The 226,961-nt window shown below is 63.5% G+C and carries 201 protein-coding genes, 6 tRNA genes, 3 rRNA genes and 3 pseudogenes (2 of these 213 cut by a window edge); 126 read left to right on the top strand and 87 right to left on the bottom strand.

Annotation, left to right across the window (positions count from 1 at the left end; translation table 11 throughout):
• The 9 genes from sdhA to LU688_RS19050 all read left to right on the top strand — a co-directional run.
• Positions 1 to 1,227, top strand: partial view of a succinate dehydrogenase flavoprotein subunit gene (gene sdhA, locus LU688_RS19090; protein ID WP_023628895.1) — the 3' portion only. It extends 546 nt beyond the left edge of the window; the window shows 1,227 of its 1,773 coding nt (coding positions 547-1,773); its start codon lies off the left edge, out of view; its stop codon occupies positions 1,225 to 1,227.
• Between the two features lie 11 nt (positions 1,228 to 1,238).
• The gene (locus LU688_RS19085) at positions 1,239 to 1,943 is read left to right on the top strand and encodes a succinate dehydrogenase iron-sulfur subunit (protein WP_012315348.1); all 705 of its coding nucleotides are present in this window, start codon (positions 1,239 to 1,241) and stop codon (positions 1,941 to 1,943) included.
• Between the two features lie 245 nt (positions 1,944 to 2,188).
• A complete protein-coding gene (locus LU688_RS19080; protein WP_023628894.1) occupies positions 2,189 to 5,020 on the top strand; it encodes a 2-oxoglutarate dehydrogenase E1 component in 2,832 nt (943 codons plus the stop codon).
• 42 nt (positions 5,021 to 5,062) lie between these two features.
• On the top strand, positions 5,063 to 6,283 hold the full coding sequence (odhB, locus tag LU688_RS19075; protein ID WP_094012048.1) for a 2-oxoglutarate dehydrogenase complex dihydrolipoyllysine-residue succinyltransferase: 1,221 nt from the start codon (positions 5,063 to 5,065) through the stop codon (positions 6,281 to 6,283).
• A gap of 90 nt (positions 6,284 to 6,373) precedes the next feature.
• Positions 6,374 to 7,810: a dihydrolipoyl dehydrogenase gene (gene lpdA, locus LU688_RS19070; RefSeq protein WP_038706504.1), complete on the top strand. Its 1,437-nt coding sequence runs from the start codon at positions 6,374 to 6,376 to the stop codon at positions 7,808 to 7,810.
• 172 nt (positions 7,811 to 7,982) lie between these two features.
• On the top strand, positions 7,983 to 9,149 hold the full coding sequence (gene sucC, locus LU688_RS19065) for an ADP-forming succinate--CoA ligase subunit beta (protein WP_023629628.1): 1,167 nt from the start codon (positions 7,983 to 7,985) through the stop codon (positions 9,147 to 9,149).
• Positions 9,149 to 10,033 (top strand): succinate--CoA ligase subunit alpha, encoded by an 885-nt coding sequence (gene sucD / locus LU688_RS19060; RefSeq protein WP_004376004.1) that lies wholly within the window; start codon positions 9,149 to 9,151, stop codon positions 10,031 to 10,033. Before sucC ends, sucD begins: the two co-directional genes overlap by 1 nt.
• A 389-nt stretch (positions 10,034 to 10,422) precedes the next feature.
• On the top strand, positions 10,423 to 11,736 hold the full coding sequence (brnQ, locus tag LU688_RS19055; protein WP_023629627.1) for a branched-chain amino acid transport system II carrier protein: 1,314 nt from the start codon (positions 10,423 to 10,425) through the stop codon (positions 11,734 to 11,736).
• 190 nt (positions 11,737 to 11,926) lie between these two features.
• A complete protein-coding gene (locus LU688_RS19050; RefSeq protein WP_023629626.1) occupies positions 11,927 to 12,676 on the top strand; it encodes a DUF599 domain-containing protein in 750 nt (249 codons plus the stop codon).
• Positions 12,677 to 12,743: 67 nt separating this feature from the next.
• Here LU688_RS19050 and LU688_RS19045 read toward each other — a convergent pair whose 3' ends face one another.
• Entirely contained in the window at positions 12,744 to 13,019 is a 276-nt protein-coding gene (locus tag LU688_RS19045) for a hypothetical protein (protein WP_023629625.1), read from the bottom strand.
• A 136-nt stretch (positions 13,020 to 13,155) separates the two neighbouring features.
• Here LU688_RS19045 and LU688_RS19040 point away from each other — a divergent pair, with 136 nt between their 5' ends.
• From LU688_RS19040 to LU688_RS19025, 4 genes are all read left to right on the top strand, one after another.
• A complete protein-coding gene (locus LU688_RS19040; RefSeq protein ID WP_023629624.1) occupies positions 13,156 to 13,632 on the top strand; it encodes a PaaI family thioesterase in 477 nt (158 codons plus the stop codon).
• A complete protein-coding gene (locus LU688_RS19035) occupies positions 13,629 to 14,087 on the top strand; it encodes a PaaI family thioesterase (RefSeq protein ID WP_023629623.1) in 459 nt (152 codons plus the stop codon). Before LU688_RS19040 ends, LU688_RS19035 begins: the two co-directional genes overlap by 4 nt.
• 92 nt (positions 14,088 to 14,179) lie before the next feature.
• Complete coding sequence (htpG, locus tag LU688_RS19030; RefSeq protein WP_094012050.1) at positions 14,180 to 16,087, top strand: molecular chaperone HtpG; 1,908 nt, start codon at positions 14,180 to 14,182, stop codon at positions 16,085 to 16,087.
• Positions 16,088 to 16,188: 101 nt separating this feature from the next.
• Entirely contained in the window at positions 16,189 to 16,914 is a 726-nt protein-coding gene (locus LU688_RS19025) for a dienelactone hydrolase family protein (RefSeq protein ID WP_023629622.1), read from the top strand.
• Positions 16,915 to 16,942: 28 nt separating this feature from the next.
• Here LU688_RS19025 and LU688_RS19020 read toward each other — a convergent pair whose 3' ends face one another.
• The gene (locus LU688_RS19020; RefSeq protein ID WP_094012051.1) at positions 16,943 to 17,806 is read right to left on the bottom strand and encodes a pirin family protein; all 864 of its coding nucleotides are present in this window, start codon (positions 17,804 to 17,806) and stop codon (positions 16,943 to 16,945) included.
• A 109-nt stretch (positions 17,807 to 17,915) separates the two neighbouring features.
• Here LU688_RS19020 and LU688_RS19015 point away from each other — a divergent pair, with 109 nt between their 5' ends.
• The 3 genes and pseudogenes from LU688_RS19015 (at position 17,916) to LU688_RS28035 (ending at position 20,663) form a co-directional block, all read left to right on the top strand.
• Complete coding sequence (locus LU688_RS19015) at positions 17,916 to 18,923, top strand: amidohydrolase family protein (RefSeq protein ID WP_232888259.1); 1,008 nt, start codon at positions 17,916 to 17,918, stop codon at positions 18,921 to 18,923.
• Positions 18,924 to 19,037: 114 nt separating this feature from the next.
• Positions 19,038 to 19,808 (top strand): annotated as a pseudogene (locus tag LU688_RS28040) (MCP four helix bundle domain-containing protein); the annotation flags it as partial.
• Positions 19,800 to 20,663, top strand: a complete 864-nt coding sequence (locus LU688_RS28035; RefSeq protein WP_411829634.1) for a methyl-accepting chemotaxis protein — start codon at positions 19,800 to 19,802, stop codon at positions 20,661 to 20,663. The pseudogene LU688_RS28040 and the gene LU688_RS28035, both read left to right, overlap by 9 nt.
• A gap of 204 nt (positions 20,664 to 20,867) precedes the next feature.
• On the opposite strand, the gene fabB is transcribed toward LU688_RS28035, so the two are convergent.
• The 5 genes from fabB to LU688_RS18985 all read right to left on the bottom strand — a co-directional run bounded on the left by fabB (position 20,868) and on the right by LU688_RS18985 (position 27,781).
• Positions 20,868 to 22,085, bottom strand: a complete 1,218-nt coding sequence (gene fabB / locus LU688_RS19005) for a beta-ketoacyl-ACP synthase I (RefSeq protein WP_038706500.1) — start codon at positions 22,083 to 22,085, stop codon at positions 20,868 to 20,870.
• Between the two features lie 11 nt (positions 22,086 to 22,096).
• The gene (gene fabA, locus LU688_RS19000; RefSeq protein WP_023631260.1) at positions 22,097 to 22,612 is read right to left on the bottom strand and encodes a 3-hydroxyacyl-[acyl-carrier-protein] dehydratase FabA; all 516 of its coding nucleotides are present in this window, start codon (positions 22,610 to 22,612) and stop codon (positions 22,097 to 22,099) included.
• Positions 22,613 to 22,818: 206 nt separating this feature from the next.
• Complete coding sequence (locus tag LU688_RS18995; RefSeq protein WP_023631259.1) at positions 22,819 to 24,747, bottom strand: response regulator; 1,929 nt, start codon at positions 24,745 to 24,747, stop codon at positions 22,819 to 22,821.
• Entirely contained in the window at positions 24,744 to 25,634 is an 891-nt protein-coding gene (locus LU688_RS18990) for an ABC transporter substrate-binding protein (RefSeq protein WP_023631258.1), read from the bottom strand. The genes LU688_RS18995 and LU688_RS18990 overlap by 4 nt, the downstream gene beginning before the upstream one ends.
• Positions 25,634 to 27,781, bottom strand: coding sequence for a TonB-dependent receptor plug domain-containing protein (locus LU688_RS18985; protein ID WP_201755073.1), 2,148 nt, complete (start codon positions 27,779 to 27,781; stop codon positions 25,634 to 25,636). Before LU688_RS18985 ends, LU688_RS18990 begins: the two co-directional genes overlap by 1 nt.
• A gap of 141 nt (positions 27,782 to 27,922) precedes the next feature.
• Between LU688_RS18985 and LU688_RS18980 the strand changes: the two genes are divergently transcribed.
• The 14 genes from LU688_RS18980 (at position 27,923) to LU688_RS18915 (ending at position 41,894) form a co-directional block, all read left to right on the top strand.
• Positions 27,923 to 28,948, top strand: coding sequence for an NAD(P)H-dependent glycerol-3-phosphate dehydrogenase (locus LU688_RS18980; protein ID WP_038706499.1), 1,026 nt, complete (start codon positions 27,923 to 27,925; stop codon positions 28,946 to 28,948).
• An 11-nt stretch (positions 28,949 to 28,959) separates the two neighbouring features.
• Positions 28,960 to 29,307, top strand: coding sequence for a DUF4389 domain-containing protein (locus tag LU688_RS18975; RefSeq protein ID WP_038706498.1), 348 nt, complete (start codon positions 28,960 to 28,962; stop codon positions 29,305 to 29,307).
• A complete protein-coding gene (sixA, locus tag LU688_RS18970; RefSeq protein ID WP_160291104.1) occupies positions 29,304 to 29,762 on the top strand; it encodes a phosphohistidine phosphatase SixA in 459 nt (152 codons plus the stop codon). Before LU688_RS18975 ends, sixA begins: the two co-directional genes overlap by 4 nt.
• Positions 29,763 to 29,858: 96 nt before the next feature.
• Complete coding sequence (locus LU688_RS18965) at positions 29,859 to 30,206, top strand: hypothetical protein (protein WP_023632132.1); 348 nt, start codon at positions 29,859 to 29,861, stop codon at positions 30,204 to 30,206.
• Between the two features lie 95 nt (positions 30,207 to 30,301).
• On the top strand, positions 30,302 to 31,090 hold the full coding sequence (locus LU688_RS18960) for an alpha/beta fold hydrolase (protein ID WP_023632131.1): 789 nt from the start codon (positions 30,302 to 30,304) through the stop codon (positions 31,088 to 31,090).
• Positions 31,087 to 31,941: an alpha/beta hydrolase gene (locus LU688_RS18955; protein WP_160291105.1), complete on the top strand. Its 855-nt coding sequence runs from the start codon at positions 31,087 to 31,089 to the stop codon at positions 31,939 to 31,941. The genes LU688_RS18960 and LU688_RS18955 overlap by 4 nt, the downstream gene beginning before the upstream one ends.
• 102 nt (positions 31,942 to 32,043) lie before the next feature.
• Positions 32,044 to 32,838 carry a DUF4892 domain-containing protein gene (locus tag LU688_RS18950; RefSeq protein ID WP_160291106.1) on the top strand — a complete coding sequence of 265 codons (795 nt, stop codon included), beginning with the start codon at positions 32,044 to 32,046 and terminating at the stop codon, positions 32,836 to 32,838.
• Between the two features lie 12 nt (positions 32,839 to 32,850).
• Complete coding sequence (locus LU688_RS18945; protein WP_046857716.1) at positions 32,851 to 33,903, top strand: AI-2E family transporter; 1,053 nt, start codon at positions 32,851 to 32,853, stop codon at positions 33,901 to 33,903.
• 148 nt (positions 33,904 to 34,051) lie between these two features.
• A complete protein-coding gene (gene kdpF / locus LU688_RS18940) occupies positions 34,052 to 34,141 on the top strand; it encodes a K(+)-transporting ATPase subunit F (protein ID WP_011534724.1) in 90 nt (29 codons plus the stop codon).
• A gap of 9 nt (positions 34,142 to 34,150) precedes the next feature.
• Positions 34,151 to 35,845: a potassium-transporting ATPase subunit KdpA gene (gene kdpA, locus LU688_RS18935; protein ID WP_094012055.1), complete on the top strand. Its 1,695-nt coding sequence runs from the start codon at positions 34,151 to 34,153 to the stop codon at positions 35,843 to 35,845.
• Between the two features lie 10 nt (positions 35,846 to 35,855).
• Positions 35,856 to 37,910 (top strand): potassium-transporting ATPase subunit KdpB, encoded by a 2,055-nt coding sequence (gene kdpB, locus LU688_RS18930; protein WP_094012056.1) that lies wholly within the window; start codon positions 35,856 to 35,858, stop codon positions 37,908 to 37,910.
• A 12-nt stretch (positions 37,911 to 37,922) separates the two neighbouring features.
• Positions 37,923 to 38,480, top strand: coding sequence for a potassium-transporting ATPase subunit KdpC (gene kdpC / locus LU688_RS18925; protein WP_094012057.1), 558 nt, complete (start codon positions 37,923 to 37,925; stop codon positions 38,478 to 38,480).
• Between the two features lie 64 nt (positions 38,481 to 38,544).
• A complete protein-coding gene (locus LU688_RS18920) occupies positions 38,545 to 41,199 on the top strand; it encodes a DUF4118 domain-containing protein (RefSeq protein WP_038706491.1) in 2,655 nt (884 codons plus the stop codon).
• Entirely contained in the window at positions 41,196 to 41,894 is a 699-nt protein-coding gene (locus LU688_RS18915; protein ID WP_094012058.1) for a response regulator, read from the top strand. The genes LU688_RS18920 and LU688_RS18915 overlap by 4 nt, the downstream gene beginning before the upstream one ends.
• A gap of 24 nt (positions 41,895 to 41,918) precedes the next feature.
• On the opposite strand, the gene LU688_RS18910 is transcribed toward LU688_RS18915, so the two are convergent.
• Positions 41,919 to 43,622, bottom strand: a complete 1,704-nt coding sequence (locus LU688_RS18910) for a diguanylate cyclase (RefSeq protein WP_232888258.1) — start codon at positions 43,620 to 43,622, stop codon at positions 41,919 to 41,921.
• Positions 43,623 to 43,719: 97 nt separating this feature from the next.
• Entirely contained in the window at positions 43,720 to 44,949 is a 1,230-nt protein-coding gene (lysA, locus tag LU688_RS18905) for a diaminopimelate decarboxylase (RefSeq protein ID WP_094012059.1), read from the bottom strand.
• A 147-nt stretch (positions 44,950 to 45,096) separates the two neighbouring features.
• Here lysA and LU688_RS18900 point away from each other — a divergent pair, with 147 nt between their 5' ends.
• Entirely contained in the window at positions 45,097 to 46,011 is a 915-nt protein-coding gene (locus LU688_RS18900; RefSeq protein ID WP_094012060.1) for a LysR family transcriptional regulator, read from the top strand.
• Between the two features lie 93 nt (positions 46,012 to 46,104).
• The gene (locus tag LU688_RS18895) at positions 46,105 to 46,443 is read left to right on the top strand and encodes a hypothetical protein (RefSeq protein WP_023630235.1); all 339 of its coding nucleotides are present in this window, start codon (positions 46,105 to 46,107) and stop codon (positions 46,441 to 46,443) included.
• On the opposite strand, the gene cynR is transcribed toward LU688_RS18895, so the two are convergent.
• Positions 46,431 to 47,348, bottom strand: coding sequence for a transcriptional regulator CynR (cynR, locus tag LU688_RS18890; protein ID WP_094012061.1), 918 nt, complete (start codon positions 47,346 to 47,348; stop codon positions 46,431 to 46,433). The genes LU688_RS18895 and cynR overlap by 13 nt on opposite strands.
• 111 nt (positions 47,349 to 47,459) lie before the next feature.
• Between cynR and LU688_RS18885 the strand changes: the two genes are divergently transcribed.
• The 3 genes from LU688_RS18885 (at position 47,460) to LU688_RS18875 (ending at position 49,927) form a co-directional block, all read left to right on the top strand.
• Positions 47,460 to 48,119 carry a carbonic anhydrase gene (locus LU688_RS18885; protein WP_023630237.1) on the top strand — a complete coding sequence of 220 codons (660 nt, stop codon included), beginning with the start codon at positions 47,460 to 47,462 and terminating at the stop codon, positions 48,117 to 48,119.
• A gap of 28 nt (positions 48,120 to 48,147) precedes the next feature.
• A complete protein-coding gene (cynS, locus tag LU688_RS18880; RefSeq protein ID WP_094012063.1) occupies positions 48,148 to 48,618 on the top strand; it encodes a cyanase in 471 nt (156 codons plus the stop codon).
• A gap of 85 nt (positions 48,619 to 48,703) precedes the next feature.
• Entirely contained in the window at positions 48,704 to 49,927 is a 1,224-nt protein-coding gene (locus LU688_RS18875) for an amidohydrolase family protein (RefSeq protein WP_104445105.1), read from the top strand.
• A gap of 9 nt (positions 49,928 to 49,936) precedes the next feature.
• Here LU688_RS18875 and LU688_RS18870 read toward each other — a convergent pair whose 3' ends face one another.
• The 3 genes from LU688_RS18870 to LU688_RS18860 form a co-directional block, all read right to left on the bottom strand.
• On the bottom strand, positions 49,937 to 51,190 hold the full coding sequence (locus tag LU688_RS18870; RefSeq protein WP_094012064.1) for an arsenic transporter: 1,254 nt from the start codon (positions 51,188 to 51,190) through the stop codon (positions 49,937 to 49,939).
• 8 nt (positions 51,191 to 51,198) lie between these two features.
• Positions 51,199 to 52,452: an MFS transporter gene (locus LU688_RS18865; protein WP_094012065.1), complete on the bottom strand. Its 1,254-nt coding sequence runs from the start codon at positions 52,450 to 52,452 to the stop codon at positions 51,199 to 51,201.
• A 132-nt stretch (positions 52,453 to 52,584) separates the two neighbouring features.
• Complete coding sequence (locus tag LU688_RS18860; RefSeq protein ID WP_023629245.1) at positions 52,585 to 53,478, bottom strand: LysR family transcriptional regulator; 894 nt, start codon at positions 53,476 to 53,478, stop codon at positions 52,585 to 52,587.
• Positions 53,479 to 53,624: 146 nt separating this feature from the next.
• Here LU688_RS18860 and LU688_RS18855 point away from each other — a divergent pair, with 146 nt between their 5' ends.
• The 6 genes from LU688_RS18855 to LU688_RS18830 all read left to right on the top strand — a co-directional run bounded on the left by LU688_RS18855 (position 53,625) and on the right by LU688_RS18830 (position 60,918).
• Positions 53,625 to 54,704: a 4-oxalomesaconate tautomerase gene (locus LU688_RS18855; protein WP_023629244.1), complete on the top strand. Its 1,080-nt coding sequence runs from the start codon at positions 53,625 to 53,627 to the stop codon at positions 54,702 to 54,704.
• A gap of 74 nt (positions 54,705 to 54,778) precedes the next feature.
• Positions 54,779 to 56,092, top strand: a complete 1,314-nt coding sequence (locus LU688_RS18850; protein ID WP_094012066.1) for a dicarboxylate/amino acid:cation symporter — start codon at positions 54,779 to 54,781, stop codon at positions 56,090 to 56,092.
• Between the two features lie 123 nt (positions 56,093 to 56,215).
• Complete coding sequence (locus LU688_RS18845; protein ID WP_023629242.1) at positions 56,216 to 57,520, top strand: CitMHS family transporter; 1,305 nt, start codon at positions 56,216 to 56,218, stop codon at positions 57,518 to 57,520.
• Positions 57,521 to 57,583: 63 nt separating this feature from the next.
• Positions 57,584 to 58,837, top strand: coding sequence for an OprD family porin (locus LU688_RS18840; RefSeq protein WP_094012067.1), 1,254 nt, complete (start codon positions 57,584 to 57,586; stop codon positions 58,835 to 58,837).
• Between the two features lie 179 nt (positions 58,838 to 59,016).
• Positions 59,017 to 60,369, top strand: coding sequence for a spinster family MFS transporter (locus LU688_RS18835; RefSeq protein ID WP_232888257.1), 1,353 nt, complete (start codon positions 59,017 to 59,019; stop codon positions 60,367 to 60,369).
• A gap of 99 nt (positions 60,370 to 60,468) precedes the next feature.
• Complete coding sequence (locus tag LU688_RS18830; protein ID WP_084942532.1) at positions 60,469 to 60,918, top strand: hypothetical protein; 450 nt, start codon at positions 60,469 to 60,471, stop codon at positions 60,916 to 60,918.
• A gap of 85 nt (positions 60,919 to 61,003) precedes the next feature.
• Here LU688_RS18830 and LU688_RS18825 read toward each other — a convergent pair whose 3' ends face one another.
• Positions 61,004 to 61,825, bottom strand: coding sequence for a helix-turn-helix domain-containing protein (locus LU688_RS18825; RefSeq protein ID WP_232888256.1), 822 nt, complete (start codon positions 61,823 to 61,825; stop codon positions 61,004 to 61,006).
• A 111-nt stretch (positions 61,826 to 61,936) separates the two neighbouring features.
• Between LU688_RS18825 and LU688_RS18820 the strand changes: the two genes are divergently transcribed.
• Positions 61,937 to 62,251, top strand: coding sequence for a DUF2834 domain-containing protein (locus LU688_RS18820; protein ID WP_094012070.1), 315 nt, complete (start codon positions 61,937 to 61,939; stop codon positions 62,249 to 62,251).
• Complete coding sequence (locus LU688_RS18815; protein ID WP_094012071.1) at positions 62,248 to 62,679, top strand: MAPEG family protein; 432 nt, start codon at positions 62,248 to 62,250, stop codon at positions 62,677 to 62,679. Before LU688_RS18820 ends, LU688_RS18815 begins: the two co-directional genes overlap by 4 nt.
• A gap of 47 nt (positions 62,680 to 62,726) precedes the next feature.
• Here LU688_RS18815 and LU688_RS18810 read toward each other — a convergent pair whose 3' ends face one another.
• On the bottom strand, positions 62,727 to 63,518 hold the full coding sequence (locus tag LU688_RS18810; protein WP_094012072.1) for a helix-turn-helix transcriptional regulator: 792 nt from the start codon (positions 63,516 to 63,518) through the stop codon (positions 62,727 to 62,729).
• Positions 63,519 to 63,656: 138 nt separating this feature from the next.
• Between LU688_RS18810 and LU688_RS18805 the strand changes: the two genes are divergently transcribed.
• From LU688_RS18805 to LU688_RS18795, 3 genes are all read left to right on the top strand, one after another.
• Positions 63,657 to 64,760: a polyamine ABC transporter substrate-binding protein gene (locus LU688_RS18805; protein ID WP_160291109.1), complete on the top strand. Its 1,104-nt coding sequence runs from the start codon at positions 63,657 to 63,659 to the stop codon at positions 64,758 to 64,760.
• A gap of 185 nt (positions 64,761 to 64,945) precedes the next feature.
• Positions 64,946 to 65,818, top strand: coding sequence for a contractile injection system protein, VgrG/Pvc8 family (locus LU688_RS18800; RefSeq protein ID WP_094012074.1), 873 nt, complete (start codon positions 64,946 to 64,948; stop codon positions 65,816 to 65,818).
• Between the two features lie 119 nt (positions 65,819 to 65,937).
• Complete coding sequence (locus LU688_RS18795; RefSeq protein WP_028690511.1) at positions 65,938 to 66,480, top strand: hypothetical protein; 543 nt, start codon at positions 65,938 to 65,940, stop codon at positions 66,478 to 66,480.
• A 13-nt stretch (positions 66,481 to 66,493) separates the two neighbouring features.
• On the opposite strand, the gene LU688_RS18790 is transcribed toward LU688_RS18795, so the two are convergent.
• The 3 genes from LU688_RS18790 to LU688_RS18780 all read right to left on the bottom strand — a co-directional run bounded on the left by LU688_RS18790 (position 66,494) and on the right by LU688_RS18780 (position 68,469).
• Positions 66,494 to 66,880, bottom strand: coding sequence for a hypothetical protein (locus tag LU688_RS18790; RefSeq protein ID WP_028690512.1), 387 nt, complete (start codon positions 66,878 to 66,880; stop codon positions 66,494 to 66,496).
• A complete protein-coding gene (locus LU688_RS18785; RefSeq protein WP_094012076.1) occupies positions 66,870 to 67,529 on the bottom strand; it encodes a hypothetical protein in 660 nt (219 codons plus the stop codon). The genes LU688_RS18790 and LU688_RS18785 overlap by 11 nt, the downstream gene beginning before the upstream one ends.
• Positions 67,530 to 67,653: 124 nt before the next feature.
• Positions 67,654 to 68,469, bottom strand: a complete 816-nt coding sequence (locus tag LU688_RS18780; protein ID WP_094012077.1) for a carbon-nitrogen hydrolase family protein — start codon at positions 68,467 to 68,469, stop codon at positions 67,654 to 67,656.
• Positions 68,470 to 68,592: 123 nt separating this feature from the next.
• Between LU688_RS18780 and LU688_RS18775 the strand changes: the two genes are divergently transcribed.
• On the top strand, positions 68,593 to 69,405 hold the full coding sequence (locus LU688_RS18775) for a LuxR C-terminal-related transcriptional regulator (RefSeq protein ID WP_038706483.1): 813 nt from the start codon (positions 68,593 to 68,595) through the stop codon (positions 69,403 to 69,405).
• Positions 69,406 to 69,684: 279 nt separating this feature from the next.
• Complete coding sequence (locus tag LU688_RS18770) at positions 69,685 to 71,001, top strand: APC family permease (protein WP_094012078.1); 1,317 nt, start codon at positions 69,685 to 69,687, stop codon at positions 70,999 to 71,001.
• A gap of 357 nt (positions 71,002 to 71,358) precedes the next feature.
• Here LU688_RS18770 and LU688_RS18765 read toward each other — a convergent pair.
• From LU688_RS18765 to gloB, 11 genes and pseudogenes are all read right to left on the bottom strand, one after another.
• Positions 71,359 to 71,799: pseudogene (locus LU688_RS18765) on the bottom strand (GNAT family N-acetyltransferase); the annotation flags it as partial.
• Between the two features lie 62 nt (positions 71,800 to 71,861).
• Positions 71,862 to 72,131, bottom strand: coding sequence for a DUF3077 domain-containing protein (locus tag LU688_RS18760; protein ID WP_046854813.1), 270 nt, complete (start codon positions 72,129 to 72,131; stop codon positions 71,862 to 71,864).
• A 154-nt stretch (positions 72,132 to 72,285) separates the two neighbouring features.
• Positions 72,286 to 72,531, bottom strand: coding sequence for a hypothetical protein (locus tag LU688_RS18755; RefSeq protein ID WP_011534689.1), 246 nt, complete (start codon positions 72,529 to 72,531; stop codon positions 72,286 to 72,288).
• Positions 72,532 to 73,004: 473 nt separating this feature from the next.
• The gene (locus LU688_RS18750) at positions 73,005 to 73,388 is read right to left on the bottom strand and encodes a c-type cytochrome (protein WP_232888255.1); all 384 of its coding nucleotides are present in this window, start codon (positions 73,386 to 73,388) and stop codon (positions 73,005 to 73,007) included.
• Positions 73,389 to 73,580: 192 nt separating this feature from the next.
• Positions 73,581 to 75,191, bottom strand: coding sequence for an ABC transporter ATP-binding protein (locus LU688_RS18745; RefSeq protein ID WP_094012081.1), 1,611 nt, complete (start codon positions 75,189 to 75,191; stop codon positions 73,581 to 73,583).
• 1 nt (position 75,192) lies between these two features.
• On the bottom strand, positions 75,193 to 76,212 hold the full coding sequence (locus LU688_RS18740; RefSeq protein WP_023630279.1) for an ABC transporter permease: 1,020 nt from the start codon (positions 76,210 to 76,212) through the stop codon (positions 75,193 to 75,195).
• A 1-nt stretch (position 76,213) separates the two neighbouring features.
• On the bottom strand, positions 76,214 to 77,287 hold the full coding sequence (locus LU688_RS18735; protein WP_038706480.1) for a microcin C ABC transporter permease YejB: 1,074 nt from the start codon (positions 77,285 to 77,287) through the stop codon (positions 76,214 to 76,216).
• Position 77,288: 1 nt separating this feature from the next.
• Positions 77,289 to 79,121: an extracellular solute-binding protein gene (locus tag LU688_RS18730; protein WP_038706479.1), complete on the bottom strand. Its 1,833-nt coding sequence runs from the start codon at positions 79,119 to 79,121 to the stop codon at positions 77,289 to 77,291.
• Positions 79,118 to 80,950, bottom strand: coding sequence for an extracellular solute-binding protein (locus LU688_RS18725; protein ID WP_201755074.1), 1,833 nt, complete (start codon positions 80,948 to 80,950; stop codon positions 79,118 to 79,120). The genes LU688_RS18730 and LU688_RS18725 overlap by 4 nt, the downstream gene beginning before the upstream one ends.
• Before the next feature lie 177 nt (positions 80,951 to 81,127).
• Positions 81,128 to 82,558 carry a lytic transglycosylase domain-containing protein gene (locus LU688_RS18720; protein ID WP_094012082.1) on the bottom strand — a complete coding sequence of 477 codons (1,431 nt, stop codon included), beginning with the start codon at positions 82,556 to 82,558 and terminating at the stop codon, positions 81,128 to 81,130.
• Positions 82,559 to 82,658: 100 nt separating this feature from the next.
• On the bottom strand, positions 82,659 to 83,438 hold the full coding sequence (gene gloB, locus LU688_RS18715) for a hydroxyacylglutathione hydrolase (RefSeq protein WP_094012083.1): 780 nt from the start codon (positions 83,436 to 83,438) through the stop codon (positions 82,659 to 82,661).
• Positions 83,439 to 83,522: 84 nt separating this feature from the next.
• Between gloB and LU688_RS18710 the strand changes: the two genes are divergently transcribed.
• The 4 genes from LU688_RS18710 to LU688_RS18695 all read left to right on the top strand — a co-directional run bounded on the left by LU688_RS18710 (position 83,523) and on the right by LU688_RS18695 (position 88,063).
• Entirely contained in the window at positions 83,523 to 84,296 is a 774-nt protein-coding gene (locus tag LU688_RS18710) for a methyltransferase domain-containing protein (protein WP_038706475.1), read from the top strand.
• A gap of 13 nt (positions 84,297 to 84,309) precedes the next feature.
• Entirely contained in the window at positions 84,310 to 84,756 is a 447-nt protein-coding gene (rnhA, locus tag LU688_RS18705; RefSeq protein ID WP_023629443.1) for a ribonuclease HI, read from the top strand.
• A gap of 165 nt (positions 84,757 to 84,921) precedes the next feature.
• Positions 84,922 to 85,677 (top strand): DNA polymerase III subunit epsilon, encoded by a 756-nt coding sequence (dnaQ, locus tag LU688_RS18700; protein WP_023629444.1) that lies wholly within the window; start codon positions 84,922 to 84,924, stop codon positions 85,675 to 85,677.
• 142 nt (positions 85,678 to 85,819) lie between these two features.
• Positions 85,820 to 88,063: an Orn/Lys/Arg family decarboxylase gene (locus tag LU688_RS18695; RefSeq protein ID WP_104445110.1), complete on the top strand. Its 2,244-nt coding sequence runs from the start codon at positions 85,820 to 85,822 to the stop codon at positions 88,061 to 88,063.
• On the opposite strand, the gene LU688_RS18690 is transcribed toward LU688_RS18695, so the two are convergent.
• Positions 88,047 to 88,265, bottom strand: a complete 219-nt coding sequence (locus LU688_RS18690) for a hypothetical protein (RefSeq protein ID WP_038706474.1) — start codon at positions 88,263 to 88,265, stop codon at positions 88,047 to 88,049. The genes LU688_RS18695 and LU688_RS18690 overlap by 17 nt on opposite strands.
• A 158-nt stretch (positions 88,266 to 88,423) precedes the next feature.
• On the opposite strand from LU688_RS18690, the gene LU688_RS18685 reads away from it, so the two are divergent.
• Positions 88,424 to 88,984 carry an NADPH-dependent FMN reductase gene (locus tag LU688_RS18685; RefSeq protein ID WP_023629446.1) on the top strand — a complete coding sequence of 187 codons (561 nt, stop codon included), beginning with the start codon at positions 88,424 to 88,426 and terminating at the stop codon, positions 88,982 to 88,984.
• A gap of 70 nt (positions 88,985 to 89,054) precedes the next feature.
• Here the strand turns inward: LU688_RS18685 and phnX are convergent, their stop codons facing one another.
• On the bottom strand, positions 89,055 to 89,882 hold the full coding sequence (gene phnX / locus LU688_RS18680) for a phosphonoacetaldehyde hydrolase (protein WP_232888254.1): 828 nt from the start codon (positions 89,880 to 89,882) through the stop codon (positions 89,055 to 89,057).
• Positions 89,883 to 89,916: 34 nt separating this feature from the next.
• On the bottom strand, positions 89,917 to 91,023 hold the full coding sequence (locus LU688_RS18675) for a 2-aminoethylphosphonate--pyruvate transaminase (protein ID WP_094012085.1): 1,107 nt from the start codon (positions 91,021 to 91,023) through the stop codon (positions 89,917 to 89,919).
• A gap of 112 nt (positions 91,024 to 91,135) precedes the next feature.
• Here LU688_RS18675 and LU688_RS18670 point away from each other — a divergent pair, with 112 nt between their 5' ends.
• The 9 genes from LU688_RS18670 to LU688_RS18630 all read left to right on the top strand — a co-directional run bounded on the left by LU688_RS18670 (position 91,136) and on the right by LU688_RS18630 (position 108,030).
• Positions 91,136 to 91,993 (top strand): LysR substrate-binding domain-containing protein, encoded by an 858-nt coding sequence (locus LU688_RS18670; protein ID WP_094012086.1) that lies wholly within the window; start codon positions 91,136 to 91,138, stop codon positions 91,991 to 91,993.
• A 97-nt stretch (positions 91,994 to 92,090) separates the two neighbouring features.
• Positions 92,091 to 93,113, top strand: coding sequence for an AraC family transcriptional regulator (locus LU688_RS18665; protein WP_094012087.1), 1,023 nt, complete (start codon positions 92,091 to 92,093; stop codon positions 93,111 to 93,113).
• 66 nt (positions 93,114 to 93,179) lie between these two features.
• Positions 93,180 to 97,646 carry an NEL-type E3 ubiquitin ligase domain-containing protein gene (locus LU688_RS18660; RefSeq protein WP_094012088.1) on the top strand — a complete coding sequence of 1,489 codons (4,467 nt, stop codon included), beginning with the start codon at positions 93,180 to 93,182 and terminating at the stop codon, positions 97,644 to 97,646.
• 252 nt (positions 97,647 to 97,898) lie between these two features.
• Entirely contained in the window at positions 97,899 to 102,350 is a 4,452-nt protein-coding gene (locus LU688_RS18655; protein ID WP_160291110.1) for an NEL-type E3 ubiquitin ligase domain-containing protein, read from the top strand.
• A gap of 123 nt (positions 102,351 to 102,473) precedes the next feature.
• Positions 102,474 to 104,120: an AMP-binding protein gene (locus LU688_RS18650; RefSeq protein WP_023629453.1), complete on the top strand. Its 1,647-nt coding sequence runs from the start codon at positions 102,474 to 102,476 to the stop codon at positions 104,118 to 104,120.
• Positions 104,121 to 104,134: 14 nt separating this feature from the next.
• Positions 104,135 to 104,902, top strand: coding sequence for an SDR family NAD(P)-dependent oxidoreductase (locus tag LU688_RS18645; protein ID WP_023629454.1), 768 nt, complete (start codon positions 104,135 to 104,137; stop codon positions 104,900 to 104,902).
• An 11-nt stretch (positions 104,903 to 104,913) separates the two neighbouring features.
• Positions 104,914 to 106,107, top strand: a complete 1,194-nt coding sequence (locus LU688_RS18640; RefSeq protein ID WP_094012090.1) for an acetyl-CoA C-acyltransferase — start codon at positions 104,914 to 104,916, stop codon at positions 106,105 to 106,107.
• A gap of 8 nt (positions 106,108 to 106,115) precedes the next feature.
• Positions 106,116 to 107,243: an acyl-CoA dehydrogenase gene (locus LU688_RS18635; protein WP_232888253.1), complete on the top strand. Its 1,128-nt coding sequence runs from the start codon at positions 106,116 to 106,118 to the stop codon at positions 107,241 to 107,243.
• Positions 107,244 to 107,256: 13 nt separating this feature from the next.
• The gene (locus tag LU688_RS18630; protein WP_038706471.1) at positions 107,257 to 108,030 is read left to right on the top strand and encodes an enoyl-CoA hydratase; all 774 of its coding nucleotides are present in this window, start codon (positions 107,257 to 107,259) and stop codon (positions 108,028 to 108,030) included.
• Between the two features lie 30 nt (positions 108,031 to 108,060).
• On the opposite strand, the gene LU688_RS18625 is transcribed toward LU688_RS18630, so the two are convergent.
• Positions 108,061 to 112,608: a hypothetical protein gene (locus LU688_RS18625; RefSeq protein WP_143067572.1), complete on the bottom strand. Its 4,548-nt coding sequence runs from the start codon at positions 112,606 to 112,608 to the stop codon at positions 108,061 to 108,063.
• A gap of 356 nt (positions 112,609 to 112,964) precedes the next feature.
• Between LU688_RS18625 and LU688_RS18620 the strand changes: the two genes are divergently transcribed.
• From LU688_RS18620 to LU688_RS18610, 3 genes are all read left to right on the top strand, one after another.
• Positions 112,965 to 113,369: a TraR/DksA family transcriptional regulator gene (locus LU688_RS18620; protein ID WP_023629711.1), complete on the top strand. Its 405-nt coding sequence runs from the start codon at positions 112,965 to 112,967 to the stop codon at positions 113,367 to 113,369.
• 161 nt (positions 113,370 to 113,530) lie between these two features.
• Positions 113,531 to 115,126, top strand: coding sequence for a methyl-accepting chemotaxis protein (locus LU688_RS18615; protein ID WP_094012093.1), 1,596 nt, complete (start codon positions 113,531 to 113,533; stop codon positions 115,124 to 115,126).
• A gap of 115 nt (positions 115,127 to 115,241) precedes the next feature.
• Complete coding sequence (locus LU688_RS18610; RefSeq protein WP_094012104.1) at positions 115,242 to 115,436, top strand: hypothetical protein; 195 nt, start codon at positions 115,242 to 115,244, stop codon at positions 115,434 to 115,436.
• Positions 115,437 to 115,441: 5 nt separating this feature from the next.
• Here LU688_RS18610 and LU688_RS18605 read toward each other — a convergent pair whose 3' ends face one another.
• Positions 115,442 to 115,729, bottom strand: a complete 288-nt coding sequence (locus LU688_RS18605; protein WP_123902486.1) for a hypothetical protein — start codon at positions 115,727 to 115,729, stop codon at positions 115,442 to 115,444.
• A gap of 210 nt (positions 115,730 to 115,939) precedes the next feature.
• Between LU688_RS18605 and LU688_RS18600 the strand changes: the two genes are divergently transcribed.
• Together LU688_RS18600 and LU688_RS18595 are read left to right on the top strand one after the other, a co-directional pair.
• The gene (locus tag LU688_RS18600; protein WP_038706469.1) at positions 115,940 to 116,410 is read left to right on the top strand and encodes a hypothetical protein; all 471 of its coding nucleotides are present in this window, start codon (positions 115,940 to 115,942) and stop codon (positions 116,408 to 116,410) included.
• Positions 116,407 to 116,616 (top strand): hypothetical protein, encoded by a 210-nt coding sequence (locus LU688_RS18595; protein ID WP_094012094.1) that lies wholly within the window; start codon positions 116,407 to 116,409, stop codon positions 116,614 to 116,616. The genes LU688_RS18600 and LU688_RS18595 overlap by 4 nt, the downstream gene beginning before the upstream one ends.
• A 3-nt stretch (positions 116,617 to 116,619) precedes the next feature.
• On the opposite strand, the gene LU688_RS18590 is transcribed toward LU688_RS18595, so the two are convergent.
• From LU688_RS18590 to LU688_RS18560, 7 genes are all read right to left on the bottom strand, one after another.
• Positions 116,620 to 116,985 carry a Na+/H+ antiporter subunit G gene (locus LU688_RS18590; protein WP_023632580.1) on the bottom strand — a complete coding sequence of 122 codons (366 nt, stop codon included), beginning with the start codon at positions 116,983 to 116,985 and terminating at the stop codon, positions 116,620 to 116,622.
• Positions 116,982 to 117,260, bottom strand: a complete 279-nt coding sequence (locus tag LU688_RS18585; RefSeq protein WP_023632581.1) for a K+/H+ antiporter subunit F — start codon at positions 117,258 to 117,260, stop codon at positions 116,982 to 116,984. Before LU688_RS18585 ends, LU688_RS18590 begins: the two co-directional genes overlap by 4 nt.
• Complete coding sequence (locus tag LU688_RS18580; protein ID WP_094012095.1) at positions 117,257 to 117,745, bottom strand: Na+/H+ antiporter subunit E; 489 nt, start codon at positions 117,743 to 117,745, stop codon at positions 117,257 to 117,259. Before LU688_RS18580 ends, LU688_RS18585 begins: the two co-directional genes overlap by 4 nt.
• Positions 117,742 to 119,421: a monovalent cation/H+ antiporter subunit D gene (locus LU688_RS18575; RefSeq protein ID WP_094012096.1), complete on the bottom strand. Its 1,680-nt coding sequence runs from the start codon at positions 119,419 to 119,421 to the stop codon at positions 117,742 to 117,744. The genes LU688_RS18580 and LU688_RS18575 overlap by 4 nt, the downstream gene beginning before the upstream one ends.
• A complete protein-coding gene (locus LU688_RS18570) occupies positions 119,418 to 119,762 on the bottom strand; it encodes a Na+/H+ antiporter subunit C (protein WP_023632557.1) in 345 nt (114 codons plus the stop codon). The genes LU688_RS18575 and LU688_RS18570 overlap by 4 nt, the downstream gene beginning before the upstream one ends.
• Positions 119,762 to 122,668 (bottom strand): monovalent cation/H+ antiporter subunit A, encoded by a 2,907-nt coding sequence (locus LU688_RS18565; protein ID WP_038706466.1) that lies wholly within the window; start codon positions 122,666 to 122,668, stop codon positions 119,762 to 119,764. The genes LU688_RS18570 and LU688_RS18565 overlap by 1 nt, the downstream gene beginning before the upstream one ends.
• A 332-nt stretch (positions 122,669 to 123,000) precedes the next feature.
• A complete protein-coding gene (locus LU688_RS18560; RefSeq protein WP_094012097.1) occupies positions 123,001 to 123,945 on the bottom strand; it encodes a DMT family transporter in 945 nt (314 codons plus the stop codon).
• Between the two features lie 84 nt (positions 123,946 to 124,029).
• On the opposite strand from LU688_RS18560, the gene LU688_RS18555 reads away from it, so the two are divergent.
• On the top strand, positions 124,030 to 124,593 hold the full coding sequence (locus LU688_RS18555; RefSeq protein ID WP_094012098.1) for a helix-turn-helix domain-containing protein: 564 nt from the start codon (positions 124,030 to 124,032) through the stop codon (positions 124,591 to 124,593).
• 3 nt (positions 124,594 to 124,596) lie between these two features.
• Here LU688_RS18555 and soxR read toward each other — a convergent pair whose 3' ends face one another.
• Positions 124,597 to 125,052 carry a redox-sensitive transcriptional activator SoxR gene (soxR, locus tag LU688_RS18550; RefSeq protein ID WP_046854849.1) on the bottom strand — a complete coding sequence of 152 codons (456 nt, stop codon included), beginning with the start codon at positions 125,050 to 125,052 and terminating at the stop codon, positions 124,597 to 124,599.
• Positions 125,053 to 125,139: 87 nt separating this feature from the next.
• On the opposite strand from soxR, the gene LU688_RS18545 reads away from it, so the two are divergent.
• Complete coding sequence (locus LU688_RS18545; protein WP_023631465.1) at positions 125,140 to 125,520, top strand: antibiotic biosynthesis monooxygenase; 381 nt, start codon at positions 125,140 to 125,142, stop codon at positions 125,518 to 125,520.
• Here LU688_RS18545 and LU688_RS18540 read toward each other — a convergent pair.
• A complete protein-coding gene (locus LU688_RS18540) occupies positions 125,499 to 126,269 on the bottom strand; it encodes an alpha/beta hydrolase family protein (RefSeq protein WP_094012099.1) in 771 nt (256 codons plus the stop codon). The two genes, LU688_RS18545 and LU688_RS18540, sit on opposite strands and share 22 nt — an antisense overlap.
• A complete protein-coding gene (locus tag LU688_RS18535; RefSeq protein ID WP_434784944.1) occupies positions 126,253 to 127,365 on the bottom strand; it encodes a DUF3182 family protein in 1,113 nt (370 codons plus the stop codon). Before LU688_RS18535 ends, LU688_RS18540 begins: the two co-directional genes overlap by 17 nt.
• 195 nt (positions 127,366 to 127,560) lie before the next feature.
• On the opposite strand from LU688_RS18535, the gene LU688_RS18530 reads away from it, so the two are divergent.
• Positions 127,561 to 129,363 (top strand): aminopeptidase P family protein, encoded by a 1,803-nt coding sequence (locus LU688_RS18530; protein WP_094012100.1) that lies wholly within the window; start codon positions 127,561 to 127,563, stop codon positions 129,361 to 129,363.
• 40 nt (positions 129,364 to 129,403) lie between these two features.
• Here the strand turns inward: LU688_RS18530 and LU688_RS18525 are convergent, their stop codons facing one another.
• Both LU688_RS18525 and rhtA read right to left on the bottom strand, forming a co-directional pair.
• Positions 129,404 to 129,685, bottom strand: a complete 282-nt coding sequence (locus tag LU688_RS18525; RefSeq protein ID WP_023631461.1) for a hypothetical protein — start codon at positions 129,683 to 129,685, stop codon at positions 129,404 to 129,406.
• A gap of 186 nt (positions 129,686 to 129,871) precedes the next feature.
• Positions 129,872 to 130,759, bottom strand: coding sequence for a threonine/homoserine exporter RhtA (gene rhtA, locus LU688_RS18520; RefSeq protein ID WP_038706462.1), 888 nt, complete (start codon positions 130,757 to 130,759; stop codon positions 129,872 to 129,874).
• 611 nt (positions 130,760 to 131,370) lie between these two features.
• Here rhtA and LU688_RS18515 point away from each other — a divergent pair.
• From LU688_RS18515 to rrf, 5 genes are all read left to right on the top strand, one after another.
• Positions 131,371 to 132,907 (top strand): 16S ribosomal RNA (locus LU688_RS18515).
• A gap of 86 nt (positions 132,908 to 132,993) precedes the next feature.
• Positions 132,994 to 133,070, top strand: a tRNA-Ile gene (locus tag LU688_RS18510).
• A gap of 24 nt (positions 133,071 to 133,094) precedes the next feature.
• Positions 133,095 to 133,170 (top strand) — tRNA-Ala (locus tag LU688_RS18505).
• 245 nt (positions 133,171 to 133,415) lie between these two features.
• Positions 133,416 to 136,309 (top strand): 23S ribosomal RNA (locus LU688_RS18500).
• A gap of 134 nt (positions 136,310 to 136,443) precedes the next feature.
• Positions 136,444 to 136,559, top strand: a 5S ribosomal RNA gene (gene rrf / locus LU688_RS18495).
• Together the 16S, 23S and 5S rRNA genes with 2 tRNA genes alongside form the textbook arrangement of a ribosomal RNA operon.
• A 141-nt stretch (positions 136,560 to 136,700) precedes the next feature.
• On the opposite strand, the gene LU688_RS18490 is transcribed toward rrf, so the two are convergent.
• Positions 136,701 to 137,996: a leucine-rich repeat-containing protein kinase family protein gene (locus LU688_RS18490; RefSeq protein WP_094011263.1), complete on the bottom strand. Its 1,296-nt coding sequence runs from the start codon at positions 137,994 to 137,996 to the stop codon at positions 136,701 to 136,703.
• A gap of 153 nt (positions 137,997 to 138,149) precedes the next feature.
• On the opposite strand from LU688_RS18490, the gene LU688_RS18485 reads away from it, so the two are divergent.
• Positions 138,150 to 140,039, top strand: a complete 1,890-nt coding sequence (locus tag LU688_RS18485) for a propionyl-CoA synthetase (RefSeq protein ID WP_160290956.1) — start codon at positions 138,150 to 138,152, stop codon at positions 140,037 to 140,039.
• Between the two features lie 92 nt (positions 140,040 to 140,131).
• Here the strand turns inward: LU688_RS18485 and LU688_RS18480 are convergent, their stop codons facing one another.
• Together LU688_RS18480 and LU688_RS18475 are read right to left on the bottom strand one after the other, a co-directional pair.
• Positions 140,132 to 142,072: a methyl-accepting chemotaxis protein gene (locus LU688_RS18480; RefSeq protein WP_160290957.1), complete on the bottom strand. Its 1,941-nt coding sequence runs from the start codon at positions 142,070 to 142,072 to the stop codon at positions 140,132 to 140,134.
• A 502-nt stretch (positions 142,073 to 142,574) separates the two neighbouring features.
• Positions 142,575 to 143,024, bottom strand: coding sequence for a GNAT family N-acetyltransferase (locus tag LU688_RS18475; protein ID WP_160290958.1), 450 nt, complete (start codon positions 143,022 to 143,024; stop codon positions 142,575 to 142,577).
• A gap of 295 nt (positions 143,025 to 143,319) precedes the next feature.
• Here LU688_RS18475 and LU688_RS18470 point away from each other — a divergent pair, with 295 nt between their 5' ends.
• Positions 143,320 to 143,691, top strand: a complete 372-nt coding sequence (locus LU688_RS18470; protein ID WP_023630680.1) for a hypothetical protein — start codon at positions 143,320 to 143,322, stop codon at positions 143,689 to 143,691.
• A 6-nt stretch (positions 143,692 to 143,697) separates the two neighbouring features.
• Here the strand turns inward: LU688_RS18470 and LU688_RS18465 are convergent, their stop codons facing one another.
• Positions 143,698 to 144,270 carry a biliverdin-producing heme oxygenase gene (locus LU688_RS18465; RefSeq protein WP_232888052.1) on the bottom strand — a complete coding sequence of 191 codons (573 nt, stop codon included), beginning with the start codon at positions 144,268 to 144,270 and terminating at the stop codon, positions 143,698 to 143,700.
• Positions 144,271 to 144,420: 150 nt separating this feature from the next.
• Between LU688_RS18465 and LU688_RS18460 the strand changes: the two genes are divergently transcribed.
• Together LU688_RS18460 and LU688_RS18455 are read left to right on the top strand one after the other, a co-directional pair.
• Positions 144,421 to 145,461: a DUF1176 domain-containing protein gene (locus tag LU688_RS18460; RefSeq protein WP_160290960.1), complete on the top strand. Its 1,041-nt coding sequence runs from the start codon at positions 144,421 to 144,423 to the stop codon at positions 145,459 to 145,461.
• Between the two features lie 30 nt (positions 145,462 to 145,491).
• Complete coding sequence (locus LU688_RS18455) at positions 145,492 to 146,544, top strand: DUF1176 domain-containing protein (RefSeq protein ID WP_160290961.1); 1,053 nt, start codon at positions 145,492 to 145,494, stop codon at positions 146,542 to 146,544.
• A gap of 97 nt (positions 146,545 to 146,641) precedes the next feature.
• Here the strand turns inward: LU688_RS18455 and LU688_RS18450 are convergent, their stop codons facing one another.
• Entirely contained in the window at positions 146,642 to 147,427 is a 786-nt protein-coding gene (locus LU688_RS18450) for a sulfite exporter TauE/SafE family protein (protein WP_023630744.1), read from the bottom strand.
• 209 nt (positions 147,428 to 147,636) lie between these two features.
• Between LU688_RS18450 and LU688_RS18445 the strand changes: the two genes are divergently transcribed.
• Positions 147,637 to 148,011, top strand: a complete 375-nt coding sequence (locus LU688_RS18445) for a RidA family protein (RefSeq protein WP_023630743.1) — start codon at positions 147,637 to 147,639, stop codon at positions 148,009 to 148,011.
• A gap of 98 nt (positions 148,012 to 148,109) precedes the next feature.
• On the opposite strand, the gene mcpA is transcribed toward LU688_RS18445, so the two are convergent.
• Entirely contained in the window at positions 148,110 to 149,996 is a 1,887-nt protein-coding gene (gene mcpA, locus LU688_RS18440) for a methyl-accepting chemotaxis protein McpA (protein ID WP_038706459.1), read from the bottom strand.
• 150 nt (positions 149,997 to 150,146) lie between these two features.
• Positions 150,147 to 151,025 carry a LysR family transcriptional regulator gene (locus LU688_RS18435; protein ID WP_160290962.1) on the bottom strand — a complete coding sequence of 293 codons (879 nt, stop codon included), beginning with the start codon at positions 151,023 to 151,025 and terminating at the stop codon, positions 150,147 to 150,149.
• Positions 151,026 to 151,125: 100 nt separating this feature from the next.
• Between LU688_RS18435 and LU688_RS18430 the strand changes: the two genes are divergently transcribed.
• Positions 151,126 to 151,554 carry a PACE efflux transporter gene (locus tag LU688_RS18430; protein ID WP_094011273.1) on the top strand — a complete coding sequence of 143 codons (429 nt, stop codon included), beginning with the start codon at positions 151,126 to 151,128 and terminating at the stop codon, positions 151,552 to 151,554.
• Between the two features lie 19 nt (positions 151,555 to 151,573).
• Here LU688_RS18430 and LU688_RS18425 read toward each other — a convergent pair whose 3' ends face one another.
• Positions 151,574 to 152,578: a hypothetical protein gene (locus tag LU688_RS18425; protein WP_160290973.1), complete on the bottom strand. Its 1,005-nt coding sequence runs from the start codon at positions 152,576 to 152,578 to the stop codon at positions 151,574 to 151,576.
• Positions 152,579 to 152,688: 110 nt separating this feature from the next.
• The gene (locus tag LU688_RS18420) at positions 152,689 to 153,132 is read right to left on the bottom strand and encodes a GNAT family N-acetyltransferase (RefSeq protein WP_160290963.1); all 444 of its coding nucleotides are present in this window, start codon (positions 153,130 to 153,132) and stop codon (positions 152,689 to 152,691) included.
• Positions 153,133 to 153,219: 87 nt separating this feature from the next.
• Between LU688_RS18420 and LU688_RS18415 the strand changes: the two genes are divergently transcribed.
• Positions 153,220 to 153,792: an isochorismatase family protein gene (locus LU688_RS18415; protein WP_160290964.1), complete on the top strand. Its 573-nt coding sequence runs from the start codon at positions 153,220 to 153,222 to the stop codon at positions 153,790 to 153,792.
• On the opposite strand, the gene LU688_RS18410 is transcribed toward LU688_RS18415, so the two are convergent.
• Complete coding sequence (locus LU688_RS18410) at positions 153,764 to 154,405, bottom strand: HD domain-containing protein (protein WP_031316881.1); 642 nt, start codon at positions 154,403 to 154,405, stop codon at positions 153,764 to 153,766. The two genes, LU688_RS18415 and LU688_RS18410, sit on opposite strands and share 29 nt — an antisense overlap.
• A 130-nt stretch (positions 154,406 to 154,535) precedes the next feature.
• Here LU688_RS18410 and LU688_RS18405 point away from each other — a divergent pair, with 130 nt between their 5' ends.
• Complete coding sequence (locus LU688_RS18405) at positions 154,536 to 155,498, top strand: GlxA family transcriptional regulator (RefSeq protein WP_038706455.1); 963 nt, start codon at positions 154,536 to 154,538, stop codon at positions 155,496 to 155,498.
• Here the strand turns inward: LU688_RS18405 and LU688_RS18400 are convergent.
• From LU688_RS18400 to LU688_RS18385, 4 genes are all read right to left on the bottom strand, one after another.
• Positions 155,480 to 156,175, bottom strand: coding sequence for a GntR family transcriptional regulator (locus tag LU688_RS18400; protein ID WP_038706454.1), 696 nt, complete (start codon positions 156,173 to 156,175; stop codon positions 155,480 to 155,482). The genes LU688_RS18405 and LU688_RS18400 overlap by 19 nt on opposite strands.
• A 19-nt stretch (positions 156,176 to 156,194) precedes the next feature.
• Entirely contained in the window at positions 156,195 to 156,896 is a 702-nt protein-coding gene (locus LU688_RS18395) for a FadR/GntR family transcriptional regulator (protein WP_023631151.1), read from the bottom strand.
• A gap of 70 nt (positions 156,897 to 156,966) precedes the next feature.
• On the bottom strand, positions 156,967 to 158,277 hold the full coding sequence (locus tag LU688_RS18390) for a C4-dicarboxylate transporter DctA (protein ID WP_160290965.1): 1,311 nt from the start codon (positions 158,275 to 158,277) through the stop codon (positions 156,967 to 156,969).
• A gap of 209 nt (positions 158,278 to 158,486) precedes the next feature.
• Positions 158,487 to 158,801 carry a helix-turn-helix domain-containing protein gene (locus LU688_RS18385; RefSeq protein ID WP_023631149.1) on the bottom strand — a complete coding sequence of 105 codons (315 nt, stop codon included), beginning with the start codon at positions 158,799 to 158,801 and terminating at the stop codon, positions 158,487 to 158,489.
• 255 nt (positions 158,802 to 159,056) lie between these two features.
• Between LU688_RS18385 and LU688_RS28030 the strand changes: the two are divergent.
• The 3 genes and pseudogenes from LU688_RS28030 to LU688_RS18375 form a co-directional block, all read left to right on the top strand.
• Positions 159,057 to 159,407: pseudogene (locus tag LU688_RS28030) on the top strand (PAS domain-containing protein); the annotation flags it as partial.
• The gene (locus LU688_RS18380; protein ID WP_371041607.1) at positions 159,381 to 160,643 is read left to right on the top strand and encodes a methyl-accepting chemotaxis protein; all 1,263 of its coding nucleotides are present in this window, start codon (positions 159,381 to 159,383) and stop codon (positions 160,641 to 160,643) included. The pseudogene LU688_RS28030 and the gene LU688_RS18380, both read left to right, overlap by 27 nt.
• 12 nt (positions 160,644 to 160,655) lie before the next feature.
• Positions 160,656 to 162,347 (top strand): putative bifunctional diguanylate cyclase/phosphodiesterase, encoded by a 1,692-nt coding sequence (locus LU688_RS18375; RefSeq protein WP_094011280.1) that lies wholly within the window; start codon positions 160,656 to 160,658, stop codon positions 162,345 to 162,347.
• Between the two features lie 282 nt (positions 162,348 to 162,629).
• On the opposite strand, the gene LU688_RS18370 is transcribed toward LU688_RS18375, so the two are convergent.
• The 8 genes from LU688_RS18370 to folD all read right to left on the bottom strand — a co-directional run bounded on the left by LU688_RS18370 (position 162,630) and on the right by folD (position 169,561).
• Entirely contained in the window at positions 162,630 to 163,121 is a 492-nt protein-coding gene (locus LU688_RS18370) for an Lrp/AsnC family transcriptional regulator (RefSeq protein ID WP_160290966.1), read from the bottom strand.
• Between the two features lie 13 nt (positions 163,122 to 163,134).
• Entirely contained in the window at positions 163,135 to 163,953 is an 819-nt protein-coding gene (locus LU688_RS18365; protein ID WP_232888053.1) for an ABC transporter ATP-binding protein, read from the bottom strand.
• A 4-nt stretch (positions 163,954 to 163,957) separates the two neighbouring features.
• Positions 163,958 to 164,671 (bottom strand): ABC transporter permease, encoded by a 714-nt coding sequence (locus LU688_RS18360; RefSeq protein ID WP_160290967.1) that lies wholly within the window; start codon positions 164,669 to 164,671, stop codon positions 163,958 to 163,960.
• Complete coding sequence (locus LU688_RS18355; RefSeq protein WP_160290968.1) at positions 164,668 to 165,375, bottom strand: ABC transporter permease; 708 nt, start codon at positions 165,373 to 165,375, stop codon at positions 164,668 to 164,670. Before LU688_RS18355 ends, LU688_RS18360 begins: the two co-directional genes overlap by 4 nt.
• Before the next feature lie 111 nt (positions 165,376 to 165,486).
• A complete protein-coding gene (locus LU688_RS18350; protein WP_038706451.1) occupies positions 165,487 to 166,269 on the bottom strand; it encodes an ABC transporter substrate-binding protein in 783 nt (260 codons plus the stop codon).
• Between the two features lie 249 nt (positions 166,270 to 166,518).
• Positions 166,519 to 167,565, bottom strand: coding sequence for an ornithine cyclodeaminase (gene ocd, locus LU688_RS18345; RefSeq protein WP_094011283.1), 1,047 nt, complete (start codon positions 167,563 to 167,565; stop codon positions 166,519 to 166,521).
• Positions 167,566 to 167,584: 19 nt separating this feature from the next.
• Positions 167,585 to 168,502 carry a citrulline utilization hydrolase CtlX gene (gene ctlX / locus LU688_RS18340; protein WP_160290969.1) on the bottom strand — a complete coding sequence of 306 codons (918 nt, stop codon included), beginning with the start codon at positions 168,500 to 168,502 and terminating at the stop codon, positions 167,585 to 167,587.
• 204 nt (positions 168,503 to 168,706) lie between these two features.
• Positions 168,707 to 169,561 (bottom strand): bifunctional methylenetetrahydrofolate dehydrogenase/methenyltetrahydrofolate cyclohydrolase FolD, encoded by an 855-nt coding sequence (folD, locus tag LU688_RS18335; RefSeq protein WP_160290970.1) that lies wholly within the window; start codon positions 169,559 to 169,561, stop codon positions 168,707 to 168,709.
• A gap of 255 nt (positions 169,562 to 169,816) precedes the next feature.
• Here folD and LU688_RS18330 point away from each other — a divergent pair.
• The 11 genes from LU688_RS18330 to LU688_RS18280 all read left to right on the top strand — a co-directional run bounded on the left by LU688_RS18330 (position 169,817) and on the right by LU688_RS18280 (position 179,411).
• Positions 169,817 to 169,893, top strand: a tRNA-Arg gene (locus LU688_RS18330).
• Between the two features lie 34 nt (positions 169,894 to 169,927).
• Positions 169,928 to 170,003: transfer RNA gene (locus LU688_RS18325), tRNA-His, on the top strand.
• 57 nt (positions 170,004 to 170,060) lie between these two features.
• Positions 170,061 to 170,145: transfer RNA gene (locus LU688_RS18320), tRNA-Leu, on the top strand.
• Positions 170,146 to 170,181: 36 nt separating this feature from the next.
• A tRNA-His gene (locus LU688_RS18315) sits at positions 170,182 to 170,257 on the top strand.
• Positions 170,258 to 170,408: 151 nt separating this feature from the next.
• Complete coding sequence (locus tag LU688_RS18310) at positions 170,409 to 170,708, top strand: DUF6388 family protein (RefSeq protein ID WP_023629743.1); 300 nt, start codon at positions 170,409 to 170,411, stop codon at positions 170,706 to 170,708.
• A gap of 248 nt (positions 170,709 to 170,956) precedes the next feature.
• The gene (gene tig / locus LU688_RS18305; protein ID WP_094011284.1) at positions 170,957 to 172,270 is read left to right on the top strand and encodes a trigger factor; all 1,314 of its coding nucleotides are present in this window, start codon (positions 170,957 to 170,959) and stop codon (positions 172,268 to 172,270) included.
• 91 nt (positions 172,271 to 172,361) lie between these two features.
• Positions 172,362 to 173,003, top strand: a complete 642-nt coding sequence (gene clpP, locus LU688_RS18300) for an ATP-dependent Clp endopeptidase proteolytic subunit ClpP (RefSeq protein ID WP_023629742.1) — start codon at positions 172,362 to 172,364, stop codon at positions 173,001 to 173,003.
• A gap of 108 nt (positions 173,004 to 173,111) precedes the next feature.
• On the top strand, positions 173,112 to 174,395 hold the full coding sequence (gene clpX, locus LU688_RS18295; RefSeq protein WP_031314790.1) for an ATP-dependent Clp protease ATP-binding subunit ClpX: 1,284 nt from the start codon (positions 173,112 to 173,114) through the stop codon (positions 174,393 to 174,395).
• A gap of 153 nt (positions 174,396 to 174,548) precedes the next feature.
• Positions 174,549 to 176,945 (top strand): endopeptidase La, encoded by a 2,397-nt coding sequence (gene lon, locus LU688_RS18290; RefSeq protein WP_046854889.1) that lies wholly within the window; start codon positions 174,549 to 174,551, stop codon positions 176,943 to 176,945.
• 153 nt (positions 176,946 to 177,098) lie between these two features.
• Positions 177,099 to 177,371, top strand: a complete 273-nt coding sequence (locus LU688_RS18285; RefSeq protein ID WP_094011285.1) for an HU family DNA-binding protein — start codon at positions 177,099 to 177,101, stop codon at positions 177,369 to 177,371.
• Positions 177,372 to 177,551: 180 nt separating this feature from the next.
• Entirely contained in the window at positions 177,552 to 179,411 is a 1,860-nt protein-coding gene (locus tag LU688_RS18280; RefSeq protein ID WP_160290971.1) for a SurA N-terminal domain-containing protein, read from the top strand.
• 78 nt (positions 179,412 to 179,489) lie between these two features.
• Here the strand turns inward: LU688_RS18280 and LU688_RS18275 are convergent, their stop codons facing one another.
• The gene (locus LU688_RS18275; protein WP_046854891.1) at positions 179,490 to 180,533 is read right to left on the bottom strand and encodes a patatin-like phospholipase family protein; all 1,044 of its coding nucleotides are present in this window, start codon (positions 180,531 to 180,533) and stop codon (positions 179,490 to 179,492) included.
• Positions 180,534 to 180,691: 158 nt separating this feature from the next.
• Here LU688_RS18275 and LU688_RS18270 point away from each other — a divergent pair, with 158 nt between their 5' ends.
• The 3 genes from LU688_RS18270 (at position 180,692) to LU688_RS18260 (ending at position 182,633) form a co-directional block, all read left to right on the top strand.
• On the top strand, positions 180,692 to 180,970 hold the full coding sequence (locus tag LU688_RS18270) for a hypothetical protein (RefSeq protein WP_046854892.1): 279 nt from the start codon (positions 180,692 to 180,694) through the stop codon (positions 180,968 to 180,970).
• Between the two features lie 14 nt (positions 180,971 to 180,984).
• Positions 180,985 to 181,752, top strand: coding sequence for a CHAD domain-containing protein (locus LU688_RS18265; RefSeq protein ID WP_094011287.1), 768 nt, complete (start codon positions 180,985 to 180,987; stop codon positions 181,750 to 181,752).
• An 83-nt stretch (positions 181,753 to 181,835) separates the two neighbouring features.
• Positions 181,836 to 182,633 carry an acyl-CoA thioesterase gene (locus LU688_RS18260; RefSeq protein WP_094011288.1) on the top strand — a complete coding sequence of 266 codons (798 nt, stop codon included), beginning with the start codon at positions 181,836 to 181,838 and terminating at the stop codon, positions 182,631 to 182,633.
• 85 nt (positions 182,634 to 182,718) lie between these two features.
• Here the strand turns inward: LU688_RS18260 and LU688_RS18255 are convergent, their stop codons facing one another.
• The 3 genes from LU688_RS18255 to LU688_RS18245 form a co-directional block, all read right to left on the bottom strand.
• On the bottom strand, positions 182,719 to 183,087 hold the full coding sequence (locus tag LU688_RS18255) for an Mpo1-like protein (RefSeq protein ID WP_023629735.1): 369 nt from the start codon (positions 183,085 to 183,087) through the stop codon (positions 182,719 to 182,721).
• Positions 183,088 to 183,178: 91 nt separating this feature from the next.
• Positions 183,179 to 184,657 (bottom strand): methyl-accepting chemotaxis protein, encoded by a 1,479-nt coding sequence (locus tag LU688_RS18250; protein ID WP_038706447.1) that lies wholly within the window; start codon positions 184,655 to 184,657, stop codon positions 183,179 to 183,181.
• Between the two features lie 86 nt (positions 184,658 to 184,743).
• Positions 184,744 to 185,550: a TatD family hydrolase gene (locus tag LU688_RS18245; protein ID WP_023632969.1), complete on the bottom strand. Its 807-nt coding sequence runs from the start codon at positions 185,548 to 185,550 to the stop codon at positions 184,744 to 184,746.
• A gap of 158 nt (positions 185,551 to 185,708) precedes the next feature.
• Between LU688_RS18245 and LU688_RS18240 the strand changes: the two genes are divergently transcribed.
• From LU688_RS18240 to greB, 4 genes are all read left to right on the top strand, one after another.
• Positions 185,709 to 187,115 carry an MltF family protein gene (locus LU688_RS18240; RefSeq protein ID WP_038707578.1) on the top strand — a complete coding sequence of 469 codons (1,407 nt, stop codon included), beginning with the start codon at positions 185,709 to 185,711 and terminating at the stop codon, positions 187,113 to 187,115.
• 110 nt (positions 187,116 to 187,225) lie between these two features.
• The gene (locus LU688_RS18235) at positions 187,226 to 187,660 is read left to right on the top strand and encodes a DoxX family protein (RefSeq protein WP_023631681.1); all 435 of its coding nucleotides are present in this window, start codon (positions 187,226 to 187,228) and stop codon (positions 187,658 to 187,660) included.
• A gap of 227 nt (positions 187,661 to 187,887) precedes the next feature.
• Positions 187,888 to 188,196: a hypothetical protein gene (locus tag LU688_RS18230; protein WP_023631682.1), complete on the top strand. Its 309-nt coding sequence runs from the start codon at positions 187,888 to 187,890 to the stop codon at positions 188,194 to 188,196.
• Positions 188,197 to 188,285: 89 nt separating this feature from the next.
• A complete protein-coding gene (gene greB / locus LU688_RS18225) occupies positions 188,286 to 188,759 on the top strand; it encodes a transcription elongation factor GreB (protein WP_023631683.1) in 474 nt (157 codons plus the stop codon).
• A 24-nt stretch (positions 188,760 to 188,783) separates the two neighbouring features.
• On the opposite strand, the gene LU688_RS18220 is transcribed toward greB, so the two are convergent.
• Together LU688_RS18220 and LU688_RS18215 are read right to left on the bottom strand one after the other, a co-directional pair.
• On the bottom strand, positions 188,784 to 191,291 hold the full coding sequence (locus LU688_RS18220; RefSeq protein ID WP_094011290.1) for an ABC transporter permease: 2,508 nt from the start codon (positions 191,289 to 191,291) through the stop codon (positions 188,784 to 188,786).
• Positions 191,291 to 191,974, bottom strand: a complete 684-nt coding sequence (locus LU688_RS18215) for an ABC transporter ATP-binding protein (protein ID WP_038706445.1) — start codon at positions 191,972 to 191,974, stop codon at positions 191,291 to 191,293. Before LU688_RS18215 ends, LU688_RS18220 begins: the two co-directional genes overlap by 1 nt.
• 10 nt (positions 191,975 to 191,984) lie before the next feature.
• On the opposite strand from LU688_RS18215, the gene LU688_RS18210 reads away from it, so the two are divergent.
• The 3 genes from LU688_RS18210 (at position 191,985) to LU688_RS18200 (ending at position 194,000) form a co-directional block, all read left to right on the top strand.
• Positions 191,985 to 192,590 (top strand): arylesterase, encoded by a 606-nt coding sequence (locus tag LU688_RS18210; protein ID WP_177182908.1) that lies wholly within the window; start codon positions 191,985 to 191,987, stop codon positions 192,588 to 192,590.
• A gap of 58 nt (positions 192,591 to 192,648) precedes the next feature.
• Positions 192,649 to 192,930: a hypothetical protein gene (locus LU688_RS18205; RefSeq protein WP_023630452.1), complete on the top strand. Its 282-nt coding sequence runs from the start codon at positions 192,649 to 192,651 to the stop codon at positions 192,928 to 192,930.
• Positions 192,931 to 193,025: 95 nt separating this feature from the next.
• Positions 193,026 to 194,000 (top strand): L,D-transpeptidase family protein, encoded by a 975-nt coding sequence (locus LU688_RS18200; protein WP_023630451.1) that lies wholly within the window; start codon positions 193,026 to 193,028, stop codon positions 193,998 to 194,000.
• A 234-nt stretch (positions 194,001 to 194,234) separates the two neighbouring features.
• Here the strand turns inward: LU688_RS18200 and oprI are convergent, their stop codons facing one another.
• Positions 194,235 to 194,486 carry an outer membrane lipoprotei OprI gene (gene oprI / locus LU688_RS18195; protein WP_003259780.1) on the bottom strand — a complete coding sequence of 84 codons (252 nt, stop codon included), beginning with the start codon at positions 194,484 to 194,486 and terminating at the stop codon, positions 194,235 to 194,237.
• A 663-nt stretch (positions 194,487 to 195,149) separates the two neighbouring features.
• Here oprI and LU688_RS18190 point away from each other — a divergent pair.
• A complete protein-coding gene (locus LU688_RS18190; RefSeq protein WP_031315036.1) occupies positions 195,150 to 195,431 on the top strand; it encodes a GNAT family N-acetyltransferase in 282 nt (93 codons plus the stop codon).
• A gap of 61 nt (positions 195,432 to 195,492) precedes the next feature.
• On the opposite strand, the gene LU688_RS18185 is transcribed toward LU688_RS18190, so the two are convergent.
• On the bottom strand, positions 195,493 to 196,569 hold the full coding sequence (locus tag LU688_RS18185; protein WP_031315035.1) for a 3-deoxy-7-phosphoheptulonate synthase: 1,077 nt from the start codon (positions 196,567 to 196,569) through the stop codon (positions 195,493 to 195,495).
• 259 nt (positions 196,570 to 196,828) lie between these two features.
• Between LU688_RS18185 and LU688_RS18180 the strand changes: the two genes are divergently transcribed.
• The 3 genes from LU688_RS18180 to cysB all read left to right on the top strand — a co-directional run bounded on the left by LU688_RS18180 (position 196,829) and on the right by cysB (position 199,486).
• On the top strand, positions 196,829 to 197,791 hold the full coding sequence (locus LU688_RS18180; RefSeq protein ID WP_094011292.1) for a putative 2-dehydropantoate 2-reductase: 963 nt from the start codon (positions 196,829 to 196,831) through the stop codon (positions 197,789 to 197,791).
• A 95-nt stretch (positions 197,792 to 197,886) separates the two neighbouring features.
• The gene (locus LU688_RS18175) at positions 197,887 to 198,384 is read left to right on the top strand and encodes a universal stress protein (RefSeq protein ID WP_023630447.1); all 498 of its coding nucleotides are present in this window, start codon (positions 197,887 to 197,889) and stop codon (positions 198,382 to 198,384) included.
• Positions 198,385 to 198,511: 127 nt separating this feature from the next.
• Positions 198,512 to 199,486, top strand: a complete 975-nt coding sequence (gene cysB, locus LU688_RS18170) for an HTH-type transcriptional regulator CysB (RefSeq protein WP_094011293.1) — start codon at positions 198,512 to 198,514, stop codon at positions 199,484 to 199,486.
• Positions 199,487 to 199,523: 37 nt separating this feature from the next.
• On the opposite strand, the gene LU688_RS18165 is transcribed toward cysB, so the two are convergent.
• From LU688_RS18165 to rloA, 5 genes are all read right to left on the bottom strand, one after another.
• Positions 199,524 to 200,258, bottom strand: a complete 735-nt coding sequence (locus tag LU688_RS18165; protein ID WP_094011294.1) for a phosphoadenylyl-sulfate reductase — start codon at positions 200,256 to 200,258, stop codon at positions 199,524 to 199,526.
• Between the two features lie 112 nt (positions 200,259 to 200,370).
• Positions 200,371 to 201,714, bottom strand: coding sequence for an aminodeoxychorismate synthase component I (gene pabB, locus LU688_RS18160; protein WP_104445117.1), 1,344 nt, complete (start codon positions 201,712 to 201,714; stop codon positions 200,371 to 200,373).
• A gap of 234 nt (positions 201,715 to 201,948) precedes the next feature.
• Complete coding sequence (locus LU688_RS18155) at positions 201,949 to 202,929, bottom strand: alpha-L-glutamate ligase-like protein (protein WP_038706442.1); 981 nt, start codon at positions 202,927 to 202,929, stop codon at positions 201,949 to 201,951.
• Positions 202,929 to 204,464 (bottom strand): osmotic stress tolerance membrane protein RloB, encoded by a 1,536-nt coding sequence (rloB, locus tag LU688_RS18150; protein WP_046854910.1) that lies wholly within the window; start codon positions 204,462 to 204,464, stop codon positions 202,929 to 202,931. Before rloB ends, LU688_RS18155 begins: the two co-directional genes overlap by 1 nt.
• A 5-nt stretch (positions 204,465 to 204,469) precedes the next feature.
• The gene (rloA, locus tag LU688_RS18145) at positions 204,470 to 205,006 is read right to left on the bottom strand and encodes a retropepsin-like aspartic peptidase RloA (protein WP_023629916.1); all 537 of its coding nucleotides are present in this window, start codon (positions 205,004 to 205,006) and stop codon (positions 204,470 to 204,472) included.
• Between the two features lie 285 nt (positions 205,007 to 205,291).
• On the opposite strand from rloA, the gene LU688_RS18140 reads away from it, so the two are divergent.
• The 6 genes from LU688_RS18140 to prpD all read left to right on the top strand — a co-directional run bounded on the left by LU688_RS18140 (position 205,292) and on the right by prpD (position 213,714).
• On the top strand, positions 205,292 to 206,008 hold the full coding sequence (locus LU688_RS18140; protein WP_094011296.1) for a GntR family transcriptional regulator: 717 nt from the start codon (positions 205,292 to 205,294) through the stop codon (positions 206,006 to 206,008).
• Positions 206,005 to 206,895 (top strand): methylisocitrate lyase, encoded by an 891-nt coding sequence (gene prpB / locus LU688_RS18135; RefSeq protein ID WP_094011297.1) that lies wholly within the window; start codon positions 206,005 to 206,007, stop codon positions 206,893 to 206,895. Before LU688_RS18140 ends, prpB begins: the two co-directional genes overlap by 4 nt.
• A 95-nt stretch (positions 206,896 to 206,990) precedes the next feature.
• Positions 206,991 to 208,118: a bifunctional 2-methylcitrate synthase/citrate synthase gene (gene prpC, locus LU688_RS18130; protein ID WP_038706440.1), complete on the top strand. Its 1,128-nt coding sequence runs from the start codon at positions 206,991 to 206,993 to the stop codon at positions 208,116 to 208,118.
• Positions 208,119 to 208,274: 156 nt separating this feature from the next.
• A complete protein-coding gene (acnD, locus tag LU688_RS18125) occupies positions 208,275 to 210,863 on the top strand; it encodes a Fe/S-dependent 2-methylisocitrate dehydratase AcnD (protein WP_160290972.1) in 2,589 nt (862 codons plus the stop codon).
• Between the two features lie 107 nt (positions 210,864 to 210,970).
• Complete coding sequence (gene prpF / locus LU688_RS18120) at positions 210,971 to 212,161, top strand: 2-methylaconitate cis-trans isomerase PrpF (protein ID WP_023630594.1); 1,191 nt, start codon at positions 210,971 to 210,973, stop codon at positions 212,159 to 212,161.
• 68 nt (positions 212,162 to 212,229) lie between these two features.
• Complete coding sequence (prpD, locus tag LU688_RS18115) at positions 212,230 to 213,714, top strand: 2-methylcitrate dehydratase (protein WP_094011300.1); 1,485 nt, start codon at positions 212,230 to 212,232, stop codon at positions 213,712 to 213,714.
• Positions 213,715 to 213,896: 182 nt separating this feature from the next.
• On the opposite strand, the gene acnB is transcribed toward prpD, so the two are convergent.
• Positions 213,897 to 216,506 (bottom strand): bifunctional aconitate hydratase 2/2-methylisocitrate dehydratase, encoded by a 2,610-nt coding sequence (gene acnB / locus LU688_RS18110; protein ID WP_023630592.1) that lies wholly within the window; start codon positions 216,504 to 216,506, stop codon positions 213,897 to 213,899.
• Positions 216,507 to 216,913: 407 nt separating this feature from the next.
• Between acnB and LU688_RS18105 the strand changes: the two genes are divergently transcribed.
• Positions 216,914 to 217,381 (top strand): DUF1289 domain-containing protein, encoded by a 468-nt coding sequence (locus tag LU688_RS18105; RefSeq protein WP_023630591.1) that lies wholly within the window; start codon positions 216,914 to 216,916, stop codon positions 217,379 to 217,381.
• 71 nt (positions 217,382 to 217,452) lie between these two features.
• Entirely contained in the window at positions 217,453 to 218,058 is a 606-nt protein-coding gene (locus tag LU688_RS18100) for a hypothetical protein (protein WP_031315091.1), read from the top strand.
• 8 nt (positions 218,059 to 218,066) lie between these two features.
• Here LU688_RS18100 and queD read toward each other — a convergent pair whose 3' ends face one another.
• The gene (gene queD / locus LU688_RS18095) at positions 218,067 to 218,423 is read right to left on the bottom strand and encodes a 6-carboxytetrahydropterin synthase QueD (protein ID WP_023630589.1); all 357 of its coding nucleotides are present in this window, start codon (positions 218,421 to 218,423) and stop codon (positions 218,067 to 218,069) included.
• A 53-nt stretch (positions 218,424 to 218,476) separates the two neighbouring features.
• The gene (locus LU688_RS18090; protein ID WP_094011301.1) at positions 218,477 to 219,556 is read right to left on the bottom strand and encodes a patatin-like phospholipase domain-containing protein; all 1,080 of its coding nucleotides are present in this window, start codon (positions 219,554 to 219,556) and stop codon (positions 218,477 to 218,479) included.
• A 194-nt stretch (positions 219,557 to 219,750) separates the two neighbouring features.
• Between LU688_RS18090 and LU688_RS18085 the strand changes: the two genes are divergently transcribed.
• From LU688_RS18085 to LU688_RS18065, 5 genes are all read left to right on the top strand, one after another.
• Complete coding sequence (locus tag LU688_RS18085) at positions 219,751 to 220,059, top strand: PepSY domain-containing protein (RefSeq protein WP_094011302.1); 309 nt, start codon at positions 219,751 to 219,753, stop codon at positions 220,057 to 220,059.
• Entirely contained in the window at positions 220,059 to 220,373 is a 315-nt protein-coding gene (locus LU688_RS18080; protein WP_023632694.1) for a PepSY domain-containing protein, read from the top strand. The genes LU688_RS18085 and LU688_RS18080 overlap by 1 nt, the downstream gene beginning before the upstream one ends.
• Positions 220,374 to 221,042, top strand: coding sequence for a response regulator transcription factor (locus LU688_RS18075; RefSeq protein WP_023632693.1), 669 nt, complete (start codon positions 220,374 to 220,376; stop codon positions 221,040 to 221,042). It begins immediately after the preceding gene.
• The gene (locus LU688_RS18070; protein WP_094011303.1) at positions 221,039 to 222,358 is read left to right on the top strand and encodes a sensor histidine kinase; all 1,320 of its coding nucleotides are present in this window, start codon (positions 221,039 to 221,041) and stop codon (positions 222,356 to 222,358) included. Before LU688_RS18075 ends, LU688_RS18070 begins: the two co-directional genes overlap by 4 nt.
• Positions 222,359 to 222,597: 239 nt before the next feature.
• Positions 222,598 to 223,755, top strand: a complete 1,158-nt coding sequence (locus tag LU688_RS18065) for an HPP family protein (RefSeq protein WP_094011304.1) — start codon at positions 222,598 to 222,600, stop codon at positions 223,753 to 223,755.
• On the opposite strand, the gene LU688_RS18060 is transcribed toward LU688_RS18065, so the two are convergent.
• The gene (locus LU688_RS18060; RefSeq protein ID WP_094011305.1) at positions 223,729 to 224,595 is read right to left on the bottom strand and encodes a LysR family transcriptional regulator; all 867 of its coding nucleotides are present in this window, start codon (positions 224,593 to 224,595) and stop codon (positions 223,729 to 223,731) included. The genes LU688_RS18065 and LU688_RS18060 overlap by 27 nt on opposite strands.
• Before the next feature lie 81 nt (positions 224,596 to 224,676).
• Positions 224,677 to 225,540, bottom strand: coding sequence for a universal stress protein (locus LU688_RS18055; protein ID WP_104445121.1), 864 nt, complete (start codon positions 225,538 to 225,540; stop codon positions 224,677 to 224,679).
• A gap of 157 nt (positions 225,541 to 225,697) precedes the next feature.
• Here LU688_RS18055 and LU688_RS18050 point away from each other — a divergent pair, with 157 nt between their 5' ends.
• Positions 225,698 to 226,315 (top strand): MiaE family protein, encoded by a 618-nt coding sequence (locus tag LU688_RS18050; RefSeq protein WP_094011307.1) that lies wholly within the window; start codon positions 225,698 to 225,700, stop codon positions 226,313 to 226,315.
• Between the two features lies 1 nt (position 226,316).
• Here the strand turns inward: LU688_RS18050 and LU688_RS18045 are convergent, their stop codons facing one another.
• Positions 226,317 to 226,637 (bottom strand): ElaB/YgaM/YqjD family protein, encoded by a 321-nt coding sequence (locus LU688_RS18045; protein WP_094011308.1) that lies wholly within the window; start codon positions 226,635 to 226,637, stop codon positions 226,317 to 226,319.
• A 131-nt stretch (positions 226,638 to 226,768) separates the two neighbouring features.
• On the opposite strand from LU688_RS18045, the gene LU688_RS18040 reads away from it, so the two are divergent.
• On the top strand, positions 226,769 to 226,961 hold the 5' portion of the coding sequence (locus tag LU688_RS18040) for a hypothetical protein (protein WP_023630897.1). It continues 71 nt past the right edge of the window; the window shows 193 of its 264 coding nt (coding positions 1-193); it begins with the start codon at positions 226,769 to 226,771; its stop codon lies beyond the right edge, outside the window.

Below are 226,961 nucleotides of genomic sequence, written 5' to 3'. Positions count from 1 at the left end.
GTGATCGCGATCTGCATCGAAACCGGCGAAACCATGTACATCAAGTCCAAGGCCACCGTGCTGGCGACTGGCGGTGCTGGTCGTATCTACGCCTCCACCACCAACGCCCTGATCAATACCGGCGACGGTATCGGCATGGCCCTGCGTGCCGGCGTACCGGTGCAGGACATCGAGATGTGGCAGTTCCACCCGACCGGCATCGCCGGCGCCGGTGTATTGGTCACCGAAGGTTGCCGCGGTGAGGGTGGCTACCTGATCAACGCCCACGGCGAGCGCTTCATGGAGCGTTACGCGCCGAACGCGAAAGACCTGGCCGGCCGCGACGTGGTCGCTCGTTCCATGGTCAAGGAAATCATCGCCGGCAACGGCGTGGGCCCGAACAAGGACCACGTGCTGCTGAAGCTGGATCACCTGGGCGAGGAAGTGCTGCACAGCCGCTTGCCAGGTATCTGCGAGCTGTCCAAGACCTTCGCCCACGTCGATCCAGTAGTCGCCCCGGTACCGGTCGTGCCGACCTGCCACTACATGATGGGCGGCGTCGCCACCAACATTCATGGCCAGGCCATCACCATGGACGCCGAAGGCAAGGATCACATCATCCCGGGCTTGTTCGCCGTGGGTGAAGTGGCTTGCGTATCGGTCCACGGCGCCAACCGCCTGGGCGGCAACTCGCTGCTCGACCTGGTGGTGTTCGGCCGTGCCGCCGGCCTGCACCTGGAAAAGGCGCTGACCGAAGGCGTCGAGTACCGCGATGCCAGCGACACCGACGTCGATGTTGCCCTGAACCGCCTGAACAAGCTCAACGAGCGTACCAGCGGCGAAGACGTGGCAAGCCTGAAGCGCGAACTGCAGAGCTGCATGCAGAACTACTTCGGTGTATTCCGTACCGGTGAATACATGCAGAAGGGTATCGAGCAACTGGCTGGCCTGCGTGACCGCATCGCCAACGTCAAGATCAACGACAAGTCCCAGGCCTTCAACACTGCGCGTATCGAAGCGCTGGAGCTGCAGAACCTGCTGGAAGTCGCCGAAGCTACCGCCATCGCGGCCGAAGCCCGTAAAGAGTCCCGTGGCGCACACGCCCGTGAAGACTTCGAAGACCGTGACGACGAAAACTGGCTGTGCCACACCCTGTACTACCCGGGTGAGAAGCGCGTCGCCAAGCGTGGTGTCAACTTTGCGCCGAAGACAGTTCCTGCCTTCGAACCAAAAGTCCGGACTTACTAAGGGTGGCTGCTATGTTGAAAGTCGAAGTTTATCGCTACAACCCCGACACCGACTCGGCGCCCAAGATGGAGTCGTTCGACGTCGATACCGGCGGCAAGGACCTGATGGTTCTGGACGTGCTGGCACTGATCAAGGAAAAGGACGAGGGCTTCTCGTATCGTCGCTCCTGCCGTGAAGGCGTGTGCGGTTCCGATGGCATGAACATGAACGGCAAGAACGGCCTGGCCTGCATCACCCCGCTGTCGGGCGTGGTCAAGGGCAATAAGCTGGTACTGCGTCCGCTGCCTGGCCTGCCGGTCATTCGTGACCTGGTGGTCGATATGAGCATCTTCTACAAGCAGTACGAGAAGGTGAAGCCATTCCTGCAGAACGACACGCCGGCCCCGGCCATCGAGCGTCTGCAGTCGCCGGAAGACCGCGACAAGCTGGACGGTCTGTACGAGTGCATCCTGTGTGCTTGCTGCTCGACCTCCTGCCCATCGTTCTGGTGGAACCCGGACAAGTTCCTGGGCCCCGCCGCCCTGCTGCAGGCCTACCGCTTCCTGGCCGATAGCCGTGACACCAAGACTCAGGAGCGCCTGGCGTCCCTGGATGACCCGTTCAGCGTGTTCCGCTGCCGCGGGATCATGAACTGCGTGAACGTTTGCCCGAAGGGTCTGAACCCGACCAAGGCAATCGGCCACGTACGTAACATGCTGCTGCAAAGCGGCACCTGATTCAAAGCGTTGTACCTGCAGTAAGCCGAGGTGCGGGTGGTGAGCCCGCACTGAGGTAAAACCCGAGCAAGGGCTCACAAAGCCCGCGCTCATTACCTATGAAGATATGAGACCAGCAGGGGCTTCCGGGCTGGTACCCGGAAAATCAGCAGGATCCAGGTGGCGTGGTTCAGTCGCTGTGTTCGGACTTTTCCAGGTTTGCTGTGGCTCTCGCCGATCAGTCCCCTAACCGAGGGTGACCAAGCATGCAAGAAAGCGTGATGCAGCGCATGTGGGAAAGCGCCCACCTTTCAGGTGGTAACGCTGCATATGTGGAAGAGCTTTATGAGCTCTACCTGCACGACCCTAACGCTGTGCCAGAAGAGTGGCGCACTTACTTCCAGAAGTTGCCCGCCGACGGCAGCACCGCTACCGATGTCTCGCACTCGACGATCCGCGACCATTTCGTACTGCTGGCAAAGAACCAGCGCCGCGCCCAACCGGTTTCCGCCGGGAGCGTGAGCACAGAACACGAGAAGAAGCAGGTTGAAGTGCTGCGACTGATCCAGGCCTATCGTATGCGCGGCCATCAGGCTGCCAAGCTCGACCCGTTGGGGTTGTGGCAGCGTCCTGCGCCCGTAGACCTGTCGATCAATCATTACGGCTTGACCAATGCCGATCTTGATACGACCTTCCGTGCCGGCGACCTGTTCATCGGCAAAGAGGAAGCGAGCCTACGCGAAATTTTCGAGGCGCTCGAGAAGACATATTGTCGCACCATTGGTGCCGAATTCACCCACATCGTCGATTCCGAGCAGCGCAGCTGGTTCCAGCAGCGCCTGGAAAGCGTGCGTGGCCGCCCCGAGTTCTCCGCCGACGTGCAGGCACATCTGCTCGAGCGCGTCACGGCCGGTGAGGGCCTTGAGAAGTATCTGGGCACCAAGTACCCGGGCACCAAGCGCTTTGGCCTGGAAGGCGGTGAGAGCCTGATCCCGATGCTGGACGAAATGATCCAGCGCTCCGGTTCCTACGGTACCAAGGAAGTCGTGATCGGCATGGCCCACCGTGGCCGTCTGAACGTGCTCGTCAATACCTTCGGCAAGAACCCGCGCGAGCTGTTCGACGAGTTCGAAGGCAAGAAGATGAACGAGCTGGGCTCCGGTGACGTGAAGTACCACCAGGGGTTCTCCTCCAACGTGATGACCCCCGGTGGCGAAGTCCACCTGGCCATGGCGTTCAACCCCTCCCACCTGGAAATCGTCTCGCCAGTGGTGGAAGGTTCGGTTCGCGCCCGCCAAGATCGCCGCAACGACAGCGTTGGCGACAAGGTTCTGCCGATTTCGATCCACGGCGACGCAGCGTTCGCCGGCCAGGGCGTGGTCATGGAAACCTTCCAGATGTCGCAGACCCGCGGTTTCAAGACCGGCGGCACCGTGCACATCGTGATCAACAACCAGGTCGGCTTCACCATCAGCAATCCGCTCGACGCGCGTTCAACCGAGTACGCCACCGACGTTGCCAAGATGATCCAGGCGCCGATCCTGCACGTGAACGGCGACGATCCTGAAGCGGTGATGTTCGTCACCCAGCTGGCCATCGATTACCGCATGCAGTTCAAGCGTGATGTGGTCATCGACTTGGTCTGCTACCGCCGCCGCGGCCACAACGAGGCCGACGAGCCGAACGGCACCCAGCCGCTCATGTACCAGCAGATCAGCAAGCAGCGCACCACCCGTGAGTTGTACGCCGAGCAACTGATCAGCGCCGGCCGCATCGATGCCGAACGCGCCCAGGCCAAGATCGACGAGTATCGCAACGCCCTGGACAACGGCCTGCATGTAGTCAAGAGCCTGGTCAAGGAGCCGAACCGCGAGCTGTTCGTCGACTGGCGTCCCTACCTGGGCCATGCCTGGACCGCGCGTCATGACACCCGCTTCGACCTCAAGACCCTGCAGGAACTGTCGGCCAAGCTGCTGGAGCTTCCAGAAGGCTTCGTCGTCCAGCGTCAGGTCGCCAAGATCTACGAAGATCGCCAGAAGATGCAGGCCGGTGGCTTGCCGATCAACTGGGGCTACGCCGAGACCATGGCCTACGCCACCCTGCAGTTCGAAGGGCACCCGATCCGCATGACCGGCCAGGACATCGGCCGTGGCACCTTCTCGCACCGTCACGCGGTGCTGCACAACCAGAAGGACGCCAGCACCTACGTACCGCTGAAGAACCTGTTCCCGGGCCAGCCGCGCTTCGAACTGTACGACTCCTTCCTTTCGGAAGAAGCCGTGCTGGCCTTCGAATACGGCTACTCGACCACCACGCCGAACGCGCTGGTGATCTGGGAAGCCCAGTTCGGCGACTTCGCCAACGGTGCGCAAGTGGTGATCGACCAGTTCATCACCAGCGGTGAGCACAAGTGGGGCCGCCTGTGCGGTCTGACCATGCTGCTGCCACACGGTTATGAAGGGCAAGGTCCGGAGCACTCCTCCGCGCGTCTGGAGCGTTACCTGCAGCTGTGCGCCGAGCACAACATCCAGGTTTGCGTGCCGACCACCCCGGCCCAGATCTACCACCTGCTGCGTCGCCAGGTCATCCGTCCGCTGCGCAAACCGCTGATCGTGCTGACGCCGAAGTCGCTGCTGCGCCACAAGCTGGCCATCTCGACGCTGGAAGATCTGGCCGAAGGTTCGTTCCAGACCGTGATCCCGGAAATCGACAACCTCGATCCGGCCAAGGTCGAGCGTCTGGTCCTGTGCGGTGGCAAGGTCTACTACGACCTGCTGGAAAAACGCCGTGCCGAAGGCCGCGAAGACATCGCCATCGTGCGTATCGAGCAGCTGTATCCGTTCCCTGAGGACGACCTGGTCGAAATCCTGGCGCCTTACACCAACCTCAAGCATGCAGTGTGGTGTCAGGAAGAGCCGATGAACCAGGGCGCCTGGTACAGCAGCCAGCATCACATGCGCCGTATCCTGGGCCGCCACAACAAGGCACTGGTTCTGGAATACGCCGGCCGCGACGCTTCCGCCGCGCCAGCCTGTGGTTACGCATCGAAGCACGCCGAGCAGCAGGAAAAACTGCTGCAAGACGCGTTCACCGTCTAACGCCTTCGCGCACCTGAAACCGAATTTAAGGAAACACAGATAATGGCTATCGAGATCAAAGCCCCAACCTTCCCGGAATCGGTTGCCGATGGCACCGTTGCCACCTGGCACAAGCAGCCGGGCGACGCCGTCAAGCGTGACGAGCTGATCGTCGACATCGAAACCGACAAGGTCGTCCTTGAAGTCCTGGCCACTGCCGACGGCGTGCTGGGCGCCATCGTCAAGGGCGAGGGCGACACCGTCCTGTCCGACGAAGTGCTGGGTTCGATCGTGGAGGGCGGCGCTGCCGCCGCTGCTCCGGCTGCTGCCCCGGCCGCTGCCGCTCCAGCCGCCGCTGCCGCCGACGCTGGTGAAGACGACCCGGTTGCCGCCCCGGCTGCGCGCAAGCTGGCCGAAGAGAACGGCATCGACCTGGCTACCGTTGCCGGCACCGGCAAGGGCGGTCGCATCACCAAGGAAGACGTCGTTGCCGCCGTCGCCAACAAGAAGTCCGCCCCGGCTCCAGCGGCCAAGCCTGCCGCCGCAGCCGCCGCTGCCCCGGTTGTCGTTGCCGCCGGCGACCGTACCGAGAAGCGCGTGCCGATGACCCGTCTGCGCGCCAAGATTGCCGAGCGTCTGGTCGAAGCCCAGTCGAACATGGCGATGCTGACCACCTTCAACGAAGTCGACATGACCGAGGTCATGGCCCTGCGTTCGAAGTACAAGGACTTGTTCGAGAAGACCCACAACGGCGTGCGCCTGGGCTTCATGTCGTTCTTCGTCAAGGCCGCCACCGAGGCGCTCAAGCGCTTCCCGGCAGTCAACGCCTCGATCGACGGCAACGACATTGTCTACCACGGTTATGCCGACGTCGGCGTCGCCGTGTCCAGCGACCGTGGCCTGGTGGTGCCGGTACTGCGTAATGCCGAGTCGATGAGCCTGGCTGAGATCGAGAACGGCATCGCCACCTTCGGCAAGAAGGCCCGTGACGGCAAGCTGGCCATCGAAGAGATGACCGGCGGTACCTTCACCATCACCAACGGTGGTACCTTCGGCTCGATGATGTCGACCCCGATCGTCAACCCGCCGCAGGCCGCGATCCTGGGTATGCACAACATCATCCAGCGCCCGATGGCCATCAATGGCCAGGTCGTGATCCGTCCGATGATGTACCTGGCGCTGTCTTATGACCACCGCCTGATCGACGGCAAGGAAGCGGTAACCTTCCTGGTGACCATCAAGAACCTGCTGGAAGATCCGTCTCGCCTGCTGCTGGACATCTAATCAACTAGCTGCGCGCCGCCGGCCCCGTTCTTCAAGAGACGGGGCCGTGCGGTACGCGGCTTGTAGCTTGTAGCTGATAAGGAATCTTTTATGACCCAGAAATTCGACGTAGTGGTGATTGGTGCAGGTCCTGGCGGCTATGTTGCCGCCATCAAGGCTGCCCAACTCGGTCTGAAGACTGCCTGTATCGAGAAATACACCGACGCCGAGGGCAAGCTGGCCCTGGGCGGCACCTGCCTGAACGTAGGTTGCATTCCTTCCAAGGCACTGCTGGACAGCTCCTGGAAGTACAAGGAAGCCAAAGAGAGCTTCAACGTCCACGGTATCTCCACGGGTGAAGTGAAGATGGACGTCGCCGCGATGGTTGGCCGCAAGGCCGGCATCGTCAAGAACCTGACCGGCGGTGTTGCCACCCTGTTCAAGGCCAACGGCGTCACTTCGATCCAGGGCCACGGCAAGCTGCTGGCCGGCAAGAAAGTCGAAGTTACCAAGGCTGACGGCACTACCGAAGTCATCGAAGCCGAGAACGTGATCCTGGCTTCCGGCTCGCGCCCGATCGATATTCCTCCGGCTCCGGTCGACCAGAAAGTCATCGTCGACTCCACCGGCGCACTGGAATTCCAATCGGTTCCTAAGCGCCTGGGCGTCATCGGTGCCGGCGTTATCGGCTTGGAACTGGGTTCGGTCTGGGCGCGCCTGGGTGCCGAAGTCACCGTGCTCGAGGCCCTGGACACCTTCCTGATGGCTGCCGACACTGCCGTGTCGAAAGAGGCCCAGAAGACCCTGACCAAGCAAGGCCTGGACATCAAGCTGGGCGCTCGCGTCACCGGCTCGAAAGTCAACGGCGACGAAGTCGAAGTTACCTACACCAATGCCGAAGGCGAGCAGAAGATCACCTTCGACAAGCTGATCGTCGCGGTCGGCCGTCGCCCGGTGACCACCGACCTGCTGGCCGCCGACAGCGGTGTGACCATTGACGAGCGTGGCTACATCTTCGTTGACGATCACTGCGCCACCAGCGTTCCTGGCGTGTTCGCCATCGGCGACGTGGTGCGCGGCATGATGCTGGCGCACAAGGCCTCGGAAGAGGGCATCATGGTCGTCGAGCGCATCAAGGGCCACAAAGCCCAGATGAACTATGACCTGATTCCTTCCGTCATCTACACCCACCCGGAGATCGCGTGGGTCGGCAAGACCGAACAGGCGTTGAAAGCCGAAGGCGTTGAGGTTAACGTGGGCACCTTCCCGTTCGCGGCCAGCGGCCGTGCGATGGCAGCCAACGATACCGGTGGTTTCGTCAAGGTCATCGCCGATGCTAAAACCGATCGTGTGCTGGGTGTACATGTGATCGGCCCATCCGCTGCCGAGCTGGTCCAGCAAGGCGCGATCGCAATGGAATTCGGCACCAGTGCCGAGGATCTGGGCATGATGGTCTTCAGCCATCCGACCCTGTCCGAAGCGCTGCATGAAGCAGCGCTGGCGGTGAATGGCGGTGCCATTCACGTCGCCAACCGTAAGAAGCGTTAATTATAAGAAACCACGGCGGGCTGCCCGTCGTGGGTCTTGCGTGCAAGACTCACCGCGGAACGTCCGCCGGACCGGATCACATGGGAAAACCCAGGGTCAACGGTCACAGGTGGTGCGGCGCCAGTAATGGCGCAGCGCCGAAGCGCAGTACCTAACGAAGACGGTAAAAAGCATGAATCTTCACGAGTATCAGGGTAAGCAGCTGTTCGCTGAGTACGGCCTGCCAGTTTCCAAGGGTTTCGCAGTCGACACCCCTGAAGCTGCAGCAGAAGCCTGCGACAAGATCGGCGGTTCCGAGTGGGTTGTAAAAGCCCAGGTCCACGCCGGTGGTCGCGGTAAAGCGGGCGGCGTCAAGCTGGTTCGCAGCAAGGAAGACGCCAAGGCGTTCGCTGCACAGTGGCTTGGCAAGAACCTGGTTACCTACCAGACCGACGCCAATGGTCAGCCAGTTTCCAAGATCCTGGTCGAGTCCTGCACTGACATCGCCAAAGAGCTCTACCTGGGCGCTGTAGTCGACCGTTCGAGCCGCCGCATCGTGTTCATGGCCTCCACCGAAGGTGGCGTGGACATCGAGAAAGTCGCTCACGACACTCCTGAGAAGATCCTCAAGGCCACCATCGATCCACTGGTCGGTGCCCAGCCGTTCCAGGGTCGCGAGCTGGCGTTCCAGCTGGGCCTGGAAGGCAAGCAAGTTCAGCAGTTCGCCAAGATCTTCGTAGGCCTGGCCAAGCTGTTCAAGGATCACGATCTGGCCCTGCTGGAAGTGAACCCGCTGGTGATCAAGGCCGATGGCGATCTGCACTGCCTCGATGCCAAGATCAACATCGACGCCAACGCCATGTACCGTCAGCCGAAGCTGAAGACCTTCCACGATCCGTCGCAGGATGACGCCCGTGAAGCCCACGCCGCCAAGTTCGAACTGAACTACGTTGCCCTCGAAGGCAACATCGGCTGCATGGTCAACGGTGCCGGCCTGGCCATGGGTACCATGGACATCGTCAACCTGCACGGCGGCAAGCCTGCCAACTTCCTCGACGTTGGCGGCGGCGCTACCAAAGAGCGCGTTACCGAAGCGTTCAAGATCATCCTGTCCGACAGCAATGTCGCGGCCGTACTGGTCAACATCTTCGGCGGCATCGTTCGCTGCGACATGATTGCCGAAGGCATCATTGGCGCGGTGAAAGAGGTCGGCGTCAAGGTTCCGGTCGTCGTTCGCCTTGAAGGCAACAACGCCGAACTGGGCGCTAAAGTACTGGCAGAAAGCGGTTTGAACATCATTGCGGCAACCAGCCTGACCGACGCTGCTCAACAAGTTGTCAAAGCTGCGGAGGGCAAGTAATGAGCGTCCTGATCAATAAAGACACCAAAGTCATCTGCCAGGGCTTCACCGGCTCGCAGGGTACCTTCCACTCCGAACAAGCCATCGCCTACGGCACCAAGATGGTCGGCGGCGTCACCCCGGGCAAGGGTGGCACCACCCACCTGGGCCTGCCGGTGTTCAACACCGTGAAAGAAGCTGTGGAAGCTACCGGCGCTGACGCGTCGGTCATCTACGTACCGGCTCCTTTCTGCAAGGACTCGATCCTGGAAGCCGCCTTCGGTGGCATCAAGCTGATCGTCTGCATCACCGAGGGTATCCCTACCCTCGACATGCTGGACGCCAAGGTCAAGTGCGACGAGCTGGGCGTGACCCTGATCGGCCCGAACTGCCCAGGCGTGATCACTCCGGGCGAGTGCAAGATCGGCATCATGCCAGGTCACATCCACCTGCCAGGCAAGGTCGGTATCGTTTCGCGTTCCGGCACCCTGACCTATGAAGCTGTCAAGCAGACCACCGACGCCGGCTTCGGCCAGTCGACCTGCGTCGGCATCGGCGGTGACCCGATCCCGGGCTCCAACTTCATCGACATCCTGAAGCTGTTCCAGGAAGACCCGAAGACCGAAGCGATCGTCATGATCGGTGAAATCGGCGGTTCCGCTGAAGAAGAAGCCGCGGCCTACATCAAGGCCAACGTGACCAAGCCTGTCGTTTCCTACATCGCCGGTGTTACCGCACCTGCTGGCAAGCGCATGGGCCACGCTGGCGCCATCATCTCCGGTGGCAAGGGTACTGCGGACGAGAAGTTCGCCGCCCTGCAGGACGCTGGTGTGAAAACCGTGCGTTCCCTGGCTGACATCGGCAAGGCTCTGGCCGAGCTGACTGGCTGGGAAGTCAAGAAGTAAGTAACACGCAATACCCCCCACGCGCACAAAGGCCACCTTCGGGTGGCCTTTGTCGTTAACGGGGATCGCTTGGAAGATGGGGCTGCACACCTTCGGAAATTCCGATGGTCGCTATCAGGATTTTCAACCAGACATTCGTTTGAATACGCAATAAATTGTCGCTGAACACGTTCAACAAGACGACAAACACATACGCACATCGGACAAGCAGCACTGTGCCAGTGCGTTTGTCAGGCAAAACAGGTAGGCTACGCGTTCACTCTGTGCCCGTACCCCAAAAGGGAACGACACGCTAAACGGGTCTGGCTCACCAAGCCGGGCAGCATTTCCCTTCATCCTATGGGAAATCCCCTCCGACTCCCGATTTCAGCAGTGTGGTATTTCCTTAAATGAAAGTGTTAAAAGGCCAGGATATCCTGGCGCTTGGCTTTATGACGTTTGCGCTTTTCGTAGGCGCCGGCAACATCATCTTCCCACCTATCGTCGGCCTGCAGTCTGGCCCGAACGTATGGATGGCCGCACTCGGCTTCCTGGTCACCGCCGTGGGCCTGCCGGTCATCACCGTGATCGCCCTGGCCAAGGTCGGTGGCGGCATGGATGCCCTGAGCAGCCCGATCGGCAAGTTCTTCGGCGGCCTGCTGGCGGCGGTGTGCTACCTCTCGGTCGGCCCGCTGTTCGCCACCCCGCGCACTGCGACCGTGTCGTTCGAAGTGGGCGTGGCACCGCTGACCGGTGAAAGCCCGCTCGCTCTGCTCATTTACAGCGTGGTGTACTTCGCGGTGGTCCTGGCCGTGTCCATGTACCCGGGCAAGCTGCTCGACACCGTAGGGCGTTTCCTCGCGCCGTTGAAGATCATCGCCCTGGCTGTGCTGGGCATCGCGGCGTTCGCATTGCCGGCCGGCACCATCGGTGAGGCCCAGCCTGCCTACGCCGCCGCTGCGTTCTCCAAAGGTTTCTCCGATGGTTACCTGACCATGGACACGCTGGGGGCACTGGTCTTCGGTATCGTCATCGTCAATGCCATCCGTTCGCGTGGTGTCGAGTCGCCGAAGCTGATCACCCGCTATGCCATCATTGCGGGCCTGATTGCCGGCCTGGGTCTGGTCCTGGTGTATGTCAGCCTGTTCCGCCTCGGCGCGGGCAGTCATGACATCGCAGCCGATGCCACCAACGGTGCGATGGTATTGCATGCCTATGTGCAGCACACCTTCGGTTCGCTGGGCAGTGGTTTCCTGGCGGTACTGATCGCGCTGGCCTGCCTGGTCACCGCCGTGGGTCTGACCTGCGCCTGTGCCGAATACTTCAGCCAGATCCTGCCGCTGTCGTACCGTGCGCTGGTGGTGATCCTGGCTGGTTTCTCGCTGGTGATCTCCAACCTGGGCCTGACCAAGCTGATCATGTTCTCGATTCCCGTGCTGACGGCGATCTATCCGCCGTGCATCGTGGTCGTGGGCCTGAGCTTCGTGAAGGACCTGTGGAACTCGCCAACCCGCATCCTGGCGCCGGTCATGCTGGTGTCGCTGGTGTTCGGCGTTGTCGACGCCATCAAGGGCAGCAGCTTCGCCCACGCACTGCCTGACGCCCTGGCTCACCTGCCGTTCAGCAACGAAGGCATGGCCTGGCTGGTGCCTTCGGTGGTGACCCTGGCTGTCGCCGTGGTCTGCGACCGCATGCTGGGCAAGCCGCGCGAGGCGCTGGCCTGATGGATTGAAACCTGATGGACGGGGCGCTGGCCAAAAGCCAAAGGGCCCCCGTCAAAGGTGGTTATCGAGACCCCGCTGCCGAAAGGCGCGGGGTTTTTTGTGGCCTGGACCGACGCTAGCGCGCGATGGCGTATCTTTTAACGAATCCGGGCGTCGAACACCGGTCTGTTTCTCTTTAAGGGATTCCTGCATGACCTTCATCCAAAACAACCTTGGCAACCTCCTGGCCGTCTGCTGGTTCGCCATCTGCTGGGGCGGCTACACCCGCTATGCCACCTGGAAGGGGCGCGACACCGCGTGCCTGGCCAGCGTGTTGCACCTTTACCGCGAGGATTGGATGCGCCGCATGCTGCTGCGCGACAACCGCATCGCCGATGCCAGCGTGATAGGCAACCTGGAGCGCAATGCATCGTTCTTCGCCTCCAGCACCCTGATCATTCTTGCCGGCATCCTCACCGTGCTCGGTGCGTCCGACCGCGCGTTGTCGCTGCTGGCCGACCTGCCGCTGGTACAGCAGGCGTCCCAAGGCATGTCAGAAATCAAGCTGCTGTGCCTGGCGACGGTGTTCGTCTATGCGTTCTTCACGTTCAGCTGGTGTATGCGTCAATACAACTTCGCCGCAGTATTGGTGGGCTCGGCGCCGATGATAGGCGAACGTCAGGTCAACGAACTGGAACGCAAGGCTTTCGCCTCCCGGGCGGCGCGGGTGCTGTCGCTGGCCGCCAACCAGTTCAACCTGGGGTTGCGCTCGTATTACTTCGGCATGGCCATGTTGAGCTGGTTCATCAGCCCCTGGCTGTTCATGGCCATGAGCGTGGGCGTGGTGTTCATTCTGTATCGCCGTGAGTTTCATTCCCATGTACTGGAAGTGATGGTGTTCACGCCCACCGAAAGTGCACCGGTAGAGGCGAGCAGGGACACTTCCGACAGTGCAGGCTGAAGCCTTTCAGCGTTAAATGACAGATATAAAAAAACCCGACAGTGTCGGGTTTCTTTATGTCGCTCGATTACTGCTTGGCTGGCTCGGCAGGTGCAGTGGTCGGCGCTGGCGTGGAAGGCGCAGCTTCCTCGGCGGCCTTCTGCTGCGCTTCGGCCTGATCTTTGGCGGCTTCGGCGTTTTCCTTGGCGGCGTCGTTCATCTTATCCTGAGCTTCGCCCATCTTCTCTTGGGCTTGCTCGGCATGTTGCTGTGCGTCCTGGGCTTTGTCTTCGCTCGCTTTATCGCAAGCAGCCAGGCCCATGGCAGCGGCCAGCATCAGAGCAAAAGCAAAAGGTTTACGCATGGGGTGTTTCTCCTGGGTGGAATAACTTTGTATGTTCCTTCGAGTACCCTGCCGGCGAATAAGTTCAACGCAGGTTACAGATATATAACTGCCTGGCCTATATAGACTTTTTACCCATTTTATGCGGCGGCGGACAATGAACGAGACTCCATTGATGGCGATGGCCGAGCGCTTTCTGTCGGCATTGAAACATTGCCAGGTACTACAGATGCGGGTGCAGCATGCCGACGCCGATGGCATGACCCTGGTGCTGCCCTGGTCGCCGGCCATTGTCGGCAATCCGCAGAATGGCGCGGTGCATGGTGGTGTGCTGACCACGCTGATGGACACCACGTGCGGCATGGCTACGCTCTGCGCGCTGCCCAGCTTCGAGGTATGTCCGACCTTGGACCTACGCATCGACTACATGCACCCGGCCGAGGCGGGCAAGGACATCCATGGCCATGCCCAGTGCTACCGTGTGACCCGCGATGTCATCTTCACCCGGGGGACAGCCTACCAGGATGACCCTGCGCAACCGATCTGCCAGGTAGTCGGCACCTTCATGCGCCTGGGGCAGGACGTCAAAGGCGGCATCCGCTTCGGTAACAGCCTCAAGGAGCGCCGCACGTGATCCCCAGCGATATCCGCCAGCAACTGAACCAGGCCCACGCCCGGGGTGATTACCAGCCCTTGCTGGCGTTGATCCCCTATGCCGGATTGATCGGTATCGAATGCGAGCGCCAGGGCGAAGACCTGCTGTTCCGTCTGCCGGCCAATCCGGACAATATCGGCAACCCGTTGCTGCCGGCCATCCATGGCGGCGTGATCGCCGGGTTCATGGAGCTGTCCGCGGCGCTCTACCTGCTGATCTACAGCGAAAGCGCGAGCATTCCGAAGATCATCGATTTTTCCATCGACTACCTGCGTGCTGGCCTTTACCGCGATACCTACGCCCAGTGCCAGCTGTGGCGCCAGGGGCGACGGGTGACCAACGTCGCCATTACCGCCTGGCAGGGCGATCGCGACACCCCGATCGCCACGGCACGCGCGCATTTCAAGATTGAACCGGAAAAGCCCTTGAAATAGTCAGGGCTGCCCCCATCTGCTGGACATCCGCCATCAAAACGGCCCGCTGGCCGCCAGGCGTCACCAACCAACAGATTGGAGTTTTGAAGACCATGAGTGTGGAGACTCAAAAAGAAACCCTGGGCTTTCAGACCGAGGTAAAGCAACTGCTGCACCTCATGATCCATTCCCTGTATTCGAACAAGGAGATCTTCCTGCGCGAGCTGATCTCCAACGCCTCCGACGCCGCTGACAAGCTGCGCTTCGAGGCCCTGGCCAAGCCTGAGCTGCTCGAAGGCGACGCCGACCTGAAGATCCGCCTCAGCTTCGACAAGGCTGCCAACACCGTTACCCTCGAGGACAACGGCATCGGCATGAGCCGCGAAGACGTGATCGCGCACCTGGGTACCATTGCCAAGTCCGGTACCGCCGACTTCATGAAGAACCTCACCGGTGACCAGAAAAAGGACTCGCACCTGATCGGTCAGTTCGGTGTGGGCTTCTACTCCGCGTTCATTGTCGCCGACAAGGTCGACGTGTTCAGCCGTCGCGCCGGCCTGCCGGCCGCCGAGGGCGTGCACTGGTCATCCAAAGGCGAGGGCGAGTTTGAAGTCGCCACCATCGACAAGCCGCAGCGCGGTACCCGCATCGTCCTGCACCTGAAGAAGGGCGAGGATGAATTCGCCGATGGCTGGCGTCTGCGCAACGTGGTCAAGAAGTACTCCGACCACATCGCCCTGCCGATCGAGCTGCCCAAGGAGCAGGCCGAGGCCGCCGAAGGCGAGGAAAAGCCGGAGCAGGAATGGGAAACCGTCAACCGCGCCAGCGCCCTGTGGACCCGTTCGCGCACCGAGGTGAAGGACGAGGAGTACCAGGAGTTCTACAAGCACATCGGCCATGACTTCGAGAACCCGCTGGCCTGGAGCCACAACAAGGTCGAAGGCAAGCTCGAGTACAACTCGCTGCTGTACGTGCCGGCCCGCGCGCCGTTCGACCTGTATCAGCGCGAAGCGCCACGCGGCCTGAAACTGTACGTGCAGCGCGTGTTCATCATGGACCAGGCAGAGTCGTTCCTGCCGCTGTACCTGCGCTTCATCAAGGGCGTGGTCGACTCCAACGACCTGTCGCTGAACGTTTCCCGCGAGATCCTGCAGAAAGACCCGATCATCGACTCGATGAAGACCGCGCTGACCAAGCGTGTGCTGGACATGCTGGAGAAACTGGCGAAGAACGAACCCGAGCAGTACAAGGGCTTCTGGAAAAACTTCGGTCAGGTGCTCAAGGAAGGCCCAGCCGAGGACTTCGCCAACAAGGAGAAGATCGCCAGCCTGCTGCGCTTCGCCTCCACCCATGACGACAGCGGCGAGCAGAGCGTCGCCCTGGCCGACTACCTGGCCCGCGCCAAGGAAGGCCAGGACAAGATCTACTTCCTTACCGGCGAATCCTACGCCCAGGTCAAGAACAGCCCGCACCTGGAAGTCTTCCGCAAGAAAGGCATCGAAGTGCTGCTGCTCACCGACCGCATCGACGAGTGGCTGATGAGCTACCTCAACGAGTTCGACGGCAAGGCCTTCGTCGACGTCGCCCGCGGCGACCTGGACCTGGGAAGTCTGGACTCCGAAGAGGACAAGAAGGCCCAGGAAGAAGTCGCCAAGGACAAGGAAGGCCTGGTCGAGCGTCTCAAGGGCGCGCTGGGTGACAGCGTTGCCGAGGTGCGTGTCTCGCACCGCCTGACCGACTCGCCGGCGATCCTGGCCATCGGTGAACAGGACCTGGGCTTGCAGATGCGCCAGATCCTCGAGGCCAGCGGGCAGAAGGTGCCGGAGTCCAAGCCGATCTTCGAGTTCAACCCGAGCCACCCGCTGATCGAGAAGCTCGATGGCGAGCAGAGTGAAGACCGCTTCGCCGAGCTTTCGCACATCCTGTTCGACCAGGCGGCCCTGGCGGCCGGTGACAGCTTGAAGGATCCGGCGGCCTACGTACGCCGTCTCAACAAGCTGCTGGTCGAGCTGTCGGCTTGACCTGAGGCAAGAAAAGCCCGCTTCGGCGGGCTTTTTCATGTCTGCCGTTGCCACGAATACATCTATCCTGTCCTGACCCGTGAACGCCCAAGGAGAGCTGAATGAGCAAGGTCATCGTCGAGTCGTTGGTTTATCACCTGTCAGGCAAGGCTTACGAAAGCCGCCTGGTCTACGCCCCGGGCGCGCTGCCGCAGCCGGGCCTGGTGATGGCGCCGAACTGGATGGGTATCGGCGAGGGCGCCGAACGTATCGCCAAGGAAGTGGCCGAGCAAGGCTATGTGGTGCTGATTGCCGACTTGTATGGCCAGTCGGTGCGGCCGTCCAATGCTGACGAAGCCGGTACGGCGATGATGCCGCTGAAGAACGACCGCGCCGAACTTCGCAAGCGCATGCAGGAAGCGTTGGCGCAATTGCTCGGGCAGTCCAAGGCGCTGCTCGAGCCAGGCAAGGTCGCGACGTTCGGTTTCTGCTTTGGCGGCTGCTGTGCCCTGGAGCTTGCCCGCACCGGCGCCGATCTGAGGGCAGCGGTGTCGTTCCACGGCACGCTGGATACCCCGAACCCCGAGGATGCCAAGCGCATCAAGGGTTCGGTGCTGGTGCTGCATGGTGCCTCCGACCCATTGGTGCCAAGGGAACAGTTGCCAGCCTTCGAAGAAGAGATGAATGCTGCCAAGGTTGACTGGCAGTTGCTCAGCTATGGCGGGGCGGTGCACTCGTTCACCGATCCGAACGCCAATGTGCCGGGCAAGATGCAGTACGACCGGCGCACCTCGGAGCGGGCATTCCGCTCGATGCATAACTTGCTCAAGGAAGTGTTCGCAAGCTGAAGGCTCAGGGGCCGCCAAGCGGCCCCAATCAGCGCGGCAGTTCGATCCGCCCGCTTTCTCCCGGCACCACCGGCCAATCCCCAGCCGCCCAGCGCGCCCGTGCCGCTTCTATCAATCCCGGGTCACTGGCGACGAAGTTCCAGTTCATCCGCCGCGGTCCGTCTAGCGGCGCGCCGCCGATCAGCACCAGCTGGCACTCATCTTCGGCATACAAGCTCACGACTTCGCCCTCGGGTAGCACCACCAGGCTGCATGGCTCGACGTCCTCGTTATCCAGCAGCAACTCACCTTCGAGCAGATACAGCGCGCGCTGCACGTGTTCCGTCGGCACGATCAGGGTGGTGGCCGCCTGCATGTGCACATGGGCGTAGAGCGTGGGGGAGAGCACCGGTACCGGTGAGGCCAGGCAGAAGCCTGTGCCGGCGATCATGCGGATCCGCACGCCGAGGCTGTCACTGGCCGGCAGGCTGTCGGCCGGATGATGACTGTAGCTTGCCGGGCCCTGCTCGTCGGACTTCGGCGAGGCCAGCCAGACCTGCAGCCCATGCAGCCGCGAGCCGCGCTCGAACACCTCGGCCGGCGTGCGCTCGACATGCGCCACGCCCGCTCCGGCGGTCATCCAGCTGACGTCTCCTGGGCGCACGCGCTGGTCCGAGCCGAGGCTGTCCTTGTGCTGGATTTCACCCTCGAACAGGTAGGTGAGGGTGGAAAGGCCAATATGAGGGTGCTGGCGAATGTCCATGCCATGACCCGGCGCGTAGTCGGTTTCCAGCATATGGTCGAAGAACACGAAAGGGCCTACGCTGCGGCACTGCGCCGAGGGCAGCGGGCGCAGGATCGGCTGGCCCTCGACCGATTCGGCGCGTGGGCGGATGACCAGGGGGCTGCTCATGGCGACACTCCTTGAGGGATGCCTGCAAGCATAGCGTTTTGCCGTCCGTGGCTGAACCGTCGCGAGCGCTGCCCGGTCTACTCTTGCGGTACCGGCAAAGGAGCCTGAGATGATTGCCCGCACATTGGCCTGCCTGCTGTTGAGTGCAAGTCTGTTCGACACTGCGCAAGCCCGCGACTACCGCTACAGCGACGCCCATCTGCACTACGTGGATTTCTTCCAGGAAACCGAAGGCATGCCGGCCTTGCTCAAGGCCATGGACGAGGCCGGGGTGGAGCAGTCGATGATCTCCGGCATCCCGGTGGCGAAGAAATGGCACGAGGACGAACCCAAGCGTCCGCGCTACTACGCCGGCGACGATGCCGATGCCTACTGGTACAGCGCCACCGACCTGTACGTCGCCGCCGCTCTGGAAAAGCTGCCTGCTGAGCAGCGCAGGCGTTTCCACCCGTTTCTCACCGGCTTCAACCCGGTGGACAAGAACGCCGTCAGCCATATCGAGCGCATGCTCGAGCTTTATCCGGGGTTGTGGCAGGGCATCGGCGAGGTATTTACCCGCCATGACGACCTCACCGCCCTGACCAGCGGCGACACGCCTCGCGCCAACAACGAGGCCATGACCCGCGTCTATCACCTGGCTGCCGAGCGCGACCTGCCGGTGTTGCTGCACTCGAACATCACCTCCAAGCGCGAGCGCAACCCACTCTACTTGGCGGAAATCGAAGAGCCGTTGCGTAACCACCCGCATACCCGCTTCATCTGGGCCCATGCCGGCAGCAGCATGGAGATTCACCGGCACCAGGAGCGCATGGACTTTCTCCTGCCGGTGCTCAACCGATTGCTCGAGGACTATCCCAACCTGTACGTGGACCTGTCCTGGAGCGTGCTTGAGCCCTATCTGCTGGATGAGCAGGGCGTGCCACGCCAGGACTGGGTCGAGTTGGTCGTGCGCTTTCCCGAGCGCTTTATGCTCGGGTCCGATGTGGTGGGGCGCTTTGGCAGCATCGGCGAGCAGATGCACGCTTTCGATCCATTCCTCGATGCCTTGCCCGAAGCGGTGGCAGAGCGGGTGAGCAGGAAAAATTTTATTGAGCTGCTGCCAAAACGCACGAAATAGCGAGTTTCATGAGCAGATGTCGTTTTGATATCGCCTTTTCGTCTTACGCAATTTCCATGTGGCCCGATACCTTTTTTAAGCAACGGACTATCACGCTTGGGAGGGATCCTGGAAATGAGCTTGAGACGCTTGAATATAGCGCCGCGCGCTGGGCTTGGCTTTGGCATCATGGCGCTGCTGGTGGTGGCGCTGGGTGGCTTCGCATTGCAACAGATGACCAATATGCGCCAGCAGTCCGAGCAGGTGGACAACAACTGGCTGCCGAGCGTGATCTCGGTGGGCAGCATGACCCAGGACATGTTACGCATCCGCGCCTTGACCTTGCGGTTGTTGGTCAATACCGACCCGGTTGCCCAGCAGCAGAACCGTGCTCGCATAGACGAGGTCAAGGGCGGCCTGAGCAAGGCGCAGAGTCACTACGATGCCTTGATCGTGCTTCCTGAAGAGCGGACGTTGTTCGATCGCTACCAGGTTCTCGAGCGCCAATACATGACCTTGCAAGGGCAAGTCGTACAACTGGCCACCGATGGGCATGTCCAGGCGGCGGCGACGCTGGTCAACGGCGAGATGAACCAGTTGGCCGATCAGATGACTGCGACCCTCAACGAGTTGATCGAGCTGAACAACCATCAGGCCAACTCAGCCACCGACATGGCCGAGGCTGTGTACAACGGTGCGAAAGTTTGGGTCGGCGTGTTGCTGGTGATTGCCCTGAGCCTGACTGTGGTGCTCGCCCTGGCTTTGACCCGCAGCATCGTGCGGCCGCTAGGTCAGTCGCTGAGGGTTGCCGAGACGGTCGCCACCGGCGACCTCACACCGCAGATCACCGTGCAGGGCGACGATGAGCCAGCACGCTTGCTGGCAGCCCTCAAGAGCATGCAGCAGAGCCTGCGCGAGACCATTGGGAGAATCTCAGACTCGGCCAACCAGTTGGCCTCGGCTTCCGAAGAACTGAGCGCGGTCACTGAGGACGCGACCCGTGGCCTGCAGCAACAAAGCATGGAAATCGAGCAAGCCGCCACTGCGGTTAACCAGATGACTGTGGCAGTGGAGGAGGTGGCGAGCAACGCGGTGGCTACCTCCGAGGCTTCGCGTGAGTCAGACCAGATCGCTCGCCGCGGGCGCGAGCAGGTGCAGGCCACGGTCACTGCCATCGAGGCATTGGCCAGTGGCGTGGCGGGCAACGCCGAGGAGGTGGGGCAGTTGGCCCAGCAGGTGCACGACATCAGCAAGGTGCTGGATGTCATCGGCTCGATCGCCGAGCAGACCAACCTGCTGGCGCTCAACGCTGCCATCGAGGCAGCGCGCGCCGGCGAAGCCGGGCGAGGATTCGCCGTGGTCGCCGACGAGGTGCGGGCGTTGGCTCACCGTACGCAGACCTCGACGCAGGAGATCGAGCAGATGATCGTGGCCATCCGTAGCGGTGCCGAGCGGGCGGTGCAGGGCATGCAGCATAGCGATGCCCAGGCCCGTTCGACCCTGGACGGGGCCCATGCCGCGGGCCAGGCGCTGGAGGCGATCGCTGCGGCCATCGGCCAGATCAACGAGCGCAACCTGGTGATCGCCAGTGCCTCGGAGCAGCAGGCCCAGGTGGCGCGGGAGGTGGACCGTAACCTGACCACCATCCGCGACCTGGCGCATCAGTCGTCGGCGGGGGCCGAGCAGACGTCTGCAGCGAGCCAGGCCCTGTCGCGGCTGGCGGTGGACCTCAATACCCTGGTGCAGCGCTTCTCGGTGTAAGGGCCCTCGCGGGGCAAGCCAGCTCCCACGCCATCGGCTCAAGGTCATGTGGATGTGGGCTGCCCCCAGAAACTGGACATCAATCCAACCCTGGCGGGCAGTCCATGGCGTGGGAGTGGGCTTGCCCCGCGATGAGGGCCGGCAGGGCACAAACAAAAACGCCCGGACCAAGGTCCGGGCGTTCTCGTTCAGCGTGTCAGCCTATCACTTGCCTTCCCAGCGCTTGAGCACCAGGGTGGCGTTGGTGCCGCCGAAGCCGAAGCTGTTGCTCATCACGGTGGTGAGCTTGGCGTCTTCGGTCTTGCGCACGATCGGCAGGTCCGCGACTTCCGGATCCAGCTCGTCGATGTTGGCGGAGCCGGCGATGAAGTTGTTTTCCATCATCAGCAGGCAGTAGATCGCCTCGTGCACGCCTGCGGCGCCCAGCGAGTGACCCGACAGGCTCTTGGTCGAGCTGATCTTCGGTGCCTTGTCGCCGAACACTTCACGTACGCCCTTCATCTCGGCGACGTCGCCGACCGGGGTGGAGGTGCCGTGGGTGTTCAGATAGTCGATCGGGGTATCGACGGTGGACAGCGCCTGCTGCATGCAGCGGATAGCGCCTTCGCCGCTTGGAGCGACCATGTCGTAGCCATCGGAGGTCGCGCCGTAGCCGACGATCTCTGCGTAGATCTTGGCGCCACGGGCCAGGGCGTGCTCAAGTTCTTCGACCACGACCATGCCGCCGCCGCCGGCGATGACGAAGCCGTCACGATCGGCGTCGTAGGCGCGCGAGGCCAGTTCGGGGGTTTCGTTGCGCTTGGTCGACAGGGCGCCCATGGCATCGAACAGGAACGACTGGCTCCAGTGCTCTTCTTCACCGCCGCCGGCGAACACGATGTCCTGCTTGCCCCACTGGATCTGCTCCATGGCGGTGCCGATGCAGTGTGCAGAGGTCGCGCAGGCCGACGAGATCGAGTAGTTGATGCCCTTGATCTTGAACGGGGTGGCCAGGCACGCCGACACGGTGCTGCCCATGGTGCGGGTGACGCGGTACGGACCAACGCGCTTGACGCCTTTCTCGCGCAGGGTGTCCAGGGCTTCCATCTGGTTCAGGGTGGAAGCGCCGCCGGAGCCGGCCACCAGGCCGGTGCGCGGGTTGGAGATCTGCTCTTCGCTCAGGCCAGAGTCCTTGATCGCGTCCTGCATCGCCAGGTAGGCGTAGGCTGCGGCATGGCCGACGAAACGGTAGACCTTGCGGTCGATCAGCTCTTCGAGGTTCAGGTCGATGGAACCGGAAACCTGGCTACGCAGCCCCATTTCCTTGTATTCCGGGTTGTAACGGATACCCGGACGGCTGTTGCGCAGGTTTTCGGTGACGGTCTCTTTGTCATTGCCCAGGCACGATACGATGCCCAGACCAGTGATAACGACGCGGCGCATGCGAATAACCCTTAGAAATTGTCAGTGGAGGTGAACACGCCGACCCGCAGGCCTTCGGCGGTGTAGATCTCGCGGCCGTCGACGCTGACCGAGCCATCGGCGATGGCCATGTTCAGTTTGCCCTTGAGGACGCGCTTGATGTGGATGTTGTAGGTGACTTTCTTGGCGGTGGGTAGTACCTGGCCGAAGAATTTCACTTCGCCCGAACCCAGCGCACGACCGCGGCCCGGCAGGCCCTGCCAGCCGAGGAAGAAGCCGACCAATTGCCACATGGCGTCGAGGCCCAGGCAGCCTGGCATTACCGGGTCGCCTTCGAAGTGGCAGGCGAAGAACCAAAGGTCTGGATTGATATCCAGCTCGGCGACCAATTCACCTTTGCCGAACTTGCCGCCTTCCTCGCTGATATGGGTGATGCGATCGACCATCAGCATGTTCGGGGCGGGCAGTTGCGCATTACCGGGGCCGAACAGCTCACCGCGACTGCAGCGCAGCAGGTCTTCCCGAGTAAAGGCGTTTTGTTTGGTCATGCGAGCTCCTCAATAACCCCCTGTGGCAGGGGACGAATCTTCCCGGCCGGCCCGAAGCGCTTTGCATCCGAGGCGGCAGCCTACAGGTAGACTATTGCGTTGTGGTGAAAGTCACAGCGCACCTGGCAAAAGAAGTACAGGTGTGCACTGAAATGTTATTTTCCGGCCCAGCGACGGTCCTGTCCAGTCCTTAAGACTGCCGCAATTTAGCATTTATCGCCAGTCGCAACTGCCTGACCGGGCAACCAACGCCGCAGGATGCGCTGCAGGTCGGTACGTTTGAATGGCTTGCTCAGGTAATCGTTCATTCCGGCGGCCAGGCAACGTTCACGGTCGCCCTGCAGCGCGCTGGCGGTCAGGGCGATGATCGGCAGCCCTTCTGCCTGGGGCAGCAGGCGGATGCGACGGGTAGCCTCGTATCCGTCCACCTGGGGCAGGCGGCAATCCATCAGCACCGCGGCGAAACGCTGCTGGCCGACCAGGTCGATCGCCTGGGCACCGTCCATGGCCAGGCTGACCTCAAAACCCAGGCTGCGCAGCATCGCTTCGATGACGCTCTGATTGACCGGATTGTCCTCAACCAGCAGGATCCGCCCGCCGTCGTCAGCCGCAGCGCTGTCCACTAGCGTGCTGCCGGGCAGGACGGAAGTGGCGCTGGCCAGTACCAGCGGCATTTCCAGGGTGAAGGTCGAGCCCAGGCCTTCGCGGCTTTCGCCGCGCAGCTGGCCGCCCATCCGTTCGGCCAGGGTGCGGGCGATCGACAGCCCCAAGCCGGTACCGCCGTAGCGTCGGGAGATGGTGTTGTCGGCCTGCTGGAAGGCCACGAACATCATTTCCAGGCGGTTGCTGTCGATGCCGATGCCGGTATCGCGCACGGTGCAGGTCAGCCAGATCAGTTGGCGGTCGAGCACCTGCCAGCGCGCGTCGATGGCCACCTCGCCTCGCTCGGTGAATTTCAGCGCATTACCCACCAGGTTCAACAGGATCTGGCGGATCCGCGTCGGGTCGCCCACCACCTGAAGCTGGTTCATGGCGCAGGGCAGTTGCAGGCGCAGGTCGAGGTCGCGCTGCTGGGCGGTGTGCTGGAACGACTGCACGCTGCTGGTGATCAGGTCGCCCAGGTTGAACTCGATGTGCTCCAGTTCCAGCGCCGCGCGCTCGATCCGCGAGAAGTCGAGGATGTCGTTGATTACCTTGAGCAAGTGCCCTGTGGATTCGCTGGCCACGGCGGTGTATTCGGCCTGCTCGCCAGTCATCTCGGTGGTTTCGAGCAACTGCAGCATGCCCAGCACGCCGTTCATGGGTGTACGCAGCTCGTGGCTCATCATTGCCAGGAAGTCGGACTTGGCGCGGTTGGCTTGCTCGGCCTCTTCGCGCGCCTGGATCAGCTGGCCCATGGCCTGCTGTTGTTCATGGGCGGCCTGATCGAGGGCGCTGGCGAGGTTGTTGATGTGCCGTGCCAGGTGGCCCAGTTCGCTGTCGTCGACCACTGGCAGGGGGGCGTTGAAGTCGCCCTGTTGGATGGCGCGAACCGCGTGGCCCATCTCGCTGATCGGCCGGGACAGGCTGGTGGCCAGGCGACGGGCTAGCAGGAAGGTGAACAGCAGGGCGAACAGTGCGAGGATCGCGGCCTTGATCACGATTTCCTGCTGGCGCTGGCTGAAGGCGTCGTCGGACATCCCGACGATCACTCGCCCGAGGTAGTCGTCGCCAATGTTTGGTGGCGCCGCCTTGCCCTGCAGGAAGTCGTTGTCCAGGCGGATTTGCTGCAGGCGGATCGGCGCCTGAAACACCTCGACTCGTTGGGCGCGGTTGAGGCTTTCATCGGGCTGCTCGACATACACCAGAATATGGTTGCGGCTGTCCTGGACCTCGAGAAAGCGCACGTGGGGAATGCTCAAGGTCGCGCGCATGAGGCTCTCGAGCACTTCGTTGTTGCCCGAGATCACCCCGTATTCGGACGCCGGCGCCAGCTGGTTGGCAATCAGTTGCCCGGTGTGGTTGAGCTCCTGGCGCAAATCCTGGATGCGCACGAAGGTGAAGAAACTGATCAGCAGCAAGGTCAGCAGCAGGGCGGGACCCAGGCTGATGATCTGGGTGCGCGTATGGATATCCCAGCTCAGGCGCTTGCTCATGGCGTGGAGGCTCCTGCGGCGAGGGCCAGTGCGGCGGCGTCCGGATCGATCGCTTCCAGACCCAGCGCCCGGGCCACCTGTTGGTTCCCGCTGACACCAAAGTGCGCGGGGTACAGGCTGCGGGGCCAGCGGGCCGACGGTTGCTCGAGCAATTGCTCGAGTACCGCCAGCCAATCGTCCTGGTCGCTGTAGGTGCTGGCCAGGGCGCCGGCGCGGACGAAACCGACGTTGGGGCCGATCAGCGCCATCTGCCTGCCATAGCTGCTGAGCAGGACATTCTTGGCTGATTTCGAGTTATACAGGTCCGGGTCGTCCAGCCCGAGCAGCACGTCACTGTTATTGAGTACGTGTTGCAATGGCCGACTGTCGCGCAGGTCGGGCCAATCCTGGGCGACGATTTCCAGCCCCAAGGGGTGGGCGGCCTGGCGCAGTTCGTCGAGCAGGAAGCGGCTGTGTTCGCCATACAGCACGCCAATGCGCCGGGCCTGCGGCAGCAGATAGCGGGCCAGGCGCAATTGGCGGGCCAGCGGCGGGTCACTCCACAGCAGGGTGAGATAGGCGGGACGCGAAGTGCCCAGGCGTTGTTCGGCCTGGACCCGGCTGACCCGCAGCGCCAGGGCTGAAGGGCCTGCGGCCTCCGCAAGGCGCCATTCCAGAGCTGGGGTGTCGAGCAGTACCAGTCGCGTGTCAGCCTTGAGTTTACCTGGGCCAGGTAGCTGTTCGACGGTCTGGAACCGCACCTGGTCGTGGGGCCTGCGCTTTTCCAGGGCTGCGACGAAGCTGCGGATGCCGGGCTGGTCTTCGCCGCCGACCAGCAGGATTTCGCTGGCCGACAGTGATCCCAGGGGCCACAGGCACAGCAGCAGCAGGCGCAGCAGGCGCACCATCAGAACTCCAGCTCCGCGCTGACGCTCAGGCGGTGGCGGCTGTCATAGCGGTTCTGCTCGAGGGTGACCGGTTCGTCATCCAGGCGCTGCTGCCACAGTGCGGCCAGTTCCAGGTTGCTGCCGTGGATCTTGAAGCGCTTGGCCACGCGCAGGTCGACCCGCTCGTAGCGGTACTGGTTGAGGGCATCGTCGCCGTAATAGAAGAGGGCGCTGGACCAGCCCTCGCCCCAGTCGCGCAGCCAGCCGGCCGAGCCGCTGTTGCGGGCACTCAGGCGGCGATCGGCCGGGTTGCTGGCCCAGGCGTCGACATAGGCATAGGTCAGGCGCAGGCGGTCGCGCTGGGTGGCGCGCCAGTCGAACTGCGCCTCGCTGCCGCTGAAACGGGCCTTGTTGGCGTTGCTGGCGATGAACTGGTTGTTCTTTAACGGCTCGCTGATCATGCCGGTGATTTCGTCGTAGAACAGTTTCACGTCGACGTTCAGGTCGATGTCGCTGAAGGCGCCGTTGTAGCCGAGTTCTCGCGAACGCATGCGCTCCTGGTCGAGGTTGCCGGGGCCGCGGGTCTTGACGAAATATTCGCCGTTCTGCAGCCCGTACAGGTTGGGCGAGAGGTTCTTGACCGTGTAGCTCCAGTTGACGTTGTTCTCGAACATGTCCGGCGAGCGAATGGCCTCGGAATACACCGCGCGCAAGCCATGGCGAGGAGTGATCAGGTAGTTCACCGCCACACGCGGGGTCAGCGAGTTGCCCGACAGCTGCGAATGTTCGTACATGGCGCCGCCCTGGAGGATCCAGTGCTCGTCGGCGCGCCATTCGAGCTGGCCGAACAGGCGCCAGGTCTGGTCGTCGATGCTGCCGTTGAAGTAGGTCTGCGAGTCGGCGCGGTCGTAGCGGTAGTTCATGCCGCTGACCAGGCGCAGGCTGTCGGTGAGGCTCAGGGTGTCCTGGATTTCCAGGTCATAGCGGGTTTCGCGGGTGCTCTGGTCGACGTCGCCGCAGATCGTGTTGCGCCCGCCGCTGGCCCACTGGCTCTGCACCTGGCCCATCAGCGAGCCGAGCACCGGATTGGTGGTGCTGGGCAGGTTGCCGGTGTACAGATTGCGCGCGACCTTCTCGGCGAAGTTCGGGTCGAGCTGCCACAGGCGTGTCAGCTCGGGGCTGAAGGCAATTGCCGCATCGCAGGCGCGCCACACCTGCTGACGGTCGAAGTGCTGCGCCGAACCCTGCACATAGAGGCTGTGCTCGGGGTTGAGGTCGAGGTTCCAGCGCACCGAGCCTGCATAGTCCTTGGCGTTGACGTCGGCGTTGTCGCCGGCGCGGTAGTTGCCGAACACCGGCTGGTAGGTGTAGGGGCGCTGGTTGCTGCCTTCCTTGGCCGCCAGTTGCCATTCCAGGGTCTGGTCGGGCGCCAGGGTATGCACGGCATTGATGTTGATGCGGTTGGCACGGCGGCTGTCGCGGTAGTCGTGGCCGAACTGGTCCTGGTCGAAGCCGTCGTCCTGCTGGCCGGAGAGCGACAGGCGCAGGTCGCCGCTGTCCCAGCCGAAGCCCTGGCTTGCGTAGTAGTCGTTGATGCCGTCCTGGCCGCGAGTCAGCTTGACCCGCGTGCCATGGCTGTCGGCGGGGTTGCGGGTGAGGATGTTGACCACCGCCATCAGCGCGTTGGCGCCGTAGCTGACGGTGTTCGGGCCGCGGAACACCTCGATGCGCTCGATATCCTCGATGGCCACCGGGATGTCGCTCCAGTCCACCGTGGCCAGCCCTGCGCGGTACACCGAGCGGCCATCGATCAGCACCTGCATGCGCCGGGCGTCGCTGACGTTGCTGCCGTGGTAGTTGACCGTCGGCTGGTTTCCGGCGCCGTAGCCGATCATCATGCCCGGCACCAGGCGCAGCAGCTCGGGGATGTCGCGGGCACCGCTGGCACGGATCAGCTCGTTATCGAGCACGGTCATGCTGCCTGGAACCGCCGCCGGGGATTGTTTCAGGCGCGTGGCGGTCAGAACCTGCGGCAGGTCCTGGTTGTCGATGAACAGGTCCTCGGCCATGGCCGGGCCGCCCAGCAGGGCAGTCAGCAACAGCAGGCGTGGATAGGGTGGCGTGCCAGGGAACACGAAACGGCCTTGTTTCAGAAATTTATCAGGCATGTTAACCGACCATGCGGCTTTTGCCAGTGCGACACCATGACAGGCCCGCCCTGCAATGGGCAGGTACTGCCACTGGCTCTGGCGCATGCGCGCCGTATAATGCGCACGTCGCCACTTACTTTATTGGTTAACGGATTGGATATGACTGAACAGCAACCTGTTGCAGTTCTTGGAGGCGGCAGCTTCGGCACCGCCGTGGCGAACCTCTTGGCACAGAACGGCCATCCGGTGCGGCAGTGGATGCGCGACCCGGCGCAAGCCGAGGCAATGCGCGTCGACCGCGAGAATCCGCGTTACCTCAAGGGCATCCGCCTGCATGACGGCGTCGAACCGGTCAACGACCTGCTCGCCACCCTCCAGGGCAGCGCACTGATCTTTGTCGCCTTGCCCTCCAGCGCTTTGCGCAGCGTGCTGGCGCCCCACGCCGAGCTGCTGCGCGGCAAGGGCCTGGTCAGCCTGACCAAGGGCATCGAGGCGAACACCTTCAAGCTGATGAGCCAGATCCTCGAAGAGATCGCCCCCCAGGCACGCATCGGCGTGCTGTCAGGCCCCAACCTGGCCCGCGAGATTGCCGAGCATGCGTTGACCGCCACCGTGGTCGCCAGCGAGGACGAAGCGCTGTGCCAGCAGGTGCAGGCCGTGCTGCATGGCCGCACGTTCCGTGTCTACGCCAGCAGCGATCGCTTCGGCGTCGAGCTGGGCGGCGCGTTGAAGAACGTCTACGCCATCATCGCCGGCATGGCCGTGGCCCTGGGGATGGGCGAGAACACCAAGAGCATGCTGATTACCAGGGCCCTGGCCGAGATGACCCGCTTCGCCGTGAGCCAGGGCGCCAACCCCATGACTTTCCTCGGGCTGGCCGGGGTCGGTGACCTGATCGTCACCTGCTCCTCGCCCAAGAGCCGCAACTACCAGGTCGGCCATGCGCTGGGCCAGGGCCTGAGCCTCGAGCAGGCGGTCAGCCGACTGGGTGAAGTTGCAGAAGGTGTCAACACTCTCAAGGTGCTCAAGGCCAAGGCCCAGGAGGTGGGCGTGTACATGCCGCTGGTGGCGGGCCTGCACGCGATCCTGTTCGAGGGCCGCACGCTCAACCAGGTGATCGAGCACCTGATGCGCGCCGAGCCGAAGACCGATGTCGATTTCATTTCCACCAGCGGTTTCAACTGAGGGAGAAACGTATGAACGATACCCCGGAGCGCGCCCAGCGCGAGTCGATCATCCTGCGCGTGCTGTGGATGCTGGTGTTCCTGGTGGCCTGGCAACTGGCCGAGCTGCTGCTTGGCGGCCTGGTGCTGGTGCAACTGATCTACCGCCTGATCTACGGCGCGCCCAGCGCCAGCCTGATGAACTTCGGCGACAGCCTGAGCCAGTACCTGGCACAGATCGGTCGTTTCGGCACCTTCCACAGCGACCAGAAACCCTGGCCGTTCGCCGACTGGCCGACCCCGCGCACCCCGGAAGGCGAAGCGCCCCACGCCGTGGCCCCGGCGCCACACCCGGTGCGTGACGAGGAGCCCAAGCTGTGAAGCTGTGGGTGCTGCGCCATGGCGAGGCCGAGCCACGGGCCAACAGCGACGCCGAGCGGCGCCTGACCGCCCACGGTCGCGAGCAGGTGCTGCGCAGCGCCGCGCACCTGTTGGGCCAGCCGTTGCACGCAATCATTGCCAGCCCGTACGTGCGCGCCCAGCAGACCGCCGCCCTGGTGCACGGCGCCCTCGGTTTTTCCGAGCCGGTGCGTACCGTGGCCTGGCTGACGCCAGAGAGCGCTGTACAGCAGGTGATCGGCGAGATTGAGCACCTGGGGCTCGAGCATCTCCTGCTGGTCAGCCACCAACCCCTGGTGGGCAACCTGGTTGGTCAGCTCGAGCACGGCCATGCCCAGCAACCGGCACCGTTCAGCACGGCCAGCCTGGCCGAACTGGAGGGCGACTGGCCGCTGGCCGGCCTGATGACCCTGCGCAGCCTCAACCACCCTGGCTGACACCTGGCAACTGACATTTATGCCAGTTGCCGTTCGGGTCGCGCGGGCCTTAGCGTGGCGGCGTGCATGATCACAACGCCGCGCAAGGAATCATGGATGAGCAGGCAACGCCTGGAGCTGGTGCGCTCCGTCAATCCCCAGAGCGTGATCGACAAGCTGGACAGCCCCGCTGCGCTGGACTTCGCCGAGTACTGCCTGTTGCGCGACTGTGCCGACGCCAAGCTCGACCAGATGCTGCGCCGCTTCGAAGGCCAGTACGAGCTCGAGCAACTGCGCCAGGCCGGCATCCGCATGGCGCACCTGCTGCAATCCAGCTGCCTGGCGCTGCGCCGGCTGGCGGATACTCAGCAGGACCGTCAGCTGGCCCGCGAAGCCCTCGAGTGGCAACTGGCCTACATGCGTGCCTGCCTGCACCGTTCGATGGCCAGTTTCGACTCGCGATGACCTGATCGTCACTGGCGATGACCGTTCAGGACGTTGCCGCCAGCCGGTCGCTTGCCGACAATGGGCCATCCATCCCCCGTGCAGAGCAGGCGGCCATGTCGCAGCAGATCTTCTTCGCCCACGCCAATGGCTTCCCTTCGGCCACCTACGGCAAGCTGTTCGCCGCGCTGGCGCCGGACTACCAGGTGCATCACCTGGAACAGCACGCCCACGATCCGCGCTTTCCGGTCAACGACAACTGGCAGAACCTGGTGGACGAACTGCTGCATCACCTGGAGCGGCAGGACGCACCGGTCTGGGGTGTCGGTCACTCCCTGGGCGGTGTGCTGCACCTGCATGCGGCGCTGCGTCGGCCGGAGTTCTACCGCGGGGTGGTGATGCTCGATTCGCCGGTGCTGACCCGCGCCGACGAATGGCTGATCCAGGCCGCCAAGCGTCTGGGTTTCATCGACCGCATCACTCCGGCCGGGCGTACCCTGGGCCGGCGCGAGGCCTTTCCCGACCGAGACAGTGCGCGCCGTTACTTTACCGGCAAGACCCTGTTCCGCCACTTCGATCCGGAGTGCCTGGAGGCGTACCTGGAGCATGGCCTGGAGCAAGGCGAGGACGGTTTGCGCCTGCGCTTCGACCCCGCTACCGAAATCAGCATCTACCGCAGCATTCCGCATGTCAGCCCGGCCCGGCCACGTCAGTTGCAGGTGCCGCTGGCGATGGTGCGCGGGGCCCAGAGCCGGGTGATCCGCAAACACCACGCCCTGGCCGTGCGCGGCATGGCCAAAGGCGAGTACCACAGCCTGCCGGGTGGGCACATGTTCCCCCTGGAGCGGCCCACCGACACCGCCAGCCTGATCAAGGGCCTGTTCGACCGCTGGAGCCAGGCATGAGCGCCCAGGTCGAGGAGATCCGCCTGACGCTGGGCCACATCGAACTGGCCGCGCACCTGTTCGGTCCGGCCGACGGCCTGCCGGTGATCGCCCTGCATGGCTGGCTGGACAACGCCAACAGCTTCGCCCGTCTGGCGCCGCAGCTGAAAGGGCTGCGCATCGTCGCCCTGGACCTGGCCGGGCATGGTTATTCCGAGCATCGCCCGGTCGGTGCCGGCTACGCCCTGGCCGACTACGCCCACGACGTGCTGCGGGTTGCCGAGCAACTGGGCTGGAAACGCTTCGGCCTGCTCGGTCATTCGCTCGGCGCGATCATCTCGGTGCAACTGGCCGGCGCCTTGCCCGAGCGGGTCAGCCACCTGGCGCTGATCGACGGCGTGATCCCGCCGACGCTCAGCGAACAGGACGCTGCCGAGCGCCTGGGGCTGGCCTTGCAGGCGCAGCTGCGCCTGGAGAGCAAGCGCAAGTCGGTGTACCCGACCCTGGAGGAGGGCGTCGAGGCGCGCATGAAGGGCATGGTCGCGGTGAGCCGCGAAGCCGCCGAGTTACTGGCCCAACGCGGCCTGATGCCGGTGCCCGGCGGCTACAGCTGGCGCAGCGACAGCCGCCTCACCTTGCCTTCGCCCACCCGGCTGAACCAGGACCAGGCCATGGCCTTCGTCAAGCGCATCGCCTGCCCGGCCTGTCTGGTGGTGGCTGCCGACGGCATGCTGGCGCGCCACACGGAATTGCTGGAGCAGCTACCCTTCGAGCAGGTGACCCTGCCGGGCGGGCACCATCTGCACCTGAACGACGCCGAGGGCGCGGCCCTTGTCGCAGACTGTTTCAATCGCTTCTTTGGCATTCCTTGACTTGCACCGGACAAGTGTCGAGGCTTGGCGGGTTGAAAGGGAGACAACCATGTACATGCCAGACATCCACGCACCTTGCCCCGCCACCTGCGAGGGCGGTCGATGAGCGCACCTGTTTTCGTTCGCGGCGCCATCGCCGCGTGCCTCGCCATCGCCAGCCCGCTGCTCTGGGCTGGCAGCCTGCCGGTACCCGCAGACGCCAAGGTGGTCGACCAACGCCCGGCAGTGGAGCAGGAACGCGTCTACCCCATGGGCCCGCTGCGCAAGATCAGCGGCCGGCTGCGGGTCGACGACAAGGTCGAGAGTCGCGGCCAGGTCAGTTCCGTGACCTACGAATTGCCGGTCGAGCGCAGCGCTCGCGAAGCCTTCACCAGCGCCCGCGAGGCGTTGCAGCAGGACGGTGGCTACCCGTTGTTCTGGTGCCAGGGCCGCGACTGCGGCGAGGCCAGCTTGTGGGCCAACGATGTGTTCGCCAATGCCCGCCTCAATGGCGGTGACGAGCAACAGGCATTCATCCTGTTGCGTCGCTCCGCCGAAGAAGCCGACACCCTGGTGGCGCTATACAGCGTGACCCGCGGCAACCGCCGCGCCTACCTGCATGTCGAGGAGTTCGTCGCCGGCAGTCCGTTGGGCGAGCTGCTGCCCACCGCCGCCACGGTGCTGCGCGAGCTGCGCGACACCGGCAAGCTCGACTACCCTGACCTGGCCGAGCCCCAGGCCGCCTGGGCGACGCTGCTGGCCCGCAGCCTGAACCTCGACAGCACCCTGCGCGCCAGCCTCAGTGGCAAGGGCGCCGAAGCCTGGCGCGAGCAACTGGTCAAGGCCGGCGTACGCAGTGCCCGGCTCGAGGTGGGCGACGCCCCGACCGAAGGCCTGCACCTGGAACTGATCCGTTGAGTGAGCGCCACCATGGCCAACAATGACCGCCTGTTGATCCAGATCCTGCTGCTGACCCTGCTGGGCGCCGCGCTGTGGGTGATGGCGCCGTTCATCTCGGCGCTGCTGTGGGGCGCCATCCTGGCCTTCGCCAGCTGGCCGCTGATGCGCTTGCTGACCCGCGTGCTGGGTGGCCGTGAAACCCTCGCCGCGAGCCTGCTGACCACGGTGTGGATCCTGCTGGTGGCCATGCCGCTGGTGTGGCTGGGTTTCAACCTGGCCGACCATGTGCGTGATGCCACCGCGTTCATTCGTGATGTGCAGGTCGATGGCCTGCCGGACGCGCCCGCCTGGGTGGCCGGGATCCCATTCGTGGGTGAGCGCCTGGTTGGCTGGTGGGAGTCCTTCGACCAGCAGGGCGCGGCCTTGTTGGCCTCGGCCAAGCCGTACCTGGGGCAGGTCGGCAACTGGTTGCTGGCCCGCAGCGCGCAGATCGGCGGCGGGGTGCTGGAGCTGACCCTGAGCCTGGTGTTCGTTTTCTTCTTCTACCGCGACGGGCCACGCCTGGCGGCGTTCGTGCACCGCTTGCTGCAACGGCTGGTGGGCGAGCGCGCCGAGTACTACGTCGACCTGGTCGCCGGCACCGTGCAGCGGGTGGTCAACGGCGTGATCGGCACCGCTGCCGCCCAGGCGCTGCTGGCACTGATCGGCTTCCTGATCGCCGGCGTGCCGGGGGCCATCGTGCTGGGCCTGGTAACCTTCATGCTCAGCCTGATCCCCATGGGTCCGCCGCTGGCCTGGATACCGGCCACCGCCTGGCTGGTGTGGAAGGGCGACTACGGCATGGCGGTATTCCTGGGCGTCTGGGGCACCTTCATCATCAGCGGCGTGGACAACGTGCTCAAGCCGTACCTGATCAGCCGCGGCGGTAACCTGCCGCTGGTCATCGTGCTGCTCGGCGTGTTCGGCGGCCTGATCGCGTTCGGCTTCATCGGGCTGTTCATCGGGCCGACCTTGCTGGCGGTGGGGTACAGCCTGCTGCTGGACTGGAGCCGCAATACCGCGCAGCACACACCGCAGCGCTGATCTCCATCGCGGGCTTGCCCCGCGATCTATCAGCGATCTTTACGCTTTCTTTATGCCTTGACCCCACCCCCCATCTCGCCCCTTTACGCCCCTCCCTCGGACAATTTCCCCAAAGCGGCCTTCACGCCGCAACTAGGGGAGATTGCACATGTACATGCTCGACGGGCTGTCACTGCTTCTGGCGGTGGCGTTGGCGGTTTACCTGCTGGTGGCGCTGCTGCGCGCCGATCGCGGCTAAGGGGCGACCATGCACAGTTACGATTACCTGCTGCTGCTGGCGTTCTTCGCCATCGTGCTGTTGCCGGCGCCCTGGCTCGGACGCTTCTACTACAAGGTGATGGAAGGCCAGCGTACCTGGCTGTCTCCCCTCCTTGGACCGGTGGAGCGGGGGTGCTACCGCTTGGCCGGGGTAGATGCCGAACAGGAGCAGGGCTGGAAGCAGTACACCCTGGCGCTGCTGGCGTTCAACCTTGCGGGCTTCCTGCTGTTGTTCGCCGTGCTGCTGCTGCAAGGCTCGCTGCCACTGAACCCGCAGCACCTGCCGGGCCAGGAGTGGTCGCTGGCGTTCAACACTGCGGTCAGCTTCATGACCAACACCAACTGGCAAGCCTACAGCGGTGAAGCCTCGGTCAGCTACCTGACGCAAATGATCGGCCTGACCGTGCAGAACTTCGTCAGTGCCGCCACCGGCCTGGCTGTGCTGGTCGCCCTGTGCCGGGGTATTGCCCGCCGGTCTGCCAACACCCTGGGCAACTTCTGGGTCGACCTGACCCGCGCCACCCTCTACGGCCTGCTGCCGCTGTGCCTGGTGCTGGCGCTGCTGCTGGTCTGGCAAGGCGTGCCGCAGACCTTTGCCGACTACGTCCACGCCCTGACCCTGCAAGGCACCGACCAGACCATCCCGCTGGGCCCGGCCGCCAGCCAGATCGCCATCAAGCAGTTGGGCACCAACGGCGGTGGCTTCTTCGGCGTCAACTCGGCGCACCCGTTCGAGAACCCCACGGCCTGGAGCAACCTGTTCGAAGTGGCCTCGATCATCCTGATCCCGGTGGCCCTGGTATTCACCTTTGGCCACTATGTGAAGGACCTGCGCCAGAGCCGCGCGATCATCGCCTGCATGCTGGCGCTGTTCCTGATCGGTGGCAGCACCGCGCTGTGGTCGGAACACCAGCCCAACCCGGCCCTGGAAAGCGCCCAGGTGCAACAAGGCGCGCCGCTGGAAGGCAAGGAAAGCCGCTTTGGCACCACCGGTTCGGTGCTGTGGACGGTGACCACCACCTCAGCTTCCAACGGTTCGGTCAACGCCATGCACGACAGCCTCAACCCACTGACCGGCATGGTGGCGATGGTCAACATGATGCTTGGCGAGGTGATCTTCGGCGGCGTCGGCGCCGGCCTCTACGGCATGCTGCTGTTCGTGTTGATCGCCGTGTTCCTGGCCGGCCTGATGATCGGCCGCACCCCGGAATACCTGGGCAAGAAGCTGCAGGCCCGTGAAGTGCAACTGCTGGTGGCGACCCTGCTGGTGATGCCGGTGGGCGTGCTGGTGCTCGGCGCCATCGCCGCCAGCCTGTCCGGACCTGCCGGCGCGGTGACCAACCCCGGCGCCCACGGCTTCAGCCAACTGTTGTACGCCTACACCTCCGGTACCGCCAACAATGGCTCAGCGTTCGCCGGCTTCGGTGCCAACACCCCGTTCCACAACGTGATGATTGGCCTGGCCATGCTGATCGGCCGCTTCGGCTACATCCTGCCGGTGCTGGCCCTGGCCGGTAGCCTGGCGGCCAAGAAGAGCGCGCCACAAGGCCTGAACAGCTTCCCCACCCACGGCCCGCTGTTCACCACGCTGCTGCTGGTGACCATCCTGCTGGTAGGTGGCCTGACCTTCCTGCCGACCCTGGCCCTGGGGCCGATTGCCGAACACCTGAGCCTGGGTTTCTGAGGAACACACCATGAACATGCCCATTCCCGAAGTGAAGGCGCGTCATAGCGCCAAGGACCAGACCCGTTTCGCCGCCCTGTGGCGCCCGGCGCTGGTGCAGGCCTTCGTCAAGCTCGACCCGCGCCAGCTCAGGCGCGCCCCGGTGATGCTGGTGGTGGCCCTCACTGCCATGCTGACCACGGTGCTTTGCTTTGCCCCTGAAAGTGGCGTGAGCACTTCAGTGGCCGTGCAGATCACCGTGTGGCTATGGTTCACCGTGCTGTTCGCCAACTTCGCCGAAGCCCTTGCCGAAGGCCGTGGCAAGGCCCGCGCCGACAGCCTCAAGGCTGGCAGCCAGGGCCTGGCCGCCAAGCGTCGCAAGAGCGACGGTACGTTCGAGACCGTCGCCGCCACCCAGTTGCGCAAGGACGACGTGGTGCGCGTGGTGGCCGGTGAGCTGATCCCCGGCGACGGCGAGGTGCTCGAAGGCATCGCCGCGGTCAACGAGGCGGCCATCACCGGCGAGTCCGCGCCGGTGATCCGCGAGTCCGGCGGTGACCGTTCGGCCGTTACCGGCAACACTCGCCTGGTCTCCGACTGGCTGCTGATCCGCATCACCAGCAACCCCGGCGAGTCGACCCTGGACCGCATGATCGCCTTGGTCGAAGGCGCCAAGCGGCAGAAGACCCCCAACGAGATCGCCCTCGACATCCTGCTGATCGGCCTGACCCTGATCTTCCTGATCGTGGTGGTGACCCTGCAGCCGTTCGCCCGCTTCGCCGGCGGCGAGCTGCCGCTGATCTTCCTCGCCGCGCTGCTGGTGACGCTGATCCCCACCACCATCGGCGGCCTGTTGTCGGCCATCGGCATCGCCGGTATGGACCGCCTGGTGCGCCTGAACGTGATCGCCCGCTCTGGCCGCGCCGTGGAAGCGGCAGGCGACGTGCACACGCTGATGCTCGACAAGACCGGAACCATCACCTTCGGCAACCGTCGCTGCAGTGCCCTGCATGCAGCTTCGGGCGTGACCGCCAAGGAGCTGGGGGAGGGCGCCTTGCTCGCCTCGCTGGCCGACGACACTGCCGAGGGCAAGTCGATCGTCGAGTACCTGCGCCAGTTGCACGACTTCGCGGAACCTGCAAGCAATCAGTACGAAGCCATCGCCTTCAGCGCCGAGACGCGCCTGTCGGGCATCGATTTCCAGCAGCGCCGCTACCGCAAGGGCGCCGTCGACGCGGTGCTGGCCTTCTGCGGCCTGCAACGCCTGGAGCTGCCCGCCGCCCTGGCCCGTGAAGTGGAGCGCATCGCCCAGAGCGGCGGTACCCCGCTGCTGGTATGCGTCGACAAGCACCTGCTCGGCGTGATCCACCTCAAGGATGTGGTCAAGCCCGGTATCCGCGAGCGCTTCGCCGAACTGCGCAAGCTCGGCATCCGCACCGTGATGGTCACCGGCGACAACCCGCTGACCGCCGCCGCCATCGCCGCCGAGGCGGGCGTCGATGACGTGCTCGCCGAGGCCACCCCGGAGAAGAAGCTGGCGCGGATCCGCCAGGAGCAGAACGACGGACGCCTGGTCGCCATGTGCGGTGACGGCGCCAACGACGCGCCGGCCCTGGCCCAAGCTGACGTGGGCATGGCGATGAACGACGGCACCCAGGCTGCACGCGAGGCCGCCAACATGGTCGATCTCGACAGCGACCCGACCAAGCTGCTGGACGTGGTGCAGGTGGGCAAGGAGCTGCTGGTCACCCGCGGCGCGCTGACCACCTTCTCCATCGCCAACGACGTGGCCAAGTACTTCGCCATCCTGCCGGCGCTGTTCGCCGCCATCTACCCGCAGTTGGGCGTGCTCAACCTGATGCACCTGGCCAGCCCGCAGAGCGCGATCCTCTCGGCCATCGTGTTCAACGCGCTGATCATCATCGTGCTGATCCCCCTGGCGTTGCGCGGTGTGCGGGTGCAGGCCGCCAGCGCCGCCCATTTGCTGCGGCGCAACCTGCTGGTCTACGGCCTGGGCGGCATTGTCGTGCCGTTCGCCGGGATCAAGCTGATCGACATGCTGCTTACTGCGCTGCACCTGGTCTGAGGAGAGACTGACATGACCGCTTATGTACGCCCGGCCCTGAGCCTGGTCCTGCTGATGACCGTGGTCACCGGCGCGCTGTATCCCCTGGCGGTGACCGGCATCGCCCAGGTCGCCTTCCCTGAGCAGGCCAACGGTAGCCTGGTGCGCGATGACCGTGGTCAGGTGCGCGGCTCGGCGCTGATCGCCCAGGAATTCAAGGGCGATGGCTGGTTCCAGTCGCGGCCTTCGGCGGGCGCCTATGTCACCGTGGCCAGTGGCGCGAGCAACCTGGCGCCGAGCAACCCGGCGCTGGCCGATCGGGTCAGGACTGACGCCTCCCAGCAGTACCAGGCGCAGCAGGGGCCAGTGCCCCAGGCGCTGTTGACCACCTCCGGCAGCGGGCTGGACCCGCACCTGCCGCCCGAGGCCATCGCTTACCAGCTGCCGCGCGTGGCGGCGGCGCGGCAGGTCTCGGAGGAGCGCTTGCAAGTGCTGGTGAATGACGCCACCCTGCGCCCATTGGTCGGGCCGCCGGTGGTCAATGTGCTGGCGTTGAACCAGGCGCTTGAGCGTCTTGCTCCGAGCCACTGAAGCCGAGGCCGCTTTGCGGCCCATCGCCGCAGGCCCTCATTCGTGACATTTTGAAGGATGAAGCATGAGCAACCCCACTCGCGCCGATGCGCTGCTGGCCGGCCTGCCCCGCGAAGGTCGCGGCAGGCTCAAGGTGTTCCTCGGCGCCGCGCCCGGGGTCGGCAAGACCTTTGCCATGCTCCAGGCCGCCCACGCCCAGCAGCGCCAGGGCTTGCAAGTGGTGGCCGGAGTGGTCGAGACCCACGGCCGCGCCGAGACCGAAGCCCTGCTCGGCGGGCTGACCCAACAACCTCTGCTGCGCCGCGAATATCGCGGCGTGATGCTCGAGGAAATGGACCTCGACGGCTTGCTCAAGGCCGCGCCTGCGCTGGTGCTGGTCGATGAGCTGGCGCACACCAACGCCCCCGGCAGCCGCCACGCCAAGCGCTGGCAGGACGTGCAGGAACTGCTCGCCGCCGGCATCGACGTATACACCACGGTCAACGTCCAGCACCTGGAAAGCCTCAACGACAAGGTCCGCGACATCACCGGCGTGCAGGTGCGCGAGACATTGCCCGACTGGGTGCTGCAGGAAGCCTTCGAACTGGTACTGATTGACCTGCCGCCGCGCGAGCTGCTCGAGCGCTTGCGCGAGGGCAAGGTCTACGTGCCCGAACAGGCACGGGCGGCCATCGAGGCCTATTTCTCCCAGACCAACCTCACTGCCCTGCGCGAGCTGGCCATGCAGACCGCCGCCGCCCAGGTGGACGCGGACCTGGCCAGCGGCTACCGCCAGCGCGGCCAGGAAGCCCCGGCCCTGCGCGGCCGGCTGCTGGTGGGCATCGATGGCGACGAGCAGGCCGAACGCCTGGTGCGCCATGCCTGCCGCGTCGCCCAGCGTCGCCATCTGCCATGGAGCGTGGTCCATGTCGATAACGGGCGCTTGCGCGACGAAACGGCCCGCCATCGCTTGCAGGCCGCCCAGCAACTGGCCGAGCGCCTTGGCGGCGAAGTGGTGCTGTTGCGCGCCGGCGAAGTGGCGCGCACGCTGATCCAGCACGCCGCCGAGCGCCGCGCCAGCCTGGTGCTGGTGGGCCAGTCCCGTGACCTGTTGCGTCGGCGCCTGGTCGGCGCCGGCGTGGCGGCGCGCCTGCTGCGTGAGAGTCACGGCCTGGAGATCAACGTACTCGACCGCGATGCCCAGCCGCCAGCGGCGCGCACGGCAGCAAAGCGCGTATGGGTATGGCGCCATTATGTGCTGGCGCTGGTTGCCACGCTGCTGGCCGCAGGCCTGGCCTGGGCCGTGTCGAGCGTGCTGGCGCTGCCCAACATTTCCCTGGTGTTTCTTGCCGCCGTGCTGCTGGTGGCGGTACGCAGCAGCCTGGGGCCGGCGCTGGCGTGCGCGGCGCTGTCGTTCCTCACCTACGACTTCCTGTTCATCCCGCCGAACTTCTCCTTCGCCATCCAGCGCGAAGAGGACGTGCTGACCCTGGTGTTCTTCCTGCTGATGGCCGCGCTTACAGGCAACCTCGCCGCGCGCCAGCGCCGCCAGTTGCAGGCGCTGCGCGAGACCCAGGCAGAGACCCGCCAGTTGCTCGACCTGTCGCGCCGCCTGACTGTGGCCACCGACCGCCAGGCGGTGTTCAGCGCTGCCGGCCAGCATATGGATGGTTGGCAGGGCGTGCAGGTGTGTCTGCTCGAACGCAGCGCCGACGGCCTGTTGCAAGTGGCCAGTGGTGGCTCGCCAGCCTTCACCGACAATGAACGCGCCGCGGCCGAATGGGCCTGGCAACATGGCCAGGCCGCGGGCTTTGGCAGTGACACCTTGCCCCACGGTCGTTGGTGGTGGTGGCCGCTGGCCGTGGAGGAACAGCCCCTGGCCCTGCTCGGCATTCGCCCACGCGACGGCGAACCACTGAGTGATCCGCGCCGTCGGTTGTTGATGGCCCTGGCGCAGCCCCTGGCCCAGGCCCTGGCCCGTGCCCGCCTGGGCGAGCAACTGGAAGCCGCCCGCCTGCACGGTGAAACCGAGCAACTGCGCAGCGCCTTGCTCGCCTCGGTCTCCCATGACCTGCGCACGCCGCTGACGTCGATGCGCGGCAGCATCGACAGCCTGCTGGCGCTGGGTGACGCCATCCCCCCGGACGACCGCCGCGAGCTGCTGGAAGGTACCCGCAACGAAGCCGAGCGCCTGGATCGCTACATCCAGAATCTGCTGGACATGACCCGCCTGGGCCACGGCACGCTCAAGCTGGCCCGCGACTGGGTAGCCCCGGCTGATATCGTCGGCAGCGCCCTCAACCGCTTGCGCGTGGTGCTGGCGCCCCTGCGCGTGCACACCGAAGTCCCGCCCGAGCTGCCGCTGCTGTTCGTGCACGCGGCGCTGATCGAGCAGGCGCTGATCAATGTGCTGGAAAACGCTGCACGCTTTTCCCCGGCCAACGGTCGGCTGCAACTGCAGGTCTCGGTGCACGACGAACAGCTGTGCCTCGCAGTCGCCGACGAGGGCCCCGGCATCCCCCAGGACGAGCGCGAAAAGATCTTCGACATGTTCTACACCGCCGCCCGCGGCGATCGGGGCGGGCAGGGCACCGGCCTGGGCCTGGCGATCTGCCAGGGCATGATCGGTGCCCATGGCGGCCGCATCCTGGTCGATGACGGCATCGATGGCCACGGCACCTGCATCACTCTATGCTTGCCGCTGCCGACCCAACCCGTTACCGAAAGTGAAGCCCCATGAGCCAAGCCGCCACCTTGCTGGTCATCGACGACGAGCCGCAGATCCGCAAGTTCCTGCGCATCAGCCTGGCGTCCCAGGGCTACAAGGTGATCGAGGCCGGCACGGGCAGCGACGGCTTGGCCCAGGCCGCCTTGAACAAGCCCGACCTGGTGGTGCTCGACCTCGGCTTGCCGGACATGGACGGTCAGCAAGTGCTGCGCGAGCTGCGTGAATGGAGCACGGTGCCTGTGATGGTGCTGTCGGTGCGTGCCAGCGAAGTGCAGAAGGTCGATGCGCTCGACGGTGGGGCCAACGACTACGTGACCAAGCCGTTCGGTATCCAGGAATTCCTCGCCCGGGTGCGGGCTTTGCTGCGCCAGGCGCCTCAGCTTGGCAGCGTGGCCGCTGCGGCGGGCTTCGGGCCGCTGACGGTGGACTTCGCTTTTCGCAAGGTCACGCTGGACGGCCTGGAGATAGCCTTGACGCGCAAGGAATACGCGCTGCTGGCGCAGCTGGCCGGGCATCCCGGGAGGGTCATCACCCAGCAGCAACTGCTCAAGGACATCTGGGGGCCGACCCATGTGGACGACACCCACTACCTGCGTATCGTGGTAGGGCACCTGCGGCAGAAATTGGGTGACGACCCTACGGCGCCGCGGTTCATCATCACCGAGGCGGGCGTGGGGTACCGGTTGGTCGCGCCGACCGACCCGTGACCAGGCCCGGCGCTGGCGTCATCGTTATGTAACGCCCGTTAGCGCGGGTTCCGTTACTACCCGATTACGTCCCTGGGCCTTGGCTTGATAGAGCATCCGGTCCGATCGTTCCAACGCGGCTGACATCGGTTCGCCCGCTTTCCACATGGCCACCCCCAGCGAGATCGTGATATGCCCGACAGTATCGAATTGCGCCGCCTCGATCACTGCTCGGAGCCGTTCGGCGACCTCTGCGCCGGTCGCAATCGAACCATTGGGCAAGAGCAGCAGGAACTCCTCGCCGCCCACACGGCATACCATGTCGTCCGGGCGCGATACCTGTCTCATCAACCGGGCGACGGCGCGGAGGGTTTCATCCCCGGCGCCATGGCCATAGGTGTCGTTGACGCGCTTGAAATGGTCGATGTCCACGGCGATCGCAGCGAAGGTTTTCAGGGATTGCTGCCATAGCGCCATGGTTTCCTCCATGGCCCGGCGATTCGCCAGTCCGGTCAGCGGGTCGCTATGTGCCTGCTGGTTGAGCCGCCCAATCTTCTCCTGCAGCAGGGCCGCTCCCAGGAGCAGCGCGCGGCGGATCTGCCAGCTTTCAACGTAGTCCGCAGGAACCGCGAGGATCCGTTCGTAGCTTTCAGGTGCATCCAGGCGCTTGGCGTTCTCCGCCAGTCGGGAGAGAGGGACGGAAATTTTCACGCCCAGCCACCAGATCAACAGCAGTCCGAACAGACCGAGGGGGACGATGCCTTTGGCAACTTTGATCGTCGTCGCCTTCAGCGTTGCCTCAATGTTCGATAGAGGCCGCTGTGAAATCACGCTCCAACGACTGCTGGGGATACTGGCATAACCCGCGAGCATTTCGTTGCCACTGCCGTCCTTCGCCCGCAGCGAACCGTGGTCTTGCTGCAGCGCGGCATCGACGATAGGGTCAGCGGCCAGGGTCGTCCCGATGCGCCGCGGGTCCGGGTGGTAAAGCACTTGTCGATGGCTATCGACCAGGTAGACATGCGCGCCATCCTCGCGGATGTTCAGGTCCATGAGCGCTTGCAACGTGTTTTTCTGTTCCAGGCGGATGCTTCCGCCGACAAGCCCGAGGTATTCGCCGTCGGGGCTGAAAACAGGGTGGGAGACGAACACGACCAGATTGCCTGCCAGGGACTTGAATGCGTCGCTGATCATCGGTTCTCGCCTGGTCAGAGGGGAACGACGTTGCAGCGCCTTTCCGTCCAGTTGCAGGCTGCTGGGGGCCGAAGCGATGATCTTTCCTTGTGCGTTGGCTATCAGTACCGAATTGAAGCTGTGGTCCTGGTTCAGCAGGCGGTGTGCCTCGTCGTGCAGGGCAGTTCGGTCTGCGAAGGCATGGCCGATGAGTGTGGATGCAAACCCCAGGCGATCCAGTTCGGAACTCAGCACTTCCTCCACACTGGTTGCGATCCGGGCAGCGTAAGCCTGGTTGGTCTGCAGGGCGTTTTCCGCCAGCTCGGATCTCTGGGTGGTGAACATCACCCAGAAAGTATTGGCCAGGGTTGCGACAGCACAGATCAGCGCGAACGCCAGCAGCAGCGTGCGCAAGGTGAGCTTGGGGCGTGGCCGTGTAGGCATGTGGCGCATCCGGATGCTGAAGGCATGCGATTTGGTGAAGCGGCGTCGCCGTGGGGTTGGAAACGCGCTCCTTGCGCCTTCTGGCGTATCCTGATTGGCCTTCTGCAACAAAACGCGGAGAGTTCGGATCAAGTATCTCACATCTGCTTTCGAGCCACCATTTTGACATGGTTTCGACGGCGGATCGCCTTCCGCCGATCCGCCACCGACAATCACTAGCCCCTGCCGGCTAGTCGAACTGCTCGAGCTGCAACAATTCCTCGACCCTCTGTCTCCGGCGAATCATGCGCAGTTGACCCTGATCGAGCAGGAACTCTGGCAACAACGGTCGGCTGTTGTAGTTCGATGACATGGATGCGCCATAAGCCCCTGCATCGTGAATTACCAGCAGGTCACCGACCTTGGCCTGGGGCAAGTCGTGGGGGGTCAACTCCTCGTCGTTCTGGGTGAACACATCCCCCGACTCGCACAGCGGCCCGGCTACGACGGTTGGCTGCAATGGGCGGCTCACGGGCCGGCCCACTGCGTCGAACAGGCTCATGCGGTGGTAGGCCCCGTACATGGCCGGGCGCATCAGGTCGTTGAAGCCGGCATCGACCAGGATGTAGTGGCGCTCACCCATCTGCTTGACCGCGCGCACCTCGGTCACCAGGCAGCCAGCTTCGGCGACCACGAAGCGCCCAGGCTCGATCTCCATGCGTACCGGGTGACCGAGCATCGTCTCGATCTCCGAGCGGGCCACCGCCCAGGTTCGGGCGTAGCGCTGCAGGTCCACTGGTTGGTCGCCGTCGCGGTAGGGGGTGGACAGGCCGCCCCCGATGGAGAAGGCTTCGATATCCATGCCCAGCCGGCCGATCAGCTCGACCATCGCGCTGGCCACTTGCTCCAGGTGCTGGTAGTCCACCCCCGAGCCGATGTGCATGTGCACGCCCACCAGGTGCAGGCCGTGTTGTTTCACGCAAGCCAGCGCATCGGGCAGTTGTTCGTGCCAGATGCCGTGCTTGCTGTTCTCGCCGCCGGTATTGGTTTTGCGACTATGGCCATGGCCGAAGCCGGGGTTGATGCGTAGCCACACCCGGTGGCCGGGGGAGCGCTCGCCGAGCTGGCGGAGCATGTCGATAGAGCCGGCATTGACCTCGATACCGGTCTGCACCACCCGCGCCAGGGTCGGTTGGTCCAGCACGTCGCAAGTCAGCACCACGCCGGCGGGGTCGCCGCCCACCGATGCGCCGGCGGCAAAAGCGCGCTCCATTTCCCCCAGGGATACCGCGTCGAGCACCAGGCCGCGTTCACGGATCAGGCGCAGCACGTGCAGGTTGGGGTTGGCCTTCTGCGCGAAGCGCACGGTGTCGAAGTGCTGCTTGAGCTGGTCGATGCGCTGGTGGATGGTCGGGGCGTTGTAGGCCCACAGCGGCGAGCCATGCTGGCGGACTGCTTCGGCCAGGAGGGTAGTGGTCATGGTGGCGTTCCTTGTTTTGGATGCGCCGATAGTGGGGGATTTTATAAATTCAGAAAAATAGATTTTTTTCTGCTAGATATTCATATCTGATATCAGCTCAAGCAACCAAGTTGCTGACACGCTTACTCTCTTTACCACCGAGCAACCATGAAACTCTCCATCCGCCATATCGAGGTATTCCGCGCCATCATGGCTGCCGGCAGCGTCACCGGGGCTGCGCGCCTGCTGTTCACTTCGCAGCCCACGGTGAGCCGCGAACTGGCGCGCATGGAGCAGGTCACCGGGCTGAACCTGTTCGACCGCGAGGGCGGGCGCCTGGTGCCCAGCGCCCAGGCTTTGCTGTTGATCAAGGAGGTCGAGCGGGCCTTTGTCGGCCTGGAGCGCATCGACCGCTTCGCCCAGGCCATCCGCAACTTCGAACAAGGCCGGCTGGCCATCACCTGCCTGCCGCTGTTCTCGCAAACCCTGCTGCCGAAGGCCTGCAAGGCGTTTCACCAGCACCATCCCGGCGTCAGCCTGAGTATCACCGCCCAGGAGTCGCCGTTGCTTGAGGAGTCGCTGGTTGCCCAACAGCACGACCTTGGCCTCACCGAGACCGCGCAGGTACCGCGGGGCGCGGTCGGCGAACTGTTGTTCAGTGCCGACATGGTCTGCGTGCTGCCCGCGCAGCACCCCCTGCTGGCCAAGCCGTTACTCCAGTTGCAGGACTTCCACGAGGTCGATTTCATCAACCTGGCCAGCCTGGACCGCTACCGGCAGCAACTCGACCGGCATTTTCGCGAGGCCGCAGTGAACCGCCGCACGATCATCGAGACCACCAGCGCCGCCTCGGTGTGCGCCATGGTCCGCCAGGGGCTGGGTGTAGCGATCATCAATCCACTGAGCGGGCTGGAGGCCGGGCAAACTGGGCTGGCGATCCGCCGACTGGGCCTGTCGGTGCCGTACCAGGTGATGCTGATCCGGCCCGAGCTGCGGCCCGCATCTTCGGTGCTGGAGCCGTTCTGCCAGGCGCTGCGGGGGCAGGCCAGGGCAATGGAGGCGGCCTTGGCGCAAGGCGTCTGAGTGGCCGGGCGAACGATTGGAACGTTCTCAACCACGCCAAGGTCAACCCCATCAGCAGTGATCGAAAATGCTCCACAGCATGAGGAATCGCCAATGAGTACGCTGACGATCGAAGGCTGGTTCAAAGGTGAGGGTGATCGCAGGTCCACCCCGGTGGGTGATATCCACTTCGACATCCAGGGCGTGAACCATCGCAAGTTGGAGCAGGCCGAGGAACACCTGCAACAGAGCCACGAGTCCGAGGCGATGGTGGATGTCGACATGGACAGCCTGAACCTGGTGCTGCCCGAGGGCTACGGCCCGCTGTCGGACTGCCGCCTGCGCGTCTACCTGAGCGACGACGAGCGTGGCCAGTTCCACCTGGTCGGGCATCGGGCCAGCGATGGCAGCCTGATCTACACCAATGCGGTGTTGATCGCTCAGCTGAGCTGAATACCGGCTGCGCTGTCGCCTGTTTCCAGGCTTGCCGCCACTGACGTCGCCACTTCGCTGAAAGCCCGCGCCGCCGCGCTCTGGTAGGCGCCCCTGCGCTGCATCAAGACTGCGGTGCGCTGCAGGCGCAGTGGGTCCAGGGCAATGGCGGTCAGGTCATCATGGGCCAGGGCAAGGTTGGCGGGCAGCAGGGTCGACAGTGTCGTGCGGCGCACCACTTCGATCACTGCGCCAATCGCGTTGGCCTCCATCCGCACCCGTGGGCGGATACCGTGCTGGCGGCAATAGCGCTCGATCTGCTCGCGCGTGGCGAACTCGGCGCTGAGCAAGATCAGCGACTCGTCGTTGAGCGCGTGTGGGCCAATACTGCGGGTAGTGGCCAGCGGATGCGCGCGGCCGACCACCAGCGCCAGGGTTTCCACCAACAGCGGGCGGCTGTCGATGTCCTGGTTGTGGACCTCATCGAAGGCGATGCCGACATCCAGCTCATCGGCCTGCAACAACTCCTCCATGCGCTCCTGGGCGATCTCTCGTAGGTTCAGGGTGATGTTCGGATAACGCGCATGGAAGGCCTCGACCAGCGGGCCGATCAGATAGGTGGTGAAGGTCGGCGTCACCGCCACCCGCAGCGATCCTCGGCTGAGGTCGCCCACGTCATGGATGGCGCGCCTGGCCTCCAGCAGCTCCTGTTCCGCCCGCTTGGCATAGCGCAGGTAGACCTCCCCGGCATCGGTCAGCCGCGTGCTGCGCCCGGAACGGTCGAACAACTGCGCGCCAAGGCTTTCCTCCAGTTGCCTGACCTGTTGTGACAGCGCCGGCTGGGAGACATGCAGTGCCGCCGCGGCGCGGGTAAAACTGTGATGTTGAGCCACTGCGAGGAAATACTGGATGTGCCGGGCTAGCATGCTTTTCTCATAAGATAATCTGATGTGCTTCATCATAAATGAGACTTTTACCTTATGTAAGGCGCTGCGTAACCTTTGCCTCAACACACCGCGACATTGAGGCAAACAGCCATGAAAGACATCATCGACGGTTTTCTGAAGTTCCAGCGCGACGCCTTCCCCGAACGGGTCAAGCTGTTCAAGGACCTGGCCACCCAGCAAAGCCCCCGGGCGCTGTTCATCTCCTGCTCCGACAGCCGCCTGGTGCCCGAGCTGGTCACCCAGCGCGAGCCAGGCGACCTGTTCGTCATCCGCAACGCCGGCAACATCGTGCCGTCCTACGGCCCTGAGCCTGGCGGCGTATCGGCTTCGGTCGAATATGCCGTCGCCGCCCTGCAGGTAGCCGACATCGTCATCTGCGGCCACTCCGACTGCGGCGCCATGACCGCCATCGCCACCTGCAAGTGCCTGGAGCACATGCCCGCCGTGGCCGGCTGGCTGCGCTACGCCGACTCCGCCCGGGTGGTCAACGAGGCGCGCCAGCACCACAGCCCGCAGGCCAAGGTCGAGGCCATGGTGCGCGAGAACGTGATCGCCCAGCTGGCCAATATCCAGACCCACCCCTCGGTGCGCCTGGCCCTGGAAGAGGGCCGCGTGCGCCTGCATGGCTGGATCTACGACATCGAAAGCGGCCGCATCGACGCCTTCGACGGACGCACCGGCCAGTTCGTCGCCCTGGCGCAGAACCCCGACGTCAACGCCGTTTCCCACCCTTCCAGGCACGTTGCCTGAACCCCTTTCAAACCCAAGGAGACACACCATGATCCAGTCGCAAATCAGCCAGAACGCCCGCCTTGTCCTGAGCGAAGTCATCCTCCTGGCCAAGGCCCGCAAGGACCTGTCGTTCGCCCAGATCACCGACGGCACCGGCCTCTCCGAAGCCTTCGTCACTGCCGCGCTGCTGGGCCAGCACCCGCTGCCGGCCAGCGCTGCCCAGGTGGTGGGCGACAAGCTCGGCCTGGACGCCGATGGCATCGCCCTGCTGCAGACCGTGCCACTGCGCGGCAGCATCCAAGGCGGCGTGCCGACCGACCCGACCATCTACCGCTTCTACGAGATGCTGCAGGTGTACGGCACCACCCTCAAGGCACTGGTCCACGAGAAGTTCGGCGACGGCATCATCAGCGCCATCAACTTCAAGCTGGACGTGAAGAAGGTCGACGATCCGGAAGGTGGCTCCCGCGCGGTGATCACCCTGGATGGCAAGTACCTGCCGACCAAGCCGTTCTGATTCGCCCCTAGGGAAATGGCTCGGGCGCCGCACGACGCCCGAGCCATTTCCACGCGCGCTATTGATCCCCGACAGGAGCGACGGCATGGACCTGATCTTCAGAAATGTCCGCATCGACGATGCAAACCCCTTGATGGATGTCGCCGTGCACAACGGCAAGATTACTCACATCGCCCAAGCGATCACTGCAACGGCGAGCCAGGAAATCCAGGGCAACGGCAATGTCCTGGTCCCCGGCTTCGTCGAAGCCCACCTGCACCTGGAAAAAGCCAATGTCATGCAGCGCAAGGCCAACCGCTCCGGCACCTTGGCCGAAGCGATCGCCGTCACTGCGGCGCTCAAGCCCACCCTGACCCGTGATGACATTCGCGAACGCTCTGTACAGGTGTTGCGCGCCCTGGTGCAGGCCGGCACCACCCATGTGCGTGCCCACGCCGAGTTCGATCCGGCCCAGGGTTTCACCGGCCTGGACGTGGTCCTGGAGCTGCGCGAGACCTTGCGTGATGTCATCGATATCCAGGTAGTGGCGTTTCCCCAGGAAGGCATCCTGAAACTGCCCGGCATGAAAGCGATGATGGTCGAGGCCATGGAGAGGGGCGTCGATGTGGTCGGTGGCATTCCCTACAACGACGTCTCGCCCCTGGAGCACATCGATTTCGTCTTCGACCTGGCCCAGCGCTATGGCAAGGACATCGACCTGCATCAGGACTTCGCCGACGACGCCGAGCACATGACCATCGAATACGTGGCCCGCCGGACCCTCGCCACGTGCTACCAAGGGCGCGTCAGCGTCGGCCACCTGACCAGCCTGGCGGCCGTGGAGCCAGAGCGCCAGGCGCGCATCATCGCGCTGCTGCGCGAAGCCGGCATCAGCGTGATATGTCTGCCCGCCACCGACCTGCACCTGGGCGCCCGTGGCGATAGACACAACGTGCGGCGCACCCTGACCCCGGTGCGGGCGTTGCGCGATGGCGGGGTGAACGTGTGCCTGGCCACCAACAACATCCGCAATGCCTTCACCCCCTACGGCACCGGCGACCTGCTGCACATCGCGCAGCTGGCCATCCCCGCCTGCCACCTGGGTGGGGCGGACGACCAGGCCACGGTGCTGCCGATGCTCACCAGCAACCCGGCCAAGGCCCTGGGGTTGCAGAGCCATGGCTTGGCGGTGGGCAACGACGCGGACCTGGTGCTGATGGACACCCACCGTATCAGCGACGTGATCCTCGACCTGCCCGCGCGGCTGATGGTGCTCAAGCGCGGCAGGGTGGTGGCGACAGCGGAGCAGCGGCGCTCGGTGGTGTTCTGAAGGCCGGGCTCAGACCGCCAGCAGCAACAGTGCCGCCACCAGTGCCGGGGGCATTACCAGCACGCCCAGACGCAAGAAACTCAATGCGCCGACATGCTCGCCCTCGCGGCGGATCGCCACCAGCCACAGCAGCGTGGCCAGGGAGCCTGTGATCGACAGGTTCGGCCCCAGGTCGACGCCGATAAGCAAGGCGGCGGTGGTCTGCCGGGGCAGCTCGACCAGCTGGCCGATGGAGCCGGCGATCAGGCCGGTGGGCAGGTTGTTCATCAGGTTGCCGGCCATGGCCGAGATCACGCCCGCAGCCCAGCTCGCCGTGCCCGGGGACTGCTGCGCCAGGGCCGCCAGCATATGCGCGAGCCGTTCGATCACGCCGGTATGCGCCACCGCCTCCACCAGCACGAACAGGCCCGCCACCAGCGGCAGCACGCCCCAGGCCACATGGCGCAGCAACGGCGCCGGGCTGCGCCGTTGGCGCAGGTGGATCAGCCCGACCGTGGCCATGCCTGCGCAAAAGGTCGGCAGACCCAGCGGCACGTCCAGTGCCGATACCGTCAACAGCAGGGTGCCGGTGAACATCAGGCCCAGCGCGCAAAGCCGGGCGCCGGCCGACAAGGGGCGCATCTCGATGGCCACGGCCAGTGGTTGGTGGATGCGCTTGCGCATGGTCAGGCGCAGCACCAGGTAGGTCATGGCGATGGCGCCCAGCGAGGGCAGGGTGAACTGGCGCAGCCATTCCAGCAGCGGTGGCATCTGGCTGCCGAAGACCACCAGGTTGGCCGGGTTGGAGATCGGCAGCACGAAGCTGGCGGCATTGGCGATGAAGGCGCAGATGAACAGGTAGGGCAGCGGCTCGGCCTTGGCCGCCTTGCACGCCGCATACACGGCCGGCGTCAACACCACGGCGGTGGCGTCATTGGAGAGGAACACGGTGACCAGTGTACCGACCAGGAATACCAGGTCGAACAGGCGTTGGCCCGAGCCCCTGGCATGCTGCACCGCGTACCTGGCCAGCCAGTCGAACAAGCCTTCCTGGCGAGCCAGCTCGGCCAGCACCATCATGCCGGTGAGGAACAGGTAGACATCGCCTCCTTCGGCGATTGCCGCCAAGGCCAGGCGCCATGGGATCAGGCCGCAGGCCGTCAGCCCTAAGGCGGCGCCCATCGCCCAGACATATTCGGGCACGCGTCCCGGCCGAAGGATGACCAGGGCGGTGGCCGCGGCCGCAACCGACCAGATGATCAGGGATGACTCAGCGACAGGCATGCGAGGACTCAGTTCTCGGAAGGGGAGTGAAGGGGAGGGGCTTGCTCGGCGTTGGCATCGCTGGCAGGTCGGCGGGTCTCCGGCATGGCCAGCCAAAGCAGAAGCAACGCTGCAGTCGCAATGCCCGCCAATGTCAGGAATGCCGCGTCGTAGCCTGCGGACTGTACCACCAGCCCCGCGACACCGGGACTTAGCGCCGCGCCCAGGCCGAAGGCCGTGGACAATGCGCCAAGGCTGATATTGAAGCGCCCGCTGCCTTGGGTGAGGTCCCTGACCACTACCGGGAACAATGCCCCGAACAGTCCGGCGCCGACGCCATCGAGCAATTGCACGGCCACCAGCCAAAACGGATTGTCAGACATCACGTAGAGCACGCCACGCAGCGGCAGGATCAGGAAACCGACGAGCAACAGCGGTTTGCGTCCCCAGCGGTCGGCCCTGGCGCCGGCCAGCAGCGCCATGGGCACCATCACCAGCTGCGCCGCGACGATGCACGCCGAGGTCAGCGGCGTGGCCAACTGCAGGTTGGCCTGAGCCAGTTTCTGGCCCACCAGCGGAAGCATTGCCGCGTTGGCCAGATGGAACAACGCGCAGCACACGGCGAACAGTAGCAAGGGGCGATTGTGCAACAGGACGGCAAGGCCGGCGGGGTGGGCATGCTGGCCCGGCGGCCGCGGGTCAAGGCCACGCGCGAGGTCATGGTCGATGGCTGTCGCCGGCACTCGGCTAATGGCGATCAGGCTGGCTACGGTCATCGCCGCCATCAGATAGAACACCGCCACCGGTCCGAACAGGTAGGCCAGCCCCCCGGCGAGCACCGCCGAGCAGGCATTGCCGGCATGATTGAAGGTTTCGTTGCGGCCCATGCGCCGGGTGAATGCCCGGGGCCCGGCCAGGCCCAGTGAAATGGCAGCGATGGCCGGCGCGAACACGGAACCTGCGACCGCACTGATGGCTTGGGTCAAGGTCACCAACGCGCCGCTGCTGATCCAGGGCAGCACCAGGCAACTGCCGGTCACCAGCAGCGCGGCGATGGCCATTACTGCGCGCTTGGCCGTGGTCCTGTCGATCAACGCGCCAGCTGGCGTCTGGGTCAGCAATGCCGTGACGCTGGCCAAGGTCATGACCAGGCCGATGCTGCCGGGCTCCCAATGGTGCACCGCCAGCAGGTAGATCGCCAGGTAGGGCCCAAGCCCATCACGGACATCGGCCAGGAAAAAATTCAACCCATCGAGCGAACGTTCATGCGCAGGCGAGGCCAAGGAAAACTCCGCAGGGACAAGTGAACAGAGCGCCCTGGATTTCAAGGGCGGTCAATAGCCGCATACGTTAGCACTCCGCGGCGCAGGTGCTGATGAACTTTGCGCGGGTCCGGCATGCCATCGGCCCAGGGGTCAGCGATTGGGCCATTGCTGCAAGAGGATCGATACGAACTTTTCGGCCGCCGGCGACAGTGACGCGCCGCGACGAAACACCAAGCCCAGCGTGCGGCTGACCTGCGGCTCGCCCAGCGGCACGCTGACCAACGTCGGATGGTCGGCGCTGGGCATGGCCAGGCTAGGCATGGCCGAGACCCCCAGCCCGGCCTCGACCATGCCCAGCGAGGTCGACAGGTGCTGGACCTCGTAGAACCATTGAGGGCGCAGGTTCAGGCCGGCCAGCGCATGATCGAGCAACATGCGGTTGCCGCTCAGGCGACCGACCCCGATCAAGCGGTAGTCGGCCAGTTCGGCCCAGGTAACCGCGTCGCGCTTGGCTAACGGGTGGTCCCGGCGGCAGGCGAGCACGAAATGCTCCTGGACCAGCGAAACGAACTCAATGTCCGGATGCTGGCCACTCATCATGTTGATGCCAAAGTCGGCCTCTCCCCGCAGTACGGCTTCCAGCCCATCGTTGGCACTCAGGTCCAGCAGGCGGATGCGGATTTTCGGGTACTGCGCGTTGTAGTCGCGGATCACCGAGGGCAGAAAGTAGAACGCTGCAGTGGGAATGCAAGCGAGGGTGACTTGCCCGGTCTGGCGCTCGGCCAGTTCGCGGATGCTCAGGATCGAATCCTCGAAATCATCCAGCAGGCGCCTGGCCTTGGGCAGGAAATCCCGGCCCACGCTCGTCAGGCTGACCCGGCGGGTAGTGCGTTCGAGCAACGATGTACCGAGCCCCTCCTCGAGTTTCTTGATCCGTCGGCTCAGGGCGGGTTGGGACAGGTGCAATGCTTCTGCAGCCTCGTGAAAACTGCCAAGTTCGGCGATTTTTACGAAAGATCTAATATCTTGCAGTTCATATTCCATCAGGTATCGCTCAGTAGGTCGCTCGATTATTGATGTGTTTATCGCAATAATGACTACGATATTTGCATTGGATTGATTTATCCATCCCTGTCACTCTTTTGCTCACAACATCAATGATGTCCATTGATCAACAAGAGTGCGAAATCATGCAACGAATTCCTTGCGTACTCATGCGCGGCGGTACCTCCAAAGGGCCGTTCTTCCACGCCTGGGACCTGCCTGCAAACGTGGTCGAGCGCGACGAGTTGCTGATCAACCTGATGGGCTCCGGACATGAGCTGGAGATCGACGGCATCGGTGGCGGCAGCCCGCAGACCAGCAAGGTGGCGATCATCAGCCCGTCATTGCACGCCGATGCCGATGTCGACTACCTGTTCGTCCAGGTGATGGTCGCCCAGCGGCGCGTCGACACCGCGCCCAACTGCGGCAACATGCTGTGCGCTGTCGGGCCGTTCGCCATCGAGCAAGGGTTGGTCAAGGCCAACGACGGCAAGACCCTGGTACGTATCCGCAACCTCAATACCGGAACCTTCGTCGATTCACTGGTGCAGACGCCCGGCGGCGTTGTGCGCTACGAAGGGCGCACGGCGATCGACGGCGTCCCTGGTACAGCGGCCCCGGTGCACCTGACGTTCCTCGATGCGGTGGGCAGCAAGACCGGCAAGTTGTTCCCTACGGGCAAGCCTCAGGATGTGATCGGCGGCGTGCCGGTCACCTGCATCGACATGGCCATGCCCATGATGATCGTCGAGGCCCGGCAACTGGGCGTGACCGGCTCGGAAACCCCGGCCGAACTAGATGCCGACAATGCCTTGCTGCAACGCCTGGAAGCCTTGCGCCTGAAGGCCGGCAAGGCAATGGGTCTGGGCGATGTCAGCGGCATGGTGATCCCCAAGCCGGTGCTGGTCGCGCCACCCCGTCATGACGGTACGGTACAGGTGCGCTATTTCATGCCGCACAATTGCCACCGGGCCCTGGCGATCACCGGCGCAGTCGGGCTGGCCACGGCCTGCGTCAGCGCCGGTACGGTGGTCGCTGACTTGCTCGGCGAGGGCGCTCAACACCTGGAGCAGGTGCGCATCGAGCATCCCAGTGGCGGCATCGACGTGGCGCTGTCGCGCAGCGGCGTCGATGGCAAGACCCTGCAGGCATCGGTGGTGCGTACCGCCCGTCGGTTGTTCTCAGGGTTCGTCTATGCCCCGTCTTTGCGCAGACTGGCGGGATAGACCACAGGCCGCCGCTGTCAGGGCGGCTTCAGCAACAAGCGCATCCGCACAATTTCAACAATGGGTGATGCCTCATGAAACTTGCCAGATCCCTGTATTTCCAGATCCTCTGCGCCGTCCTGCTGGGCGTGGTGGTCGGCCACTTCTGGGCGCAACAGGCCGTTGCCCTCAAACCCCTGGGCGATGCCTTCATCAAGCTGATCAAGATGATGATCGCTCCCGTGGTGTTCTGCACCATCGTCACCGGCATCGCCGGCATGACCGACAAGCGCTCGCTGGGGCGCCTGATGAGCAAGACCTTGATGTTGTTCCTGCTGCTGACCGTGGTCAGCCTGGTGATCGGTCTGGCGGCGGTGTACCTGTTCCAGCCCGGGGCCGGCATGAACATCGATCCTGCCACCCTGAGCACAGCGGGCCTGGACCAGTACGCCGCCTCGGCGGCGAAGCTCGGCGTGGTCGACTTCTTCATGCACATCATCCCCGAGACGTTCATCGGCGCCTTCAACAAGGGTGAGGTGCTACCGGTATTGTTCATCGCCGTGCTCAGCGGTTTCGCCCTGTCGTCCATGGGCGACAAGGGGCGGCCCGTCCTCGCGGTGCTGGAGTCGGCCTCGACCATGGTGTTCCGTATCTTCGGCTACCTGATGCGATTCGCCCCTGTAGGCGCCTTCGGTGCGCTCGCCTTTACCGTTGGGCAATACGGCGTCACGTCCCTGGGCTCGCTGGCCAAGCTGGTGGGCACGCTGTACATCGCATGCGCCTTCTTCGTCCTGGTGGTGCTGGGCGGCATCTGTCGCGCCCATGGCTTCAGTCTGTGGAAGCTGCTGCGCTATTTCCGCGAGGAATTCCTGGTGGTGCTCGGTACTTCTTCCACCGAGCCTGTGCTGCCGCGCATGCTTGAAAAGCTCGAGCGCCTCGGTTGTCGCAAAGGCGTGGTAGGGCTGGTGCTGCCAACCGGGTATTCCTTCAACCTCGATGGCACCGCCATCTACCTGTCGCTGGCGGCAGTGTTCATCGCGCAGGCCTGCAACATCGAGCTGACCCTCGGGCAGACGGTGACCATGCTGGCAATCATGCTGCTGTCGTCCAAGGGGGCCGCCGGCGTGACCGGCAGCGGCTTCGTCGCGCTGGCCTCGACCCTCACGGTCATCCACGACATTCCGCTGGCCGGGCTCGCCTTGTTGATCGGCATCGACCGCTTCATGTCCGAGGCGCGGGCCCTGACCAGCCTGGCCAGCAACGCCGTGGCCACCGTGGTCATCTCGCTGTCGGAGCATGCCTGCGATCGCGAAACCTTGCTGCGCCGCCTCGACGGCGCGCCGTCGGCGTCCGACGAAGTCGTCGACGCTCAGCCAGAGTGGTCCGCGCAGCCTCCCCGGCACGGCTGACCAACCGGTTAACACTCCCATGTTGCAATAGACTTCACCCAGCGTCCTTGCGATGCCGGGTGGGGCAGGGGGCCGTCTGCGCGTCGGACGGCCACACACAGAATAAAAACAAGAGAAAATACCATGCTCGCACTCCTGGGCCTGATCATGGTGGTGACGTTCACCTACCTGATCATGAGCAAACGCCTGTCGCCGATCGTCGCGCTCACAGTGGTACCCATCGTTTTCGCCGTGATCGGCGGTTTCGCTCCCGAGCTCGGCAAGATGATGCTCGATGGTCTGAAGATGGTGGCGCCCTCGGCGGCATTGCTGCTGTTCGCCATCCTGTTCTTCGGCCTGATGATCGATGCCGGCCTGTTCGACCCCTTGATTCGCAAGATTCTCAAGCGGGTGAACGGCGATCCGATCAAGATCGCCATCGGCACCGCGCTGTTGTCGCTGCTGGTGGCACTCGATGGCGACGGCACCACCACCTACATGATCACCTGCGCGGCGATGTTGCCGCTGTACAAGCGCATCGGCATGAACCCGATGATCCTGGCCACTGTGTCGATGCTGTCGCTGAGCATCATGAGTGGCATGAGCCCCTGGGGCGGGCCGGCCACCCGGGCCATTGCCGCCCTGGGGCTGGATGCGACCGAATACTTCATCCCGATGCTGCCCACCGTGATCGGTGGCGCGGCCTGGGTGGTGTTCACCGCCTATTTGTTGGGGCGCGCCGAGCGTCGGCGCATCGGCAATGTCACCCTGGCGTCAGGGGGCGGCAACTGCTACATCAAGGAAATCCTCGGCGACAACCCGCACAAGCGCCCGCGCCTGGCCTATGTGAATCTGCTGCTGGTGATCGCCGTGATGACCGCGCTGGTGATGGGCGTGATGCATTCCGCGCTGCTGTTCATGATCGGTTTCGTCGCCGCGTTGATGATCAACTATCCGCAGCTGGAGCTGCAGAAGGAGCGCATCCTCGCCCACTCGGGCAATGCCATGACCGTCGTGCTGCTGGTGTTCGCCGCCGGCATATTCGCCGGCATCTTCTCCGGCACCAAAATGGTCGACGCCCTCGCCCAGACCTTGGTGGACTGGATCCCCGACGCCTGGAGCCACTGGTTCCCGCTGGTGGTGGCGCTGACCAGCATGCCGCTGACCTTCGTGCTGTCCAATGACGCCTACTATTTCGGGGTGGTGCCGATCCTGGCCAACGCGGCCGCGGCCTATGGCATCGACCCGGTGGAAATCGCCCGGGCCTCGGTACTGGGGCAGCCGGTGCACCTGATGAGCCCGTTGGTAGCCTCGACCCTGTTGCTGGTGGGGATGGTCGACCGCGATATCGGCGACTTCCAGAAAGCCACCGTCAAGTGGGCGGTGCTTACCTCGCTGGTGATCACCGCGCTGGCGCTGCTCACAGGCGCCTTGTCCTTCTTCGTGTGAATCACCGGGCGCCGCGCGGCGCCCGCCCACCGCTCATCCAAGAACAACAACAGAGTACCGATCATGTCCCGAAGTGTTTTCCGTGGGGCCACCTGTGGCCTGCTCTGCGGCTGGTTGCCCGTTGCCGGCGCTGGCGGATTCGTCGACGACGGCAAGCTCAAGCTGCAGCTGCGCAACGTCTATTTCAACGAGAACTTCCGTGACGAGCAGGGCCTGACGCCGCGCGCGGCGGCCTCCGCCAAGCATGAGCGGACCGAGTGGGCGCAGGGCTTTTTGCTCGACTACCAGTCCGGTTTCACCCAGGGTACCTTGGGCGTTGGGCTCGATGCCCTGGCCCTGGTGGGCGTGCGGTTGGACTCCGGACGCGGTCGCAGCGGTAGCGGTCTGTTGCCGGTGCACGACGACGGTCGGGCCGCGGACGAATTCAGCAGCGCCGGCCTGACTGCCAAGGCGCGCCTGGGCCAGACCGTGATCAAGCACGGTACCTTGCTGCCCAAGACTCCGGTGCTGGTCTACAACGACGCGCGGCTGTTGCCGCAGACTTACCAGGGCACGCAGCTGACCAGCACCGACATCGATGGGTTGAGCCTCACCGCCGGTCACCTGGACAAGTTCAAGTTGCGCGACTCCTCGGACAGCACCGGCTTGTACCTGGATGGCTACAGCGGCAACGCGTCCGGTGATTTCTCCTACGTCGGTGCCGATTATGCGGTGGGCAAGCCGCTGCGCCTGAGCTACTTCCACGCCCGGCTCGACGGCTTCTATCGCCAGGACTTCGCAGGCCTGGTGCATGACCTGCCGCTGGCCGGCGGGGTGCTGACCACCGACCTGCGCTACTTCAGGAGCCGCGACAGCGGTGCCGCCCATGGCGGCGCCATCGACAACGATCTGTACAGCGGGCAACTGGCGTATGCGCATTCTGGGCATACGGTCGGTGCCGGCTACCAGGTGCTTGATGGCGAGGCGGGGCTGCCCTATATCAGCGGCGCAACGGTGTATTCGTTCAGCAACGTCGGTATCGGCAAGTTCATCGAGGAGCAGGAAAAAACCTGGATGGCCAGCTATGCCTACAACTTCGCCGCCGCAGGGGTGCCCGGGCTGACCTTCATGACGCGTTACCTCAGCGGCGACAACGGTCGCGCCGGGGAAGCGGGTATCAAGGAATGGGAGCGTGACGCCGAGCTGGCCTACGTGGTCCAGGGTGGCCCGCTCAAAGGCCTGGGGGTGAGGTTGCGCAACTATGTCTATCGTTCCGACTTCGCCCGCGGTCGCGACAGCAACCGTGTGTACCTGACCTACGACATCGCGCTTTGGTGAGTGTCCATCCTGGGTGGACGGTGCGCGTCCAGGCGGCGGTTGTGGGCATTGATGGCGGGCTTGCGGCGTCCCATCGGCTGGTATCAACGCGATCAATGTTGGCAGACGATGACCTGATGTCCCTCTAGATTGCAAAGGCGTGCTGGAAGCCCCGAACAACAATAACGAGGGACCCGACTATGCCCACCGCCACCCAAGCCTCCAACGCCTGGCGCATCCTGTTCCTGCTGTTCCTGGCCAACCTGTTCAACTTCTTCGACCGCACCATCCCCGCCATCGTCATCGAGCCGATCCGCCTGGAGTGGCACCTGAGCGACTTCCAGATCGGCATCATCGGCACCGCCTTCACCCTGGTCTACGCCATCGCCGGCCTGCCGCTGGCACGTATCGCCGACACGGGTTCACGCAGCAAGCTCATGGGTTGGGGCCTGCTGGCCTGGAGCGGGCTGACGGCGGTCAACGGCATGGTCGGCAGCTTCTGGAGCTTCCTGCTGGTGCGCATGGGCGTGGGCATCGGCGAGGCCAGCTATGCGCCTGCCGCCAACTCGCTGATCGGCGACCTGTTCCCTGCCGGGCGGCGGGCAAGGGCGATAGGTATCTTCATGCTTGGCCTGCCGTTGGGCCTGTTGCTGGCGTTCTTCACCATCGGTGCGATGGTCGAGGCCTTCGGTACCTGGCGCGCACCGTTCTTCATTGCCGCCGTGCCTGGCGTGTTGCTGGCGCTGTTCATCTTCATGATCCGCGAACCCGCGCGCGGTGCGGCGGAGACTGTGGCCATCACTCAGACCCCGCTCGACCGTCCGCTGCGTCGGGTACTGAGCGTGCCCACCTTCGCCTGGCTGGTGCTGGCGGGGCTGACCTTCAATTTCGCCACCTATGCCTGCAACTCGTTCATGGTGCCGATGCTGCAGCGCTACTTTGCGCTAACGCTGCACGACGCTGCGGTGGCCACCGGGATGATCGTCGGCCTGAGCGGCCTGGTGGGCCTGACCCTTGGCGGCTGGATGGCCGACAAGGTGCACCAGCGCTTCGCCAACGGCCGTCTGGTGTTCGCCGCGCTGAGCATGCTGGTGGCCACCTTGTGTACCGCCTGGGCGCTGCATGCCGGGCGCATCGAACTGGGGGGGGTCGTGGCGGTGTTCGGGGTCGGCTGGCTGTTCTCCTACAACTTCTACACCTGCGTGTACACCGCCATCCAGGACGTGGTGCAACCGCGCCTGCGGGCCACGGCCATGGCGCTTTTCTTCGCTGGGCTGTACCTGCTGGGTGGTGGCCTGGGGCCGGTGGTGGTCGGTGGACTGTCGGATCATTTTGCCGTGTCGGCCATGGCGGCGGCGGGCGAGGTGGCGATGAGCGAAGCGTTCAAGGCCCAGGGGCTGCATGACGCGATGTACCTGATCCCCGTGGCCCTGTTGCTGACCATGGTGTTCCTGCTGGCGGCCTCGCGGTATTTCAGCCGGGATGCGCAGCGGATGCGCGAGGGCATGGTGCTGGATGGCGCAGCGGTGGCGGGGCAAGCCGCGCAGGCTTGAGTCCAAGTGTATCGGCCTGGTCGCCAGCACTTGCTGGCATGTCCCTTGGTTTTCTCGCAGACTACCCATCTTTGCGCAAGAGCAGGAGAGCAACAGTCAATGCGCGTGGTGATGGATACCCGGACAGACGAAATACTTCGACTGGAGCATTTGTTGGATGGGATGAACTATACGCTCTGGTTGAACGCGTATGGTCCCTTTGCACTGGACAGACCACTCGAAGCGCAGTTGCGTCATTCGGTGGGCAAAGGTTGTACCGTGGGTGGTGATTCACCGATCTGTGCAAGCGATGCTCGCGGCGAAATCATCGAACACCTGCTGCACCCAGGGGACGGCGGCTACGGGCCGTTGGACCTGCCGGCCAAACGTCCCGAAGTGCTCAGGTTGGTAGAGGTGCTGCTCGGCCAGGTCCGTCTTGACCGGGCCGACATCATCCGCAGGTTCTGGCTTGCCGAAGGGCACCCTGCGTATCCCGTGTGGTGGGATTTTGCCTTCGACATTCAAACCCAGGGGCAGCGGTGGATACTGATGAGCAGCGCGAGTGATTGAGCGGATAGCTTGGTTTCTCAGTACTTGCTTGTCGTCGTGAAGGTTGGCACTGAGGTTCATCGAGACCTGACGCCGCGCCGGTTACTCAAGTCTTGGCGTTGCGGATTCCCCGTTGATAGGCTGCCGTCATGGTTTGCCATGTTTCATCGTCGGCCGGCACCAGATGTTCAATACGTAGCGATGCCACCGTGATGTCCTGCGGCATGCCGAAGGTGGTGAAGGTGGACAGGAACCTAAGTTCGCCCTCGGCAGCACGCACCCGGGTCAGCACCAGCGGTGACGGCGGTGTGTCCGGCGCCAGTGCGGGTGGCACGGGCAAGCTTTGCAGCCGCCGAGCCAATTCTGGATTGCCCACCGCCTCCCTGGCCGCCCGCTGCCAGGCGATCGCCCGTATCTCATCGGCATTGACCAGATGATCACCCAGTCCGCCCGGGCGCAGCAGTGTGTCCAGCAGGTTCAGGCCCGAGGTGCTGCTCGTCGGTACGCCAACCATGGTGAACAACAGCCCGGCACTGGCATTGGCCGCCGTGATGTCCCAGTTGCTGGCGATGACGATGGCCGGTGCGGGGTTGTTGGCCTGCAGGATGTGCTCCACTGCGTCATGCACCATCTTCATGGCTGGGGCGTCCGGTGCCGAGGCCGTATAGCGTGGTGCGTAACCTGCCGCGAGGAACACCTCGTTGCAGTGTTCGAGCGGCACTTGCAGGGCGCTGAGCAGGGCATGCAGGGTGCTTGGGCTGGCCTTGGCACGGCCGGTTTCGACGCAGCTCAGGTGGCGTTGCGACAGGCCCGCCAACAGCGCCAGGTCGAGCTGGCTGAGGCCGGCATGACGGCGCAGGCGGCGCAGGTGCTTGCCGGCGTCGGTGACTGCTGGTGTTTGCGTGGGGTGAAAGGGAGAAAGGCTCATGCGTCGACTCTGGCTGTCCTTGGCTGAAGCATCCATGACCTGTGAGGTCATTGAGGCGGGGACGACTCTATCACTACCGTGACGGCAACATCGCCCTGAAGGAGTCGACCAATGAACGCACGATGGATCGCGTTGCCAGTGTTGCTGCTGTTCACCCTGTACACCGGTTGGACGTTGATGATTGCCGAGCAATCACTTCTTGCCTTTGGCCTTGATCTGCTGTCCCGACCCGATACGGCCCAGGTCGTTATCGACCTGTATGTGATGGCCGGTCTGGGCTGTATCTGGATGGCAAACGACCAGTGCCAGCGGGGCGGGTCGTTGCTTGGCGTCTTGCCCTATCTGGTGCTGACGGCGCTCTTTGTCTCCCTGGGGCCGCTGCTGTACATCGTGGTCAAGGGCTTGGCGCAGAGGCCAGGGGCATGAGCGGCGCCCTGGCGGTCTACGCCTGCTGCGTAGTGGTGCTGTTCTTCAAGATGCTGGCGATTTCCTGCTGCCAGGGCTACTTCCGCCTGCGTTTCCTGACCTTCACCAACAGCGAGGATGCGGCAGTGTTCAAGCGTTCGGCTTGCCCTGAGGAATTGCCGCAGGTAACGCGGGCCATGCAGGCCTGGCGCAACGATCTGGAGAACATCCCGATGTTCCTCGCGCTGGGCGGCCTGGCGGTCGTGCTGGAGGCGCCGGTTGCCATGACGGCTTGGCTGAGCGGGGTATTCACCGTGGCCAGGGTGTCGCATACGGTGACTTACCTGGCGGGTATCCAGCCGTGGCGGACGGTGAGTTATGGCGTGGGGGTAATCTGTTTGATCGGGTTGGCGACCTTGGTCATCGAGGCGCTGGCATCGACGCCTTGAAGGTTTGCCAGGCGTGCAGCAGCCGGCGGCAGGCAAGATGCCTGAATTCAACTGGTACAGAAAGCATCCGACTTCGGCACAAAGAAGCGAGCAAACAATTCCGACTGCGACTTGATGTTCAACTTGGCGTAAATGTTCCGGCGGTGCACTTTCACCGTTTCCGCCGATAGTGAAAGCTTTCCGGCAATCTCTTTGTTGGAGAAACCGCTCAGCAGCAGTCTCAGTACATCGCTTTCACGGGTGGTGATCTGCGCGCCCAGCTGCGTCAGTGTTTCCTGCCAGGGCGGTACCTCGGCAAGGTCCTTCTCGACATCCACCTCGAAGGCCATGCGCTGGTGCATCAAGGCCGTCACCCAGGGCTTGATGAGGTCGAGGATGGTGATCTGTTCCTGGCTGAAGCGCGCCTTGCTGCCAATGGAGATGCACAGCGTGCGGTCAGCGTCGAGCTGAACGTTGTACTGCGCTTCATCGGCCGAGATGTAGTGCGCGAAGTACTGGTGGTAGTACTCGGTTTCCACAAAGTACTCCGGCGCGATATCCAGCAGGTGGAAGAAGCCGCTCTGCGGGTTTTCCCGGTTGGCGATGTAGAACGGGTCCAGCAGGTAGAGCCCCTTCACATAGCGATGGATGAACGCGTTGACCTCTTCGGCATCCGCCACCTCGGGCAGGCTTACCACTTCCACTTGCTGACTGGCGAAGATCAATACCACCCAGTTGTCGATCTGCACGTACTCGTTCAATACCCGAACCAGCGAACTCCAGAACGCCGGACGGTCCAGCTGCATGATCAGCTTGCCGATCGATCGGTGCCAGGCCAGGCTTTGCAGGTCGAACGGCATTATCTACCCCTTTTGGGTTAGGAACTCGCATGTCAGAGGTAAGTATTCCGAGGTATTTACTATCCGGTCCTGCCCGGTATAGTCGCTCACTGGGCCTAGGATGGCCGTGAAGTTACATCGATTCGATAAGGATGTTGCATGAGAAGGTCACGTTTGCGAACCCTTTTTTCGGCCTCGCTGCTCTGCGCAGGGATCAGCACCTCGGTGCTGGCCGCCGAACCCGGGATGCACCTGTACAACTGGTTCGGGCTGCTCGCGCCGGAGACGCCGAAGGCGTTCGAGCAGGAAACCGGCACCCGCGTGCACATGGACGCGTTCGACAGCGCCGACATCATGCAGAGCAAGGTCATGGCCGGGCGCACCGGGTATGACGTGGTGGTGGCGACCTCCAACGTGCTGCCCAGCCTGATCGCGGCGGGCGTGCTGCAACCGCTGGACCGTGCGCAACTGGGGAACCTGTCGCACATCGACCCCGATATCCTCGCCCAGTTGGCGGTCAACGACCCCGGCAATCGCTACGCGGTGCCCTACCTGTGGGGCACCACCGGCATCGGCTACGACGTCAACAAGGTCAAGGCCGCGTTGGGCGACCAGGCGCCGGTGGACAGCTGGGACCTGATCTTCAAGGAAGAGAACATCAGCAAGCTCAAGTCCTGTGGCGTGGCGATGCTCGACTCGCCCAGCGAGATCATCTCGATTGCCCTGAACTACCTGGGCCTGCCCAGCAACAGCAGCAATCCTGCGGATTACCAGAAGGCGCAAGACCTGCTGATGAAGATCCGCCCCTACGTGCTGTATTTCGATTCCTCGCGCATCGACACCGACATGGCCGACGGCAATATCTGCGCGGTGGTCGGCTGGGCCAACGGCGCCTTGGCCGCCCAGGCCCTCAACGAGAAGAACAACACCGGGCGCAGGATCAACTACAGCCTGCCGCGCGAAGGCGCGCTGGTGTGGTCGGAAAACCTGGTGCTGCTCAAGGATGCGCCCCATCCCAAGGCAGGCATGGCGTTCATCAACTACATGATGCGCCCGGAAGTGATCGCCAAGACCTCGAACCACACCCTGTACCCCAACGCCAACAAGGACGCCACCCAGTTCGTCGAACAGGCGCTGCGGGACAACCCGTGGATCTACCCCGACAAGAAGACGATTGCCACGTTGATCCCGCTCGAGCCGCTGCCGTTGAAACTGGAGCGGTTCCGCACGCGGGTCTGGACCAAGGTGAAGAGTGGCGTCTGACTTGAGTTGACGTGTCGCCCGCTGCCCGGTGCAAGGGAGTACCGGACAGCGCGTTGACCAAGGTTGCCTGCGGCCTATTGCTTCAAGCACCAGCGAACACCATCGTCTCGCGGTATCCGGCTGCCCAGCCGAGGCGGGCGGGTCTTGCGTACCTGATTTCATCTTGAGCCGGAGGAGAACAGCGGATGTTCAGCCCAGCCCAGAAGACACACTTGAACTTGACGATCGAAGGCGTGGAGCACGATTTCCAGGTGCTCGGCTACACCGGGGAAGCGGTGGCCAACAGGCCTTTCTTTTTCAACGTGGAACTGGCCAGCGAATGGCCCGACCTGGACCTTGAACGCTTCCTCGACCTCGAGGCGTTCTTCAGCTTCGACATGAACGGCAATGGCATCCATGGGCGGATCTACCACATCGCGCCGATGAGGCAGGCTCCGTGTTCAGCGCGTTACAGGTTGACCCTGGTGCCGCACTTGTCCTACCTGCGTCACCGCATCAACCAGCGGATCTTTCAACAGTTCTCGGTGCCCAGGATCGTTGCCCTGATCCTGGAAGAGCATGGGATCGTGGGCGACGCTTACCGCTTCGAGCTGAGTGCGAGCTACCCCGAGCGCGACTACTGCACCCAGTATGGCGAAACGGACCTGCACTTCGTCCAGCGCTTGTGTGAAGAGGAGGGCATCCGTTTTCACTTCCAGCACAGTGCCCAGGGGCATGTGCTGGTGTTTGCCGATGGCCAGGCGGTGCTGCCGTGGGGCGTGCTTTATCGTCCGCCCCTGGTTCATGCCAAGCCACGGGTGGTGGAGAACCAGACCGCCGTGGTCATTGCCGTGGAGGATGACGAGAGCCGGTGTGATCAGAGGCTTGCCCGGATTCAGGTGAAGTTTCCCTGGGATCCTGAGGACAGGTTTGATGACAAGAGTTGTTGTTGGCTATCGGTGGCTTCCGATTGGTGTTGTGCTGTCACGCCTCCGCGAACGGGGATGGAGGTGATGGTCTCGTTTCTCGGAAACGATCCCGATCAGCCACGGGTCAGTGGGTGCCTGTGCTGCCGATAGCCTCATTCTGGCCACGGCAGCTTTATCCGAAATTATTCCAGGTTGATAATTATTGGCATCCCATAATTGCCAATAAACTCATGGTTGACGATTCCCTGCCCCCCCGGTGGTGCGCACCGATGAATATCGACTCTCGATATGGTGTGATTGCCGTCGTTGACGAGCCGACCTACACGTTCGACTCCACAGACAATATCCGGTGTTATGCGCGGGAAATCATCCTGGGCGACGATGGCGTGTCATCGGTTCATGGCGTAATGCTGGACGACTTCGGCCTGCTGGTGGTCGGTGCCGGCGGAGGCGGGACAGGAGTACATGCACAGTCGGCGCTGGTGATCGACGACAAGCTGCTATTGGCCGTGGGCAACCAGATTGCCTGCGTGTCGCTGACCGCTCCCCATGACCTGCTTTGGTCGCGCAAGGTGGATCTGGCGACGTGTTTCGGTCTCTATTGGGCTGCGCGGCAGCGTGCACTGATTTCGCACGGCGAGCTGGAAATCACAGGTTTGTCCCTTGAGGGCGACGTTATCTGGAAGGCCATGGGTGCCGACATCTTCACCGGGCGCTTTCAGCTGGCGCCTGACCATGTGGAAGTCGTGGATTTCTACGACACCGTCTACCGTTTTGATGTGGTGACGGGGGAGGCGTTGAAATGCAGTTGATGCACGTAGCCGGTTAAACGTCGCGATGCAATCCTTCTGCGTCCTGCCAATACAAAGTTCGCTCGAATTGAAAGCTGATCACGAAGCGTGAGCCTGTCCGCGCAATGGCATTGGCAATCTTGTCCAGATCCGCCATCGGTGAATGCTCCTGCGGCCCAGGCCCTTTGATCCTGATGCTGGCGCGCGTGGCGACACTGAAGTCGAGCTGTTTGGTGTCCTCTGCATAGAGGGTGTGGTCGGTGATGACGAGGTCGGCGGTCAGCGTCAGCCATGACGGGAAGTAGGCTTCCAGGCTGTCGCTTGTACGCGTGACTTCAATCGCGCCAGCTGCTTGCAGGGCGTTTGCCAGTGCTGCTGCGTCAAGCGATGCGTCAGCTTCCAGGAACAGATCAAGGCTCAATGACGTTACCCTCGGTCGACGCTTCGAAGCGCTGGGCGACCCAGCATTCTTCCCCCAGGTGCAGAAAGGCTCCACCCAGCCGCCATAGCTCGAAGTAGGCGGTAAAGTCGATGTCCAGTGCAATGAGCGGGGCGGCGATGTACCAAGCCAGCCCATAGTCCGCCGCGATGCCGTACCAGGCCTCGAACAATGCGTAGTCGGCGGCGGTATGGCAGTCGGCGGCTTCGCGAACCGCATCCCCTAATGCTTCGCTGGCCCAGGTGCCCGGTATATCGAAGTTGTCGATAGCCTTGAGGTCGGCCATGGGCTTGCAGATCACCCGCGCATTGCGGGTCAGGGTCATCAGCTCTGAATCGCCCGTCCGCTCGAAAAAGTCGGCCTGCACATCCAACCATCGCCGGGTAGCGGCTGCCAGTTGTTCTGGCGTGCCTCGTTGCGTGGGGAGCAGGTACAGGTAGGGAAGCGTGCCGGCAGCCAGCACTTCCAACGTGCGCCTGGCCAGTTCGGGGGCGTGCTTGTGGCCTTCGAGGATGGTGGCCACCTCGTGGGGCTGGCCATGCTCCTTGAACAGCGCGATGAACTGGGATTTATCGATATCGCTGTGGCCTTCGACCAAGGCGCGCCAATCATCCAGCAGGGAGGTGTCCATTCGGCTTCCTTGGTTATGGGCGCGGGCATTGTGCATCGCGCTTCGGTTGTTGCGCCAGGGAACGAGCGCCGGGTTCGGGCCTCGTTGAATGGACCACTCCTGTCGGTTACGGGAGTGTCCTCCTTTAATCGATAACCAGCTCCCATACGCCACTGGCATGCTCGATCCGCTCACCCGGCAACCGGATGCGCTGGTTGGCGCTGTAGTCATGGAAGGCGCGGGCCTTGCCGATCAGCGACAGGTCCAGGGTCACGCTATGCCGCGACTCGCCACGCCCGGCCTCGAACAGCGTCTGGCCATACGGGTCCACCGCCAGGCTCGCCCCGACGAACACGCAGCCATCCGGCCCTGACCCCATGCGGTTGGCGACCACGGCGAACACCTGGTTCTCCATTGCTCGCGCCATTACCGACACTCTATGCACATGGACCTCCGGCTCGGACAGGCCGTCGGTGATCAATATCAGCTGTGCGCCCAGGGCCTTCAGCGCTCGCGCCGTCTCGGGGAACTCGCTGTCGTAGCAGATCAACAGGCCCAGGCGCACACCGCGCCATTCGACGGTGGCGAAGCGGTCGCCCGGCACCACGATGCCGTGCTCCGGCACCCACAGGTGGGTCTTGCGGTAGGTGAGCAGGATGCCTTCGGGGGCGATGAACAATGTGGTGTTGTAGAACGTGCCGCCGTCGTTCTCGTACAGCCCCAGCACCACCGCGATATCATGCCGGCGCGCTGCCGCGACCACCGCCTGCACGGCATCGCCGTCGATGGCTTCGGACAGCATGCCGACGTCGTCCGCAGTGAGAAAACCGGTCAGGTGCGACTCGGGGAACAGCAGGATATCGGTGTCCGGCGCGCACTGGGCCAAGGCCTCGAGGATGCCGCGCAGGTTGTGGGCGGTGTCGCCGTCGCGGGTTGTCGTCTGTACCACTTCGATCTTCATGGGCAATCCGTCTCGCTGGGCCCGACCCTTCCGCGGGCGAGTGACATTTGCGAAGGGTGGTGCAAGTATGAAAACAATCACTGGCAAAACAATCACTTCGACGGGTTAACCCGGGGGTAGGGCATGAGCTTGAGCCTGCAGGATCTTTCGTGGCACCAGGGTGTGGGCCAATGCATCGAGCACCTCGACCGGCCGAGCTTCTGGCGCATCCTGGCGACGCTGCTCGGCGATTTCGTCGAGGTCGATACTTGGGTGGCGCTGCTGTTCAGCCACGACAAGCCGTTGATTTTCGACCAGAGCCCTTACGAGCGCGAGGGCATTGATCCGCTGGTGAGCGAGTACGCCAATGGCCTGTACCTGCTCGACCCGTTCTACATCAGCAGCCGCGAGCGGCCGCTGACCGGCTTGGTGCGCCTGGCCGACGTGGCCCCGGAGCAGTTCCAGCAGACCGATTACTACCGCCTGTACTTCACCCACAACGTGGTCGCCGACGAGGTGCAGTTCAACCTGGCCCTGGGCGATGGGCGCACGCTGTGCCTGTCGCTGGGCGGGCGCTCACGTTTCGACGCCCAGGCCATCGCCCAACTGGAGCTGGTGCGTCCCTGGCTGATCGGCCTGCTGCGCCAGCGCCTGCACTTCGAGCAACTGCCCGAGCGCGCACCGGCCAAGCCCGCGCTGGGCCTGGCCCAGGGGCGCGACGAAGCACGGCGGCAGCTGGAGTCGGTGCTCACGGCGCGGGAGCTGGACGTGGTGCGGCTGATCCTGTCGGGGCATTCGAACAAGGAGACGGCCATCAAGCTCAAGCTGTCGGCCGAGACGGTGAAGGTCCATAGACGCAATGTGTACCGCAAGCTGGACGTGAACTCCCAGAGCGAGCTGTTCTCACTGCTGTTTTTGGCCGGCGAAGACCTCGCCAGCCTGCAACCGGCGCCGTGATTCCCCCGCGCCATTACCCCCAGGTTAATCCTTCGACGTTATAGAAATCCGCACCGGGATCCGCATACTGGCCCTGCACCTTGTAGGCGCGGGCATGCCCCGCGATCACCGGCAAAGCCGGTGCCATCCCCGAGTTACTTGCTGTGCACGCCGTCCCTGCGCCCCGTGCAGCCAGACCGGCTGGGCAATTTCCTAGAACAATCACAAGAGGATGACCCATGGCTCATTTCGCTCACGGCCCGGCCCGTGGCATCGCCCCTGCGCGCCAGGAGGCCACCCATGCCTGACGCCACCCCCGCAAAACTCTCCCTCACCTCCCTGACGGTCTTCGGCCTGGCCTACATGTGCCCGAGCCTGGCCATGGTGATCTTCGGCGTGATCTCCGAACGCAGCGACGGCATCGCCCCCAGCGCCTTCCTGCTGGCCACAGGCGCCATGCTGCTGTCGGCCCTGAGCTATGCCAAGCTGTCGCGCCTGTTCCCGGTGTCCGGCTCGGCCTACTACTACGCCAAGCGCCTGCTCGGCCCCGGCTGCGGCTTCGTGGTCGGCTGGGCGGTGCTGCTGGCTTACCTGTTCATGCCCATGGTCGCCTGGCTGCTGCAGTCGGTGTTCCTCAACGCCCAGTTCCCGCAGGTGCCCACCTGGGGCTGGTTGCTGATCAACATCGGCCTGACCACGGCGGTGACCGTCAGCGGCATGGCCCTGACCGATCGCCTGAACAAAGTGCTCACGGTCCTGAGCGTGGCCCTGGTGCTGTTGTTCATTGGCTACTGCCTGCGCTATGTGGCCGGCCAGCCCCAGGTCGGCTTCACCCACCCCGTATGGAATGAACACAGCACCTTGACCGGCCTCACCGCCGCCGCCGCCATCGCCGCCTATTCGTTTCTCGGGTTCGACGCCGTGACCACCCTGGCCGAGGAGGCCGAGCAGCCCAAGCGCGACATCCCCCGGGCGGTGCTGCTGGTGATCAGCCTGGGCGGGCTGCTGTTCACGGCGGTGGCCTACCTGATGCAACTGAGCCACCCCGGCGGCCAGTTCGCCGACCCGCAAACGGCGACCTACGCGCTGTCGATCGAGGTGGGCGGGCAGTTCTTCGCCGACTTCGTCAACCTCGGCGGCATCGTCGCCGGCTTCGCCTCGTGCCTGGCGGTGCAGGTCAGCGCCAGCCGCTTGCTTTACTTCATGGGCCGCGAAGGCGTGCTGCCGCCGCGTTGTTTCGCTAAGCTGCAGGGCAAGGCGCGCACGCCGGTGTTCAACCTGTTGCTGATTGCCGGGCTGGGATTGATCGGGATCGGCGCGGATGTGAGCTCGGCCGCTTCGCTGATCAACTTCGGCGCGTTCCTGGCGTTTGCGGCGGTGAATGTGTGCGTGATTGCGTACTACCTGCGTGAGCGGCGCAAGCAGCGGTTGAGCGGGGTGGGGTTCGTGGTGTTTCCGCTGCTGGCGATTGGGGTGAACCTGTATCTGCTGTCGCTGCTGAGCACGGTGGTGATACTGGCCGGGGTGGCTTGGCTGGTGTGTGGCGGGTTGTACCTGATGTGGCTGACGGCGGGGTTCAGCAAGCCCACGCCGGGGCTCATGGAGGTCGAGACCTGAAAGCGCAGGGTTTCCAGGTCAGGTATCTGGTGGGAGCGGGCTTGCCCCGCGATCATCGGCAGTGCCGGTGCCAAGCACTGCGACGCTCGAATGAACACCCTGCTGGGTTAGGCCGAGCGCATGTGAGTGGACTCACTCATAACCCATTTTCAGGTCTTGGGCTTGGGCTGCCAGCTCATTCATCACCACACGGCTGCCCTTGTCTCGGTTGTCCTTGTAGGCAATCAGCTCGGAGAACGCGATAGCCCGCTCGCCTTCAGCGCTGGCATGGGGGATTGTTCCCTCATCCAGCAGCTTCGCCAGATGCTCGCAAGAAACGTTAATCGCGAGGGCCGCCTCCGTCATGGTCAGCGTGGACTTTTCCAGGACAATGGTGCGTTCCACACCATGGAATTCATCACGAAGCTTCCGATACCCCAAGCGCGCGTAGAACCCTTGGGCGGTGATGGATGAAGGAACGCTCAGTGCCGTGACACCTGCCCTGATCGCTGCAGCATGAACGGCCTCCATCAACCGTTTGCCGACACCTGTCCGATGATGGATTGGAGCGACGAACACTGTCCTGACAACCTCGCCATCCAGGCTTGCCGTCCCCAGCAATTCGTTTTGGTTGACTGCTACGAATACCATTCGGCTATCGAGCAATGCACTGACCGCCGCAGGTGAAAAGCTCTGCTCGACCTGGGCGATCACCTCTGCCGGGTAATCCCGCGAGTTGGATTCGCGCAATGCCGTGATCACGATGCGGCTGATGGCTTCTGCGTCTTCGCGCTGAGCGCGGCGGATATGACATTCCATGGAGACATCCCGAATTTATGCCCAAAGCTTAGTCGGTGTAGGAGCGGCGTTTACCTGTGAAGTCAGTGCTTCATCCCCAGCTCCGCATCATCCATCAGCGCCTTGGCCAGCGCGCTCAGGTAATACGATGCCCAGATCAGCTGAGGTTTTTCCTCCATGATCCCGGTGATGGTCAGGTCGCACACGCAGCCCATCAACTCCGAAGCCTGTTCCCGTGCGTGCTGGCAAGGGATGCCGGGTTCGATGCAGAACAGCGGGTCGGTATGCCCTTCACCCTGGTAGAACCGGGTCTTGCCCACCGTGGTGTGGGGCGTGGTGTCGTCTGTGCTCATTGCTCAATCTCCCTGAAATGATCGGTGCCTGGGCGAGCTCTCGCAGTTAGATCCGCTATCAGCTACACACCATCTGCCGCGCAGCCACGCCGATCCTCTGTGGGAGCCGGCTTGCCGGCGATGAGGCCAGCCCAGGCAACCCATGGCTAACGGCCTAGTGCAGTGTGCGAGGCTCCACCTGCGGCATCTGCACCTGAATCAACGCCGATTCGAGCAGCACCCGCAGCGCCTCCATTTCATGCATCGCGGCCATGACCAGAATCGACACGGGCGACTTGGGATGCAGCAGAACAGCCTGATGCGCCACGGTCTGCGCGCAGAGGGCGTACTCCGTGGCCTGGATGATGGTGTCTTCGAGAGAGTGGTGGTTGTGGGGTGGATCGGGGACGATCTTTAACATAACAATTTCCCTTTGGTGGTGCCGCCACCTGCCTGCTGTCAAACAGTAGGGTGGCAGCTGTACGTGGGTTGACAGACCGGCGGAAATTGCAAAGTTCCGGCGCACGCAAGCGTGCCCGCACGTACAGCTGCCATAAAGGTTGAGCTGCATGCAATTTGCCGTCACAGCCTGTCAAAGCTGTATCGTTGATGTGCAACGATAGGCCGAGACTAGAGCCCCACCAGGGAGACCGCAACGGAAAAAAGGCGGCAGAAGTATGTTTGGGAAATGGACTACAAGGAAGGGGTAGATTCTGATTTTTCAGCTTGATGAGTACCCACCTTCAAAAAAGCCTTCGCATCTAGGGGAAGGCTTTTGTGGGCAGAGAGAGATAGGATAACAGTTTCATGGTCGATTTCGGGTCAGCCAGTATAAGCTTAAAGCTCAGGGTAAGTTTTCCTTGTCAGGCGCTATGCGGCGCATCCAGCTGAGGGTTATTGAGTGACATTTCTCAAGTATTCGATAAGGTCCGCGCGTTCTTGAGGCTTTTTAAGTCCTGCGAAAGCAATTTTTGTTCCGGGTATGTAATGCCTGGGGTTAAGTAGGTATTCAAAAAGTGTGGCGGTTTCCCACGTTATACCCCTGTATTTGTTTCCATCGGTGTAGATATAGTTTTTCGCGAATCCCGTAGTGCTGCCAAACAGGCCGTGGAGATTAGGGCCTTCCATATTAGGGCCATCCTTTTCGGTCGTATGGCATTGTGAACATCGGATAGCAAAAATTCTCTTTCCGCTTTCAATATTGCCTTGAGGTAATGGGTCCGAGGCCGCTGCTTGTGTGCTTAAAATGGTAAATATGATCCAAGTTAATCGTTTCATACCTGTTCTCCGCTTATCAGGTCACAGGTAGGTTGTACACCTTGGACATCTCGTCAGATACTGGTAAAAATGTCAGGTCAGGCGTTGTGGTTGATGGTTCGGGTTATGTGTCGTGAAGGGTGATGGCCTATCACCCGCTCGCCCGGCAATCCTCTTAACGACATAAATGCGGTGGCTTGGAGGTATATGAGTTCATGTACCTTTGTCGCTGCTCACCAGCGCCGCATCCAACAACTGCCTCGTATACCCATGCCGCGGCTCATGAAAAATAACCCCCGTATCCCCCTGTTCCACCACCTGCCCATGCTTGATCACCATCAACTGATGACTCAACGCCTTGACCACCGCCAGGTCATGGCTGATAAACAGATAAGTCAGGTTGTATTTGACCTGCAAATTCCGCAGCAGCTCAACCACCTGCCGCTGCACCGTCCGGTCCAGCGCCGAGGTCGGCTCATCCAGCAGAATCAACGCAGGCTTCAACACCAACGCCCGCGCAATCGCAATCCGCTGCCGCTGCCCGCCGGAAAACTCATGGGGATACCGATGCCGCGTCCGAGGATCCAGCCCCACTTCCTCCAACGCAGCAATAATCGCCGCTTCCTGCTCAGCCGGTGTGCCGATCTTGTGAATCCGTAACCCCTCGCCAACGATATCCGCCACGCACATGCGCGGGCTCAGGCTGCCAAAGGGATCCTGGAACACTACCTGCATCTCCCGCCGCAGCGGCCGCACTTCCTTCTGGTTCAGCCCCTCAAGATTCTGCCCATGGAAGCGAATCCCGCCCTGGCTGGATATCAACCGCAAGATGGCCAGCCCCAAGGTGGACTTGCCCGAGCCACTCTCGCCAACGATGCCCAGCGTCTGCCCCTGGGGCAGGCTGAAATTGACCCCGTCCACGGCCTTCACATGGTCCACGGTGCGGCGCAACAGCCCCTTCTTGATCGGGAACCACACCTTCAAGTCCTTCACCTCCAGCAACGGCGCCCCTTCGGCATTCGCGGCGGGTGCGCCGCTGGGCTCGGCGTTGATCAGCATCTGCGTATACGGATGCTGCGGCTTGCTGAACAGCGTGGCGCAATCGGCCTGCTCGACGATCTTGCCGCACTGCATCACGCACACGCGGTGGGCGATGCGGCGTACCAGGTTGAGGTCGTGGCTGATCAGCAGCAGGGCCATGCCCAAGCGCGCCTGCAACGACTTGAGCAGGTCGAGGATCTTCAACTGCACGGTCACGTCGAGCGCCGTGGTGGGCTCGTCGGCAATCAGCAGTTCGGGCTCGTTGGCCAGGGCCATGGCGATCATCACCCGCTGGCGCTGGCCACCGGACAGCTCGTGGGGCAGGGCTTTCAGGCGCTTGTGCGGCTCGGGAATGCCTACCAGCTCCAGCAGCTCCAGGGTGCGAGCGGTGGCGGCCTTGCCGGTGAGGCCCTTGTGCAACAAGAGGATCTCGTTGATCTGCTTCTCGATGCTGTGCAGCGGGTTCAGCGAGGTCATCGGCTCCTGGAAGATCATCGCGATGCGGTTGCCGCGAATGCGCTGCATGGGCTTTTCGCCCAGGTGCAGCAGGTCCTTGCCTTCATAATGGATGGTGCCAGAAGGATGCCGCGCCAGCGGGTAGGGCAGCAGGCGCAGGATCGAGTGGGCGGTCACCGACTTGCCCGAGCCGCTTTCGCCGACCAGGGCCAGGGTCTCTCCCTTGCGGATGTCGAAGCTGATGCCGTCGACCACGCGGTTGACCTGCTCGCCAGTGACGAACTCCACCGCCAGGTCGCGGACTTCGATCAGGGTGTCTTGGCTCATGTCATTTCCTCGGGTCGAAGGCGTCGCGGGCGGATTCGCCGATGAATACCAGCAGGCTCAGCATCACCGCCAGCACGGCGAAGGCGCTGATACCCAGCCACGGGGCTTGCAGGTTGGACTTGCCCTGGGCCACCAGCTCGCCCAGCGACGGCGAACCGGCGGGCAGGCCGAAGCCTAAGAAGTCCAGGGCGGTAAGGGTGCCGATGGCGCCGGTGAGGATGAACGGCATGAAGGTCATGGTCGAGATCATCGCGTTGGGCAGGATATGCCGGTACATGATCGGGCCGTTGCGCATCCCTAAGGCGCGGGCGGCGCGCACATATTCCAGGTTGCGCCCGCGCAGGAACTCGGCGCGCACCACGTCCACCAGGCTCATCCACGAGAACAGCAGCATGATGCCCAGCAACCACCAGAAGTTGGGCTGCACGAAGCTGGCAAGGATGATCAGCAGGTACAGCACCGGCAGGCCGGACCAGATCTCCAGGAAGCGCTGGCCGGCCAGGTCCACCCAGCCGCCGTAGAAGCCCTGCAAGGCGCCGGCGATCACGCCGATGATGGAGCTGGCGATGGTCAGCGTCAGGGCGAACAGCACCGAGATGCGGAAGCCGTAGATCACCCGGGCCAGCACATCGCGGCCCTGGTCGTCGGTGCCCAGCAGGTTGTCGGTGGAGGGCGGCGCGGGGGCGGGTACTTTCAGGTCGTAGTTGATGCTCTGGTAGCTGTAGGGGATCGGCGCCCACAGCACGAAGGCGTCCTTCTTGGCCAGCAAATCGCGGATATACGGGCTCTTGTAGTTGGCCTCCAGCGGGAACTCGCCGCCGAAGGTGGTCTCCGGGTAGCGCTTGAAGGCGGGGAAGTACCACTCGCCGTCGTAGCGCACGGCAATCGGCTTGTCGTTGGCGATGAACTCGGCGCCCAGGCTGAGCACGAACAGCACCAGGAAGATCCACAGCGACCACCAGCCGCGGCGGTTGGCCTTGAAGCGCTCGAAGCGCCGGCGATTGAGGGGAGAGAGGGCCATGTCAGTGCTCCCGGCTGGCGAAGTCGATGCGCGGATCGACCAGGGTGTAGGTGAGGTCGCCGATCAGCTTCACCACCAGACCAAGCAGGGTGAAGATGAACAAGGTGCCGAACACCACCGGGTAGTCGCGGTTGATCGCCGCTTCGAAACTCATCAGGCCCAGGCCGTCGAGGCTGAAGATCACCTCGATCAGCAGGGACCCTGTGAAGAAGATGCCGATGAACGCCGAGGGGAAGCCGGCGATCACCAGCAGCATGGCGTTGCGGAACACATGGCCGTAGAGCACGCGGGTGCGGCTCAGGCCCTTGGCCTTGGCGGTGACCACGTACTGCTTGTTGATCTCGTCGAGGAAGCTGTTCTTGGTCAGCAGGGTCATGGTGGCGAAGTTGCCGATCACCAGGGCGGTGATGGGCAGCACCAGGTGCCAGAAGTAGTCGAGGACCTTGCCGGTGGTGCTCAGCTCGTCGAAGTTGTTGGAGGTCAGCCCGCGCAGCGGGAACCAATCGAAATAGCTGCCACCGGCGAACAGCACGATCAGCAGGATGGCGAACAGGAACGCCGGGATGGCGTAGCCGACGATGATCGCCGAGCTGGTCCACACGTCGAAGTGGCTGCCGTGGCGCACGGCCTTGGCGATCCCCAGCGGGATCGACACCAGGTACATGATCAGCGTGCTCCATAGCCCGAGGGAAATGGACACGGGCATCTTCTCGGCGATCAGGTCGATGACCTTGGCGTCGCGGAAGAAGCTGTTGCCGAAGTCCAGCTGGGCATAGTTCTTGACCATGATCCACAGCCGCTCGGGCGCCGACTTGTCGAAGCCGTACATGCGCTCGATCTCGGCGATCAGCGCCGGGTCCAGGCCTTGCGCGCCACGGTAGTTGGAGCCGGCCACCGAGACTTCGGCGCCGCCACCGGCGATGCGGCTGGTGGCGCCGTCGAAGCCTTCGAGCTTGGCGATCATCTGCTCCACCGGGCCGCCGGGGGCGGCCTGGACGATGATGAAGTTGATGATGAGGATGCCGAACAGGGTGGGGATGATCAGCAGCAGGCGCCGCAGGATATAGGCCAGCATCTCAGTTGGCCTCATCCGGTGCGGCGGCTTCGCTTACCGCGGGCGTGACGTCGGGCTTGATCCACCAGGTGTCGATGCCGATGTCGTACTTGGGCGATACGGCGGGGTGGCCGATATGGTTCCAGTAGGCCACGCGCCAGGTCTTGATGTGCCAGTTGGGGATCACGTAGTAACCCCATTGCAGCACGCGGTCCAGGGCGCGGCAGTGCTCGATCAGGCTCTGTCGGGAGTCGGCGTTGATCAACTGCTCCACCAGCTGGTCGATGCCAGGGTCGCGCAGGCCGATGAAGTTGCGGCTGCCGGGGTTGTCGGCGGCGGCGCTGTTCCAGTATTCACGTTGCTCGTTACCGGGCGAGTTGGATTGCGCGAAGCCGCCGACGATCATGTCGTAGTCACGCGAGCGCAGGCGGGTGATGTACTGCGAAACGTCCACGCGGCGGATCTCGAGGTTGATGCCGAGGTCCGCGAGGTTGCGCTTGAACGGCAGCAGCACGCGCTCGAACTGGGTCTGGGCCAGGAGGAACTCGATGGTCATCGGCTTGCCGTCTTTATCGACCATCTTGTCGTCGACGACCTTCCAGCCGGCCTCCTGCAGCAGCTTGTATGCCTGGCGCTGCTGGTCGCGGATCATGCCGCTGCCGTCGGTGACCGGGTTGTGGAAGGCGCCGTTGAACACCTCGTCCGGCACCTTGCCGCGCAGCGGCTCGAGGATCTTCAGCTCGGCGGGGCTGGGCAGGCCGCTGGCGGCCATTTCGGAGTTCTCGAAGTAGCTGCCGGTGCGGGTGTAGGCGCCGTTGAACAGCTGCTTGTTGGTCCACTCGAAGTCCAGCAGCAGGCTGATGGCGTGGCGCACGCGGATGTCCTGGAACATCGGCTTGCGCAGGTTGAAGATGAAACCCTGCATGCCGACGGGGTTGCCATTGGGCAGTTCTTCCTTGATCAGCCGGCCGTCGCGCACGGCGGGCACGTCGTAGGCGGTGGCCCAGTTCTTTGCGCTCACCTCCAGGCCGTAGTCGAACTGGCCGGCCTTGAGCGCTTCGAGGGCGACGGTGTTGTCGCGGTAGGAGTCGAAGGTCATCACGTCGAAATTGTAGAAGCCGCGGTTGATCGGCAGGTCCTTGGCCCAGTAGTCCTTGACCCGCTCGTAGCGGATCGAGCGGCCGGCCTTCACCTCGGCGACCTTGTATGGGCCGCTGCCGAGCGGGATCTCCAGGTTGCCGCGGTCGAAGTCGCGGCCTTGGTACCAGTGCTTGGGCAGCACCGGCAGTTGGCCGAGGATCAGCGGCAGCTCGCGGTTGTTGTTGTGCTTGAACTTGAACAGCACCTTGAGCGGGTCTTCGGCGACCACTTCAGCGACGTCGCCGTAGTACTGGCGGTACAGCGGCGCGCCGTCCTTGATCAGGGCGTTGAAGGTGAACACCACGTCCTCGGCGCGCATCGGGTGGCCGTCGTGGAAGCGTGCTTCGGGGCGCAGGTAGAAGCGCACCCAGCTGTTGTCGGGGGCCTTTTCGATCTTGCCGGCCACCAGGCCGTACTCGGTGAAGGGTTCGTCCAGGCTCTGGCGCATCAGGGTGTCGTAGATGGCGCCGACGTTGTCGGCGGGCACGCCCTTGTTGATGAACGGGTTGAGGCTGTCGAAGCCGCCGAAGCTGGACTGGCGGAAGGTGCCGCCCTTCGGTGCGTCAGGATTGACGTACTCGAAGTGCTTGAAGTTGGCCGGGTATTTCGGCGCCTCGCCGTACAGGGTCAGGGCGTGTTGCGGGGCGGCCACGGCCGGGAGCGTGAGGCAGGTCAGCAGCAGGCTAGCGGCCAGGCGGCGCAGGGTCGGCGTCATTTGGCTTTCTCCGAAGTCTTCTTGATCCACCAGCTGTTCAGCCCGAGGGTGTAGGGCGGTGTGGTGACGAAGGCGAACCGGTTGCGGTAGGCCAGGCGGTGATTGTCGAGGTACCAGTTGGGGATCATGTAGTACTGCCATGAGAGCACGCGGTCCAGGGCGCGCGCGGCGGCGATCTGGTCATCGCGGCTGCGGGCGGCGAGCAAGGTGTCGAGCAGGTGGTCGACCACCGGGTCCTTCACGCCAGCATAGTTCTTGCTGCCCTTGGTGGCGGCCTGGCTTGAGTGGAAATACAGCCACTGCTCGAGGCCCGGGCTCAGGGTCTGGTTCAGGGTCATCAGGATCATGTCGAAATCGAACTGGTCGAGCCGTTGTTTGTACTGGGCGCGGTCCACGGTGCGCAAGCGCGCATCGATGCCGATGCTGGCCAGATTTTCGACATAAGGTTGCAGGATGCGTTCGAGGTTGGGGTTCACCAGCAGCAACTCCAGCCTGAACGGCTGGCCTTTGCCGTCGACCAGGCGCTGGCCGCTGAGCTTCCAGCCGGCCTGGGCGAATAGGCCCAGGGCCTGGCGCAGGGCGGGGCGGCTGATGCCGCTGCCGTCGGTGTGGCTGACCTGGTAGGGCTCGGTGAACAGCTTGTCCGGCAGCTGGTCGCGGAATGGCTTGAGCAGCAGCCATTCCTTGCCGGTGGGCAGGCCGCTGGCGGTGAAGTCGCTGTTAGGGTAGTAGCTGGTCGAGCGGCGGTAGGCGCTGCTGAACAGGGCGCGGTTGGTCCACTCGAAGTCGAGCATCAGGCTCAGCGCCTGGCGCACCCGAGGGTCGCTGAACGCGGCGCGGCGGCTGTTCATGAACAGGCCTTGGGTTTGCGTGGGGATCTTGTGCGGGATCTGCGCCTTGATCACCTCGCCACGGCGCACGGCAGGGAAGTTGTAGCCGTTGGCCCAGTTCTTCGCCTGGTGCTCGATGTAGATATCGAATTCACCGGCCTTGAACGCCTCGAAGGCCACGGTGGCGTCGCGGTAGAACTCGTACTCGACGCGCTTGAAATTGTACTTGCCGCGGTTGACCGCCAGGTCCTTGCCCCAGTAGTCCTTCACCCGTTCGAACACCAGCCGGCGACCGGGTTGCACTTCGCTGATGCGGTAGGGGCCGCTGCCCAGCGGCGGCTCGAAGGTGGTGGCCTTGAAGTCGCGTTTGGCCCAGTAGTGCTTGGGCAGCACCGGCATTTCGCCCAGGCGCAGGATCAGCAGCGGGTTGCCGGCGCGCTTGAATACGAAGCGGATGCGCAGCGGCCCGAGGATATCGACCCGGGCCACTTCCTGCAGGTTGGTGCGGTAGATCGGGTGGCCGTCCTTGAGCAGGGTGCGGTAGGAAAACGCCACGTCCTGCGCGGTGATCGGCACGCCATCGTGGAAGCGCGCCTCGGGGCGCAGATTGAACACCACCCAGCTGCGGTCCTCGCTGTACTCGACCGAGCGGGCGATCAGGCCGTAGCTGGAGGTGGGTTCGTCGCCGGACGGGTCGTACATGCCGGTGCCGACCATCAGCGGCTCGTTGAGCTCGTTGATGCCGTACTGCAGGAAGTTGGGCGTGGTGACCGGGCTCGAGCCCTTGAAGGTGTAGGGGTTGAGCGTGTCGAAGGTGCCGAAGGCCATGGCCCGCAACGTGCCGCCTTTAGGGGCTTGCGGGTTGACCCAGTCGAAGTGGGTGAAACTGGCCGGGTACTTGAGCGTGCCGAACTGCGCGTATCCGTGGCTTTCGCTCACCATCGCGACGGCGGGGAAGCTCAAGGCCAGGCTGAGTGACAGCAGGAGGGGACGTATCAAGTCGGCATCCGATCCAGAGGGCGTTGGGCTTGGTTCGGGGTACAGTAACAGCTTGTCTGGAATGGAAAAAGGGTAGGGCGCGGGGCTTTGCTTCAGCCTTCAAAGCATCGCGGGGCCAGCCCACTCCACGCCGATCGCGACTGGCGTGGGAGGAGGACAGGCCCCGCGAGCGAGATATCAGCGTGCCAGGTAGACGGTCAGGGTCTGGCCCGGCTTGAGCGCGTGCCCGGTGCGTGGGTTCCAGCGCTTGAGGTGCTTCATCTCGACGTTGAAACGCTTGGCCACCAGGTAGTACGAATCGCCCTTGCGCACCTTGTACTGGGTGGAGCGCTGCTTGGAGTCTGCCACGCGGTTGGCTGCCGCGCTCGGCGCGCTGCCGCCACGCAGGGCCAGGACCTGGCCGACCTTGAGGTTGTTGCCACGGATGCGGTTCCAGCTTTGCAGCTGCTTGACCGACACCCGGTTGGCCTTGGCGATGCTGCCCAGGTTGTCGCCACGCTTGACCCGGTAGCTGCGCGCCGCGGGGGCCTTGGCCTCGGCCAGGGCGGCCTGGAACACGGCCTTGTTCGGTTGCAGGCTGACCAGTTCCTCGGGCTTGAGGTTGGACATGCGGTCGCTGAGCAGTTGCGCCTTGGCAGTCGGCACCAGCAGTTGCTGCGGACCGTCCACGGTCATGCGCTTCTTGAAGGCGGGGTTGAGCTGGATCAGTTCGTCTTCGTCGATGTCGGCGAAGGCGGCCACGCGGGACAGATCGAGGCGGTCGTTGATGGCGATAGCTTCGAAGTACGGCTCGTTTGCAATCGGGTTCAGGTTGACCCCGTAGGCGGCCGGGGTGTTGACCACCTGCGACAGGGCCAGCAGCTTGGGCACGTAGTCGCGGGTTTCCTGCGGCAGCGGCAGGTTCCAGTAGTCGGTCGGCAGGCCCAGGCGCTCGTTGCGCTCGATGGCGCGGCTGACCGTGCCCTCACCGGCGTTGTAGGCCGCCAGGGCCAGCAGCCAGTCGCCGTTGAACATGTCGTGCAGGCGGTTCAGGTAGTCCAGCGCGGCGTTGGTCGAGGCGGTGACGTCGCGCCGACCATCGTAGAAGTTGGTCTGGCGCAGGTTGAAGTGGCGCCCGGTGGACGGGATGAACTGCCACATGCCGGCGGCGTGCGCCCGGGAGTAGGCCATCGGGTTGTAGGCGCTCTCGATGGCCGGCAGCAGGGCCAGCTCCAGCGGCATGTCGCGCTCTTCGAGGCGCTCGACGATGTAGTGCAGGTAGAGGCTGCCTCGCTCGCCGGCGTTCTCGAGGAACGACGGGTTGCTGGCGAACCACAGGCGCTGCTGTTCGATGCGCGGGTTGACGTCCATGCCGTCCTGCAGGGCGAAGCCCTGGCGCATGCGCTCCCAGACGTCCTGTGGCGGTGCCTGTTCCTTGGGCTTGGCCACCAGCGGCGCCGGTTTGTGCTTGATCCGCGCCTGGTAATTGTGCGCGCGAACGCTGTCGGCTTCGTCGAGCTGACGGGTGCTCTGGCAGCCGACCAGGGTGGCGGCCAGCGCCAGTGCACTGATCTGGGCCAGTCGCGTCAGGGCGACCGAATGAGAGGTTCTGCGGCTACGGGAAGACATCGGCTGGGACGGTTATCCGGGCAAAAAAGTTGGGCGATTCTAGAAACCGCTCCCGGCCGGGTCAACCATAGAGCCTATGATGCGATATATCTTCGGGTTATCAGAACACGTCCTTCCAAGACCTCAAGGCAGCAAAAACAGTGGCTTGGCTAGGGTTGGAATGTCCCTTCCATTCGTCTGCTTTTTGTTTAACGGATGTTTCAGCGGTACGTAAAAACGGATTAGTCAGGCACTCGAGGCCGATGCTCGAGGGCAAGGTGATGCGATTGTCCGCGCGCAACCGGGTAACGTCCTCGAACCGTTGGCGAACGTGTTCGTTGTCGGGTTCCACGGCACGGGCGAAGCGCAGGTTGCTCAGGGTGTATTCGTGGGCGCAGTACACTTCGGTTTCGGCGGGCAGCGCCGCCAGGCGTTGCAGCGAATGGTGCATTTGCTCGGGCGTGCCTTCGAACAAGCGGCCGCAGCCGGCGGCGAACAGGGTGTCGCCACTGAACAGTAGCGGTGTGGGCGATTGCGCAGTGTAATAGGCGATATGCCCCAGGGTGTGGCCGGGCATGGCCAGGACGTCGAAGGCAAGGCCCAGCACCTCGATGCGGGCGCCGTCTGCCAGGGCGATATCGCGGCCCGGGATACGTTCGCTGGCCGGGCCGTACACCTGGGCGCCGGTGGTCTCTTTCAAGGCTTCGACGCCGCCGACGTGGTCATGGTGGTGGTGGGTGACGAGGATTGCCTCCAATGCCCAGTCCGGGTGCTGCTCCATCCACGCGCGCACCGGCGCAGCGTCACCGGGGTCGACCACTGCGCAGCGGCGATTGGCAGTATCCTGTAACAACCAGATGTAGTTGTCGTTGAAAGCGGGTAGGGCATCGATCTGTATCATGTGCGGATCCGTATCGCCAAGCCTGGACATTGAGGGCATCTTAGCCGCGATGGCGCGAGCGGAGAACCTTCGAGGGAGAACGCAATGACCGACCAAGCCTTCGCCCAGGCCGACCCCGACTGGGTCGAGCTGATCCGCCTGGCCCGCGACTGGTTCGATGGGCCTCTTGGGCAGTTGATGCTCAAGGAGGAGGAAAAGTTGCTCGAAGAAGAGCTGCGGCGCTTCTTCGGTGGCTACCTTGTGCACTACGGCCCCTGCGCCGAACCTCCGCCCAACGCCCCGCAGGTGCAGCGCAACGTGCGCCTGGGCGCGCCGCTGCCGGGGGTGGAAATCGTCTGCGAGGAGCAGGCCTGGCCGTTGTCGGAGCACGCCGCCGACGTGGTGGTGCTGCAGCATGGCCTGGACTTCAGCCTGTCCCCTCACGGGCTGCTGCGCGAGGCGGCCAGTTCCGTGCGCCCGGGGGGCCACCTGCTGATCATCGGGATCAACCCCTGGAGCAGTTGGGGCGTGCGCCATTTCTTTAGCCACGGGGCCTTGCGCAAGGCCCGTTGCATCTCGCCGTCGCGGGTCGGCGACTGGCTCAACCTGCTGGGCTTCGCGCTGGAGAAACGCCGCTTCGGGTGTTATCGTCCGCCGCTTGCCTCGCCGGCCTGGCAGCAGCGCCTGGCTGGCTGGGAGCGCGTGGCCGGTGGCTGGCAGACTGCCGGTGGCGGTGTCTACCTGCTGGTGGCGCGCAAGATGGTGGTGGGCCTGCGGCCGCTGCGCCTGGAGCGCCGTGAGCCGATGGGCAAGCTGCTGCCGCTGCCGCTGGCCAAGGTCAACCGCAGCGCCACCCATCCCGAATCCGAAAAGCACTGAACATGAGTGGTACATGAGCGATAGCGTCGAGATCTACACCGATGGTGCCTGCAAGGGCAACCCTGGCCCGGGCGGCTGGGGCGTGCTGATTGTCTACAAGGGCGTCGAGAAGGAGCTGTGGGGCGGCGAGCGCGAGACCACCAACAACCGCATGGAACTGATGGCGGCGATCGAGGGCCTCAAGGCGCTCAAGCGCGAGTGCGAGGTGCTGCTGACCACCGACTCGCAGTACGTCATGAAGGGCATCAACGAGTGGATGGTCAACTGGAAGAAGCGTGGCTGGAAGACCGCCGCGAAAGAGCCGGTGAAGAACGCCGACCTGTGGGTGCAGCTCGATGAACAGGTCAACCGGCACAAGGTGACCTGGAAGTGGGTCCGTGGGCATATCGGCCATCCGGGCAACGAGCGTGCCGACCAGTTGGCCAATCGTGGGGTTGATGAGGTTCGCGCGCAACGTTGATCGTGTTGCGGGCCATCGCGGGGCAAGTCGGGTCGCCGCATCGCCGCTCCCACGAGATGACTGCTGGCTGCGTGGGAGCGGGCTTGCCCCGCGATGACCGCAAAACGGCCCCGATTTCGTTATACTCCCACCCCGAATTCAAGCACCGCCAGTTGGAGTCCCCGCGTGGAGCAGCAGCAAGACAAACGGTTCGTCATCCTCGACACCGAGACCACCGGCATGCCAGTGGCCGAAGGCCACCGCATCATCGAGATCGGTTGTGTCGAGGTCGTGGGCCGGCGCCTGACCGGGCGGCATTTCCACGTTTACCTGCAGCCCGACCGTGAGAGTGACGAGGGCGCGATCAACGTCCACGGCATCACCGACGCCTTCCTGGTCGGCAAACCGCGTTTCGGCGATGTGGCCGAGGAGTTTTTCGAGTTCATCCAGGGCGCCACCCTGGTCATCCACAACGCCGCGTTTGACGTTGGCTTCATCAACAACGAGTTCGCCCTGATCGGCCAGCAGGATCGTGCCGATATTTCGCAGCATTGCCCGATCCTCGACACCCTGATGATGGCGCGCTCGCGCCACCCGGGGCAGCGCAACAGCCTCGATGCCCTGTGCAAACGCTACGGCATCGACAACTCCGGCCGTGAGCTGCACGGCGCACTGCTCGACTCGGAACTGCTGGCCGACGTCTACCTGGCGATGACCGGTGGCCAGACCAGCCTGTCGCTGGCGGGCGAAGGGGCGGGTGACGAGGATGGGCAAGGGGCAACCGGTAGCGAGATTCGCCGTATTGTCGGGCGTGCGCCGGGGCGGGTGATCCTGGCCAGCGAGGAAGAACTCGAGGCCCATGCCGAACGCTTGGCGGCCATTGCCAAGTCGGCGGGTGGGCCGTCGATGTGGCAGGCATTGACCGAGCCAGCCGCCAGCTGACTCGAAGGCAGGCCCGGCCCATCGCTGGCAAGCCAGCTCCCACAGGGACCGCATCCAGCGCTGCACCTTGTGAGCCGGCCTGGCGATGACAGCATCACACTCGACTACCCTGAGGGAAATTACCCGCAGAGGTAGCCGCCCGATGTACAAGGACCTGCAGTTCCCGATCCTCATCGTCCACCGGGCCATCAAGGCCGACACCGTCGCCGGCGAGCGAGTGCGCGGCATCGCCGATGAACTGGCCCGTGACGGCTTCGCCATCCTCGCCGTCGCCGATCAGGCCGAAGCACGGCTGGTGGCCGCCACCCATCACGGCCTGGCCTGCATGCTGATTGCCGCCGAGGGTGTCGGCGACGACAGCCGCCTGTTGCAGAATATGGCGGAACTGATCCGCCTGGCCCGGCTGCGGGCACCCAACCTGCCGATTTTTGCCTTGGGCGAGCAGGTCACTCTGGAGAATGCACCCGCCGAGGCCATGGGCGAGCTGAATCAGTTGCGCGGCATTCTCTATCTATTCGAAGACACAGTGCCGTTTCTCGCCCGCCAGGTGGCGCGGGCCGCGCACAATTACCTCGATGGCCTGCTGCCACCGTTCTTCAAGGCCTTGGTACAGCACACCGCGCAATCCAACTACTCCTGGCACACGCCGGGCCACGGCGGTGGCGTCGCCTACCGCAAGAGCCCGGTGGGGCAGGCCTTCCATCAGTTCTTCGGTGAAAACACCCTGCGCTCGGACCTGTCGGTCTCGGTGCCGGAGCTGGGCTCGCTGCTCGACCACACTGGCCCGCTGGCCGCCGCCGAGGCACGGGCGGCACGCAACTTCGGTGCCGACCATACCTTCTTCGTCATCAATGGCACCTCAACCGCCAACAAGATCGTCTGGCATGCCATGGTCGGGCGCGGGGACCTGGTGCTGGTGGACCGCAACTGCCACAAGTCGGTGGTGCACGCGATCATCATGACCGGCGCCATCCCCATCTACCTGTGCCCGGAGCGCAATGAGCTGGGCATCATCGGGCCGATCCCGCTCAGCGAGTTCAGCCCGGCGTCTATCCAAGCGAAGGTCCAGGCCCATCCGCTGGCCCAGGGAAAGCCTGCGAAGATCAAGCTCGCCGTGGTCACCAACTCCACCTATGACGGCCTGTGCTACCACGCCGGGATGATCAAGCAGGCCCTGGGTGCCAGTGTCGAGGTGCTGCACTTCGACGAGGCCTGGTTCGCCTATGCCGCCTTCCATGAATTCTTCGTCGACCGCTATGCCATGGGTACGCCACGTGGCGACGACGGGCCGCTGCTGTTCAGCACCCATTCCACCCACAAGCTACTGGCGGCCTTCAGCCAGGCCTCGATGATCCATGTGCAGGACGGTGCCAGCCGCCAGTTGGACCGCGACCGCTTCAACGAAGCGTTCATGATGCATATCTCCACCTCGCCGCAGTACAGCATCCTCGCCTCGCTGGACGTGGCCTCGGCGATGATGGAAGGCCCGGCGGGGCGTTCGCTGTTGCAGGAGATGTTCGACGAGGCCCTGAGCTTTCGCCGGGCGCTGGCCAATCTGCGCGAGCACCTCGCCGTCGATGACTGGTGGTTCAGTATCTGGCAGCCGCCAGCGACGCACGTCGACGAGGGTCAGGCGGCGGTGGACTGGCTGCTTCAGCCGGGCGCCGAGTGGCACGGTTTCGGCGGGCTTGGCGAGAACTATGTATTGCTCGACCCGCTCAAGGTCACCCTGGTGATGCCAGGCGCTGCTGGGGCGACGGATGGCCATGGGATTCCTGCGGCGGTGGTGGGCAAGTTTCTCTGGGAGCGCGGGCTGGTAGTGGAGAAGACTGGTTTGTACAGCTTTTTGGTGCTGTTCTCGATGGGGATCACCAAGGGCAAGTGGAGCACACTGCTCACCGAGCTGCTGGAGTTCAAACGCCACTACGACGCCAATACCGCGCTGGCCGACTGCCTGCCAAGTGTGGTGGTGGAGCAACCATCACGGTACCTGGGGTTAGGGCTACGCGATTTGTGCCAGCAACTGCATGGTTTCTATCGTGGCAATGCCACTTCAAAACAGCTCAAGCTGCTGTTCACCCGTTTGCCAGAGGTGGCGATGACACCCGCCGATGCCTATGACCGGATGGTGCGTGGGTCAGTCGAGGCAGTGCCGATCGAGCAACTGCTAGGTCGGGTGGCGGCGGTGATGTTGGTGCCCTATCCACCCGGGATCCCGTTGATCATGCCCGGCGAGCGCTTCACTGAGGTGACCCGCTCGATCCTGGTCTACCTGGACTGCGCCCGAGCCTTTGACCAAGGTTTCCCTGGCTTCGTCGCCGATGTGCATGGCCTGCAGCGCGAGGGAACGCTGTACACCGTCGACTGCGTCAAGGAATACGAATGATCTCGACGCCAGTCTGGGCCAGTTCGAAACGGTCGTCGCCCAGATGGTTGACGCGATCGCCGATGGCCAGGCGATAGCTGGTGACCGGGGCCCCGAGGATACTGCCGTCGGCCTGGAGGGTGGACTCCTGGAACTCGTGGACGGGGTAGATGCGGCCTTCGGCGTCACGGGCGTGGAACTGGCCGACCATTACTGCTGCCATTTAGGTGGAAACCTCTGAATCGTGTAGGAAATGTCTGTAGGCATAGACCAGTGAAATGCTTGGGAAGTTTTCAGCCGAATGGAAAAAAACCGTGAAGCCGAGGAACGGTCATCTATAACTAACTGGTCCCATTCCCAGAGCAGAGGTTGCAAAACGCCATGAGCCAGGTTTATTCGGTAGCGGTTGTCGTCGGCAGCTTGCGCAAGGACTCCTTCAACCGCAAGGTGGCCCGCGCGCTCTCTGAGCTGGCGCCGTCCAGCCTTGCCCTGAGGATCGTCGAGATCGGCGATTTGCCGTTGTACAACGAGGACGTCGAGGCCGAGGGCGCTCCCGAGGCGTGGAAGCATTTTCGCGACGAGATCCGTCGCAGTGACGCGGTGTTGTTCGTCACCCCGGAGTACAACCGTTCGGTGCCGGGCGGGTTGAAGAACGCCATCGACGTCGGATCGCGGCCTTACGGGCAGAGCGTATGGGGTGGCAAACCGGCGGCGGTGGCCAGTGTGTCGCCCGGGGCGATCGGCGGGTTTGGTGCCAATCATGCCGTGCGTCAGTCGCTGGTGTTCCTCGACATGCCGTGCATGCAAATGCCCGAGGCCTACATCGGCGGTGCTGCAACGTTGTTCGATGACAGTGGCAAGTTGAGTGACAAGACTCGGCCGTTCCTGCAGGGGTTCATCGACAAGTTTGCCTCGTGGGTGAAGCTGAACCGGGCGGTCTGAAGATGCCTCATCGCCGGCAAGCCGGCTCCTGTGGGAGCCGGCTTGCCGGCGATGGCCATCACGCGGACGATCAGCAAGCCTGCGGCATCTCCCCCTTGGCCAACCGCCGGTTGATATCGGCGATCACCTCGGGCAGCTCGTTGATGGTGTCGATCAGGTAGTGCGGGCGCGACCCTGCAAACATCGCGTGAATACGCTTGCGCTCGCTCTCCAGCTTTTCCGCGCTCAAGGCCTGGTAACCTTCCCAGGTCAGACCCAGGGCATTGCCCGAGCACATCAGCGCGACAGTCCACATTCCGGCGCGGCGGCCTTCGAGGATACCCGGCACGGTGTCGTCGACTTTCACACAGGCCGCCACATCGTCGATCCCCAGCGCGATCACGTTGGCCAGGGCCTGAGCTGGCCAGGGGCGGCCGTTCGGGGTCTCGTCGGTGGCCACCACATGGTCGGCCACGTAGCCGTTCTGCGCGGCCAGCTCGACCACCTTGTCCATCACCACTTTCGGGTAGCCCGAGCAGGAACCGATCTTCAGGCCGCCCTTGCGCAGGCCAGTGAGGGTGTCCAGCGCACCCGGGATCAGCGCCGAGTGCACAGCGATCTTCTCGATCTGCAGCGGCATGAAGCGTTCGTAGATGGCGGTCACGTCATCATCGGTCGGTGTGCGGCCGAACGCCTTGCGGTAGCGCTCGGCGATCTCGGGCACATCGCACAGGGTGCGGATATGGTCCCACTTGCCCATGCCCATGGGGCCTCGGGCTTCCTCGATGGACACTTGCACGTCGAATTCGGCGAAGGCCTCGACGAAAATCTGCGTAGGGGCGAAGGAGCCGAAGTCGACCACGGTACCGGCCCAGTCGAGGATGGCGGCTTGCAGCTGGGTGGGATTGCTGTAGTTCATGTGCGCGTTTTCCTTGAGATCGATGGGCAAAGTGTCAGATGTCCAGCACTTCCATTTCCCGCAGCACCTCGGCCACGGCATTGACGGCGGCCTGCATGCCATCGGCGCCGACCACGCCGATGCAGCCGACGCGGAAGGTCTCGACCTGGGTCAATTTGCCCGGATAGAGGATGAAGCCCTTGGCCTTGACCCGTTCGTAGAATGCCTTGAACTGGTAGCGGGCATCGTTCGGCGCGTGGAAGGTGACGATGATCGGCGCCTGGATTCCGGCCGGCAGGAAGCTGCGCAGGCCTATGGCGGCCATACCGTCGAGCAGGGTCTTGCAGTTGTCGGCGTAACGCTGGTGGCGCGCTGGCAGGCCACCTTCCTCGTTGTACTGCTGCAGGGCTTCGTGCAGGGCGGCTACCACATGGGTCGGTGGGGTGAAGCGCCACTGGCCGGTCTTGGCCATGTAAACGTGCTGGTCGTGCAGGTCCATGGCCAGCGAATGGGCGTTGCCCTCGGCAGCGGCCAGGGCGGCTTTCTCGGCAAAGACGAAGCCCATGCCAGGCACGCCTTCCAGGCACTTGCCCGAGGCGGCGATCAGCGCTTCGAAAGGCACCTGGCTGGCGTCGATCGGCAGCGCGCCGAACGAACTCATGGCATCGATGATCAGGCGCTTGCCGTGGCGCTGGACAACCTGGGCAATCTCAGCCAGTGGGTTGAGAATGCCGGTGCTGGTCTCGCAGTGAATCAGTGCCACGTGGGTGACGGCAGGGTCGGCGGCCAGCAGCTGGTCGACATCGGCGGCGGTGGTTGGTTGGTCTTCGGCGGTTTCGAAGGTGCTGTAGGGACGGCCCAGCACTTTGCAGATCTTCGCCAGGCGCTGGCCATAGGCACCGTTGATCAGGACCAGCACTTTGCCGTCACGCGGGACCAGGGTGCCGATGGCCGCTTCCACGGCGAAGGTCCCGCTGCCTTGGAGGGGCACGCAGTGGTGGCTGGCGCTGCCATTGATGATTGCCAGCAGTTGCTCGCACACACTGGCGGTCAGCTGGTTGAAGTCGCGGTCCCAGGAGCCCCAGTCCACCAGCATGGCTTGGCGGGTGCGGGACGAGGTCGTCAGGGGGCCGGGGGTCAGCAGGATCGGGGCGTTGCTCATTCCGTTATTCCTCACAAGCGGTGGTCTGGAACTACGGGGCTTAGGTTGCAATTCGGGCTTTCATCAATCAAATTGTTTGTTGTTATCCGAGCTATAACTAAGGCCGATACTAATGAACATGTTCCAGCTACGTGCCTTCGATGCTGTCGCCCGTGAAGGCAGTTTCACCCGTGCCGCTGCGCGTCTGTTCATCAGCCAGCCGGCGGTGACGGGGCACGTCAAGGCGCTGGAGGAGCACTACCAGATCACCTTGCTGCGGCGTACTGCGCGGCGGGTGGAACTGACCGAGGAGGGTACCCGCCTGGCCGCGATCACCCGTGCCATGTTCGGCATGGCTGAAGAGGCGCAGGCCATGCTCGAAGCCAATCGCCAACTGCTCACCGGGCGCTTGGAGGTGGCCGCTGACGGGCCGCACCGGGTGATGCCAATGCTGGCCCAGCTGCGTGCCCGCTTCCCAGGCATTACCGTCAACCTGCGTTTGGGCAATGCTCAGGAAACCCTGGCCGCGTTGTTGTCCGAGCACGCCGACGTGGCGCTACTGACCGAGGTTGAGCCGCGCAAGGGGCTCTACCTGCAAAGCCTGGGAGACTCGCGCCTGTGTGCCTTGCTGCCGGTTGACCATCCTTTGGCTGGGGCCGCAGACGACTTGGCCATCGACGCGCTGGACCGACAGATTATGGTGCTGCGTGAACCGAATTCGATTACCCGCCGCACCTTCGACCAGGCCTGCGCCCTGGTGCAGGTGCAGCCGCGTGTGCTGCTGGAGCTCGACAGTCGGGAGGCCGTGACCGAAGCGGTGGCGGCACGGTTGGGCATCGGTATCGTATCGTCGGTGGAGTTGGCTCATGATCCGCGGGTAGTGGCCAGGCCCCTGGCTGGCGAGGGGCTGCTCAACCGGCACATGATCGGCTGCCTTGAGCGGCGCCGCGAATTGCGCCTGATCCAGGCTTTCCTAGGGCTGGCGGCATGATCGTGTGTTGCGCTGGTCGTACCTGGTGCGAGGGCCTGAGGCTGGCATTTTCGGTCCAGCGGCCTAAGATGGCCGTTGGATCGCCCCGGATCAACCGATGAGCACGAAAGACACGATTTCCATGCAACTGGTGCGCGAGGCCCTGTTGCAGACCTGCCGTGGCGACGAAGCGGATGCTGCTTTGCTGGCACGTGCCGGTATCGATGCTGGCGCCCTGTACCTGCCCGAGGCGCGTGTTGCCGCGCAATCCTATGCGCGCCTCTGGCGCTTGCTGGCCCGCCGTTGCGACGACGAGTTTTTCGCCATGGATGCTCGCGGGCTGCGTACCGGCAGCCTGGCGTTCATGTGCCGTGCGAGCATGGCGCAGCAAACTCTGGGCGACGGTCTCGAGATGGCGCTGAAGTTTCTTGCACTGATGCTCGAAGATCTGCAGCCGTGCCTGGTGCGGCAACAGGGGTTGGCGCAACTGGTCATTGATGAACCGCGCGCCGAGCCGCGTCGAGCCTTCACCTATTTCACCTTCTGGATGATCGTGCACGGCGTGGCCTGCTGGCTGGCCGGGCGGCGCATCCCTATCCTGGGCATCGAATTGCGCTGCGCCGAACCGCCGTTTTGTGATGATTACCGGGTCATGTTCTCCGAGAACCTGCAGTTCGACCGTCCGCGGACACGCATGATCATCCCAGCAGATTGTCTCGGCCTACCGTTGCGGCGCAGCGAGCAGGAGTTGCAGCGCTTTCTCGCTCAAGCACCGGGTAATATCCTGGTGCGTTATCGCGACCCGACCAGCTTGGCACGGCGTATTCGCACCGACCTGCTGCGCCAGGCCCCCGCGCAGTGGCCGGCGTTGGATAGCCTGGCGCAAAGCCTGTGCCTGTCTGCTTCGACCCTGCGCAGGCGTCTTGCCGAAGAGGGGCAGACCTACCAAAGGCTGAAGGACAGTGTGCGGCGTGAGCTCGCCACTACCTGGCTGGTGGGCGCGGAACCGGCGATGGGCGAGATCGCCGAACGTTTGGGGTTTGCCGATGCCAGCTCGTTCTACAAGGCCTTTCGCAAGTGGTTCGGGTGCAACCCGGGGCAGTACCGCGCTGTGATCCAGGCGCGCCACGCTGGCAATTGATTCCGTCTGCAGTGGAGCGGGCAGATACTTCAGCGTTGAGGGTTTCCAGCCACAGGATCGACCCTCATGCAACAGGCGCCACTGCACCCAAAGCTCGAACACCCGACTGATGACTTTCTCAGTGAGGTATTGCCGGACTGGTTGAGGCGGGCCAGTGCCGCCCAAGTGATGGCGTTGCGCGATGCCTATAAGGCCCACCTCAGAAGCCAGGCTGAAGTGTCGGCTGTATTCAGGCGGTTGGAACCCGTGGATACGTTTGCCCGGCGCTTGCTGGCGGAGGCGTTCTACCAGGAGCAATCTGTGCTCTTGGACCTCGACAGCGCGAACTGGCGGGAGCAGCGTCGCAGGTTCAAGGTGGAAACGGGAAAACTCCCCACGGATGAGTCGTACTTCGTGAAGGTGCCCGCTTTGCAGAGGTTGATGCAGAATTTTGCAAAAGGTGAATCTTTCTACATGGAAACGGCACTGGTTTATCCGCCAATTCCGGGCACCGACGTGCCGGAACGGATTGCCCTCGGTGACGCTGCACAGATTGTCAGTGTCTGCCGCAGGACTGATGTGGGCGCACGTTACCAGGAGCATCTGGCCCAGTTGTTCACTCCTGCATTCCAGCAATCCCTGGCCAACAGCCTTCGCCAAGCCCTTGCCCTGCAGCTCGAGATAGCCGCCACCCGGGGCCTTTTGCCGCCAGCCGAAGCCCAGATTGTGCGCGATGTGGTGGCGGGGCGGGCAGGCACGCTTCAGAACGGCCGGACAGTGCGGTGTGGCCCGTTGCAAGTATTGGGTTGCACTTTGCATGCGGCGCTGGTTGTGGAGCTCGGTAGCGACGACCAGCGGCATGCAGGCAGCGTGCTGCTGGTGCTGTCGGACGATGCCCACGCTGCCCTCCGACATCTGGTTTCCTGGCGTGTGATCAACTTCCAGCTGGTTGAAATGTTCAAGGATCCTGCTCGGTGTGCGGCGCTTGTACAACGGATCTCGCTGCGCGAGCGGGCCGGATTTCTCACCACGCTGGCTAAGCGGCTGGCCGATGAGGACCCTGATCTTGAGCCGACGTTCGCCAACCTGCCGCAGGGGCAGTTCGAGGGCCTGGCTTTACAGCAGTTGGAGCGGATACGCGAAGATGCGCGCTTCCTGGCTGTGCCGACAGCTGATGCGGACTCCAGGCAAGCGCTGGAACGTGAGCAATCTCTGGCGTCGGCAGGGTTGGCCCTGCTCAACCTGGCCGGGTTGTTCGTGCCGGCGATTGGCGCGTTGCTGTTGGCGGACATGGTGACGCACACACTGTCGGAAGTTTACGAAGGAGTCAGGCACTGGACCTTGGGCCATCAGCATGAAGCCCTCGAGCATCTGCTAGGGGTTGCCGAGAACCTGGCGGTAACTGCCGCGGTGGCCGCGGGGGGAGCGCTGGTGGCGCGTGGCTTTGTCCGGAGCACCTTCGTCGATGGGCTGGAGCCCATCAACAACGTCGCGGGCCGTCAACGGCTTTGGTCAAATGACCTGTCGCGTTATCAGGGCGAGCGGCCGAGCGCGACGCTTTACGAACTGGACAATGGTTTGCACACCGATGGCGTGCGGCATTGGTGGCTCCACGGTGGTAAGTACTGGCGGGTGCGTGCCCTGGGTGAGCATGGCCCCTGGCGCTTGCAGGACCCCACGGATGAGACCGCGTTTGGTCCTTCTCTGGAGCGTAACAATGAAGTTTCCTGGCAATTGTTTAGCGAGCGGCCGCTTGAGTGGCAGGGGGCCCAGATGCTGCTGCAACGCCTCTGGCCAGCCTCCTCGGCGTTAGGGAGCGAGCGAGTCGCCCAGGTGCTCAAGGTGGCGGACGTGAGCCAGGAGCATTTACGCGGCTTGCTGGTGGAGAAGCGCCCGTTGCCAGTGGCGTTACGCGACACCTTGGAGCGCTTTAGCGCAGATGATCGGATAGAGCGATTCTTTGCCCATCTCGGCAGGTCTGACAGTGAGTTGTGGCAATGGTGCCTGGACGATCTGGGGCTGCAAACCCTGTCGCGAGATGAACAGGTGGAGCAGGTTGCCGAGCGTGCCGCCAGCCTGCGGCCCCGGTTGCTCGATTACCTGGCTGGTCGCTATCTGAAGTCAGACTCCCTTGGCTGGCTTATCCAGCGCGATTTCCCGGGTTTGCCTGATGCGTATGCATTGCATGTTCTACAACACATCACGGCTGGGCAACGTGTCGCCCTGCGCACTCAGGCGCGGCTGCCGTTGGCGGTGGCACAGCATGCGCGCCAGCTGCTGCAGGTGGCCAGGCTGACCCGCATGCGTGAAGGGCTGTACCTGGCTGGCAGCCATCACCCAGGTCTGGATGAGTTGGTCTTCTGCCTCTTGCGCGAGCACGCCGGTTGGCCGGCTGCAACAAAAGTGGAACTGCGCGAGGGCTCAACTGACGGTCGCCGGCTGGCGTGTTTGCCTGAACCGGAACAGGCTGGCGTGAATGTGGTGATGGTCCGGCACAACGGTCGCTACCGCCTGTATGACGTGACCGGCACCGAGTCGCAAGCGAGGGCGCCAGGGCCACTTGAGCTAGACGAAGCGTTGCTGGCCTGCCTGCCAGTCGCGGACCGACGACGCCTCGGTTGGCATGGCGACGAGGCGTTGACTCAAATGCGCCTGACGCTGCAGCGCTGGCTGCCGCAAGGGCGTGAGGCCTTGCTTGAATTGTTGGGTGCCCGTGACGTTGGCGCGCCTCAAAACCCCATTCGGCGCCTGCCCGATGGCCGCGTTGGCTACTTGCTCAGCGGCAGGGGCGCAGGGGGCAATGCCGGCCAGCAGCTGATGCGTGCACGCATTCGAAGCCTGTATCCAGGCTTCAATGACCAGGAAGTGCAAACGTTTCTGGGCATCTTGCTGGAGCAGCCGGGATCGGCGTTGGGCAATCTGTTGCGGCAGGAACAGCAGTATCACAGGTTCAGTGAAGCATTGACGCGTTGGGTGGAAGGCACGCGCACCACTGCCAGCCAGTCTGCCCGCCTGTTGGTCGCAGACGAGCTGCGACGCAGCTGGCGCCTGATCGGCGAGCATATCGTCGACCAGCACGGAGCATCTCAGGGCATGCGCCTGAGCCTGACAGGCGTACCTTTACGCAGTCTTCCCGAGCTCCCGGTCGACACCGACTTCGCCCACGTGGCTGAACTGGTACTCAGTGACCTGGCGTTGGAACATGTTCCCGCCACCTTCTTGCGCTGTTTTTCTCAGCTGCGCTGGTTGAACCTGAGTGACAATCGCCTGACCGAGGTGCCTGCCGAATTGATGCATCTGTCTCATCTGACCAACCTCCGGCTGGCTGGCAACCAGATCCGCATGACCGCAGCGGGGGTTGCCGCCCTTGGCAATCTCACACGCTTGCGCATCCTCGATCTGAACCACAACCCCTTGGGAGCAATTGCTCTGCAGTTGGATGCGCTGGGCCGCTTGCGCGAACTGCACATGCGAGGCGCGAATTTGCAGACGGTGCCTGCGCAACTGCACCGTTGCCGTTTGCTGGAGCTTGTCGACTTGCGTGATAACCATATTGGCGCACTACCCGAGATGCTGCTCGAAGCCCCCGAGGCTTTGCGAATGGCCGTCAGGTTGTCCGGCAATCCGTTATCCAATGCTGTCAGGCAGCGCATGCTGGCTGCGGGCGCAGTGGGGGCCGCCGTGGACGCGCAACTGCCGGCGGTGGCCACAGCACGTGAGCGATGGTTGGCGTTGGTCGAGGCGCCGCGGCGTGGTATCAGCGAAGCACATTGGGATGGCCTTCAGGGCGAGGGGGGCAGCGACGAGTTTTTCGGGTTGCTGAAGGAGCTGACCAGCACCCGTGATTATCAACTCATTCCTGCTGATCTGGGGCGGCGGGTCTGGACCATGCTGGAGGCGATGCACAGCGATACGGTGTTACGTGAAGAACTGTTCAACCTGGCTGCTGACTCGCGAACCTGTGCCGATAGTGTGGCGGCCTGTTTCAGTGCCCTGGAGGTACGATTGTACCTGCGCCAGGCGCTTCAACAGGATGAGCCTGTGGCCGCACGGCTGACTCGCTTGCGCGTAGCCAGGCAGTTGTTCCGTCTTGAACAGGTTGAGCGTTTGGCCCGGGAGGATGTGCAGGCTCGCGTGGCGCAAGGGCAGACTGTCGACGAAATCGAGGTCAGCCTGGCCTACCGGACTGGTTTGGCTGTCGAACTGGAGCTTCCAGGCCAGCCAAGGACGATGCAGTTCAGCACCATTGCAGATGTCAGCCAGCAGCAATTGGCCGTGGCCGCTGCTGCGGTACGTGAAGCGGAAGGCAGTGACCAATTGGTGCGTTTCGTGACCCAGCGCGATTTTTGGCGAGAGTATCTGCAACGCGAGCAGCCGGCGACATTCAGCGCAGTTGAGGAACCATTCTCGGAACGTCTGGAAGCATTGAGCGGACTCGCCGCTGGTGGCGAAGGCGCTTATCTGGTCGAGGTCGACAGGCTGACGGCCGAGCGCAGGGCCGCGATCGAGGCGCTCGTGTTGCGGCTGACCCAGGAAGCAATGGGAGTGACATGAGCGCGGATATCGACGCTGCTTATGAAGGCGTGCCGCGATACCGTGGGCGGTAACCTGGGACGCGTGGCGAGGGGGCGTTTTACACCCTGCGTCAGGAGCGCAGGGTGACTGGCGCTCCTCGCCCCGTCGCATGATGGGGCAGCTCGGCGCCGTTCGCGTGCCGTGAAGCAAAAAGAGGTGCAGTTCCTTCTGCGTTTAGCGTCGGCGGTCGGGGAGCATTGACGGGTCGCTACCGTCAACCAAGGAGACTCCATGACCACAACCGCGGAACGTACGACTGAACAGAAAATCACCAGTGCTACGCATGACTTCATACGCGCCAGGCTACCCGACTGGCTGAGCCGGGCTTCGCTGGCCCAGATCAGAGATCTACGGGCGCGCTTCAAGGAACATCGGGCAAGCCAGGCGCGGCTGCGGGCTGTTACTGCCCAATTGCAATCGCTGCAGGTGTTCGCCGAACGGCACTTCAGCGGGTTGCTCAGGCAACCACTGCCCGAAGGTACGACCTTTGCCGAACTTGAATGGCGGGTCGTGACGCCCCGCTTCGACACGCTTGCAGGCCAGGCGTTACCCAGTTACGGCTATAGCGAGAGCCGGCGTAACGGGCTGCAGCAACTGATGAGCAACTTCCCGGCGCACAGCACTTATTACAAAGGTACAGGCCTGGTGCTTGCAGGCACGGACGCTGTCCTTTCGGGCGAGTCCGGCGAACTGGTCGCAGGCTGTCGGGAGCTGGATGCAGGTAGCCGCTATCAGGACTTGCTGGCGCAGGTTTTTTCGCCCGCGACCGAGGAGCTGCTGGCCGATCACAAACGTTCAGGTTTGCGGCTTGCCACCAAGATCGCTGTGTTGCAAGGCGAAATAGACGCTTTCGGCGAAAGCGCCTTGCGTGGGGTACTCGATGAGGAAATAGGTCTGCTGCACATCGGGCTGAGGGCTTACCCAGGTTTGTTGCAGGTGCTGGAGCAGCCTGTTGCTGACGGCATGCTGATCGAATTGAAAGATCAGCACGGTCAGTCTCAGGGGATCGTGCTTTATCTGCCGACAGATCCGGTGAAGGCCCTGCGCTATTTTCGCGACGCGGCCGTGCTGGAGCAGGCCCTTGCCATGTTGCTGCAAGCGCCGGCTTACCGGCAGCATTTCAGCCAGTTGATCAGCTTGCGGCACAGGGCAGGTTTCCTGCGTACGCTTGAACTGCGGCTGCAGGATCAGGTTCCCGACCTGCGGGTGCAGGCGAGGACTGTTCAAGGGAGCGTGTTTGCCAGGATGGCCGCAGAGCAGGTGCTACGGGTGAAAGATGATGCACGCCTGTTGCTCGTGCCAACGGCGCAAGCCGATGCCCAGGCCGCACGCGAGCGCTTTGAACAGTGGACGTCGGCCGGCATGAGCCTGGTCAATCTGGCCGGGTTATTCATCCCGGTGGTCGGCGCGATCTTGCTGGGGCAATTGTTGGTCCAGACGCTGTCCGACATCTATGAAGGCGTTGCCGACTTGAGCGAAGGGCACCAGCATGAAGCCTTGGAGCACCTGTTCAATGTGCTTGAAACGGTGGCGGTGGGCAGCGCCGTGGTGGCAGGGGTTGCACTGTTGCAAGGTGGCCTGCTCGATACCCTGCAACCGGTGAGCCTCGGCGCGAGGGGACAGCGCCTATGGTCTGGGGACCTCGATCCCTACCAGTCCCGCCCAGAAGGCGCGAGCCTGGGCGCGGATGGCCTGTATCGTCAAGGCACGCAATGCTGGATGCGCTCAGGGACGCGTTACTTCGAGGTGCACCGGCAGGAGCCAAATGGCTTTTATCGTCTGCGTCACCCTCTGCGTGCTGATGCCTATGGCCCGATAGTGCTGCATAACGGTGAGCGCTGCTGGCAACTGATGTGCGAGCAACCACTGGACTGGCAGGACAGCGCCCGCATGCTTGATACCCTCTGGCCGCAACATCCTGCCATTGACTCGGCCAGGGCCCGGCAGATCCTGCAGGTGGCAGGCGTCGACCAGGATGAACTGCGCGGTATCCTGGTCGAGAACCGTGTCGTGCCGGTGAACCTCAGGGAGACCCTGCGGCGTTTCGAGCAGGATTCGCGCGTTGACCGGTTCTTTGCCCACGTTCGCAGCGGCCAACTGCCGCAAGGGGATATTCCCTTGCTCCGCTGGTGCGAAGCGCAAGAGCAGGTCGGTAGCGGAATGAGCAACGTGCTTGCCCATGAACATGCCCTGCGTGGCCCCTTGCTGGAGCACCTGACAGCGTGGCCTGCCAGCGACGATGAGCTGGTACGCGTGCTCGTGCGGGACTTTCCTGGCCTGCCGGTGGCTTATGCCCGTGAGTTGGCGGCAGAGGCAGATGCGACACAGCGCAGCCAATCGCTTGCCACTGGCAGGCTGCACCTGGAACTTGCCAGCCGAGCCGCTGCGTTGCTGCGTGTGGTGCGCCTGAGCCGTGCGCTGGAAGGCCTGTACCTGACCTGCGCCTACAGTGATGAAACCGGTGCGTTGGTGATGGCGTTACTGGCTCAGGGTGATCCCATCTCGGTGAGCCTGGAGTTGCGTGAGGGGACGGTGAACGGGCGTCTGATTGGCAGCATCGTCGCCGCTGATGATGCGGTGGCCTGCAAGGTGATGGTGCGCAGCCAGGGACGTTTCCTGGTTTACGGCAGCGATGGTCGACCATTGGCGCTGGCGCATGACAGGTCAGCAGATATCTTTTCTGTCATATGCGAGACGCTCACCGCCCGGCAATTAGCCGAGTTGGGTGTGGACAGTGGCGACCGGGCAGTGCAACTGCGTGCTCAGATCGTCGGTCAAGTGCCTGCAACGGGTGACGGTATTTCGCGTTTGCTGGGCTGGCCAGCACAACCACGCTGGTTCAACCCCGGCAGGCGGCTGGAGGATGGCCGTGTGGGGTATCTGCTCAGCGGCCGCGAACCGGGGCGAGGGAGTGCGCGGGAGGTGCTACGGCGCGGCCTGCAACGGTATTTCCTCGGCTTGCAGGATGCTCAGCTGGATGCCGAAATAGAACGCCTGCTCCGGGGCAGGGGCACTGCGTACCAAATACTGGCCGACCTCCAGGATGACCATGAGGCTTTGGACCAGGCGCTCAATCGCTGGGTTTCGGCGGCGTTGAGCGACGCCGTGCGCCGATCGCGCATGCGCGTTGCCGCTGACTTGCGCCGAGCCTGGAGAGCGCAAGGTGAGCTGGTGCGGGATGCTCAAGGCGCAGTGATTGGCCAGCGCCTGCACCTTCTGGGCCCGCGTATCAGCAGTCTTCCCGAGCTCCCAGCCACGTTGGAGTTCGCTCACCTGACAGTGCTGGCCATCAATGAAACCGCGATCACTCACGTGCCTGCGCAGTTCATGCAGGGGCTGATTGCACTGCGGGTATTGAACATGAACAACAATCGGTTGTTGCGCCTTCCAGAGGGTATCGGTTACCTCAGCGCGCTGCGGGAATTGCACTTGCGCCACAATGACATACGTCCGGATTTAGCCTCCCTCACACGGTTGCAGAGCCTGGGCCGGCTGACCCACCTCGATCTCAGCCACAATCCCCTCGGGGAAACGACCATGAGTTTTAGCCGGCTACCGCATCTCGTACAACTGCGCCTGCAAAACTGTCGCCTCGAGCAGTGGCCGAGAGATATCGGGCTTTGTGGCTTCCTTGAGCAGGTGGACTTGAGGAGCAACCAACTGGTTGGCGTGCCGGGCGAGGTATTGGCGATGCCGTACGAGTTTCGCCGCTCCTTGTTGGTAGACGGCAACCGTTTGAGCTCCCTGGACCTTTTGCGATTGCAGGCGTTGGATGCCATCGTCGAGGAAAATGAGCTATTGAGCTCCCCAGTGGACGATCCGGTGCTCGTCCGGGCCTGGTGGGTCGACGGCGATGCGGCGGCCCAGCCGGCACGAGACCGGCGCTGGCAGCGCCTGCAGGCAACAGCCGAAGGGGGTGAGCTGATCGGCCTGTTGCAACGGCTGATACCCCTTGCCGATTATGCCTGGCCTCGCGCAGAGCTCCTGGAAAACGCCTGGCTCTTGCTGATGGCCATCGACACCGACGCTGACTTGCAGGCGACGGTGTATCGTCTCGCAGCGCAGCGGCCGGTAAACGACAACGCAGTGATGGACTGCTTCAGCCAGATGTGGGTGAGCCGCCTGCGCAACCAGGTTGCTCAGGCGCAGGTCGCCACCTCCGGCGCCGAGCTGTATGCGCTGGGGCGTAGCTTGTTCCGCCTGGAACAGGTGCAGCGCATTGCCCGGCAGGATACAGCGCGGCGCAGCCTTCAGCGCGAGGTCCATGATGCCCCTGGCATTCGCCTGGGGTATCGGGTTGGCCTGCGTCAATGGCTGCGCTTGCCGGGCCAGCCGCACGCCCTGCGTATCACCGATCTCAATCGTGTGAGCGCAGATCAACTGCTCGCGGCGCGGCGAACGGTGCGCGCCCTGGAAACGCCGGGGGCATTGGCAAGCTACCTGAGCCAGCGACCATTCTGGCAAGGCTTTCTCTCACGGCGTTATCGCCCAGCCTTCGAGGCTTTGGAGCAACGGGTTAACGAGCGCCAGCAGGTTTTGCAGGCACGCCGTGGGACGCTCGATACCGCGCAGTTCCAGGATGAGCAGGGGGTGCTGGATGAGCAGCGGGCAGAGGAGACCCAAGCCTTGAGGGTCGAGCTGAGCTTGCAGTTCATACGAGGATGGGAGCGGGGCCTGGGGTGAGCCCGTCAGCGGCCAAACCGGTCATCCAGATTGACAGCTTTGGCCATTGCCGCTGATGACGAGCGGCGCGAACATCGTCGGACCGATGGTTAACTCCAAAAAAAACAAACCAGGAGTCCGACGATGCGTGATTACGCCGAGGCTGTTCGTGTGTTCGAGTATGGCGAAGCTGTTGCGACAGCGCTGCATGGCAACCTCGAAGCACTCAATGCCTGTGTCGAATGCTGTGACCGACATGTCGGCAGCGGCAGGCTGGCGCTGCTGCACGAGGACCGCGATGGCAACAGCAGCCGTTACAGCTTCGATCAGTTGCAATCCCTTGCGGTCCGCTTCGCCAATGTACTCAAGGCTCAAGGAGTGGGTGCCGGGGACCGGGTAGCAGGGCTCATGCCGCGCACGGCCGAGCTGTTGGTCACGGTGCTTGCCACATGGCGCCTCGGGGCAGTGTATCAACCGTTGTTCACTGCTTTCGGTCCCAAGGCCATCGAGCACCGTCTGGCGCAATCCCGCGCCCGCGTCGTTGTGACCGACAGCCTTAACCGTTGCAAACTGGACGATGTGCACGGCTGCCCGACCATCATCACGGTAAACGCCCGCAGTGGCGAACTGGACTTTCAGCAATGCATGGACAGCGCATCGCAGGTTTGCGAGCCGGTCATGCGCTCGGGCAGCGACCCGTTCCTGCTGATGTTCACCTCCGGCACCACCGGCCCTGCCAAACCGCTGGAAGTGCCGTTGCGCGCCATCGTCGCCTTCCAGGGCTACATGCGCGATGCCATCGACCTGCGCCCAGAAGACAACTTCTGGAATCTGGCCGACCCAGGATGGGCCTATGGCTTGTACTACGCCGTGACCGGTCCCTTGTCGCTGGGCCATGCCACCACGTTCTACGATGGCCCCTTCAGCGTCGACAGCTGCGCCCGGGTGATCGACAAGCTGGGTATCACTAACCTGGCCGGCTCTCCCACCGCATTTCGCCTGCTGATTGCCGCCGGCGAGCAGTTCTCGGCACCTGTCAACGGGCGCCTGCGGGTGGTCAGCAGTGCCGGTGAGCCGCTCAACCCAGAGGTGATCCGCTGGTTCGCCGAAGAACTGGGGGTCACCATCCACGACCATTACGGCCAGACCGAGCTGGGCATGGTGTTGTGCAACCACCATGGTTTGCGACATGCGGTGCACATGGGGGCGGCCGGTTTCGCCATCCCCGGCCATCGCATCGTGGTACTGGACGAGCAGGGGCAGGAACTGCCAGCCGGACAGCCGGGCATCCTCGCTGTCGATCGCGAGCAATCGCCGTTGTGCTGGTTCGCTGGCTACCACGGTCTACCGACCAAGGCCTTTGTCGGCAAGTACTACCTCAGCGGCGACACCGTCGAGTTGAACCCGGAAGGCAGCGTCAGCTTCGTCGGGCGCAGTGACGATGTGATCACCACCTCCGGCTACCGAGTAGGCCCGTTCGATGTAGAGAGCGCGTTGATCGAGCACCCCGCAGTGATCGAGGCGGCGGTGATCGGTAAACCGGATCCGCAGCGCACTGAGCTGATCAAAGCCTTCGTGGTCTTGGCCGCCGGCTATCAAGGCAGCGCCGAGCTGGAAGAGGACCTGCGTCAGCATGTGCGCCAGCGCTTGTACGCACATGCCTACCCCCGTGAAATCGAATTCGTCAGCGAGCTGCCCAAGACCCCAAGCGGCAAGCTGCAACGCTTCATCCTGCGTAACCAGGAAGTCGCCAAACAACAAGCGCAACAGATCACCCCTGTCAGCGCCTGAAAGGAAAGCCGATCATGCAACTACTGAACAAGCACTTCATCGTCAGCGGCGCCGCCTCTGGGCTGGGTGCCGCTACTGCGTCCATGCTGGTCGAGGCTGGTGCCAAGGTCATGCTGGTCGACCTCAATGCCCAGGCCGTCGAAACGAAGGCGCGCGAGCTGGGTGACCATGCCCGCTTCGCGGTGGCCGACATCAGCGACGAACAGGCCGTACAAGCCGCAATCGACGCCGCCGTTGGTGCCTTTGGCAGCCTGCACGGGGTGGTCAACTGCGCAGGCATCGTCGGTGCCGAAAAGGTCCTGGGCAAGAATGGCCCGCACGCCCTGGGCAGCTTCGCCAAGGTCATCAACGTCAACCTGATCGGCAGTTTCAACCTGCTGCGGCTGGCTGCTGCGGCCATGGCCGAAGGGGCTGCGGACGAGGAAGGGGAGCGTGGCGTGATCATCAACACCGCCTCCATCGCCGCCTACGATGGGCAGATCGGCCAGGCGGCCTATGCCGCTTCCAAGGGCGCCATCGCCAGCTTGACCTTACCCGCTGCCCGTGAGCTGGCACGTTTCGGTATCCGCGTGATGACGATCGCCCCGGGCATTTTTGAAACGCCGATGATGGCCGGCATGACCGAGGAAGTACGTGCTTCGCTGGCCGCTGGCGTGCCGTTCCCGCCTCGCCTGGGCCGCCCTCAGGAATACGCTGCACTGGTCCGCCATATCATCGAAAACAGCATGCTCAACGGTGAGGTGATCCGCCTCGACGGAGCGCTGCGCATGGCTGCCAAGTAAGGAGATTGAACATGACCCTCGCCAACGATCCGATTGTTATCGTCAGCGCCGTGCGTACGCCGATGGGCGGCCTGCAGGGCGACCTCAAGAGCCTGACCGCGGCGCAACTGGGCAGTGCGGCGATCCGAGCCGCCGTCGAGCGCGCCGGTATCGATGCTGCCAGCGTCCAGGAGGTACTGTTCGGCTGCGTGCTGCCGGCTGGCCAGGGCCAGGCTCCTGCGCGCCAGGCAGCGCTCGGTGCCGGTCTGGACAAGCACACCACATGCACCACGCTGAACAAGATGTGCGGCTCGGGCATGCAGGCCGCTATCCTGGCCCATGACCAGTTGCTCGCCGGCAGCGCCGACGTGATCGTCGCCGGCGGCATGGAGAGCATGACCAACGCCCCCTACCTGCTGGACAAGGCCCGTGGCGGCTATCGCATGGGCCACGGCAAGATCATCGACCATATGTTCATGGACGGGCTGGAGGACGCGTACGACAAAGGCCGTCTGATGGGCACCTTTGCCGAAGACTGCGCGCAGAAGGGCGCTTTCAGCCGCGAAGCCCAGGATGCTTTCGCCATCGCTTCGCTGACCCGTGCCCAGGATGCAATCAAGAGCGGTCGGTTTGCGCCCGAGATCGTTGCGGTGGAGGTCACCGAGGGCAAGGACAAGCGGGTCATCAAGGACGACGAGCAGCCGCCCAAGGCTCGCCTGGACAAGATCCCGCAGTTGAAACCTGCCTTCCGCGAGGGCGGTACTGTCACTGCCGCCAACTCCAGCTCCATCTCCGATGGGGCCGCGGCGCTGGTCTTGATGCGGCGCTCTGAGGCCGAAAAGCGCGGCCTCAAGCCGCTGGCGCTGATCCATGGCCACGCTGCCTTCGCCGATACCCCGGCGCTGTTCCCCACCGCGCCGATCGGCGCCATTGAGAAGCTGCTCGAACGCACTGGCTGGAACCTGGCCGAGGTGGACCTGTTCGAGATCAACGAAGCGTTCGCGGTGGTCACCCTGGCGGCGATGAAGCATCTCGACCTGCCCCACGACAAGGTCAACATCCATGGTGGCGCTTGCGCCCTGGGCCACCCAATCGGCGCTTCGGGTGCGCGGATCCTGGTGACCTTGCTGTCGGCGCTGCGCCAGAACAACCTGCGCCGTGGCGTGGCGGCCATTTGCATCGGCGGTGGCGAAGCGACGGCCATGGCCGTCGAATGCCTGTACTGAGGTGAACCATGTTGGTAACTGACGAGCAACAACAGATCGCCGACGCCGTGCGTGCGTTCGCCCAGGAACGGTTGAAGCCGTTCGCCGAGCAATGGGACAAGGAGCATCGCTTCCCGAAAGAAGCCATCGAGGAAATGGCCGGGTTGGGACTGTTCGGCATGCTGGTGCCGGAGCAGTACGGAGGCAGTGACACAGGTTACGTGGCTTATGCCATGGCCCTTGAAGAAATCGCCGCCGGTGACGGTGCCTGCTCGACCATCATGAGCGTGCACAACTCGGTGGGATGCGTGCCGGTCCTCAAGTTCGGCAGCGAGGCGCAGAAGCAGCAGTTCCTCGCGCCGCTGGCCAGTGGCGCGATGCTCGGCGCATTCGCCCTGACCGAGCCCCAGGCGGGTTCCGATGCCAGCAGCCTGAAGACTCGCGCCCGTCTGGAGGGTGGCCACTACGTGCTCAACGGCAGCAAGCAGTTCATCACCTCCGGGCAAAACGCCGGAGTGGTAATCGTCTTCGCTGTCACCGATCCGGACGCTGGCAAGCGTGGCATCACGGCCTTCATCGTGCCCACCGACTCACCGGGATACCAGGTGACACGCGTCGAGGACAAGCTTGGTCAACATGCCTCCGACACCTGCCAGATCGTTTTCGACAATGTGCGTGTGCCGGTGGCCAATCGCCTCGGAGAAGAAGGGCAGGGCTACAAGATAGCCCTGGCCAACCTCGAAGGCGGGCGCATCGGCATCGCCTCGCAGTCGGTGGGCATGGCCCGCGCCGCCTTCGAGGTGGCGCGCGACTACGCCAACGAACGGCAAAGCTTCGGCAAGCCGCTGATCGAGCACCAGGCCGTGGCCTTCCGCTTGGCCGACATGGCCACCAGGATCTCCGTGGCCCGGCAGATGGTGCTGCACGCCGCCGCCCTGCGCGACGCCGGGCGCCCGGCGTTGGTGGAAGCCTCGATGGCCAAGCTTTTCGCCTCGGAAATGGCCGAAAAGGTCTGTTCGGACGCCTTGCAGACCTTGGGTGGTTATGGCTATCTGAGCGACTTCCCGCTCGAGCGCATCTACCGCGACGTGCGGGTTTGCCAGATTTACGAAGGTACCAGCGACATTCAGCGCATGGTCATTGCGCGCAATCTTTGAAGGAGCAGTCTGCATGGCATTCGAAACCATCCTGTTGGACATCCACGGCAAGGTCGGCCTGATCACCCTAAATCGTCCGCAGGCGCTCAATGCGCTGAATGCGCAGATCGTTGGTGAAATCAACCAGGCCCTGGACCAGCTCGAGCGTGATCCAGACATCGGCTGCGTGGTGTTGACCGGCTCTGCCAAGGCTTTCGCTGCCGGCGCCGACATCAAGGAAATGGCCGAGCTGCAATACCCGCAGATCTACGTCGACGACCTGTTCAGTGACGCCGACCGCATCGCTAACCGGCGTAAGCCGATTATCGCCGCGGTGTCCGGCTTTGCCTTGGGTGGGGGCTGCGAACTGGCGATGATGTGCGATTTCATCCTCGCCGCCGACAATGCCAAGTTCGGCCAGCCGGAAATCAATCTTGGCGTGCTGCCGGGCATGGGCGGCACCCAGCGCCTGACTCGCGCGGTAGGCAAGGCCAAGGCTATGGAACTGTGCCTGACCGGCCGCTTGATGGGGGCAGAGGAAGCCGAACGCGCGGGCCTGGTAGCGCGCATCGTGCCGCAGGCCGAGCTGTTGGAGGAGGCACTGAAAGTGGCAGCGACCATTGCTGCCAAGTCCATCCCAGTGAGCATGATGGTCAAGGAGAGCGTCAACCGGGCGTTTGAAGTCACCCTGAGCGAGGGGGTCCGCTTCGAGCGCCGGGTGTTCCATGCCGCCTTCGCTACCGAGGACCAGAAGGAAGGCATGGCCGCCTTCATCGCCAAGCGCGAGGCGCAATTCAAGGACTGTTGACGGGGGGGCGGCCGCAGCCGCCCCTTTGGTCTAAAGGCTGAAGAAGTACTTGGCGGCGGCCGCGCTGGTAATCGGGGCACGGTATACATCCACGATGTTACCGCTGCCATCGCTGTAGCGCTGGCCTGGCATATGCCGTTGCGCTGCTGTCTTCAGGTGGCCAGCGGTGAAGTCTGTCTTGGCGGTGGTCGTCGATGGGTAGTGGAAGTGTGCGTACCACAGCACCTTGCCTTCGTGGCTGATGCTGTATTCGTCGAGAAAATCGGCTGGCCGCCCCTTGGCCCTGGCCAGTCGACTGCGTACCCCTTCGGCCCGCAACTGCACGAGCCCGTTATCCACCAGATACATGAGCTCAACCATGCGCGGTCTCTGCGTGAGTGCGGCTGACACGCGCAAGCGTGTAGCCGTTCCTTCCAACTCATCGGCCAGCCGCCGTAGGGATCCGGCGACCAGTTCGGCATCCTTGCCGCCATGAGCGTCGTCGGTTTCGTTGATCTCGGTCAGCCGTGCCTCGATGGCATCGACGCGTTCGAGCAGGCGGGTGCGTTGATAGAGCACGCTCTCCTGGAGCTCTACTGGCAGATAGCGACTTGACTGCGCTTGCAGGCTCGCCACCTCGTCGTGGGCCTGCGCAATCAATGCGTCGCTGTCCTTGAGAAGGCGTTTGAGACTCGACTGTGTTGAGCGGGAGGCGGGCTGGGAGGGCTTGAGCTCCACCCAGTCGCCATGCTTGAGGTGGTAGGTACGCGTGGGTGTCTTGTCGTCTGGGCCGGGAATATCGACGGTGTTGGCATCGTCGCTGCGTGGATCGGCCAGCAGAAGCCCATGTTCGTTGGTCTCGATCAGCCCGGGTACCTTCTTGCGCAGTTGCCCCAGGCTGCTGACCGGCGGATAGTCGGGCAGTTCTTTCAGGTCCTCGCGGTTTCGTTCCAGCAGCCAGTCGATTTGTTCATTCATCTGCCGCGCGGTCTGTAACGCCGCGCTGTCCTTGACCAGTGCCGTGAAGATTTGCAGTTGTCGGGATGCGGCCGTGAGGTGGCCGATAATGCTGCGCAGTAGTCTGGTGGTGATTTCGTCATCGGTGCTTGACAGCTTGAACAGTTTGGCTCGCTGAGCGATACCCAGTTCGAAGTTGCCCCAGAAGCGGTCTCTCCAGTAGCACGCTTCCTCGCTCAGGCCGTGTACCAGGGTCATGCGGTTGAGCAGTCCTTCAAGCCGCAGGAAGCGCAGGATCAGTTCCTGCTCCGGCGTTGCCGGCATGCTGACGGCGAAGTCCCGCCATCGCCGGATCTCGGGCTGGTGGGGGCTTGCCAGCTTGCTCAGTTCATCCTGGCAGTGACGCAAGCGTCGATTGTTGTCGATCATCCGGTCTATCAGGGGGGCCATTCTGTCCAGGCGGGCGGCGATGATACTGACGTCCCCGGGGGTGAGGACCTCGCCGGCCTGCTGGAGGCTGGCAGCGTTGAGCAATTGGTCTCGATCAGGGCGATAGCGCAGGTGCAGCACTTTGCGCAACAGGCGCTGGCAGAAACTCTCATGATACAGTGCGAAGGCGTGGACTTTTTTGAAGTCCTTCACTGGTTGCAATGTGTTGCGCTGTTTCAGATGCTCGATGTGTGTCGCCCAGAACTCCGAGAGGGTATCGAGCTTGTCCTGGCAGGTGTGCAGGCGGGCATCGTCGAGAGGGCTGGCGACCAGCTTCTCCAGTGTGGTCTGTTCCAGAATCCTGGCGTCGATGGTGTCCTTGTCGGCCTTGATCAGTTCGTTTGCAGTACGCAGGGCGCTCGCTTTTTGCAGCTGCAGCTTTCGGACCTGTGCGGACAGTGGCATGCCACCCTTCAGAGTGAGGCTCAGATCCAGTTGCCAGCGGTCTACTTCGTCGCGCCGTAGCCAGGGGCCTGGGGTTTCGTCAGGGCCAACGATGCGCAGTTGATTGCGAGGCAGGTCGAGCATGACCTGGTACACCTTGCCCTGCAGCACCGTGTAGAGCCTTGATTCATGCAGGTACAGGCCGCGCAGGTTGCTGCTGGGCAACGGTTCCCCGAGTACGGTGGTATCGATATCCGCCTGCAAGGCGTGCAGTCTAGTGCTTTGCGCAACAGTCAAAGTGCGGGTGGGGCGCCCCCAGCTGAAGTCGAGATGTATCGCAGAGACACCTTCTACCACGGCGGGCGCGGCTGGTTCCGGCGCTGTATCGATGGGGGGCGTGACCGACATCCCCAGTGAGCGTTCCTCACCATTTTCCTCTCTCAGGCGAGTATCAGCATGTGTAGCCAGCAGCATGACGATATTGAGCAGCAGGTTGACCCCTGCCTGCCAGTACCTTGAGGAATCCTGCCCGGCATCCGTTTCGATGAAATCGGCCAGTGCCACTTCCATCTGCGCCAGCCAGGCCACTTTGCCCAGTGCGCCTCCTGCGAGGGGAAGCAAGGTGTTGAACAGTAGTCCTCCCAGCTCTTTCCAGCGTGCCCAGCGGGTCTGCGCGCTCGTCCAGGCATGCTCTTCGAACTCATGGATCGATTCGTTGACGCAAGCCAGGTAGAGATCTGCGCCAAGGTCTTTGGAAGGTGCTTCGAATGTCAGTTCCACCGGCGCGGGCGTGCCGAACGGGACTGCACTGGTGTCATCCAGTGGTACGAACAGATGTGGCTCGAGGAAGCCACCGTGGGCATAGAATCTGCGGTCCTCGGCCGGAAGACGGTGCAGCAGGTCGTCCTGCACAGCGCCAGGGGTGCTGATGGCCACGAACAGCGCCAGCCGATCGGTGAAGTGCAGCAGGCTGTCCTGGTGCAGGGGGCGGTACAGCAGGCAACTGTTGGCGTTGGGTGAATAGGGCTCTATGAGCCAGGTGTTGCGTGGGTGATCCACTGTCGAGTCAGGTGCCTTGAGTAGACCCAGCGGTCTGATCACCCAGCGCTTCGGATCATTCTCGTCAGCGTCGCAGAACAACTGGCTGATGTGACTGACGACCTCCGGGTCCGGCAATTTCCCCCGTAGATACAGCTCTTGCGCCAGCGCCGGCAGTTGGCTGCCGAGTTGCGCCAAGAGTTGGCGCTGGCGCCACTCGCGCTGGCCGCTGTCATCCAGCAACTTGCTGCGCAGCATGGCTGGATAGGCGCTGGCGATATCCAGGTCTTCGACCACTTCGCGCAGGTAGCTTTCAGTCAGCCAGGCAGGCAAGGGCGCGGCATCATTGGAGTGCAGCTCCACCCGACCCGGTTTGAGCAAGCCGACATTGGCGATGGCCAGTCGGGCGAGAGAGAAGGTGACGGGGGTCACCTCGCCTATGCTGCCAAGTCCAGGAAGCCCGGCAGCGGCGCCAATCACCTGGTAGTTGATGATCCTGATCTGCTCAGGTTCGAGCGGATCGCCCGGGTGATCCGCAGCGAAGCGTGCGGCAAGTTTCCGGTTGGCGAACTCCACGGCGTTGTCGACCCCATCGAGCCAGAACTGCCCCTTGGAGGTATGGAGAGCCTGGGCGACGTCGAACAGCAGCGTGCTGTAGCGCAACAAGGGCTGGCTCCCCGCGTCGCGCAGCCAGTCGGGCAGTTGGGCCGACAACGTATTACGCGCTCTGGATTCGGTATTGCTGCACAGGTCCAGCATGGAGGTGAGCCTGTCCAGTTCCAGGTTCATATTGATGGCGTCAAGCTTGCTCCGATAGCTTGCGGCACGACTGTCGATGATGCGCAGTTGCTGCTCCAGAACGCCCAGCGCCATGCTTTCGAAGTCGCCTTGCGCGGGCGGGCCGATGCTGACTTTCCGGCACGCGGTTCGGGATCTTGCGGGCCAGTATCGAGCGATGGCCTGCAACAGGTCCTGGCGGGAGGGGAAAGCCAGGAGCTTGCCTGTCAGGCTGTAGAGAAGGGTCACCTTGCGCTCGGGATCGGCATCGCGGTGCTCGATCAACAGTGCGCTCGCCAGTTCGTTGTCCAGCATCCCGACCTCGGAGAAATCCACGGCAAGCTGCGAGACGCTCAAGCCACCTGTGTTCTGCCAATTTCGGTACCCGGAATCAGGTTGGCTATGCACCAGCCTGGCGATGACCAAGGCGAAATCAGACAGGCTGCCGGCGTTCTGATGGGCGTCGATGGCTGCCAGAAAGCGGTTGCGAAGGTCTTCGGCATACCATTGCCACGGGGTCTCACCCCTGGTGTCGAAGCGGCTCCAATGGGTCGCCAAGGATTGTTGGTACACATCGAGCAGAAACGGTGCAGTGTCATTGATCAGCAATTCCACTTGATGCAAGGGGATGTCCACCTGCCAGGCGGGATCAGCATCGACATGCGTAGTGAGGGTATCTTCGTCAATCGTCAGGTTGAGGGTCCGGCCCAGGCAATAGCGCTCGGTGAGCACATGCGACAAGGGGCGAACCCACAGGCTGTTGGAGCTTGATTGCCGGCTGGCGAGATAGAGCCCCGTTGGATCATGGGTATCGTCTGGCAGATAATGGAGCCATTGTGCTGCCAGGATATGCTCCGCAGCATCGAGCAATTCCGGACGATCGGCGAAGCGTCGGGCAACTTTGCATTGAAGCGTGCTGGAGCGGACAAAGCGTCGAGTTGTTGTGTCATTCATGGCCAGGCCTCCTATCTGATCGAGGCTGTATCAAGCGCGTTTGCGCTCGGCTCTGGTCATTAACCCGATACCTCCTGACGTTGCGACGCTTGCGAGCGGGGGTGGTTGCAGCCAATATTTATTACTACATATTTTTCTGTGCCTCGTCGTGAAGCGCAGGCAACGCACCAGTAGGCGGATTCCTGGCTGTTTCGGACAAATCCTCCGTCATTTATGTTGCCCGCTGCCGCCTGGCACCTTAGACTTCCGCCCCCTGTAAAAAGAGTGCCGGTTGGCGCTTGAAGAATTTCGCCGTCGACGCCGTCGCGTCGCTGGCACCCGAATCGCCCATATGCACATTTTTCATAGAGAAATCGATGACCAAGGAACAGTTGCTGGCCATGTCGGCCGATGACTACATGAATGCCGAGCAGCTCGCATATTTCACCGCGTTGCTGCAGGCGATGAAAGTCGAAACCCACGAGCGCATCGAACTGAGCCGCACTGCTATCGAAAGCCTGGATACCCCGTCGGATCCCGCTGACGTGGCATCGGTCGAGGAAGAGCGCACCTGGCTGGTCAATGCCATCGACCGCGACCAGCGCCTGCTGCCGCAACTGGAGATGGCCTTGGACCGCATCACCGACGAAAGCTTTGGCTGGTGCGACGACAGTGGTGAGCCGATTGGCCTGAAGCGCCTGTTGATCAGCCCGACTACCAAGTACTGCATCGAAGCCCAGGAGCGTCACGAACAGCTCGACCGCCACCAGCGGCAGATCTGATCCAACGCCTTGCGCAAGGCCCCATGGAGCGATCCCTGGGGCCTTCTTGCTTTCTTGCCCTGCATCAACTGCGACCGTCTTGCCCCTCTGGAGGCATGGATAATGGCGTTATAGTGGCGTTTAATGACGTCACAATAACGACACGCGGATGGACCACGAAGATGATGCGAGAAGGATCTCTGTCAGCCGTTGAAACACCTCGACCTGAGCCTTGCCAAACGGGTGCTGGCGTTGCCCTGTTGCAGGGTGTTGCCCTGTGCGCGCTGCTGGCCGCCATGGCCTATGCCGGGTTGGCGTTGTACCTGGTCGTGCCCCTGGCGCTGCTGGTGCTGTGGCTGCCGCGTGGACGGCGTGCGCCAGTGCCTGCGGTTACGCCCACCGCGCAGGACGATGGCCTGCTGCAAGAGCTCGCGCGCGGCACCAGCCACAATGCCCTGTCCGCCGCCGCAGTGGCCCATTCGGTGCAGCAGCTGGCGGCGCGGGTACAGTCGCAACTGGGCGCGGCCCAGGAGATCGTCGGCAGCGCCGAGATCATGATCACCACCGAGCAGGCCACCGCCCAGCTCAGCCAGCAGGCCCTGACCGCCGCACGTGCGGCCCATGACAGCAGCGTCGCGGGCAGCGCCGTGCTGGGCGAGTCGATACAACGCATGCGTGACCTGAGCGAGCGGGCCAGTGCCAGCCGCGAGCTGATCGAGGCGCTGCACCAGCGTAGCGAGGATATCGCCCGGGTCACCCTGGTGATCCAGGCGATTGCCAGCCAGACCAATCTGCTGGCGCTCAATGCCGCCATCGAGGCGGCGCGCGCTGGCGAACACGGTCGTGGCTTTGCGGTCGTCGCCGATGAGGTGCGTGGCCTGGCTGGGCGCACCGCCAGTGCCACCGAGGAGGTCGGGCAGATGGTGGCCGACATCCAAGCGCGCACTGCCCAAGTGGTGGAACAGATCCGAGGGTTGGCCGATGAGCTGGGCGCTGGGGTCAAGCAGGTCGAGCATACTGGTGGGCAGCTGGCGCAGATCGCCGAGCTGGCGGCCAGTGTCGAAGTCCAGGTCAGCGAGATTGCCCAGGGCACGCAGACCAACCAGGCCCAACTCGACAACCTGTTCCAGGCCGTGGCCCAGGTGCGCGGTGATTTGTTGGTGAGTGACCAGCAGACTCGACACCTGGCCGAGGCGGCCGTGCAGATGGAGGGACAGGTCGAGAACATTAGCGAGCGCCTGGCCGAGGTGGGGCTGGATGCCTACCACCAGCGTGTCTTCGAACTTGCCCAGGCCGGTGCTCGGCAGATCAGTGAGCAGTTCGAGGCAGATGTCGAGAAGGGGCGGATCAGCCTGGACGATCTGTTCGATCGCCATTACCGACCGATCCCTGGCGTGCAGCCACAGCGCTTCACTACGCGCTTCGACCCTTACACCGATAGCGTGCTGCCACAGATCCAGGAGCCGCTGGTGCAGCACGACGGGCTGGTTTACGCCATCGCGTGTACGCAGCAGGGTTATGTGCCCACCCACAATAACGTCTTCAACCAACCCTTGACCGGCGACCCAGCACATGACACTGCGTACAGTCGCAGCAAACGCATTTTCGACGATCGTACCGGCAGTCGCTGTGGCAGTCATCAGCAGCGAGTCTTGTTGCAGACCTACACCCGCGATACAGGGGAACTGATGCACGACCTGTCCGTGCCTATCTTCGTCCAAGGTCGGCACTGGGGTGGGCTGCGCCTGGGCTACCGGCCAGATCCGGGGCTGGGTTGAGCGGATTTGTTGCCATTACTGCAATACAGCTGTACCAGGCGACGCTTTTTCCCCGGCAGGGCTGGTCGTATCATGCGCACATCGTTAGGTTGCTAATTAAATTCCGGAGGGAATGGTGAATAGCCAAGTCGATGTAGCCGCCATGATCGGCACCGGTGTGCCGCGATCAATGCAGGCCGTAGGTAAACGGGTATGCTGGGTGGTGTTGGTCGATGGCGAGCGCCGTGGCACGGCGTTCGCCAGCCGCGCCGAAGCACTGGAATGCCGGGCTGCCTGGCTGGCCCAGCTGCAGCGGTGCAGCGCCGCCTGAAAGATTCAGCGCTCGAAATGCCGGGCCAGTGCGCAGGCCTGTTTGTGGCACTGGCGAAATCCCCTTACGCGCCCGGTATCGCGCTCGGCAATGTGGTAGAACGCGTTGCCTGCGGGGATGACGATATAGCGAGGCATTTCCCGATCAGAAATATTACGTGCCTCTCGACGGGTTTCGGTGTTTTCGTGCATATTTGCTCTCCTGTAATGCGCGACTGAAGACCAGCATTCCTTTCTGGCCAAAGAACTGGCGTTGTTTGTCGCATCTTTTCCGGCATTTTTGCTGTCGGACATTACGTTTCCTTTGCGGAATCAAGCCGAAGCTTACTTCGCGTCGCCGGGCGGTGGCTGGGTGAATCACTTCCTGGTTGCGCCTGCGCCGTTGCGCGAGGACGCTTTGATGCTTGTTTCACGGTCCTGCGGACCATGACTAAACAGTGCCTGCCACCTGACGCCTGCGGTGTCCGTGGCGTGGCCGTTGCAATCGATGTGAGGAGCCTTTCATTGGCAGTCAGTACACTGGATACCCATGCGTTGTTCGCCTTGGGCGACTTGCGCGCCCAACTGGTCAAACTGTTCCACGGGCGTTTCATCTATGTCACCGAGCAGAATCCGGAAGGCCTGTACATGGCCGAAATCGACACCGAAGACGCCATGGTGGTCGATGACAAGCAGCGCCTGGAACTGAAAGTAGGCGACCACTTCCGTGCCGCGGTGCTGCCCAGCCGCGAAGGTGGCAAGCTGGAGTTGCGTTTTCGCGAGATCAAGCTGAACGTCTATGGCCAGGGCGACTACGCCTTCGTCTCGGTACCGGAAGGCGAAGGTATCGTGTTCCGCGACGGGCATGGCGTGATGCTGGTGTTCGCTGCCCAGCAACAGGTGCAGGAAGGCCTGGGCAAGTTGCTCAAGGCCGTGACTGGCAAGGTCGCCAAATGGCGCAAGGGCGAGTTGACCACTTTCAAGGCCAGTGAATGAGCGGCGAGCCCAGCGCGGGCTCGCGGGCAGACTTTCACCGCGAGCACCAGGCGCGTGCGGTGGAGGAGGCCGAGCGCCTGCTGGCGCGCCGGGAGGTGCTGCAAGGCGCCTGGCTGGCCTGGGTTGCAGGCGAGCTCTACCAGATGAGCCCGCCGCCGTTTGCCTCTATGGTACGCCGCGAGTTGCAGCGCCTGAGCCAGGCATGAGCCTCAGTTGCCGCGGTCACGCCCGCTGCTGACTTCCTCGGGTACGTGTTCACCCGAGGTGCGTTTGCGAAACAGCGCGGCCCTGGCCAGAAGCAGCGTGGTCACCGGCACGGTGATCGACAGCAGGATCGGGATCAGCCACGCATGCAGCACCGGGCTCTGCTTGAGCACCGAGAAGTACAGGATCGAGGCCGCCGCCACGCACCACGCCCCGATGGTCGAAGCCAGCGCGGGCGGGTGCATGCGCTGGAAGAAGTCTTTCAGACGAACCAGCCCGATGGCGCCGATCAGGGCGAACAGGCTGCCCAGCAGCAGCAGCGTGGATACCAGCAGTTCCAGCCAGAACGGCAGTACGATAGCTTCGTTCATTCGATCACCTCGCCACGCAGCAGGAATTTGGCCAGGGCGAACGAGCCGACGAAGCCGAACAGGGCGATCAGCAGCGCGCCCTCGAAGTAGGTGTCACTGGCGTAGCGAATACCCAGTACCAGCATCATCAGCATGCCCAGGATGTACAGGTAGTCCAGTGCCAGCACGCGGTCTTGGGCGGACGGCCCGCGGAACACCCGGATCAGTGCCAGGCCCATGGCGATGGCGAAGATGAACAGGCTGGCGAGGACGGCATAAGCAAGCAGGCCGCTCATTCGAAGATCTCCCTCAGCGGACGTTCATAGGTGTGCTTGAAGTGTTCGATGAAGGCCTTTTCGTCTTCAAGGTCGAACACGTGCAGCAGCAGTACGCTGCGATCCAGTGCCAGTTCAGACCAGACGGTGCCGGGCACCACCGTAGTGATCATCGACAACGCTGCCAGGCCATGGGCATCGCGCAGATCCAGCGGGATGTGCACGAACGCCGAGCGCGGTGGAGTACTGCCCGCGCGCAGGACGCCACGAGCCACCAGCAGGTTGGAATGGATCACGTCGAGGCCTACCCGGCCAATCAGCTTGGCGATTGCCCATGGGCGGCGCACGTGGGCGTGCTGCGGGCGCAGCGGGGCCATCAGGATTGGCGCGAGGATGCCCAGCACGGCACCCAGCAGCAGGTTGCCCGGGCTGACCGAGAGGTTGAGCAGCAACCATAGTACGAACAGTGCGACGGACAGCAGCGGCGCAGGGAACAGTCGGCTCATGGCTGCGCCTCCGCGCTGAGGGTGGTCGGGCCGGGCAGTGGCCGGGTGGCCATCACCGCCTTGACGTAGGCCTCCGGCGTGCTCAGGCTCGCGGCGGTGTCCTGGGTGTAGCGCAGCAGCGGCTCAGCCTTGAGGCTGAGGAAGATGCACAGGCCCAGGAGAATGACGATAGGCACGCATTCATAGCGACGCAGCACCGGCGAGGGGCGCTCCTCGGGCTTCCAGAAGCGCTGGATGCCCACCCGGCCGAAGGCGATCAGCGAGGCCATGCCCGACAGCACCAACAGGGTGACCAGGGTCCAGCCCGCGACGCCCAGCGGCTGCTCTGGGCTGACGCCCATGCCTTGCGGGTTGAACAACGCGCTGATCAGGTTGAGCTTGCCGATGAACCCCGACAGGGGCGGCATGCCGATGATCAGCAGGGCGCAGGCGATGAAGGCAAGGCCGAGGAAGGCCATGGTCCAGGGAATGATCTGGCCGATCACCACCTGCTGCTCGTCGTCCAGGTTGATGCCTTTGGGTGGGTGCAGCGACTCCAGCGGCGAAGGCATTGCGCCTTCTTCATCTTCCAGCGGCGCCTCGTTGGCCGAGCGCGAACGCTCCACCAGCTCGGCCAGCAGGAACAGCGCGCACAGGGCCAAGGTGGAACTGGCCAGGTAGAACAGCGCGGCGCCGGTGAGGATCGGCTGGCCGAAACCGACGGCGGCCAGCAGCGTGCCCGCGGACACCAGGATGCTCAGCGCCGCCAGGCGCTCCAGACGCTGCGCCGCGAGGATCGACATGGCCGCCACGGCCAGGGTCGCCAGGCCACCATAGACCAGCCACTCACCACCGAAAAATGCCGAGGCGCCGGCCTGGCCGGAAAACAGCAGCGTCCACAGGCGCAGGATGGCGTACAACCCGACCTTGGTCATGATCGCGAACAGGGCGGCGACCGGCGCGCTGGCCGATGAATAGGCCGGTACCAGCCAGAAGTTCAACGGCCAGACCCCGGCCTTGGCCAGGAAGGCGATGGCCAGGATCGCCGCGCCGGCATGCAGCAGGCCACGATCGGCTTCAGGTACCAGCGGTACTTTCAGTGCCAGATCGGCCATGTTCAGGGTGCCGGTCACGCCGTAAAGCATGGCCGCGCCCACCAGGAACAGCGACGAGGCGAACAGATTGATGGCGATGTAGTGCAGCCCGGCCTTGACCCGTGCCCGCCCGGAGCCATGCAGCAGCAGGCCGTAGGAGGCCGCCAGCAGCACCTCGAAGAACACGAACAGGTTGAACAGGTCGGCGGTGAGGAAGGCGCCGTACAGGCCCATCAGCTGGATCTGGAACAACGCGTGGAAGCTGGCGCCAGCACCGTCCCAGCGGGCCCGGGCGAACAGCAGAGCGCTCAGGCCGATGATGCCGGTCAGCGTCAGCAGCAGCGCCGACAGGTGGTCGACCACCAGGGCGATGCCGAACGGTGCCGGCCAGTTGCCCGGCAGATACACGCCGATGGATTCGGCCTGGCCCTGTGTGCGTACCCACATCAGCAGGGTGACGGCGATGCCCAGGCCAAGGCTGGTGGACAGCAGGTTCAGGCGCGCCTTCAACCAGCGGTGCTTTTCGCCGATCAGCAGCATCAGCGCCGCGGTGAGCAGCGGCAGCAGGATCGGCGCAATGATCAGTTGATTCATCCCGCTCATTCGTCACGCTCCCGCCCATCGACGTGGTCGGTGCCGGTCAGCCCACGGGAAGCCAGCAACACTACAAGGAACAACGCGGTCATGGCGAAGCTGATGACGATGGCGGTCAGCACCAGCGCCTGGGGCAGCGGGTCGGTGTAGTGCAGCAGGTCGTGGGGCACGCCGTCCTTGATGATCGGCTCCTTGCCGATGAACAGGCTGCCCATGCTGAAGATGAACAGGTTGACGCCGTAGGACAGCAGGCACAGGCCCATGATCACCTGGTAGGTACGCGGGCGCAGGATCAGCCAGACCCCCGAGGCGGCGAGCACACCGATGGCGACTGCAATGACTTCTTCCATCAGGCGGCTCCTGCTTGGCTGGACTTGGCGGGGCGGTAGGCACGCACCGACTGGTGGGCCAACGCGGTGAGGATCAGCAGGGTCGAGCCGACCACCACGGTGTACACGCCGATGTCGAAGAACAGCGCGCTGGCCACATGCACGTCACCCAGCAGCGGCAGGTGCAGGTGGGCGGTGTGGGTGGTGAGGAACGGGTAGCCGAGCAGCATCGCCCCGGCACCGGTTAGGGTGGCGCAGAGCAGGCCGGTGCCCATCCAGCGCAGTGGGCGCAGGCTCATCTGCGCCTCGACCCACTGAGTGCCGGCGACCATGTACTGCAGGATGAACGCCACCGACATCACCAGGCCCGCGACGAAACCGCCGCCGGGCTGGTTGTGGCCGCGCATGAACAGGTACATCGACACCAGCAGGGCGATCGGCAGCAGCAGGCGCACCAGGGCGGCCGGCACCATCATGAAGCCCAGCGCGGTGTCTGTGGCATGGCGCGGGTTGACCAGGTCGGTGACCACGTCCGGTGCCAGCTGGCGCTGCTGTGCCGGCAACTGCATGCTCTCCTTGGGCGGGCGGAAACGGCGCAGCAGGGCGAACACGGTCAGCGCCACGGCCACCAGCACGGTGACCTCACCGAGGGTGTCGAAGCCACGGAAGTCAACCAGCATCACGTTGACCACGTTGGTGCCCCCGCCCTCCGGCAGGGCGCGGCTGAGGAAGAACGAGGAAATGTCGTTGGGCGTGGGGCGGGTGAGCATGGCGTAGGACAGCAGGGCCATGCCGCCGCCGACCAGCACCGCCAGCAGCAGGTCGCGCAGGCGGCGCAGGCGGGCACGGTCCTGGCTGCCCGGCAGTGGCGAGACGCCTTCGATTCGTCGCGGCAGCCAGCGCAGCCCGAGAAGGATCAGCACGGTAGTCACCACTTCGACCGCCAGCTGGGTCAGGGCCAGGTCAGGCGCGGAGAACCAGACGAAGGTGATGCAGGTCATCAGGCCGCAGACGCCGACCATGATCAGCGCCGCGAGACGGTGGTACTTGGCCTGGTAGGCGGCGCCGATGGCGCAGGCGATGGCGATCAGCCACAGCGCGACGAAGACCCCGGAGCCGGGAATTTTCGGCCGCTCGCCCCAGCTCAGGCCGCTGTACAGCAGTGGCGTCAGGCCGGCGATGAAGGCTGCCAGCACCAGCATGAACAACTGCGTCTGCAGGCGGCGGGTGGTCAACAGGCGCTCGAGATGCCGTGCAAGCAGCATCAAGCGGACCAGGCCATGCTCGAACAGGCGCTTGCCATTGAAGCGCTCGATCAGCGGCGGGTGGGGGAAACGACCGCGCTGCAGCTGCTTGCGCAGCAGCAGGTAGAGAACGATGCCGCCGCTCATGGCTATCAGACTCATGATCAACGGCGCATTCCAGCCGTGCCAGATGGCCAGGCTGTACTCCGGCAGGGTGCCGCCTACGACCGGCAGCGCGGCGGCGGCCAGCAGTGGGCCGACCGATTGTGCCGGGAAAATGCCGACCACCAGGCAGGTGAGTACCAGCAGTTCGACTGGCGCGCGCATCCAGCGGGGTGGCTCGTGGGGCGTGTGCGGCAAGTCGTCGGCCGTAGGGCCGAAGAACACGTCGACGGTGAAGCGCAGCGCATAGGCCACGCTGAAGGTACCGGCGAGGGTGGCGATCACCGGCAGGGCCGCTTCGACCCAGGCGGTTGAGCTGATGAACACGGTCTCGGCGAAGAACATCTCCTTGGACAGGAAGCCGTTCATCAGCGGCACCCCTGCCATCGAGGCACTGGCGACCATGGCCAGGGTGGCGGTAAATGGCACCAGGCGGAACAGGCCACTGAGACGGCGGATGTCGCGGGTGCCGCTCTCGTGGTCGATGATCCCCGCGGCCATGAACAGCGAGGCCTTGAAGGTGGCGTGGTTAAGGATGTGGAACACCGCGGCGACAGCTGCCAGCGGACTGTTCAGGCCCAACAGCAGGGTGATCAGGCCGAGGTGGCTGATGGTCGAATAGGCCAGCAGGCCCTTGAGGTCGTTCTGGAACATCGCGGCGAAGGCGCCGAGCAGCAGGGTGGCGGCGCCGGCGCCGCCGACAATCCAGAACCACTCCTCGCTGCCCGACAGCACAGGCCATAGCCGGGCGAGCAGGAACACCCCGGCCTTGACCATGGTTGCCGAGTGGAGGTAAGCCGAGACGGGTGTGGGCGCCGCCATGGCATGGGGCAGCCAGAACTGGAAGGGGAATTGCGCGCTCTTGGTCAGGGCGCCGATCAGGATGAGGGGCAGCAGCACCGGGTACAGCGCATGCTGGCGGATGATGTTGCCGGCAGCCAGGACCTTGTCCAGGTCATAGCTGCCGACCACATGGCCGAGCAGCAGTGCCCCGACCAGCAGGCACAAGCCGCCGGCCCCCGTGACCATCAACGCCATGTAGGCACCGCGGCGGGCGTCGGCGCGGTGGTGCCAGTAGCCGATCAGCAGGAACGAGAACAGGCTGGTCAACTCCCAGAAGAACACCAGCTGGAGCAGGTTGCCGGAGATCACCAGGCCGAGCATGGCGCCCATGAACGCCAGGAAGAAGGCGAAGAAGCGCGGCACCGGGTCCTGCGGCGACATGTAGTAGCGCGCATACAACGCCACCAGGCTGCCGATACCCAGCACCAGCAGGCTGAACAGCCAGGCGAATCCGTCCATGCGCAGGACCAGGTTCAGGCCCAGGCTGGGCAGCCACAGGAATTCCTCGCGAATCACCCCGCCATCGGCCACCTGAGGGTACAGCAACGCCACCTGGACGGTGCCGACCAGGGCCACGAGCCCGGCGAGAATGGACTCGGCGTTGCGTGCGTTGTGCGGCAGGACAGCCGCCAGGCAACTGCCCACGAAGGGCAGAAGCAATAGCACAATCAATGACATAGCGTTCTGTTCTGAGAAGTTTGCCAAGGATCATACGTGCCGGGGGGATGATCACCAACACGCAAGCAGTTGCAGGATCGTACAAATGTGCTGTGACAAGCTGTTTTTTTATAACAGTTTTTTACAAAGCATAGCGGGTGAGCGCGTAGCCGTGGGGCTGCTTTGCAGCCCCGAGGATGTGCAGGAGGGCTAGGCTCTGTATGAAAAGCCTTGATACTCGGTGATGCTGCGTTGAAAACAGCCTCGGAATGCTCATTTACAACCCGTAAACTCCGCTTCCTCGGCTGTTTTCGCCTTGCCTGACCTTCGTCTCAAGACTTTTCATACAGACCCTACAATCCCGTCTCGCGCTGACGCGCGTCATCGCCCGGCAACGCCTCGGCCTCATCCTGGCGACGAATCTTCAGCTCGCTCACCACCACCGCCAGCACTATCAGCACCCCGCCGATCAACGCCACGCCAGGCAAACGCTCGCCGGCAATCCGCCCGACAATGCCTGCCCATACCGGCTCGCCGGCATAGATCAGCGTGGCGCGGGTCGGCGAGACCGACTTCTGCGCCCAGTTCATCGCCACCTGGATCACCGCGCTCATGGCGCCCAGGCCCACTGCGCTGGCCAGCAGCAGCCAGGAGAAGTCGGGGAGCGGCTCCTGGGTAGGCACGATCATCAGGAACGATAGCGCCGAGGCGGTGGCCAACTGCACCACGGTGACCCGACGCACATCCACCTTGCCCGCGTAGCGGCTGATCAGGATGATCTCGCCGGCGATTGCCACGGCGCTGACCAGCGTCACCAGCTCGCCTTCGCTGAAGTGCAGCGCGCCGCCCTCGGGGCCGGCCAGCAGCATCAGCCCGGCGAAGGCCAGGCCGATGCCCAGGCTCGGCATCAGGCCCGGGCGGCGGCCCAGCACCAGCCATTGCAGCAAGGGCACGAAGGGCACATAGAGCGCGGTGATGAATGCCGACTGGCTGCTGCTGATGGTCTGCAGGCCCATGGTCTGCAAGCCGTAGCCGAGCATGATCGACACGCCGATCAGCACCCCGGCCTTGAGTTCGGTGGCGGTCAGCCCTGCCAGCGAGCGGGCCGACACCAGGCCGACGAACAGCGCGGCGGCAGCGAAGCGCAGGCCGACGAAGAACATCGGGCCACTGACGGTCATGACGTTGTGCACGATCAGGAAGGTACCGCCCCAGAGCATGGTGATGAACACCAGCACCAGTTCGGCCTTGCTCAGGCGGAAGGTGACGGCGGGCTTGCTGGGGGAGGCCTGGCTCATGGTCTTGCGCACTCAGAAGGGGCGGCGCACAATTCGCCGCAAAGTGGGCAGTATACTGCGCACCCCCTACCAGTGAGCAATATAGTGCACAAAGATTCCGAGCACCGGGCTTCGGTGCTGCAGCATGTCAGCCAGAATGTTCGCCGCCTGCGCGGTGACGCCGGCCTGAGCCAGGCCGCCCTGGCCGAACGCTCCGGGGTCAGCCGGCGCATGCTGGTGGCCATCGAGGCCGGCGAGAAGAATGTCAGCCTTACCACCCTGGACCTGATCGCCGAAGCGCTCGGGGTGGCATTCAGCACCCTGATCCAGGCGCCCGATCGCCGCGACACCAGCCGTATCGACGAGCTGGCCTGGGCCGGTGTGCACCCTGCCAGCCGCGCCGTGCTGCTGGGCAGCAGCCCGGCCCGGCGCGAGGTCGAGCTGTGGGAATGGACCCTCGCCCCCGGCGAGTGCTACGCCAGCGAGGCAGATGCCGCCGGCTGGAGCGAGCAGATCTATGTGGCCGAAGGCCGCCTGACGCTGGTCATCGAAGGCGGCGAGCAGCAGTTGGGCAAGGGCGAGTTCTTCGTCTTCCCCAGCGATTGCCGCTACGCCTATCGCAATGATGGCGAGGAGGCGGTGCGTTTCGTGCGCAATGTGGTGATCTGAGGCTCAATCCTGGCTGGGTGGGTGAGGGCCTGGCCCTTCATCGGCCAGCCGGTCGTGGTGGTTACGCAGCGGGCACTCTTTCAGCGACATGCAGCCACAGCCGATGCAGCCATCGAGCTGGTCGCGCAACATCACCAACTCGTCGATACGCCGGCTCAGGTCGTCGCGCCAGCGCGCCGAGAGGCGCTGCCAGTCGTCGGCGGTGGGCGTGTGGTCACAGGGCAGGGTATCCAGGGCGCCGGCGATGTCGGCCAGGGGAATGCCCAGGCGCTGGGCCATCTTGATTACCGCCACCCGGCGCAGCACGGCCCGCGGATAACGCCGCTGGTTGCCGGCATTGCGGGTGCTGTGGATCAGGCCCTTGGTCTCGTAGAAGTGCAGGGCGGTCACGGCCACGCCGCTACGGGCGGCCAGCTGGCCGACGCTGAGCAGGCGTTCCTGGGAGGAAGGGGGCTTCATCGGCAATAAAATCCTTGACCTTGAGTTAGCTAGAGGTTTTACCCTCCACGACCATCTGCTGCAAGAGCCCAAACGAGGAGAAGCAACATGGCGGCCAACACCCATTCCCTGTGGTTCACCCAGATGATCGAGTACGACGTCCCACCACTGCGCCAGGATGCCCTGGCCGAGGCGCTGGTGGTGCGCAGCGAACACCTGGCGCAACGCTGCGACGGCTTGCTGAGCGTCAGCATCCAGGTCAGTGACGACGGTCGCCGGGTGCTCCAGCTCCTGCGCTGGCAATCACGCCAGGCATGGGCGGCAGCCGCGGGAAGCTTCATCGAGGAACCGTTCCTCGACCTGCTGGGCGAACACCAGGCGCGCGGGGTGAATTTCGCCGCCTACCAGACCTTGCGTAGTCTTGTGCGCGGCACCGATGGTGGTCTGCATTGCCAGCTGGGCAGTACTCAGGCGTACCAGGGCGCATAGTGCGGATAGCGGTCCAGGCGCGCGCCGATGACCATCTCGCTGATCCAGGCCGTGAGCATCGCGCTGTAGGCCTTCTGGCTTTCCTCGCTGGACAACGCATGGTCGGCACCATCGACCAGGCGATGGGTCATCGAATGGGCGCTGACGAACGCCGAGCGGTAGCTCATCAGCGTGCTGTGGGGAACGTAGTCATCCTGTTCGGACTCCACTAGCAGCACATCGCCGGCAAACTCGGCGCAGGCTGCCAGGGCGCGGTTGTCGGCCGGTCCGAGGGGGCGCAGGCGGTAGGCGTTCAGGCGCTGGCGATCCAGGGCTTGCTTGGGCGCGTCCCATTCATCGTCCCAGTACAGGGCCGGTACCCTCAGCGCCAGCCACTTCACGGGGCGGTGCGGGGTGAGCAGAGTGGCCAGGTAACCGCCGTAGCTGCTGCCGATCACGGCAATGGCGCCGGGATCGACTGACGGGTGACTCGCCAGCCGGTCGTAGGCGGCGAGCAGGTCGGCCAGGTTCTGTTCGCGGGTGACGGTCAGGCGCTGGCTCTCGGTCTTTTCGTGGCCGCGCAGGTCGAAGGTCATGCATACGCAGCCCAACCCGGTGATCTGCCGGGCGCGGGCCAGGTCGCGCTGTTGGCTGCCGCCCCAGCCATGGACGAAAAGAATCCCTGGCATGCGGCTGCCGGGGCTGACCAGCGTGCCGGCGATGCTTTCCCCTTCGACGTGCAGTTCCACGATCTCACTCTCGATGGTCATGGTCGCGTATCCGTGCATATTTGCTGAGTTGTCCAAGTTCACTGTCGTGCCCCTGAAAGAACAGTGTGGCGTCGGCGGGCAGTCGCGCCCGGCCGAACACCTCGTGGGTCGATGCGCATAACCGCTGCAGCGCCGGATCCTCGGCGAAGGCCGTCAGTGCCAGAACCTCGGCCGGGCTGGCGCCACCCAGGCGCCAGGATTGTTCGAGCACGCCACTGCGCAGGTGGCCGTGGCTATCACGGCCGCGGGCGATGTCATAGTTTCGGCGTGAAGCGATAAAACCGGGGAAGTAACGTTCGGCGGCCTGTTCGTAGGCCATGGCCTGGGTGATGGCCAGGCGCAGGTGATCCGCAAGCGGCAATTGCAGCAATTTCTGGTAGTCGCCACGCACGAGCACCAGATCGGAGCCGCCGTACACCTCGGTGCCAGCGTGGTCGCGGGTCAGGTGCTGGATGCCGTGGTAGCTGAGGGTCAGCCCTGCCACGCGGACCTGGCCGACGCTGAAAGTCTCGACCTCGTCGAGGTCTTCTTCCAGGACCAGCCCCCACAGTGCCAACGTCTGTTCGTCCATGCCCACCAGCAACGGTTCCAGGGCCTGGGCGTCGGTGATGACCTGCTGGCCCCGCCCGGCGCAGGCCAGCACCGGCTTGATGCGTACCGGCCCCTCGCGCAGCAGCAGCTCGGCCGCCCGGCGGGCGTCGTCTTTGCAAAACACCGTATAGCCACGGAGCAGGGCATCGCAGGCTTGCCGTGCAAACGCATCGGTCCAGCCTGGCGGGAAGCTGGCGTCGGTAGGCACCGGGTGGGAGATAGCCTTGGTAGCGAGGTGCGGATGACTGACGGCTCCGCCGAAAAGGTCGTTCTCGTCCTGGATGCCGAGCATCGTCTGAAGCGCCGGATCGACCAGGGTTTCGCTCGGCACGTAGTAACAGCATGCTTCGGCGTCGGGTAGAGGCGTTGGCTCGACGCGCTCGATGCCCAACAGGCGTGCCAGGTACTCGGCGATCCTCAGTTGGGTCGCCCGCTCGTGTTCGGGTGTGTGCTCGCGGGTATCGAGCAGTACGACAGCGCTTTTCGGTTCGCGGGAGTGGGGCATGGCCAGCCTCGCGTTCGCAGGGGGTGTAAGAGGTGGGAAGGCGCGCAGGCTGTTTAGTTCAGGAGCAAGGATCGACGGTCGGCAGGACACTTGGGGCACTGCATGCCTTGTTACGGTCGTGGTGATTGCGGGCGCCCGCCAGCTGTTTCATTATCGATGGCCTGGACCCGTCGACACCTATCCGCAGGAGTGCGCATGAACAGTCAGTCCCCGCTTCACGAATCCGTACCGGCGCGCCTTGCCCGCGTGCGCGAGGCCATGGCCCGGGAGGGCGTTGCTGCCCTGCTGGTGCCCTCGGCCGACCCGCATCTGTCCGAGTACCTGCCTGGCTATTGGCAGGGGCGGCAATGGTTGTCCGGTTTCGAGGGGTCGGTGGGTACGCTGGTGGTCACGGCGGATTTTGCTGGGCTCTGGGCTGACAGTCGCTATTGGGAGCAAGCGAACAAGGAGCTGGCCGGCAGTGGCATCGAACTGATGAAGCTGCGGCCTGGGCAGCCAGGCGCGTTGGAGTGGTTGGGGGCGGAGGTCGACGGTACCGTGGCTGTGGATGGTGCGGTCATGGCAGTGGCCGCTGCCCGCCAGTTAAGCGAGCGTCTGCAAGCGCGGGGCGCAAAGCTGCGTACGGATCTCGATCTGCTGACCGAGGTCTGGAGCGACCGGCCATCGCTGCCGGGCAATCCGGTCTACCAGCACCTGCCGCCCCATGCGACCGTCAATCGTGCGCAAAAGCTTGCCGAGCTGCGGGGCACCCTGCAGGAAAAAGGCGCCGACTGGCATTTTATTGCCACGCTCGACGATATCGCCTGGCTGTTCAATCTGCGTGGCAGCGACGTTTCCTACAACCCCGTGTTCGTCTCTTTCGCGTTGCTCAGCCAGGACAAGGCGTACCTGTTCGTCGGGCGCGACAAGGTTGATGGGCACCTGCGCCAAGTGTTGGCGGCCGATGGTATCGAGGTTCGTGACTATGAAGCGGTCGGCGACGCGTTGTCGGCGATTCCGGCCACGGCCAGCCTGCTGGTGGATCCGGCACGGGTCACCCGTGGGCTGCTGGATAACCTGCATGAGCAGGTGCGGCTGGTCGAGGGCATCAATCCGACGACCTTGAGCAAGTCGCGCAAGGGTGAAGGGGATCTCGCCCATATCCGTCAGGCCATGGAGCAGGACGGCGCGGCGCTGTGCGAGTTCTTCGCCTGGCTTGAAACGAACCTGGGGACGCAACGCATTACCGAGCTGACCATCGACGATCAGCTCAGCGCGGCCCGTGCCCGCCGTCCGGGTTTCGTGTCGCTGAGTTTTTCCACCATCGCGGCCTACAACGGCAATGGCGCCATGCCGCACTACCGCGCCACCGAGCAGTCACATGCCGTGATCGAGGGCAATGGCTTGCTGTTGATCGATTCGGGTGGCCAGTACCTGGGCGGGACAACCGATATCACGCGAATGGTGCCGATTGGTGAACCGAGCCGCGAACAGAAGGCGGATTGCTCGCGGGTGCTCAAGGGTATGATCGCGCTGTCCAGGGCCAGGTTCCCGCGTGGGATCCTCTCGCCGCTGCTCGATGCCATCGCCCGCGCGCCGATCTGGGCCGACCAGGTCGATTACGGGCATGGCACCGGCCACGGTGTCGGCTACTTCATGAATGTGCACGAAGGCCCGCAGGTGATCGCCTACCAGGCGGCCGCCACGCCGCAGACAGCCATGCAGCCGGGGATGATCAGCTCGATCGAGCCTGGGACCTACCGGCCGGGGCAGTGGGGGGTGCGTATCGAGAACCTGGTGGTCAATCGCGAGGTCGGCACCAGCGAGTTTGGCGAGTTCCTGGCGTTCGAAACCTTGACCCTGTGCCCGATCGACACGCGCTGCCTGTTGGTCGAGGCGCTGGGCAGCGAGGATATCGCCTGGTTGAATGGCTATCACCAGACAGTACGGGAGCGGCTTGCCCCTTTGCTGGAAGGTGAAGCGCTGGCCTGGCTGGAACGGCGGACCGCACCTCTCTGAATGTGAAAAGGGCAGCCATTGGCTGCCCTTCATGCATCTGTTACTTGCAAATCACGATCATGCTGCGGCTGGTGTAGCCGGCAGGGTTTATGCCGAATACGTAATCGCCAGGCTCTTCGTCGGTGTCACCGGAGCGGGCGATGACCTTGTAGCCCTTGCTGCTGCAGGAGCTGGCGGCCTTGCTGTAGCACCTCTCCCACGACGAGGAGAGTCCCGAGCAATTGATATGCAGGCCTTTTTTCCCTCGTTTCACCTCGGTATTGGCTGTCGCGGCACATCCAGCGATGGCCAGGATGCCCAGGATGAGCAAAATACGTTTCATTCCTGTCCTTATACGGCCCGACTACATTAATGGGCCTGAAGTTTGCGCTTTGCCTCTTCCCTGATGGTCTCTGGCTTCCATGTGCCGCTCAGTAGATAGCGTCAAGATTATGATCTGGTGACAGCTTAATCAGCCACGCCGGGTGGTACAAGGCTGCTGGATGCCTAAATGAAAATATTTCTCAAATCAATCGGCAGCCACGGGTGGCGCCGCGTCCCGTTTCATGGAAAGGGTAGCGCCCACCGAGGCGGTGATGATGGCGAGAATGGCCAGCCATTGCCAGAGTGTGAGCTGCTCGCCCAGGAACAGCAGCCCGGACAATGCGCCAAAGGCCGGTTCGATGCTCATCAGTGTGCCGAAGGTGCGTGCGGGCATGCGGGTCAGGGCGACCATTTCCAGGCTGTAGGGTAGCGCGGTGGACAAGATCGCCACGCCCAGGGCAACCGGCAGCAGGGCAGGGGTGAGCAATGCGGCGCCGGCATGGGCGATACCGATGGGGGCGACGAACAGCGCGGCGATCACTACGCCCAGGGCGGCAGTCTGGATGCCGTTCTCGGCACCGGCTTTCTGCCCATAGAGGATATACAGCGCCCAGCACACACCGGCGCCCAGGGCGTAGGCGGCGCCGATCGGGTCGAGGCTGGCGCCGGTCTGGCCTACGGGGATCAGCAGCAACAGCCCGGCGACTGCCAGGGCGATCCACAGGAAATCCAGCGCTCGGCGCGAGGCCCACAGCGCCACCGCGAGTGGTCCGGTGAATTCGAGCGCCACAGCGATACCGAGAGGCACGCTACGCAGGGACATATAGAAGAGGAAGTTCATGCCGCCCAGGGCCATGCCGTAGATGATCACGCTGCGCAGGGTGCTGGCGTCCAGGCGCGCGCGCCAGGGCCTCAATATAAGCAGCATGATGATGCTGGCGAAGATGAGGCGCAGCGCTGTGGTGCCTTGGGCGCCAACAACTGGGAACATGCTCTTGGCCAGCGAGGCTCCGGACTGGATGGAAGCCATGGCGATCAGCAGCAAGCCGATGGGGAACAGCGTGGTGGCCAGGCTGCGTTGGGGGGAATTCATGTTGGGTTCCGTTGTTGTAAGCGCAAGGGTGCGCAATATAGTGCGCAGCGGGATGTGTATTGGCAAGGTCGGGATGCGAATAGCATCTGATAGCCCTGACACGGTTCTTTTCATATTCCTGAAATAAAAGGTTGACGGGCTTCCAGATCCCCTTATAATGCGCCCCACTTCCGACGTAGTCGAAACGCAAAACTTCTTGTTAATCAATAAGTTGAGTGTTTCAGGTAGTATCGGAGGTGCTTCGATCACCAGATCGGCAGCGGTGAAAAAGGCAGTTGACAGCAGGTTGTAACACTGTATGATTCGCCTACCGCTACGAGAGATCGCAGCGAGTCAAGTGTTTGAAGCTGAACGGGTTTCTCGCAAAATAGTTCAAAATAAACGCTTGACAGCAAATGAGGAAGGCGTAGAATGCGCGCCTCGGTTGAGACGAAGCGCTCTTAGCCAAACGCTCTTTAACAAATTGAATCAAGCAATTCGTGTGGGTGCTTGTGAGTATGGACTGATAGTCGCCAAGATTATCAGCATCACAAGTGGCCATGCGAGAAATCACATAGTCATTTGAGATTGCTGAGCCAAGTTTAGGGTTTCTTAAAAACCCAAGCAGTATTGAACTGAAGAGTTTGATCATGGCTCAGATTGAACGCTGGCGGCAGGCCTAACACATGCAAGTCGAGCGGATGACGGGAGCTTGCTCCTTGATTCAGCGGCGGACGGGTGAGTAATGCCTAGGAATCTGCCTGGTAGTGGGGGACAACGTTTCGAAAGGAACGCTAATACCGCATACGTCCTACGGGAGAAAGCAGGGGACCTTCGGGCCTTGCGCTATCAGATGAGCCTAGGTCGGATTAGCTAGTAGGTGAGGTAATGGCTCACCTAGGCGACGATCCGTAACTGGTCTGAGAGGATGATCAGTCACACTGGAACTGAGACACGGTCCAGACTCCTACGGGAGGCAGCAGTGGGGAATATTGGACAATGGGCGAAAGCCTGATCCAGCCATGCCGCGTGTGTGAAGAAGGTCTTCGGATTGTAAAGCACTTTAAGTTGGGAGGAAGGGTTGTACGCTAATACCGTGCAATTTTGACGTTACCGACAGAATAAGCACCGGCTAACTCTGTGCCAGCAGCCGCGGTAATACAGAGGGTGCAAGCGTTAATCGGAATTACTGGGCGTAAAGCGCGCGTAGGTGGTTCGTTAAGTTGGATGTGAAAGCCCCGGGCTCAACCTGGGAACTGCATCCAAAACTGGCGAGCTAGAGTATGGTAGAGGGTGGTGGAATTTCCTGTGTAGCGGTGAAATGCGTAGATATAGGAAGGAACACCAGTGGCGAAGGCGACCACCTGGACTGATACTGACACTGAGGTGCGAAAGCGTGGGGAGCAAACAGGATTAGATACCCTGGTAGTCCACGCCGTAAACGATGTCAACTAGCCGTTGGAATCCTTGAGATTTTAGTGGCGCAGCTAACGCATTAAGTTGACCGCCTGGGGAGTACGGCCGCAAGGTTAAAACTCAAATGAATTGACGGGGGCCCGCACAAGCGGTGGAGCATGTGGTTTAATTCGAAGCAACGCGAAGAACCTTACCAGGCCTTGACATGCAGAGAACTTTCCAGAGATGGATTGGTGCCTTCGGGAACTCTGACACAGGTGCTGCATGGCTGTCGTCAGCTCGTGTCGTGAGATGTTGGGTTAAGTCCCGTAACGAGCGCAACCCTTGTCCTTAGTTACCAGCACGTTATGGTGGGCACTCTAAGGAGACTGCCGGTGACAAACCGGAGGAAGGTGGGGATGACGTCAAGTCATCATGGCCCTTACGGCCTGGGCTACACACGTGCTACAATGGTCGGTACAGAGGGTTGCCAAGCCGCGAGGTGGAGCTAATCTCACAAAACCGATCGTAGTCCGGATCGCAGTCTGCAACTCGACTGCGTGAAGTCGGAATCGCTAGTAATCGCAAATCAGAATGTTGCGGTGAATACGTTCCCGGGCCTTGTACACACCGCCCGTCACACCATGGGAGTGGGTTGCACCAGAAGTAGCTAGTCTAACCTTCGGGAGGACGGTTACCACGGTGTGATTCATGACTGGGGTGAAGTCGTAACAAGGTAGCCGTAGGGGAACCTGCGGCTGGATCACCTCCTTAATCGAAGACATCAGCCTGCTGATGAGCTCCCACACGAATTGCTTGATTCATTGTGTAAAGACGATGCTGTAACGCGACCCTGTTATAGGTCTGTAGCTCAGTTGGTTAGAGCGCACCCCTGATAAGGGTGAGGTCGGCAGTTCAAATCTGCCCAGACCTACCAATTACTTGGTGCGGCTGGTCAAATGGGGCCATAGCTCAGCTGGGAGAGCGCCTGCCTTGCACGCAGGAGGTCAGCGGTTCGATCCCGCTTGGCTCCACCACTCTTTCAGGTTTCGCAGCACTGCTCAGAACTTAGAAATGAACATTCGGTGATGAATGTTGATTTCTGACTTTTGTCAGATCGTTCTTTAAAAATTCGGATATGTGATAGAAATAGACTGAACACCAGTTTCACTGCTGGTGGATCAGGCTAAGGTAAAATTTGTGAGTTCTGCTCGAAAGAGCGACGTGCGAATTTTCGGCGAATGTCGTCTTCACAGTATAACCAGATTGCTTGGGGTTATATGGTCAAGTGAAGAAGCGCATACGGTGGATGCCTTGGCAGTCAGAGGCGATGAAAGACGTGGTAGCCTGCGATAAGCTTTGGGGAGTCGGCAAACAGACTGTGATCCAGAGATCTCTGAATGGGGGAACCCAGCCAGCACAAGCTGGTTATCTTGTACTGAATACATAGGTGCAAGAGGCGAACCAGGGGAACTGAAACATCTAAGTACCCTGAGGAAAAGAAATCAACCGAGATTCCCTTAGTAGTGGCGAGCGAACGGGGACCAGCCCTTAAGCTGGTTTGAGATTAGTGGAACGCTCTGGAAAGTGCGGCCATAGTGGGTGATAGCCCCGTACACGAAAATCTCTTGCCAGTGAAATCGAGTAGGACGGAGCACGAGAAACTTTGTCTGAACATGGGGGGACCATCCTCCAAGGCTAAATACTACTGACTGACCGATAGTGAACCAGTACCGTGAGGGAAAGGCGAAAAGAACCCCGGAGAGGGGAGTGAAATAGAACCTGAAACCGTATGCGTACAAGCAGTGGGAGCCTACTTTGTTAGGTGACTGCGTACCTTTTGTATAATGGGTCAGCGACTTATATTCAGTGGCGAGCTTAACCGAATAGGGGAGGCGTAGCGAAAGCGAGTCTTAATAGGGCGCTTTAGTCGCTGGGTATAGACCCGAAACCGGGCGATCTATCCATGGGCAGGTTGAAGGTTAGGTAACACTGACTGGAGGACCGAACCGACTACCGTTGAAAAGTTAGCGGATGACCTGTGGATCGGAGTGAAAGGCTAATCAAGCTCGGAGATAGCTGGTTCTCCTCGAAAGCTATTTAGGTAGCGCCTCATGTATCACTGTAGGGGGTAGAGCACTGTTTCGGCTAGGGGGTCATCCCGACTTACCAAACCGATGCAAACTCCGAATACCTACAAGTGCCGAGCATGGGAGACACACGGCGGGTGCTAACGTCCGTCGTGAAAAGGGAAACAACCCAGACCGTCAGCTAAGGTCCCAAAGTCATGGTTAAGTGGGAAACGATGTGGGAAGGCTTAGACAGCTAGGAGGTTGGCTTAGAAGCAGCCACCCTTTAAAGAAAGCGTAATAGCTCACTAGTCGAGTCGGCCTGCGCGGAAGATGTAACGGGGCTCAAACCATGCACCGAAGCTACGGGTATCACCTTTAGGTGATGCGGTAGAGGAGCGTTCTGTAAGCCTGTGAAGGTGAGTTGAGAAGCTTGCTGGAGGTATCAGAAGTGCGAATGCTGACATGAGTAACGACAATGCGAGTGAAAAACTCGCACGCCGAAAGACCAAGGTTTCCTGCGCAACGTTAATCGACGCAGGGTTAGTCGGTCCCTAAGGCGAGGCTGAAAAGCGTAGTCGATGGAAAACAGGTTAATATTCCTGTACTTCCAGTTATTGCGATGGAGGGACGGAGAAGGCTAGGCCAGCTTGGCGTTGGTTGTCCAAGTTTAAGGTGGTAGGCTGAGATCTTAGGCAAATCCGGGATCTCAAGGCCGAGAGCTGATGACGAGTGCTCATTAGAGCGCGAAGTGGTTGATGCCATGCTTCCAAGAAAAGCTCCTAAGCTTCAGATAACTGGGAACCGTACCCCAAACCGACACAGGTGGTTAGGTAGAGAATACCAAGGCGCTTGAGAGAACTCGGGTGAAGGAACTAGGCAAAATGGCACCGTAACTTCGGGAGAAGGTGCGCCGGTGAGGGTGAAGCACTTGCTGCGTAAGCCCACGCCGGTCGAAGATACCAGGCCGCTGCGACTGTTTATTAAAAACACAGCACTCTGCAAACACGAAAGTGGACGTATAGGGTGTGACGCCTGCCCGGTGCCGGAAGGTTAATTGATGGGGTTAGCGCAAGCGAAGCTCTTGATCGAAGCCCCGGTAAACGGCGGCCGTAACTATAACGGTCCTAAGGTAGCGAAATTCCTTGTCGGGTAAGTTCCGACCTGCACGAATGGCGTAACGATGGCGGCGCTGTCTCCACCCGAGACTCAGTGAAATTGAAATCGCTGTGAAGATGCAGTGTATCCGCGGCTAGACGGAAAGACCCCGTGAACCTTTACTATAGCTTTGCACTGGACTTTGAGCTTGCTTGTGTAGGATAGGTGGGAGGCTTTGAAGTGGGGACGCCAGTTCTCATGGAGCCATCCTTGAAATACCACCCTGGCAACCTTGAGGTTCTAACTCAGGTCCGTTATCCGGATCGAGGACAGTGTATGGTGGGTAGTTTGACTGGGGCGGTCTCCTCCCAAAGAGTAACGGAGGAGTACGAAGGTGCGCTCAGACCGGTCGGAAATCGGTCGTAGAGTATAAAGGCAAAAGCGCGCTTGACTGCGAGACACACACGTCGAGCAGGTACGAAAGTAGGTCTTAGTGATCCGGTGGTTCTGTATGGAAGGGCCATCGCTCAACGGATAAAAGGTACTCCGGGGATAACAGGCTGATACCGCCCAAGAGTTCATATCGACGGCGGTGTTTGGCACCTCGATGTCGGCTCATCACATCCTGGGGCTGAAGCCGGTCCCAAGGGTATGGCTGTTCGCCATTTAAAGTGGTACGCGAGCTGGGTTTAGAACGTCGTGAGACAGTTCGGTCCCTATCTGCCGTGGACGTTTGAGATTTGAGAGGGGCTGCTCCTAGTACGAGAGGACCGGAGTGGACGAACCTCTGGTGTTCCGGTTGTCACGCCAGTGGCATTGCCGGGTAGCTATGTTCGGAAGAGATAACCGCTGAAAGCATCTAAGCGGGAAACTTGCCTCAAGATGAGATCTCACTGGAGCCTTGAGCTCCCTGAAGGGCCGTCGAAGACTACGACGTTGATAGGTTGGGTGTGTAAGCGCTGTGAGGCGTTGAGCTAACCAATACTAATTGCCCGTGAGGCTTGACCATATAACACCCAAGCAATTTGCTCACGCAGATTGCGGTGGTGAAGACGAAACGAACCGAAAGTTCGCGACGAACCACAAAGATCACATATCCGAATTGGCTGGCATGTCTGCAAGGACGTACTGGCAACCGAATTTCTTGACGACCATAGAGCATTGGAACCACCTGATCCCATCCCGAACTCAGTAGTGAAACGATGCATCGCCGATGGTAGTGTGGGGTTTCCCCATGTGAGAGTAGGTCATCGTCAAGATTCATTTCGCAAAACCCCTATCTGCGCGAGCAGGTAGGGGTTTTGTCTTTGCGCGTTTGGCAAGTCAACCTCCTCCGTTGTGGGAACGAGCTTGTTGGAACGCCGCTCCCACGAATATTCAGGCCGGGCTTCATCGCCTTGTCAGTGACGATCTCCAAGCAGCGCCACCAACTCATTGAAGGCAGGACGGGCCAATACGTCGGTCTGCTGGCAGCGTTCAGCCAGTCGCTTCAGTGTTGTGTCCTGCTCGTCGCAGCACGCCAGCAATTCCTCCACAAGAATGCCAAATGCCCTCGCTTCCAGTCGTTCGAGGGCCGATGCCGCAAGACTTTGCTCCTGAGGGTGGAACGAGGCGGCACCGAAGTCGCCCAGCAGGCACTGGCCATCTTCGTCGAACAGGATGTTGTGGGCGTACAGATCACCATGGCTCAAGCCACGCCCATGCAGGTGGGCACAGACCGAGGCAATACCTCTTATAAGGCGACTTAGGGCCGACTTGGTCAACTGCCGGTCCGCCGGGTAGCGGTCGCGGGTGCAACTGTCGAGGCTAGGCGGGCCGCCCAGGTTCGACCAATGCGCGTCGATCAGTTGCATCACCAAGGCGGGTAGCTGATCTGGATGATCGTCAATGCGCCCAGCCAGGCGCACCAGCTGTGGATGGTGGCCGGCAGCGATACAGGCGCTCATCTCCGCCAACGGCGAACCATCGCTGGTGATCGCACCCTTGTACAGCTTGACCGCAACCGGCGCTTCCTGACCACGCCAGTGGGCACGGTGAATCACCCCTGAGGCGCCACGGCCGAGTTCTTCTTCTAGGTGGATATCCTGCCAGTGAAGGGTAGGGCAATGGTCGTCCGTGGCAGGTGCGACAAAGCCATGGGGTAATGGATTGTCCGCATAGGCCAGCCAGGCTAGGCGTGGCATGAGCAGCAACCAATCAGGTAGGGCGCCCAGGCGGTTGCTGGCGATGCGCAGCAGTTCCAGGCGGTGGCAGCGCGCCAGGCTTGCGGGCAGGTCGGTGAGGCGATTGCCGGCAAGCATGAGCTTTTGCAGGTGTGCGCAGTCCCCCAGTGCCTCGGGCAGTTGCTCCAATACGTTGTCGGTGAGCACCAGTGAGCGTAGCGAAGGTGGCAGGGCCTGGGCATCGACCCGGCTGATGCGGTTGCTTCTGAAGCCTACGGTTTCCAGGGCCTGGCAGCTGCCGATGGCGTGGGGCAGGTGGGTGAACTGATTGTTGGAGCAGAACAGCACCTTGAGCCGGTTCAGGCGGTGCAGGTCCTCGGGCAGTTCGCTCAGCCTGTTGCCGCTCAGGTCCAGCACTTCGAGGCTGTCGCCAAGTGTGAAGATCTCCTGGGGAAAATGGGTCAGGTTCTGGCAGAGATTCAGTCGCGTGATGCCGTGCAGGCGACCGGTGCGCAGGTCTTCGAGGGTATGCATGGGATTGTTCGCTTAACGTGACCGGCCATTGTAGGTGCTTGGGTGCGGCAAATCTGCATATGGGTTGCGACTTAAGTCCGATGGCGGCTGGCCGGCCCCGGTCCATACTCAAGATTCGCCCTTCTATAACAACAAGTACCGGGTTGCGAACCAATGACCTATGAGCACAGCTACGCCCATTCCATTTCCGAACCCGTCAGCTTCTGGCAGGCCCAGGCCGAACAGCTCGCCTGGCAGCGCAAGCCGACCGTCACCTTGCAGCAGAATGCCGATGGTACCCACCGTTGGTTCGCCGATGGCCGTCTCAACAGTTGCTACCTGGCCCTTGACCATCAGATCGAGCAGGGGCGTGGTGAACAACTGGCGCTGATCTACGACTCGCCAGTGACTGGCGTGCAACAGACGTTCACCTATCACCAACTGCGAGATGAAGTGGCCCGTTTGGCGGGGCTGTTGCGTTCGTTGGGTGTGCGCAAGGGTGACGGCGTGATCATCTACATGCCGATGGTGCCCCAGGCCGCCATGGCCATGCTCGCCTGTGCCCGCATTGGTGCGGTGCATTCCGTAGTGTTCGGTGGCTTCGCCGCGAACGAGCTGGCCTTGCGCATCGACGATGCGCGGCCGACCTTGCTGCTGACGGCTTCCTGCGGCCTGGAGTTCGACCGCGTGATCGAGTACAAGCCGCTGGTCGATCGCGCCCTGCAACTGGCCCGCCACCAGCCGCGGCATGTGCTGGTGTTGCAGCGCCCGCTGGTTAGCGCCGAACTGCAGCCCGGGCGTGATCTGGACTGGCAGCAGGCCTTGCTCGGGGCGGCGCCGGTCGCCCCCGTTGAACTGGATGCGGGCGATCCGCTGTACATCATGTACACCTCCGGCACCACCGGCAAACCCAAGGGTATCGTCCGCGAAAACGGCGGCAACGCAGTGGCGTTGTGTTATGCCATGCGTCATGTCTATGGCATGCGGGCAGGGGATGTGTGGTGGGGGATCTCGGACGTCGGCTGGGTGGTGGGCCACTCGCTGATCGTGTACGGGCCTCTGATGAACGGGTGCACCACGGTGTTCTACGAGGGCAAGCCGATCCGCACGCCGGACGCCTCGGCCTACTGGCGGGTGGTGGAACAATACCAGGTCAATGGCTTGTTCTGCGCACCCACCGCCATGCGCGCCATCCGCAAGGAAGACCCGGAAGGCGCGCTGATTCGCCGTCACAATCTCGATTCGTTGCGCCAGCTGTTCCTGGCCGGGGAGAAACTCGACTCCAGTACCCATGAATGGCTTGAGCGGGTCACCGGCAAGCCGGTGCACGACCATTGGTGGCAGACCGAAACCGGCTGGCCGGTGACTGCGCCCTGTGTCGGGCTCGAAGGCAGCGCGGCGCGGCCGGGCTCGAGCAACCGGGCGGTGCCGGGGTACAACGTGCAGGTGCTGGATGACGAAGGCAAGCCGTTGGGGCCCAATCAGCAGGGTGCCATCGTGATCGCCCTGCCATTGCCACCGGGTTGCAGCCAGACGCTCTGGGGCGATCACCAACGTTACCTGCAGGCCTACCTGCAGAGCTACCCCGGTTACTACCACACCGGCGACGGCGGCTACCTGGATGAAGACGGCTTCGTCTACATCATGGGGCGCACCGATGACGTGATCAATGTCTCCGGGCATCGCTTGTCGACCGGTGAAATGGAGGACCTGGTGGCGCGTCATCCGGCGGTGGCCGAGTGCGCGGTGATCGGTGTGCACGACGAGATCAAGGGTCAGGTGCCATTGGCGCTGGTGGTGCTCAAGGACGGGCAGGGCATTGGCGAGGCGCAACTGCAGGGCGAATTGGTGGCGGATGTGCGCGAACAGATCGGCGCACTGGCCTGCTTCAACCGCGTGCGCCTGGTCAAGCGCCTGCCCAAGACCCGCTCTGGCAAGATCCTGCGGGCGGTGCTGCGCAAGATCGCCGATGGCCAGGACTACACGGCGCCATCGACGCTGGATGATCCGGCGGTGCTAGGGGAGATCGAAGGGGTGTTGGCCGATTTGCCCAGAGCGGGCTGACGTCATCGCGAGCAGCATTGCCTGTGGGAATCGGCTTGTCGTGCCGACGAGCTGAGGCAAAAGGGCCGCCTGGCGGCCCTAGGCTGGATGCCTTACGACTTGAAGCGTCCCACCAACCCGTTCAGCTCATCCGACAGCTGTGCCAGCCTGCCAGAGTCGGCCTGTGCAGAGCTGGCCAGCCCCTCCACCAGTCTTGCCTCGTCGTAGATCTGCTGGATATGCCGATTGATCTCCTCGGCCACGCTGTGCTGCTCCTCGGCGGCCGCTGAAATCTGCAGGTTCTGGTCGCGGATCTCGTTCACCGAGAGCTGGATGCCTTCGAAGCTGTCGCGGGCATTCTCGATCGACGACACGCTGGCCCGCGACAGGTCCAGGCAGCTTTCCATCTTCTGCGAAACTTCATGGGTCTTGCCACCAAGGGTATTGAGCAACTGGTCGATCTCGCCGGTGGAGTCGGCGGTGCGTTTGGCCAGCGCCCGTACCTCGTCGGCCACCACGGCAAAACCACGGCCCTGGTCGCCGGCCCGGGCGGCCTCGATGGCGGCGTTGAGCGCCAGCAGGTTGGTCTGCTCGGCGATGGCGCGGATGGTGCCGAGGATCTGGTTGATGCTGCGGCTGCCTTCCTCCAGTTCGACCATGGCCTGGGATGACTCGCTCAGGCGTCGGCCCAGGCGATTGACGTTGTCGGTGGTCGCTTCGATCTGCTGCTTGCCCTCGGCCACGCGACGGTGGCCCTGTTCGGCGGCGTCGGCGGCGCTACTGCACGAACGCGCCACTTCGTTGGCGGTGGCGACCATCTCGTTGAAGGCGGTGGACACCAGCTCCACCGCCTCGCGCTGGCGCCCGGCGGCCTCGTTCATGTTGCCGGCCATCTCGCTGTTGCTACGCGAGGCTTCGTGCAGGTTGGTCGAGGCCGCGCCGATGCGCTGGATCAGTTGGCGGATGGCGGCGAGGAACTTGTTGAACCAGCCGGCCAGCTCGGCGGTCTCGTCCTTGCCCTGGACCTGCAGGTCGCGGCGCAGGTCGCCTTCACCCTCGGCGATCGACTGCAGGCCGGTGCTCACCTGGCCGATGGGTTTGACGATCACCCGCGAGAACGCTGCCGCCACCCCGGCGAAGATCAGCGCCAGCAGCACCACGATCACTGCCGTGACATAGGTCATGCGTGTGGCTGCGGCCATGACCTCGTCGTACTCGATAAGCCCGACGAAGCGCCAGCCCAGGCCTGGAGAGGTCCATACATTGGCCATGTAGCGCACGCCATCGATCACCACCTCGGTGGCGCCTTGCTCGGTGGCGGCCAACGCCGCGTACGGCGCGCCGAGGTCCTTGAGCTGCTTGAAGCTGTGCCCGGCGTTGCGCGGGTCGACCAGCACGGTGCCGTCCTCGATCAGCATCACGTAGCCGCTGTCGCCCAGCCTGATGCTCTTGACCAGCTCGGTGAGGTTCTTCAGCGACACGCTGACCACGAACACGCCCTTGGCCTTGCCGGCCGCGTCGAGCAGCGCGCGGGCGGTGCCGACCAGGGCCACGTCGTCCTTGTCGTAGTAGTACGCGGCGGTGCGCACCGTCTTGTCCGGGCTGGTCATGGCGGCCTTGTACCAGGGGCGGGTGCGCGGGTCGTACTTGGCCAGCTGTGGGTCATCCGGCCATTTCGCGTAGCTGCCGTCTTCCAGGCCGATTGAAAGGATCGCCGCTGCCGGGTGCGTGGTGCCGTAGCGTGCGAAGGCGTCAATGACCCGCTGCGCAGCCTCGGGCATCGGCTGGCTGGCGGCATCGGCGCCGGTGTAGTCCTTGAGCGAGGTGACCGAGGTGTATACAGGATCCTTGGCCATCTGATCGACGTTCTGCAGCGTGCCATCAAAGAACTGGCGCATGTTGCCGTCGATCTGGCGAATTTCCCGGGTGCTGCCGTCGAGGAACTGATCGACCGCCTCGCTGCGGATGTTCAGCACCGAGATGCCGCCAACCAGGGAGACCGGGATAAAGGGCACCAGTACAAAGGCCAGGATCAGTTTGTTTTTTATTTTCATCGTGACGCCCATCCGTGAGTGTGAAGGGTGTACATGGCCGCTTCGCTAGGGTGGTGGCCACTTGCTACCTTTTCTGTTTCGGCGGGCGGAATATAAACCTTTAGTGGATATTTCGTGTACAGGAAATTCAGAAATTGTCCTGACTTGCGGGCAAAGCGCAGCTGAGGCGTGGGAGCGGGCTTGCCCCGCGATGAGGTGGGAACTGTTGTTTCAAGCGGATTACTAAGACGTTCCCTATTTCATGTAGGACGTTTCCCAATCATGCTTTCACGGCCTTTCAGCTGTTGTTCTGGCCAGCCGCATTCCTTAGTCTCGACCTGTCGTTGCCAATTCAACGACCGGGTGTGCAAGCCCGAGGATGTGGTCCAGGTCGCTCAATGGCGGCTATACGTGGGAGGCCTTCGGGCCAGCCGGGTTCCTACTCCACGGTCTTGCACACCCGCGTATAGCTGCCTCCCTCGCGCTGAGCGAAAGCGGATATCGAAAGCTCCCATGGCTAGCTTCAGCGATCGAGCACCTTGTGATAGGTCACGAATTCCTGCTCGGCCTCATACCCCAGCGATTCATACAGCGCCTGGGCGGCAAGGTTGCTCCCGGCGGTGTCCAGGCTCAACCGCTGCGCGCCCTCGGCCTGGAAGATCCCGATCAGTTGCTGCATCAGGTAACGGGCATGACCGCCCCTGCGGGCGTGGGGGACGACGAACAGGTCATACAGCCAGTAGAAGCGCTTCATTGCCAGCGAGCAGGTGGCCGGGTACAGCTGGGCAAAGGCGATGGCCTGACCCTCGTCGTCCAGCAGCAGGTAGATCCGCGAGTTGCCGGTTTCGAGGTTGGCCTTGAGGAATGCACGGGAAGCGGGGAGGTCATCCGCCTCCTGGTAGAACATCCGGTACTGGTTGAAGAGGTCCGCGGCGGCGTCCAGGTAGTGCAGGTCACAGGCAATGACGTTCATGTCGTGGGCTCGCTATCAGGCTGTCCAGCGCCCTTGCTATGGGGGCAGTCCTGCAGGATTTCATGAAACACATCCGCTCGTACAGATGCCATATGCAGCGGCGTACGTGCGGCTTCCGAAGGTGTGCGGCAGCCTTGTTTCCTGTGTGCCGCAAAGCCGGAAAATCAGGTCTTTGTCACGAGTGTTTGCCGACCAATGGGGCTGCGGCTTGCTGGCGTCTATTCAGGGCATTAGCATCCGCTTTCCTCACTCACGGCCATGCGCAACCTTTGGCCGACTCCAGGATCAAGGACGAATGTTGCCGCTGCTTTCCCGCTTCCTGCTGCACGCACTGGTGTGTGTGGCTTTTCCCTTTATCTTGAGGCTTGGCTTCGATCTCTACCGGCAGCATGTCGGCCAGCCGATGGCGCGAGGTGTCAGCGTCGGCTTGGCGACGATGCTGGTGTTCTACGCCTTCGTGCTCTTCAACCTGTTGATGGTGGCCATTCCAAGGGCGGCAGTTCGCTACTGGCTGGCGCTGGTGCTGGTGCTGCTGGTACTGGCGTTCTTCAATACCTTGCACCCGTTGCGGGCGCTGGGCTTTGCGCTGTTGTGCGGTGGCTTGTGCGCGGTGGCCATCGCGATGACGCCACTGGTAACGTCGCTGTTGCACCAGTGCCGTCGGTGAAGGAGTTCAGCAGGCCAGCCCCCGTCGTTTTTCGAGCCACCTCTCGAAGCAGGTGAAGGTGTCGACAGCGGCTTCTACCGTCCGGGCCTGGGCGGCAGGCTCCGGAGCGGTGGCAGCCAGCCGTTCGAGGAAACTGCGCCAGCGTGCGCCGGTCAGCGGGCCGTAGACGTCGAGGAACGCGCCACCGTTGTCGGCGTCGATACCCAGACGTTCGGCCATGGCCCGCTTGAGCACCTGGCCACCGAGCGTGGAGCCTTCCAGTACATACATCACCCCAAGCGCGCTGGCTTCGTCATCGATGCGAGGCAGGGCGTGGCACCGGGGCAGCGCTTCGATGTCGATGGCCAGGGCGCCCAGGTCGCGTGACAGGGTGGGTGTCTTGTGGCGTTCGGCGCTCTGGTAGGCGCCCAGCAGTAAATCCAGCGGGGCATGAAAGCCATGGTAGGCCCCGAGCAGATCGGCGTAGGCCGCGCGGTCGAAGCCCTCGCTGAAGAAAGGCAGCCGCGCTTCCAGCCTCTGGTGGCAGGCGCGGGTACCTTCGCGCAGGGCAAGCAGCAACGGGCTGACGGTAGCGGACATGATGGCGGCTCTGGCGTTAGGGCATTCGATACTGCCAGATCAGGCGGCGCAATCACCACTGCCGATTTTGCGCACCTGGCCCGTGAACTGTGGAATCATTGCGCCGCCTCTGGAACGAGGCTTTCACAGCCAAGACAGGAATGCAGCACGATGCGCGCAACAACATGGAACTGGCTGGCCCTGGGGCTGGCGTTGCTGCCGGGCCTGGCCACCGCGGCGGAACCAGAGCCGGTACCGGTATACCGGGAGATCAAGGACTGGATTGTAGGCTGCGACAACACGCGTTTCTGCACCGCGGTCCTGGCCGATCACCCGGAGCGGATGCGAGTGGGCATGCTGGTGCAGCGTGAGGCGGGCGCCTGGGGCAACCTGCACCTGACCCTGGTGGGGAGCACCGACTGGTCGGGTGAGCCCATGCTCGACGGCCAGCTGCTGGTCGCCCCCTGGCGCATGACCCGCGGTGTCGAGACCACCCTGGAACTGGAGGGCGCCGATGCCTATGCCGTGTTGCGGCAATTGCGCAATGGCCAGCGCCTGGTGGACGACACCCGGCCAGGGGAGCGGGTGAGTTCGCTGCAGGGGCTGAGCGCCGCCTTGCTGCTGATGGATGCGGTGCAGGGCCGGGTCGGCCACTACAGTGCTCTGGTGCGCCCCGGCGACAGCGTTGCCGATGCGCAGCTACCCACCCCGGGCGAGCCTCGGGTGCCGGCCTTTGTCCCTGCCGGGCCGTTGAGCGCAGAGGAGCAAGCGGGCATCACCCAGGTGGCGATGGCCAAGGCGGCCGCCGAGAACCAGTTGATCAACGAATACGATGTCGCCCCCAAGCTAGAGCTGCATGCCCTGGACGACCAGCATGCGCTGGCATTGCTCAGCTACAACTGCAACGACTTCCATTGCCTCTACGCACTGTACAAGGTGTCGCGTGAAGCGCCTTACACCCTTGGGCCCCTGGAGTTCGAGGCGCCATCGAGCCCGGTGGTGATCAGCCGGATGCGCGACGCCATCGAGTTCTACCCTGGCAAAGGCGAGCTCCACAGCTATGCCAAGGACGACTATCCCGGCAGTTGCGGGGTGGAGGAAAGCTGGCGCTACGATGGCATGCGTATGCGCTTGCTCAAGCTGTCACGGATGGACCGCTGTGCCGAAGTGGGCACCGACAGTTGGCCGGTACTCTGGCGCAGTCAAGGCTGAACGCATGAAACGGACTTCAGGGATAACGCCATGCAATGGATGAAACACCCGCGTGCGGCATTGCTGCTGGCGCTCATGACGCCATCTGTCGTGCAGGCCGAGAACGCCCAGGCACCGCTCGAAGCAGTGCCGATGTACCGGCAGATCAAGGACTGGGCGGTTGGCTGCGACAACACCCGTGCCTGCACGGCGGTAATGGCGATCGACGACGACCTGATGGCCGGGCTACAGACCATCATCAGGCGCGAGGCGGGGCCACAGGGCGCGCTTGAGCTGACCCTGCGCGTGGGCCCGGCGTTTGCGGAACAGGTGCTGCTCGATGGGCAGGTACTGTCGGCCAACTGGCAGCGCATCCAGCTTGAATACGACTTCGACCTGCTGTTGGAAGACGATGAGGCGCTGGCGCTCATACGTCGGTTGCGCAACGGTGCACGCCTGAGTTCATTGACCGAGGATGGGGAGCTGGTCGCGTCCTTGCAGGGGCTCAGTGGTGCGCTGTTGGCCATCGATGCCGTGCAGGGCCGGGTCGGGCATGCCGATGCCCTGGTCAGAGTGGGAGATGCGCCCGCTGCCGATGTGCCTGGCGCTCCCGATACCGTGGTGCTGCCACAGTTCGTCGCCGCGCCGCGCATGAACGACGAGCAGGCCCATGAAATCGGCAGGATGGTAAAACGCCAGGCGAATGTCGAAGGCGATGTGCCGGGGATGAGCAACAGCCATTACGAGGTGCACCCGCTGGACGCTGCCAATGTCCTGGTCATTCTCAACGTGGGGTGCAGTGGCGAGTTCTGCGCCAATTTCCTGTATCGGGTGTCCCGCGCCGCGCCCTACCAGATCAGCGAAATGGCCTTCGAGGCGCCGACGCCGCTGCTGGCGCCGCGTCTGAGTGGCTATGTAGCGTTCGATGCGCAGAGCGGTCAATTGTTTGCCGCTGACAAAAGCCAGGTAGAGCGTGGTTGCGGGGTGATCCAGCAATGGCGTTACGACGGTGAGCGCATGCGCCTTGAGCGCGTGGCGCGGCTTGATCGCTGCGGGTATGTGAAACCGCAATTCTGGCCGGTGCTATGGCGTGTGCGGGAGTAGGTCGAGGCGAGCCGAGTGCCCATAGGCGCCGCTGACGCGCCGCATCGCCGGCTTGCCGGCGATGGGCGCGTAGCGCTCTCTGTCAGTGAGGTGTGGCTCAGAACGCCAGCTTGTAGCCGATCAATAGCAGCATGGTCGCCAGGCAAGGTCGCAGCACGCGGTCGGAGATGCGCCCGGTCAGGTGGCTGCCCAGGTAGATCCCCGGCAGCGAACCCAGCAGCAGGTAGCCCAGCAGCGACCAGTCCATGTTGCCCATGCCGGCATGACCCAGGCCGGCCACCAGGGTCAGCGGCACGGCGTGGGCGATCTCGGTACCGACCAGGCGGCGGGTGACCAGGAACGGGTAGAGCAGGAACAGCGCCACGGTGCCCAGCGCACCAGCGCCGATGGAGGTGAGGGTGACCATCACGCCCAGCACCACGCCGGTGATCACGGTGAGGATGTTCAGGGTACGGTCGCTGAGGTGGTAGTGATCGCCCGCATGCTTGCTGGCGAAGGCCTGCAGGCGCGACTTGAACAGGATCGCCAGGGCGGTGAGGATCAGCACCACCGCCAGGCCCTGCTTGATGATGGCGTTGAGCGCCGAGGTGTCGGTGTGCAGGGTGCTGAGGAACCACAGGGTCAGCGCGGCGGCCGGGACGCTGCCCAGGCTCAGCCAGCCGGTGATCTTCCAGTCGATGTTCTTGTTGCGGCCATGCACCCAGACGCCGCTGGCTTTGGTGATGGCGGCGTAGAGCAGGTCGGTGCCCACGGCAGTGGCCGGGTTGATGCCGAACCAAAGCAGGATCGGGGTCATCAGCGAACCGCCGCCGACGCCGGTCATGCCGACGATGAAGCCCACAACCAGGCCCGCAATGGTAAAACCGAAAGAACCTACATCCATACGCTACTCGACGCCCAGCTTGCCCGTGATCGGATGAGTGCCAGCATATAGATTTTTTTATAGCCAAATAGACTTGTTCGTTATTAGGTTATAACCACCCTGTGGCGGCACGCTCCTGTAAACCCACGGTCAACCAGAGTGGGTTTACCGGGAGCTAGCCCGCTCGAATGTCCCGGGCACGATTCGGCCAACCATGAAAGGAGCGTTCCATGAGCAATGACATCCAGCGTTTTCCCAGCAGCCTGCCGTTTCCATTTTCTCGTGCAGTGAAGGCCGGGGGCTTCCTGTTCCTGTCCGGCCAGGTGCCCATGAGCGTCAGTGGCGAAGTGGTACGCGGTGATATCCAGACACAGACACGAGCGGCCTGCGAACGTATCGCCGAGAGCCTGGCAGTGAGTGGGGCGCGTTTCGACCAGGTGGTGAAATGCACGGTCTGGCTGTCGGACATGAGCCATTTCGCCGGCTTTAACGAGGTTTACAAAGAGTTCTTTGGCGCAGCGCTACCGGTGCGATCGACGGTGGCATCGGCGCTGGCGCTGGGGGTCGATGTGGAGATCGAGGTGCAGGCGTTCGTCGGCGAGTGAGGAGTAGCTGCAGAATGCTTGCGTAATCGCCGATGTGATCGAAGGCGTGATCGCGCAGGGAGCCCGCTCCTGCAACACGTACAGGAGCGGGCGGCAGGTCAGATGCGGAAGCTGCCCACCAGTTGCTTCAGGCGCCCGGCCTGCTGGCTCAGGGCGTCGCAGTGGCGCAGGGTGTCGTTGAGGTTCTCCACCCCTTGCTGGTTCAGCGCGTTGATCTGGGTGATATCCAGGTTCAGGCTTTCGACCACGGCGGTCTGCTCTTCGGTGGCGGTGGCCACCGACTGGTTCATGCCGTCGATCTCGCCGATACGCTGGGTGACACTGGCCAGGCGCTCACCGGCCTCGTTGGCCACCTGCACGGTCTCTTCGCTGGAGACCTGGCTGGTGTTCATGGTGTGTACCGCCTCACGCGAGCCGACCTGCAGGCTGGTGATCATGCGGTGGATTTCTTCGGCCGATTCCTGGGTGCGGTGGGCCAGGTTGCGCACTTCGTCGGCAACCACGGCGAAACCACGCCCGGCTTCACCGGCACGGGCGGCCTCGATGGCGGCGTTGAGCGCCAGCAGGTTGGTCTGCTGGGAGATGCCCTTGATCACGTCGAGGATCTTGCCGATTTCGTCGGTGCTGGCGTTGAGGGTCTCGATCTGCTCGCAGGACTCGCTGATGCGCTGGGACAGGGCGGTCATGGCGCTGATCGCCTCTTCGACCACCTGGCGGCCACCGTTGGCCTGTTCGCTGGCGCCGCTGGCGTGCTGCGAGGCGTCGGCGGCGTTGCGGGCGATTTCCTGGGTGGCGGCGCCCAGCTCGTTGATCGCCGCGGCGACGCTGTTGGTGCGCATGCTCTGCTCTTCGGAGCCGGTGAGCGAGGCATTGGAGGCGACCACGACCTTTTCCGACAGGTCATGCACCAGGCGGGTGGCCGAGGACACCTCGCTGATCGAGGCGTGGATACGCTCGACGAAACGGTTGAACGAGGTGGCCAGCTCGCCGAACTCGTCCTTCTGCTCGACGGTCAGGCGGCGGGTCAGGTCGCCTTCGCCTTCGGCGATGTCCTGCATGGCGCGGCCCATGGTGGTCAGCGGGCGCATCAGTACCGGGATCAGCAGGCCGAGCAGTCCGGCGATGACGGCCACCGCGATGAGCATGGCGATGATGGCCGAGGTACGGAACTGGCTCAGCGGGGCGTAGGCTTTTTCTTTATCGATCGACAGGCCGATGTACCACTGCGCCGACGGCAGGCCGTCCACCGGGGCGAAGGAGATGATGCGGTCCTTGCCGTCGAGGCTGACTTCCTGGATGCCGGATTCGACACGCAGCGGGGAGCCTGGGTAGATGTCCTTGAGGTTCTTCATCACCCGGTCCTTGTCCGGGCTGACGATCACCTGGCCATTGCGGTCGACCAGGAAGGCGTGGCCAAGGCCGCCGAAGTCCACGGCATTGATGATGTCCACCAGGGTGTTCAGGCTCAGGTCGCCGCCGACCACGCCGATCAGCTCGCCGCTGGATTTGGCCTTGACCGGCATGGCGATGGTCACCACCAGGCCACCCACTGCAGCCATGTAGGGCGGGGTCAGCATCGTCTGGTTGGCGGCCACGGCCTGGGTGTACCAGGGGCGCTGACGCGGGTCGTAGCCGTCAGGCATCTTGGCATCGGGGCGTTGGGTGAACAGGCCGGTGTTCTGGCCGAAATAGGTGAATTGGAAGTTGCTGGTGTACGACGGCTGGTCGACCAGGCCCGGCACGTTGCTGCCGGCGCCTTGCTGGGCGATGTCCTGGGCCAGGTTTTCCAGGACCAGGATGCGTCCGCTCATCCAGTTCTGCACGCTGCTGGCGGTCTGTGCGCCGGCCTGGCGCACCGAAGACTCGATGTTCTGGCGGATGGTGTTGCGTTGCAGGTAGTCGTTGTACAGGGTGAACAGGGCGAAGGCCAGTACGACGACGGCGCAGGCACTGAGCAGGATCTTGTGGCGGAATTTCAGGTTCATGTTTCGAGACCTTGAGCCAGTGAAAGGAGGGCGCCGCGTGCTTGTGGCACGAGTGGCGGAGCCTGTTGCAACGGTATCGGCCGATTCTGAAAAATGTTGAAAGACTAAATGTCGCAATAGTTGGCCGAATCGACCTCACAGGGTGACAAATCATTTCGAAGCCAACAGGCCCACCAATGTTCTGGCCGCTTGGCCGAGGGGTTGCTGTTTAAGCCAGAAGGCGTTCACCGGCAGTTGCAGTTCATTGCGGGTGTTCTGGAATCGCAGTCGCACCAGGCGTCCGTCCGCAAGCAGCGGCGCCACCCGCGCCAGCGGCAAGTCGCCCCAGCCCAGGCCGGCCTCGACCATCTGCAGGGCCAGGTCCAGGCTATCGGTACGCCAGTGCGAGGTGCCGATCAGCGAGCGGGGATCGCTCAGCGGCAGGTCGCGGCTGCACACCAGGATCTGCCGCAGGTTGACCAGGTCTTCGAGGTTACGGATGCGCCCTTCGCGTAGTGCGGGGTGATGTGGCGACAGGGTGGCCACCAGCGATTCCAGGGCGATGTGCTGGAAGCTGCGTCGCGGGTCCACCTGCAGCCCGGCGAAGGCCAGACACAGGCGCACCCGACCACTGTCGAGCAGTTGCAGGGCCTCTTCCTGCGGGGCGGCGAGCAGTTCGATGTCCAGCAGCGGGTAGCGCTCGCCCATGCGGGTGATGGCCCCGAGCAACGGGCGCTGATCGATATCCGGCACCACGGCGATGGCCAGGCTGCTTTCCAGCCCTCGCGACAGCTCCAGCGCATGCACCTCCAACAGCCCCAGCTGTTCGGCGATCAACCGGGCATGGGGCTCCAGGGCCTGGGCCTGGGCGGTCGGGCGTGCCTCCCGCGACCCACGCTCGAACAGCGTGTAGCCAAGCTCCGCCTCGAGGTTGCCGATGGCCATGCTCACCGCCGAGGGCACGCGCCCGAGCGCCCGCGCGGCAGCCGAGAATGAGCCGCGGTCGAGCACGGCGAGAAACAGCAGGATGGTATCGCTGGAAAAGTTCATGGCAGTCTCCTTTCAGTAAATCTGAAAGCTGCCGACTTTTTCTGTCAAGTATGTTGATGCATTCTGCGCGCCTTCGTCATATCCGCAACAAGGTAATCCCGTGCAAGGACTCAAACGCAAACTGGTCTACGTGACCTTCTATGAACTGATCGGCCTGTGCATGTCGACCCTGGGCCTGGCCTACCTGTCCGACACCCAGGCTTCGCACACCGGCCCCCTGGCAGTGATGATCACCACCATCGCCATGGCCTGGAACCTCATCTACAACAGCCTGTTCGAGTATTGGGAGAGCCGCCAGGCCACCCGCGGGCGCAGCCTCGGGCGGCGGGTGGCGCATGCCATCGGCTTCCAGCTGACCCTGGTGGTGTACCTGATCCCGCTGATCGCCTGGTGGCTGGACATGACCCTTGTGGAGGCGTTGATGGTGGATCTGGCGTTCATCGTCCTGGTGCCGTGCTACACCTTCGTCTACAACTGGGCGTTCGACCGCATCTTTGGGCTGCCGACTTCGGCGCTGGCGACCGCCTGAACGTGCTGCGTGCGCGGGGTCATGGCGGCAGGCGAATCAGCAACGGTTCCTGTGAGCGGCTTCCGAGCAAGCTGTCCTCCACCTGCCCCGACAGGTAATACACCCCGGCCATGGCGCCGCTCTGGCGATTCTCCATCAGCTCCTGCCATTCCTGGTTCAGCGCCACATTGAGGATCACCTGCAGCTGCTCGACCATCTGCGGCTGTTCACGGTCGTGGGTGATGATGCCGTAGCCGGTTGCCGCCACCGAGATCAACGCCCCTGCCGCCTTGCCCACCGCCGCCGCGATGGCACTGGCGGCACCGCGTGGCGCCAGTGTGGCGCCGAGTTTCTCGCTGGCCTGGGTGGCCACTGACGACAATCCGGCCTCGGTCTGCCCGGGGGCCTTGGCGGCCTGTTGGTGCAGGTGCTGGCGCAGGGACTGCCAGGCCAGCTGTTGGTCCAGCGACTTGGCCCGCAGCAGTTGGTAAAGCGAGGCATTGCGTGCATCCGGCGGGCCCAGGGCGATGATCGGGATGCGGTTGAGGCGCTGGCTGAACTGCTCGGGCGGGGCGTTGTAGCGCTGGATGATGGTCGGCAGTTGCTGGCCGAGCAGTTGCAGGTACAGCTCGCTGGCGCGGTCGCGGATACCCTCGGGGTTGATCTGTTCGGCCACCGGGTCGATGACCCGTTCGCGATACTGTTCCTGCAGGTACAGGCCCAGGCGCTTCTCCGCGGGTTCCTGGCCATTGCCATTGTGCATCTTGTACCAGGCTACCTTGAGCGTGAGCCACTGCTGAGTCCAGTAACCGGTGAACCAGGGGATGAAGTCGTTCTCGGTGCGTTGCTGCACTTGCTCCTTCCACACGCGCATGGAGCGGCGGGCGTAGTCGTTGGCCGATCCCGCAGCGGCGACCGAGGCCTCGATGATGTCCTGGTCGATGCGCTGCCAGACGGTCGGTGGCAGGTTCTGCGGCGGGGGCGGGGCGGGTGGGCGTTTGCCGGCGCAGCCGGCGAGGGCCAGCAGCAGGCAGAGCGGAACCATCGCGAGGATCGATTTCACGCGGATTGCCCCCTTGGCCAGAGGCTGGGTGATTTACCGAAGTATAGGTTTGTCTTGAGGGCATCATCGCGGGGCAAGCCCGCGGCAGCGCGTCAGCCCACCCGTTTCAGGTGCAGCAACGGGAATGGATCGCCTTGTCCATCCACCTCGCTGCGCCCGACCTGGACGAAGCCGTGTCTGAGGTAGAACCCCACGGCCTGTGGGTTCTGTTCGTTGACATCGACTTCTCGTACGCCCAGCTCATCGATCACATGGGCCAGCAAGGATTTGCCGATGCCCTGGCCACGGCAGGCCGGGTCGACGAAGAGCATTTCCAGCTTGCCCTCATGCACCCCGGCAAACCCTTGTATGTACCCTGCGCTGTCCGACCAGGCACGCAGCTGGACAAAACCCAGGTACTGCTCGCGCACCAGCGGGCGCAGGCGCTCGACGTATCCCGCCGGCAGGAAGTCGTGGGTCGCCCGCACCGAGGCTTCCCACAGATCGGCCAGTCGATCGTAGTGTTGCGCGCCGACTGGCGCGATAGTGAAGTTCATGAGCCCTCCAAGGCATTTAGGTCATCGGCGACAGGGTACGGCATTGCGCTATGCTCGGCATTGCGTCCGCGAACAGGAGAGCTGCTGATGAAGGGTGCCAAGGCCGATGCCTTGCTGTTGGTGGATGTGCAGTGCGCTTTCATGGAGGGCGCCGATGCGGTGCCTGGCCACCTGGCCCTGCAGCAGAGCATCGCCCGCTTGCTCGGCCGCGCCCGCCAGGCCGGGGTGGCGGTGATCTTCCTGCAGAACGACGGTGCGCCGGGCAGCCCGGATGCCCCGCACAGTGCCGGCTGGCAGTTGTATTTCCCGCCGGCGCCGGGCGAGCACGTGCTGTTCAAGACCGAGGACGATGGCTTCCTCGAAACCGGGTTGCAAACCTTGCTCGATGAACGCGGGGTCCGCCACCTGGCCCTGGCCGGCCTGCTCTCGGAGATGTGCCTGGCGGCAACCGCCCGAGCCGCGCTGCGAAGAGGTTTCGAGGTGCTGCTGCCCCACGATGCCCACGCCACCTACGACGTGCCACCCGGCCCTGGCGGCTCGCCGGGAGTGCCCGCCGCCCTGGCAGCCCGGGCGGCGGAGTGGTCGCTGGGGGACGAGGTGCAGATCCTGCCTGGTGTCGAGGCCGTGGCGTTCAGCTTGGCCAGCACGACTGGCGGATGATGCTGCAGAAATTGCCCGGGCGGAATGCCGGCTCCTTGTCGGCGATGACGTCTGCCTTGACGTTGCCGAACGTGGTCTGCGGCTTGTCGCGGATACCGTCGTAGAAGGCCTGGATGATTGCTTCCTTGAAGCGCTCGCCGCGCGGATGCGCAGCCACCACGGCGTCGCGCTCGCCTGTGGCGAGGCCTTCGTGGTGCAGGCCGAGTACGTCGGTTTCCACGCCAGCGGTGACCAGCGCGATCAGCGGGTGCATGTGCTCGGGGATACCCGGCGTGGTGTGCAAGGCAATGGCCGTCCAGACCCGTTCGATATCGCGCTCGTCGATACGGTGCTGCTGCAGGAAGTCGCGGGCGGCGTTGGCGCCATCGACCTCGAAGCGGCAGCAGTCGCTGCTGTGGGTGTGGGTCAGGCCCATGTCGTGGAACATGCAGCCGCAGTACAGCAGCTCTGCGTCATATTCCAGGCCCAGGCGCCGGCCGGCGAGGGCGGCGAAATAATAGACGCGGCTGGAGTGGTGGAACAGCAGCGGCGAAGCGGTGTCGCGGACCAGCTCGGTGATCTCGCGGGTCATGGCGGTGTCGGGGATGTGGATGCCGGCGATTGACATGGTGATGGCTCCTTCGTGGGTGAGGTGGCCAGCTTGCCGCGCTATGCAAATGTCCTCAATTGACGTAATGCGTCAGATTCTGCCATTGTCGGTTGTCTTCAGACGTGCCTTGAGCGCACCGTGCGCAGGAGTTTGTGTGCCCATCACCCTTGCCATCCTCGCCATGCCCGGCGTGCAGCTGCTCGACGCCTGCGGCCCCCTCGACGTCTTTGCCGAGGCCAACCGCCAAACCGGGCGGGAGGCCTATCGCCTGTCGCTGCTGGCGTGCGAGCCCGGGCCGCTGGTCAGCTCGTCGGGTGCCAGGCTGTTGCCCGACGGCTGGATCGGCGATGCCCTTGGCCCCTTCGACACGTTGCTGATTGCCGGCACGCCCCTGGCCGCCGGGCAGCACCTGCGCAGCGGCATCCTCGATTGGTTGCGCGAGCATGCCGCCAGCAGCCGGCGCTATGGCTCGGTCTGTACCGGCGCCTTCGCCCTGGCCGCCGCCGGCCTGCTCGATGAGCGGCGCATCACCACCCACTGGGCGGTGGCCGAGGCGCTGGCACAGCGTTATCCGCAGGTCACGGTGGAGGCCGACGCGATCCAGGTGCACGACGGCAAGGTACGCACCGCCGCGGGCGTCACCGCAGGGCTCGACCTGGCCCTGGCGTTGGTGGAGGAAGACCTGGGCCGCGAGGTCGCCAAGCAGGTGGCAAGCCAGCTGGTGATGTATTTCAAACGCCCCGGCGGGCAGCTGCAGTTCAGCCGCCAGGGCGCCACGTCGACGGTGGGGCGTTCGGCGTTGCAGGGGTTGCAGCGCTACGTGGCGGCCAATCCGGCCGAGGATCATGGTGTCGCCCGTCTGGCGGCGCGGGTCGGCCTCAGCCCACGGCATTTCGCCCGGCTGTTCCAGGCCGACGTAGGCATGACCCCGGCGGCCTGGGTGGAACTGGCGCGGGTCAATGCGGCGCGCGAACGCCTGGAAGGCGGGCTGGAACCGCCCAAGCAAGTGGCGGCGCTGTGCGGCTTCGCCAATGCCGACACGCTGCGGCGGGCCTTCATGCGGCATGTCGGGGTGACCCCCGCCGAATACCGCAAGCGCTATGCCCGGCCGGTCTGATCCAGGTCGAGCTTGGCTTCCAGACGGTCCAGATGTTCATGCATCAGGTCCAGTGCCGCCTGGCCGTCACCGTTCTCCACCGCGTCGATGATCGCCGCATGCTCCTGCCAGGCGCAGTGCTCGCAGCAGGGCGCTTCGTAGCGGGCGATGATCAGCGAGGTCATCGGTACCAGGCCATTGAGAAAGCGTGCCAGCGGCGCGTTGGCGGCCATCTGCGCCAGCTTCATGTGGAACTCGCCGCCCAGGCGGATTGCCGTGCAGCGTTCGCCGCGTTCATGGTGCTGGCGCTCGCGCTCTACCAGCTGGCGCAACTGCCGGATCTGCGCCGGGCGGGCGCGTTGGGTGGCCAGGCCGATCAGCGTGGTTTCGGCCAGGCGCCGGGCGCTCAGCACCTGGCGCGCCTGTTCAGGGTCGGGGGCCGCCAGGTGCGCGGTATGACTGGGGCGCTGCACCACCACCTGCTGGTCGGACAGGCGCCCGAGCACCCGGCGGATCACGGTGCGGCTGACGCCGAAGGCATTGCCCAGCGCCTGCTCGGGCAGGGCGCTGCCCGGTGGCAGGCGCTGTTCGAGGATGGCATCGAACAGCCGGGGGTAGATCTGTTCCGCCGACAGGCGGGTCTCGCCGGCACCGAGCAGGGCAGGCAGGCGGGGGGCGGCTTGGGCGCAGGCGGTCATGGTCGCTCTCCTTCTTTGTTCAGTTGCCTGGTTGGTCGTCCGGGATATTCAGGGCGATGCCCATGCGCTGGCCCTCGGCGAGGATGTGCTGGCGCATCTGCTGGCTGGCCTTGGCGCTGTTGCGCTCACGGATGGCACGCACCACCGCCTCGTTTTCGCTGAGGCGCGCGGCCAGGTGTTCGGGCGAATTGCGCAGCATGTCGGCACTCTGCTTGAGGGCATTGCCGGTCTGCTGCACGACACTCTGGAAGATCGGATTGGTGGTCAGCGCGAACAGCGCCTCGTGGAAGGCGATATAGGCATTGATGCCGGCCTCGCTGTCGCCTGCGTCGAGGGCTTCGCGCATGTCCATCAGGGTCAGGCGCAACTGGCCGATGTCCTGGCTGCCGGCCGATTGCGCCACCAGGCCGGCAATGAAAGGCTCAAGGGTGTAGCGCAGCTCGAGCACGTCAGCCAGGCTGGCCTCGGCGATGCTGTCCGGCTCTTGCGCCTGGCTGGCGTCGGCATCGAGCACCAGCACGCCCTTGCCCGGCATCGAGCGCACCAGGCCCAGGGTTTCCAGCACGATCACCGCCTCGCGCAGGCTGGGCCGGCTGATGCCCAGCTGTTCGGCCAGCTCGCGCTGGCCGGGCAGCATGTCACCGCTGCGCCACTGGCCACGGGCCAGGGCCTGGCGGAGTTTCTCCACCACTGAATTGACTACGGTCGAAGAGCTGATCACGGTTCGCTCCTTGGTTGACGCTGCATCTTGGCCCTTGGCGGGCCGGCGCGGGGCGCCGGCGGCCTTGGGCTTAGAATTCCTGTTGATGGGGTTGGCCCTGCTTGCGGGTGGCCGGGGCGAAGCCGGGTTTGTTGGCCAGCACATTGTTGGCGCGTTCGAGGTCGATGTCCTTTTCCCAGCGGGCGATGGCCACGGTGGCGACGCAGTTGCCGATCAGGTTGGTCAGCGCCCGGCCAATGCCCATGAACCAGTCCACGGCCAGCACCAGCACCAGGCCGACCACCGGGATCGCCGGGACTGCGGTCAGGGTGGCGGCGAGAATCACCAGGGCCGAGCCTGGGATGCCGTGGGCGCCCTTGGAAGTCACCAGCGACACCAGAAGAATGGTCAGCAAATCGGTCATCGCCAGCGGCGTGCCGGTGGCGTTGGCGATGAACACGATGGCCAGGGTCAGGTAGATGGAGAAACCATCGAGGTTGAACGAGTAGCCGGTGGGGATGACCAGCCCGACGGTGGAGCTGCCGATGCCCAGGTGCTCGAGCTTGCGCATCACCTGCGGCAGCACGGCGTCGGAGGAGGCAGTGCCAAGGACGATGGATAGCTCTTCACGCAGGTACTTGATGAACGGCAGCAGCTTGAGCCCTGACAAGCGCATCACTGTGCCAAGAATGATCAGCACGAAGCCGGCGCAGGTCAGGTAGAACAGCGCTACCAGGCCGCCCAGGTGCTGCAGCGAGCTCAGGCCGTACTTGCTGGTGGTGAAGGCGATGGCGCCGAACACGCCGATGGGGGCCAGGCGCACGATCATGCCCATGATGCGGAAGATCACATGGCTGAGCTCGTTGATCAGCCGCGAAATGCCCGAGGCAGATTCACCGACCAGGTTCAGCGCGCTGCCGAACAGCACCGAGAACAGCAGCACCTGGAGAATGTTGTTGTCGGCGAAAGCGCCCAGTACCGAAGTGGGGATCAGGTCCATGAGGAAGGTGGTAGTGCTGTGGATGTGCGCGCCACGGTCGGCCAGGGCGCCGGCATCGGCGCTGGATAACTGGTCGAGGTGAATGTTGGCGCCACTGCCGATGCCGGTGGAGAAGGCAAACACCAGGCCGATGATCAGGGCCAAGGTCGTCAGCACTTCGAAGTAGATCACCGACTTCAGGCCGATACGCCCGACCTTCTTCAGATCGCCGGCGCCGGAAATGCCGCTGACCACAACGCAGAATACGATCAGGCCGATGAGCATCTTGATCAGCTTGATGAAGCCATCACCCAGGGGTTTGAGTTGCAGGGACAGGTCGGGGAAGCTCAGGCCGCAGATCACGCCAAGGGCGAGGCCGAGCACAACCTGGAGGAAAATCGAACGCGAACACCATTTGAGCATGGGAGGAGTCTCTGGTCGGTGTCCTTGCCCCCCAAGCCACACGGAGCGAAAGAGTGCAGGACTTAATTATTGTGGTCTTACCGGTTTGTTCACTGCGTGGGCTATAAAACGCCGATTTTCCGCATAATGCAAGGGTTTTTGGCCTTACCGGTCTGACCAGTTATGGTGCAGTGATAGGCAATCTGCTCTAGGGTGGTGCGCGGGGGATTTCACAGCTTGGCGAGCACCTGATCGACGGCTGCGATCAGCTTGCCGAGGTCCTTCGGGGGGGCACTGTGGATGACGCCGAAAAGATAGGCGCGTTGTTCATCTTCGTCATCGGGGTCGCTGAAGAACACTTTCGGCTTGACCCCCAACGCCTCGGCAAAACTTATCAGTGACTCGATGCTGGGGGTATAAGTGCCGGTTTCGAAACGGCTGATGGTCTTGGGGTCGAAGCCGGTTCGCTCGCCCAGTTGTGCCTGAGTGAAGCCTGCCAGTTTGCGGTAGCGGCGCAGGGCAGGACCTAGACCTGTTCTCGTCATCGCTTAATTCCCATTTAGAATCAAGCACTTAACGATATATGTCGATATAGCGCAACGCCATGATTCATCACCTTTATTTGCAAAATGTGATGTAATTCGTAGAATTCGCCACTTTGATTGATCAGTCATTCAAGTAGTCATCCAGGGTGATCCGGTCATCCACCGGCCCGCGTGCAAGCGGTGTCGGATATTGGAACTGATCCAGGATGAACGGTTCCGGCGCCGCTGGCCTTCTGTCAGGCCGCGTGTCGGGCGGTGTATGAAGGGAGTCTTGTCGTGCGTCAAAACCTGCCGGTGAATCCGGTCGAGCAAAGTTTTCCCGAGCACCAGCGGCTCATTTCGGCCACCGACACGGCCAGCCTGATTACCTATTGCAACGCCGAGTTCGCCGCCATCAGCGGCTTTAGCCAGGAAGAGCTGATCGGCAGCCCGCACAACCTGGTGCGCCATCCGGACATGCCAGAGGCGGTGTTCGAACGGATGTGGCAGTACCTCAAGGCGGGCCACAGCTGGATGGGCATCGTCAAGAACCGTTGCCGCAACGGCAACTTCTATTGGGTCAACGCCTACGTCACGCCGATGCTCGAGAATGGCCAGGTGATCGGCTACGAGTCGGTGCGTGTGCGCCCGACCCGGGAGCAGGTGGCCCGTGCCGAGGCGTTGTATGCCCGGCTGCGCGACGGCAAGGCAGCGCTGTCGCCGGCCCGGCGTGTGGCATTGCTCGGCCGGGCCATGGTGCTGCCAGTGTTGGCTGGGACCCTGGCCATTGCCGGCCACCAGCTGCTCCCAGATCTACCTGCACAGGGCTTGACCTTGGCGTTGTTCGCCGGCGTCGGGCTGTGGGCGCATGGCCGCATGGGGCTGCACTTGCAGCGCATCGTCCGGGTGGCCGACAACGCCTTCAGCGACCCGGTTGCGGCCTTGACCTACAGTGACCTGCCGGGCGCCGCCGGGCAGTTGGAGTTGATCCTGGTTAGCGAGGAGGCGCGCCTGAAGACCGCGCTGACTCGTTTGAGCGACCTTGCCGCGCAGATGGCCGGCGCCGCCCAGGATGCCGGGCGGCTTTCACGCAGCACCGAATCGGCGTTGCTGGAACAGCGTGCCGAGACTGACCTGACCGCCACCGCCATGACTGAGATGGCGGCCTCGATCGGCGAGGTTGCTGGCCACGTTCAACTCACCGCCGAGCAGGCGCAGACCGCGCACCTGCTGGCCGGGCAGGGCAGCCAGGTGGCCGACGCCACGGGGGCTGCGATCCAGAGCCTGGCCGGTACGGTCGGGCAGATCAACCAGGCGGTCAACGATCTGGCCGGTCAGACCGGCGCCATCGCCGAGGCGGCCGGGATGATCCGCGCCATTGCTGAGCAGACCAACCTGTTGGCGCTCAACGCCGCCATTGAAGCTGCCCGCGCCGGGGAGCAGGGCCGTGGCTTTGCGGTGGTCGCCGACGAAGTGCGGGCCCTGGCTGACAAGACCCGCCAATCCACGCTGCATATCCAGTCGATCATCGACAGTTTGCGCGGTGGCGCCGAGCAGGCGGTGAGCATCGCCAGCCAGGGTATCGAGGGCGCGCAACAGGGCGTGACCCAGGTCGCCCTGACTCAGGAAGCGTTGCAGGGCATCCGCCACGCCGTGCAGCGCATCAGTGACATGAGTCAGCAGATGGCCGCTGCTTCGCATGAGCAATCCAGCGTTGCCGAGGATGTCTCGCGGCAAATCAATGGGGTGGCGGGCACGGTCCAGCAGAGCGCGCACCGCGCCAATGCCGCCGCCGTGCGCGGCGCGGAGCTCGAGCAGGTGTGCGCCGGGCTGCGCGCCCTGGTGGAACGCTTCAACCGCTAGGTTGCGAGGCTTATGGACGACAATTACCGCGCGGCTGTCGATGCGGCCGCGATCTTTTCCGAAACCGATTTGCGCGGTTGCATTACCTACGTCAACCAGCAGTTCTGCAGCATCTCAGGCTATAGCCGCGAGGAGCTGCTGGGTGCCAACCATCGCATCCTCAATTCCGGGCTGCACGAGCCGACCTTCTTCCTCGAGATGTGGCGCGCCTTGGCAGCTGGCCGGGTATGGAAGGGCGAAATCTGCAACCGGGCCAAGGACGGCTCGCTGTACTGGGTGGACAGCACCATGGTACCGCTGATCGACCCGCAGACCGGCAAGGTGCGCAAGTATGTGTCGATCCGCTTCGACGTCACCGAGAAGCGTCAATTGTTGCACACCCTGCAGTGGCGCGTGGGGCACGACGTGCTGACCGGGCTACCCAACCGCGCCTATTTGTCCGACCTGCTCAACCAAGCCCTGGCGTTCTCTCGCCGCGAAAGCATTCCCCTGGCGGTATGCATGCTCGACCTCGATGGTTTCAAGGCGGTCAACGATGGCTATGGCCATGCCACTGGCGACCTGCTGCTGGTGGAGGTCGCCCAACGCCTGCAGCACATCCTGCGTGGCGGTGATGCCGTGGCGCGCCTGTCAGGGGACGAGTTCGTGCTGATCCTGCGGCATATCGAAGGTCCGCAGCAGCTGGATGCCGCGTTACGGCGCATTCTCCAGGCGCTGGCCGCGCCCTACACGGTACGCGAGCAGCCGTTGAGCCTGAGCGCGAGCATTGGTGTCACCCTGTTCCCGCAGGACGACGAGGATGCCGACACCCTCGTGCGCCACGCCGACCAGGCCATGTATGTGGCCAAGCAGCGCGGACGCAATCGCTACCACCTGTTCGACGTGTCCCAGGAACTTGAGCTCAAGGCCACCCACCAGACCGTGGCGCGGGTGCGCCAGGCCCTTCGCCAGGGCGAGCTGTGCCTGCACTACCAGCCGAAGGTGAACATGCGCAGCGGACAAGTGATCGGTTTCGAAGCCTTGCTGCGCTGGATGCACCCCTCCAAGGGGCCGGTACCGCCGGGGGAGTTCCTGCCCTTTGTGGAGCAGACCGACCTGATCGTCGAGCTGGGCGAATGGGTCATCGACCAGGCTTTGACCCAGTTGCAGCAGTGGCAGCTGTCCGGACGCGATTGGTCACTGAGCGTCAACATCGCCGCCCGCCAGTTGCAGCGCGGTGACTTCGCCCAGCGCCTGGAGCGCTTGCTGGCGCGCCATCCCGGGGTGTCGCCAGCGCGCCTGGACCTGGAGATCGTCGAGTCGGTGGCGATCGACAACCTGCCGCGGGTCGGCCGCTGCCTGGATGCCTGCCGTGCATTGGGCGTGCGATTTTCCCTGGATGACTTCGGCACCGGCTACTCCTCGCTGAGCTACCTCAAGCGCCTGCCGGCGCAGACCATCAAGATCGACAAGTCCTTCGTGCGCGACATCCTGCATGACCATGACGACCTGGCCCTGACCGGCGCGGTGATCGGGCTTGCGCGGGCGTTCGGGCGTGAGGTGATCGCCGAAGGGGTGGAGAGTGTCGAGCATGGCCGGATACTGATGGAACTGGGGTGCGAGCTGGCTCAGGGGTATGGCATTTCCCGCCCCATGCCGGCGGATGAGTTGGCAAGGTGGGTGACCGATTACCGCCCACCTGTACAGTGGCAAGAGTTCTCCTGAGCGAAGGCGCCGGTCTGTCTATCGGCGGCGGAAGGCGGTTTGATGATTCTTGTGAAATTGGTCATTGGCGAACCCGTGCTTTCAGCAGAGCGCCGTCAACCCGTTCGAGCGCGACCGGTACGCGGTGGTTGAAGCGTCCGGCGCTCAGGTCGAACCTTTACGCAATGCCACCCAGGCGAGGCGGGGGAAGCAGTTAGCGAGGGATCGCTGCTGCTTCATGCATGAAAAGAATAGCGAGCCTGGTGGTGCGCGCCTGGCCGGGGCTACATGGATAGCACCCGTTCAGGTCATGGGCGCCGTGCTCTTCACCGCCGCCAGCTCCGGATGCGCCACCAGTTTGTCGATATGCAGCTCGTCGTTGTTCATCCAGGTCTCGGTCAGCACCCGGTAATGCTCCATGTCGCGGCAGCGCATGCGCAGGCTGTAGTCGAAGTGCCCGCTGATCAGCTGGCACTCGTAGACTTGCGGGCAGGCGCGCACGGTGGCCTCGAAGGCCCGCTGCGCCGAGCGCCCACTCTGGTTGGACAGGGCCACCAGCACCAGCAATGACAATCCGGGGGAGACTTGCTGCAGGTCGATAATGGCCCCGTAACCGCGGATCACCCCGCGCCGCTCCAGCTTGCGCACACGTTCCAGGCAGGGCCTGGGCGTCAGGTGCACGAGGGTGGAGAGCTTTTCATAGGTGATCCTTCCTTGGTGGCGCAGCACGTCGATGATCGCTTCATCAATGCGATCCAGCGGTGTGGCGGCAGGGGTGATGGCCTTGGTATCCATATGCGGCGTGACTTCACTTGAGGCGGTTGGAGAGGAACTGCCGCAGGCGCTCGCTCTGTGGCTGGTCGAGGATCTCGGCGCTGCCGCTTTCCTCGACCAGGCCCTGGTGCAGGAACAGCACCTGGCTCGATACCTGGCGGGCAAACCCCATTTCATGGGTGACCATGAGCATGGTACGTCCTTCCTCGGCGAGCGTCTGTATCACCTTGAGCACTTCGCCGACCAGCTCCGGGTCGAGTGCCGAGGTGGGCTCGTCGAACAGGATGATTTCCGGCTCCATGGCCAGCGCCCGGGCGATGGCCACGCGCTGTTGCTGGCCGCCGGAGAGAAACGCCGGATACTGCTCGGCGGCGCGGGCCGGCAGGCCGACCTTGTCCAGGTACTTGCGCGCCCGCGCCTCGGCTTCGCTGGCGCTGATCCCCAGCACCTTGCGTGGCGCCAGGCAAATGTTTTCCAGCACGGTCAGGTGGCTCCACAGGTTGAAGTGCTGGAACACCATGGCCAGACGCGTGCGCAGGTTCTGCAACTGGGCCGGTGGCGGGGTGCGGGTGCCGGGGTGGATCTCCAGGGTCTGGCCGTCGAGGGTGATGCTGCCGGCATTGGGCTGCTCGAGGAAGTTGATGCAGCGCAGGAAAGTGCTCTTGCCCGAGCCGCTGGCGCCGATCAGGCTGATCACGTCGCCCTTGCGCGCCTGCAGCGAGACGCCCTTGAGCACCTGGTGCTCGCCGTAGTGCTTGTGCAGGCCCTCGACGCTGAGCTTGATCGCGCCAGTATGGGCGTGCGCCCTTGGAGCCTGGGCGAAGGTGGAAAGTGGTAGTGCGGTAGCAGTCATGTTTTCAGCCTCGTACAGGGTCAAGGAAGCGCATCCAGCGCCGTTCGGCCACGCGGAACAGGCCGACCAGGGCGAAGGACAGCAGCATGTACAGCAGGGCGGCCACGCCGAAGGCCTGGAAGGTCAGGAAGGTCGCGGCGTTGGCGTCACGGGCCACCTTGAGGATGTCGGCGACGGTGGCGGTGAAGGCCAGCGAAGTGGCATGCAGCATCAGGATCAGTTCGTTGCTGTAGGCCGGCAGCGAGCGGCGCAGGGCGGCGGGCAGCACCAGGAACAGGCTGAGCTTCCAGCCGCGCAAGCCATAGGCCTGGGCCGCCTCCAGCTCGCCGGCGGGCAGGTTGCGGATGGCCCCGGCAAAGATTTCCACGGTGTAGGCACAGGTGTTGAGCACGAACGCCAATAAGGTGCAGTTGAGTGCGTTGCGGAAAAACTGGTCGAGCAGGGCATGGTCGCGCACCACCTGCAGGCTGTAGAGCCCGGTGTAGCAGATCAGCAGCTGGATATAGAGCGGCGTGCCGCGGAACACGAAGGTGTACAGTTGTACCGGCAGGCGCAGCCAGGCATGACGCGAGGTGCGCGCCAAGGCCAGGGGCAGCGACAAGGCGAAGCCCAACACCATGCTGGCCAGGAACAGCCAGAGGGTCATGGCCAGGCCCGAGAGGCCGGTGCCATCGCTGTAGAGATAGGCCAGGCCGTATTCCTGAAGGAGTTCGATCATCGCGCCAGCTCCTTGATGCCGGTGTTGTAGCGCCGCTCGAGGTACTTGAGCAGGCGGTTGGACAAGGTGGTGATGACCAGGTAGACCAGGCCCGCCAGGCACAGGAAGAACAGCATGTCATTGGTGGTCTTGCCGGCGTTCTGCGCGGCCTTGACCAGGTCGGCCAGGCCGATGATCGACACCAGCGCGGTGGACTTGAGCAACACCAGCCAGTTGTTGCCCAGCCCCGGCAGGGCGAAGCGCATCAACTGCGGGAACAGCACCAGTCGAAACCGCTGTGCCTGGCTCAGGCCATAGGCGGTGGCGGCCTCCAGTTGCCCGGCGGGTACGCTGAGGATGGCGCCGCGCAAGTTCTCGGTGAAGTAGGCGCCGTAGATGAAGCCCAAGGTGAGCACGCCGGCGCTGAACGGGTCGATTTCGACATAGTTCCAGCCCAGCATCTCGGTCAGGTCGTTGAGCCAGATCTGCATGCTGTAGAAGATCAGCAGGATCAACACCAGGTCGGGAACGCTGCGGATCAGCGTGGTGTAGAGGGTGGCCGGAAGACGCAGCAGCCTTGATCGCGACAGCTTGGCGCTGGCGCCGATCAGACCCAGTGCGAGGCTGAGCGCCAGTGACAGCAGAGCCAGCTTGAGGGTCATCCAGGTGCCCTGGGCCAGCAGCGGGCCGAAGCCTTGCAGGCCGTGAGAGAGGAGGTCGTTCATGACAGGATCTCGCGGGGAGGCCGTCGCGGGGCAAGTCGGGTCGCCGCATCGCCGCTCCCACGCAGTCGTCAACCCGTGGGAGCGGGTTTGCCCCGCGATCGGCGCATTAGGTCACTCGTTGTAGATATCCACGTCGCCGACATACTTCTTCTGGATCTCGGCGTAGGTGCCGTCGGCATGGATCATGGCGATGCCCTTGTCGAGCAGGGCCTTGAGTTCGGGATCGTTCTTGCGCAGGCCCATGGCGATGTCCAGCGGCAAGGTTGGGTCCTTGATCGCCGGGCCGCTCTTGAAGTCGGCACCTTCGGGCTTGGAGAGGAAGTTGAGCTGGGCTTCGAGCTTGTCGGTGACGGTGGCGTCGAGGCGGCCATTGATCAGGTCGGCGTAGTTCTGGTCCTGGCTCTGGTAGGCCTTGACCTGCGCGCCCTGCGGCGCCAGCACGGCGCGGGCGTAGGCTTCCTGCAACGAGCCCTGGAGCACACCGACCTGCTTGCCCTTGAGCGATTCGGTGGTGTCGCCGAAGTCGGCTGACTTGCGCACGATCACCGAGGTGGGGCTGAGGAACAGGCGGCTGGTGAAGTCGATCTGCTTCAGGCGTGCCGGGGTGACGGCCATGGACGACATGATGGCGTCGAACTTGCGGGCGCGCAGGGCCGGGATCATGCCGTCGAACTCGTTGTGCACCCAGGTGCACTTGACCTGCAGCTTGGCGCAGATGGCATTGCCCAGGTCGATGTCGAAGCCTTGCAGGCTGCCATCGGCGGCGACGGATTCGAAAGGTGGGTATTCGGGGAAGACGCCGAAGCGGATCTCGGTCCACTCCTTGGCCTGGGCAACGCTGGTGGCACACAACGAGAACAGCAGCACGCCGAGGCGTTTTCGCATGGAGAACATGGTCTTGGGTCCCTGGGTGTTGTTATTGGTAGTAGGGCGGTTGAAGCTTGTAGGTCCGTCATTGACTCATGGGTCGCGCTCAGAATGCGCGAGATAGACAGGTTTTTTGTGTCGTTTGCCAGCGCGTGGGAGGCCGGATTCGGCTGTTAGTGGGCCACTTGCAGCCGAAACGGCTGTTCCGACAAAGATTTATGGATGTGCGACAGCCGTTTCGGTCATTGGGGCCGCCAAGCGGCCCCGCGTGTAAGGTCAGGCAGCACTGGCCTTGCGCTCACGCCCTTTTGGCTGCAGCAAGGCAAACAGGTCCTTCGGGTTCTCGAGTTCAGGCACCAGCGCAATGTCGTGCCCGATGTCCAGGGCGCGGGCCACGTCGAGTACATAGCGCAGCGCCGAGTAGTCCTCCAGGGCGAAGCCGACCGAGTCGAACAACGTGACTTGCCCGACGTTCTCGCGGCCTGCGGCGCTGCCCTCGACCACCTGCCAGAACTCGGTGGTCGGTGAGTTGGCGGGCATCTGCTGGATCTCGCCTTCGATCCGGCTCTGCGGTTCGTACTCGACGATCACCCGGGCACGCTCGACGATGTCGCGGTGCAGTTCGGTCTTGCCCGGGCAGTCGCCGCCCACGGCATTGAGGTGCATGCCCGGTTCGATCAGTTCCGGGGTGAGGATGGTGGCGTAGGCCTTGTCGGCGGTAACCGTGGTGACGATGTCGGCCCCGCGCACTGCCTCGGCCACGTTGCCGGCGATGGTCAGCTTCAGTTGCGGGTAGCCGGCCAGGTTGGCTGCCAGTTTCTCCGAAGCCTTGCGGTCGATGTCGAACAGGTGGATCTCCTCGATGCCCAGCAGGGTATGGAAGGCGATGGCCTGGAACTCGCTTTGCGAGCCGTTGCCGATCAGCGCCATGCGCTTGCTGTCCGGGCGCGCCAGGTAGCGGGCGGCCAGGGCCGAAGTGGCGGCGGTACGGATGGCGGTGGTCAGGGTCATCTCGCTGAGCAGCACCGGCGCGCCGGTATCGACATCGCCCAGGGCGCCGAAGGCCATCACGGTGAGCAGGCCGTTGTGGGTGTTCTTCGGGTGGCCGTTGACGTATTTGAAGGCGTACAGGCTGGCGTCGGACACCGGCATCAGTTCGATCACACCGTCCGGCGAGTGGTTGGCCAGGCGCGCGCATTTCTCGAAGTCGTGCCAGCGCAGGTAGTCCTGGCGGATGTATTCGGCCATCTCGGCCAGACAGGTGGGCAGGCCCTTGCGGTTGACCAGGCGGGCGAGGTCATTTACGTCGATGTAGCGGGTCATGATGGTTCTCCTTGACGGGTCAGTGGCGCGAGGGCAGGTGGATTTCGGCGAGCATGCAGCGGGCGCTGCCGCCGCCGATGCGTTCGATATGGTCGATGTTCACCACCAGCGGATGGCTGTGGCGTTCGACCTGGCGGCGCTGCTGCGGATCGAGCGAGCGCCAGGCGCTGCGCGACATCACCAGCAGCGAGCGGCCGTCGCGATCGTGGACCTCGAGCATGTTGCCGGCGAAGTTCTCCAGCTGATCGAAGTTCAGCGCCAGCACCTGCTTGTCGGTGTCGCGCAGCGAATGTTCCAGTGCGCGGCGTTCGTCTGGGTGGGGCAGGGCATCGAGGCAGGCCACGGCGAGCTGGCGGCCGACATTCATCATCACGTTGCTGTGGTAGATCGGCGCCTGCTGGCGGTCCACCGCGTGGAACAGGCACAGGCGGTAGTCCAGGTGCTCGGCGAACTGGCGCAGGGCGCGTTCGTGGGTGCGCCCGGAGTGACAGGCGTAGCTGATGCGGTGCTCACGGTCCAGGACCATGCTGCCGGTGCCTTCGAGGAACAGATTCTGCTGTTCCAGCGGGCTCAGGTCGACGGTGCGCTGGATGGCGAAGCGCTCGCTCAGCACGCCCAGTACGCCCTTGCTGCGTTCCAGGCGGCGGTTCTTGCCCTCCATCGGGTAGAGCACCAGGCTGCCGTCGGCATGGCTGCTCCAGCAGTTGTTGGGGAAGATCGAGTCAGGGGTATGAGGTTCGGGGGTGTCCTGTACCACCAGTACGTCGACGCCGTGCTGGCGCAGGCAGTCGACGTAGCCGTCGAACTCTTCCAGGGCCTTTGCGCTGGCGGTCTCTGGGTCCAGCGGCGCTTGCTGGAAGCGGTTGTTGGCGGCGGTGTCGGGGTTGAAGGCGAACCGCGCCGGGCGAATCATGAGGACGGTATTTGTTGTTTGCATTGGGCACGCATCCGCGGGTGGGCTGTGTGACCATTGTCGGGGGGATCGGGAAGAAATCCCGGCTGAAGCGTGAGTGGGGAGCAGCCAGAAACAGCTGAAGTGGATGGGATGGCAGCCGAATCGGCTGTATGCCGCTATGGTGGGGGAGTCAAAGAGAAACGGCGCCTCGAAGGGCGCCGTTTTCTTTATTGCCGGAACACAGTATTACTTGTGCAGCTCTTCAGCCGCATACAGGGTGTTCTCCAGCAGGCATGCCCGGGTCATCGGGCCCACGCCGCCCGGCACCGGGGTGATCCAGCCGGCCCGGGGCAGGGCGGTCTCGTAGACCACGTCGCCAACCAGCTTGCCGTCTTCCTGGCGGTTGATGCCGACGTCGATGACGATGGCGCCTTCCTTGACCCACTCACCCTTGACCAGCCCCGGCTTGCCGGCAGCGACCACCACCAGGTCGGCGCGGCCGACGTGGCCGGCCAGGTCCTTGGTGAAACGGTGGCAGACGGTGACGGTGCAGCCGGCCAGCAGCAGCTCCATGGCCATTGGCCGGCCGACGATGTTGGATGCGCCGACGATCACCGCGTTCATGCCGTACAGGTCCTGGCCGGTGCTGTGCAGCAGGGTCATGATGCCTTTCGGGGTGCAGGGGCGCAGCAGCGGGATGCGCTGGGCCAGGCGGCCGATGTTGTAGGGGTGGAAACCGTCCACGTCCTTGTCCGGGCGGATGCGCTCGAGCAGCAGCGAGGCGTCCAGGTGCTCCGGCAGCGGCAGTTGCAGGAGAATACCGTCGACTGCCGGGTCGTCGTTGAGCCGGTCGATCAGATCGGCCAGGGCTTGCTGCGTGGTATCGCTGGGCAGGTCGAACGCCTGGGAAATGAAGCCGACCTCTTCACAGTCCTTGCGCTTGTGCGAGACATAGACTTGGGAGGCCGGGTCGCTGCCGACCAGGATCACCGCCAGGCCTGGCGTGCGCAGGCCCTGCTGGCGGCGCTCGGCGACACGTTGGGCGATCTGCTGGCGCAGGTTGGCGGCGATCGCCTTGCCATCGATAAGGTGTGCAGTCATAGACGCGTGATTAACCATCGAGAAGGGAACATATATAAGAAGCGCACATTCTCGCACGACATGGCCCAAGGGCAAAGGCGGGTGGTCGGGCAAATCCCCTAACCCCTTCAATAATTTAAATTTTTTTGCGAAAGGTGTTGACGCCTCTCAGGGTCGCCTATAAGATTCGCCGCACTTGTCGGGCACTGCCTGGCACGGGTTGGCAAAGCCAGGCAGAATAAGTGATTCACTTGTTCGGCTTGGCTGGAAGCTTAAGCGCCCGTAGCTCAGCTGGATAGAGCATCCGCCTTCTAAGCGGATGGTCGCAGGTTCGAGTCCTGCCGGGTGCGCCATTAGGCTCGGGCAAGTAAGCAGTAACGCGTTATGGTGGGCGTAGCTCAGTTGGTAGAGCGCCGGATTGTGATTCCGGTTGTCGTGGGTTCGATTCCCATCGTCCACCCCAGATTTTTCAGGGGCGCCTCGATTGAATGATCCGGCGCCCTTGTTCTAAGCGTTTCATGCGGACGTGGTGAAATTGGTAGACACACTGGATTTAGGTTCCAGCGGCGCAAGCTGTAAGAGTTCGAGTCTCTTCGTCCGCACCATGTTTCTGTAAGGCTGTACCGCAACACTGCATTATGGTGGGCGTAGCTCAGTTGGTAGAGCGCCGGATTGTGATTCCGGTTGTCGTGGGTTCGATTCCCATCGTCCACCCCATATTTTCAGAAGGCGCCCGGATCGAATGATCGGGCGCCTTTTTTGTTTCTGCCATCCGGTGCCTGTGGCTACTGGTGGTCAGGCGATAAAAGCTGTTAGATTTCAGCCGGTTGAATGCCTGGCCGAACAGGCTGCCAGAGGAGTAGCGCAAATGATTGCAAAAGAGGCGCGCCAGGCCCTGGCGCTGCAGCGTTTTGCCGAGGCCAATCCGCAGTTGCTCGAAGAAATCCGTGAGCTGGATGCCCGCGAGCAGGCCCAGCAGATCGAATGGGCGTTCGAGGATGCAGCCCAGGAGCAGGGTGTCCAGCCTTGGGAGTACGCGTTGCAGTTGATCGCCGAGTCGCCGGAGCAGTTGCAGGCCATGCGCCTGGAAGTGCACCGCGAGGTGGCCGAGGCGTTGGGCCTGGCTTGGGAAGAATACTGCCAGTTCAACGATATCGAGCCGCAATAAAACTGGCGATCGCCCAGGCTGTTGTTTGTTTGACAAGGTTTTACAACTGCGCGGCATTCGAAGTGACGCGCGGTCGTTATATGAATAGGCTCGACGCCCCGTCGTGCGGGCCTTCCAGGGAAATCGACCGGCGTGTTTCGCCGACAATCCGGGTGGGGTGACTTCTGGTGCGCGAGTCACTAGAATGTTCGCCCTTGATTCTGGAGTCGGGTTATCGCCGGCTAACGTCTGTGCAACGAGGAATATCCATGCAAGTTTCTGTTGAAAACACTTCCGCTCTCGAGCGCCGCATGACCATCGCCGTTCCGGCCGAGCGCGTCGAGAACGAAGTCAACAAGCGTCTGCAGCAGACTGCCAAGCGCGCCAAGATCGCGGGCTTCCGCCCGGGCAAGGTGCCGATGAGCGTGATTCGCCAGCGTTTCGAGGCCGATGCCCGTCAGGAAGCCTTCGGTGACCTGGTCCAGGCGTCCTTCTACGAAGCCATCGTCGAGCAGAAGCTGAACCCGGCCGGCGCGCCTGCCGTCGAGCCAAAGTCGTTCGAAAAAGGCAAGGACCTCGAGTTCGTCGCCATCTTCGAAGTCTTCCCTGAGTTCACCGTTGCCGGTTTCGACTCGATCGCCGTCGAGCGCCTGAGCGCCGAAGTGGCTGACGCCGACCTGGACAACATGCTGGAAGTCCTGCGCAAGCAGAACACCCGCTTCGAGGCCGTCGAGCGCGCCGCGCAGAACGACGACCAGGTCAACATCGACTTCGTCGGCAAGATCGACGGTGAAGCCTTCGCCGGTGGTTCCGCCAAGGGCACCCAGCTGGTGCTGGGCTCCGGCCGCATGATCCCGGGCTTCGAAGAAGGTCTGGTTGGCGCCAAGGCTGGCGAAGAGCGCGTGGTCAACGTGACCTTCCCAGAGGACTACCAGAACCTGGATCTGGCGGGCAAGGCCGCCGAGTTCACCATTACCGTCAACAGCGTTTCGGCTCCTGTGCTGCCAGAACTGAACGAAGCTTTCTTCGCCCAGTTCGGCATCAAGGAGTCGACCCTGGAAGGCTTCCGCGCCGAAGTTCGCAAGAACATGGAGCGTGAACTGCGCCAGGCCATCAAGACCAAGGTCAAGAACCAGGTCATGGACGGTCTGCTGGCCGCCAACCCGGTCGACGTGCCGAAAGCCCTGGTGGAAAACGAAGTCAACCGTCTGCGCGTGCAGGCCGTTCAGCAGTTTGGTGGCAACATCAAGCCTGAGCAGTTGCCAGCCGAGATGTTCGAAGAGCAGGCCAAGCGCCGCGTGGTCCTGGGCCTGATCGTTGCCGAAGTGGTCAAGCAGTTCGACCTGAAGCCGGACGAGGCCAAGGTTCGCGAAGTCATCGAAGAGATGGCCTCGGCCTACCAGGAGCCTGAGCAGGTCATCGCCTGGTACTACAAGAACGACCAGCAGCTGAACGAAGTGCGTTCGGTTGTACTGGAAGAACAAGTTGTAGATACTGTCCTGCAGAAAGCGACTGTGACCGACAAATCGGTCTCGTACGAAGAAGCCGTGAAACCAGCCCAGGCAGCTGCCGACGCTGAGTAACAGGCTACTCTCGTAGGAAACCCCCACAAGCCAGCCTTCGCGCTGGCTTGTGCGTATTCAAGCCATGACTATTTGGGAGTGAGCGCAGGACATGTCCCGCAATTCTTATATTCAGCAGAGCTCTGACATCCAGGCCGCGGGCGGCCTGGTCCCGATGGTTATCGAGCAGTCCGCCCGTGGCGAACGCGCCTACGACATCTATTCGCGCCTCCTGAAGGAGCGCGTGATCTTCCTGGTCGGCCCTGTAGAGGACTACATGGCCAACCTGGTAGTGGCGCAACTGCTGTTCCTTGAGGCGGAAAACCCGGACAAGGATATCCATCTTTACATCAACTCCCCAGGCGGCTCGGTGACCGCTGGCATGTCGATCTACGACACCATGCAGTTCATCAAGCCGGACGTCTCGACCATCTGCATTGGCCAGGCCTGCAGCATGGGCGCCTTCCTGCTCGCGGCAGGTGCCGCCGGCAAGCGCCACTGCCTACCCAACTCGCGGGTGATGATTCACCAGCCGCTGGGCGGCTTCCAGGGCCAGGCGACCGATATCGAGATCCACGCCCAGGAAATCCTCAACATCAAGGCGCGCCTGAACGAGCTGCTGGCCCATCACACCGGCCAGCCGCTGGAAACCATCAAGCGCGACACCGAGCGTGACAACTTCATGAGCGCTGCGCGCGCGGCCGAGTACGGCCTGATCGACTCGGTCTACGACAAGCGGCAACTGGCATCCTGAAGCAATGCGCCAGGGCGGGTGGGTGCAGAATGCGCCTACCCGCGGACTTGAAAAAGCCAGCGATTGCCTTCATCTTGTGTTTCAAGCCTACCGGATTGGATCGATCGAATGACTGACACCCGTAACGGCGAGGACAACGGCAAATTGCTCTATTGCTCCTTCTGCGGCAAAAGCCAGCACGAAGTGCGCAAGTTGATTGCCGGCCCCTCGGTATTTATCTGCGACGAGTGCGTCGACCTGTGCAACGACATCATCCGTGAGGAGGTGCAGGAAGCCCAGGCCGAGAGCAACGCGCACAAGCTACCCTCGCCGAAAGAAATCAGCGGTATCCTGGACCAGTACGTCATTGGTCAGGAACGCGCGAAAAAGGTGCTGGCAGTAGCGGTGTACAACCACTACAAGCGCCTGAACCAGCGTGACAAGAAGGGCGACGAAGTCGAACTGGGCAAGAGCAACATCCTGCTGATCGGGCCGACCGGCTCGGGCAAGACGCTGCTGGCCGAGACACTCGCGCGCCTGCTGAACGTACCGTTCACCATTGCCGATGCCACCACCTTGACCGAAGCCGGTTATGTTGGTGAGGACGTCGAGAACATCATTCAGAAACTGCTGCAGAAGTGCGACTACGATGTGGAAAAGGCCCAGATGGGCATTGTCTACATCGACGAGATCGACAAGATCTCGCGCAAGTCGGACAACCCGTCCATCACCCGTGACGTTTCGGGCGAGGGCGTGCAGCAGGCGCTGTTGAAGCTGATCGAGGGCACCGTTGCCTCGGTACCGCCGCAAGGCGGTCGCAAGCACCCGCAACAGGAGTTCCTGCAGGTCGATACCCGCAACATCCTGTTCATCTGCGGTGGCGCGTTCTCTGGCCTGGAAAAGGTCATCCAGAACCGCTCCACCAAGGGCGGCATCGGCTTCAGTGCCGAAGTGCGCAGCAAGGAAGAGGGCAAGAAGGTCGGCGAGTCGCTGCGTGAGGTCGAGCCGGACGATCTGGTCAAGTTCGGCCTGATTCCGGAGTTCGTCGGCCGTCTGCCGGTTCTGGCGACGCTGGACGAGCTGGACGAGGCTGCGCTGATGCAGATCCTCACCGAGCCGAAGAACGCGCTGACCAAGCAATACGCCAAGCTGTTCGAGATGGAAAGCGTCGACCTCGAGTTCCGCAGTGATGCGCTCAAGGCCGTCGCGCGCAAGGCCCTGGAGCGCAAGACCGGCGCCCGTGGCCTGCGTTCGATCCTCGAGGGCGTGCTGCTCGACACCATGTACGAGATCCCTTCGCAGAAGGATGTCAGCAAGGTGGTGATCGACGAGAGCGTCATCGAAGGCTCTTCGCAGCCGCTGCTGATCTACGAGAACAGCGAGCCGCAAGCCAAGGCCGCTCCCGACGCCTGATCGGGAACGGGGTAGCAACAGGAAGGGGCCTTTTGGGCCCCTTTTTGCATTTCATGGCCTGGGCGCTTGTAATTTCCCAGGGCTGCCCCCACATTAGCCCCAAGCACCATTTCCAACGGTTTCCGGCCACATGGCCGCTGTAGAGGCGAAATCATGAAGACCACCCTCGACTTGCCTCTTTTGCCATTGCGTGACGTTGTCGTCTATCCGCACATGGTCATCCCACTGTTCGTGGGGCGTGAGAAGTCCATCGAGGCCCTCGAGGCCGCGATGACGGGCGAGAAGCAGATCCTCCTGCTGGCCCAGAAGAATCCTGCCGACGACGATCCAGGCGAAGACGCCCTGTATCGCGTGGGCACCGTCGCCACCGTCTTGCAACTGCTCAAGCTGCCCGATGGCACCGTCAAGGTGCTGGTCGAGGGTGAGCAGCGTGGCGCTGTCGAGCGCTTCAACGAAGTCGATGGCCATATCCGTGCCGAAGTCAGCCTGATCGACGAAGTCGAGACCGCCGAGCGCGAGTCCGAGGTCTTCGTGCGCACCTTGCTGTCGCAGTTCGAGCAATACGTGCAACTGGGCAAGAAAGTCCCGGCCGAAGTGTTGTCGTCGCTCAACAGCATCGAAGAGCCTGGCCGCCTGGTCGATACCATGGCCGCGCACATGGCGTTGAAGATTGAGCAGAAGCAGGAGATCCTCGAGATCGTCGAGCTGCAGGCGCGTGTCGAGCACGTGCTGGCGCTGCTCGATGCGGAGATCGACCTGCTGCAGGTCGAGAAGCGCATCCGTGGTCGCGTGAAGAAGCAGATGGAGCGCAGCCAGCGCGAGTACTACCTGAATGAGCAGATGAAGGCCATTCAGAAGGAGCTCGGCGATGGCGACGAAGGTCACAACGAAGTCGAGGAGCTGAAAAAGCGCATCGACGCCGCAGGCCTGCCCAAGGATGCCCTGGCCAAGGCCCAGGCCGAGCTGAACAAGCTCAAGCAGATGTCGCCGATGTCGGCCGAAGCCACCGTGGTGCGCTCGTACCTCGACTGGCTGGTGCAGGTGCCGTGGAAGGCCCAGAGCAAGGTGCGCCTGGACCTGACCAAGGCCGAGGAGATCCTCGACGCGGACCACTACGGCCTGGAAGAGGTCAAGGAACGCATCCTCGAGTATCTCGCCGTGCAGAAGCGGGTGAAGAAGATCCGTGGCCCGGTGCTGTGCCTGGTCGGTCCACCTGGCGTGGGCAAGACCTCGCTGGCCGAGTCGATCGCCGCCGCCACCAACCGCAAGTTCGTGCGCATGGCCCTGGGGGGCGTGCGTGACGAAGCCGAGATCCGTGGTCACCGTCGTACCTACATCGGTTCGATGCCCGGTCGTCTGATTCAGAAAATGACCAAGGTCGGTGTACGCAATCCGCTGTTCCTGCTCGACGAGATCGACAAGATGGGCAGCGACATGCGCGGCGACCCGGCCTCGGCGTTGCTTGAGGTGCTCGACCCCGAGCAGAACCACAACTTCAACGACCACTATCTGGAGGTCGACTACGACCTCTCGGACGTGATGTTCCTGTGCACCTCGAACTCGATGAACATCCCGCCGGCGCTGCTTGACCGCATGGAAGTCATCCGGCTGCCGGGCTACACCGAGGACGAGAAGATCAACATCGCGGTCAAGTACCTGGTGCCCAAGCAGGTCAAGGCCAATGGTTTGAAGAAGGATGAGCTGGAGGTCGACGTTTCGGCCATCCGCGACATCATCCGTTACTACACCCGCGAGGCCGGCGTGCGTGGTCTGGAGCGCCAGATCGCCAAGGTCTGCCGCAAGGTGGTCAAGGAGCACACCGGCGCCAAACAGGTGAAGGTCAAGGTGACCGGCGAGCAGCTGGAGCAGTTGCTGGGCGTGCGCAAGTTCCGCTATGGCCTGGCCGAGCAGCAGGACCAGATCGGCCAGGTCACCGGCCTTGCCTGGACCCAGGTCGGTGGCGAACTGCTGACCATCGAGGCCGTAGTCATTCCCGGCAAGGGGCAATTGATCAAGACCGGTTCGCTCGGCGACGTCATGGTCGAGTCGATCACTGCCGCGCAGACGGTGGTGCGCAGCCGCGCTCAAAGCCTGGGGATCGCTGCAGACTTCCACGAGAAGCGCGACGTTCACATACACATGCCCGAAGGTGCCACGCCCAAGGATGGCCCTAGCGCCGGTATTGGCATGTGCACCGCGCTGGTGTCGGCCCTGACCCAGATCCCGGTTCGCGCCGATGTGGCGATGACCGGTGAGATCACCCTGCGTGGCCAGGTTCTGGCCATTGGCGGGCTCAAGGAAAAACTCCTGGCGGCACACCGTGGCGGCATCAAGACGGTGATCATTCCGGAAGAGAATGTTCGGGACTTGAAGGAGATTCCGGAAAACATCAAACAGGATCTTCAGATCAAACCGGTCAAATGGATTGACGAAGTCCTCCAAATTGCGCTGCAATACGCCCCGGAGCCCTTGCCAGATGTGGCTCCGGAGATTGTCGCGAAAGATGAGAAGCGCGACGGCGATGCTAAGGAAAGAATCAGCACGCACTAGTACGTATTTCGCTGGGGGGCTTTGGTTGACAGCATTTTCGGCCCCTTGCTATAAAGCGGCACGCCAGTGTCAACAGGCCACCCAGCGCTCGTTTCATAAGCTTTTCATTACATACTTAGAAACAAACTCAATAGAGAAATAAGGGGACTTAGAGTGAACAAGTCGGAACTGATTGACGCTATCGCCGCATCCGCTGACATCCCGAAAGCTGTAGCCGGCCGTGCGCTGGACGCAGTCATCGAATCCGTCACCGGCGCCCTTAAGCAAGGTGACGATGTAGTACTGGTAGGTTTCGGTACTTTCTCGGTCAAGGAGCGCGCTGAGCGCACCGGCCGCAACCCGCAAAGCGGCGCAGCCATCAAGATCGCTGCCGCCAAGGTTCCTGGCTTCAAAGCTGGCAAGGGCCTGAAAGACGCCGTCAACTAAGTCGTCTTTCAGCCGGCCCAGGCGTCGCCAGGGCCGACCGCGTGACGGCGGGTCGCAAACGTTCCCGCTGGCACGCTCGCTTCGAAAAGGCGCATCCACTGGATGCGCCTTTCTTCTATCAGGATTCTACCCACGCTCCGCGGTTGTCGACGCAGTGGTACAGCCGTTTCTGGGGGACGCATGCTGCAGAATATCAGGGACAATTCACAAGGTTGGATTGCCAAGACCATCATCGGCCTCATCGTCGTACTGATGGCGTTGACCGGTTTCGAGGCCATTTTCCAGGCCGCCAGCCATAGCCAGGACGCCGCCAAGGTGAACGGCCAGACCATCAGCCAGAACGAGCTGAGCCAGGCCGTGGACATGCAGCGCCGCCAGCTGATGCAACAGTTGGGCAAGGATTTCGACCCTGCGCTGTTGGACGAGAAGATGCTGCGCGAGGCCGCGCTCAAGGGGCTGATCGATCGCAAGCTGCTGTTGCAGGGTGCCGAAGACGCCAAGTTCGCTTTTTCCGAGGCAGCGCTGGATCAGCTGATCCTGCAGACGCCTGAATTCCAGGTCGATGGCAAGTTCAGCGCCGAGCGCTTCGATTCGGTTATCCGCCAGATGGGCTACGGCCGCATGCAGTTCCGCGAGATGCTCGCCCAGGAAATGCTCATCGGCCAGCTGCGCACCGGCCTTGCCGGCAGCAGCTTCGTCACCGACAAGCAGGTCGAGGCCTTCGCCCGCCTCGAGAAGCAGACCCGTGATTTCGCCTCGCAGACCTTCAAGGCCGATCCGGCCGCGGTCAAGGTGAGCGATGACGAGGTCAAGGCGCACTACGACCAGCACGCCAAGGAATTCATGACCCCGGATCAAGTGGTCATCGATTACCTCGAGCTGAAGAAGTCGGCCTTCTTCGACCAGGTCAAGGTCGACGACGGCGAGCTCAAGGCCCTGTACGAGAAGGAAATCGCCAATCTGGGCGAGCAGCGCCATGCCGCGCACATCCTGATCGAGGTCAACGACAAGACTGACGATGCCAAGGCCAAGGCCCGCATCGAAGAGATCCAGCAGCGCCTGGACAAGGGTGAGGACTTCGCCAAACTGGCCAAGGAATTCTCCCAGGACCCGGGTTCGGCCAACACCGGTGGTGACCTCGGCTTCGCCGGCCCTGGCGTGTACGACCCGGCCTTCGAGGACGCGCTGTACAAGCTGAACAAGGACCAGGTATCGGCACCGGTGCGCACCGAGTTCGGCTACCACCTGATCAAGCTGCTGGGCGTGCAGGCGCCGGATGTACCGAGCTTCGCCAGCCTGAAGGACAAACTGACCCACGAGCTGAAGACCCAGCAGGTGGAGCAGCGCTTCGTCGAGGCCACCAAGCAGCTTGAAGACACCGCCTTCGAAGCTTCCGACCTGGCCCAGCCGGCCCAGGATCTGGGCCTGAAGGTACACACCTCCGCTGCCTTCGGTCGCGAGGGCGGCGAAGGCATCACTGCCAACCGTGCGGTGATCCAGGCCGCGTTCAGCGAGCAGGTGCTGGAAGAGGGCGCCAACAGCAACGCCATCGAACTCGACCCGGAAACCGTGGTGGTCGTGCGCGTCAAGGAGCACCGCAAGCCCGAGCAGCTGCCGTTGGAGGCCGTGGCCAAGAACATCAGCGAGCACCTGGCCAAGGAGAAGGCGATTGCCGAACTCAAGGCCAAGGCCGACAAACTGATCGCTGGCCTGCGCGATGGCTCGGTCAAGGCCCAAGGCCAGGGCTGGAAGCTCCATGAAGCGGTCACTCGTGGCCAGGACGGCATCGATCCGGCCGAGCTGCAGGCGGTGTTCCGCCTCGGCAAGCCAGCGGCCAAGGACAAGCCGGTCTACGGCAGCGTGGTGCTGGGCGATGGCAGCCTGGTGGTCCTGCAGTTGAAGGGCGTCAACGAAGGTGCCGCCGCCACCGATGAAGAGAAAGCGCAGATCCGTCGCTACCTCGCATCGCGTGCCGGTTCGCAGGACTTCGCGGCCTATCGCAAGCTGCTGGAAGGCAGTGCCGACATCACCCGCTACTGAGTCGTGTGCTGATCGCGAAACAGGCCGCTTAATGCGGCCTGTTTCGTTTGTGTGCTTGATGGCGCCATCGCGATGGCCTCAGGAGCGCCGAACCCCTTCATGATTGTCCAGCGTGTCCCGGGCAATCTCCCGCCCCAGGGCGATCAGCTCCGGCGCCTTGTAGAACTCGAAGAAGCGGCATACCCGCTTGGGAACGTTGATCAGCACATCCGGCGGATACCCGGCGATCTTGTACTGCGCCAACGACGTCTGCATCACTTCGAAACTCTGGTTGATCAGGTCCAGCAAGGACGCCGGGCCGACGTTGTCGACGATGAACGAGCCGGTGGCCGACTTGGGCGCGCCTTCGCTCTGCGGCGCCGCCGCCGGCTGCTGGCCTTGCGGTTCGGCGCTCTCGCCTAGCCAGGGGTTGGATGCGGCGAGCCCTTCGGCGACGATCTCCTGCTCCAGGCGGATCAGCTGTTCGGCCGGCTTGCGCCGGAACGGCAGGCGCGACCCTAGCGAGCTGATCAAGGCGTCGAAACGCATCTTGAACGCCGCCGGACGCTCGATCACCGGCAACTGATACTGCATCTGGTTGGTGGCGTTGAGGTTGACGGCGATGATCAGGTCGCAGTGGCTGGACACCACCGGGACGATCGGCAGCGGATTGAGAATGCCGCCATCGACCAGCATGCGATTGCCTTGCACCACCGGGGTGAACAGGCTGGGGATGGCCGCCGAGGCGCGCATGGCCTGGTGCAGGCAGCCCTCCTGGAACCATATTTCCTGCTGGTTGGTCAGGTCAGTGGCGACTGCCGTGTAGGGAATGCGCAACTGTTCGATGTTGATCTCGCCGACGATCTTGCGAATCTGCCCGAATACCTTGTCGCCACGAATGGCGCCCAGGCGAAAGCTGACATCGACCAGGCGCAGCACGTCGAGGTAGTCCAGGCTCTCGATCCAGCTGCGGTACTCGTCGAGCTTGCCGGCGGCGTAGATGCCGCCTATCACCGCGCCCATGGAGCAACCGGCGATGCAGGCGATCTCGTAGCCGCGCCGTTCGATTTCCTCGATCACGCCGATGTGCGCATACCCTCGGGCGCCACCGGAGCCCAGTACCAATGCCACGCGTTTGCCCATGACTATTCCCCCTGCAGCTGTGCAACCATGGTCCAACAATGCACCTAATGGCACCTGTGCTTCAATGTAGCCCGCGCTGAACTACGCTGAGCAGGGCACTTTTCGTTTGCTGTGCCGTCGAACGGCCACCTTAGTTTTTCACCCTCGAGGTATTACCGATGAAAGCCTGGATCACCCTTCCTCTGATTGCCCTGGCCCTGGCCGGCTGCGCGGGCAAGACGGCCTATCGCGACAGTTGCGCGACCCAGCTCGATGCCGCCTGGAAGGAACTGGATCTGGCCAAGGCCGAAGGCTTTGCCGGCACCGTGAGCTATTCCAAGGCGTTGTCGCTGCTGACCGGCGCCAAGACCCAGCAGCAGTTCGAAGGCTTTGAAGGTTGCACCCGCAAGGCCGAGAAGGCGCGTTTCTACATTCGTGAGTCCCGCGCCGGGCGTTGAGTGAGGAGCGTCACATGCCGAGCATGATCGACCATGTGGTTTCCAGGGTCCTGGCCCTCCAGGTGGGAATGCTGGCCTGCCGCGAGCGTCTCGCTGCCGATACCGACAGCGAGGCGCTGCACGACCTGCGCACCACCCTGCGCCGGCTGCGTAGCTTGTTGCGGCCCTTGCGTGGCTTGCCGGGTGTCGAGCAGTTGGAGGAAGCGGCGGGGGCACTGGGCACGCTCACCACACCGTTGCGTGACCGCGAAGTGCTGGCCGCGCAACTGGTCGGGCGCGGTCATGTGCGGGCCGGCGAGCGCCGCCAGGAGGGAAGGGCACGGACCTTTGCCGGCGTCGCGTCCAGTGCCCAGCTTACTCGGGTACTGGCGATCCTCGACGCCTTCCCGCTGTTCTTGCGTGCTGCCGACCGCGAAGGCTTGATGCAAGGCATGCGTAGGCGCATCGACAAGCGCCTGGAGAAGCAATGGCGCAAGCTGGCCAAGGCGCTGGATGATCCGGCCCATGATCGGCATCGTCTGCGCCTGCTGATCAAGCGCGTTCGCTATGGGGACGAGGCCTACCCGCAACTCGAGCATGCCGGCAAGAAGCTGCAGCGTCTGTTGAAGAAGGCGCAAGGCGATCTTGGCGACTGGCATGACCGCGTGCAGTGGTTGCTGCAGGTGCGTGAGCACAGCGACCTGGCGGGCTGCAAGGTGGCCTGGGAGCATGAGCTGCATGCTGCCGAGGGGCGCTCTGATCTGACTCTCGAGGCATTGCAAAAAGCCCTGGCGCGCCGTTAGTCCCGGTAAATGACCGAAATGCGGGCTGTGGCTGGCGTGATCGCTGGTTACTATCGGTTCTTTTCGCGCAGGAGCCCTGGCACATGAACTTCACAGAATTGCTGACAGCCGCGCGCGCTCACCCCGAGGCGGTCAGCGTGCCGGCTGGCTGGGCCCAGGGGCGGGCGGTGTTCGGCGGCCTGATGGCGGCGATGGTGCTCGAAGCGATGCGCCAGAAGCTCGACGACAACCGCCCGGTGCGTTCGCTGGCCATCACCTTCGTTGGCCCGGCGGCGCCGGATGTACCGATCAGCCTGGAGGTGGAAGTGCTGCGCGAGGGCAAGGCGGTCAGCACCTTGCTGGGACGCGCCGTACAGGATGGCCAGGTGGTGACCCTGGTGCAGGGTAGTTTCGGTGCCGGTCGTCCTTCCGTGGTGGCGGTCGACGCGCCAGCCGCGATGCCGATGAAGCCGCTGCACGAGGCGGCACCGGAGCTGCCCTTCATCAAGGGCATTACACCGGAGTTCATGCAGCACGTGGCGTTTCGCTGGGCGCTGGGCGGCCTGCCGTTCAGTGGCAATGACTCACGGCATATGGGCGGTTGGGTACGCCTGCGTGATGTCGCCGAGGAGCCGGTCGGGGTGGCGCACCTGCTGGCGCTGGTCGATGCCTGGCCGCCCAGCCTGCTGCCATATCTCAAGCAGCCCGCCGCCGGCAGCACGCTGACCTGGACGATCGAGTTCGTGCAGCCCACGCCGCAGCTGTCGACCCTCGACTGGTGCCGCTATGTGGTCGAGACCGAGTACGCCAGGGATGGCTATGGGCATGCGGCCGCTGCGTTGTGGACGGCGGAAGGGGAGTTGCTGGCGTTGAGCCGGCAGACGGTGACCGTGTTCGCCTGAGCCATCTTCATCAAGTCAATCGCGGGGCAAGCCCGCTCCCACGCCGTTCAATGGCGCTTGCGGGCTTGCCCCGCGATGTTTTCTGTCAGTGGCGATGCTTGTGCCGCTCGCGCCAGGCCCGCCACCAGGCGCCGCTCAGCACGAAGCGCGGGAAGGTGATGAACTGCTCGGTGAGTAGCCGCTGCACGGCATCCTGGCGATTGGTGAAAGGCTCGGGCTGCTCGGCTTCCAGGCGGTGCCCCTGGCGTTGCAGGCCGAGGCCGGCTACCAATGCGATGATACCCACGGCGATCTGCGACAGGTCCAGCCCGAACAGCCCCGACAACACCAGCAGCGCGCCCAGGATGAACAGCGGCACGGCGATCAGATGCAGCACCAGGTTGGTGGGGTGGCGATGATTGTGGTGGTAGCCGCGCCATTGCCAGGCGGGCAGGTTGGGCAGTCGTTTGCTCATGGACAGATCCTCGGGGGCCTGTGCAAAGCTTAGTGCGGCCCCCGCATGGGGGCCAATCGAGGCTGGCTATGGTGACCATAGCCAGTGAGGGTCAGAGCTTGAGCTGGCCGATGGCCTTGTTCAGTTCGCCGGCGAGGGTCGCCAATTCGCTGCTGGTGGTGGCCGAGCCCACGGTCTGCTGCACGGTCTCTTCGGTCACGTCGCGGATACTGACGACGGCGCGATTCATCTCCTCGGCCACCTGGCTCTGCTGCTCGGCGGCCACGGCGATCTGCGTGTTGCTTTCGCGCATCTGCGCCACGGCGCTGGTGATCTCGGCCAGGGCCTCGCCGGCCTCGCGCGCCTGCTTGACGCAATCGTCGGCCTTGTACGAGCTTTCCTGCATGAAATCCACTGCGTCGCGGGTGCCGGCCTGCAGGTCGGCGACCATGGTGGTGATCTCGTCGGTGGAGGTCTGCACACGCTTGGCCAGGTTGCGCACTTCGTCGGCGACCACGGCGAAGCCCCGGCCCAGGTCGCCGGCCCGGGCGGCCTCGATGGCGGCGTTGAGGGCAAGCAGGTTGGTCTGTTCGGCGATGCTGTGGATGACCCCCACCACGCCATTGATCTTCTGGCTGTCGTCAGCCAGCTGGCGGATCATCTCGGCAGTCTGCTGCACACCGCTGGACAGCCCGGCAATCGAGTCCTGCACGCGGCTGACCACCGCCTGGCCGCTGCCGGCCAGGGTGTCGGCGGTCTGCGACAGGTCGCGGGTGGCGCCGGCGTGCTGGGCGATATGGTGCACCGTGGCGGTCATCTCGTTGATCGCGGTGGCCGCCTGGTCAGTCTCGCTCTGTTGGCCGATCATGCCGTGGCGCACCTCGTCCATGCTGCCGGCAAGGCGCGCGGCGCCCGAGTCGAGCTGCGCGGCGGTGCGCGCGACGGTGCTGACCACGCGGTGGTAAGTGGTCTGCATGGCGTTGAAGGCACCGGCCATCTGGCCGACTTCGTCGCCGCAGGCCAGCGGTACCCGGGCCGACAGGTCGCCGGTTTTTTCCACGTGCAGCATCACGTCCTTGAGGGTGTTGAGCTGGCTGAGCAGGAAGCGGATCAGCAACTGCGAGGCGCACAGCATCGCCAGCATCAGGATCAGTACGCACACGGCATAGTTGCTGAAGCGATCGAAATAGACCTGGCGCAGGCTGGGGGACTGGGCAAGCACGGCGATGTGCTGCTCGTCCCGGCGCAGCACCTGGGCGCCGCGCAGCGGGTTGTCGCCGAGGATCCAGGCACTGGGCAGCTCGACCCAGCCCTGGGCATCGCGCAGAGCCTCGAGTGGTTCGCCGGCAAACTGCGGCGTCTGGCCGTTGCGCCAGGTGATCAGGTTGGCCTGCGTTGGCAGCGCCTGCCCGGCGGGCCAGGCCGCGAGCAGTTCGGCCTGGGCCTGCGCTTGCGCCTGGGCGCCGCCGGCGCGGGCCTGCTGCTCCAGGTGCACGGCATAGAGCACCAGCATCAGCGTGGTGACGAAGGCCACTGCGTTAACGGCCCAGAACTTGTATTTGAGGGAAACGTTGCTAAGCCAGGCACCCATGGTAGGTCTTCTCTGAGTTGGCGGAAACATTATTGGCAAGGTGCCATCATTGTGCCCGCCAAGGCCAGGGACCTCGTTGATATGCGTCAAGAAACCTCAGGCAGGCCAAAGAACGCGCGGGCGCAGGCGCTGGTGTGGGCAGCGGTGTGTTCCACCGTTTCGCCGCGGTGCAGCGCCACCTCGCGGAGCACTTCGGGCAGGAACGCGGGCTCGTTGCGGCCGTTCTTCGGCTTGGGCCTGAGGCTTCGTGGCAGCAGGTAGGGCGCGTCGCTTTCCAGCATCAGGCGGCCTTCCGGGATGTTGCCGACCAACGGGTGCAGGTGGGTGCCACGGCGCTCGTCGCAGATCCAGCCGGTGATGCCGATGTGCAGGTCCAGGTCGAGGTAGGCGAACAGTGCCTGGCGTTCACCGGTGAAGCAGTGCACCACCGCCGCGCTCAGGTGGTCGCGGTAGCTCCTGAGGATCGCCAGCAGGCGTTCGCTGGCCTCGCGCTCGTGAAGGAACACCGGCAGGCGCAACTCGACCGCCAGCGCCAGCTGCGCCTCCAGGGCCTTTTCCTGGGCGGGGCGTGGGGAGAAGTCGCGGTTGAAGTCCAGGCCGCATTCGCCCACGGCCACGACCCGCGGTTGGGCGAGCAGTTCGCGCAGCTGACGTTCGCTGTTAGCGCTCCAGTGGCTGGCATCGTGGGGATGCACGCCGGCAGTACTGAACAGACGCTGGCCAGGCTCGTCCAGGCGTTGGCAGAGTTCCAGCGCTTCGGCGCTGACATCCAGACTGGTGCCGGTGAGGACCATCTGTGCCACGCCGGCTTCCACGGCACGCTCGACGATAGCGGCCTGCTGGTCGCGGAAACTGCTGTTGGTCAGGTTGACGCCGATATCGATCAGTTGCATGGTGCTACCTCTTGCCGCGGGGCGGCCAGCATAGCAAAAACCGCGATATCGCGAAAAAACCAAGAACTTCAAACGTTTGCCGTGGTCTGTTGCGGTCATTTATCACGGATCGATCACAGCGCATGGTGCCTGCCAACCGCCCTCGGACCCTTACCGCCATGGTGCGAACCCTTTTCACCAGCCTGTTGCTGTTCGGGTTGCTGGCCTCCGGGCCGGTCGCTGCCGGCGAAGCGGGGCCGCAACAGCATGTGCCTGCCAGCCCGGCCCGTGACCTGGCGCAGATCCGCTCGAGCAAGGTGCTGCGGGTGCTGGTCAACCAGAGCCGCAACAGTTCCGGCGAGGTAAAGGGTGAACCGGTCGGGATCGAGTATTACCGCCTGCGTGCCCTGGAGCACGCCCTCAATGCCCGGGTCGCCGACGGCCAGGAAATCACCCTGAAGATCATCCCCCGCGCCAAGGAGCAGTTACTCGGTGCGCTGCAGCGCGGCGAGGGCGATCTTGCCGCGCCCGGTGAACTGCTCGACCCTGGCGTGGTGCGCGGCGTCGAGGCCAGCGCCCCGGTGCTCGACCAGGTTCCCCTGCAACTGGTCGGGCGCAAGGGCGAGCGCGGCTACAACCGTGCCGAACAGCTGTCCGGGCGCACCATCGCCCTGACCACCGCCAGTGCCGCGGGGCCGGCGATCGAGGCGATCAACCGGCAGTTGGCGCTGCGCAAGCGGGCACCGATCAAGGTGGAGTGGGTTGACCCGACGCTGGCGGTGGAGGATGTGCTGGAGATGGTCCAGGCGGGCATCTACCCGCTGACCGTGGTGGAGCGTCCCATCGCCCAGCGCTGGGCGCGGGTGATGCCGCGCCTGCGGGTCGACAGCAAGCTGCAGCTGGCTCCGCCCCAGGCCATGCGCTGGTATCTGCGCAAGGATGCGCCGATGTTGCGCACGGCGGTGGACCGCTTCCTGGCCACCTACCGCGCTCCCGACAACCAGGACGCGGCGTTCGAGCGTATCTACCGGCGCCAGTACCGGGTGCACAACCCATTGGCCCGTCAGGACCGCCAACGCCTGGCCGCGTTGCGCCCGGTGCTGCAGAAGCATGGCGGCGACCAGCAGTTCGACTGGCTCAACCTGGCTGCCCTGGCGTTCAAGGAGTCCACCCTCGATCCCAAGGCGCGAGGCACCGGCGGTGCCCACGGGCTGATGCAGATCACGCCGTCGGCGGCCCAGCGGGTAGGCGTGAGCAACACCGCCACGGTGGATGGCAACGTCCAGGCCAGCGCCCGCTACCTGGCGCTGATCCGCCGCAAGTTCTTCGCCAGCCCCCGGCTCAACGAGCGCGAGCGCATGGCGTTCATCCTGGCCGCCTACAACCTCGGGCCGGAGCGAGTCCAGGCCATGCGCGCCGAAGCCCGGCGCCGGGGGCTCAATGGCAACCAGTGGTTCTTCCAGACCGAGCGCATCGCCATGGAGCAGGTGGGCATGGGGCCGGTGAACTTCGTCAACAGCGTCAACAAGTACTACCTTGCGTTCAACCGCGAGCGTGCCTCCCTGGAGCGGGTGGCCAAGCGCTAGTTAATCTAATTATTCGATATGATTTACGCGATTATTGCGATTTTCTTATTCGATGGTTTGATTATGATGGCGCCCATCCAACACACACCTGCTCAAACAAGGAAGCACTCATGAACAACTCCCTGAAAGCCCTTTTCACCACTCGCGCCGGCTACGGCCTGAGCGTCGTGCGCATCCTGGTCGGTGTCATCTTCATGGCCCATGGCGCGCAGAAACTCTTCGGCCTGTTCGGTGGCTACGGCCTGGAAGGCACCGGCCAGTGGATGGAAAGCATCGGCCTGGCTCCGGGCTACCTCATGGCCCTGCTGTCCGGTAGCGCCGAATTCTTTGGCGGCCTGGCGCTGGTGGTCGGCCTTTTGGCCCGCCCGGCTGCGCTGGCGCTGAGCGTGACCCTGGTAGTGGCGATATTTTCGGTGCATATCGGCAACGGGCTGTTCATGTCCAACAACGGTTATGAGTTCGCCCTGGCGCTGCTGGCCGGCACCGTGGCGGTGCTGATCGAAGGCGCGGGCCGCCTGTCGCTGGACCGTGTGATCGCACGCTGAAACAAAGCTGCAAGCTTCAAGCCTCAAGCTGCGAGTGGTCAAAGCGATCGACTTGCAGCTTGTAACTTGCGGCGTGTCCCTCTAGCATACCGATTGCGCCGATTTAAACAGCTACTTGCGGGGCGCAGGAAGGGCCCCGACGGGTCTTCCGAAATACCGCTAAAGCGCTGGTTCGGTGACGCCTCCCACCGCTGCCCAGCGGGATCAGCGAGGCGGAGAGAGACTCCATGAGTTGCCCACGTACCAGTGTCTGTTTGACCCCCCTGGCCAATAACCAGGCTTCCCGTACCCCGCGCATCCTGCTCGGCGGCCAGCATCAACCCACGCTTTTGCGCAATCTCGATGGTTTCTCCCGGCGCAAGGGCCAGGCCTGTGCCTTCCTCATCCAGTTCTCCGACAGCTGTGACCAGCTCGATCAGTACGGCAACGACCGCTTCGACCTGGCCGTGATCCAGGCTCCCGCGGCGCAGGATGCCGACGAGGTCATCGGCCAGCTCATCCGCATCGCCCGCCAGGGGTTGATCACCCGCCGTTGAGCGGCGTGTCGCGGCCAGGCGTTTTTCGTTAAGCTCGGTCTCTCGGTGGGCGCCTTGCGCCTGCCGTGGATGCGCTGAGGAGACAGTCGTTGAGCACCAACATCATTACCATCGAAGGTCACGCGGCTCTGAAAAAGGAGCTCGATCACCTGTGGCGGGTCTATCGTCCGGAAATCACCCAGAAGGTTACCTGGGCTGCCTCGCTGGGCGACCGCAGCGAGAACGCCGACTACCAGTACAACAAGAAGCTGTTGCGCGAGATCGACCGCCGCGTGCGTTACCTGCGCAAGCGCCTGGAAGACGTCAAGGTGGTCGAGTATTCACCCCAGCAGGAGGGCAAGGTGTTCTTCGGCGCCTGGGTGGACATCGAGAACGACGACGGTGAACAGTTGCGCTTTCGCATCGTCGGCTATGACGAGATCCACGGACGCAACGACTACATCTCCATCGATTCGCCCATGGCCCGGGCATTGCTCAAGAAAGCCGAGGGCGACGAGGTGGTGGTGCGTACGCCCACGGGCGAAGCGACCTGGTACGTCTGTTCGATTTGCTACAACCCTTGACACAACGAGCCGGGGCGCGCGCCTTTACCCCTCGCGCAGCACTGCCAACGGGCTAGCGTTGAGTGCGCGGCGGGTGCCGACCACGCCAGCTCCGCCCACCAGCACCGCCCCGGCCAGTGGCAGCGCCAACAGCCACGGGTGTGGTGCCCAATGCAGATCGAAGGCATAGCGGTACAGCGCCCAACTGATCAGTTCGCAGCCCAGCGCCGCGAGCAGGCCGCTGGCGGCGCCGAGCAGACCGAACTCGATGCGTCTTGCCTTGACCAGCAGCGGGCGTGCCGCCCCCAGCGCCCGCAGCAGGGCACCTTGGCGAATGCGTTCGTCGAGGGTTGCCTGCAGGCCAGCGAACAGTACCGCCAGCCCTGCGGCCAGCACGAACAACAGCACGTACTCCACTGCCAGGGTGACCTGGGCGAGGATGCTGCGCAGCTGGGCGAGCAGTGCATCGACCTGCAGCACGGTCACTGCCGGGAAGGCCCGGGATAGCGCGACGATTTCCTGGTCGTGGCCCGGCGCCAGGTAGAAGCTGGTGAGGTAGGTGGTGGGCAGGTCTTGCAGCGTGCCCGGCTGGAAGATCATGTAGAAGTTGGGCTGGAAACTGTCCCAGTGCACGCTGCGCAGGCTGCTGACTCGAGCCTGGCGTTGCTGGCCGCCGATGTCGAAGGTCAGCAGGTCGCCCAGTTGCAGGTGCAGGCTCTGCGCCAGCTCCGCCTCCACTGAAACCCCGGGGGCTTCATCGTTGGCGGGTGCCTGCTGCCACCATTGGCCGGCGCTCAGGGCGTTGCCCTGGGGCAGCTCGGCGGCCCAGGTCAGGCTGAGGTCGCGCTGGATGGCGCGTTCGCCGGTGGACTCCTTGCTGACCAGCTGGCGTACCGGCTGCTCGTTGATATGGGTCAGGCGGCCGGGAATTACCGGGTATAGCGGCGCGGCGGTGGCGTTGATCTGGGCCAGGCGCTCGGCGAACGGCTGGCGCTCGTCGGGCAGGATGTTCAGGGCGAAATGATTGGGTGCGTCCTTGGGCAACTGCGCCTGCCAGGTGTCGAGCAGTTCCGCCCGCAGCAGGGCGACCAGGCCCATTGCCAGGAGGATCAGGCCGAAGGCCAGGGCCTGGCCGGCGGCGGCCAGCGGGTGGCGCAGCAACTGCCCGAGCCCCAGCCGCCAGGCCAGCGGCGCGCCGGCCAGCAACCGGCGCAGGCTGCGCAGGCCGAGCAACAGTAATCCACCCAGCAGCAAGGCGGCGATCAGCCCCCCGCCGAGCAGGGCGAAGGTCAGCAGCAAGTCCAGGCTCAGGCGCCACATGATCAGGCCCAGGGCAAGCAGTGCGGCGCCGTAAACCAACCAGCTGCTCGGTGGCAGTGGCAGCAGGTCGCGGCGCAGCACGCGCAGCGGCGGCACGCGACCCAGGGCTGCCAGTGGCGGCAAGGCGAAGCCGGCCAGGGCAACCAATCCAGTGCCGATGCCGGCCAGCGCCGGGGTGAGGCCACCGGGTGGCACCTGGCTGGGCAGCAGGCCTTCCAGCAGGCGGAACAACCCCAACTGGGCGAGCCAGCCGAGCACCGCGCCGATGACCGCGGCGGCGACACCGAGCATTGCCAGTTGCAGGCTGTAAAGGCCGAGGGCTTGGTGCCGAGACAAGCCCAGGCAGCGCAGCAGGGCACTGGCATCCAGGCGCCGCGCGGCATAGCGGCTGGCCGACAAGGCCACGGCGATGCCGGCCAGTAGCACCGCCACCAGGCTCGCCATGTTCAGGTAACGCTCGGCCTTGCCCAGTGCGCCGCCGATCTGCCGGTTACCATCGCGGGTGTCGAGCAGGCGCTGGTTGGCGGCCAGGCTTTTCTCCGCCGTCTGCCGGTACTTTTGCAAGGCATCGATATCACCACGCCACAGATCGCGGTAGCTGACTCGGCTGCCAGGCTGGATCACGCCGGTGGCGTCCAGATCGGCGAGGTTCATCAGCACTCGCGGCGTAAGGCTGTAGAAGTTGCCGGCGCGGTCAGGCTCATAGGTCAGCACGCGGCTCATGCGCAGGGTCTTCATGCCCACGTCGATGCTGTCGCCGATGGCCAGGCCAAGCGCCGCGAGCAGGCGCGGTTCGACCCAGGCTTCACCCGGCGCCGGGCCACCGCCGGGCGCTTCCTCGGCGTAGGGAGCCGGGGCGCTGCGCAATTGGCCGCGCAGCGGGTAGGCGGGGTCGGCCGCCTTGATGCTGGAAAGCTGGATGCCGCTGTCGCCACCGACGACGCTGGTGAATTCCACCACTCGCGCATGGTCCAGGCCCAGCGCGGTGCCATCGGCAATCTGCTGGGCGCTGGGCGGGGCGCTGCCTTGCAAGACCAGGTCGGCGCCGAGGAACTCGCTGGCGCGCAACTGCATGGAGCCGTTGAGGCGGGCGCCGAAATAGCCGATGGCGGTACTGGCCGCTACCGCCACCAGCAATGCGAAGAACAGCACCCGAACTTCGCTGGCGCGAGTGTCGCGCAGCAACTGACGCAGTGCCAGGGCACACATTCGCGGGAATGATAGACCGGTCATCAGGGCTCCAGGGGCGCCACCAGGCGTCCGGCATCCAGGCGGATCAGGCGGCGGCAGCGCATGGCCAGGCGTTCGTCGTGGGTTACCAGCACCAGGGTGGTGCCGCGCTCCTGGTTCAGTTCGAACAACAGGTCGCTGATGCGCTCGCCGGTGTGACTGTCGAGGTTGCCGGTGGGCTCGTCGGCGAACAGCACTGCGGGCTGCGCGGCGAAGGCACGGGCGATGGCCACCCGCTGCTGTTCGCCACCGGAGAGCTGGCGCGGCGTGTGGCTCAGGCGTTTACCCAGGCCGACCCGCTCGAGCAGGTCGCGGGCATGCTCGCGGGCATCGCGCCGTCCGTCGAGCTCCAGCGGCAGCATGACGTTCTCAAGGGCGTTGAGGCTGTCGAGCAACTGGAACGACTGGAACACGAAGCCGACGTGCTCGGCGCGCACCCGGGCGCGTTGGTCCTCGTCGAGGGGGCCGAGGTCGTGGCCGGCGAGGATGACTTTGCCGGCGCTGGGGCGGTCGAGCCCGGCGAGCAGGCCCAGTAGCGTCGACTTGCCGGAACCGGAGGCGCCTACGATAGCCAGGCTGTCGCCCCGGGCGAGGTCAAGGGAGAGGGCGTGGAGGATGGTCAGGTCGCCTTCCGCGCTGGGGACCACTTTGCTAAGGTTCTGCGCAACGAGAATGCTGGGGCCCATGGAGAATCCGATGCGAATGTGGTGGTTGAGTGCCGGCCTCGCCCTGTGTTGCCTGGCCCAGGGCGCGGCGGCGGGAACATTGCTGGTCGTAGGGGATAGTATCAGCGCTGGTTTTGGCCTGGATACCCGCCAGGGGTGGGTCAGCCTGTTGCAACAACAATTGAAGAAGGAGGGTTTCGACGATCAGGTGGTCAATGCCTCGATTAGCGGCGACACCAGTGCAGGCGGCCAGGCGCGGCTGCCTGCGCTGCTTGCGACGCACAAGCCGGATCTTGTGGTTCTGGAACTTGGAGGCAACGACGGCCTGCGCGGACAGTCGCCGCAACAATTGCAACAGAATCTTGCCACGATGATCGACCAGTCCCGCCAGTCCGGTGCCAAGGTGGTGCTGCTGGGCATGCGCCTGCCGCCGAACTACGGCGTGCGCTACACCACGGCGTTCGCCCAGGTCTATGAACAACTGGCGGTCGATAAGAAGGTGCCGCTGGTGCCGTTCTTCCTCGAGGGCGTTGGCGGGGTTGCGGAGCTGATGCAGGCCGATGGCATCCATCCGGCTGCGGCCGCCCAGCAGCGCCTGCTGGAAAATGCCTGGCCGGCGATAAAACCCTTGCTGTGACGCTTTTATCGGGGGCCGCTTTCGGATAATGTTGCGCCCCCCGTTTCGAGTGCCCCCAATGCCGCGCCCCGCCTGGTCCCTTTACGCCTATCAACTGATCGAGCCCGATGAGCAGCTCGACCTGTTTGCCTGCCAGGAAGTGCGTATTCACCTCGCGGCCCGCCAGCTCGAACTCGGCGTGCCCGTCGACCGTACCTTGTGCGGCAGCCTGCTGCCCGCGCAGCCGCGTTGGTCAGGGGTCGAGCGAGCCATCTACCGTGATGAGCGCCTGTGTAAGCTGTGCAAGGCAATCCTGGATGCTCAACGGCGAGGCATGCGCCCGGTGTGGCCGGAGCTCTGAGCGCCTTTCATCATCTGAAATGCTTGCGCCTCCCGCTTGTTTCGACGCGGGTGTACAATCGTATCCCTTGACTGACCTTTCGAAGGATTTACCGGATGTTGCCGCGCTTTCCCGCCGTCACTCGTAGCCTGACCCTGGCCGCCTTGCTGGCGACAGGCCCTGCTGTTGCGCTGGAACTGCCGTTGCCACCCCCGGGGGAGGACGTAGTTGGCCAGGTTCACACCATCCAGGCCAAGTACGAAGACACCTTCGCCGACATCGGTACCGCGAACGACCTTGGCTACCTGGAGATGATCGCCGCCAACCCGGGCGTCGATCCCTGGCTGCCGGGCGCTGGTACCGAGATTATCCTGCCGACCCGTTACATCCTGCCGCCGGGGCCGCGTGAAGGCATCGTCATCAACCTGGCCGAGTACCGGCTCTACTACTACCCGAAAGGGCAGAACGTGGTGCATACCTTCCCGTTGGGTATCGGTCGCGAGGGCTGGGGGTCGCCGATCGCGAACACCAAGATCACCGCCAAGACGCCTAATCCGACCTGGACCCCGCCGGCCTCGATCCGTGCCGAGCACGCCGCCGATGGCGACATCCTGCCGGCGGTGGTGCCGGCCGGGCCGGACAACCCGCTGGGGCCGTTCAAGTTCACCCTGGGAGTGCCGGGCTACCTGATTCACGGGTCGAACAAGAAGTTCGGTATCGGCATGCGCACCAGCCACGGCTGCTTCCGTATGCTCAACAACAATGTGCTGACGCTGTCGAAGATGGTCCCGGTGGGCACGCCGGTACGCATCATCAATGAGCCTTACAAGTTCGGTATCAGTGCTGGCAAAGTGTATCTGGAAGCCCACACACCGCTGGACGATCACGGCAATCCGTCGGTGGTCGACAAGCACACCGCGGTCATCAATGCGCTGCTCAAGCGTGAAGACCTGGCCAACAACTTGCGTATGAACTGGGACATGGTCCGCGATGTGGTCGCTGCCGAAGATGGCATGCCGGTCGAGATCGCCGTGCCCACCAACGGTGCAAGCGCGCCGATGGTGTCGAGCATTCCGCCGGAACTGCAGTAAGCGGTTGCCCGCCGGTAACTAGCAGGGCACTTTTCTTAGGGGCCGCCATGCGGCCCACCTCGGTTCAAACCCGCTTCTGAAGGCATGCGTGCGCTGTCCTGTAGGAGTGGGCGTGTAGCGGGATGGGCTGCGAGGCGGTCTCTGTTGCTTGGTCTTGCAGCAACAGGTTTTCTATCAGGCAATAAAAAAGCCGACCCACAAGTGGGTCGGCTCCATAACAATCCGTGAGGATTATTACTTGCGGCTGGCTTTGTCCAGCATACGCAGAGCGCGCTCATTGGCTTCGTCAGCGGTCTGCTGAGCCTTCTGAGCAGCTGCCAGAGCGTCGTCAGCTTTGCGGTAGGCTTCGTCTGCACGAGCCTGGGCGCGAGCTGCTGCGTCTTCGGTAGCAGTCAGGCGAGCTTCGGTTTCTTTGGATACGCTGCTGCAACCGGTAGCCAGAACTGCGGCCAGAGCCAGAGCAGAGAATTTCAGAACGTTGTTCATCGTGTTCCCCTTCAAGGACTTTCTATAAAATAGCCATCTCTCGGAAAAGAGAAACTGGCCGGCGTACATAGTACCCATTACTTGTAGTAAGTAAACTGACTGAGCGCAAGAACTGCAAAAAAAATGCTGCCGAGGGCTGCAGCGGCGGTTTTGTAAACAAACTGTGAAAACCTGCACCAGCGTTCGCAAGCGACTGTAGTACCGGAACTTTTTTGTTGAACTAAGGGTGACTTTAACTGTCCGTGAACGTCTTAGCCCTACAACATCCGGTTGCTGTTACCTGGCCATACAGACGTTGCTGTCAGCATTTTCATTCAGGGTGGCTTGAGCATTCTTGCTGGCGCCGCCTACTATTTGAGGGTGCCATCGGCGCAGAACGTTCCAGGTCGCGCTGCTGTCCAAGGAGCAACAGGTGGCGTAGGCTTTGCGCGAAAAGTCGCCGAGCGGCTATCAGGCAAGGCGAAAACAGGCGAGGGACGGTCGGAGTCGCGCTCGACTTTGCTGGTTGCAAATGAGCATTCCGACCGGGCTGGCCACCAGCCTGTTTTCAACGCAGCATTATCGTCGCGCAGGCACTTTTAGCACAAAGCCTAGAGGTTCCTCCGCCGGATAAACCACATCGGTAAGGTAAGGGTCTGCCGACAAGACCTGCGAGGAGTAGTGATGAGCGAAACGCTGACCATCCACCATGACCAGGCCGGTCATCAGTTCGAGACCACCGTGGATGGTCACCGGGCTTACCTGACCTACATGGATCTGGGCAAGCAGACGCTGGATATCTATCGCACTTTCGTGCCCAACGCCCTGCGAGGGCGCGGGATCGCCGCCGCGTTGACCGAAAAGGCCTTGGAGTACGCTGAGCAGATGGGCTACACGGTCATCCCCTCGTGCTCCTACGTCGAACGCTACATGGAGCGCCAGCAGCGTCATTCAAGCAAGGCCTGACCTGACAGCACGCATATGAAAACGCCGGGTATTGCCCGGCGTTTTCATTTATGCGCAGTTTTCAGCCGCGCTGGCGCTTGGGCAGCACATCCTTGAGCTTGGCGTGCATGCTGCGCAGGGTCTTTTCGGTAGCGGCCCAGTCGATGCAGGCGTCGGTAACCGACACCCCATACTGCAACTCGTCGAGATTCTTCGGAATGGCCTGGCAGCCCCAGTTCAGGTGGCTCTCGACCATCAGGCCGATAATCGACTGGTTGCCTTCGAGGATCTGGTTGGCCACGTTCTCCATGACCAGCGGCTGCAGGGCCGGGTCCTTGTTGGAATTGGCGTGGCTGCAGTCGACCATGATGTTTGGCTTGATCTTGGCCTTGACCAGGTCTTGTTCGCACAGTGCGACACTCACCGAGTCATAGTTGGGTTTACCGTTGCCGCCGCGCAGCACAACGTGGCCGTAGGCGTTGCCCTTGGTGGTGACGATGGAGACACCACCTTCCTGGTTGATGCCCAGGAAACGATGGGGCTTGGAGACTGACTGCAGGGCGTTTATCGCCACGGTCAGGCCGCCATCGGTACCGTTCTTGAAGCCGACCGCCGAGGACAAGCCGGAGGCCATTTCGCGGTGGGTCTGGGATTCTGTGGTGCGTGCGCCAATGGCCGACCAGCTGATAAGGTCCTGCAGGTACTGCGGGGAGATCGGGTCGAGTGCTTCGGTGGCGGTGGGCAGGCCCATCTCGGCCAGATCCAGCAGCAACTGGCGGCCAATGTGCAGGCCGTCCTGGATCTTGAATGAGTCATCCAGGTACGGATCGTTGATCAGGCCCTTCCAGCCGACAGTGGTGCGTGGCTTCTCAAAGTACACGCGCATGACCAGATACAGAGTGTCGGAAACCTCCTCAGCCAGTACCTTCAGGCGCTCGGCATACTCGTGGGCGGCCTTGATGTCATGGATCGAGCAGGGGCCGACCACCACGAACAGGCGATGGTCCTTGCCGTCGAGGATATTGCGCACCACTTCACGGCCGGCAGTCACGGTCTGCAGGGCCTTGGTGCTGAGGGGAATTTCCTTCTTGAGCTGATCAGGGGTGATCAAGGTCTCGTTGGAGGCAACGTTAAGGTCATCGATCGGTAAATCAGCCATCGTGTTACTCGTCAGGTCACGGGTGCCGGCCGCCAGCAATCCCCGTGCGGCCCAGCAGCAGATTGTTCGCAGCGGGGAGGCCGAACCTTAGCGCGTTAGCGGGGGCGCGACAATGGGCTGGGCCCGTCGATACGGGGTTTTTGCCTGGCAAGCGGCATTTGGGCGCGAGCTCGCTGCCCTGCGGGATGATTTCGCCGTGGCAGCGACACCTGGGTATAGTGGCTGACCAATAACAATGACTCTTGACCAGGAGCACTGCATGGCATCCCTCGACCCTCAGGTGGGCAATCCCCGCATCGGCATCATCGGCAGCGGCGCAATCGGTGGCTTCTATGGCGTGATGCTGGCCCGAGCCGGTTTCGACGTACACTTTCTGCTGCGCAGTGAATATCAGGTCGTGCGTGAGCAGGGGCTGCAGCTAGACAGCGCCGTGCATGGTCAGGTGCGCATGTCCGTGCAGGCCTACGCCTCTGCCGCCGACATGCCGCCTTGCGACTGGCTACTGGTAGGGGCCAAAGCCACCAGCAATGCCGAACTGGCGCCCTTGATCGTACAAGCCGCAGCACCGCAGGCCAGGGTGGTATTGCTACAGAACGGCCTTGGGGTCGAGGAGCAACTGCGCCCGGCCTTGCGCCCGGACATGCACCTGCTGGGCGGGTTGTGCTTCATCTGTGTCAACCGCGAGCGCCCCGGGGTGATTCGTCACCAGTCGCTGGGCGCGGTGAACCTTGGCTATCACAGTGGGCCCGCACCAGATGATGCAGCGGTCGTGGTGGAGGAGGGAGCGGCGCTGTTCCGGGCTGCGGGCATCGATTCCCAGGCCATGGCCGACCTCGACCAGGCGCGGTGGCAGAAGCTGGTGTGGAACGTGCCCTACAACGGCCTTTCGGTGCTGCTGCAGGCCAGCACCACACCTTTGATGAGCGATGCCGACAGCCGTGCGCTGATCCAGGCGTTGATGGCCGAAGTGGTGGCGGGCGCCAAGGCCTGTGGCCGTGAGCTGCCGGCGGGTTACGCCGAGCACCTGTTCCGCGTCACCGAGAAGATGCCGGACTACTGGCCAAGCATGTACCACGATCATGCCTTGCAGCGGCCGTTGGAACTGCAGGCAATCTACGCCGAACCCTTGGCCCGTGCCCGTGCGGCTGGTTGCGAGCTGCCGCGCATGCAGGCGCTATATCAGGCCCTTATGTTTATCGACCGGCGCAACCGCTCGGCCTGAAGGTCGCGGTGGCCCTGCGCCGGACGGCCAGGCGGCTGTCCATGGCGCTGCTAAGCTCAAGCTTGCTCTGCCGTCGCGGCAGTCGAGGAGGTCGAATGATCCGTTCCATGCTGTTCGCCACGGACCTCGGTGTGTATGCGCCCTTCATCATGCAGCACGCTCTGGCCCTGGCGCGGACCTTCAACGCAGAGCTGTATGTGATTCATGCCGTGGAGCCTATGGGGCAGTTCGCTGAATCCTTGCTGCAAAGTTACCTGGACGAACAAACCCTCGACACGTTGCACAGTGAGGGCGTCAATACCGTCATGGCCAACATCGAGCAGCGGGTGCTGGAGAACTTTCGCGAAGAGCTGGGTGAGGTCGCCGACCTGGCGCTGATCCGTGCAGTACGGGTGCGTCAGGGGGACCCTGCCCAGGTGATCCTCGAACAGGCCCAGCGCCTGGCGGTCGATCTGCTGATTTTCGGCAGCCACAGTGCAGGGGCGGGAGTGGATGTGCCGATCGGTCGCACGGCCGTGCGGCTGCTGCAACTGTCGCCGGTGCCGGTGTACATGGTGCCGTTGGCCCAGCATCTTGGACGTAGGAAAGTGTGAGCCTGGCGGTAGGGCGTTTTCCTGCGGACGTAACAAAATAGTTCTAGATTTATTTCTCAAGCCACTAATATAGTTATAACTCGTCGCTGCCGGCGCGCCGGTGACCTACCGCCTTTGAGGGATATCTATGAAGCTTCAGCAACTGCGCTACATCTGGGAAGTAGCGCACCATGACCTCAACGTTTCCGCGACGGCGCAGAGCCTCTACACCTCCCAGCCTGGCATCAGCAAGCAGATTCGCCTGCTCGAGGATGAGCTGGGCGTCGAAGTCTTCGCCCGCAGTGGCAAGCATCTGACTCGCGTCACCCCAGCGGGCGAGCGCATCATCAGTACCGCCGGCGAGATTCTGCGCAAGGTCGAGAGCATCAAGCAGATCGCCCAGGAATTCTCCAACGAGAAGAAAGGCACATTGTCGATCGCCACCACCCATACCCAGGCGCGCTATGCGCTGCCGCCGGTGATCAGCAACTTCATCAAGCAATACCCGGAAGTCGCCCTGCACATGCACCAGGGCTCGCCGATGCAGATCGCCGAGATGGCGGCCGACGGTACCGTCGACTTCGCCATTGCCACCGAAGCCCTTGAGTTGTTCGGCGATCTGATCATGATGCCGTGCTACAAGTGGAACCGTTGCGTGGTAGTGCCTCAGGGGCACCCACTGACCAAGCTGCCGAAGCTGACCCTGGAGTCAGTGGCCGAGTATCCGATCGTCACCTATGTATTCGGCTTCACTGGCCGTTCCAAGCTCGACGAGGCGTTCAACCACCGTGGCCTGACGCCGAAGGTGGTGTTCACCGCCGCCGACGCCGACGTGATCAAGACTTATGTGCGCCTGGGCCTGGGCGTGGGTATCGTGGCCAAGATGGCGGTGGACCCGAAACTCGACAGCGACCTGGTGTGCCTGGATGCCAGCGAGTTGTTCGAGGCCAGCATCACCAAGATCGGCTTCCGTCGCGGCACCTTCCTGCGTGGTTTCATGTGCGACTTCATCGAGAAGTTCGCGCCGCACCTGACTCGCGAGGTGATGGCCAAGGCGATCCAGTGCCACAACAAGCAGGAGCTCGAAGAGCTGTTCGAGGGTGTCGAGCTGCCGGTGCACTGACCTGAAATAACTGGGGCCGCTTTGCGGCCCCAGTCGTTTATGCCTTGCTGATCAGGTTGCCCGCGTGCAACCCGCATTCCTTCTGGGTCGACTCCTCCCACCACCAGCGTCCTTCGCGCTCATGCTGGTTCGGCAGCACCGGGCGAGTGCACGGCTCGCAGCCGATGCTGATGAAGCCGCGCTCGTGCAGGCTGTTGTAGGGCAGTTCGAGCATGCGGATATAGCCCCAGACTTCCTCGCTGGTCATCTGCGCCAACGGGTTGAACTTGTACAGGGGGCGTTCGGGAGTTGAAAAGGCGCTGTCGATTTCCAGGGCCGCCACCTGGCTGCGGGTGCCGGGGCTCTGGTCGCGACGTTGGCCGGTGGCCCAGGCGCTCACGGTGGCCAGCTTGCGGCGCAGCGGCTCGATCTTGCGGATGCCGCAGCACTCGCCATGGCCGTCCTTGTAGAAGCTGAATAGGCCCTTTTCCTTGACGAACGGGTCGAGCTTATCGCGGTTCGGGCTGAGGATTTCGATCGGCAGGTTGTACTGCTCGCGCACCTGGTCGATGAAGCGGTAGGTTTCCGGGTGCAGGCGACCGGTATCGAGGCTGAACACCTTGACCTGTTTGTTCAGCTTCCAGGCCATGTCCACCAGCACCACATCCTCGGCACCGCTGAAGGAGATCCACAGCTCGTCGCCGAAGTGTTCGAAGGCGAGCTTGAGGATCTCCTGCGGGGACTTGCTGGCGTAGGTCGCGGCCAGGGCGGCGACGTCGAAGGGTTGGCTCATCAGGCGGTTTCCATCGGGTGAGTGGCGCTGTGCGCTCGTAGTGGTCAGATGGTAACAAAAAATGGCGGGGCAGACGCCTGGCGATCGCGGGGCAACCCGCTCCCACGGAGTTCTACAAGGCTTGCAGCGTTTCCATCAGCACGCGCACCTTGGCGATCGACTCTTCGTATTCGGCCTGCCAATCCGAATCAGCCACCACCGCGCCACCGCCCCAGCAACTGACCTGACCGTCCTTGACCAGCAGGCTGCGGATGGCGATCGAACTGTCCATCTCGCCGCGCACGTCGAGGTATAGCAGCGAGCCGCAGTACAGGGTTCTGCGTGTCGGTTCCAGCTCATCGATGATCTGCATGGCGCGGATTTTTGGAGCGCCGGTGATCGAGCCGCCGGGGAAGCTGCCTGCAATCAGATCCAGGGCATCCTTGTCGGCGGCCAGGTGGCCGACCACGCTGCTGACCAGGTGGTGGACGTTGGGGTAGCTCTCCAGGCTGAACAGCTCCGGCACCTTCACCGAGCCGATCTGGCAGGTGCGGCCGATGTCATTGCGCAGCAGGTCGACGATCATCAGGTTTTCCGAGCGGTCCTTGGGGCTGGCTAGCAACTCGGCAGCGTTGCGGGCGTCCTCGGCGGGGTCGGCAGAGCGCGGGCGGGTACCTTTGATCGGCCGGGTCTCGACCTCGCCTTGGCTGACGTGGATGAAGCGTTCGGGCGAGAAGCTCAGCAGGGCTGTGCCTTCATCCAGCTGCTGGTAGCCGGAAAACGGTGTCGGGCAGGCGGCGCGCAGGGCCTGGTAGGCGCGCCATGGGTCGCCCTGGCAGGGTGCGCGGAAGCGCTGGGTGAGGTTGATCTGGTAGCAGTCGCCGGCCTGGATGTAGCGCTGCACCTGATCGAACGCCCCCCGGTACTGCTCGGGGCGAAGGTCGCCGGTCATGGGGGCCAGCAGGTGGAAGTCACCGCTATCGCCCGGGGTGCTGGCCTCGAACAACGCGATGAGCCGTTGCCGTTCGTCCTCGGGCAGGCGCGGGTGGAACACCAGCTGGCTCCTGCACAGCCGATGGTCGGACACCAGTGCCCAGGCATACAGCCCCAGCCGGGCGTCGGGCAGGCCGAGGTCGTCGACAGCGTGCGTCGGCAATTGCTCCAGGCGCCGGCCAAAGTCGTAGCTCAGGTAGCCGATCAGGCCGCCGGCGAAGGGCAGCTCTATGCCCTCGGGCAGTCGGGCTTCCCCAAGGTCCGCCAGTGCCTGGCGCAGGCGCTGCAGGTAAACCTGGCCGTCTTCATCGCTGTGTGCCTGCAGCTGTTGCAGGGGCCAGGCGCTGAGCAGGTCGTAGCGACCGCGTTCGGCACCCGGACGGGCGCTGTCGAGCAGGATCGCGCCGGGCGCGCGGCGCAGGCGTTCGAAGTAGAAGGCGGGGTCGGGCTGGTAGGGCAGGGGGTGCAGCGTACAGGTCGGCATCAGAGTGGACGGCGATGAAAAAGCGAGGAGGGCGATTGTAGACCTGTGGGGGGGATGCGCCTAGCGTCGGCAGCGACATTCGCATGTTGTGTCTCGCCTCGGGGTCGCTATGCGACCCTTTCGCCGCGGTTCGTCGTCACGACAAGCCAGCTCCCACAGGTGGTGTGTGATCCTTGTGGGAACTGGCTTGTAGTGACGACGAACCGCAAAGGGCTGCAGAGCAGCCCCCGAGCATCACTGCGGATGAACGTGTCCGAACAGGCCTTGCGAGACCTTCACGCGTTGCTCGGCATCCTCGCTGCGACCTTCCTTGGCCAGCATCTCCAGGTGCGCCTCGATGGCGTGGGTGCGTTGCGTGAGCCCGCAGTCGTTGGCGATCTGGATGTTCAGGCCGGGGCGGGCGTTGAGCTCGAGGATCAGCGGGCCCTTGTCCTGGTCCAGCACCATGTCCACACCGATGTAGCCCAGGCCGCACAGCTCGTAGCAGCTGGCGGCAAGCTTCATGAAGCCGTCCCAGTTCGGCAGTTGCACGCCGTCGACCGCGTTGGTGGTGTCGGGGTGCTTGCTGATGATCTTGTTCAGCCAGGTGCCGCGCAGCGTCAGGCCGGTGGCCAGGTCCACGCCGACGCCGATGGCGCCCTGGTGCAGGTTGGCCTTGCCGCCGGACTGGCGGGTCGGCAAGCGCAGCATGGCCATCACCGGGTAGCCCATCAGCACGATGATGCGGATGTCGGGCACGCCCTCATAGCTGATGCTCTTGAAGATCTGGTCCGGGGTGACCCGGTACTCGATCAGCGCGCGGTCGCGGTGCCCGCCCAGCGAATACAGGCCGGTAAGGATGCTGGAGATCTGGTGCTCGATCTCCTCGTGGCTGATGATCTTGCCCGAAACCGTGCGGTAGCGGTCCTCGAAGCGGTCGGCGATCACCAGGATGCCGTCACCGCCGGCGCCCTGGGCCGGCTTGATGACGAAGTCGCTGCGCCCGCCGATGATCTCGTCGAGCTTCTCGATCTGCTTCTCGGTCTCGATGATGCCGTACATCTCCGGCACATGGATGCCGGCCGCCAGGGCGCGCTCCTTGGTAATGATCTTGTCGTCGACGATCGGGTACAGGTGGCGCTTGTTGTACTTCAACACGTAGTCAGCGTTGCGCCGGTTGATGCCCATGATGCCCCGGGCCTCCAGGGCTTTCCACGTCTTGATCAGGCCGAACATCAGGCGTCAGCCTTCTTCAGGAATGCCTTGAAGCGCACGAGCTCGGTCAGGCGGTAGCCGCGGTAGCGACCCATCGCCAGCATGAAGCCCACCAGGATCAGCAGCACCGCCGGGAAGGTGAAGACGAAGTACACGGCTTCCGGCACGGTCATCAGCAGGTGCGCGATGGAGGCGGCGAACAGGGTGCCGACGGCCACTTTCATGGCATGGCCGCCGCCACGTTCTTCCCAAGTGATCGACAGGCGTTCGATGGTCATGGTCAGGATCACCATCGGGAACAGCGCCACCGACAAGCCGCGTTCCAGGCCCAGCTTGTGGCTGAACAGGCTGATGGCGGCGATCAGCACCACGACGAAGGTCAATACCACCGACAGGCGGGGCAGCATCTGCAGCTTGAGGTGTTCCAGGTACGAGCGCAGCGACAGGCCCAGGGCGGTGATCACCGTGAACAGAATGATGCCGAAGCCCAGTTGCGTCTCGCGGAAGGCCAGGGCGATCAACACCGGGGTGAAGGTGCCCAGGGTCTGGATGCCGATCAGGTTGCGCAGCACCAGGATCACCAGCACGCCGATCGGGATCATCACCATGATCATGAAGGTCTGCTGGGTCTGCAGCGGCAGGCCGTACAGCGAGTATTCGAGGAAGTCGGCGTCGGTGTTCTCGTCGGTCAGCTTGGCCAGGCGGATGGCGTTCATCTCGCTGTTGTTCATGCTGAAGGTGACGGTGGCCTTCTTGCCTCCATCGACGGTGATCAGGTTGTCGTCGCCGGTCCACCACAGCAGGCGGTCGCTGGGCAGGCCTTGCTCGCCGGTTTCCGGGTTGAAGTACAGCCAGTCGTTGCCGTTGAAGCTGCGCAGCCACAGCTCGGGACTCTGTGGGGTGTCGGCCACCAGGCGGATGGTGTGGACCTTCTCCAGCGGAACGTGGGCGATGGACAGCAGCAAGTCGATGACCTGGGCTTTCTTCAGTGGCGAGTTGTCGCCGGCCAGCAGCAGCTTGGCGTTGTCGTCGTTGGCGTTGTTGACGCGCTTGATGGTCTCGCTGACGAAGGTCTCGACGTCGGCCGAGTGCTGGCGGATCGGTGCCATCAGTGCTTCGGCGGCGATTTTCTCCGGGCCTTCGACCGCCAGGCTGTCGCGGAAGGTCGGGCCCTTGATCTTGGCCTTCTCGGTGCTGTAGCGCTTGGTCAGCACCAGGCGGTAGTAAAGAGTCTGGTTGCCGCTGGCGCGGCGGGCCGACCAGGTCACCTTGCGGTTTCCGTCGGCGCGGTTGACGCTGACGCCATAGTTGTTGGAGATGAAGCTCTCGTTGAGGCTCACGTAGTCACGGTTCAGCGGGGGCACGAACATCTGCACCTTGACCGGGTCCTTGGCGCTGGCAACGAACTCGACCTTGGCGTCGATGTTCCACAGGTCATCGGTCTCGTCCTCGGTCACCGGGATGCCGAGGGCGAAGATCTGGTAGGCCGTGATCGCGATGCCCAGCACCACCAGGACGGTGATCAGGACTTTCAGGTGGAGGGTAAGAGAGCGCATCGGAATTACTCTGCTTTGGGAGCTTCGGTGGCACAGGCAGGTTTGCCGGCCGCGTATTTAAGGCTTGGGTCGACCAGCGCACCGAAGTGCTTGAGGGCCTCGGAGCCGATCAGCAGCGGGAACTGGAAGGCGCTGCGGTCGGTGAGGTTGACCTCGATGGTGCGTCGCGTCTGGCCCATGCAGATGTCGAGTTCGATGACTGGACGCGCAGTGTAGGCCTTGCCCGAGTCGGCGTCATAGTCCCCGGCGCGGCGCTTGATCTTGCTGACGCGGGCCAGGGGGCGTTCGATGGGGTGCTTGTGCGCGGCGTCGATGGCCAGGTAGAAGCGCACCCAGCTCTCGCCGTTGCGCTTGAAGCGCTTGATGTCGCGGGCACTGAGCGAGGCGGTCTTGGCGCCGGTATCGAGCTTGGCTGCCACTTCCAGGTCAAGGTCGCCCAGGCGGGCGTATTCGTTGAGACCGTACACGGTCTTTTCGGCCGCGGGCGCGAGTGCCGGCAGCAGGGTCAGGCAGAGCAGCAATGAAGCGGGTTTGAGTCTCATAATCCTGGCGCGGTGCTGTGCAAAGTTCAGGGCAAGGCGACTGGCCAAGCGTCCTCATTGATCTGTCATGGGCATGAAATGATGACAGACACACTATCCATGCTCCCGAAGGAGCGCGGCATTCTATCACGCCGGTGCCTTGACGCCAGCGCGCCCGCGATCTGACCGCGGCTAGGCTTGGTTAGTTCGTTATTGGACGATTGTCGACAATGTTCTTTTTGTCTTTGACTGTGGCTGTCTATTTAGCTAGTTTTGCCGTCATCGATTTGCAAGGTGTCGACAATCATGCTGGATGTATCCCAGGCCGTGGCAGTGCCGCAGGACGAGACCGAGACCCTCTCTGAGCATGTCTTTCGGCGTATCCAGGCCGCCATCGTCAAGGGCGAGATCGCCCCTGGCAGCAAGATTTCCGAGCCTGAACTTGCGCGCACCTACGGCATCAGCCGCGGCCCGCTGCGCGAGGCCATCCACCGTCTCGAAGGCCAGCGCCTGCTGGTGCGCGTGCCGCATGTCGGCGCCCGGGTGGTATCGCTGAGCCACGCCGAGCTGATCGAACTGTACGAAATCCGTGAGTCGCTCGAAGGCATGGCCTGCCGCCTGGCCGCCGAGCGCATGAGCCAGGCCGCCATCGACGAACTGCGCCATGTGCTCGATACCCATGAGCGCGATGCAGCGTTCCAGGCCGGGCAGGGCTACTACCAGCAGGAAGGCGATTACGACTTCCACTACCGGATCATCCAGGGCAGCGGCAACCAGACCTTGTACAAGATGCTCTGCGGCGAGCTGTACCAACTGGTGCGGATGTACCGCATCCAGTTCTCCTCCACGCCCAACCGCCCGCGCCAGGCCTTCGCCGAGCACCACCGTATCCTCGATGCCATCGAAGCCCACGACGGTGAGCTAGCAGAACTCCTGATGCGCCGCCACATCGGCGCGTCCAAACGCAATATCGAGCGCCACTACCAGGGTGCCGACAACAATAGCCCACGAGGTGAGTCATGACAGTGAAGAGCACGCCCGGCCAGCGTTTCCGTGACGCGGTCGCCGCCGAACATCCGCTGCAGGTGGTCGGGACCATCAACGCCAACCACGCCTTGCTGGCCAAGCGCGCCGGTTTCAAGGCCATCTACCTCTCCGGTGGCGGTGTCGCCGCCGGCTCCCTGGGCTTGCCGGACCTGGGTATCAGCGGCCTGGATGACGTGCTCACCGACGTGCGGCGCATCACCGACGTGTGCGACCTGCCGCTGCTGGTGGATGTCGACACCGGCTTCGGCGCCTCGGCCTTCAACGTCGCCCGCACCGTCAAGTCGATGAGCAAGTTCGGCGCCGCCGCGATCCATATCGAGGACCAGGTCGGAGCCAAGCGCTGCGGCCACCGCCCGAACAAGGAGATCGTCTCGCAGCAGGAGATGGTCGACCGCATCAAGGCGGCCGTGGATGCTCGCAGCGATGACAGCTTCGTGATCATGGCGCGCACTGATGCCCTGGCGGTGGAAGGTCTCAATGCCGCGCTGGATCGTGCCGCCGCCTGCGTCGAGGCTGGCGCCGACATGATTTTCCCCGAGGCGATCACCGAATTGCACATGTACAAGACCTTCGCCGAACGGGTGAAGGCGCCGATCCTGGCCAATATCACCGAGTTCGGCGCCACGCCGCTGTACACCACCGAGGAACTGGCTTCGGTCGACGTGTCACTGGTGCTCTATCCGCTGTCGGCCTTCCGCGCCATGAACAAGGCGGCCGAGAACGTCTACACCGCGCTGCGCCGCGACGGCACCCAGAAGAACGTGATCGACACCATGCAGACCCGCATGGAGCTCTACGATGCCATCGGCTACCACGCCTTCGAGCAGAGCCTCGATGCATTGTTCGCGCAGAAGAAAGGGTAAGCGAATGCCTGTACCGGCCCTGCGACAGGGCCGGTACGAATCACCAGGATTAGCCAGCAAGACTTCGATAACAAATTCAAGAAAGGAGAAACACTATGGCCGAAGCAAAAGTACTCAGTGGGGCGGGCCTGCGTGGCCAGGTGGCCGGCCAGACCGCGCTGTCGACCGTCGGCCAGGCCGGCGCCGGCCTGACCTACCGCGGCTATGACGTGCGCGACCTGGCCGCAGGCGCCGAGTTCGAGGAAGTGGCCTACCTGCTGCTATACGGCGAGCTGCCGAGCAAGGCCGAGCTTGTCGACTACAAGCGCAAGCTCAAGGGGCTGCGCGACCTGCCGCAAGCGCTGAAGGAAGTGCTCGAGCGCATCCCGCGCGATGCACACCCGATGGACGTGATGCGTACCGGGTGCTCGGTGCTCGGTACCCTGGAGCCCGAGCTGACCTTCGACACCCAGCGCGATAAGACCGACCGCCTGCTGGCGCTGTTCCCGGCGGTGATGTGCTACTGGTACCGCTACACCCACCACGGCGTGCGTATCGACTGCAGCAGCGACGAAGACACCCTGGGCGGCCACTTCCTGCACCTGCTGCACGGCAAGAAGCCCAGCGAGCTGCACGTCAAGGTGATGAACGTCTCGCTGATCCTTTACGCCGAGCACGAATTCAACGCCTCGACCTTCACTGCCCGGGTCTGCGCCTCGACCCTGTCCGATTTGTACTCCTGCGTGACCGCCGCCATCGGCTCGCTGCGCGGTCCGCTGCACGGTGGTGCCAATGAGGCGGCCATGGAGTTGATCGAGCGCTTCCAGAGCCCGCAGGAAGCCACTGCCGAGCTGCTGCGCATGCTCGAGCGCAAGGACAAGATCATGGGCTTCGGTCATGCCATCTACAAAGAGTCCGACCCGCGCAACGAGGTGATCAAGGGCTGGGCCAAGCAGTTGGCCGACGAAGTGGGCGACAAGGTCCTGTACCCGGTCTCCGAAGCCATCGACAAGACCATGTGGGAGCAGAAGCGCCTGTTCCCCAACGCCGACTTCTACCACGCCTCGGCGTACCACTTCATGGGCATCCCGACCAAGCTGTTCACCCCGATCTTCGTCTGCTCGCGCCTGACCGGCTGGGCCGCGCACGTGTTCGAGCAGCGCGCCAACAACCGCATCATCCGCCCGAGCGCCGAGTACGTCGGCGTCGAGCAGCGCCAGTTCGTGCCGATCGAGCAGCGCTGAGGCAACGACCGCTGGGGCTGCCATGCAGCCCTTTCGCCGGCAAGCCGGCTCCCACAATGTCCATGCGTTGCTGTGGGAGCCGGCTTGACGGCGATGGGGGCGCAGCGCCCCCAAAGGCCTGACCTGCAAACCGAATACCGTGAGCCCGATAACGATATGAACACCGCATTCCGCAAGAACCTGCCAGGGACCGCCCTGGACTACTTCGACGCCCGTGCCGCGGTCGAGGCGATCAAGCCCGGCGCTTACGATGGCCTGCCGTATACCTCCCGCGTGCTGGCGGAAAACCTGGTGCGTCGCTGCGATCCGGCCACCCTCGATGCATCGCTCGAGCAACTGATCGAGCGCAAGCGCGACCTCGACTTCCCCTGGTTCCCGGCCCGCGTGGTGTGCCACGACATCCTTGGCCAGACCGCCCTGGTCGACCTCGCCGGGCTGCGTGACGCCATCGCCGACAAAGGCGGCGACCCGGCCGCGGTCAATCCGGTGGTGCCGGTGCAACTGATCGTCGACCATTCGCTGGCCGTGGAATGCGGTGGCTTCGATCCGCAGGCGTTCGACAAGAACCGCGCCATTGAAGACCGCCGCAACGAAGACCGCTTCCACTTCATCAACTGGACCAAGCAGGCGTTCAAGAACGTCGACGTGATCCAGCCGGGCAACGGCATCATGCACCAGATCAACCTGGAGAAGATGTCGCCGGTGATCCACAACGACCGCGGCGTGGCCTACCCTGACACTTGCGTCGGCACCGACAGCCATACGCCGCATGTCGACGCCCTGGGCGTGATCGCCATCGGTGTCGGTGGCCTGGAGGCCGAAAACGTCATGCTCGGCCGCGCCTCGTGGATGCGCCTGCCGGAGATCGTCGGCGTCGAGCTGACCGGGCGCCTGGCGCCGAACATCACCGCTACCGACCTGGTACTGGCCCTGACCGAGTTCCTGCGCAAGCAGAAGGTGGTCGGCGCCTACCTCGAAGTCCACGGTGCCGGCGCCAGCGCGCTGACCCTGGGCGACCGCGCCACCATCTCCAACATGGCCCCGGAGTACGGCGCCACCGCGGCGATGTTCGCCATCGACCAGCAGACCATCGACTACCTCAAGCTGACTGGCCGCGATGACCAGCAGGTGCAGTTGGTGGAAACCTACGCCAAGGTCGCCGGCCTGTGGGCCGACAGTCTGGCCAAGGCCGAGTATGAGCGCACCCTGAGCTTCGACCTGTCGAGCGTGGTGCGTAACATGGCAGGCCCGTCCAACCCGCACGCGCGCGTGGCCACCAGCGACCTGGCGGCCAAGGGCATTGCCGGGCAATGGCAAGAAGTGCCGGGGCAGATGCCGGATGGCGCGGTGATCATCGCCGCCATCACCAGCTGCACCAACACCAGCAACCCGCGCAACGTGATCGCCGCTGGCCTTATCGCCCGCAACGCCAACAAGCTTGGCCTGGTGCGCAAGCCGTGGGTCAAGTCGTCGCTGGCGCCGGGCTCCAAGGCGGTGCAGCTGTACCTGAAGGAAGCAGGCCTGGAACAGGAGCTGGAGCAATTGGGCTTCGGCATCGTCGCCTTCGCCTGCACCACCTGTAATGGCATGTCCGGCGCGCTCGACCCGGTGATCCAGCAGGAGATCATCGATCGCGACCTGTACGCCACCGCGGTGCTGTCGGGCAACCGCAACTTCGACGGGCGTATCCACCCCTACGCCAAGCAGGCGTTCCTCGCGTCGCCGCCGCTGGTGGTGGCCTACGCCATTGCCGGTACCATCCGTTTCGACATCGAGAAGGACGTGCTGGGCGTGGTCGACGGCAAGGAAATCCGCCTCAAGGACATCTGGCCGAGCGATGAAGAGATCGACGCCGTGGTGCGTGCCTCGGTCAAGCCCGAGCAGTTCCGCCAGGTGTACATCCCGATGTTCGCCATCGAGGAAGACAAGGGGCCGAAGGTCGCGCCGCTGTACGACTGGCGTCCGATGAGTACCTACATTCGCCGCCCGCCGTACTGGGAAGGCGCCCTGGCCGGTGAGCGTACCCTGCGCGGCATGCGCCCTCTGGCGGTGCTGCCGGACAACATCACCACCGACCACCTGTCGCCGTCCAACGCCATCCTGCTGGATAGCGCCGCCGGTGAATACCTGGCGAAGATGGGCCTGCCGGAGGAAGACTTCAACTCCTACGCCACCCACCGTGGCGACCACCTGACCGCGCAGCGCGCCACCTTCGCCAACCCCAAGCTGTTCAACGAGATGGTGCGCAAGGACGACGGCAGCGTGAAGCAGGGTTCGCTGGCGCGTATCGAGCCGGAAGGCAAGGTGACCCGCATGTGGGAGGCCATCGAGACCTACATGCAGCGCAAGCAGCCGCTAATCATCGTCGCCGGTGCCGACTACGGCCAGGGGTCGTCCCGTGACTGGGCGGCCAAGGGTGTGCGTCTGGCGGGCGTCGAGGCGATTGTCGCCGAGGGCTTCGAGCGCATCCACCGGACCAACCTGGTGGGCATGGGCGTGCTGCCGCTGGAGTTCAAGGCAGGCACCGACCGCAACACCCTGGGCCTGGACGGCAGCGAGACCTATGACGTGCTGGGCGAGCGCAAGCCGCGGGCGACGCTGACCCTGGTGGTCACGCGGCGCAACGGCGAGCGTGTCGAGGTGCCGGTGACCTGCCGCCTGGATACCGCCGAAGAGGTGTCGATCTATGAGGCGGGTGGGGTGTTGCAGCGCTTTGCCCAGGACTTCCTGGAAGGCACGGCATAACGCAGATGATGCATAGCGGTCCATGGGAGCGGGCTTGCCCCGCGATGGCCAAGACATCGCCATCGCGGGGCAAGCCCGCTCCCATGGACGGATAAGGAACATTAACCATGGCACATGCACCACAGGTAAAAATCCCCGCCACCTACATCCGTGGCGGTACCAGCAAAGGCGTGTTCTTCCGCCTGCAAGACTTGCCCGAGCGCGCGCAGGTTCCAGGCCCGGCCCGTGACGCCCTGTTGCTGCGGGTGATCGGCAGCCCCGACCCATACGGCAAGCAGATCGACGGCATGGGTGGCGCCACCTCCAGCACCAGCAAGACGGTGATCCTGTCGAAAAGCATCAAGCCCGACCACGACGTCGACTACCTGTTCGGCCAGGTCTCGATCGACAAGGCCTTCGTCGACTGGAGCGGCAACTGCGGCAACCTGTCCGCCGCAGTCGGCTCGTTCGCCATCAGCGGCGGGCTGGTCGATGCGAGCCGCATTCCACGCAATGGCCTCGCTACCGTGCGGATCTGGCAGGCCAACATTGGCAAGACCATCATCGCCCATGTGCCGGTCACCGAGGGCGAGGTGCAGGAAACCGGCGATTTCGAACTTGACGGCGTGACCTTCCCGGCCGCCGAGGTGCAGCTGGAGTTCCTCGACCCGGCTGCCGACGAGGATGGCGGGGGCGGGGCGATGTTTCCCACCGGTAACCTGGTCGACGACCTCGAGGTGCCGGGCGTCGGTACCTTCAAGGCCACCCTGATCAATGCCGGTATCCCGACCATTTTCGTCAATGCCGCTGATATCGGCTATACCGGTAGCGAGTTGCAGGACGCCATCAACGGCGATACCGCCGCATTGCAGCGTTTCGAGACCATCCGTGCCCATGGCGCCGTGCGCATGGGGCTGATCGAACATATCGATCAGGCCGCCGGGCGCCAGCACACGCCGAAAGTGGCCTTCGTCGCGGCGCCGAGCACCTACACTGCCTCCAGTGGCAAAGCCGTGCCTGCCGAAGAGATCGACTTGCTGGTGCGTGCGCTGTCGATGGGCAAGCTGCACCACGCGATGATGGGCACCGCAGCGGTGGCCATCGGTACTGCCGCGGCGATTCCCGGGACGCTGGTCAACCTGGCTGCCGGTGGCGGGGAACGAAGTGCCGTGCGTTTCGGCCATCCGTCTGGGACACTGCGGGTCGGGGCCGAGGCGCGTCAGGTGGACGGGCAATGGACCGTGACCAAGGCAATCATGAGCCGAAGCGCTCGGGTGCTGATGGAGGGCTGGGTACGCGTGCCCGGTGATAGTTTCTAAGGCATCAGTAGTGCTCGGCATTCGTTGAGCGGGGCCGCTTTGCGGCCCCTGTTATCAAGGAGCCACGAATGAGCGCAAACGTAGACCTCAACACCCGCCCCGACTACGATCAGGTGCTGCAGACCCTCGCCGACTATGTGCTCGGCTACCGCGTCACATCCTCCGAGGCGCTGAACACCGCCCGCCACTGCCTGATGGACACTCTGGGCTGCGGCCTGCTGGCCCTGCGCTTCCCCGAATGCACCAAGCATCTTGGCCCGTTGGTCGAAGGCACGATCGTCCCCCATGGCGCCCGCGTGCCGGGCACCAGCTACCACCTTGACCCGGTCAAGGCGGCCTGGGACATCGGCTGCATCGTCCGCTGGCTGGACTACAACGACACCTGGCTGGCGGCGGAGTGGGGTCATCCCTCGGACAACCTCGGTGGCATCCTGGCGGTCACCGATCACCTGTCGCAAAAGCGCGTGGCCAATGGCGAGGCGCCCCTGGCCATGCGCGAGGTGCTCGATGCCATGGTCATGGCCCATGAGATCCAGGGCGTGCTGGCACTGGAGAACTCCTTCAACCGGGTTGGCCTGGACCATGTGCTGTTGGTCAAGGTCGCCTCGACAGCAGTGTGTGCCAAGCTCATGGGCGCCAGCCGCGAACAATTGCTGTCAGCACTCTCTCACGCCTTCGTCGATGGCCAGGCCCTGCGCACCTACCGTCATGCGCCCAATGCCGGGTCGCGCAAGTCGTGGGCGGCGGGGGATGCCTCCAGTCGTGGCGTGCGCCTGGCCGATATCGCGCTGCGAGGCGAGATGGGTGTGCCCGGTGCGCTGACCGCCAGGCAGTGGGGGTTCTATGACGTGTCGTTCAGCCACTCCAACAAGGACCTGGCGCTCAAGCCCGAGGCGCAGCGTGAGCTGCGCCTGCCGCAGCCGCTGGGCAGCTATGTGATGGAAAACGTGCTGTTCAAGATCAGCTTCCCCGCCGAATTTCATGCCCAGACGGCCTGCGAAGCCGCGGTGATCCTGCACCCGCAGGTGCGCAACCGCCTGCACGAGATAGACCGCATCGTCATCACCACCCACGAGTCGGCGATCCGCATCATTTCCAAGGAAGGGCCGCTGGCCAACGCTGCGGACCGCGACCACTGCCTGCAATACATGACGGCGGTGCCGTTGATATTCGGTGACCTGGTGGCCGAGCACTACGAAGATGCCTTCCATGCCGCTCATCCGAGCATCGACCGCTTGCGCGAGAAGATGGTGATCGTCGAGGATCCGCGCTTCAGTCGCGAGTACCTGGAGGCCGACAAGCGTTCCATTGCCAATGGCGTGCAGGTGTTCTTCAAGGATGGCTCGCACACGCCGCAAGTGGTGGTGGAGTACCCGCTCGGGCATCGACGCCGGCGGGAGGAGGGGATGCCATTGCTGGAGGCGAAGTTCAGGGAGAACCTGGCGACGCGATTTGCGCGGCAGCGCTGTGAGGAGATCGTGGCGTTGTGCAAGGACCAGGAGAGACTGGAGGCAATGCCCGTGCACAGGTTTGTCGATCTGTTCGTGATTTGATGTTGTCTGTTGCGGCCTCATCGCTGGCAAGCCACTCCCACAGGTTTGGCGCTGACCTTGAGCACTGCGCGATCCTGTGGGAGCTGGCTTGCCAGCGATGAGGCCGGCGCCTCTAATAAAAAAGCCCCGGTATCTCTACCGGGGCTTCTTCTTACCGCTTTTAACTTACCACTTGCAGCTGCTTACGCCTGAACCACCGGGATCTTGGCGTTGGCCGCGGCTTCGCGGAACTCGGCGATCTGGTCGAAGCTCAGGTAGCGGTAGACGTCGGCAGCCATGCTGTCGATGTCCTTGGCGTACTGCATGTACTCTTCAACGGTCGGCAGCTTGCCGATGATCGAAGCGACAGCAGCCAGCTCGGCCGAGGCCAGGTACACGTTGGTGGCATCGCCCAGACGGTTCGGGAAGTTACGGGTCGAGGTGGAGACCACGGTCGAACCGGTCTGTACACGTGCCTGGTTACCCATGCACAGCGAGCAGCCTGGCATTTCCATGCGCGCGCCAGCCTTGCCGTAGATGCCGTAGTAGCCTTCTTCGGTCAGCTGGTGGGCGTCCATCTTGGTTGGCGGGGCCAGCCACAGACGGGTCGGGATACCGCCCTTGACCTTGTCCAGCAGCTTGCCGGCAGCGCGGAAGTGACCAATGTTGGTCATGCACGAACCGATGAACACTTCGTCGATCTTCTCGCCCTGTACCGAAGACAGCAGGCGGGCGTCGTCCGGGTCGTTCGGCGCGCAGAGCACAGGCTCCTTGACGTCGGCCAGGTCGATTTCGATGATTTCGGCGTACTCGGCATCGGCGTCGGCCGACAGCAGCTCAGGCTTGGCCAGCCAGGCTTCCATGGCCTGGGCGCGGCGCTCCAGGGTGCGGGCATCGCCGTAGCCTTCGCCGATCATCCAGCGCAGCAGGGTGATGTTGGACTGCAGGTACTCGGCGATGGCCTTCTCCGGCAGCTTGATGGTGCAACCGGCGGCGGAGCGTTCGGCCGAGGCGTCGGACAGCTCGAAGGCTTGCTCGACGGTAAGGTCGTTGAGGCCTTCGATCTCCAGGATGCGTCCGGAGAAGGCGTTCTTCTTGCCTTTCTTCTCGACGGTCAGCAGGCCTTTCTGGATGGCGTAGTAAGGGATGGCATGGACCAGGTCACGCAGGGTGATACCAGGCTGCAGCTTGCCCTTGAAACGCACCAGGATCGACTCCGGCATGTCCAGCGGCATGACGCCGGTGGCGGCGGCGAAGGCCACCAGGCCCGAACCTGCCGGGAACGAGATGCCGATCGGGAAGCGGGTGTGCGAGTCGCCACCGGTGCCGACGGTGTCAGGCATCAGCATGCGGTTCAGCCAGCTGTGGATGATGCCGTCGCCCGGGCGCAGCGACACGCCGCCACGGGTGCGGATGAAGTCTGGCAGGGTGTGGTGGGTGGTGACGTCGATCGGCTTCGGATAGGCCGCGGTGTGGCAGAACGACTGCATTACCAGGTCGGCGGAGAAGCCCAGGCACGCCAGGTCTTTCAGCTCGTCGCGGGTCATCGGGCCAGTGGTGTCCTGGGAGCCGACGGTGGTCATCTTCGGCTCGCAGTAGGCACCTGGGCGCACGCCCTGGCCTTCCGGCAGACCGCAGGCGCGGCCGACCATCTTCTGCGCCAGGGTGAAGCCCTTGGTCGAAGCGGCAGGTTGCTCTGGCTTCTTGAACAGGTCCGATGGGGCCTGGCCCAGCTCGGCACGGGCTTTCTCGGTCAGGCCACGGCCGACGATCAGCGGGATACGACCGCCAGCGCGGACTTCGTCCAGCAGCACTTCGGTCTTCAGCTCGAAGCTGGTGACCAGTTCGTCGCTGTCGTGGCGGCGCACTTCACCTTTGAACGGGTAGACGTCGATGACGTCGCCCATGGCGAGGTTGGTGCAGTCGAACTCGATCGGCAGGGCGCCGGCGTCTTCCATGGTGTTGTAGAAGATCGGGGCGATCTTGGTGCCGAAGCAGAAACCACCGGCGCGCTTGTTCGGTACATACGGGATGTCGTCGCCGAAGAACCACAGCACCGAGTTGGTGGCCGATTTACGCGAGGAACCGGTACCGACCACGTCACCGACGTAGGCGACCGGGAAGCCCTTGGCCTTGACCGCTTCGATCTGCGCCAGCGGGCCGACCGAACCAGGCTGCGAAGGCTCGATGCCGTCGCGGGCCATCTTCAGCATGGCCAGGGCGTGCAGCGGGATGTCAGGGCGCGACCAGGCGTCCGGAGCAGGGGACAGGTCGTCGGTGTTGGTTTCGCCAGGCACCTTGAACACGGTCAGGGTGTATTTTTCGGCGATGGCTGGACGCGAGGTGAACCACTCGCCGGCAGCCCAGGATTCCAGCACGGCCTTGGCGTGGGCATTGCCCGCCTTGGCTTTTTCGGCCACGTCGTGGAAGGCATCGAACATCAGCAGGGTGTGCTTGAGCTGTTCGGCCGCGACGGCGCCCAGTTCGGCGTCGTCCAGCAGCGCGACCAGCGTTTCGATGTTGTAGCCGCCCTGCATGGTACCCAGCAGCTCGGTGGCGTGCTTGCGGTCGATCAGCGGCGACTTGGCTTCACCCTTGGCGACAGCGGAGAGGAAAGCGGCCTTGACGTAGGCGGCTTCGTCCACTCCTGGCGGAACGCGGTTGGTGATCAGGTCTACGAGGAAGGCTTCTTCGCCGGCCGGCGGGTTTTTCAGCAGCTCGACCAGGCCTGCAGTTTGTTCGGCGTTCAGCGGCTGGGGCACGATACCCAGAGCGGCACGCTCTTCGATATGTTTGCGGTAGGCTTCAAGCACAGTTATTACCCTCATCAGTGGTCCCTAAAGGGAGTCCGGGACGCTCATCCAGCATTCTCCTGCACCCATGCGCTGAAGACGGCTTTTTGAGCCGGCAAGCCAGGGTCGCAGAGAATCCTTACAGAAGCTGTTTTCAAAGTTTTACGCCTGTAGAACGGAAGGCTGATGAGGGGTTGGCCGTGGCCATGCGCTCGCATGGACAGGGCCAACGCCGTTCTACCGGATGAACTGTGCTCGTGACGCTTTGAAAACAGCTTCCAACGGACATGGTTGCCTTGAAAAGGCGGAGTGATTCTACGGCAAAAATTAGCCGAAAGTAAGGCGGCGAAGAAGACTTTAACGGGTGACCCTGGTTAGACAAAGGGCTAACATGGGGCCGTGTTCCCCCGCCAAGCCGTTGTTTTTACATGTCCAACCAATCCATCAAGACGCCTTGCGTCGGCCTCTGCTCCACCGTCTACGGAGACCTGGTTTGCCGCGGCTGCAAGCGCTTTCACCACGAAGTGATCCACTGGAACGGCTACGACGACGAGCAGAAGCGCGCCGTGTGGCTGCGCCTGGAGCAACTGCTGGTGCAGGTGATGATGGCCAAGTTGGAAGTGTTCGACAAAGCGCGCTTGCGCGAGCAGCTCGAACAGCGCTCGATCCGCTATGTGGCACAGCAGTCGGAATATTGCTGGGCCTACCAGTTGATCGCCCGCGGGGCGCGGATGATTCGCGACCTGGAGGCCTACGGGATGGCCTTGCTGCCGGAGTTCCGCGACTGGGAGCTGCCACAGCTGCGCGACGCCATCGACCGGGAATTCTTTTTGCTCTCCGAGGCGCACTACCAGCGCTACATCGCGCCGGCGTTTCTGCAGCAGATCGGTGAGTAACCTGTTTCCCTCTGCCTTGTGTGGGCAGGTCTGGCGAGGATGACTCTCTACTCACGGTCGGGAGAGTCATCTTGAGTTACTACCAGTTCCAACCCATGTTGTGTTTCAACGCACGCTGCTGGTGGCAGCATAAGGACAAGCGCCTGGATTGTCGCCACTGGCCGCCGGCCGCCTCCGAGGCAATGCCTGTCTGGGTCACGTTCGACAGCGGCGACCGTGATGATGGGTGGGTACGATGCGAGCCCGAGCCGCCGCGCCAGTCCGATAAAATATTGTGCAATACGTTCTGGTTCGGCGTGTACGCGCTCGGCGAGCAGTACGCCTACGACATCCGGCCGGCTTACTCGGGAGCTACGTTGGAGCTCTGGCCAAGGCTGGAGAGGGTGCTTGATACCAACATCGATGGCTACCTGGGCATGTACGACGTGCCGACCGAGCCCTACCGGTGGTATGAGCCTACGGCGCCGCTTTGGCAGCTGGAAGGCCTCGACCCTGCAAGCTTGGCGCCTGGCGCACGGCGCTGCAATCTGCAGTGGTACAGCCCAAAAGGCAAGGCCGTGCGGCGCATCAGCGATTTGACCCGGTCGTACCTCGATGATTGGAAAGGGGTCAGGGGAATGGTAAGCCTGGAGGTGCACGAAGTGCCCGTGCCGCCACACCCTAGGCCGAAAACCTGAGCGGCTGTTCAGTCCCCGGTGTACTCGCAACCGCTGGTGCAGGTCTCGTGGATGCGCACTTTCGACAGTTCCGGCAGCAGCGGCTTGACCTGATCCCAGATCCACTTGGCGATCACTTCGCTGGTAGGGTTTTCCAGGCCCGGAATGTCGTTCAGGTAGTTGTGGTCCAGCTGCTCGTAGATCGGCTTGAAGATCGCCTTGATCTCGGAGAAGTCGCGGATCCAGCCGGTGTGCGGATCGAGCGGGCCGGTCAGGTGCAGGGCGACCTTGAACGAATGGCCATGCAGGCGGCCGCACTTGTGCCCGGCAGGGACGTTGGGCAGGCGGTGAGCCGATTCGAATGTGAACTCTTTGAAAATTTCCACGCTGGCATAACTCTGTGTGAATCAACAATGCGCGCAGTCTACCAGCATGCCCGCTACAAGGCTTGCAACCGATCCTGCAACCGCCCGGTGGCGATCAGCTCCAGCAGTTCGTCGCCCAGGCGCCGGCTTTCGGCGATGGCCTTGTACCAGTAACGCTTGCGGCTCGGCGCATCGCCCATGAAACGCTTGAAGTCGTTGCGATCCGGCAGCTTGCCGTAGGGCAGGGCGGCCAGGTACTGCGGCGACGGGGTCATCAGCAGCACGTTCTGCAGGCGCGTGGCATCGCCCTTGCGCCAGGGCAGGGCCTTGTCGAACCAGCCGGGCACCACCTTGTCGGTGAAGTGCGGATAGAGCACCAGGTCGTCGCCGCGGTAGGGCAGGTCCAGATGGTAGTCGAGTAAGCCGCCGTCGCGGTAGGTGCCGGCACCCGCGCCGGGGATGTCGCGTACACCCTCCATGACCATCGGGATCGAACCCGAGGCGAGCAGGGCGTGGCGCAGGTTGGCCAGGTCCAGTGGCAGGCTGCGCGAAGGGAAGTCGGTGAGCGCCTCCAGCGGTGGCGCGGCACGTTGATCGTGCAGGATCACGCGCTCGAAGTGTCGGGCCAGGCGCGAGCGGCCCAGCAGGTTGCTGGCGATCACCGAGCCCAGCCCCACGCCCAGGCGGCCGCGGTGATCGTGGGCGAGCTGGCCGTGGCTCTTCACCACCAGGATGTTCAGGCGATAGTGCGGGTTGGCGAGGATCTGCCCATCGTGGCCCTGCAGCAGGTCGTCGAGCATGCGTTGGCAGCTCTGGCTGATTTCCCTGGGGGTCACGCCCTTGGCGAAATCCTGCTCGGTATACAGCTCGCCCAGGCGGCGGATGCCGGCCACCGGGTCGTCGAGGCAGGCACTGGCGAAACGCCAGGAGCCGATCGAGGCGCCGATCAATGCCCGTTGCCGTGGTGCCGTCGGCAGCCATTCACCGAACAGCGCCAGGTCCAGGCCCTGGATTCCCAAGGGCTTGGGGCCACCGGCGGCGCCCGGCAGCACGCCGACATCGGCGGCCAGCAGGCCGCGCTCGCGGATCTGCCGCAAGGCGCGCTGGCCGGCCTTGAAGGTCAGGGCGGGATACTTGATGTGGATGGCGCTCATGGCGGGGTCTCGGGCAGGGCAGGCGGGCAGTATAGGGCTTTATTGCGAGGCGGCGATGCCATCACCGCCCCACGTGGCCGCGACAAGGCCGCAAGCTGCGCTATCATGCGGCCAGCTGTTTTCAGGTTGAGTTAAGGACCGGTGGTTAATCTTAACCCCGTAGACAAATTGCACATCTCGCTGGAGAGAACCTCATGAAAACTTTGACTGCCCTGTTCACCGCCACCGCCCTTGCTTTCGGTGCCAATGCCGCCTTCGCCAAGGATGTTCAGCCCGATGAAGTGGTCAAGCTGGTGAACGCCAAGACCATCAAGTCGCTGGATGAACTGAAGGCCGTCGCTGTGGCCAAGCATCCCGGCGCCACCGTGACCGACTCGGAGCTCGAGAACGAGTACGGCCGTTATATCTACAAGGTCGACCTGCGTGATGCCCAGAACGTTGAATGGGACGTGGACCTGGATGCCAAGACCGGTGAAGTCCTGAAGGACGAGCGAGACAACTGATGCCTGCACTACCGCGAACGGCACGCTACCTGGCCTTGGCCCTGTTGACCGTCTGTTCGCTGGCCGCCGCGCGCGACCTGGACCAGGATGAAGCCCTGGAGCTTCGGCAAAAGGGCATCATCCTGCCGCTGGAGCAATTGCTCGAAGCCGCCCTGGGGCGTTACCCCGGGGCACGGCTGCTGGAGGCGGAACTGGAAGAGAAGCACGAGCGCTACGAGTACGAGGTCGAACTGCTGACCCCGGCGGGCGTGGTGCGCGAGATCAAGCTCGACGCCCGCACCGGCGCGCTGCTCAAAGACGAGGAAGACGACTGAATGCGCCTGCTGCTTGTCGAGGACAATGTTCCCCTGGCCGATGAACTGACCGCCACCCTGCAGCGCCAGGGTTACGCCGTGGACTGGCTGGCCGATGGCCGCGATGCGGTATACCAGGGCCAGAGCGAACCCTACGACCTGATCATCCTCGACCTGGGCCTGCCCGGGCTGCCGGGGCTCGAAGTGCTGGGGCAATGGCGCGCGAGCGGCCTGCCCACCCCGGTGCTGATCCTCACCGCCCGTGGCTCCTGGGCCGAGCGTATCGAGGGACTCAAGGCCGGGGCTGACGACTATCTGAGCAAGCCCTTCCACCCCGAGGAGCTGCAACTGCGCATCCAGGCCCTGTTGCGCCGGGCCAAGGGGCTGGCCAACCAGCCGAAACTGGAAGCGGCCGGCCTGCATCTGGACGAGTCGCGCCAGTGCGTGAGTCGTGAGGGTGTCGATGTCCAGCTCACTGCCGCCGAGTTTCGCCTGTTGCGCTATTTCATGCTGCATCCGGGGCAGGTGCTGTCCAAGAGCCACCTGGCCGAGCACCTTTACGACGGCGAAACCGAGCGTGATTCCAATGTGCTGGAAGTGCACGTCAACCACCTGCGGCGCAAACTGGGGCGTAGCGTGATCGAGACTCGCCGCGGCCAGGGCTACGTGTACGCCGGGAGTGCTGCGTGAAGTCGATCCAGGCGCGCCTGAGCCTGGGCCTGGTGGCGGTACTGGTAGTGGTTGGGCTGGTCCTGGCGCAGTTGACCTTGTGGCTGTTCGAGGCGGGCCTGCAGCGTTACCTGGAAGCGGGCCTGCGCAAGGAAAGCGAAAACCTGCTGGTGGCGCTGGTGCGTGGCCCGTCCGGCCTGCAGTTGGACGAGCGACGCCTGTCGGCAGCCTACCAGCAGCCGTTCTCGGGCTACTACTTCCGCATTGATTTCGACCAGGGTACCTGGCGCTCCCGTTCGTTATGGGACATGGACATGCCCAAGCCCGGCAAGCCCGGCCTGGACGACGGTCACGAACTCGGCCCCGAGGGCCAGCAACTGCTGGCCTATCGTGGGGACTACCGGCGCCTGGGCCAGGACATCTCGATCAGCGTGGCCCAGGACTATTCACCGGTGCGTGAGGGCTTCCGGCGCATGCAACAGATCGGCCTGGGCCTGGGGCTGGTGGCGTTGATATTGGTCCTGGTGCTGCAACGCCTCACCGTGACCCGCTCGTTGCGCCCGCTGGAGCGGGCGCGCCAGCAGATCGCCCAGTTGCAGCAGGGTCAGCGCTCGCAACTGGATGCCGAGGTGCCCAGCGAGCTGCAGCCGCTGGTGGACCAGATCAACCACCTGCTGACCCATACCGAAGACAGCCTGCGCCGTTCGCGCAATGCCCTGGGCAACCTCGGTCATGCCTTGAAGACGCCGCTGGCGGTGCTTGTCAGCCTGGCTGCCAGCGAACGCCTGCAGGCGCTGCCCGAGGTGCGCGCGCAGATGCGTGAGCAACTGGAGCAGATCCAGCAACGCCTGGCCCGCGAACTCAACCGCGCGCGCCTGGCCGGCGATGCCTTGCCCGGTGCGCAGTTCGACTGCGATGGCGAACTGCCCGGGCTGCTGGCGACGTTGGGGATGATCCATGGCGAAGGCCTGCTGCTCGAGCGCGACGTGGCTCCAGGCTTGTTGCTGCCCTGGGACCGCGAGGATTTGCTGGAGCTGCTCGGCAACCTGCTGGACAACGCCTGCAAATGGGCCGACAGCGAGGTGCGCCTGGGCATCGCGCCAACCACCGAGGGTTACCAGCTGTGGGTCGATGACGATGGCCCGGGCATCCCTGAGGGGCAACGCCTGCAAGTGCTCGAGCGTGGTTCGCGGCTGGACGAGCAGGTCGATGGCCATGGCCTGGGGCTGGGCATCGTGCGCGATATCGTCGAGGCCTGGGGTGGGCGCATCGCGCTGCTGGAAAGCCCGCTGGGCGGGCTACGGGTCAGTATCGAACTGCCGCGCAAGGGGCGTTGATCGGAGCCGGCCCAATCGCGGGGCAGATCAACCGTGCAAAAAAATTGCAGTACAGCCGCAGTTTTTTGAATTGGCCCAGCGCCACCTGCGCCCGGCACAATGCCGGCCACGAAACCTTGCGGTTTCCATCTCTCCAAGGACGGAGCCCCCTTGCGCCACTGCATTGCGCAACACAGGGCCCAGGCCGGTCGCGCTGGGCTTTCTTTTTACCATCAGAAGAACACGATCAAGTCACCTCGATGTCTGCCTCGCGTCCCGAATCCCGCTTGCAGCGCCTGCTCCCGGCGCCGCTGAACATCCCTCCCCGAGAATGGTTGCGTGCAGGCCTTGGCGCGCTGCTCGGCCTGTTTCTCGCCGGCTATCTTTGCAGCCTGGCCTATGGGCCATCGATCGCCCTGCATCTGCTGGGCCCGCTCGCAGCCTCGGCGGTGCTGGTGTTCGCCGTGCACTCCGGTCCGTTGGCCCAACCCTGGCCCGTGCTGGGCAGCTACGCGCTGGCGGCTGTCGTAGGCCTGGCCATGCGCCACGCCTTCGGCGATGGGTTGTGGGTCGCGGCGGCGGCGTTGGGCATCGCCATCCTGGCAATGTGCCTGCTGCGCTGCCTGCACCCGCCCGGTGGCGGCGTGGCGGCCAGCGCGGTGCTGGCCGATCCGGGGCTGGTGGCCATGGGTGACCACCTGCTCGAGCCGGTATTGCTCAATGCGCTGATCCTGGTCGGCGTGGCCGTGCTCTACAACCGTCTGACCGGCGTGCGCTATCCCAAGGGCGCGATCCCGCGACGCGACCTGCACCACACCCACGACCCGCTGCCGGGCGAGCGGGTCGGCATCAGCGCGGGGGACCTGGACCAGGCCCTGGAGGAGATCGGCGAGTTCGTCGATGTCACCCGTGACGAGCTGGAGCGGATCATCCTGGCCACCGAGCAGCACGCCCTGCACCGCAGCCTGGGCGGCATCACCGCCAGCTCGGTGATGTCCCGCGACGTGCAATGGGCAACGCCGCGCACCACCCTCGATCAGGCCTGGAAGCTGTTGTCTGGCCATCACCTCAAGACCCTGCCGGTACTGGAAGAGGGACGCCTGGTGGGGATCGTCAGCCTCAGCGACCTGGTCGGCCCGGCCATGACACGTGGGCGTTTCAGCTGGCGCGGCCTGTTCCGGCGCAAGGTGGTGCGCCTGGAGCAGGTGATGAGCCGGCGGGTGGTCAGTGTCGGCAGCCAGCATCCGCTGGAGCGCCTGTTGCCGTTGCTCAGTGAACAGGGGCTGCACTGCCTGCCGGTGCTCGACGACGAAAAGCTGGTGGGGGTGATCACCCAGACCGACCTGATCGCCGGCCTCAAGCGGCACCTGCTCACTGCCGCGGCGCAGGGCTCAGATCACCGGGTCCCAGCGCTGTGACCAGTCGCTTTCGCCAGCGGCCAACAGTCGGCGCAAGACGCTGAAGGCCTGCTGCAATGCCTCGCTGTCGCGTTCGCGGGCATGCACCAGGAAGGTCGGGTAGGTGAACTCCGGCGCCTGGGGCACGCGCTCGAACACCGCGCTTTGCAGGTAGGCCTGGACCACCCGGGTGCGGAAATAGCCGCTGCCGCCGTGTTCGAGAATGAACTGCAGGGCCAGGGGCCCGAGATTGAAGCTCAGGGCCGGGCGCGACAGGTCGGGCAGGGCGGCGTCATGCTGGCGGCGGAACGCTTCGCCCCAGTCTATGTAGATGTACGGATCGGGCGCATCGACCCGGCGCACGCGGATCAGCTTCTCTTCCATCAACTGTTCGACCTGCAGGCCGGGGCCATAGGTCGGCTGGTAGACCAGCGCGGCGTCGAGCAAGCCCATCTCCACCTTGCGCAGCAGCGCTTCGCCATCGCTGACCTCGCTGCGGATGGCGTGGCTGGGCAGTTCCTGGTGCAGGGCGCTGACCCAATCGAGCAGCATCGGGTTGCCCAGGCTCACCTCGGCGCCCACATGCAGCACCTGCTGGCAGCCCTGGGGCAGCGGCAGGTCACGGCGCGCCGCTTCCCAGGTCTGCACCAGCTGGTTGGCATAGCTGACGAACGCCTCGCCATCGGTGGTCAGGCTGGCGCCGTTGCGGCTGCGCACGAACAGCTGGCAGCCCAGTTGCTGCTCCAGGCGCTGCACGCGGGCACTAATCGCCGTCTGTGAGACGAACAGGCGTTCGGCGGCGGCGACCAGGCTGCCGCAGCGGACGATTTCCAGGAAGGTGCGGGCCTGATCGATGTCCATGGTGCTGCTTCTGTGGCTGGAGAGGCGCCTATTCTAGAGCCATTGCACCTGTTTGGGGCGCTGGTTCAGCCACGTGCCAGTTCAGCCACGCGCCAGCTCAGCCAGATGTGCCGTGGCCTCTTCGCTCTTGAGCACCAGCACATCACCTTCCAGCGCATCCAGGACCACTTCCGCCGTGTTGCCGATCAACGCCCCGGAGATACCGGTGCGGGCCACGGTACCGACGATGGTCACCACCGCGTCGAGTTTTTTCTCGGTATAGGGAATCAGTACGTCGGCCGGCCCTTCGGCGATATGCAGCCTGTCATCGGTGATATCGAATTCCGCCTGGAACGCCGTGCACGCCTCGCGATAGCGTTTCTCGATGGTCTCCGTGAGCTGGTAGACCGGGTCGGAAGCCGACAGCATCGGCGAGGGATGGGCGCTGATCACGTGCAGTTGGCCTTTGGCCAGGCTGGCGATGTCGTAGCCGTGGTCGATGATGCTGGCATGCAACAGGCGATGGGCCTCGTCCTGGTTGCCCACATCCACCGCCGCCAGGATCACGCCGCCGGTCCAGGGGCATTCGCTCTTGACCATCAGCACCGCGCAGGGGCACTCGCGCAGCAGCTTCCAGTCACTGGGGGTCAGCAGTGCCTTGCGCAAGGGATTGTCCGGGCGGTGCTCCTTGATCACCAGTTCACAGCCTTCCGCTTGCTGCACATGGATGATCGACTGGTGCAGGCTGTCCTTCCACTTCTGTTCATGGGTGACATTGTCGTAGCCATCGTCATGCAACTGGCTGCTCAGCAGGCTCAACAGCGCGCTGTGGTCCTGCTTCTTGTCGCACATCAGCAGGTGCAGGCGCGCACCGGTCACCCCGGCAATCAGTTTGGCCCGGGTCAGGGCCCGGCTATGGACGTGCTCGGGGTCGAGGACGACGAGGATGCTGCGCACGGCTTGCATGGACGTGAACTCCTTTCGCGGATGGCGACCAATGCCTGACTATAGACGGCGCGGCGGCTCCCACCGGTTGACTTGAGTCAAGCATAGTCACTGGCGCTCGTCAGCGCCGCCGGTATAATCGCCGGTCCCGCCGATGTCCGCTGCGATTGTGAGTACCATGTCCCTGATTCCTGAAATCGATGCCTTCCTGGGTTGCCGCACCCCTGACGCCTGGATCGAGGCGGCACTGGCCGACCAGGAAACCCTGCTGATCGATCACAAGAATTGCGAGTTCAAGGCCGCCAGCACGGCGCTGAGCCTGATCGCCAAGTACAACACCCACCTCGACCTGATCAACATGATGTCGCGCCTGGCCCGCGAGGAGCTGGTGCACCACGAGCAGGTGCTGCGCCTGATGAAGCGTCGCGGCGTGCCGCTACGGCCGGTGTCGGCCGGGCGCTATGCCTCGGGCCTGCGGCGGCTGGTGCGGGCGCATGAGCCGGTGAAACTGGTGGATACCCTGGTGGTGGGGGCCTTTATCGAGGCGCGCAGCTGCGAGCGTTTCGCCGCCCTGGTGCCGCACCTGGACGAGGAACTGGGCACCTTCTACCACGGCCTGCTCAAGAGCGAGGCGCGGCACTATCAAGGCTATTTGAAACTGGCCCACCAGTACGGCGATGAAGCGGACATTGCCCGGGTCGTGGAGCACGTGCGCGAAGCGGAGGTCGGGCTGATCACCTCGCCCGACCAGGAACTACGCTTCCACAGCGGCATTCCCCAGGCTCAGGCCGCCTGAGCTATTGCCGGCGACCGAGCAGCAGCCCGACCACCAGGCCGAAGCCTGCAGAGACCGCCACGGTCTGCCAAGGGTGGCCACCGATGTACTCCTGGGTAGCCTCGACCACCGGCTGCGCCTTCTGGCCCAGGCGGCTGGTGGCATCGCGCGCCTGGCGCAACTTAAGCCCCAACTGCGCGCGCATGCCTTCGGCTTCCTCGCCGACCAGCGACGCGCTGTCGCTGAGCAGCTTCTCGGATTCCTCGATCAATGCCTGCAGTTCGCTGAACACCTGATCCTTGATCTGGTCGTTGTTGCCTTGCGCAGCGGTTTTCCTGGCCATGTACACATCCTCGTGAAGGGTTGGGCGTTGAACAATGGATGCCACGCTGCCGGGAAAGTTGCAGCGGCGTACCGGTGGCGCGTCGTCGCAGTGTAAGATAGCGCCCATTTTCCAGCGGCAGGTAATACCCGATGAGTTTCAATCTGGCCAACATGAGCTTCCAGGAACGGGCGCAGATCGAGGCAGAAAAGGCCCGCTTGTTCGACTACTGGCAGAACAACCTGGGCAAGGCCAAGGGCGAGGCGGCGCGCCTGATTGCTGAGAAGCCACGGCGCAAGGGCAAGTGGGCGGAGTGGGTGCGTGCCGAACTCGACGGCATGTCGC

The organism is Pseudomonas soli (genome assembly GCF_021283165.2).
Taxonomy (GTDB): Bacteria; Pseudomonadota; Gammaproteobacteria; order Pseudomonadales; family Pseudomonadaceae; genus Aquipseudomonas; species Aquipseudomonas soli.
Note: the sequence above shows the minus strand (reverse complement) of the source record. Positions and strands in the feature narration are given on the sequence as shown.

Excerpts from the sequence above, each read along its gene's own strand:
- ocd (WP_094011283.1), bottom strand. The coding sequence starts at position 167,565 with ATGACCCGCTACATCGACGTAAATGACCTCGCCCGCCTGGTCAACCGC.
- clpP (WP_023629742.1), top strand. The coding sequence starts at position 172,362 with ATGTCCCGCAATTCTTATATTCAGCAGAGCTCTGACATCCAGGCCGCG.
- cynS (WP_094012063.1), top strand. The coding sequence starts at position 48,148 with ATGATCCAGTCGCAAATCAGCCAGAACGCCCGCCTTGTCCTGAGCGAA.
- LU688_RS18815 (WP_094012071.1), top strand. The coding sequence starts at position 62,248 with ATGAGCGGCGCCCTGGCGGTCTACGCCTGCTGCGTAGTGGTGCTGTTC.
- LU688_RS18525 (WP_023631461.1), bottom strand. The coding sequence starts at position 129,685 with ATGAAACGTATTTTGCTCATCCTGGGCATCCTGGCCATCGCTGGATGT.
- LU688_RS18385 (WP_023631149.1), bottom strand. The coding sequence starts at position 158,801 with ATGACGAGAACAGGTCTAGGTCCTGCCCTGCGCCGCTACCGCAAACTG.
- LU688_RS18745 (WP_094012081.1), bottom strand. The coding sequence starts at position 75,191 with ATGAGCCAAGACACCCTGATCGAAGTCCGCGACCTGGCGGTGGAGTTC.
- LU688_RS18830 (WP_084942532.1), top strand. The coding sequence starts at position 60,469 with ATGCGCGTGGTGATGGATACCCGGACAGACGAAATACTTCGACTGGAG.
- LU688_RS18595 (WP_094012094.1), top strand. The coding sequence starts at position 116,407 with ATGAGCGGCGAGCCCAGCGCGGGCTCGCGGGCAGACTTTCACCGCGAG.
- kdpC (WP_094012057.1), top strand. The coding sequence starts at position 37,923 with ATGACCGCTTATGTACGCCCGGCCCTGAGCCTGGTCCTGCTGATGACC.
- LU688_RS18310 (WP_023629743.1), top strand. The coding sequence starts at position 170,409 with ATGATTGCAAAAGAGGCGCGCCAGGCCCTGGCGCTGCAGCGTTTTGCC.
- LU688_RS18490 (WP_094011263.1), bottom strand. The coding sequence starts at position 137,996 with ATGCATACCCTCGAAGACCTGCGCACCGGTCGCCTGCACGGCATCACG.
- LU688_RS18205 (WP_023630452.1), top strand. The coding sequence starts at position 192,649 with ATGCCGCGCCCCGCCTGGTCCCTTTACGCCTATCAACTGATCGAGCCC.
- LU688_RS18575 (WP_094012096.1), bottom strand. The coding sequence starts at position 119,421 with ATGAGCGGGATGAATCAACTGATCATTGCGCCGATCCTGCTGCCGCTG.
- LU688_RS18420 (WP_160290963.1), bottom strand. The coding sequence starts at position 153,132 with ATGAACTTCACTATCGCGCCAGTCGGCGCGCAACACTACGATCGACTG.
- LU688_RS18620 (WP_023629711.1), top strand. The coding sequence starts at position 112,965 with ATGACCAAGGAACAGTTGCTGGCCATGTCGGCCGATGACTACATGAAT.
- LU688_RS18105 (WP_023630591.1), top strand. The coding sequence starts at position 216,914 with ATGTCCAACCAATCCATCAAGACGCCTTGCGTCGGCCTCTGCTCCACC.
- rloB (WP_046854910.1), bottom strand. The coding sequence starts at position 204,464 with ATGCGCTCTCTTACCCTCCACCTGAAAGTCCTGATCACCGTCCTGGTG.
- LU688_RS18750 (WP_232888255.1), bottom strand. The coding sequence starts at position 73,388 with ATGAAACGATTAACTTGGATCATATTTACCATTTTAAGCACACAAGCA.
- LU688_RS18080 (WP_023632694.1), top strand. The coding sequence starts at position 220,059 with ATGCCTGCACTACCGCGAACGGCACGCTACCTGGCCTTGGCCCTGTTG.
- LU688_RS18210 (WP_177182908.1), top strand. The coding sequence starts at position 191,985 with ATGCGAATGTGGTGGTTGAGTGCCGGCCTCGCCCTGTGTTGCCTGGCC.
- LU688_RS18670 (WP_094012086.1), top strand. The coding sequence starts at position 91,136 with ATGAACATGTTCCAGCTACGTGCCTTCGATGCTGTCGCCCGTGAAGGC.
- LU688_RS18660 (WP_094012088.1), top strand. The coding sequence starts at position 93,180 with ATGCAACAGGCGCCACTGCACCCAAAGCTCGAACACCCGACTGATGAC.
- sucD (WP_004376004.1), top strand. The coding sequence starts at position 9,149 with ATGAGCGTCCTGATCAATAAAGACACCAAAGTCATCTGCCAGGGCTTC.
- LU688_RS19045 (WP_023629625.1), bottom strand. The coding sequence starts at position 13,019 with ATGCGTAAACCTTTTGCTTTTGCTCTGATGCTGGCCGCTGCCATGGGC.
- LU688_RS18375 (WP_094011280.1), top strand. The coding sequence starts at position 160,656 with ATGGACGACAATTACCGCGCGGCTGTCGATGCGGCCGCGATCTTTTCC.
- LU688_RS18665 (WP_094012087.1), top strand. The coding sequence starts at position 92,091 with ATGAGCACGAAAGACACGATTTCCATGCAACTGGTGCGCGAGGCCCTG.
- LU688_RS18820 (WP_094012070.1), top strand. The coding sequence starts at position 61,937 with ATGAACGCACGATGGATCGCGTTGCCAGTGTTGCTGCTGTTCACCCTG.
- LU688_RS18370 (WP_160290966.1), bottom strand. The coding sequence starts at position 163,121 with ATGGATACCAAGGCCATCACCCCTGCCGCCACACCGCTGGATCGCATT.
- LU688_RS18180 (WP_094011292.1), top strand. The coding sequence starts at position 196,829 with ATGGCATCCCTCGACCCTCAGGTGGGCAATCCCCGCATCGGCATCATC.
- LU688_RS18235 (WP_023631681.1), top strand. The coding sequence starts at position 187,226 with ATGAACAACTCCCTGAAAGCCCTTTTCACCACTCGCGCCGGCTACGGC.
- LU688_RS18960 (WP_023632131.1), top strand. The coding sequence starts at position 30,302 with ATGTCGCAGCAGATCTTCTTCGCCCACGCCAATGGCTTCCCTTCGGCC.
- LU688_RS18635 (WP_232888253.1), top strand. The coding sequence starts at position 106,116 with ATGTTGGTAACTGACGAGCAACAACAGATCGCCGACGCCGTGCGTGCG.
- sucC (WP_023629628.1), top strand. The coding sequence starts at position 7,983 with ATGAATCTTCACGAGTATCAGGGTAAGCAGCTGTTCGCTGAGTACGGC.
- LU688_RS18445 (WP_023630743.1), top strand. The coding sequence starts at position 147,637 with ATGAGCAATGACATCCAGCGTTTTCCCAGCAGCCTGCCGTTTCCATTT.
- LU688_RS18275 (WP_046854891.1), bottom strand. The coding sequence starts at position 180,533 with ATGGGCAAACGCGTGGCATTGGTACTGGGCTCCGGTGGCGCCCGAGGG.
- LU688_RS18220 (WP_094011290.1), bottom strand. The coding sequence starts at position 191,291 with ATGACCGGTCTATCATTCCCGCGAATGTGTGCCCTGGCACTGCGTCAG.
- oprI (WP_003259780.1), bottom strand. The coding sequence starts at position 194,486 with ATGAACAACGTTCTGAAATTCTCTGCTCTGGCTCTGGCCGCAGTTCTG.
- LU688_RS18230 (WP_023631682.1), top strand. The coding sequence starts at position 187,888 with ATGAGTTGCCCACGTACCAGTGTCTGTTTGACCCCCCTGGCCAATAAC.
- LU688_RS18265 (WP_094011287.1), top strand. The coding sequence starts at position 180,985 with ATGCCGAGCATGATCGACCATGTGGTTTCCAGGGTCCTGGCCCTCCAG.
- ctlX (WP_160290969.1), bottom strand. The coding sequence starts at position 168,502 with ATGCAAACAACAAATACCGTCCTCATGATTCGCCCGGCGCGGTTCGCC.
- LU688_RS18355 (WP_160290968.1), bottom strand. The coding sequence starts at position 165,375 with ATGAACGACCTCCTCTCTCACGGCCTGCAAGGCTTCGGCCCGCTGCTG.
- LU688_RS18885 (WP_023630237.1), top strand. The coding sequence starts at position 47,460 with ATGAAAGACATCATCGACGGTTTTCTGAAGTTCCAGCGCGACGCCTTC.
- fabB (WP_038706500.1), bottom strand. The coding sequence starts at position 22,085 with ATGCGCCGCGTCGTTATCACTGGTCTGGGCATCGTATCGTGCCTGGGC.
- LU688_RS18535 (WP_434784944.1), bottom strand. The coding sequence starts at position 127,365 with ATGCCCCACTCCCGCGAACCGAAAAGCGCTGTCGTACTGCTCGATACC.
- acnD (WP_160290972.1), top strand. The coding sequence starts at position 208,275 with ATGAACACCGCATTCCGCAAGAACCTGCCAGGGACCGCCCTGGACTAC.
- odhB (WP_094012048.1), top strand. The coding sequence starts at position 5,063 with ATGGCTATCGAGATCAAAGCCCCAACCTTCCCGGAATCGGTTGCCGAT.
- LU688_RS18730 (WP_038706479.1), bottom strand. The coding sequence starts at position 79,121 with ATGACGCCGACCCTGCGCCGCCTGGCCGCTAGCCTGCTGCTGACCTGC.
- LU688_RS18465 (WP_232888052.1), bottom strand. The coding sequence starts at position 144,270 with ATGTCCGCTACCGTCAGCCCGTTGCTGCTTGCCCTGCGCGAAGGTACC.
- LU688_RS18565 (WP_038706466.1), bottom strand. The coding sequence starts at position 122,668 with ATGTCATTGATTGTGCTATTGCTTCTGCCCTTCGTGGGCAGTTGCCTG.
- LU688_RS18185 (WP_031315035.1), bottom strand. The coding sequence starts at position 196,569 with ATGGCTGATTTACCGATCGATGACCTTAACGTTGCCTCCAACGAGACC.
- LU688_RS18780 (WP_094012077.1), bottom strand. The coding sequence starts at position 68,469 with ATGAAGATCGAAGTGGTACAGACGACAACCCGCGACGGCGACACCGCC.
- LU688_RS19050 (WP_023629626.1), top strand. The coding sequence starts at position 11,927 with ATGACCTTCATCCAAAACAACCTTGGCAACCTCCTGGCCGTCTGCTGG.
- lon (WP_046854889.1), top strand. The coding sequence starts at position 174,549 with ATGAAGACCACCCTCGACTTGCCTCTTTTGCCATTGCGTGACGTTGTC.
- LU688_RS18350 (WP_038706451.1), bottom strand. The coding sequence starts at position 166,269 with ATGTTCTCCATGCGAAAACGCCTCGGCGTGCTGCTGTTCTCGTTGTGT.
- LU688_RS18860 (WP_023629245.1), bottom strand. The coding sequence starts at position 53,478 with ATGGAATATGAACTGCAAGATATTAGATCTTTCGTAAAAATCGCCGAA.
- LU688_RS18065 (WP_094011304.1), top strand. The coding sequence starts at position 222,598 with ATGTCTGCCTCGCGTCCCGAATCCCGCTTGCAGCGCCTGCTCCCGGCG.
- LU688_RS19085 (WP_012315348.1), top strand. The coding sequence starts at position 1,239 with ATGTTGAAAGTCGAAGTTTATCGCTACAACCCCGACACCGACTCGGCG.
- prpD (WP_094011300.1), top strand. The coding sequence starts at position 212,230 with ATGAGCGCAAACGTAGACCTCAACACCCGCCCCGACTACGATCAGGTG.
- folD (WP_160290970.1), bottom strand. The coding sequence starts at position 169,561 with ATGACTGCACACCTTATCGATGGCAAGGCGATCGCCGCCAACCTGCGC.
- rhtA (WP_038706462.1), bottom strand. The coding sequence starts at position 130,759 with ATGAATTCCCCCCAACGCAGCCTGGCCACCACGCTGTTCCCCATCGGC.
- LU688_RS18590 (WP_023632580.1), bottom strand. The coding sequence starts at position 116,985 with ATGAACGAAGCTATCGTACTGCCGTTCTGGCTGGAACTGCTGGTATCC.
- LU688_RS18390 (WP_160290965.1), bottom strand. The coding sequence starts at position 158,277 with ATGCTCAAATGGTGTTCGCGTTCGATTTTCCTCCAGGTTGTGCTCGGC.
- rloA (WP_023629916.1), bottom strand. The coding sequence starts at position 205,006 with ATGAGACTCAAACCCGCTTCATTGCTGCTCTGCCTGACCCTGCTGCCG.
- LU688_RS19015 (WP_232888259.1), top strand. The coding sequence starts at position 17,916 with ATGATTGCCCGCACATTGGCCTGCCTGCTGTTGAGTGCAAGTCTGTTC.
- LU688_RS18140 (WP_094011296.1), top strand. The coding sequence starts at position 205,292 with ATGCTGGATGTATCCCAGGCCGTGGCAGTGCCGCAGGACGAGACCGAG.
- lpdA (WP_038706504.1), top strand. The coding sequence starts at position 6,374 with ATGACCCAGAAATTCGACGTAGTGGTGATTGGTGCAGGTCCTGGCGGC.
- LU688_RS18630 (WP_038706471.1), top strand. The coding sequence starts at position 107,257 with ATGGCATTCGAAACCATCCTGTTGGACATCCACGGCAAGGTCGGCCTG.
- LU688_RS19025 (WP_023629622.1), top strand. The coding sequence starts at position 16,189 with ATGAGCAAGGTCATCGTCGAGTCGTTGGTTTATCACCTGTCAGGCAAG.
- LU688_RS18950 (WP_160291106.1), top strand. The coding sequence starts at position 32,044 with ATGAGCGCACCTGTTTTCGTTCGCGGCGCCATCGCCGCGTGCCTCGCC.
- LU688_RS18605 (WP_123902486.1), bottom strand. The coding sequence starts at position 115,729 with ATGTCCGACAGCAAAAATGCCGGAAAAGATGCGACAAACAACGCCAGT.
- LU688_RS18545 (WP_023631465.1), top strand. The coding sequence starts at position 125,140 with ATGGCGGCCAACACCCATTCCCTGTGGTTCACCCAGATGATCGAGTAC.
- LU688_RS18060 (WP_094011305.1), bottom strand. The coding sequence starts at position 224,595 with ATGGACATCGATCAGGCCCGCACCTTCCTGGAAATCGTCCGCTGCGGC.
- LU688_RS18795 (WP_028690511.1), top strand. The coding sequence starts at position 65,938 with ATGAATATCGACTCTCGATATGGTGTGATTGCCGTCGTTGACGAGCCG.
- LU688_RS18855 (WP_023629244.1), top strand. The coding sequence starts at position 53,625 with ATGCAACGAATTCCTTGCGTACTCATGCGCGGCGGTACCTCCAAAGGG.
- prpF (WP_023630594.1), top strand. The coding sequence starts at position 210,971 with ATGGCACATGCACCACAGGTAAAAATCCCCGCCACCTACATCCGTGGC.
- brnQ (WP_023629627.1), top strand. The coding sequence starts at position 10,423 with ATGAAAGTGTTAAAAGGCCAGGATATCCTGGCGCTTGGCTTTATGACG.
- LU688_RS18675 (WP_094012085.1), bottom strand. The coding sequence starts at position 91,023 with ATGAGCAACGCCCCGATCCTGCTGACCCCCGGCCCCCTGACGACCTCG.
- LU688_RS18190 (WP_031315036.1), top strand. The coding sequence starts at position 195,150 with ATGAGCGAAACGCTGACCATCCACCATGACCAGGCCGGTCATCAGTTC.
- LU688_RS18720 (WP_094012082.1), bottom strand. The coding sequence starts at position 82,558 with ATGTCTTCCCGTAGCCGCAGAACCTCTCATTCGGTCGCCCTGACGCGA.
- LU688_RS18625 (WP_143067572.1), bottom strand. The coding sequence starts at position 112,608 with ATGAATGACACAACAACTCGACGCTTTGTCCGCTCCAGCACGCTTCAA.
- LU688_RS18365 (WP_232888053.1), bottom strand. The coding sequence starts at position 163,953 with ATGACTGCTACCGCACTACCACTTTCCACCTTCGCCCAGGCTCCAAGG.
- rnhA (WP_023629443.1), top strand. The coding sequence starts at position 84,310 with ATGAGCGATAGCGTCGAGATCTACACCGATGGTGCCTGCAAGGGCAAC.
- LU688_RS18740 (WP_023630279.1), bottom strand. The coding sequence starts at position 76,212 with ATGGCCCTCTCTCCCCTCAATCGCCGGCGCTTCGAGCGCTTCAAGGCC.
- LU688_RS18710 (WP_038706475.1), top strand. The coding sequence starts at position 83,523 with ATGACCGACCAAGCCTTCGCCCAGGCCGACCCCGACTGGGTCGAGCTG.
- LU688_RS18980 (WP_038706499.1), top strand. The coding sequence starts at position 27,923 with ATGACTGAACAGCAACCTGTTGCAGTTCTTGGAGGCGGCAGCTTCGGC.
- LU688_RS18380 (WP_371041607.1), top strand. The coding sequence starts at position 159,381 with ATGCTCGAGAATGGCCAGGTGATCGGCTACGAGTCGGTGCGTGTGCGC.
- LU688_RS18785 (WP_094012076.1), bottom strand. The coding sequence starts at position 67,529 with ATGGACACCTCCCTGCTGGATGATTGGCGCGCCTTGGTCGAAGGCCAC.
- LU688_RS18250 (WP_038706447.1), bottom strand. The coding sequence starts at position 184,657 with ATGGGTGCCTGGCTTAGCAACGTTTCCCTCAAATACAAGTTCTGGGCC.
- lysA (WP_094012059.1), bottom strand. The coding sequence starts at position 44,949 with ATGACCACTACCCTCCTGGCCGAAGCAGTCCGCCAGCATGGCTCGCCG.
- LU688_RS18835 (WP_232888257.1), top strand. The coding sequence starts at position 59,017 with ATGCCCACCGCCACCCAAGCCTCCAACGCCTGGCGCATCCTGTTCCTG.
- LU688_RS18455 (WP_160290961.1), top strand. The coding sequence starts at position 145,492 with ATGCAATGGATGAAACACCCGCGTGCGGCATTGCTGCTGGCGCTCATG.
- cynR (WP_094012061.1), bottom strand. The coding sequence starts at position 47,348 with ATGCTAGCCCGGCACATCCAGTATTTCCTCGCAGTGGCTCAACATCAC.
- LU688_RS18425 (WP_160290973.1), bottom strand. The coding sequence starts at position 152,578 with ATGGTTCCGCTCTGCCTGCTGCTGGCCCTCGCCGGCTGCGCCGGCAAA.
- pabB (WP_104445117.1), bottom strand. The coding sequence starts at position 201,714 with ATGCCGACCTGTACGCTGCACCCCCTGCCCTACCAGCCCGACCCCGCC.
- mcpA (WP_038706459.1), bottom strand. The coding sequence starts at position 149,996 with ATGAACCTGAAATTCCGCCACAAGATCCTGCTCAGTGCCTGCGCCGTC.
- LU688_RS19080 (WP_023628894.1), top strand. The coding sequence starts at position 2,189 with ATGCAAGAAAGCGTGATGCAGCGCATGTGGGAAAGCGCCCACCTTTCA.
- LU688_RS28035 (WP_411829634.1), top strand. The coding sequence starts at position 19,800 with ATGCAGCAGAGCCTGCGCGAGACCATTGGGAGAATCTCAGACTCGGCC.
- phnX (WP_232888254.1), bottom strand. The coding sequence starts at position 89,882 with ATGAACTACAGCAATCCCACCCAGCTGCAAGCCGCCATCCTCGACTGG.
- LU688_RS18260 (WP_094011288.1), top strand. The coding sequence starts at position 181,836 with ATGAACTTCACAGAATTGCTGACAGCCGCGCGCGCTCACCCCGAGGCG.
- LU688_RS18270 (WP_046854892.1), top strand. The coding sequence starts at position 180,692 with ATGAAAGCCTGGATCACCCTTCCTCTGATTGCCCTGGCCCTGGCCGGC.
- LU688_RS18755 (WP_011534689.1), bottom strand. The coding sequence starts at position 72,531 with ATGTTAAAGATCGTCCCCGATCCACCCCACAACCACCACTCTCTCGAA.
- LU688_RS18045 (WP_094011308.1), bottom strand. The coding sequence starts at position 226,637 with ATGGCCAGGAAAACCGCTGCGCAAGGCAACAACGACCAGATCAAGGAT.
- LU688_RS18870 (WP_094012064.1), bottom strand. The coding sequence starts at position 51,190 with ATGCCTGTCGCTGAGTCATCCCTGATCATCTGGTCGGTTGCGGCCGCG.
- LU688_RS18900 (WP_094012060.1), top strand. The coding sequence starts at position 45,097 with ATGAAACTCTCCATCCGCCATATCGAGGTATTCCGCGCCATCATGGCT.
- LU688_RS18280 (WP_160290971.1), top strand. The coding sequence starts at position 177,552 with ATGCTGCAGAATATCAGGGACAATTCACAAGGTTGGATTGCCAAGACC.
- clpX (WP_031314790.1), top strand. The coding sequence starts at position 173,112 with ATGACTGACACCCGTAACGGCGAGGACAACGGCAAATTGCTCTATTGC.
- LU688_RS18955 (WP_160291105.1), top strand. The coding sequence starts at position 31,087 with ATGAGCGCCCAGGTCGAGGAGATCCGCCTGACGCTGGGCCACATCGAA.
- LU688_RS18770 (WP_094012078.1), top strand. The coding sequence starts at position 69,685 with ATGCCTGACGCCACCCCCGCAAAACTCTCCCTCACCTCCCTGACGGTC.
- LU688_RS18650 (WP_023629453.1), top strand. The coding sequence starts at position 102,474 with ATGCGTGATTACGCCGAGGCTGTTCGTGTGTTCGAGTATGGCGAAGCT.
- htpG (WP_094012050.1), top strand. The coding sequence starts at position 14,180 with ATGAGTGTGGAGACTCAAAAAGAAACCCTGGGCTTTCAGACCGAGGTA.
- LU688_RS18915 (WP_094012058.1), top strand. The coding sequence starts at position 41,196 with ATGAGCCAAGCCGCCACCTTGCTGGTCATCGACGACGAGCCGCAGATC.
- LU688_RS18810 (WP_094012072.1), bottom strand. The coding sequence starts at position 63,518 with ATGCCGTTCGACCTGCAAAGCCTGGCCTGGCACCGATCGATCGGCAAG.
- LU688_RS18895 (WP_023630235.1), top strand. The coding sequence starts at position 46,105 with ATGAGTACGCTGACGATCGAAGGCTGGTTCAAAGGTGAGGGTGATCGC.
- prpC (WP_038706440.1), top strand. The coding sequence starts at position 206,991 with ATGGCCGAAGCAAAAGTACTCAGTGGGGCGGGCCTGCGTGGCCAGGTG.
- LU688_RS18085 (WP_094011302.1), top strand. The coding sequence starts at position 219,751 with ATGAAAACTTTGACTGCCCTGTTCACCGCCACCGCCCTTGCTTTCGGT.
- fabA (WP_023631260.1), bottom strand. The coding sequence starts at position 22,612 with ATGACCAAACAAAACGCCTTTACTCGGGAAGACCTGCTGCGCTGCAGT.
- LU688_RS18450 (WP_023630744.1), bottom strand. The coding sequence starts at position 147,427 with ATGGATGTAGGTTCTTTCGGTTTTACCATTGCGGGCCTGGTTGTGGGC.
- LU688_RS18055 (WP_104445121.1), bottom strand. The coding sequence starts at position 225,540 with ATGCAAGCCGTGCGCAGCATCCTCGTCGTCCTCGACCCCGAGCACGTC.
- LU688_RS18850 (WP_094012066.1), top strand. The coding sequence starts at position 54,779 with ATGAAACTTGCCAGATCCCTGTATTTCCAGATCCTCTGCGCCGTCCTG.
- gloB (WP_094012083.1), bottom strand. The coding sequence starts at position 83,438 with ATGATACAGATCGATGCCCTACCCGCTTTCAACGACAACTACATCTGG.
- LU688_RS18460 (WP_160290960.1), top strand. The coding sequence starts at position 144,421 with ATGCGCGCAACAACATGGAACTGGCTGGCCCTGGGGCTGGCGTTGCTG.
- LU688_RS18845 (WP_023629242.1), top strand. The coding sequence starts at position 56,216 with ATGCTCGCACTCCTGGGCCTGATCATGGTGGTGACGTTCACCTACCTG.
- LU688_RS18435 (WP_160290962.1), bottom strand. The coding sequence starts at position 151,025 with ATGAACTTTTCCAGCGATACCATCCTGCTGTTTCTCGCCGTGCTCGAC.
- LU688_RS18805 (WP_160291109.1), top strand. The coding sequence starts at position 63,657 with ATGAGAAGGTCACGTTTGCGAACCCTTTTTTCGGCCTCGCTGCTCTGC.
- LU688_RS18475 (WP_160290958.1), bottom strand. The coding sequence starts at position 143,024 with ATGAACGTCATTGCCTGTGACCTGCACTACCTGGACGCCGCCGCGGAC.
- LU688_RS18470 (WP_023630680.1), top strand. The coding sequence starts at position 143,320 with ATGTTGCCGCTGCTTTCCCGCTTCCTGCTGCACGCACTGGTGTGTGTG.
- prpB (WP_094011297.1), top strand. The coding sequence starts at position 206,005 with ATGACAGTGAAGAGCACGCCCGGCCAGCGTTTCCGTGACGCGGTCGCC.
- LU688_RS18985 (WP_201755073.1), bottom strand. The coding sequence starts at position 27,781 with ATGCCTGATAAATTTCTGAAACAAGGCCGTTTCGTGTTCCCTGGCACG.
- LU688_RS18200 (WP_023630451.1), top strand. The coding sequence starts at position 193,026 with ATGTTGCCGCGCTTTCCCGCCGTCACTCGTAGCCTGACCCTGGCCGCC.
- LU688_RS18415 (WP_160290964.1), top strand. The coding sequence starts at position 153,220 with ATGAAGGGTGCCAAGGCCGATGCCTTGCTGTTGGTGGATGTGCAGTGC.
- LU688_RS18155 (WP_038706442.1), bottom strand. The coding sequence starts at position 202,929 with ATGTTCGGCCTGATCAAGACGTGGAAAGCCCTGGAGGCCCGGGGCATC.
- LU688_RS18560 (WP_094012097.1), bottom strand. The coding sequence starts at position 123,945 with ATGAGCCAGGCCTCCCCCAGCAAGCCCGCCGTCACCTTCCGCCTGAGC.
- LU688_RS18645 (WP_023629454.1), top strand. The coding sequence starts at position 104,135 with ATGCAACTACTGAACAAGCACTTCATCGTCAGCGGCGCCGCCTCTGGG.
- LU688_RS18570 (WP_023632557.1), bottom strand. The coding sequence starts at position 119,762 with ATGGAAGAAGTCATTGCAGTCGCCATCGGTGTGCTCGCCGCCTCGGGG.
- LU688_RS18875 (WP_104445105.1), top strand. The coding sequence starts at position 48,704 with ATGGACCTGATCTTCAGAAATGTCCGCATCGACGATGCAAACCCCTTG.
- LU688_RS18255 (WP_023629735.1), bottom strand. The coding sequence starts at position 183,087 with ATGAGCAAACGACTGCCCAACCTGCCCGCCTGGCAATGGCGCGGCTAC.
- LU688_RS19020 (WP_094012051.1), bottom strand. The coding sequence starts at position 17,806 with ATGAGCAGCCCCCTGGTCATCCGCCCACGCGCCGAATCGGTCGAGGGC.
- LU688_RS18685 (WP_023629446.1), top strand. The coding sequence starts at position 88,424 with ATGAGCCAGGTTTATTCGGTAGCGGTTGTCGTCGGCAGCTTGCGCAAG.
- LU688_RS18965 (WP_023632132.1), top strand. The coding sequence starts at position 29,859 with ATGAGCAGGCAACGCCTGGAGCTGGTGCGCTCCGTCAATCCCCAGAGC.
- soxR (WP_046854849.1), bottom strand. The coding sequence starts at position 125,052 with ATGAAGCCCCCTTCCTCCCAGGAACGCCTGCTCAGCGTCGGCCAGCTG.
- LU688_RS18690 (WP_038706474.1), bottom strand. The coding sequence starts at position 88,265 with ATGGCAGCAGTAATGGTCGGCCAGTTCCACGCCCGTGACGCCGAAGGC.
- LU688_RS18485 (WP_160290956.1), top strand. The coding sequence starts at position 138,150 with ATGACCTATGAGCACAGCTACGCCCATTCCATTTCCGAACCCGTCAGC.
- LU688_RS18540 (WP_094012099.1), bottom strand. The coding sequence starts at position 126,269 with ATGACCATCGAGAGTGAGATCGTGGAACTGCACGTCGAAGGGGAAAGC.
- LU688_RS18165 (WP_094011294.1), bottom strand. The coding sequence starts at position 200,258 with ATGAGCCAACCCTTCGACGTCGCCGCCCTGGCCGCGACCTACGCCAGC.
- LU688_RS18825 (WP_232888256.1), bottom strand. The coding sequence starts at position 61,825 with ATGAGCCTTTCTCCCTTTCACCCCACGCAAACACCAGCAGTCACCGAC.
- kdpB (WP_094012056.1), top strand. The coding sequence starts at position 35,856 with ATGAACATGCCCATTCCCGAAGTGAAGGCGCGTCATAGCGCCAAGGAC.
- kdpA (WP_094012055.1), top strand. The coding sequence starts at position 34,151 with ATGCACAGTTACGATTACCTGCTGCTGCTGGCGTTCTTCGCCATCGTG.
- LU688_RS18760 (WP_046854813.1), bottom strand. The coding sequence starts at position 72,131 with ATGAGCACAGACGACACCACGCCCCACACCACGGTGGGCAAGACCCGG.
- LU688_RS18245 (WP_023632969.1), bottom strand. The coding sequence starts at position 185,550 with ATGCAACTGATCGATATCGGCGTCAACCTGACCAACAGCAGTTTCCGC.
- LU688_RS18075 (WP_023632693.1), top strand. The coding sequence starts at position 220,374 with ATGCGCCTGCTGCTTGTCGAGGACAATGTTCCCCTGGCCGATGAACTG.
- LU688_RS18775 (WP_038706483.1), top strand. The coding sequence starts at position 68,593 with ATGAGCTTGAGCCTGCAGGATCTTTCGTGGCACCAGGGTGTGGGCCAA.
- LU688_RS18480 (WP_160290957.1), bottom strand. The coding sequence starts at position 142,072 with ATGAAAATAAAAAACAAACTGATCCTGGCCTTTGTACTGGTGCCCTTT.
- LU688_RS18215 (WP_038706445.1), bottom strand. The coding sequence starts at position 191,974 with ATGGGCCCCAGCATTCTCGTTGCGCAGAACCTTAGCAAAGTGGTCCCC.
- LU688_RS18360 (WP_160290967.1), bottom strand. The coding sequence starts at position 164,671 with ATGATCGAACTCCTTCAGGAATACGGCCTGGCCTATCTCTACAGCGAT.
- LU688_RS18530 (WP_094012100.1), top strand. The coding sequence starts at position 127,561 with ATGAACAGTCAGTCCCCGCTTCACGAATCCGTACCGGCGCGCCTTGCC.
- LU688_RS18945 (WP_046857716.1), top strand. The coding sequence starts at position 32,851 with ATGGCCAACAATGACCGCCTGTTGATCCAGATCCTGCTGCTGACCCTG.
- LU688_RS18585 (WP_023632581.1), bottom strand. The coding sequence starts at position 117,260 with ATGAGCGGCCTGCTTGCTTATGCCGTCCTCGCCAGCCTGTTCATCTTC.
- LU688_RS18175 (WP_023630447.1), top strand. The coding sequence starts at position 197,887 with ATGATCCGTTCCATGCTGTTCGCCACGGACCTCGGTGTGTATGCGCCC.
- LU688_RS18995 (WP_023631259.1), bottom strand. The coding sequence starts at position 24,747 with ATGAGCAAGCGCCTGAGCTGGGATATCCATACGCGCACCCAGATCATC.
- LU688_RS18695 (WP_104445110.1), top strand. The coding sequence starts at position 85,820 with ATGTACAAGGACCTGCAGTTCCCGATCCTCATCGTCCACCGGGCCATC.
- LU688_RS19040 (WP_023629624.1), top strand. The coding sequence starts at position 13,156 with ATGAACGAGACTCCATTGATGGCGATGGCCGAGCGCTTTCTGTCGGCA.
- LU688_RS18090 (WP_094011301.1), bottom strand. The coding sequence starts at position 219,556 with ATGAGCGCCATCCACATCAAGTATCCCGCCCTGACCTTCAAGGCCGGC.
- LU688_RS18640 (WP_094012090.1), top strand. The coding sequence starts at position 104,914 with ATGACCCTCGCCAACGATCCGATTGTTATCGTCAGCGCCGTGCGTACG.
- LU688_RS18655 (WP_160291110.1), top strand. The coding sequence starts at position 97,899 with ATGACCACAACCGCGGAACGTACGACTGAACAGAAAATCACCAGTGCT.
- kdpF (WP_011534724.1), top strand. The coding sequence starts at position 34,052 with ATGTACATGCTCGACGGGCTGTCACTGCTTCTGGCGGTGGCGTTGGCG.
- LU688_RS18840 (WP_094012067.1), top strand. The coding sequence starts at position 57,584 with ATGTCCCGAAGTGTTTTCCGTGGGGCCACCTGTGGCCTGCTCTGCGGC.
- LU688_RS18615 (WP_094012093.1), top strand. The coding sequence starts at position 113,531 with ATGATGCGAGAAGGATCTCTGTCAGCCGTTGAAACACCTCGACCTGAG.
- LU688_RS18240 (WP_038707578.1), top strand. The coding sequence starts at position 185,709 with ATGGTGCGAACCCTTTTCACCAGCCTGTTGCTGTTCGGGTTGCTGGCC.
- LU688_RS18580 (WP_094012095.1), bottom strand. The coding sequence starts at position 117,745 with ATGAGCCGACTGTTCCCTGCGCCGCTGCTGTCCGTCGCACTGTTCGTA.
- LU688_RS18920 (WP_038706491.1), top strand. The coding sequence starts at position 38,545 with ATGAGCAACCCCACTCGCGCCGATGCGCTGCTGGCCGGCCTGCCCCGC.
- LU688_RS18990 (WP_023631258.1), bottom strand. The coding sequence starts at position 25,634 with ATGGTGCGCCTGCTGCGCCTGCTGCTGCTGTGCCTGTGGCCCCTGGGA.
- LU688_RS18800 (WP_094012074.1), top strand. The coding sequence starts at position 64,946 with ATGTTCAGCCCAGCCCAGAAGACACACTTGAACTTGACGATCGAAGGC.
- LU688_RS18975 (WP_038706498.1), top strand. The coding sequence starts at position 28,960 with ATGAACGATACCCCGGAGCGCGCCCAGCGCGAGTCGATCATCCTGCGC.
- LU688_RS18400 (WP_038706454.1), bottom strand. The coding sequence starts at position 156,175 with ATGACCGCCTGCGCCCAAGCCGCCCCCCGCCTGCCTGCCCTGCTCGGT.
- LU688_RS18735 (WP_038706480.1), bottom strand. The coding sequence starts at position 77,287 with ATGCTGGCCTATATCCTGCGGCGCCTGCTGCTGATCATCCCCACCCTG.
- cysB (WP_094011293.1), top strand. The coding sequence starts at position 198,512 with ATGAAGCTTCAGCAACTGCGCTACATCTGGGAAGTAGCGCACCATGAC.
- tig (WP_094011284.1), top strand. The coding sequence starts at position 170,957 with ATGCAAGTTTCTGTTGAAAACACTTCCGCTCTCGAGCGCCGCATGACC.
- LU688_RS18050 (WP_094011307.1), top strand. The coding sequence starts at position 225,698 with ATGTCCCTGATTCCTGAAATCGATGCCTTCCTGGGTTGCCGCACCCCT.